This window comes from Paenibacillus sp. 01T431 (genome assembly GCF_056398625.1).
Map to the genome: position 1 here is coordinate 1 of NZ_JBFTPT010000007.1, position 230,686 is coordinate 230,686.

Annotated in this window: 201 protein-coding genes, 2 pseudogenes and 1 riboswitch (1 of these 204 cut by a window edge); of the genes and pseudogenes, 72 read left to right on the plus strand and 131 right to left on the minus strand. The window is 45.3% G+C overall.

Annotated elements, in window-relative coordinates:
- Window positions 1–228: 228 nt before the first annotated feature.
- From AC1DM9_RS14135 to AC1DM9_RS14165, 7 genes are all read right to left on the minus strand, one after another.
- Window positions 229–822 carry a DJ-1/PfpI family protein gene (locus AC1DM9_RS14135; RefSeq protein WP_339206579.1) on the minus strand — a complete coding sequence of 198 codons (594 nt, stop codon included), beginning with the start codon at window positions 820–822 and terminating at the stop codon, window positions 229–231.
- A gap of 181 nt (window positions 823–1,003) precedes the next feature.
- Window positions 1,004–1,549 (minus strand): 50S ribosomal protein L25, encoded by a 546-nt coding sequence (locus AC1DM9_RS14140; protein WP_076268662.1) that lies wholly within the window; start codon window positions 1,547–1,549, stop codon window positions 1,004–1,006.
- 479 nt (window positions 1,550–2,028) lie between these two features.
- Window positions 2,029–2,655, minus strand: a complete 627-nt coding sequence (locus AC1DM9_RS14145) for a class I SAM-dependent methyltransferase (protein ID WP_441877999.1) — start codon at window positions 2,653–2,655, stop codon at window positions 2,029–2,031.
- Between the two features lie 95 nt (window positions 2,656–2,750).
- Window positions 2,751–3,653, minus strand: a complete 903-nt coding sequence (locus AC1DM9_RS14150; RefSeq protein WP_441877997.1) for an AraC family transcriptional regulator — start codon at window positions 3,651–3,653, stop codon at window positions 2,751–2,753.
- A gap of 461 nt (window positions 3,654–4,114) precedes the next feature.
- Window positions 4,115–4,960 carry a sulfurtransferase gene (locus AC1DM9_RS14155; RefSeq protein WP_441877995.1) on the minus strand — a complete coding sequence of 282 codons (846 nt, stop codon included), beginning with the start codon at window positions 4,958–4,960 and terminating at the stop codon, window positions 4,115–4,117.
- A 265-nt stretch (window positions 4,961–5,225) separates the two neighbouring features.
- Complete coding sequence (gene trpB / locus AC1DM9_RS14160; protein WP_441877993.1) at window positions 5,226–6,386, minus strand: tryptophan synthase subunit beta; 1,161 nt, start codon at window positions 6,384–6,386, stop codon at window positions 5,226–5,228.
- 180 nt (window positions 6,387–6,566) lie between these two features.
- Window positions 6,567–7,406 (minus strand): aminoglycoside phosphotransferase family protein, encoded by an 840-nt coding sequence (locus AC1DM9_RS14165; RefSeq protein ID WP_441877991.1) that lies wholly within the window; start codon window positions 7,404–7,406, stop codon window positions 6,567–6,569.
- Between the two features lie 584 nt (window positions 7,407–7,990).
- On the opposite strand from AC1DM9_RS14165, the gene AC1DM9_RS14170 reads away from it, so the two are divergent.
- Together AC1DM9_RS14170 and AC1DM9_RS14175 are read left to right on the plus strand one after the other, a co-directional pair.
- Complete coding sequence (locus AC1DM9_RS14170) at window positions 7,991–8,134, plus strand: hypothetical protein (RefSeq protein ID WP_441877989.1); 144 nt, start codon at window positions 7,991–7,993, stop codon at window positions 8,132–8,134.
- 122 nt (window positions 8,135–8,256) lie between these two features.
- Window positions 8,257–10,533 (plus strand): preprotein translocase subunit SecA, encoded by a 2,277-nt coding sequence (locus AC1DM9_RS14175; RefSeq protein ID WP_441877987.1) that lies wholly within the window; start codon window positions 8,257–8,259, stop codon window positions 10,531–10,533.
- Window positions 10,534–10,967: 434 nt separating this feature from the next.
- Here the strand turns inward: AC1DM9_RS14175 and AC1DM9_RS14180 are convergent, their stop codons facing one another.
- On the minus strand, window positions 10,968–12,785 hold the full coding sequence (locus AC1DM9_RS14180) for a family 43 glycosylhydrolase (RefSeq protein ID WP_441877985.1): 1,818 nt from the start codon (window positions 12,783–12,785) through the stop codon (window positions 10,968–10,970).
- Window positions 12,786–13,140: 355 nt separating this feature from the next.
- Between AC1DM9_RS14180 and AC1DM9_RS14185 the strand changes: the two genes are divergently transcribed.
- On the plus strand, window positions 13,141–14,220 hold the full coding sequence (locus AC1DM9_RS14185) for an NAD(P)/FAD-dependent oxidoreductase (protein WP_441877983.1): 1,080 nt from the start codon (window positions 13,141–13,143) through the stop codon (window positions 14,218–14,220).
- A gap of 428 nt (window positions 14,221–14,648) precedes the next feature.
- Here the strand turns inward: AC1DM9_RS14185 and AC1DM9_RS14190 are convergent, their stop codons facing one another.
- On the minus strand, window positions 14,649–15,386 hold the full coding sequence (locus AC1DM9_RS14190; RefSeq protein ID WP_441877981.1) for an SDR family NAD(P)-dependent oxidoreductase: 738 nt from the start codon (window positions 15,384–15,386) through the stop codon (window positions 14,649–14,651).
- 200 nt (window positions 15,387–15,586) lie between these two features.
- Here AC1DM9_RS14190 and AC1DM9_RS14195 point away from each other — a divergent pair, with 200 nt between their 5' ends.
- Complete coding sequence (locus AC1DM9_RS14195) at window positions 15,587–16,189, plus strand: TetR/AcrR family transcriptional regulator (RefSeq protein WP_441877979.1); 603 nt, start codon at window positions 15,587–15,589, stop codon at window positions 16,187–16,189.
- A gap of 136 nt (window positions 16,190–16,325) precedes the next feature.
- On the opposite strand, the gene AC1DM9_RS14200 is transcribed toward AC1DM9_RS14195, so the two are convergent.
- Complete coding sequence (locus AC1DM9_RS14200; protein ID WP_441877977.1) at window positions 16,326–17,132, minus strand: aminoglycoside phosphotransferase family protein; 807 nt, start codon at window positions 17,130–17,132, stop codon at window positions 16,326–16,328.
- A 193-nt stretch (window positions 17,133–17,325) separates the two neighbouring features.
- Here AC1DM9_RS14200 and AC1DM9_RS14205 point away from each other — a divergent pair, with 193 nt between their 5' ends.
- The 3 genes and pseudogenes from AC1DM9_RS14205 to AC1DM9_RS14215 all read left to right on the plus strand — a co-directional run bounded on the left by AC1DM9_RS14205 (window position 17,326) and on the right by AC1DM9_RS14215 (window position 18,616).
- Window positions 17,326–17,622 (plus strand): hypothetical protein, encoded by a 297-nt coding sequence (locus AC1DM9_RS14205; protein ID WP_477580580.1) that lies wholly within the window; start codon window positions 17,326–17,328, stop codon window positions 17,620–17,622.
- A pseudogene (locus tag AC1DM9_RS14210) lies at window positions 17,568–17,918 on the plus strand (FGGY-family carbohydrate kinase); the annotation flags it as partial. The gene AC1DM9_RS14205 and the pseudogene AC1DM9_RS14210, both read left to right, overlap by 55 nt.
- 323 nt (window positions 17,919–18,241) lie before the next feature.
- A complete protein-coding gene (locus AC1DM9_RS14215) occupies window positions 18,242–18,616 on the plus strand; it encodes a hypothetical protein (protein ID WP_441877973.1) in 375 nt (124 codons plus the stop codon).
- Window positions 18,617–18,863: 247 nt separating this feature from the next.
- Here AC1DM9_RS14215 and AC1DM9_RS14220 read toward each other — a convergent pair whose 3' ends face one another.
- The 3 genes from AC1DM9_RS14220 to AC1DM9_RS14230 all read right to left on the minus strand — a co-directional run bounded on the left by AC1DM9_RS14220 (window position 18,864) and on the right by AC1DM9_RS14230 (window position 25,003).
- The gene (locus AC1DM9_RS14220; RefSeq protein WP_477580582.1) at window positions 18,864–20,603 is read right to left on the minus strand and encodes an ABC-F family ATP-binding cassette domain-containing protein; all 1,740 of its coding nucleotides are present in this window, start codon (window positions 20,601–20,603) and stop codon (window positions 18,864–18,866) included.
- Between the two features lie 252 nt (window positions 20,604–20,855).
- Window positions 20,856–23,999 (minus strand): hybrid sensor histidine kinase/response regulator, encoded by a 3,144-nt coding sequence (locus AC1DM9_RS14225; RefSeq protein WP_477580932.1) that lies wholly within the window; start codon window positions 23,997–23,999, stop codon window positions 20,856–20,858.
- Window positions 24,000–24,430: 431 nt separating this feature from the next.
- A complete protein-coding gene (locus AC1DM9_RS14230; RefSeq protein ID WP_477580584.1) occupies window positions 24,431–25,003 on the minus strand; it encodes a TetR/AcrR family transcriptional regulator in 573 nt (190 codons plus the stop codon).
- A 197-nt stretch (window positions 25,004–25,200) separates the two neighbouring features.
- Between AC1DM9_RS14230 and AC1DM9_RS14235 the strand changes: the two genes are divergently transcribed.
- Window positions 25,201–26,136, plus strand: a complete 936-nt coding sequence (locus AC1DM9_RS14235) for a ketopantoate reductase family protein (protein ID WP_477580586.1) — start codon at window positions 25,201–25,203, stop codon at window positions 26,134–26,136.
- Window positions 26,137–27,043: 907 nt separating this feature from the next.
- On the opposite strand, the gene AC1DM9_RS14240 is transcribed toward AC1DM9_RS14235, so the two are convergent.
- The 12 genes from AC1DM9_RS14240 to deoB all read right to left on the minus strand — a co-directional run bounded on the left by AC1DM9_RS14240 (window position 27,044) and on the right by deoB (window position 40,375).
- On the minus strand, window positions 27,044–27,892 hold the full coding sequence (locus AC1DM9_RS14240) for a sulfurtransferase (protein ID WP_477580588.1): 849 nt from the start codon (window positions 27,890–27,892) through the stop codon (window positions 27,044–27,046).
- Window positions 27,893–27,995: 103 nt separating this feature from the next.
- Window positions 27,996–28,853 carry an alpha/beta hydrolase family protein gene (locus AC1DM9_RS14245; RefSeq protein WP_477580590.1) on the minus strand — a complete coding sequence of 286 codons (858 nt, stop codon included), beginning with the start codon at window positions 28,851–28,853 and terminating at the stop codon, window positions 27,996–27,998.
- A 135-nt stretch (window positions 28,854–28,988) separates the two neighbouring features.
- A complete protein-coding gene (locus AC1DM9_RS14250) occupies window positions 28,989–30,230 on the minus strand; it encodes a molybdopterin-dependent oxidoreductase (protein ID WP_477580592.1) in 1,242 nt (413 codons plus the stop codon).
- Window positions 30,231–30,233: 3 nt separating this feature from the next.
- The gene (locus AC1DM9_RS14255; protein WP_477580594.1) at window positions 30,234–31,337 is read right to left on the minus strand and encodes a sensor histidine kinase; all 1,104 of its coding nucleotides are present in this window, start codon (window positions 31,335–31,337) and stop codon (window positions 30,234–30,236) included.
- Window positions 31,334–32,074, minus strand: a complete 741-nt coding sequence (locus AC1DM9_RS14260) for a response regulator transcription factor (RefSeq protein WP_477580596.1) — start codon at window positions 32,072–32,074, stop codon at window positions 31,334–31,336. The genes AC1DM9_RS14255 and AC1DM9_RS14260 overlap by 4 nt, the downstream gene beginning before the upstream one ends.
- A 359-nt stretch (window positions 32,075–32,433) precedes the next feature.
- Window positions 32,434–32,754, minus strand: a complete 321-nt coding sequence (locus tag AC1DM9_RS14265) for a hypothetical protein (protein ID WP_477510161.1) — start codon at window positions 32,752–32,754, stop codon at window positions 32,434–32,436.
- A 433-nt stretch (window positions 32,755–33,187) separates the two neighbouring features.
- Window positions 33,188–34,474 (minus strand): NCS2 family permease, encoded by a 1,287-nt coding sequence (locus AC1DM9_RS14270; protein ID WP_339206554.1) that lies wholly within the window; start codon window positions 34,472–34,474, stop codon window positions 33,188–33,190.
- Between the two features lie 15 nt (window positions 34,475–34,489).
- The gene (locus AC1DM9_RS14275; protein ID WP_477580598.1) at window positions 34,490–35,443 is read right to left on the minus strand and encodes an ABC transporter permease; all 954 of its coding nucleotides are present in this window, start codon (window positions 35,441–35,443) and stop codon (window positions 34,490–34,492) included.
- Window positions 35,444–35,446: 3 nt separating this feature from the next.
- Window positions 35,447–36,517, minus strand: a complete 1,071-nt coding sequence (locus AC1DM9_RS14280) for an ABC transporter permease (RefSeq protein ID WP_477549013.1) — start codon at window positions 36,515–36,517, stop codon at window positions 35,447–35,449.
- A complete protein-coding gene (locus tag AC1DM9_RS14285; protein ID WP_076271624.1) occupies window positions 36,510–38,045 on the minus strand; it encodes an ABC transporter ATP-binding protein in 1,536 nt (511 codons plus the stop codon). Before AC1DM9_RS14285 ends, AC1DM9_RS14280 begins: the two co-directional genes overlap by 8 nt.
- Before the next feature lie 72 nt (window positions 38,046–38,117).
- The gene (locus AC1DM9_RS14290) at window positions 38,118–39,155 is read right to left on the minus strand and encodes a BMP family lipoprotein (RefSeq protein WP_477580600.1); all 1,038 of its coding nucleotides are present in this window, start codon (window positions 39,153–39,155) and stop codon (window positions 38,118–38,120) included.
- A 20-nt stretch (window positions 39,156–39,175) separates the two neighbouring features.
- Window positions 39,176–40,375, minus strand: coding sequence for a phosphopentomutase (deoB, locus tag AC1DM9_RS14295; protein WP_477580602.1), 1,200 nt, complete (start codon window positions 40,373–40,375; stop codon window positions 39,176–39,178).
- Window positions 40,376–40,517: 142 nt separating this feature from the next.
- On the opposite strand from deoB, the gene AC1DM9_RS14300 reads away from it, so the two are divergent.
- The 3 genes from AC1DM9_RS14300 (at window position 40,518) to AC1DM9_RS14310 (ending at window position 43,387) form a co-directional block, all read left to right on the plus strand.
- Window positions 40,518–41,234: a Crp/Fnr family transcriptional regulator gene (locus AC1DM9_RS14300; RefSeq protein WP_477580604.1), complete on the plus strand. Its 717-nt coding sequence runs from the start codon at window positions 40,518–40,520 to the stop codon at window positions 41,232–41,234.
- 186 nt (window positions 41,235–41,420) lie between these two features.
- A complete protein-coding gene (gene deoD, locus AC1DM9_RS14305) occupies window positions 41,421–42,125 on the plus strand; it encodes a purine-nucleoside phosphorylase (protein WP_076271628.1) in 705 nt (234 codons plus the stop codon).
- Between the two features lie 281 nt (window positions 42,126–42,406).
- On the plus strand, window positions 42,407–43,387 hold the full coding sequence (locus tag AC1DM9_RS14310; protein ID WP_477580606.1) for an alpha/beta hydrolase: 981 nt from the start codon (window positions 42,407–42,409) through the stop codon (window positions 43,385–43,387).
- A gap of 64 nt (window positions 43,388–43,451) precedes the next feature.
- Here the strand turns inward: AC1DM9_RS14310 and AC1DM9_RS14315 are convergent, their stop codons facing one another.
- The 4 genes from AC1DM9_RS14315 to AC1DM9_RS14330 all read right to left on the minus strand — a co-directional run bounded on the left by AC1DM9_RS14315 (window position 43,452) and on the right by AC1DM9_RS14330 (window position 49,256).
- Window positions 43,452–45,059 carry an extracellular solute-binding protein gene (locus AC1DM9_RS14315; RefSeq protein WP_179089946.1) on the minus strand — a complete coding sequence of 536 codons (1,608 nt, stop codon included), beginning with the start codon at window positions 45,057–45,059 and terminating at the stop codon, window positions 43,452–43,454.
- 64 nt (window positions 45,060–45,123) lie between these two features.
- Window positions 45,124–46,017: a carbohydrate ABC transporter permease gene (locus tag AC1DM9_RS14320; RefSeq protein ID WP_339206543.1), complete on the minus strand. Its 894-nt coding sequence runs from the start codon at window positions 46,015–46,017 to the stop codon at window positions 45,124–45,126.
- Between the two features lie 43 nt (window positions 46,018–46,060).
- Window positions 46,061–46,984 (minus strand): ABC transporter permease, encoded by a 924-nt coding sequence (locus AC1DM9_RS14325; protein ID WP_083682713.1) that lies wholly within the window; start codon window positions 46,982–46,984, stop codon window positions 46,061–46,063.
- A 256-nt stretch (window positions 46,985–47,240) separates the two neighbouring features.
- Window positions 47,241–49,256 (minus strand): beta-galactosidase, encoded by a 2,016-nt coding sequence (locus AC1DM9_RS14330; protein ID WP_477510156.1) that lies wholly within the window; start codon window positions 49,254–49,256, stop codon window positions 47,241–47,243.
- 345 nt (window positions 49,257–49,601) lie between these two features.
- Between AC1DM9_RS14330 and AC1DM9_RS14335 the strand changes: the two genes are divergently transcribed.
- The 3 genes from AC1DM9_RS14335 to AC1DM9_RS14345 all read left to right on the plus strand — a co-directional run bounded on the left by AC1DM9_RS14335 (window position 49,602) and on the right by AC1DM9_RS14345 (window position 53,393).
- Window positions 49,602–51,845, plus strand: a complete 2,244-nt coding sequence (locus AC1DM9_RS14335) for an AraC family transcriptional regulator (RefSeq protein ID WP_477510155.1) — start codon at window positions 49,602–49,604, stop codon at window positions 51,843–51,845.
- 222 nt (window positions 51,846–52,067) lie between these two features.
- Complete coding sequence (locus AC1DM9_RS14340; protein WP_477510154.1) at window positions 52,068–52,805, plus strand: class I SAM-dependent methyltransferase; 738 nt, start codon at window positions 52,068–52,070, stop codon at window positions 52,803–52,805.
- A gap of 387 nt (window positions 52,806–53,192) precedes the next feature.
- Window positions 53,193–53,393, plus strand: coding sequence for a hypothetical protein (locus AC1DM9_RS14345; protein WP_477580609.1), 201 nt, complete (start codon window positions 53,193–53,195; stop codon window positions 53,391–53,393).
- A 74-nt stretch (window positions 53,394–53,467) separates the two neighbouring features.
- Here the strand turns inward: AC1DM9_RS14345 and AC1DM9_RS14350 are convergent, their stop codons facing one another.
- The 13 genes from AC1DM9_RS14350 to AC1DM9_RS14410 form a co-directional block, all read right to left on the minus strand.
- Window positions 53,468–54,343, minus strand: coding sequence for a pentapeptide repeat-containing protein (locus AC1DM9_RS14350; protein WP_477510153.1), 876 nt, complete (start codon window positions 54,341–54,343; stop codon window positions 53,468–53,470).
- 266 nt (window positions 54,344–54,609) lie between these two features.
- Window positions 54,610–55,665 carry an ABC transporter substrate-binding protein gene (locus AC1DM9_RS14355; RefSeq protein ID WP_477510152.1) on the minus strand — a complete coding sequence of 352 codons (1,056 nt, stop codon included), beginning with the start codon at window positions 55,663–55,665 and terminating at the stop codon, window positions 54,610–54,612.
- A gap of 25 nt (window positions 55,666–55,690) precedes the next feature.
- Complete coding sequence (locus AC1DM9_RS14360; protein ID WP_076268378.1) at window positions 55,691–56,554, minus strand: ABC transporter permease; 864 nt, start codon at window positions 56,552–56,554, stop codon at window positions 55,691–55,693.
- Window positions 56,554–57,348 carry an ABC transporter ATP-binding protein gene (locus AC1DM9_RS14365; protein ID WP_477580611.1) on the minus strand — a complete coding sequence of 265 codons (795 nt, stop codon included), beginning with the start codon at window positions 57,346–57,348 and terminating at the stop codon, window positions 56,554–56,556. Before AC1DM9_RS14365 ends, AC1DM9_RS14360 begins: the two co-directional genes overlap by 1 nt.
- A 530-nt stretch (window positions 57,349–57,878) precedes the next feature.
- Window positions 57,879–58,631, minus strand: a complete 753-nt coding sequence (gene map, locus AC1DM9_RS14370; RefSeq protein WP_477510150.1) for a type I methionyl aminopeptidase — start codon at window positions 58,629–58,631, stop codon at window positions 57,879–57,881.
- 453 nt (window positions 58,632–59,084) lie between these two features.
- The gene (locus AC1DM9_RS14375) at window positions 59,085–59,273 is read right to left on the minus strand and encodes a hypothetical protein (RefSeq protein WP_076268380.1); all 189 of its coding nucleotides are present in this window, start codon (window positions 59,271–59,273) and stop codon (window positions 59,085–59,087) included.
- Window positions 59,274–59,454: 181 nt separating this feature from the next.
- Window positions 59,455–59,676, minus strand: coding sequence for a hypothetical protein (locus AC1DM9_RS14380; protein ID WP_076268381.1), 222 nt, complete (start codon window positions 59,674–59,676; stop codon window positions 59,455–59,457).
- Between the two features lie 138 nt (window positions 59,677–59,814).
- On the minus strand, window positions 59,815–60,243 hold the full coding sequence (locus AC1DM9_RS14385; RefSeq protein ID WP_076268382.1) for a PaaI family thioesterase: 429 nt from the start codon (window positions 60,241–60,243) through the stop codon (window positions 59,815–59,817).
- Window positions 60,244–60,248: 5 nt separating this feature from the next.
- Entirely contained in the window at window positions 60,249–62,033 is a 1,785-nt protein-coding gene (locus AC1DM9_RS14390) for a long-chain-fatty-acid--CoA ligase (protein ID WP_477580613.1), read from the minus strand.
- Between the two features lie 15 nt (window positions 62,034–62,048).
- Window positions 62,049–63,836 (minus strand): acyl-CoA dehydrogenase family protein, encoded by a 1,788-nt coding sequence (locus AC1DM9_RS14395; RefSeq protein WP_339206530.1) that lies wholly within the window; start codon window positions 63,834–63,836, stop codon window positions 62,049–62,051.
- A 74-nt stretch (window positions 63,837–63,910) separates the two neighbouring features.
- A complete protein-coding gene (locus tag AC1DM9_RS14400; protein ID WP_441877912.1) occupies window positions 63,911–65,131 on the minus strand; it encodes an acetyl-CoA C-acyltransferase in 1,221 nt (406 codons plus the stop codon).
- Window positions 65,132–65,155: 24 nt separating this feature from the next.
- The gene (locus tag AC1DM9_RS14405) at window positions 65,156–67,597 is read right to left on the minus strand and encodes a 3-hydroxyacyl-CoA dehydrogenase/enoyl-CoA hydratase family protein (protein ID WP_477580615.1); all 2,442 of its coding nucleotides are present in this window, start codon (window positions 67,595–67,597) and stop codon (window positions 65,156–65,158) included.
- Between the two features lie 31 nt (window positions 67,598–67,628).
- Window positions 67,629–69,896, minus strand: coding sequence for a (Fe-S)-binding protein (locus AC1DM9_RS14410; RefSeq protein WP_477510145.1), 2,268 nt, complete (start codon window positions 69,894–69,896; stop codon window positions 67,629–67,631).
- Window positions 69,897–70,133: 237 nt separating this feature from the next.
- Between AC1DM9_RS14410 and AC1DM9_RS14415 the strand changes: the two genes are divergently transcribed.
- From AC1DM9_RS14415 to AC1DM9_RS14425, 3 genes are all read left to right on the plus strand, one after another.
- The gene (locus AC1DM9_RS14415; RefSeq protein ID WP_477580934.1) at window positions 70,134–70,979 is read left to right on the plus strand and encodes an electron transfer flavoprotein subunit beta/FixA family protein; all 846 of its coding nucleotides are present in this window, start codon (window positions 70,134–70,136) and stop codon (window positions 70,977–70,979) included.
- 19 nt (window positions 70,980–70,998) lie between these two features.
- Window positions 70,999–71,358 (plus strand): hypothetical protein, encoded by a 360-nt coding sequence (locus tag AC1DM9_RS14420; RefSeq protein ID WP_477580617.1) that lies wholly within the window; start codon window positions 70,999–71,001, stop codon window positions 71,356–71,358.
- Window positions 71,359–72,156: 798 nt separating this feature from the next.
- Window positions 72,157–73,149 carry an electron transfer flavoprotein subunit alpha/FixB family protein gene (locus tag AC1DM9_RS14425; RefSeq protein ID WP_477580619.1) on the plus strand — a complete coding sequence of 331 codons (993 nt, stop codon included), beginning with the start codon at window positions 72,157–72,159 and terminating at the stop codon, window positions 73,147–73,149.
- A 265-nt stretch (window positions 73,150–73,414) separates the two neighbouring features.
- Here the strand turns inward: AC1DM9_RS14425 and AC1DM9_RS14430 are convergent, their stop codons facing one another.
- The 5 genes from AC1DM9_RS14430 to AC1DM9_RS14450 all read right to left on the minus strand — a co-directional run bounded on the left by AC1DM9_RS14430 (window position 73,415) and on the right by AC1DM9_RS14450 (window position 77,535).
- Window positions 73,415–74,086, minus strand: a complete 672-nt coding sequence (locus tag AC1DM9_RS14430) for an SOS response-associated peptidase (RefSeq protein WP_076268391.1) — start codon at window positions 74,084–74,086, stop codon at window positions 73,415–73,417.
- Window positions 74,087–74,225: 139 nt separating this feature from the next.
- Entirely contained in the window at window positions 74,226–75,077 is an 852-nt protein-coding gene (locus AC1DM9_RS14435; RefSeq protein ID WP_441877899.1) for a helix-turn-helix domain-containing protein, read from the minus strand.
- A 435-nt stretch (window positions 75,078–75,512) separates the two neighbouring features.
- A complete protein-coding gene (locus AC1DM9_RS14440) occupies window positions 75,513–76,226 on the minus strand; it encodes a hypothetical protein (RefSeq protein WP_441877897.1) in 714 nt (237 codons plus the stop codon).
- Between the two features lie 25 nt (window positions 76,227–76,251).
- Complete coding sequence (locus tag AC1DM9_RS14445) at window positions 76,252–76,704, minus strand: flavodoxin (protein WP_477580621.1); 453 nt, start codon at window positions 76,702–76,704, stop codon at window positions 76,252–76,254.
- Window positions 76,705–76,734: 30 nt separating this feature from the next.
- Entirely contained in the window at window positions 76,735–77,535 is an 801-nt protein-coding gene (locus AC1DM9_RS14450) for a hypothetical protein (RefSeq protein ID WP_477580623.1), read from the minus strand.
- Between the two features lie 373 nt (window positions 77,536–77,908).
- On the opposite strand from AC1DM9_RS14450, the gene AC1DM9_RS14455 reads away from it, so the two are divergent.
- Window positions 77,909–79,084, plus strand: a complete 1,176-nt coding sequence (locus tag AC1DM9_RS14455) for an exosporium glycoprotein BclB-related protein (RefSeq protein ID WP_477580625.1) — start codon at window positions 77,909–77,911, stop codon at window positions 79,082–79,084.
- Between the two features lie 77 nt (window positions 79,085–79,161).
- Here AC1DM9_RS14455 and AC1DM9_RS14460 read toward each other — a convergent pair whose 3' ends face one another.
- Window positions 79,162–79,752, minus strand: coding sequence for a hypothetical protein (locus tag AC1DM9_RS14460; RefSeq protein WP_477580627.1), 591 nt, complete (start codon window positions 79,750–79,752; stop codon window positions 79,162–79,164).
- A 122-nt stretch (window positions 79,753–79,874) separates the two neighbouring features.
- Between AC1DM9_RS14460 and ilvA the strand changes: the two genes are divergently transcribed.
- Window positions 79,875–81,143, plus strand: a complete 1,269-nt coding sequence (gene ilvA / locus AC1DM9_RS14465) for a threonine ammonia-lyase IlvA (protein ID WP_477580629.1) — start codon at window positions 79,875–79,877, stop codon at window positions 81,141–81,143.
- A 59-nt stretch (window positions 81,144–81,202) separates the two neighbouring features.
- Here the strand turns inward: ilvA and AC1DM9_RS14470 are convergent, their stop codons facing one another.
- On the minus strand, window positions 81,203–82,180 hold the full coding sequence (locus AC1DM9_RS14470; protein ID WP_430055576.1) for an aldo/keto reductase: 978 nt from the start codon (window positions 82,178–82,180) through the stop codon (window positions 81,203–81,205).
- A gap of 133 nt (window positions 82,181–82,313) precedes the next feature.
- On the opposite strand from AC1DM9_RS14470, the gene AC1DM9_RS14475 reads away from it, so the two are divergent.
- The 6 genes from AC1DM9_RS14475 to AC1DM9_RS14500 all read left to right on the plus strand — a co-directional run bounded on the left by AC1DM9_RS14475 (window position 82,314) and on the right by AC1DM9_RS14500 (window position 86,296).
- Window positions 82,314–83,477: an MGDG synthase family glycosyltransferase gene (locus AC1DM9_RS14475; protein ID WP_477510914.1), complete on the plus strand. Its 1,164-nt coding sequence runs from the start codon at window positions 82,314–82,316 to the stop codon at window positions 83,475–83,477.
- A gap of 18 nt (window positions 83,478–83,495) precedes the next feature.
- Entirely contained in the window at window positions 83,496–84,689 is a 1,194-nt protein-coding gene (locus AC1DM9_RS14480; RefSeq protein WP_477580632.1) for an MFS transporter, read from the plus strand.
- A 15-nt stretch (window positions 84,690–84,704) separates the two neighbouring features.
- Window positions 84,705–85,313, plus strand: a complete 609-nt coding sequence (locus tag AC1DM9_RS14485) for a TVP38/TMEM64 family protein (RefSeq protein ID WP_076268400.1) — start codon at window positions 84,705–84,707, stop codon at window positions 85,311–85,313.
- Between the two features lie 11 nt (window positions 85,314–85,324).
- Window positions 85,325–85,705: a zinc ribbon domain-containing protein gene (locus tag AC1DM9_RS14490; RefSeq protein ID WP_477580634.1), complete on the plus strand. Its 381-nt coding sequence runs from the start codon at window positions 85,325–85,327 to the stop codon at window positions 85,703–85,705.
- A gap of 122 nt (window positions 85,706–85,827) precedes the next feature.
- Window positions 85,828–85,971 (plus strand): hypothetical protein, encoded by a 144-nt coding sequence (locus tag AC1DM9_RS14495; RefSeq protein WP_179089810.1) that lies wholly within the window; start codon window positions 85,828–85,830, stop codon window positions 85,969–85,971.
- Window positions 85,972–85,996: 25 nt separating this feature from the next.
- Window positions 85,997–86,296, plus strand: coding sequence for a transposase (locus AC1DM9_RS14500; RefSeq protein WP_076268402.1), 300 nt, complete (start codon window positions 85,997–85,999; stop codon window positions 86,294–86,296).
- Between the two features lie 111 nt (window positions 86,297–86,407).
- Here AC1DM9_RS14500 and AC1DM9_RS14505 read toward each other — a convergent pair whose 3' ends face one another.
- The 4 genes from AC1DM9_RS14505 to AC1DM9_RS14520 all read right to left on the minus strand — a co-directional run bounded on the left by AC1DM9_RS14505 (window position 86,408) and on the right by AC1DM9_RS14520 (window position 91,379).
- Entirely contained in the window at window positions 86,408–87,475 is a 1,068-nt protein-coding gene (locus tag AC1DM9_RS14505) for an FUSC family protein (RefSeq protein WP_441877878.1), read from the minus strand.
- Window positions 87,472–88,599: a DNA alkylation repair protein gene (locus AC1DM9_RS14510; RefSeq protein WP_477548994.1), complete on the minus strand. Its 1,128-nt coding sequence runs from the start codon at window positions 88,597–88,599 to the stop codon at window positions 87,472–87,474. Before AC1DM9_RS14510 ends, AC1DM9_RS14505 begins: the two co-directional genes overlap by 4 nt.
- Window positions 88,600–88,747: 148 nt before the next feature.
- Window positions 88,748–89,515 carry a sporulation protein gene (locus AC1DM9_RS14515; protein ID WP_339206505.1) on the minus strand — a complete coding sequence of 256 codons (768 nt, stop codon included), beginning with the start codon at window positions 89,513–89,515 and terminating at the stop codon, window positions 88,748–88,750.
- A 139-nt stretch (window positions 89,516–89,654) separates the two neighbouring features.
- Complete coding sequence (locus tag AC1DM9_RS14520) at window positions 89,655–91,379, minus strand: ATP-binding protein (protein ID WP_477580636.1); 1,725 nt, start codon at window positions 91,377–91,379, stop codon at window positions 89,655–89,657.
- Window positions 91,380–91,736: 357 nt separating this feature from the next.
- Here AC1DM9_RS14520 and mscL point away from each other — a divergent pair, with 357 nt between their 5' ends.
- Entirely contained in the window at window positions 91,737–92,219 is a 483-nt protein-coding gene (mscL, locus tag AC1DM9_RS14525) for a large-conductance mechanosensitive channel protein MscL (protein WP_339206503.1), read from the plus strand.
- A complete protein-coding gene (locus AC1DM9_RS14530; RefSeq protein WP_477580638.1) occupies window positions 92,212–92,847 on the plus strand; it encodes an NUDIX hydrolase in 636 nt (211 codons plus the stop codon). Before mscL ends, AC1DM9_RS14530 begins: the two co-directional genes overlap by 8 nt.
- 126 nt (window positions 92,848–92,973) lie before the next feature.
- Here the strand turns inward: AC1DM9_RS14530 and AC1DM9_RS14535 are convergent, their stop codons facing one another.
- Both AC1DM9_RS14535 and AC1DM9_RS14540 read right to left on the minus strand, forming a co-directional pair.
- A complete protein-coding gene (locus tag AC1DM9_RS14535; RefSeq protein WP_441877870.1) occupies window positions 92,974–93,312 on the minus strand; it encodes a hypothetical protein in 339 nt (112 codons plus the stop codon).
- A gap of 185 nt (window positions 93,313–93,497) precedes the next feature.
- Complete coding sequence (locus AC1DM9_RS14540) at window positions 93,498–93,920, minus strand: hypothetical protein (protein WP_441877868.1); 423 nt, start codon at window positions 93,918–93,920, stop codon at window positions 93,498–93,500.
- Between the two features lie 164 nt (window positions 93,921–94,084).
- Between AC1DM9_RS14540 and AC1DM9_RS14545 the strand changes: the two genes are divergently transcribed.
- From AC1DM9_RS14545 to AC1DM9_RS14560, 4 genes are all read left to right on the plus strand, one after another.
- On the plus strand, window positions 94,085–94,825 hold the full coding sequence (locus AC1DM9_RS14545; RefSeq protein ID WP_477580640.1) for a hypothetical protein: 741 nt from the start codon (window positions 94,085–94,087) through the stop codon (window positions 94,823–94,825).
- 126 nt (window positions 94,826–94,951) lie between these two features.
- Window positions 94,952–95,848: a manganese catalase family protein gene (locus AC1DM9_RS14550; protein ID WP_441877864.1), complete on the plus strand. Its 897-nt coding sequence runs from the start codon at window positions 94,952–94,954 to the stop codon at window positions 95,846–95,848.
- A 114-nt stretch (window positions 95,849–95,962) separates the two neighbouring features.
- Complete coding sequence (locus tag AC1DM9_RS14555; RefSeq protein ID WP_441877862.1) at window positions 95,963–96,643, plus strand: TraX family protein; 681 nt, start codon at window positions 95,963–95,965, stop codon at window positions 96,641–96,643.
- Window positions 96,644–96,832: 189 nt separating this feature from the next.
- Window positions 96,833–97,051, plus strand: coding sequence for a hypothetical protein (locus tag AC1DM9_RS14560; RefSeq protein WP_076268411.1), 219 nt, complete (start codon window positions 96,833–96,835; stop codon window positions 97,049–97,051).
- 130 nt (window positions 97,052–97,181) lie between these two features.
- On the opposite strand, the gene AC1DM9_RS14565 is transcribed toward AC1DM9_RS14560, so the two are convergent.
- The 6 genes from AC1DM9_RS14565 to AC1DM9_RS14590 all read right to left on the minus strand — a co-directional run bounded on the left by AC1DM9_RS14565 (window position 97,182) and on the right by AC1DM9_RS14590 (window position 107,916).
- Window positions 97,182–98,981, minus strand: a complete 1,800-nt coding sequence (locus AC1DM9_RS14565; protein ID WP_441877860.1) for a methyl-accepting chemotaxis protein — start codon at window positions 98,979–98,981, stop codon at window positions 97,182–97,184.
- 1 nt (window position 98,982) lies between these two features.
- Window positions 98,983–100,296 carry a putative bifunctional diguanylate cyclase/phosphodiesterase gene (locus tag AC1DM9_RS14570; RefSeq protein WP_477580643.1) on the minus strand — a complete coding sequence of 438 codons (1,314 nt, stop codon included), beginning with the start codon at window positions 100,294–100,296 and terminating at the stop codon, window positions 98,983–98,985.
- 222 nt (window positions 100,297–100,518) lie between these two features.
- Window positions 100,519–101,247, minus strand: a complete 729-nt coding sequence (locus tag AC1DM9_RS14575; protein WP_076268413.1) for a response regulator transcription factor — start codon at window positions 101,245–101,247, stop codon at window positions 100,519–100,521.
- Window positions 101,248–101,349: 102 nt separating this feature from the next.
- Window positions 101,350–105,198 (minus strand): response regulator, encoded by a 3,849-nt coding sequence (locus tag AC1DM9_RS14580; RefSeq protein ID WP_477580935.1) that lies wholly within the window; start codon window positions 105,196–105,198, stop codon window positions 101,350–101,352.
- A gap of 167 nt (window positions 105,199–105,365) precedes the next feature.
- Entirely contained in the window at window positions 105,366–106,361 is a 996-nt protein-coding gene (gene mgrA, locus AC1DM9_RS14585) for an L-glyceraldehyde 3-phosphate reductase (protein WP_477580645.1), read from the minus strand.
- Between the two features lie 109 nt (window positions 106,362–106,470).
- On the minus strand, window positions 106,471–107,916 hold the full coding sequence (locus AC1DM9_RS14590) for an HD-GYP domain-containing protein (protein ID WP_477580647.1): 1,446 nt from the start codon (window positions 107,914–107,916) through the stop codon (window positions 106,471–106,473).
- Between the two features lie 291 nt (window positions 107,917–108,207).
- On the opposite strand from AC1DM9_RS14590, the gene AC1DM9_RS14595 reads away from it, so the two are divergent.
- The gene (locus AC1DM9_RS14595) at window positions 108,208–109,344 is read left to right on the plus strand and encodes a peptidylprolyl isomerase (protein ID WP_477510929.1); all 1,137 of its coding nucleotides are present in this window, start codon (window positions 108,208–108,210) and stop codon (window positions 109,342–109,344) included.
- A 398-nt stretch (window positions 109,345–109,742) separates the two neighbouring features.
- Entirely contained in the window at window positions 109,743–110,615 is an 873-nt protein-coding gene (locus AC1DM9_RS14600; RefSeq protein ID WP_441877850.1) for an aldose epimerase family protein, read from the plus strand.
- A 119-nt stretch (window positions 110,616–110,734) separates the two neighbouring features.
- Here AC1DM9_RS14600 and deoC read toward each other — a convergent pair whose 3' ends face one another.
- Entirely contained in the window at window positions 110,735–111,424 is a 690-nt protein-coding gene (deoC, locus tag AC1DM9_RS14605; RefSeq protein ID WP_477580650.1) for a deoxyribose-phosphate aldolase, read from the minus strand.
- Window positions 111,425–111,601: 177 nt separating this feature from the next.
- Between deoC and AC1DM9_RS14610 the strand changes: the two genes are divergently transcribed.
- Window positions 111,602–113,368, plus strand: a complete 1,767-nt coding sequence (locus AC1DM9_RS14610; protein WP_477580652.1) for a PAS domain S-box protein — start codon at window positions 111,602–111,604, stop codon at window positions 113,366–113,368.
- A gap of 32 nt (window positions 113,369–113,400) precedes the next feature.
- On the opposite strand, the gene AC1DM9_RS14615 is transcribed toward AC1DM9_RS14610, so the two are convergent.
- From AC1DM9_RS14615 to AC1DM9_RS14650, 8 genes are all read right to left on the minus strand, one after another.
- Window positions 113,401–114,597 (minus strand): MFS transporter, encoded by a 1,197-nt coding sequence (locus tag AC1DM9_RS14615; RefSeq protein WP_441877844.1) that lies wholly within the window; start codon window positions 114,595–114,597, stop codon window positions 113,401–113,403.
- A 404-nt stretch (window positions 114,598–115,001) separates the two neighbouring features.
- Window positions 115,002–115,835: a carbohydrate ABC transporter permease gene (locus AC1DM9_RS14620; protein ID WP_076268419.1), complete on the minus strand. Its 834-nt coding sequence runs from the start codon at window positions 115,833–115,835 to the stop codon at window positions 115,002–115,004.
- Entirely contained in the window at window positions 115,825–116,733 is a 909-nt protein-coding gene (locus AC1DM9_RS14625; RefSeq protein WP_477580654.1) for a carbohydrate ABC transporter permease, read from the minus strand. Before AC1DM9_RS14625 ends, AC1DM9_RS14620 begins: the two co-directional genes overlap by 11 nt.
- Window positions 116,734–116,838: 105 nt before the next feature.
- Entirely contained in the window at window positions 116,839–118,164 is a 1,326-nt protein-coding gene (locus tag AC1DM9_RS14630) for an ABC transporter substrate-binding protein (RefSeq protein ID WP_477580656.1), read from the minus strand.
- Window positions 118,165–118,344: 180 nt separating this feature from the next.
- Window positions 118,345–121,530: a discoidin domain-containing protein gene (locus AC1DM9_RS14635; RefSeq protein ID WP_477580658.1), complete on the minus strand. Its 3,186-nt coding sequence runs from the start codon at window positions 121,528–121,530 to the stop codon at window positions 118,345–118,347.
- 334 nt (window positions 121,531–121,864) lie between these two features.
- Window positions 121,865–122,641 carry a response regulator transcription factor gene (locus AC1DM9_RS14640; RefSeq protein ID WP_477580659.1) on the minus strand — a complete coding sequence of 259 codons (777 nt, stop codon included), beginning with the start codon at window positions 122,639–122,641 and terminating at the stop codon, window positions 121,865–121,867.
- The gene (locus tag AC1DM9_RS14645) at window positions 122,614–124,368 is read right to left on the minus strand and encodes a cache domain-containing sensor histidine kinase (protein WP_477580661.1); all 1,755 of its coding nucleotides are present in this window, start codon (window positions 124,366–124,368) and stop codon (window positions 122,614–122,616) included. The genes AC1DM9_RS14640 and AC1DM9_RS14645 overlap by 28 nt, the downstream gene beginning before the upstream one ends.
- A 187-nt stretch (window positions 124,369–124,555) precedes the next feature.
- On the minus strand, window positions 124,556–125,911 hold the full coding sequence (locus AC1DM9_RS14650; RefSeq protein ID WP_477580663.1) for an FAD-dependent oxidoreductase: 1,356 nt from the start codon (window positions 125,909–125,911) through the stop codon (window positions 124,556–124,558).
- Between the two features lie 151 nt (window positions 125,912–126,062).
- Here AC1DM9_RS14650 and AC1DM9_RS14655 point away from each other — a divergent pair, with 151 nt between their 5' ends.
- Window positions 126,063–127,085 (plus strand): LacI family DNA-binding transcriptional regulator, encoded by a 1,023-nt coding sequence (locus AC1DM9_RS14655; protein ID WP_477580667.1) that lies wholly within the window; start codon window positions 126,063–126,065, stop codon window positions 127,083–127,085.
- A gap of 9 nt (window positions 127,086–127,094) precedes the next feature.
- Here the strand turns inward: AC1DM9_RS14655 and AC1DM9_RS14660 are convergent, their stop codons facing one another.
- A complete protein-coding gene (locus AC1DM9_RS14660) occupies window positions 127,095–127,886 on the minus strand; it encodes a sugar phosphate isomerase/epimerase family protein (RefSeq protein WP_477580669.1) in 792 nt (263 codons plus the stop codon).
- Between the two features lie 143 nt (window positions 127,887–128,029).
- Between AC1DM9_RS14660 and AC1DM9_RS14665 the strand changes: the two genes are divergently transcribed.
- Window positions 128,030–128,863 carry a helix-turn-helix domain-containing protein gene (locus AC1DM9_RS14665; protein ID WP_477580671.1) on the plus strand — a complete coding sequence of 278 codons (834 nt, stop codon included), beginning with the start codon at window positions 128,030–128,032 and terminating at the stop codon, window positions 128,861–128,863.
- 38 nt (window positions 128,864–128,901) lie between these two features.
- Here AC1DM9_RS14665 and AC1DM9_RS14670 read toward each other — a convergent pair whose 3' ends face one another.
- Window positions 128,902–129,765: a helix-turn-helix domain-containing protein gene (locus AC1DM9_RS14670; protein WP_477580673.1), complete on the minus strand. Its 864-nt coding sequence runs from the start codon at window positions 129,763–129,765 to the stop codon at window positions 128,902–128,904.
- A 141-nt stretch (window positions 129,766–129,906) separates the two neighbouring features.
- On the opposite strand from AC1DM9_RS14670, the gene AC1DM9_RS14675 reads away from it, so the two are divergent.
- Window positions 129,907–131,022, plus strand: coding sequence for a glycoside hydrolase family 88 protein (locus AC1DM9_RS14675; RefSeq protein ID WP_477580675.1), 1,116 nt, complete (start codon window positions 129,907–129,909; stop codon window positions 131,020–131,022).
- Window positions 131,023–131,145: 123 nt separating this feature from the next.
- Here AC1DM9_RS14675 and AC1DM9_RS14680 read toward each other — a convergent pair whose 3' ends face one another.
- Window positions 131,146–131,607, minus strand: coding sequence for a cupin domain-containing protein (locus AC1DM9_RS14680; protein WP_076268430.1), 462 nt, complete (start codon window positions 131,605–131,607; stop codon window positions 131,146–131,148).
- A 212-nt stretch (window positions 131,608–131,819) separates the two neighbouring features.
- Here AC1DM9_RS14680 and AC1DM9_RS14685 point away from each other — a divergent pair, with 212 nt between their 5' ends.
- The 8 genes from AC1DM9_RS14685 to AC1DM9_RS14720 all read left to right on the plus strand — a co-directional run bounded on the left by AC1DM9_RS14685 (window position 131,820) and on the right by AC1DM9_RS14720 (window position 138,662).
- Window positions 131,820–132,182 carry a hypothetical protein gene (locus AC1DM9_RS14685; protein ID WP_477548975.1) on the plus strand — a complete coding sequence of 121 codons (363 nt, stop codon included), beginning with the start codon at window positions 131,820–131,822 and terminating at the stop codon, window positions 132,180–132,182.
- A 48-nt stretch (window positions 132,183–132,230) separates the two neighbouring features.
- Window positions 132,231–132,722, plus strand: coding sequence for a cation:proton antiporter regulatory subunit (locus AC1DM9_RS14690; protein ID WP_339206454.1), 492 nt, complete (start codon window positions 132,231–132,233; stop codon window positions 132,720–132,722).
- Between the two features lie 2 nt (window positions 132,723–132,724).
- Window positions 132,725–133,948: a cation:proton antiporter gene (locus AC1DM9_RS14695; RefSeq protein WP_076268433.1), complete on the plus strand. Its 1,224-nt coding sequence runs from the start codon at window positions 132,725–132,727 to the stop codon at window positions 133,946–133,948.
- 192 nt (window positions 133,949–134,140) lie between these two features.
- Window positions 134,141–134,815 carry a response regulator transcription factor gene (locus AC1DM9_RS14700; RefSeq protein ID WP_076268628.1) on the plus strand — a complete coding sequence of 225 codons (675 nt, stop codon included), beginning with the start codon at window positions 134,141–134,143 and terminating at the stop codon, window positions 134,813–134,815.
- A gap of 26 nt (window positions 134,816–134,841) precedes the next feature.
- Window positions 134,842–136,200: a HAMP domain-containing sensor histidine kinase gene (locus AC1DM9_RS14705; RefSeq protein ID WP_477580678.1), complete on the plus strand. Its 1,359-nt coding sequence runs from the start codon at window positions 134,842–134,844 to the stop codon at window positions 136,198–136,200.
- 83 nt (window positions 136,201–136,283) lie between these two features.
- Window positions 136,284–137,195, plus strand: coding sequence for an ATP-binding cassette domain-containing protein (locus AC1DM9_RS14710; RefSeq protein ID WP_339206451.1), 912 nt, complete (start codon window positions 136,284–136,286; stop codon window positions 137,193–137,195).
- Complete coding sequence (locus tag AC1DM9_RS14715) at window positions 137,192–137,920, plus strand: ABC transporter permease (protein ID WP_477580680.1); 729 nt, start codon at window positions 137,192–137,194, stop codon at window positions 137,918–137,920. Before AC1DM9_RS14710 ends, AC1DM9_RS14715 begins: the two co-directional genes overlap by 4 nt.
- Before the next feature lies 1 nt (window position 137,921).
- A complete protein-coding gene (locus tag AC1DM9_RS14720) occupies window positions 137,922–138,662 on the plus strand; it encodes an ABC transporter permease (RefSeq protein WP_076268437.1) in 741 nt (246 codons plus the stop codon).
- A gap of 365 nt (window positions 138,663–139,027) precedes the next feature.
- Here AC1DM9_RS14720 and trpS read toward each other — a convergent pair whose 3' ends face one another.
- Window positions 139,028–140,011: a tryptophan--tRNA ligase gene (gene trpS / locus AC1DM9_RS14725; protein ID WP_477580682.1), complete on the minus strand. Its 984-nt coding sequence runs from the start codon at window positions 140,009–140,011 to the stop codon at window positions 139,028–139,030.
- 162 nt (window positions 140,012–140,173) lie between these two features.
- On the opposite strand from trpS, the gene AC1DM9_RS14730 reads away from it, so the two are divergent.
- The gene (locus tag AC1DM9_RS14730; RefSeq protein ID WP_477580684.1) at window positions 140,174–140,926 is read left to right on the plus strand and encodes a DUF6843 domain-containing protein; all 753 of its coding nucleotides are present in this window, start codon (window positions 140,174–140,176) and stop codon (window positions 140,924–140,926) included.
- Here AC1DM9_RS14730 and AC1DM9_RS14735 read toward each other — a convergent pair.
- Complete coding sequence (locus AC1DM9_RS14735) at window positions 140,904–141,809, minus strand: DUF4275 family protein (RefSeq protein WP_477580686.1); 906 nt, start codon at window positions 141,807–141,809, stop codon at window positions 140,904–140,906. The two genes, AC1DM9_RS14730 and AC1DM9_RS14735, sit on opposite strands and share 23 nt — an antisense overlap.
- A gap of 152 nt (window positions 141,810–141,961) precedes the next feature.
- Between AC1DM9_RS14735 and AC1DM9_RS14740 the strand changes: the two genes are divergently transcribed.
- Window positions 141,962–143,071: an ATP-binding protein gene (locus AC1DM9_RS14740; protein ID WP_477580688.1), complete on the plus strand. Its 1,110-nt coding sequence runs from the start codon at window positions 141,962–141,964 to the stop codon at window positions 143,069–143,071.
- Between the two features lie 354 nt (window positions 143,072–143,425).
- Here AC1DM9_RS14740 and AC1DM9_RS14745 read toward each other — a convergent pair whose 3' ends face one another.
- The 5 genes from AC1DM9_RS14745 to AC1DM9_RS14765 form a co-directional block, all read right to left on the minus strand.
- Window positions 143,426–143,836, minus strand: coding sequence for a VOC family protein (locus tag AC1DM9_RS14745; protein ID WP_339206440.1), 411 nt, complete (start codon window positions 143,834–143,836; stop codon window positions 143,426–143,428).
- A gap of 34 nt (window positions 143,837–143,870) precedes the next feature.
- Window positions 143,871–144,206, minus strand: coding sequence for a hypothetical protein (locus AC1DM9_RS14750; protein ID WP_477548970.1), 336 nt, complete (start codon window positions 144,204–144,206; stop codon window positions 143,871–143,873).
- Window positions 144,207–144,323: 117 nt separating this feature from the next.
- A complete protein-coding gene (locus tag AC1DM9_RS14755; protein ID WP_477580690.1) occupies window positions 144,324–144,692 on the minus strand; it encodes a hypothetical protein in 369 nt (122 codons plus the stop codon).
- Between the two features lie 270 nt (window positions 144,693–144,962).
- The gene (locus AC1DM9_RS14760) at window positions 144,963–146,066 is read right to left on the minus strand and encodes a threonine aldolase family protein (RefSeq protein WP_477580692.1); all 1,104 of its coding nucleotides are present in this window, start codon (window positions 146,064–146,066) and stop codon (window positions 144,963–144,965) included.
- Between the two features lie 30 nt (window positions 146,067–146,096).
- A complete protein-coding gene (locus tag AC1DM9_RS14765) occupies window positions 146,097–146,534 on the minus strand; it encodes an Lrp/AsnC family transcriptional regulator (protein WP_477548967.1) in 438 nt (145 codons plus the stop codon).
- Between the two features lie 151 nt (window positions 146,535–146,685).
- On the opposite strand from AC1DM9_RS14765, the gene AC1DM9_RS14770 reads away from it, so the two are divergent.
- Entirely contained in the window at window positions 146,686–147,333 is a 648-nt protein-coding gene (locus AC1DM9_RS14770; protein WP_477510957.1) for a YitT family protein, read from the plus strand.
- A 211-nt stretch (window positions 147,334–147,544) separates the two neighbouring features.
- Here AC1DM9_RS14770 and AC1DM9_RS14775 read toward each other — a convergent pair whose 3' ends face one another.
- The 5 genes from AC1DM9_RS14775 to AC1DM9_RS14795 form a co-directional block, all read right to left on the minus strand.
- Entirely contained in the window at window positions 147,545–149,263 is a 1,719-nt protein-coding gene (locus tag AC1DM9_RS14775; RefSeq protein ID WP_477580937.1) for an ABC transporter ATP-binding protein, read from the minus strand.
- A 59-nt stretch (window positions 149,264–149,322) separates the two neighbouring features.
- Window positions 149,323–150,132 (minus strand): formate dehydrogenase accessory sulfurtransferase FdhD, encoded by an 810-nt coding sequence (gene fdhD, locus AC1DM9_RS14780; protein ID WP_339206430.1) that lies wholly within the window; start codon window positions 150,130–150,132, stop codon window positions 149,323–149,325.
- 57 nt (window positions 150,133–150,189) lie between these two features.
- Window positions 150,190–152,544, minus strand: coding sequence for an FdhF/YdeP family oxidoreductase (locus AC1DM9_RS14785; protein ID WP_477580694.1), 2,355 nt, complete (start codon window positions 152,542–152,544; stop codon window positions 150,190–150,192).
- Between the two features lie 265 nt (window positions 152,545–152,809).
- Window positions 152,810–153,298 carry a translation initiation factor IF-3 gene (gene infC, locus AC1DM9_RS14790; RefSeq protein ID WP_477580939.1) on the minus strand — a complete coding sequence of 163 codons (489 nt, stop codon included), beginning with the start codon at window positions 153,296–153,298 and terminating at the stop codon, window positions 152,810–152,812.
- Between the two features lie 101 nt (window positions 153,299–153,399).
- A complete protein-coding gene (locus tag AC1DM9_RS14795) occupies window positions 153,400–154,809 on the minus strand; it encodes an MATE family efflux transporter (RefSeq protein WP_477580696.1) in 1,410 nt (469 codons plus the stop codon).
- Between the two features lie 162 nt (window positions 154,810–154,971).
- Here AC1DM9_RS14795 and AC1DM9_RS14800 point away from each other — a divergent pair, with 162 nt between their 5' ends.
- Window positions 154,972–155,856: an AraC family transcriptional regulator gene (locus AC1DM9_RS14800; RefSeq protein WP_477580698.1), complete on the plus strand. Its 885-nt coding sequence runs from the start codon at window positions 154,972–154,974 to the stop codon at window positions 155,854–155,856.
- Window positions 155,857–155,989: 133 nt separating this feature from the next.
- Here the strand turns inward: AC1DM9_RS14800 and AC1DM9_RS14805 are convergent, their stop codons facing one another.
- Window positions 155,990–157,174: an acyltransferase family protein gene (locus tag AC1DM9_RS14805; RefSeq protein WP_477580700.1), complete on the minus strand. Its 1,185-nt coding sequence runs from the start codon at window positions 157,172–157,174 to the stop codon at window positions 155,990–155,992.
- A 135-nt stretch (window positions 157,175–157,309) separates the two neighbouring features.
- Window positions 157,310–157,843 carry a VanZ family protein gene (locus AC1DM9_RS14810; protein WP_477580702.1) on the minus strand — a complete coding sequence of 178 codons (534 nt, stop codon included), beginning with the start codon at window positions 157,841–157,843 and terminating at the stop codon, window positions 157,310–157,312.
- A 292-nt stretch (window positions 157,844–158,135) separates the two neighbouring features.
- Between AC1DM9_RS14810 and AC1DM9_RS14815 the strand changes: the two genes are divergently transcribed.
- Entirely contained in the window at window positions 158,136–158,267 is a 132-nt protein-coding gene (locus AC1DM9_RS14815) for a hypothetical protein (RefSeq protein WP_256710911.1), read from the plus strand.
- On the opposite strand, the gene AC1DM9_RS14820 is transcribed toward AC1DM9_RS14815, so the two are convergent.
- Together AC1DM9_RS14820 and AC1DM9_RS14825 are read right to left on the minus strand one after the other, a co-directional pair.
- Entirely contained in the window at window positions 158,260–158,499 is a 240-nt protein-coding gene (locus AC1DM9_RS14820) for an aspartyl-phosphate phosphatase Spo0E family protein (RefSeq protein WP_441910641.1), read from the minus strand. The two genes, AC1DM9_RS14815 and AC1DM9_RS14820, sit on opposite strands and share 8 nt — an antisense overlap.
- On the minus strand, window positions 158,495–160,000 hold the full coding sequence (locus tag AC1DM9_RS14825) for an alpha/beta fold hydrolase (protein ID WP_477580704.1): 1,506 nt from the start codon (window positions 159,998–160,000) through the stop codon (window positions 158,495–158,497). The genes AC1DM9_RS14820 and AC1DM9_RS14825 overlap by 5 nt, the downstream gene beginning before the upstream one ends.
- Window positions 160,001–160,151: 151 nt before the next feature.
- On the opposite strand from AC1DM9_RS14825, the gene AC1DM9_RS14830 reads away from it, so the two are divergent.
- Window positions 160,152–160,331: a hypothetical protein gene (locus AC1DM9_RS14830; protein ID WP_477580706.1), complete on the plus strand. Its 180-nt coding sequence runs from the start codon at window positions 160,152–160,154 to the stop codon at window positions 160,329–160,331.
- Between the two features lie 215 nt (window positions 160,332–160,546).
- Here the strand turns inward: AC1DM9_RS14830 and AC1DM9_RS14835 are convergent, their stop codons facing one another.
- The 26 genes from AC1DM9_RS14835 to AC1DM9_RS14960 form a co-directional block, all read right to left on the minus strand.
- Window positions 160,547–161,506: a copper amine oxidase N-terminal domain-containing protein gene (locus AC1DM9_RS14835; RefSeq protein WP_477580708.1), complete on the minus strand. Its 960-nt coding sequence runs from the start codon at window positions 161,504–161,506 to the stop codon at window positions 160,547–160,549.
- Between the two features lie 24 nt (window positions 161,507–161,530).
- Entirely contained in the window at window positions 161,531–162,265 is a 735-nt protein-coding gene (locus AC1DM9_RS14840; protein ID WP_477580710.1) for a hypothetical protein, read from the minus strand.
- Between the two features lie 355 nt (window positions 162,266–162,620).
- A riboswitch (cyclic di-GMP riboswitch) is annotated at window positions 162,621–162,705 on the minus strand.
- Between the two features lie 141 nt (window positions 162,706–162,846).
- Entirely contained in the window at window positions 162,847–163,857 is a 1,011-nt protein-coding gene (gene galE, locus AC1DM9_RS14845) for a UDP-glucose 4-epimerase GalE (RefSeq protein WP_477580712.1), read from the minus strand.
- Window positions 163,858–163,941: 84 nt separating this feature from the next.
- Window positions 163,942–165,489: an oligosaccharide flippase family protein gene (locus AC1DM9_RS14850; RefSeq protein ID WP_477580714.1), complete on the minus strand. Its 1,548-nt coding sequence runs from the start codon at window positions 165,487–165,489 to the stop codon at window positions 163,942–163,944.
- Window positions 165,490–165,589: 100 nt separating this feature from the next.
- Window positions 165,590–166,660, minus strand: a complete 1,071-nt coding sequence (locus AC1DM9_RS14855) for a polysaccharide pyruvyl transferase family protein (RefSeq protein WP_477580716.1) — start codon at window positions 166,658–166,660, stop codon at window positions 165,590–165,592.
- Between the two features lie 125 nt (window positions 166,661–166,785).
- Complete coding sequence (locus tag AC1DM9_RS14860) at window positions 166,786–167,964, minus strand: hypothetical protein (protein ID WP_477580718.1); 1,179 nt, start codon at window positions 167,962–167,964, stop codon at window positions 166,786–166,788.
- A 4-nt stretch (window positions 167,965–167,968) separates the two neighbouring features.
- Window positions 167,969–168,955: a glycosyltransferase family 2 protein gene (locus AC1DM9_RS14865; RefSeq protein ID WP_477580719.1), complete on the minus strand. Its 987-nt coding sequence runs from the start codon at window positions 168,953–168,955 to the stop codon at window positions 167,969–167,971.
- 1 nt (window position 168,956) lies between these two features.
- Window positions 168,957–170,093, minus strand: a complete 1,137-nt coding sequence (locus tag AC1DM9_RS14870; RefSeq protein WP_477580721.1) for a glycosyltransferase family protein — start codon at window positions 170,091–170,093, stop codon at window positions 168,957–168,959.
- Between the two features lie 126 nt (window positions 170,094–170,219).
- The gene (locus AC1DM9_RS14875) at window positions 170,220–171,236 is read right to left on the minus strand and encodes a glycosyltransferase (RefSeq protein ID WP_477580723.1); all 1,017 of its coding nucleotides are present in this window, start codon (window positions 171,234–171,236) and stop codon (window positions 170,220–170,222) included.
- Window positions 171,237–171,324: 88 nt separating this feature from the next.
- Window positions 171,325–172,449, minus strand: a complete 1,125-nt coding sequence (locus tag AC1DM9_RS14880) for a glycosyltransferase family 4 protein (protein WP_477580725.1) — start codon at window positions 172,447–172,449, stop codon at window positions 171,325–171,327.
- A 48-nt stretch (window positions 172,450–172,497) separates the two neighbouring features.
- On the minus strand, window positions 172,498–173,691 hold the full coding sequence (locus AC1DM9_RS14885) for a LegC family aminotransferase (RefSeq protein WP_477580727.1): 1,194 nt from the start codon (window positions 173,689–173,691) through the stop codon (window positions 172,498–172,500).
- A 78-nt stretch (window positions 173,692–173,769) separates the two neighbouring features.
- Window positions 173,770–174,387, minus strand: a complete 618-nt coding sequence (locus tag AC1DM9_RS14890) for a sugar transferase (RefSeq protein ID WP_477580729.1) — start codon at window positions 174,385–174,387, stop codon at window positions 173,770–173,772.
- Window positions 174,388–174,426: 39 nt separating this feature from the next.
- A complete protein-coding gene (gene galU, locus AC1DM9_RS14895) occupies window positions 174,427–175,305 on the minus strand; it encodes a UTP--glucose-1-phosphate uridylyltransferase GalU (protein WP_477580731.1) in 879 nt (292 codons plus the stop codon).
- A 48-nt stretch (window positions 175,306–175,353) separates the two neighbouring features.
- Entirely contained in the window at window positions 175,354–175,986 is a 633-nt protein-coding gene (locus AC1DM9_RS14900; RefSeq protein WP_477580733.1) for a hypothetical protein, read from the minus strand.
- Window positions 175,987–176,018: 32 nt separating this feature from the next.
- Entirely contained in the window at window positions 176,019–177,842 is a 1,824-nt protein-coding gene (locus AC1DM9_RS14905) for a polysaccharide biosynthesis protein (protein WP_076268468.1), read from the minus strand.
- Window positions 177,843–177,883: 41 nt separating this feature from the next.
- Window positions 177,884–178,576: a CpsD/CapB family tyrosine-protein kinase gene (locus AC1DM9_RS14910; RefSeq protein ID WP_477580736.1), complete on the minus strand. Its 693-nt coding sequence runs from the start codon at window positions 178,574–178,576 to the stop codon at window positions 177,884–177,886.
- Window positions 178,557–179,324 (minus strand): YveK family protein, encoded by a 768-nt coding sequence (locus tag AC1DM9_RS14915; protein WP_339206390.1) that lies wholly within the window; start codon window positions 179,322–179,324, stop codon window positions 178,557–178,559. The genes AC1DM9_RS14910 and AC1DM9_RS14915 overlap by 20 nt, the downstream gene beginning before the upstream one ends.
- 160 nt (window positions 179,325–179,484) lie before the next feature.
- On the minus strand, window positions 179,485–181,587 hold the full coding sequence (locus tag AC1DM9_RS14920; protein ID WP_477580738.1) for an S-layer homology domain-containing protein: 2,103 nt from the start codon (window positions 181,585–181,587) through the stop codon (window positions 179,485–179,487).
- Window positions 181,588–181,707: 120 nt separating this feature from the next.
- Complete coding sequence (locus tag AC1DM9_RS14925) at window positions 181,708–182,493, minus strand: tyrosine-protein phosphatase (RefSeq protein WP_441877746.1); 786 nt, start codon at window positions 182,491–182,493, stop codon at window positions 181,708–181,710.
- Window positions 182,494–182,688: 195 nt separating this feature from the next.
- Window positions 182,689–183,666 carry a diaminopimelate dehydrogenase gene (locus tag AC1DM9_RS14930; RefSeq protein WP_477580740.1) on the minus strand — a complete coding sequence of 326 codons (978 nt, stop codon included), beginning with the start codon at window positions 183,664–183,666 and terminating at the stop codon, window positions 182,689–182,691.
- Between the two features lie 33 nt (window positions 183,667–183,699).
- Entirely contained in the window at window positions 183,700–184,959 is a 1,260-nt protein-coding gene (locus AC1DM9_RS14935) for a Glu/Leu/Phe/Val family dehydrogenase (protein ID WP_076268474.1), read from the minus strand.
- Between the two features lie 326 nt (window positions 184,960–185,285).
- Window positions 185,286–186,215, minus strand: a complete 930-nt coding sequence (locus tag AC1DM9_RS14940; protein ID WP_477580742.1) for a DMT family transporter — start codon at window positions 186,213–186,215, stop codon at window positions 185,286–185,288.
- Between the two features lie 95 nt (window positions 186,216–186,310).
- Window positions 186,311–187,384, minus strand: a complete 1,074-nt coding sequence (locus AC1DM9_RS14945) for an ABC transporter substrate-binding protein (protein ID WP_477580743.1) — start codon at window positions 187,382–187,384, stop codon at window positions 186,311–186,313.
- Complete coding sequence (locus AC1DM9_RS14950; protein ID WP_477580745.1) at window positions 187,384–188,184, minus strand: ABC transporter permease; 801 nt, start codon at window positions 188,182–188,184, stop codon at window positions 187,384–187,386. Before AC1DM9_RS14950 ends, AC1DM9_RS14945 begins: the two co-directional genes overlap by 1 nt.
- On the minus strand, window positions 188,168–188,986 hold the full coding sequence (locus tag AC1DM9_RS14955) for an ABC transporter permease (protein ID WP_076268478.1): 819 nt from the start codon (window positions 188,984–188,986) through the stop codon (window positions 188,168–188,170). The genes AC1DM9_RS14950 and AC1DM9_RS14955 overlap by 17 nt, the downstream gene beginning before the upstream one ends.
- Complete coding sequence (locus AC1DM9_RS14960; RefSeq protein ID WP_076268479.1) at window positions 188,976–190,085, minus strand: ABC transporter ATP-binding protein; 1,110 nt, start codon at window positions 190,083–190,085, stop codon at window positions 188,976–188,978. Before AC1DM9_RS14960 ends, AC1DM9_RS14955 begins: the two co-directional genes overlap by 11 nt.
- A 201-nt stretch (window positions 190,086–190,286) precedes the next feature.
- On the opposite strand from AC1DM9_RS14960, the gene AC1DM9_RS14965 reads away from it, so the two are divergent.
- The gene (locus AC1DM9_RS14965) at window positions 190,287–191,723 is read left to right on the plus strand and encodes a PTS mannitol transporter subunit IIBC (RefSeq protein WP_441877736.1); all 1,437 of its coding nucleotides are present in this window, start codon (window positions 190,287–190,289) and stop codon (window positions 191,721–191,723) included.
- Window positions 191,724–191,865: 142 nt separating this feature from the next.
- Window positions 191,866–191,910, plus strand: a pseudogene (locus tag AC1DM9_RS14970) (hypothetical protein); the annotation flags it as partial.
- 18 nt (window positions 191,911–191,928) lie between these two features.
- Here AC1DM9_RS14970 and AC1DM9_RS14975 read toward each other — a convergent pair.
- On the minus strand, window positions 191,929–192,165 hold the full coding sequence (locus AC1DM9_RS14975; RefSeq protein WP_477580748.1) for a hypothetical protein: 237 nt from the start codon (window positions 192,163–192,165) through the stop codon (window positions 191,929–191,931).
- Here AC1DM9_RS14975 and AC1DM9_RS14980 point away from each other — a divergent pair.
- From AC1DM9_RS14980 to AC1DM9_RS15000, 5 genes are read left to right on the plus strand one after another with little or no spacing between them, the layout of a single operon-like run.
- Window positions 192,148–193,848: a BglG family transcription antiterminator gene (locus AC1DM9_RS14980; protein WP_477580750.1), complete on the plus strand. Its 1,701-nt coding sequence runs from the start codon at window positions 192,148–192,150 to the stop codon at window positions 193,846–193,848. The two genes, AC1DM9_RS14975 and AC1DM9_RS14980, sit on opposite strands and share 18 nt — an antisense overlap.
- 2 nt (window positions 193,849–193,850) lie before the next feature.
- Entirely contained in the window at window positions 193,851–194,288 is a 438-nt protein-coding gene (locus tag AC1DM9_RS14985) for a PTS mannitol transporter subunit IIA (protein WP_339206377.1), read from the plus strand.
- Window positions 194,285–195,457 carry a mannitol-1-phosphate 5-dehydrogenase gene (locus tag AC1DM9_RS14990; RefSeq protein ID WP_477580752.1) on the plus strand — a complete coding sequence of 391 codons (1,173 nt, stop codon included), beginning with the start codon at window positions 194,285–194,287 and terminating at the stop codon, window positions 195,455–195,457. Before AC1DM9_RS14985 ends, AC1DM9_RS14990 begins: the two co-directional genes overlap by 4 nt.
- 5 nt (window positions 195,458–195,462) lie before the next feature.
- Window positions 195,463–197,196, plus strand: coding sequence for a phosphoenolpyruvate--protein phosphotransferase (gene ptsP / locus AC1DM9_RS14995; RefSeq protein WP_477580753.1), 1,734 nt, complete (start codon window positions 195,463–195,465; stop codon window positions 197,194–197,196).
- A complete protein-coding gene (locus tag AC1DM9_RS15000; protein ID WP_076268485.1) occupies window positions 197,189–197,449 on the plus strand; it encodes an HPr family phosphocarrier protein in 261 nt (86 codons plus the stop codon). Before ptsP ends, AC1DM9_RS15000 begins: the two co-directional genes overlap by 8 nt.
- Window positions 197,450–197,680: 231 nt before the next feature.
- On the opposite strand, the gene AC1DM9_RS15005 is transcribed toward AC1DM9_RS15000, so the two are convergent.
- Window positions 197,681–199,918, minus strand: a complete 2,238-nt coding sequence (locus tag AC1DM9_RS15005; RefSeq protein ID WP_477580755.1) for a YhgE/Pip family protein — start codon at window positions 199,916–199,918, stop codon at window positions 197,681–197,683.
- A 76-nt stretch (window positions 199,919–199,994) separates the two neighbouring features.
- Entirely contained in the window at window positions 199,995–200,570 is a 576-nt protein-coding gene (locus tag AC1DM9_RS15010; protein WP_441910574.1) for a TetR/AcrR family transcriptional regulator, read from the minus strand.
- Window positions 200,571–200,813: 243 nt separating this feature from the next.
- On the opposite strand from AC1DM9_RS15010, the gene ytxJ reads away from it, so the two are divergent.
- A complete protein-coding gene (gene ytxJ / locus AC1DM9_RS15015) occupies window positions 200,814–201,152 on the plus strand; it encodes a bacillithiol system redox-active protein YtxJ (RefSeq protein WP_076268487.1) in 339 nt (112 codons plus the stop codon).
- A gap of 78 nt (window positions 201,153–201,230) precedes the next feature.
- Here ytxJ and AC1DM9_RS15020 read toward each other — a convergent pair whose 3' ends face one another.
- Window positions 201,231–202,670, minus strand: a complete 1,440-nt coding sequence (locus AC1DM9_RS15020; protein ID WP_477580757.1) for an amino acid permease — start codon at window positions 202,668–202,670, stop codon at window positions 201,231–201,233.
- Between the two features lie 273 nt (window positions 202,671–202,943).
- On the opposite strand from AC1DM9_RS15020, the gene AC1DM9_RS15025 reads away from it, so the two are divergent.
- Together AC1DM9_RS15025 and AC1DM9_RS15030 are read left to right on the plus strand one after the other, a co-directional pair.
- Window positions 202,944–203,558 (plus strand): PH domain-containing protein, encoded by a 615-nt coding sequence (locus AC1DM9_RS15025; RefSeq protein ID WP_339206364.1) that lies wholly within the window; start codon window positions 202,944–202,946, stop codon window positions 203,556–203,558.
- Between the two features lie 104 nt (window positions 203,559–203,662).
- Window positions 203,663–204,331, plus strand: coding sequence for a PDDEXK family nuclease (locus AC1DM9_RS15030; RefSeq protein WP_477580759.1), 669 nt, complete (start codon window positions 203,663–203,665; stop codon window positions 204,329–204,331).
- A gap of 913 nt (window positions 204,332–205,244) precedes the next feature.
- On the opposite strand, the gene AC1DM9_RS15035 is transcribed toward AC1DM9_RS15030, so the two are convergent.
- The 6 genes from AC1DM9_RS15035 to AC1DM9_RS15060 form a co-directional block, all read right to left on the minus strand.
- Window positions 205,245–206,471 carry a pyridoxal-phosphate-dependent aminotransferase family protein gene (locus AC1DM9_RS15035; RefSeq protein WP_477580761.1) on the minus strand — a complete coding sequence of 409 codons (1,227 nt, stop codon included), beginning with the start codon at window positions 206,469–206,471 and terminating at the stop codon, window positions 205,245–205,247.
- Entirely contained in the window at window positions 206,468–207,754 is a 1,287-nt protein-coding gene (allC, locus tag AC1DM9_RS15040; RefSeq protein ID WP_477510782.1) for an allantoate deiminase, read from the minus strand. The genes AC1DM9_RS15035 and allC overlap by 4 nt, the downstream gene beginning before the upstream one ends.
- Window positions 207,755–207,782: 28 nt before the next feature.
- Window positions 207,783–209,156 (minus strand): allantoinase, encoded by a 1,374-nt coding sequence (locus AC1DM9_RS15045; RefSeq protein ID WP_477580763.1) that lies wholly within the window; start codon window positions 209,154–209,156, stop codon window positions 207,783–207,785.
- 205 nt (window positions 209,157–209,361) lie between these two features.
- Window positions 209,362–210,441, minus strand: coding sequence for an ABC transporter substrate-binding protein (locus AC1DM9_RS15050; RefSeq protein ID WP_477548925.1), 1,080 nt, complete (start codon window positions 210,439–210,441; stop codon window positions 209,362–209,364).
- Between the two features lie 57 nt (window positions 210,442–210,498).
- Window positions 210,499–211,353, minus strand: a complete 855-nt coding sequence (locus AC1DM9_RS15055; protein ID WP_477580941.1) for an ABC transporter permease — start codon at window positions 211,351–211,353, stop codon at window positions 210,499–210,501.
- Between the two features lie 41 nt (window positions 211,354–211,394).
- Window positions 211,395–212,156 (minus strand): ABC transporter ATP-binding protein, encoded by a 762-nt coding sequence (locus AC1DM9_RS15060; protein WP_339206353.1) that lies wholly within the window; start codon window positions 212,154–212,156, stop codon window positions 211,395–211,397.
- Window positions 212,157–212,374: 218 nt separating this feature from the next.
- On the opposite strand from AC1DM9_RS15060, the gene AC1DM9_RS15065 reads away from it, so the two are divergent.
- Window positions 212,375–214,045 carry a PucR family transcriptional regulator gene (locus tag AC1DM9_RS15065; protein WP_477580765.1) on the plus strand — a complete coding sequence of 557 codons (1,671 nt, stop codon included), beginning with the start codon at window positions 212,375–212,377 and terminating at the stop codon, window positions 214,043–214,045.
- A 206-nt stretch (window positions 214,046–214,251) separates the two neighbouring features.
- Here AC1DM9_RS15065 and AC1DM9_RS15070 read toward each other — a convergent pair whose 3' ends face one another.
- Window positions 214,252–215,049 (minus strand): YheC/YheD family protein, encoded by a 798-nt coding sequence (locus tag AC1DM9_RS15070; RefSeq protein WP_477580767.1) that lies wholly within the window; start codon window positions 215,047–215,049, stop codon window positions 214,252–214,254.
- 191 nt (window positions 215,050–215,240) lie between these two features.
- On the opposite strand from AC1DM9_RS15070, the gene AC1DM9_RS15075 reads away from it, so the two are divergent.
- The 3 genes from AC1DM9_RS15075 to AC1DM9_RS15085 are packed head-to-tail and all read left to right on the plus strand — an operon-like array spanning window position 215,241 to window position 218,490.
- Window positions 215,241–216,491 carry a phenylacetate--CoA ligase family protein gene (locus AC1DM9_RS15075; protein WP_477580768.1) on the plus strand — a complete coding sequence of 417 codons (1,251 nt, stop codon included), beginning with the start codon at window positions 215,241–215,243 and terminating at the stop codon, window positions 216,489–216,491.
- Window positions 216,492–216,504: 13 nt separating this feature from the next.
- The gene (gene sbnA, locus AC1DM9_RS15080) at window positions 216,505–217,452 is read left to right on the plus strand and encodes a 2,3-diaminopropionate biosynthesis protein SbnA (protein WP_477580770.1); all 948 of its coding nucleotides are present in this window, start codon (window positions 216,505–216,507) and stop codon (window positions 217,450–217,452) included.
- A 48-nt stretch (window positions 217,453–217,500) separates the two neighbouring features.
- Complete coding sequence (locus AC1DM9_RS15085) at window positions 217,501–218,490, plus strand: 2,3-diaminopropionate biosynthesis protein SbnB (RefSeq protein ID WP_477580772.1); 990 nt, start codon at window positions 217,501–217,503, stop codon at window positions 218,488–218,490.
- 129 nt (window positions 218,491–218,619) lie between these two features.
- On the opposite strand, the gene AC1DM9_RS15090 is transcribed toward AC1DM9_RS15085, so the two are convergent.
- Window positions 218,620–218,985, minus strand: a complete 366-nt coding sequence (locus AC1DM9_RS15090) for an IDEAL domain-containing protein (protein WP_076268500.1) — start codon at window positions 218,983–218,985, stop codon at window positions 218,620–218,622.
- A 224-nt stretch (window positions 218,986–219,209) separates the two neighbouring features.
- The gene (locus AC1DM9_RS15095) at window positions 219,210–219,446 is read right to left on the minus strand and encodes a DUF6953 family protein (protein ID WP_441877689.1); all 237 of its coding nucleotides are present in this window, start codon (window positions 219,444–219,446) and stop codon (window positions 219,210–219,212) included.
- Window positions 219,447–219,650: 204 nt separating this feature from the next.
- On the opposite strand from AC1DM9_RS15095, the gene AC1DM9_RS15100 reads away from it, so the two are divergent.
- The 5 genes from AC1DM9_RS15100 to AC1DM9_RS15120 all read left to right on the plus strand — a co-directional run bounded on the left by AC1DM9_RS15100 (window position 219,651) and on the right by AC1DM9_RS15120 (window position 223,111).
- A complete protein-coding gene (locus tag AC1DM9_RS15100; protein WP_339206344.1) occupies window positions 219,651–220,100 on the plus strand; it encodes a MarR family winged helix-turn-helix transcriptional regulator in 450 nt (149 codons plus the stop codon).
- 53 nt (window positions 220,101–220,153) lie between these two features.
- Window positions 220,154–221,131 carry an aldo/keto reductase gene (locus AC1DM9_RS15105; protein WP_477580774.1) on the plus strand — a complete coding sequence of 326 codons (978 nt, stop codon included), beginning with the start codon at window positions 220,154–220,156 and terminating at the stop codon, window positions 221,129–221,131.
- Window positions 221,132–221,217: 86 nt separating this feature from the next.
- Complete coding sequence (locus tag AC1DM9_RS15110) at window positions 221,218–221,709, plus strand: hypothetical protein (RefSeq protein ID WP_477580776.1); 492 nt, start codon at window positions 221,218–221,220, stop codon at window positions 221,707–221,709.
- A 179-nt stretch (window positions 221,710–221,888) separates the two neighbouring features.
- Complete coding sequence (locus tag AC1DM9_RS15115) at window positions 221,889–222,365, plus strand: glutathione peroxidase (RefSeq protein WP_339206340.1); 477 nt, start codon at window positions 221,889–221,891, stop codon at window positions 222,363–222,365.
- 248 nt (window positions 222,366–222,613) lie between these two features.
- The gene (locus AC1DM9_RS15120) at window positions 222,614–223,111 is read left to right on the plus strand and encodes a MerR family transcriptional regulator (RefSeq protein ID WP_477580778.1); all 498 of its coding nucleotides are present in this window, start codon (window positions 222,614–222,616) and stop codon (window positions 223,109–223,111) included.
- A 105-nt stretch (window positions 223,112–223,216) separates the two neighbouring features.
- On the opposite strand, the gene hisS is transcribed toward AC1DM9_RS15120, so the two are convergent.
- Window positions 223,217–224,506, minus strand: a complete 1,290-nt coding sequence (hisS, locus tag AC1DM9_RS15125; RefSeq protein ID WP_477580943.1) for a histidine--tRNA ligase — start codon at window positions 224,504–224,506, stop codon at window positions 223,217–223,219.
- A 402-nt stretch (window positions 224,507–224,908) separates the two neighbouring features.
- On the opposite strand from hisS, the gene AC1DM9_RS15130 reads away from it, so the two are divergent.
- Both AC1DM9_RS15130 and AC1DM9_RS15135 read left to right on the plus strand, forming a co-directional pair.
- The gene (locus AC1DM9_RS15130; protein ID WP_477580780.1) at window positions 224,909–225,610 is read left to right on the plus strand and encodes a peptidylprolyl isomerase; all 702 of its coding nucleotides are present in this window, start codon (window positions 224,909–224,911) and stop codon (window positions 225,608–225,610) included.
- A 108-nt stretch (window positions 225,611–225,718) separates the two neighbouring features.
- Window positions 225,719–227,239 (plus strand): glycoside hydrolase family 43 protein, encoded by a 1,521-nt coding sequence (locus AC1DM9_RS15135; RefSeq protein ID WP_477580782.1) that lies wholly within the window; start codon window positions 225,719–225,721, stop codon window positions 227,237–227,239.
- A 177-nt stretch (window positions 227,240–227,416) separates the two neighbouring features.
- Here the strand turns inward: AC1DM9_RS15135 and AC1DM9_RS15140 are convergent, their stop codons facing one another.
- Together AC1DM9_RS15140 and AC1DM9_RS15145 are read right to left on the minus strand one after the other, a co-directional pair.
- A complete protein-coding gene (locus AC1DM9_RS15140; protein WP_477580783.1) occupies window positions 227,417–229,666 on the minus strand; it encodes an asparaginase domain-containing protein in 2,250 nt (749 codons plus the stop codon).
- A 20-nt stretch (window positions 229,667–229,686) separates the two neighbouring features.
- On the minus strand, window positions 229,687–230,686 hold the 3' portion of the coding sequence (locus AC1DM9_RS15145; RefSeq protein ID WP_477580785.1) for an asparaginase. The gene runs 350 nt beyond the window's last position; only the last 1,000 of its 1,350 coding nucleotides appear in the window; the start codon falls outside the window, past its right edge — the gene reads right to left on this strand; its stop codon occupies window positions 229,687–229,689.

Below are 230,686 nucleotides of genomic sequence, written 5' to 3' on the forward strand. Positions count from 1 at the left end.
TTTTTAAGCTGATCATCCATCCGCTTGTTTGCTGTTCCCTTTTTTCATACTTGCATAAAAAAAGAAACGGCACAGGACTTTTTCCCAAGCCGTTTCTGATTCTATTTTTATTCCCGGTCCTGACTCTTATGTTAACTTAATGACATTGCCCCAACGGTGTCTTTTCCTTCTTCTATTCGTATGCAAAGCCAACACTTGAAAGGCGATGCATATTCGCTGTATTAAGAATTAGTTCGTGGTTGAGGTTAGTTCCTTGTTCGACGTCCGGCCAAGCAGATTTAGAAATTCCCGCATAAATCCAGGGAGATCAGGCCATGCATGACCCGATACTAAATTTCCGTCTACATGCAGTGTCTCGCTTGCATATTCTGCGCCGAGTGATTCGACTTCTAGCTTGCACGCATTGTATGCCGTTAACGTTCTGCCTTTGAAGTAGGAACGATCTGGCAGTGCCAGGAATACCTGAGCACCGTGACAAATCGCGCCTACAGGCTTGTCCGCATCCAGAAAGTGCTGGACAATTCGCGGAAGATCTTGATCGTTGCGGATGAACTCAGGAGCTCGTCCGCCTGGGATGATCAAGGCATCGTAGTCAGCAGGCTCCACGTCCGCAAAGGCTATATCAGACGGCAGCAGATGAGCTGGCTTCTCCGAATAAGTATCCCATCCCTCGATGAAGTCGTGGCATACCGTATTCAATGTCTTCTTTCTCGGCGAAGCGATCACCGCCTCGTAGCCCTCTTCCTTCAACCGATAGAATGGATAATAAACCTCCAGAACCTCTGCACCGTCGCCCGTTAGAATAAGCACGCGTTTGGACATTTTACCCTCTCCCAACTGTAAATTTATGTAACACCTTTTTCTATTATGGGGATAATCTGCAAGCGCCGTCAATGGTCCTTAAGAACGGGAGGAAGATGTCAAATTACGCAAAAACACGTCGTACCAGCAGGTAAGCTGCAGATACGACGTGTTTTTAATAGCTGAAACCTAATAGGATGAGTTAAGGCTTCACTACAGATACGAGAAACTCGTTTTTACCGGAAATAAGTGTAACTTCTGACGACAAATCCAAATCCTTAACATAGACGGATTCACCGATATTCATACCGCTGATATCATATTCTATCACCGACGGCAAATGCCTTGGCAATGCTTCTACCTCAATAAACTCGGACTGAAGTTGTACAATCCCGCCCTGCTTCAATCCGATTGGCTTGCCTATGAATTTTACTGGAATCTTTGTGCATACGATTTCGTTATTCTGCACTTGCTGGAAATCAACATGAATCAAGTCACGCGTTACCGGATCTCGCTGGAGATCCTCAAGCAATACGGACACCGAATCTTTCCCGTCAAGCTGTATATCGATAAAACCAGATGCACCTTGCTTCAACCACTTATGAAATTCTATCGTTGAAATATGAACCATCTTATTTTCTACATTCCTACCAAACACAATACCAGGCAGACGACCTGATTTACGTAGATTACGAAGCCCTGATGTATTCAAATGTGTACGTTTCTCTGCTTGCATAAATGTTGTCATGCTTAACTCTCTCCTCTTTATTAAAAGATCTTTGCGCTCGTTCCTTAGTCGCTGAATCTTCCCCGATTGGGGATAAAGAGCGAAACATAGCATCACCACCTCCATGTTCTGCCGATTACGGCACAATACATTTAATGTAAAACCTCCGTAAATATACAGGAAGGCACCCCACTTCGAAAAGTGGAATGCCTATCTGTAAACCACACCATATCATACAAACGTCACGTTGTCTAATCAGGACGCTAGGCAATTACGGGCAAAGGTTCCGGTATCTTTGTGTATTTAGAATGAATAAGAGCGTACACTAGGCTTCTGAAAATAATTCATTTCACCATTCGAAATCCATTGGTTGACCTCGTGTTGAGTTCACGATATAAAAATACATCGCCGCAGCTTACAAGCTGCATGGCGATGGGGTTGTTAGAGAAACTAATCCAATCACTCCAGCTGTCGTATAACATTCGGGAGATACATCGAGGTTATTTAGCCTTCATGAAATTATACACAGTGCCTCGTTCAAGGGATGCTAGACGGACCTCACCGTATCTCTTCCAATGATAGCTGCTGTGAAAATGATCAAAATGCACGCCACCAAATGGTATTTCACTCTTCATCGTAAACCCGGAGGCTTCTATATCTTGGATTACTTCCTTTAACACTCTTTCAAACAAGGACGGCTTATAATCACTGAGATCTTTAAACGCGAGGAATGAAAGAATACCACCCTGCTTCAAACATCGAACTACAGTTTCGAGCATTTCACTCCTTGGCGAATGGTGAATGACGTCGTACATCATTAGGAAGTCAATCTGGTTTTGCACTTCATCTGGTAAGCCTTGATGATTCGTATTCATCAATTCAACATTCTTTACACCCGCTTCGTCTAGTCGTCTCTCGGCATGCTTAATGATCTTCTTCAACTTCTCTATAGCGATTACGCTTCCATTTGTTCCAGCGGCAATCGCTGCCGGTATCGTATAGTGTACATACCCACACCCAATATCCATAACGGTCATTCCTGCCTCAAGCCCAGATTGACTTAAGAGCTTAACGGCTTCCGTCCTTTCCCACTGGCAAACTTCTTCGTAAGCGTTCAGATCAAGCACACCCTTCTAGTTACTTATTACATACACTCGGAATTGATCGCAAAAGCGCAATGGCTTCTCTTCTTTCCCAAATGTGTTCATCATGCTCATCCACTCTACCGATCACTATAACTCGCCTTCTTTTTTACAGGTATGTAGATGTCTATTTGACTATCGATATGCGCTTGGCAACGCTCATCATACAGCTCAAATTGCGGACCTTCGGTGATTTCATATTCGGATTGATGCAACCACACCTTAAATATATAATCCCAAGACTTGCTGATTGATGAGACAAAAACATCACGCGGAACTTGTGGCGTTGTAAAAATGGCGTATGTGGCGGAAGAAAATGTTTTGTAAACACTTCCGATCGGAGCATTATCGAAACTTGTGACCTCCATTCCCAAAAGATACTTGAAGCTCCCGTCCTCCTTCCAATTATGACATATCCCCAAATCGATCCATCTTGCAGGATCAATCCAGTTAGGAATTGTACTGGGCCAGTCATTACTAAGATACTTGTTCCAAAACTCAGGGATGGTTGTATTACTTTTTGATGTATCCAACTCATAACCAATAACTCTGAACTCGGGTTTTAATTTCATAGTAGGCTGCATCACTATATCTCCTTTGAATTCCATTGCCGTCATTTGATGCTCCCCCAATCTTTCCAGTATTTTTAAATGATCATACGTCTTTTTTACTCTGCATTCGCTGGGACTTAATCCAAAATTTCTCTTAAACGCTCTTGTGTACGCCTCGGGAGATTGATACTGAAGCTTAAAAGCAATATCAATAATGCTCTCATCCGTGTTCGCCAGCCAATTCACCGATAGGGACAACCGCCTCTTTCTGACATACTCCATGACGGCAATACCAGTAAGATAATGGAAAACTCTATGAAAGTGATAAGGAGAAAAGGAGAGTCTGGAAGAAATGAGTTCTAAGGAAATCTGTTCACACAGATTTTCTTCAATGAAATCGATGGTATCCCGAATATAAGTGTAATATCCCATAAATCACCTCTTGTTAAGAGTAATAGACTACTGTGGAGTTGTCCTGATTTTTCTTGCTAAATTCCTACTATTCACGATAATACCGAATCCACAAGAAAGCATCCCTAGTAGAGACGGTCTTAATGCTTTTGTTATTCACTTCGACTATGATAACAACCAACGTAAGTAGTGAAATTAAAAATAAACGTCACTCACGATAATATTGTTGATTTTTTGTTGAATTCATATTTTATATCTTTATTGAGTTGATTGGGTTAATGCGTCAAAATTAACTTATCAAAATAATGTTAGAAGTGATGTATAGGAGAGCATATGAGCGACACGCCCGGGTAATGGATTCCTGTAAGTATTTTCAAGGGGTACTCGTTGACTTCGTGTTGACTTCTGAGATCCCGAGCACAACACAAAGAAGTACATCGCCACATGAACGATGTACTTCGAATCTCACACTATTATTTCGATTAAGCCTTCTCTTCGTCACCCGTCGCTACCGGATTCTCCTCATAGCTAATCCAATCACTCCAACTTCCCGCATACAAGCGCACTTTCGTGAAGCCTGCTTCCTGCAGCGCAATGACGTTTGGCGTGGCTGTGACGCCTGATCCGCAATACACGATCAGCTCGCCGTTCTTGTCCAGATCATGGAACCGATCGGATTGAGCGGCGACATCCTTCCAACCGCCGGATTCCGTTAGACCCTCTTGCCAGAAACGATTAATCGCGCCTGGAATGTGGCCTGCGACGCGGTCGATCGGCTCGACCTCTCCGCGGTAGCGTGGAGCTTCGCGCGAGTCGATAAGCGTTACTCCCTCGCTGCCAAGCAGCTCCCTAACCTCATCCATTTCAACTAGCATATTGTGCTGCACCGTTGCAAGGTATGTCGCAGGTTGCACGACTTTGTTTTCGGTTGATACAGGCAACCCTTCATTGGCCCAAGCCGAGAAGCCGTTGTCCAGTACATAAACCTGCTCATGCCCCATATACTTCAGCAGCCACCACAGTCGGGAAGCCATCGCTCCGCCTTGATCGTCATAAGCAACCACAATTGAATCGTTGCTTATGCCCGTCCTGCCGAACGTCACTGTCATTGCAAAAATATCGGGAAGCGGATGGCGTCCGCCATATTCCTCGACCTCACCGGATAGATCCTTCTCCAGATCCATATAAACAGCCCCCGGAATATGGGACTCCTCGTACGCTCTGAGCCCCGCATCGGGATCGTCCAAACGAAAACGGCAATCCGCGATGACGAGTTTCGGCTCACCGAGTTTCTCTTTTAGCCATTCCAACGACACGATGTTATTCATTTTGACTCGCCTCTTTCGTTCATTTATGTAATCCATTATGGAACCTTTAGCCTTAGATCGCTCTATTAGCCTTCATATCTATAGTATATGGTGTGATTCCAATCTTCAATGGAGCTCTTCTGCCAATTATATAACAAAGACCGGGAGTCTCTCCACTTAGGAGGCTCCCGGTCTGCTATTCCAAATTCTAGATCACATCGTTATAATCGTGATTGTTTTCATCGTACCGCACCCGATCTTGCATGGATGCAGCCGACAGTTGTTATTATTTAATCATCTGAAATACTTGCTCGACATCTTTGTCTCCGCGTCCGGAAAGGTTAATGATCAAGATCTGTTCTTGATCCATCGTTGGCGCCAGCTTCTTGGCATAGGCAACCGCGTGCGCGCTCTCCAAGGCAGGGATAATTCCTTCCGTACGAGAAAGTTCTTGGAATGCTTCCAGCACTTCCTCATTGGTAACCGTCGCATATTCGGCGCGTCCAGTCACCTTCAAATGGCTATGCTCCGGCCCGATACCCGGATAATCGAGCCCCGCGGCGATTGAATACGTCTTCCGCGGCTCTCCTTCCTCGTCCAGCAGTACCAAGCATTTGAAGCCGTGAATCATACCCGGAACGCCTTCCGTTAAAGTCGGTGCTTGATCGGGTTCAACGCCGATTAAGCGAACGCTCGGCTCGTCGATGTAATGAGCGAATGCGCCAATCGCATTGCTGCCGCCGCCCGCACAGGCTACTACCGCATCAGGCAAACGACCTTCCTTCTCCAAAATCTGCTGCTTCGACTCTTCACTGATGACCGCTTGAAAATGCTTGACCATCGTCGGAAACGGATGTGGACCAACCGCAGAACCGAGCAAGTAAAACGTATTTTTATAATTGCGAACCAGATCGCCCAATGCTTCGTCCACAGCGTCCTTCAGTCGACCCTGACCCTTATCAACCGGCACAACAGTAGCACCGAGCAGTTCCATCCGGAACACGTTGAGCGCCTGGCGGCGCATATCTTCAGCTCCCATATAGATGACGCATTCCATATTAAACATTGCGCAAGCCGTAGCTGTCGCAACTCCATGTTGACCAGCACCAGTCTCGGCGATAATCCGCTTGGCACCCATTCGCTTGGCGAGCAGAATCTGGCCAATGGCGTTGTTGATCTTATGCGCACCAGTATGGTTCAGATCTTCGCGCTTTAAGTAGATCTTGGGTCCTCCCCACGATTTGGACAGCCTCTCCGCATACGTGAGCGGGCTCTTGCGGCCAACATATTCACGCAGGTAATAGCTGAGCTCTTCCTGAAAGTCCGGATCTTCACTGAACTTGTAAAATTGCTCGCTCAAATAGTTTAGCACTTCCTGCAATTCCGGTGGAACGAAGCTTCCTCCGAATTCCCCGAAGTACCCCTCTTGCTGCAACTGTTGGTCCATAAGTAAGCGCCTCCATAAATTAAAATGGTAATCTATCAGAACTATATTACCATAATTTTCTGTAATATTTTATATACGTGTATTGTCAGCCGGTAGAATAATAACACTCTAGCTTGCAGTCATGCTCTGAAAATGACATCCAATCGTAAACTTGTCCTTAACCTATTACAGCCCTCTTCGCTAAAGCACGATACTGAGCTTATCCCTAATCAAAGCAACAAGCTTTTCCGCTTGTACGTCTGATAAGGCACCCGATGCGAGCTGACGAGCGGCGACTGGAACGTACCAAGGGAATATTTCATCTTCTGTCACGCCAGACAGCTTGCAATATTCATCGACGAATATACGGTATGCAGTCTCCCGCGAGGATTCAAAGAATGCGTTAACGTCAGGCGGCGTTTCTGGGGGCAACACAGCATACAGGATCGTCACGCATACTTCCGCGATATCCGCCGCCGGGTTGCCGATTACGGTATGCATCCAATCGATCATAACTGGTATACCTTCTCGCAAAATGAGATTATTGACGTTCGTGTCGCCGTGGCATAGCATTCGTTTATTAGGCAACTGATCCACATAAGCATGGAGGGCAGTTATTTCGTCTTCCGTCAGCAAGGAGGGTCTACCGATGATTACCTTCAAATGCTCCTTTTGCTCAGTAACAATCCCGCTGATGTCTCCATTATGAATGTTATACAGGACGCGAGCAAATTTCCTTAAATCGCTGTCTACATCGTCAAAATCAATTTCATGAAAAGCATGCAGTTGTTCAAAAAAACGATTCACGAATGTCGATCCGACTACTTTCTCGAAGACGATACCAAGGCGGTTATCCCACACGATTTGCTCGAACGGGCGCGCTGCCGGTAGTCCGCTGGACCAAGCAGCAGAACTGTTCCGATATTCGAGTTGAACAGCTTCCAATGGCGTGCCAGCATGAAACAACTTTACTACTTTTCCCTCTTCGCCCCACTCATGCACCTCACAACTGGAGCCAATGCCTATGCATTTGCCTAGCATAATAAATCGTTGCCCCCTTTATCTAATCTAATTTTGTAAAATAATTGAAACTAAACCTATTATTCGTTATAATACCACGCTTCCATTAACCTGAAAATATAAAAATAGAGACGATAGTATTCCATTCATTGCTGAGCATATTGACTACTTAAAAAGGGAATCTGCCTACCAAAATGCCATAGAGTTTTGCAGCTAGTTGAAAGCGAACAAATTTAGGAGGATAAAATATGTACTATATTCGTACTCAACACGAAGCTTAATCAAAGTATTTTCAGATACTCTCCGCCACTGGAATGCAATATATTATTTACATTTTGCAATGGACAAATTACAATATTTTCTAACCAATAACTAGAGACGGTCCCTCGTATGCTTGTTAACAACGATCGTGGACTGAGGGCGCGCTTCAGACGGTTGCAGCAAGACTTAACAAATGTCATTGGAGCGACTCGCCAGACAGAAGGGTTATCGAGAAAGGAGACTACTCCCCTTCGATTACGTTCGCTCTCAAATTTGCCGTAACTTACAAGGTTCCCGTTTAGGAAGTGTTTTATTTAAAGGAGGAGGAGAAGTAAGCTGTTGTCATGGATTATGCATTAGCCATTTATTTCGATTATATTGCTTCTCGAAGTGTCTGGTCTGAGTGGCAGCAATGGGTCACGCTCAAAGCTTATCCAGACTCATCCTCTGCTGGATGGCGGTCAGCTTTGCTTTATAGAGTACGGTGATGACGGTAAGTGCAGTATATGGTTTTGCTTATATGAAATGGATTTAAACCTATTAGGTGACAGATCAGCACAAATATTATCCAAAACTAATCGAATTTCTACCGAGGGGAGATCAAATTCCTATGAATATAGCCGCCAAGCTGATGCAAAAATTCAAAGACCGCGATACCCAGCATAAACTGCAAGTCTATCAGGACAAAGTGGAGCTCATTAGGAAACGGAATTTGGAAGCATGGGACGATGGGCAGCTTCAAGCGGAATCCCTCCGGCTAAGAGAGAAAGCAAAATCGGGTACGCCTTTGGATGAACTGCTTATCGATGCTTATGCGTTAGTCTGTGAGACAGCGAAAAGAACACTCGGATTACAGCCTTACGATGTTCAGATCATCGCTGCCATCGCTCTTCACGAGAGATTTTTGATCGAGCAGCATACCGGTGAAGGAAAAACACTCTCTGCTGTTATGCCTGCTTATCTAAATGCGCTGACAGGCGAAGGCGTTCATGTGCTGACTTTTAACGATTATTTGGCAAATCGAGATGCGGAGTGGATGGGCCCAATCTATCGTTTCCTAGGGTTAACTATAAGCTCGGTTCAAGCGGGAATGGACCTTTCCGAGAAACGTGAAGCGTACGCCGCAGATATAACCTATGTTACAGCCAAGGAGGCTGGATTCGATTATTTGCGAGACACGATCGCACTGGGCGAAGCCGAGACCGTACATCGTCCTTTCCACTACGTCATCGTCGACGAAGCGGATTCACTGCTTCTTGACGAAGCGCGGGTGCCGCTAGTCATCGCCGGCGAGTCGGGCTCTTCCAGCAACGACGGCATTCGTTTCGCAGAAGTGGCTCGGCACCTCGAGCAAGTAGAGCATTTCGACTTCGACGAGTTCGAACGGAACGTATATTTAAATGAAGCAGGCTCTGCGAAAGTGGAATCGCTGCTCGGATGCGGCAATTTGTACGATAGCCATAATAGTCATTTGTTAACGTCATTAAATTGCGCGCTGCATGTTGAATTGTTATTGAAAAAAGACGTCGATTATATCGTTCGGAATGGTAAAATTGAGCTGATCGACGAATATACCGGCCGCGTGGCGGAGAACAGGCATTTGCCGGACGGGCTGCAAGCTGCACTTGCGGCCAAAGAAGGGCTGCAGTCGATATCCGGCGGGGAAATTCTCGGGACGATCACCCTTCAACACTTCCTTAGCCTATATCCGAAGATTTGCGGAATGACGGCTACCGCTTACGCCTCCGCAATGGAATTCGAAGATATTTATGCGCTGCAGGTCGTACAAATAATGCCGAACCGGCCAAACATACGGATCGACCATCCCTACCGGATTTATACTCATAAAGAAGCCAAACTCAAGGCACTTGTAAAAGAAATCATATCCGTCCATGCGACGAGTCGTCCGATTCTCATTGGTACATCAAGCGTCGAGGAGTCTGACATGCTGGCGGAGGCGCTAGCGGTTGCCGGTGTACCTTGCCATGTTCTGAATGCGAAAAACGACGCCAAAGAAGCCGAGATCATAGCCAAAGCAGGAGAAATCGGGGCCGTGACGGTGTCTACGAATATGGCAGGGCGGGGCGTCGACATTCGGCTCGGCGGAGGCAACCCCATGCAAGCAGAAGCTGTCGCCAAGCTAGGTGGGTTGTACGTGATTGGCACACATGTGAACGAAAGCGTGCGGATCGACGACCAACTGCGCGGGCGTTCTGGCCGCCAAGGCGACCCGGGAGCTTCCGTAATTTTCGTAAGCTTGGAGGACGAGTTGCTGCTTCAGTTCGGCATCGATAAAGCGTTTCGCAATCTGAGGCAGGATGAGGCTCTCGAAAAGCCGGGGCTCCGCAGCAAAATCGCGCATATTCAGCGCGTTGCTATGGGGCAAAACTTTCATATCCGCCAGGAACTGAACTGTTATTCGGATATGGTGGAGGATCAGAGGCGGATTCTATACGAGGAGAGGCTCGAAATTTTGAAAGGCGAGAAGCCGATGAGCCCTTCGGAGCAGCGGGTACGACTTTTTTATATCGACGAGTTCTGGGCTGACCATCTGGCATACGTTTCTTACATTCGCGAAGGCATCCACTTGGAGAGCCTTGCTAGCCGCAATCCGATCGACGAATTTCATGTGCAAATCGCCCAAGCCTACGAGCAAATTCCGGCTAAAATAAATAGTGAGTCGGAGAATATGCTTGTAAGACTCGAAGGTTCGAATGATCCGGCGAAGTGGGAAATGTTTGGTCTGAAGAGCCCTACTTCCACTCGGACTTATATTATCAACGATCAATACATCCAGAACAAGCGCAGCTCTTGGACCCCAATGACGATAATGGCTTATTATATTCGCAAGATTTTGCAGCCGGTATTCGGGTGGTCAAAAATTTAATATAGCGTAGCTTATTTAAGGATAATTTCATTTCCGCCCACTCGTGATTACAACACTTGCTTAATTTTATTGAAGCTATTTATTTGCCACCTTGCCTGCTTGGTTTTCTTAATAATAAATCAGAATAGTAGACCGATCATCGACGCCATCGCTTTGGCGTCAATGGTGGTCGAACTATTGCTCCGCATGAAAGCTTGCGCCTGTTCGTGAATGGACGGAAGCAAAAGCGACAAGCGTTCAACAACCACCTGACCCGACTGCTAAACTTTGACTGACTCCGAACCTTCTGCGACTACTCACTTCTCGCTTTGTTTGCAACCTGTTGAAAGGAAAGCCCAAAGAGGGCCGCAACCGGTCACCAACCAGTAACCTGTCACAGCCCCCATCCTGCTTATTGATTAAGCAATTATTTTGTTATTTTAACGGACTCCTGTTTACGGAATCGACGAGACGATGACTCGGCTCACGTTAGCTCCGCCCATGCCGCCGCTCACCCGAATAACGTTGCTGTTGCCTGTATTCAAATCGATGATGCGGCTGGCCCGACCGGTGTAGGCACTCCAGCCTCCCGTGCCAGGCAAAGTAAGCGAATAGCCGTTCCCCGACGGGTCGCCGCTGGCGTTCACTTTAAAGGTTGTTTGAGCGTCCGCTGAAGCATAAACCACGGTCAAAAGCTTCTGGCCGCCCATACCACCGCCAACCCCAGTCAGCTCGAAGTAGGAGCCCGGGATATGCATATTTTCAATGCTTCCACCCGACTTCGTCGCCCCTCCCCCTACGGACACGTTAGTTCCGCTCATTGGATATTCCGCTTCCTGCGTCGTTTGCGGGATCAAGGATACGATGACGCGCGATACGTTGACTCCTCCCATACCGCCGCTTAGCCGGATCTGATTGTTCGTGCCCGAATTCAAATCAATTAGACGGTTCGTTCGGCCGGTGTAATTGCCCCACCCTCCCGTGCCAGGCAGAGAAAGAAAATAACCGTCTCCGGCCGTGTCGCCGCTCGCATCTACCTTAAAGGCTGACCCGCTGTCCCCGGAAGAATAGAGTACGGTTAGAAGCGCCTTTCCGCCTGCGCCGCCATTGATTCCATTCAACTGAATGTAGGAGCCTTGAGTATGCATATTTTCAACATTTGCACCGGATCGGGTCGCCCCTCCTCCTATGGATACGTTGCTCATATTCATGGCATACTCCGTTTTCTGTGTATATGCGTCAAAGCTTTCGTTAATCAAATCGTAGTACTTGACCTCGGTAGCGGTGGAGCGCGGTCCAACAGCTGGTACACCTTCGGACGTCTGTATGACCTTTTGGATTGTCCCGTCGGAATTGAAATACAACCGATCCACGGCGACGGAACGAAGCGTACCGTTCGAGGAAATTTTCGCATTATGATAAAACATATACCAGTTCCCCTTGTATTCCACAACGGACCCATGCGAAGTTTCACTGCCGAATACCGGATCCAGTATGACGCCGCGGTTGGTCCATGGTCCAAGAGGATTGCTGCTGGTTGCATACCGCATCCGGTTCGCGCCAGGATTATTATCGGAGTACATTAAATAATAAACGCTTCCCCGCTTAAACACCCAAGTAGCCTCGTGGAAATCCTCCAGCTCGGTGAACTGCTTGACGGGACCATCTATCGACACCATGTCGCCACCAAGCTTCATCCCGTAGCTGGTACCTCCTCCCCCGGCATACAGGTAATAAGTTCCGTTGTCGTCGCGGAATACGTTAGGATCAATCAAATTGCTGCCAGGAAGCCCCTGTATATACCCTTGAACCTCGAAGTCCTCGGCAGGCTTGTCGCTTGTTGCCACGCCAATCTTCCAAGAGCTATTCCAATTCGTGTCGCTAGGATGCGGAAAATAGAAGTAGTAGGTTCCGTTCTTGTATGCGGCATCCGGAGCCCACATAAAGCCCCCTTCCGGCCGTCCCCACGGCACATCGTCCGCGCTCAGGATCTCTCCTTCGTCCACCCAGTCGACCATATTGTCCGACGAGAAGACGTGATATTTATCCATCAAATCGCTTCCTCTGGAAGGAAAGATATCGTGTGACGCGTACACGTAAATACGTCCGTCATTCCACACTCGAGCAGAAGGATCGGCGGTGAAAATACTAGTAAAAATGGGATTTCCAGAACTGATGATTGGATCCGCGGCTGATGTAGAGGAATTGAATCCAATAAGGACGAACAGCAGCATCGTTACTGACAAGAACAAACTTATAAACCTTTTACGCATAATTGTTACCTCCCATTTCTTAGGTTCGGCTTATACCATTAGCTTGCTTGGCAACCAGACAGCGAAGAGGATTCCAACATCACCCCTAAGTATTCATAATGGAAGAACTGTAAATATAAGGACTACTACTAGCTTACCGTATGAGTAACCTAGTATGTAGTGAGACATTTTTAAACTTTTCCAGTCATTCTTAGCCTTTTGGAACCGTTTTCATGAAAATCGATGAGTGCTGTATCCCCCAAACAAACAGATTCCCCTCTACAGAACTCCAATCACCCCAGCTTCCTGAATATGTAATAACGTCTGATTATCATGACGCCTATGTTACACTAGGGTGATAGAGGGGGAGTCATAATTGAATAAACAAAAAATCGTGATTATTGGCGCAGGAATTGTCGGGGCGTCCATGGCTTATCATCTGGCTAAAAGAAATCAAGATGTAACCGTAATAGAACGACACCCCGCCGCGGCGGGCGAAGTCACTGAAAAATCTTTTGCCTGGATACATACGACGCATAGGGTGGCTCCCGAATACTGGCATTTGTACGATGCAGCTTTAGAAGAATATCATACGCTTCAGCAAGAGGTGCCCGAACTGAACATTCATTGGAATGGAGCGCTGACTTGGGGAACTCCACCCCTAAGGGAGCAACTCCACTTTCAAAAATTAAACCGAGAGCAGCTTGAGGCATTGGAGCCAAATCTGAAAGAATATCCGGATGAAGCGATCTTTGTCAGCGAAGAAGGTGCGTTGGACCCTATAGGGGTAACGAAGCTGCTACTCAGCAAAGCGCGGGAGTACGGAGCAAAGATTCAGTTCGGAACCAACGTTACACAGCTGCATCAAGAAGATTCCCGCTTAGTCGGCATCCATACGTCCAATGGTTTTTTGAAGTCGGATGTCGTGGTAATGGCCGCAGGTACAGGCATACCCGAACTTTGCGACCCCTTAGGTTGTCACGTGCCGGTAACGTCGTCGCCTTCCATTCTAATTCAGATGAAAACTACGAATAAACTGATACGCACATTAATCTCAAATGCGCAATTTGAAGCGCGTCAACTGACAGATCATATACTGTTGGCTGCGGAAGATTATATCGACGAGTCGGAGGAAAACGGACCCGAGGCGGTCGGTAAGCGAGCGTTCGACACGCTGCGTCGCAGTCTGAAGGACGGAAATCAACTGGAACTGGAAAGCATAAAGGTCGGGATGAGACCCATGCCTGAAGACGGCTATCCGATCGTGGGCTTCCACGATCACATAATGGGACTTTATCTGACGGTGATGCATTCTGCGATTACACTGGCGCCGTTGATTGCGCATCTGGCCGCAAGTGAAATAATCGATAAGGAATCAAGGAGTGAATTAGACCCTTGTCGACTCTCCCGATTTTCGGACCACTCGAGGGATATTCCCGTTGCTTCTCGCGCGTGAGGTGAGGGCCAGAACGTAGTATACAGAGCTTTCCAAATTCAACAATACCGTTTTGTAATCATTCACCCCATTCGTTGACTTCACGTTGAATTTTGATACTCCTGAGCACAACGCAAAAGAGTACATCGCCACATGAGCGATGTACTCCAAATTACATACTGTATATCTGCTTAAGCCTTCTACTCTTCCCCAGTCGCAATAGAATTCTCACTGTAAGAAATCTATCTGCCTAGCTCATCTGCCAGCTGTTGGCCGGCCTGATTTTGATGTCTAAGACGACAACCTTTGCATCCTCTTCGACAAATTCATGCGCATGCATAGCGCCCGTGCCTTGAACCGCTCATGTAATAATGGCTACTCTTTCTACTAATTTTCCCATTTTGGAGCTTGCCACTTTGGTCATGCTAATCACTGCATGTTTAGAGCTGTTATTGAGCTGTATATCCACCATCAACGGTTAAGCTATTTCCAGTCATAAATGATGAGTCATCGCATGCCATGAAAAGTACGGCTTTTGCCATTTCTTCCGCTTTACCGAGGCGCTTCATCGGAGTGAGTCCGGCTAATACTTGTTTACTTTCTTCGGGAATAATGGGTGTGTCAATGAAACCTGGGCATAATGAGTTAATGCGGATATTTTGTTCTGCATATTCAAGAGCAAGAGAGCGAGTCAAATTAATCACGCCGCCTTTTGCCGCATTATAGGCTGCCGAGCCGGGCGAACCAACCCAGCCGTACATAGACGCCGTATTTACTATCGTACCTCCGCCCATTTTTAACATTTCGCGGATGGCTTCACGTGCTACCAGGAAGACGCCATCCAAGTCGACATTTACTGTGTTGCGCCACTCGGAGTACTCCAAATCATGCGAAGGATGAACGCGCCCAATCCCTGCATTGTTGAATACAACATCCACTTTGCCGAAGGCTTCAACGGTTTGTTTGAAGATATTGGCGACTTCTTCTTCACTTGTAATATTTGCTTTAACAAATAGTGCTTCAGCATTAAGCGCCTTTAACTCGTTCTCGAACGCCTTTCCTTTTTCTTCATTTAAATCAACAAGAACCACTTTGGCTCCTTCTAAAACGAATAAACGTGCTGTAGCTGCACCGATTCCGGATGCTCCCCCAGTAATCACAGCTACCTTGTTTTGTAGTTTGCCCATCGATGAATCCTCCAGTACAATATTTTTAATAGTACTATTTGCGTTTTTATTAATTAACATTCATTAATAAATATTTGTACTATTTTGTTCGCATCTTAATTGTACTTTTTTGTTCACATTTAACAATCATTAAAGTATTAATATATGTCTAACTAGTAGACACTTACATCAAAATCGTCTTTTTGCGAGGAGATATTTTCATGAGTGATGAACAAAACGTGACATCTGAGCGAAGAAATCGAACAGAAGAACATCTAAAATCAGCCTTTATAAAACTAATAAAAGAGAAGGGTTACCATCTCGTTTCTGTAAAGGACATTGTAGATACAGCCTCCTATAACCGTAGTACTTTCTATGTACATTACCAAGATAAAATTAAATTAGCTGAAGATTTACTTACTTCTATGTTTCAGGGGTTGGAAGATTCCGTAGGAAAACCATATGTTCCTGGACACAAAGTATACACGGAAAGACTCAACGCACCGTCCTTTAATATCGTTTCCTACATTTATCAACACCGGGATTTTTTTGAGTTGATAAAATACGATGATACTTTACCAGGATTGCACACGGGATTCCCTCAAACCATTCTAAAGATCTATAAGGAACAATTTATTTTTGAAACGATTAATAGCATCCCCGTCAACATGGATTATTTTAAGCGTTATACAGCCTATGGCTTTTACGGACTCATTCTGAATTGGATCAAGACTGATTTCAAGGAATCTCGGGAGGGTTTTATCCAGGAAGTGATTGATTTAACGAAAACGCATATTTATTCGGTTAAGTATGTAGGAAAATAATAAAAAGCCACCCGACTAGGTGCCTTTGATACGGTTCACTGCACTATCTGTAACGGCAAGTTTTAAGGCCATCCTTTTGCGGGATGGCCCTTTCTTTGATCTCGATATGTTTTATCGTGATCTGTTAGCGTAATATTTAGTTCTTTATCCAATCATTGAAATGATCTGCTACAAATCGAATCTCGCTCTCATAGTGAGCCAAGTGTCCCTCATCAACCATTTTTTTAAAGGCAAGATTTCCTTCGGCAGCGCCATTTCTCAACGTATCGCACATTGTAGTCAATCGTTGAATAATCCACTGACACAGTTCATTGGGGACGGGAGTTCCATACGATTCAAAAAACAAATGAATTCGTTTACGGCGCTCCGTAGCGTGTATATCCGATTGGTACTTCACCGTTTTTCCCGAAGAATGGTCCGGCTCGAAGCTCGCAAGTGGAACCGATGTATAGAGTGAATAAGCAATGTCCCACATACGTGGACCTGGACCAGCCATATCAAAATCAATGAGTCCCACAGGAATCCCCTTTTGAAAGACCACATTGTACAATGCAGCATCATTATGGCATATCACTTCGTGCTCACGTTCGTTGACATAACTAAGCTGCCATTTGCTCTTCATCATGAGAGTTGATCCTGCAGTCGCATCATGAAACTGGCGTAAAAGACGTGCTAAACCTACAAGCGTTTCATCCGACCACATGTAAGGCTCAAGTTCAGGGTACTCATTCCCTGGAACTTCCCCTGAAATGAATGTTAGTATTTCACGATCAGAATCGTCGATTCCGAGAAAACTTGGTGCTCCCTCAAAGCCTTGCTTCTCTAGATGTTTAAGAAGCTCATGAACACACGGGCTCCAATAACCTGTGGGACGGAGAACAGTATTTTCCCTACGGACAATGTGATTAACATTTCCGCCTTTTAACACTTCTTCCTGAGTCACTATGCCTCACCTACTTATTTCTATGATATTTCTCTCTAATCCTAGTTCACCAAACCAGCTATAGAAATTTTTGGAACATATATCATATTCGTGACTTAAAACCCTGAACCCTTTTCGTGAACGTGAGTTGTGGTAAGGATGGTTGCTCCATGGTGGTCACTACGAAATAAGATAGTTTGCGTTTAAAAGGAGTATGAACGAGCAAAAGTGGAACAAACCAGTCAGGGGAGAAACCTCGCTTGGCATCGAATTTGGAGCCACACGAATTAAGGCTGTACTGATTGATTACAATTTTGAAACAATTGCTTCCAGCAGCTATGAATGGGAAAATCAATTGATTGACGGTTATTGGACCTGCCATCTCAATGAAATGATTAATGGGTTGCAAGAAACCTATCACCAATTACAGCAAGAGGTTGAGAATACTTATGACGTAACACTGCAAAAAATCATATTTTGGCGCATGGCGGATTGTTCAAAACGCCGCTAGTCGGTCAAAAAATATGTGCCGCAGCACTGAATGTTCCTGTTTCGGTTATGTCTACGGCTGGTGAGGGCGGCCCATGGGGGATGGCAATTTTGGCATCCTATATGGTTAATAAGGAGCAGCACGAGTGCTTGGCTGATTTCCTTGCCAATAAAGTGTTCCATCATGCAGAAGGACAAGAGGTTTATCCTGACAGCGCAGATGTGAATGGCTTTGCCTTGTTTATGGAGCGTTACACGGAAGGGCTGGCAATTGAGCAGGCAGCGATAAATCATTTGGTGGAAAATTGGAAAAAATGAGAAATGAGAAGCGTGTACCGATTTCACACGTATTGCGTATTATGCGCCGATCTGCAGGTTTAGCATGGATTCTTCAACCTATTCACTCATTGGGTACCTGAACGGCGAATCGCCGTATAGCCAAGCATATATAAGAGGTTGCCCACGATGGGCAACCTCCTTTTAATAGAAAAAAATCCGATAGAAATAGACATACAATTCAAAATTCTAAATATAGTTACTTCTGTTAATTGATGATATATTCATTGCGAGAGCTCTCTGCAAAGGTACATACCCATTTCGGCCGGAACGGGTAAGACGAACCTTAATAGGAGGAATGAATAATGAAGAAGTTATTTTCACTTGTTATGGTCATCGGTTTGCTGCTCGGGATCGCTTCCCAAGCGAGTGCGGCCAATGGGGTCTATGTGTTTAACCCGTATCCGAATAGCTACGGCGCGGTTCCGGATTATATCGGTATTACGAAGCCGACTGGAGGTTACCAGTACGAGTTCCGAATACAGGAGATAAACAACGGATCAAGGACCTACTATTCGGGTTTGCTCAACGTGCCGACCAGCGGATACGACATTCATCATACGTTAACAAATAGTACAAAGCTCATGCTGGCAGGCGGAACTTACAATATTGATGCATCGGTTTATGACCGTTGGGGGACTCTCATCGGCAGGGATATCGTCAAGGTTAATTTTCTATAATTACGTAAGGGATGTAATCCCCCCGCAATCGCGATTTCTCGCAGACTGGCCCTTATTCGTTCGGGGCCAGTCTTTTCCCTTCCCTCACATCTCTGCTCCCCTGTCATTCCTACATGACAATTACCATGTTCGAAACCCATGCAATCCCGAATTGATATTTTTCCATCAAGATCATGTTTCATCGTTGAATTCGGACTCATTCACTTTAGCCATATTCTTGTAATCATTTCAATCAGAGGGTTGTAATTTAAAGCAACTTAATCAGCTCTTCTAGCTCATCAACCAATACTTTTGCAAGTTCAAAATTAGTATCTTTTAAAGCCAATTCTATTTTCATTTCAACTGATTTTTTATTTTGTTCAGCTTCTAGATAGCCTTTATCAAAATGACTAGCATAAATCATCTGTCTAAATTCTGGCATACTCATTTTTCTAATCGACATATCGTCAATGATTAAAACATAATCCATACCATTTACAACAGTATAGAAATCGTGAGAAATCATGAGAATCGCGCCTTTATAGTCTTCAATGGCTTTCTCCAGTGCGATTTGTGTATAGGTGTCTAAATGGCTTGTCGGTTCATCAAGAAGCAATACGTTTGCTTTACTGGCTGAAACTTTAGCTAATTGAAGCAAGTTTTTTTCTCCACCAGATAAAGCTTCTATCTTTTGATTAACGATTTCTCCTTCAAAACCATAGTTTGAAAGATACGATCTAACCTCATCATACGTTTTAAACCCAGCATCGATGAATTCTTCTAGTATGGTATTAGAATCCTTTAGCATTTCGCCTTGAATCTGACTTAAATAAGCCACTTTAACATCAGCATTTATTTCAATTGATTCATCATTATTTTTAAAGATATCTCGGAGTAAAGTCGTTTTCCCGGTACCGTTCGCACCAATAATGGCTACTTTATCTGTCGATTTTATCTCAAAGTTAACATTGTCTAAAAGCAACTCATCAAAGGCAACACTATAATTATTAACATTTACAACAATGGTGTCTTCCATTTCATTATCAATACCAAAACTAATATTCGGTTGCTTAATATCAACAAATGGCATTTTAATTCTACGCGTTTCCAATCTTTCTTGAAACCTAACTCTAGCTTTTAACGCTTTCCCTCTAGATGCATGTGAATTATACGTTGCGATAACTCTAAGATTAACGATTGTTTTATCGTTTCTCTTAATTTCTTCATCATCAGCGATTGCGAGTTCTTGCAACTCAACTTTAGTCTGAAGTAATGAGAAGTTATAATCAATATATCGCCCATCAAACTCTTGGATTTCCGTGTTTTCAAGGTGTATAATTTTGTTGAAACAATGATTCAATAGATATCGGTTGTGCGTAACAACTAGCAGTATTCCCTTGTGAGAATTAATAAGATTTTTAAGCGCATTTAGGTTTTCAAAGTCTAAAAATACATCTGGTTCGTCCATAATCATTAAGTCTGGACTATTAAGCATTTCCTTCATCACTTGAATAAGTTTGAATTCTCCGCCACTCAGGTCAGATACCCTAATATCTTTTAGCTTCATGAGGTTTGCTTGATTTAGTTTCTTATTAATGTTGCTTTCAAAATCATCCCCACCGATTGCATCAAATGCGTCTAAAGCTAATTGATACTGTTCTAATAACGAATCAATATCCGATGATGTTTCCATTTCAGTACAAATAGATGTTATTTCATTTTGTATCTTAATAAATTTTTCCCCTATATATTCAAAAACTGTTGTTTCTTTCGTTTTGTCTAGTTGTGAGAATTGACTTACATGACCAATTTTACAAGTCGGGTCTATTTCTAACTTGCCCTCGAAAATATATCTTTCTGGATCCATCAGTATATCTATCAATGTACTTTTCCCACTGCCACTTGTTCCTATAAAAGCGCAATGTTGTGCCTCTTCTAACGTAAATGAAATGTTATTATATAGTTCTTTTTGCGGAAATGAGAAGGATAAGTTATCAACTTTTATCATAGTATTACCTTTCTTATAACTAAAATAGTGACTATTATTAGATTTATTGCAAAACATAGATTTTGAGTTTACCTTTGTTAGAGTAACACTGTTTACAATCAACTACAATTGATTTGTATTCCCATCCCTTGAGGGTCAAAGTTCCATGTTGTACAATCAAAACTTGCCGTTACTTATGATACGGTTCAGCTTAACGGACCTATCGGCGAACATTACTAAAGAAGCAGCCAAGGATGCTCCTCTTTAAATCACTTATTTATCACTTAGACTAGCTTTATCCCCGCTATTCAACCTGTTATATACATGAAAAGTTACCTTTGTCCCTATACCTAACGTACTTTTGATATGAAGTCCTGTTCCGAAGTGCCGTTTTAATCGCTGATCCGTATTTATCAATCCGACACCTGAACAACTATTTACTTTTCTTTCTAATATTCGTTGCAATTGAACTTCGTCCATTCCAACCCCATCGTCTTCAACGGTTATCTCTACATGCGTCTCATAGACAGAAGTCCGAATAAAAACCTTTCCCCCACGAATGCGCTTCATAACACCATGTATTATCGCATTTTCAACGAGAGGCTGGATCGTAATAAATGGGACTTTTATTTCCTCGCAGCCATCTATCTCCCAAATAACCTGTAACCTTTCTTCAAACCGAACCTTTTCAATATATAGATAAGAACGCACCAGACTTAGCTCCTCTTCGATCGGAACAAGCCCATCCATATTTTGAAATTTAAATTTATTCCTCAGATAATTGCTGAACTCATTGAGCAAATTGCGCATCTTATCCAAATTAATATCGCTTAGAGCTGTTACAGCATTCAACGCATTAAATAAAAAATGAGGCTGGATTTGCGCTTGCAGCCATGCAGCTTCTAATCGCAGTTGTTCCCGAACAGAATGTTTAATCGTAGTTAGCGCCTCGATTCGCGATTTTATTTCTATTGCTTCCACTGGCTTCGTCACATAATCGTTAGCCCCCGCAATAAAACCGCTCTGAATGTCTTTCGGTTGGCTTCTTGCGGTAAGGAGCAATACAGGGAGCTCCGTGAGTGTAAACCGCTCGCGGATCAAACGCGTCAGCTCATAACCGGACATCTGTGGCATCATGATATCGGAGATGACCAGATCCCATTCCTTTGTATCCAGTAAAGCCAACGCTTCTTTACCGCTCGTTGCCATCGTTACCTCATATTCGTCTGGCGGTAGTATGGATTCAAGCACTTGAAGATTGATAGGATCATCATCAACAATTAATAGGTGCGGACGATCGTGATCCATTTTTAATAAAGTTGGTTGTTTCGCAGCTTCCGGAATTCCCACTTTGTCCAAATCGACCGAGGAGGCAATTTCTTGAATCGCCATAGATTGTAATGTATACGGTTTGAATGAGTTGGATACATCATTTTCTTCTTCCGCTTTCAAGTCTGCTAGCTTTAATGAAAACGTAAATGTTGAGCCTTCTCCTAAAGCAGAGGACACATCTAACGCACCTCCATGAAGCTCAACCAGTTGCTTGCTTATACTTAAACCTAACCCAAAGCCACCTTCAATCATGGTCTCACTCGCGCTCGCTTGCTCGTATGGGCGGAATAGGCGCTTAAGCATGTCCTCGTCCATTCCGATTCCCGTATCGGTAATAACGATATAAGCTCGTCCATCCTTTGCAAAAGCTTGAATCGAAACAACCCCATCATTCGTATATTTCACAGCATTATGAAGTAAATTGAACACGATTTGGATCACCCTATTCTCATCCGCAATTACTGGAGGGAAATCTTCCGAAATTTGATTTGCAATTTGGACAGACTTTACTTCTGTATTAAATTGCAGCATATTCATTACTCCGGTCACGATTGACTGGATAAATACGGCTCTTTTCTGAAGACGCGGATTGCCTTCCCGTAAACTCATCACATCAATCAAATCGTTCAATATCAATGTCAACCGACGTCCTACGGATAATACCGTTTCAAGCTCCTTAATGCTCCGTTCCTGCAATAAATGCTGTTCCCTTTTTAAAACGGATTGTGACATGTTAAGCATGCTATGCAGCGGATTTTTAAATTCATGCGATGTGTTTGCCAGAAATTGATCCTTATGGTCATTCATTCTTTGCAAGGTTGCAGCAAGCTCTTTGGTGTTCGAATGCATGATAAAGTATCCCTTAAACCATTCAGAGGCTAAACAACCCATCGCAATAATCATATCGAACGGATAGTAGACAAGACTCAAACTGCTATCTATCAAGATAAACGACCAAAGAGAATGGTTCATCAACGCAAGTAAAGAGAAAAGCAGTAAAAGATTGCTCTTTAAACCTGTGATTACTTTTTTAAACATTGTAATCAACGTGATAACTGCAGCAATACCAATTAATAGATAATAAACCGGAAAGAGCATAATCACTTGAGATGGATCTAAAAACAAAGTGATGCCGACAGTCCCTAGATTCATTACTTTATAGACAGGGTACATCCTACGCCAATAAGGAAGCTCGCGATGATTCGTACACTGGAGCAAAGCATAGGCTGCCATAATGAGAGCAATGTTCGTTATCCGAAAATCCCAAACACTTCCAATATAAAATAACTGGTGGAACAACTTCTCATCAACACTAAATACACTCGTGATCGTTACACATATTGCAAGCAAACTGAAATAAAGCAGCTTCATTTCCTTATTTCCTAGTAAATACAAAATAAGTGCATAGACTGCATGCATAATGAATATAATCGCTGCCAAAAGCTGCATAGAAACGGAAGCTTTCATCTCTTTGGCAATGGCTTCTTCTGAACCAAATTTAATGGATCGGACAATGCCCCCGCTTCGACCATCCACATAATTTGCCGCCTGAATGACGAGTTCGATTACACCGTTTTCGTCTGCTGTAAAGGTTGTAGAATAAGGTAGGTCCTTCGAAATATAATCATCCTTTGTTGTCGCCACCTGTCCGGATTTAGTAAGCAATCGACCGTTTACATATAATTCTGATGCAGTGCGTACGCTGGGTACACGAATACTATAATTAAGGTTCTTTGCCGGGTCTACATAAAGACGCAAACGATAAGAACCATACCCGTATGGAGATGGCTTGTCAGCATGCAAAGCTTTACTCCATCCTCCCGGTACCTGAATATGCATTGGCGCATTATCACCTAACAATTGTTGCCGACTACCCTCTATTAACCATTGCGAGGGATAAAACTCCCATTCCCCATCAAGTAAGAGAATACTACCATCTTCTGCATTCCAATTGCGCAAATCGAATTGCCCATTATGAATTGACGCCTGTTTGGGATCATGAAACGTTCCCATCCATAAAATGCGCAAACCGGTTAAAACAACTAATATCAACACTAGCAATAATATAATATAGCTCTTTTTCATTTGATATTTGGACGAGTGAGTTTCCAAGAAGTATTTCTCCCCTAGTCATTTTCTTCTAAGACATTTAGTAAAGAACTTTCCATAACTTACCACAGTTAACATAGCAGAGAAGCGGACGAGAGAGATGTTTTTATGTCTATTATATAGCAATACCAACTTGGAGAATTTTAGTTATTCAATTCGTATAAAAAAACAATGAACAAGGCATGTCATTCGACGATATTGATATTTCGCAGGTTGTTTTCGCCCTATTTGTGATACGGTTCACCGTATCATCTATAGAGCGAAATCGAATAGCACTCCGTCTTTTCCGTAACGTTGCACTCCCACACATCCAACACATACCCACTTAACGCAATCGGCCAGTCTTCAACTTTATTTTATGGTCTACTACTTTATTCTCAGTCTAGCACTTTATACTTCATTGAACATTAACCATTGCCAATCAACCCGAATAACAACAGACGGTTCATCTCAGCCATCTTTTCTTTATAGTTTCCTGATTTTGCCCAAGATAATTGAATGGTTCCAATCGCGTTTAACAATTCAAGAACAGTCTCCAGAGAAACGGAAGAGTGAATACCTCCTTCCTTTTTCGCAAGTTCAATAAGCTCTTGAATCATTTGAATTCTAATTTCATTAGTATTTTCACTATATAGACTCGATAACACATGGTCCTCTATGGCACCAGGTGAACCAAGCAATTGATAGTCCTGATCGGCGCAAATATCCATGATTTGAATGATTTTATCCTTGAAATCGATGTCATGGTTCATGATCTCTTCGGCCATATGAAGGGTGTTTTGCATCAAAACGTTTGCACATTCCTTGACAATCCCTTCTTTGCTTTCGAAATAGTTATATAGCGATACAGATGATACGCCGGACTCAGCGGCAATATCCTTTATGCTGACATGAACGAATCCTTTTTCTTTAAAAAGCCTTAATGCCGCATGAACAACTGCCGCCTTCTTTTTCTGAGTCCTTATTTCGAATTTATTCATTAAACATTCCTCCATCCCGCATCACTCCCTAAAATCAATGTAGCACATTTCGATAGGTTTTTAAATTTAATGGTTCTAAATTAAAAAACATCGACGAAACATTCTGATCGGAGATAAAATCAATTTGAAAGTTTTTTAATACCTATGTAACATATTTAAAAACTTTTTTTGCGAAACAACCAAAATGGAGGAATACTATGAGAATACTGGTCTACGGAGCAGGTGTATTGGGAAGTTATTTAGCTCACGAATTAGTTCACGGTGGAAACGAAGTCACAATGTTAGCCAGAGGGCGCCGCGCGGATGAGTTCCAGCAGAACGGTAATGTAATCCGCCATTATTTACAGCTCCGAACAACGGTCGATAAAGTAAACGTGATTCGTGAATTACAGCCGGAGGATGTTTATGATCTTATCTTCGTAGTGATGAAATATCCGGATTTCGAGGCAGTCCTTCCTGCCCTTGCAGCGAATCGAAGCAAACACATTGTTATTATGGGTAATAATGCAAGTCCCATTGAAATGCGGCATTATTTGCAATCCAATAGCCCTGTAGAGAAAAAGGTTGCCTTTGCTTTTCAGACGCTTGCCGGATGGAGAGAGAACGGTCGGGTAAACTGCTTGCGCGGCCCAAAGGTGACCTTGGCTTTCGGTGGCTTGGGGGAGCAATTAAATTGGCGATCGGTCATTGACCAAGCTTTAAAGAACACAAGGTATAATACGATCACCTTTACAAATATGGATGAATGGCTGAAAAGTCACTTCGTTATGATCTTGCCTTTGAATCGCATTGCCGTCTCGTATAATGGGAACCTGCGCAAAGCTGCCAAGGACAAAAGGCTGCTTAACTACGTCATTGACGCAATAGATGAAGGCCATCAAGTGTTGAGAAAAAATGGTTACACAATTACGCCTGCGAATCAACATCAATTAGTCCGAAAATATCGCAAGCTGTTTTTTACCGTGTTGAAGATTATACTAGCAACCCCCATCGGCAGAACCACGCTAAGCGATAAGGCAGTATCTGCCAACGAAATGACTGCGTTGTACCAGGCTTTTTCTGACTTAAAGAAAAGAGCGAATATGGCCACACCAAATTGGGACAGGCTTTACAATTACAACCCTTTGCAATAATGGAAATAATCTTGTCTCTAATCGATAATTAGAGCTAAGACCCCTTTTCGAGGGGTCATTTTCATTTTCAGGAGGGATGTAAGAATGAGAATTATCAAGACACAGCAGGACTTTGTAGCCCTGCACCGCACCGGAGCACTTCCGGCGACACTACTCGATCAGATCGAGTACTACTTCAACCAACTAAGGATTGAGTGTAGAGGACGAAGCGGAGGGTGAATTCCGCCTAAGCAGGCACGGCTACATCGTCTTTCTCGAAGCTGGCAGTCGGCCCCTTCCGCAAAAACTGCGGAGGGGGCTTTTGCTTCTCGCAAGCAAAAGTTCCCCGTGAAGTACACCCTCGTCATCTGACCCCAAAAAAGCCCGTAAAAGCGCTTCTACAGCGACGTTTCGGGGACGAGTGACCTACCCCAAACCCATGCCGCTCAACAAGCTTTTACAGGCTCCTACATGTTTCACCCCTAAAAACTTGCCGTTACTTATGGTACGGTTCCCCGCGTTTGATCTTCAACTGCTGTTAGTCAAATTACTGCTGACAACCTTTTGTAAGTAAGTAGACAAGTCCCTATCGAACGTTGGAACACCTGCGTTAATAGCGGATGCAATTTCAATGACTCTCTACGGTTGCTACAAAAACTTGTTGGCTCTATGTTGATTCCACTCAAGTACAATGGCGTGTTGACTTCAATGTGATAGGGCTGAATCCCCGTATTGACCACAGCCCTTCAAGAAGACCAGACATTATAGTGTTTATTGTGAGTTTACGAGCATGCGCTCGGTTAAGAGCATTTTGTAAACGTTTATTCAATTTTTGTGTTGACTCAAAACAAAAAAATACACCACCAAGGCAAGCGGCCTATATGGTGATGTATTCATCAGACGCAAACTACTATACTCTTCTGAAATTTCACTCCTCGCCAGTGGCGACAGGATTCTCAGGACTGGCACTCCAATCACTCCAACTCCCCGCATACAGCTTCACATTGTGGAAGCCTGCGTCTTGCAAAGCGAATACGTTCGGCGTAGCCGTCACGCCTGAGCCGCAGTACACGATAATCTCATCGTCCTGCGACAATCCATTGAAGCGAAGCTTCTGCTCTTCCGGCGATTTCCAGCTGCCGTCGGCGCGTTTGCCTTCGTTCCAGAAGCGATTGATCGCACCTGGAATATGTCCAGCCTTAGGATCAAGCGGTTCTACTTCGCCACGATAGCGAGGGGCTTCACGGGAATCGATGACCACTGTTCCCGCTTTGCCAACTCGAGCCTTTACATCGGCTTGGCTAACCAGCATCTCATCACGAACGTTTACATTAAAATTAATTCCTTCTATTAAAGAAGGGACATCCGTGCTAACCGGATATCCCGCCGCTTGCCAGCCAGCGAATCCGCCTTCTATTATATAGACTTGTCCATCGTGTCCAAGCCATTGCAGCAGCCAGCGCAGACGGGATGCCATTGCGCCGCCTTGATCGTCATAAGCGATAACTGTCGTATGATTGCCAATGCCAATCCGTTCAATAATATCTGCTAGCACCCGCGGCTCCGGCAATGGATGACGACCGCCTTCTCCATTCGGACGCTTTGGACTGGAGAGATCCTCGCTTAGATTCAAGTAATAAGCACCTGGAATATGAGCTTCTGCATAAGCATGCTTACCCGCTTCGGAATCGTTAAGCGCGTAGCGCGCATCCACAATAACCGTCCCATTCACATCAAGCTGCTCCAGCACCCCATCCGCTTTTTTAAAATAGGTCATCTCATCCATCTCCTCTACTATTTCTAAAATAGTGCTGCCGCTCGCATATCAATCATTTCTTTATCATCATATAACGCTCTCTTCATCAAAACACACCGCTCGATCACTCCGACGGTCGCTGCAGCAGCAGCGCAAAAAACGCTCCCGTTATTTCAATCGCCTTCTCCAAATCATCCGTCGTCCCTGCAAAAGGATGCACCGCTCCAAAAGTATGGTTCGCTCCTTCCAGCGGTGAAAAACGATGCTGCGGAGCAGCAGCTTGAAGCAGATAGTATCCTGTAAGCAATCGCCCAGCATCACCCGTTCCTTGAATGAATAACACAGGCGTTCGAAGTGACGCCGCTTTAGCTGTGATAGCGAAGCGCATTCGATTCCGATCTAAATCCTCAAAAAACGCAGCGTTAATCGGCATTTCCTGCTTTGTCCTTGCATTCGTCACATAGCCTACCCCATCCCGCAATACCTGCTCGCGGAATTCTTCTCCAAACAGATTGGCCTTCGCTATTCCGTTCCATGTTACTACGCCGCGAATTTCCGGATGCTCGGCTGCGAATATTACGCTATTCCCTCCGCCGCGGCTATGCCCTACTATGAAAATTTGCTGCTTATCCATCTGTTCATCAAGCGGAAGTCTACCCTCGAGCAAGGCTGCAAGCACAGCTGACAAATCCTTTTGCTCCTGCGAGTAGGTGTTCATCCCGAACTTTTCCAGCTCGTCAAAATCATGTTCATTAACGCCGTTAAACGAAAAGTTGAACGTAATAACCGCAAAGTCCTGACCCGCGAATTGTCCGGCTGCATAAGGGAAGAACGCCCAATCCTTGAACCCTTTAAAACCATGCACAAAGAGGAGGACCGGCTTTCGTCCCCCATCTTCCTTCACTCTTATATCGCCTCTTACATACACTCCCGGGTCCAGCTCCAACGTAAATGTCTGATGCAAAATACTCCCATTACTCAATAACAGCACCTTCCCCGTCACCATATTTCACTCTATAGCAGCTATTCACTCCGTTTATACCATATCTATCTACCCTGATCATATCACCAACGTGCATTATAGAGGTGGGATTACCTGTAAAATAGTACAAAAAAACTACACCCACGCATCGTTTGCATATCCACGCGCTTCCCAGTACCCCACATGCTCGCCTTTAATCAGCTCAATTCGGTTTAACCATTTTACGGATTTATAAGCATACATTTTCGGTACAATGAGACGAACCGGTCCGCCGAGATCACTCGGGATCGGCTTCCCATCATGCATGACCGCCACCATTACATCATCCATGTCGGCCTGCTCAAGTGTAAGGGTATCTGTATATACGCCATCACCCGAGTAAAGCTTCACCGTTTCCGCACCGGGCTGCACACCCGCCATTTTCAGCAGTTCTTTAAGTGGAATACCCTCCCACGTGTTTTTGTAAACGGACCAACCGGTCACACAGTGAAAATCACTGACCTGCACCGTTCGCTTCAGCGCCACAAACTGTTTCCAATCCCACTTAAATGACTTATCGACCAACCCATCTATCGTAAAATTCCAATCCGCATTTGTAAAAGAGGGAATCGGCGTTACCGTGTATACACGGAACTGTCCAACAGCTCCTCCACCCGTTGGCGGGGCTGAAGCAGGCAGCGGCTGCGGGGCTGGCAGAAGCATATTTGCATCATTTTCGATCAGCTTATCGATGCTCTGGCTTCCTCCTACACTTCCAAGCGAGTTCCCGAGCCATTTCAGAAAAGAAGGCCCGATCGTGACAGCCAAGCCTATGCCAATTGCACCGCGAATGAACGCTTTGCGCGTATACACCGGCTGAGGCGCTCCCGCTGGATGGATGACGCCCTCTTCCTTTTGCTCGTTTTTGACGGTACGGCGATTCGGCTCCTTCAGCCATTTGACCCGCGTGATGGAATGATAAATGATATAAGGAAGACCAACCCATGTAAGGAGATCATGGATGACTAATGCCACATTAGACACACTTGGTCCGACGGCTCTAAACTGCCACAGCAGCACGCCCGATCCGAACCAGCCCAGCAATAAGCCTAACACGACAAGTACGTTAAATCTTTGCCATGGTTTTTGCTTCAGCTGCTTCCAATGATTTCCAGCCAGCGCCAGATAATAGACAACAGGCAGGATGGATGCTATACCGACAACGACATGCGCCCACTTTATCCAAACGCGAACCTCCCCAAGAACGCCGCGCCAGAAGCCGCCCACCAGTATAAGCCCAGTTAATGCCAAAATAACGACAATCCAGCCGTTCCAAGCATGCAGCGAAACAAGCTTTTTACCATAACCCTTGCGAAGACGCTCCAACAGTCCACTCATCGGCTAAGCCTCCTCTTCTCCTCTAAGTTTTTTTCCGAGAAAAAACTTATCCGTACCTTCTGGTGCCTCATGCAACGTGAACCAAAATAAGCTCCCATGAAGACCAGACTTTTGCACGCCTATTTCCCCTCCATATTGCTCTACTAATAACTTAGCGATGGAAAGTCCAAGTCCCGCACCTCCGCTATCCCGGCTTCGTGAACGGTCTGATCGGTAGAACCGCTCGAAGATCCGCTCTCTATCGGCTTCCGGCACACCTTCCCCTTCGTCAATAACGGAAAAGCGGATAAGCTTCTCCTGCAGCCCGTACCATTCTTCTGCTTTTATTAAAATTATGCCGCCTTGCGGCGAATGCCTCACCGCATTTTCGAGCAGGTTCTGTAGTATGCGTTGCAAGTGGCGCGACTGCATCATTAAACGAAGTGAACGCTCCGGCAGCTTAACTCTAAGCTGCAACGATTTCTCATCCAAAGGCTTCGTAAACCGCGGCAACAGCTCGACTAGCACATCCTCCACATTCGCTGGTTCAAATACCGCCGGCTCATGCTTCTTCTCATCCAGCGTCGACAATTCGAACAAATCCTGAATTAGTTCGCCAAGTCTTACCGTCTCGCTCCGTATCGTCCCCAAATAATACTTGAAGGATTCTTCATCCGAAATGACGCCATCCTCTAACGCTTCTACATAGGACTGTACCGAAGCGAGCGGCGTACGCAGATCATGCGCCATGTTCGCAACGAGCTCACGCTGCGCCGCCTCGACTGCTTTTATTTGCCGGAAGCTTTCCTCCAAGTTGATCCCCATATGATTGAATTGTTCCGCTAGCTGCTTAAACTCCCTCAGACCTGCATGCTTTACCCTCGCCTTCAAGTTGCCTGCCGCAATTAGCCCGGCCCCTTCACCGATCCTTCTAACGGAATCCTCAAGCGGCCTCACGAACAGAAAGTAAAGCATACACGAAACTAAACCCGCTCCCACGGTCGCAAGCGTCAACCAAATGAACTGCTGCTTGGATAGTAACATATACCGGTAGAACACCAGTTGCAAAATAATAATAAATACGATACTGATTGTATTGGCCAGCATAAGGTAAGAGCGAAGCTTCATACAGATGCTCCATTGCCGTCCAGCTTATAGCCAATTCCCCATACGGTCTTAATCCAACTTGGATCGGAAGGATTCTCCTCTATTTTCTCCCTTAAACGACGAATAAGCACCGTAACGGTCGTCGTATCGCCATCATAAGCGAAATCCCATATCTGGTTAAGCAACTGGCTACGGGAGAATACCTTTCCTGGATAAAGTGCAAGCAGATGCAGCAAGTCAAATTCTTTGGCCGTGAGATCTGCCTCCGCTCCATTAACAACAACCCTTCTCTCCTGAGGAAAGATTGATAATCCGTCAAAAAAAAGCGACTGCCCTGCCCCCCCGTCGCCGCTGCCATTCGTCTCCGTCCCCTGCTTCTTTGCCACGCTGCCGGCCAAAGACCTTCTCAATATATTTTTAATGCGCAGGACGAGCTCCCTCGGACTGAACGGCTTCGTTATATAATCGTCCGCGCCCATCGTTAAGCCTAGCAACCGATCGGCCTCTTCTCCCCGCGCCGTAAGCATGATGATCGGAGTTTCCTCTTCCTGACGAACCCGATCGCATACCTCCAGACCTCCGAACTTTGGCATCATCAAATCGAGAACGAGCAGGTCCGGCCGATGCTCTCGCCATAGCCGCAAAGCCTCCTCGCCGTCTGCCGCTACCCAAACCGTCCATCCCTCACGTTCCAAATAACGCCTACACACATCTCTTATATTCCGTTCATCATCGGCTACTATTATTTTCGCGCTCAATGCGGGTTCACTCCTCTTTCCTAAAACTTATATCCTCTTCTTAAATTATAACGCCGATAGGACACGGATACGAGTATAGCTGTCTTTTATAGCAATAATTCCCCCGCCATGAGGCGGAGGAATTTTTAAAAAAAGCACAACACACCTTAAAGACCATCCAATAATGCTTGATAGTTCTTATATAGTTTCATCCGTTGCAGTTTGTGCAACCGAATCACCACTCCTATAGCCGCCAAAATCGTACTAACCATTATTTTCATTGCATTTCTGCTATCTAACTTCCAAGTTCGGGTTTTATGTGAGCTTTGCCAAACAGATACTTTGCTGAATCATCTCCCTAGTTATTTCACCAATCCCCATTACATCTTTTCTTCAGTCTTCATCTCATCCGTTTTCATTTCATCTTTCTTCATATCGTCAGTTTTCATTTCATCCGATTTCATCTTGTCTGTCATCATTTCGTCGGACTTCATCTCATCTTTCTTCATATTGTCAGTCTTCATCTCATCAGTCATCATTTCTTCGGACTTCATTTCGTCGGATTTCATCTCATCAGACTTCATCTCGTCTTTCATTTCCGTTTGAGAGTTTTCTTTGCCCATGTTATCATTATTCGCGTTGCACGCGCTTAACACCAACATGCCCCCTAGTATTAGTGAAGCCAACATACTTTTTTTCAAAATAATCTCCTCCTTGGAATATCCCATTGTTCTTCTACGGACCAATCGTATCGAACATTGCTAACCATCCAAGAACAATACACTTTCGAAATCATTAGTAAACTATTACAAAAGTATTACATCTCCTCTATCCTGAGGGAAGATAAGTCATTTTCGATCTTTTCATTAAAATCTTGGAACCACATCCATATGCTTCGCCCCATTGTCCTTTTTTAGATGCTCTACGTAGGCTTCCGGATAATAGCTGTCAGCTTCTATGGAATTAGGAATTTCTTCTAACCTTGAAAGCTCCAAAAATCATGCCAATCCACTGCATCCTTCAACTCCCTGTTGATTCAGAGCATAAAAAAATACACCGCTCAAGGCCTATTGCCTACTTAGCGATGTATTTAAATCCTACATATCATATCTCCAATGTTTCCACAATTCCATCTTAAATCGATCCCAAAATAAAATAAAGCAAGAAGAAAAATGCGATGACGTACATCGTTATCGATACTTCTTTTCTTCGGCCTGTGACCAGCTTCAGAATTGGGTAGGCAATAAAGCCAAACGCAATCCCGTTTGCGATACTAAAGGATAGCGGCATAATTGCCATCATCAGATAAGCAGGAAAAGCTTCTGTAAAATCATTGAACGGAATCTCCTTAATGCTCTGAAACATTAGGCAGCCAACAATGATGAGTACAGGTGCAATCGCGCTGTTTGGAATTATTTTGAAAAGAGGGATCATAAACAAAGCAGGAATAAACAAAATTCCCGTTGTAAAAGAGGTTAGCCCCGTTCTCCCGCCTGATGCAATGCCTGTTGCAGACTCAGCTGCTGTCGTCATCGGACTACAACCCAGAAGTCCTGCACTAATTACCGATACAGAGTTAGCCTGAAAGGATCTGCGGAACTTCGCCTTGTCTGGAAGCATGCCAAGCTGGGCGCCCATATTTTGAAAAATAATGACCATCGATAACGAAAAAACAGCTGTCCAAAAATTAAGCGTGCCGATTCCACTAAAGTCCAAGGCAAAAAACAACTCTCCGTACCCATTAAAGGAAATACTAAAATCACGTAGAGTTGAAAAATCGACGATACCAAGCAGCGCGCCAATGCCTGTACCAGCGATAATGGCAATTAAGAAGCTGCCTTTTACATTTCGCATGAAAAGCGGTATCGCAATCAATAAAGTCAATATAGTCGTTAGGGCATAAGGATCACTCAGCTTAGCCAAAGTAACGAAAGTTCCTTCGCTCGCAACGATGATCCCCCCATTTTTCAAGCCTAGAAAAGCAATAAAAAGGCCAATACCGGCGGTCATGGCGTTAATCATCGACGTCGGGATCGAGCGCGATAGATAGTCGGCCCCTTTCGTTACCGCAGTTAACATAAATACAATACCCGCCAAAAATACAGCTGCAAGTGCTTGCTGCCACGTAAGTCCTAACGAGAATACTAAAGTAAAAACAAAAAATGCATTGTCTCCCATCCCAGGGACGAGAATTAACGGTGATTTCGCCCAAAGTGCCATCAGCATGCAACCGATAAAAGAGCAGATTACTGTAACAATCGTAGCTGCTTCATAAGGCATGCCGGCTAGCTGCAAGATGGCGCCATTGACCGCGATGATATAGGCAACCGTCATAAATGAAGTTGTTCCTGCAACTAACTCCGTACGTACCGTCGTGTTTTCTTTTTCAATATGGAACATTTTCTGCAATCGACTTCCCAAGTGTATAACCACCTTTTATCGTTTCCCAACATCATAGGGTTCCCCTAATGCTTTGGGTGAACGAGCTGTCCCTACTGCTCCAATTAATACGAGTAATGTTAAGACGTATGGAAACATATAGAAGAACTCATTTGGAATGCTAGCAGCAAAATCAAAGATTTGCAATTGGTCCTTTGCTGCTTGGGCTAAACCAAAAAATAGTGAAGCAAGCATCACGCCTATCGGATTCCATTTTCCAAAAATAACAGCCGCAAGTGCAATATAGCCTTGTCCAGAAATGGTATTAAAAGCAAAGTTGCCATTTGAGGTAAGTACAATCGTTGCTCCGCCAAGAGCTGCAAGTGATCCGCTTAAAATAACAGCGATGTAGCGGGTGCGATTTACTTTTATTCCAACCGTATCTGCCGCGCTTGGATGTTCACCAACAGAACGAAGCCTTAGTCCACCTGAGGTCTTAAACAAATAAGTAAATAGGGCGATGACTAATGCAATGGCAATATACGTAGTCGGATAGGCATTGAAGAACACATTGCCAATGAACGGAATGTCGCTTAAATAAGGAATCGTCACCTTATGAAATACAGTCGTTAGAAGCGGTGTTTCTGCTGAGCCGTCAAAAAGTAATTTTACGAAAAAGAACGTTGAGCTTGCAGCGAGAATATTGATAACAACCCCGCTTACAACCTGATTCGCTTTAAATGTAATCGAGGCGACCGCATGAATGCTAGAAAAGATAATGGTAAATAGGAAGGCTCCAAGCAAGCCTAACCAAGGGGAGAAACCGCCAAAGCCCGCTATTTCCGCATAATGAGTCGTTATTGCAGAGAAGAAGGCTCCCGATACCATAAACCCTTCCAGTCCAATATTAATGACTCCCGAGCGTTCGGAAATGAGTCCACCGAGTGCAGCAAAGATAAGGGCAGTTGAGAATACGAGCGTCCCATTTAGTAAATTGCCAATTACCTCCATCTGTCACACCTTCTTCTTTGATTTTAGTTTAATCGTCCGGAAAAGCAACTTAACGATGCCTGGTGCAGCAACAAAAAAGATAATAAATGCAATAATCATCCGAATAATTTCGCCTGGCACCTCTGCACCAAAGCTCATGCCTTGCGAACCATAGGTAAGGCCCCCAATCAGGGACGCGGAGAGGAATACGCCAAGTGCGCTATTGCCGCCAAGCAAAGCTACAGCTATACCATCAAAACCTAGACCAGATGAAACCGAGTTGATAGCCACATAGTTGAACACGCCTAACACTTCAAAGGTACCAATCAAACCGCCAAATACGCCTGAAATAAACATGGTACGAACCATAACATTCGAAACCTTCATTCCTGCATATTTTGCAGCATCAGAATTAAGCCCAACTGCCCGCAGCTCATAACCCCATGTGGTCTTGGTTAAATAGATGTGGTAAAAAATAACCGCAACAATCGCAATCAAAAATCCCCAGTGGATACGTGCGCCATCCATCAGCTCAGAGAGCCAGCTAATCTGAATACTGGCAGAATCATGGATCAAGGCGGATCGTTGTGTACCTGCTTGCGGGATGAACGTCCGAATAATATAATTCGCCAAATAAAGCGCAATAAAATTAAGCATGATGCTGGTAATCACTTCGTTAATACCACGTTTTGCCTTAATATAACCCACTAGCGCTCCCCACATCCCGCCAAGCAAGGCGCCAACTAGGACAGCCAGCAGCGCATGCAGCACAGGTGGCAGACTAAACTGTGTGCCTACTATTAAGGCGCCGAGCGATCCCATAATAATCTGACCGTCTACGCCAATATTAAACATGCCAGAACGAAAAGCGATCGCTACGGCCAAGCCGCTCATCATAAGCGGTACAATCGTACGCATAGCTTCTCCAAAATCGTAACGGCTGCCGAATATTTTATCGATTAGAGATTTATAGGCCAGCACTGGGTCGTAGCCGCCAATCCACATAATAATGGCGCCTAACAGCAAACCCATAACAATGGCAACAAGAGGGATAAGTGCAGATTCCCGTTTGAAAATACTCATTATTTTATTCATGGATGCCTTCTCCTTCATGCTTGCCTGCCATCATCATTCCTAATTGCTGATCATTTGTTGTTTCTGGCGTGGTTTCTCCAACCATTTGTCCGCCGAATAGGACCAAAATACGGTCTGCTACATTGAGTATTTCATCCAATTCAAACGAAATCAGCAAAACAGCCTTGCCTTGATCACGTTCTGCGATTAACTGCTGATGCACAAATTCAATCGCGCCTACGTCCAGCCCTCTCGTAGGCTGAGCCGCAATTAAGACCTGCGGATTTTTATCGATTTCGCGTGCGATAATGATTTTTTGCTGGTTTCCTCCTGACATCGAACGAACGAATGTATCAATGCCTGGTGTGCGTATATCAAACTCGTTCACTAACCGCGTTGCCATGTCATCCATCGTTTTCTTATTAATAAAACCATGCTTGCTTATTTCTGGTTGATAATACGTTTGCAAAATTGTATTTTCACTGACAGAAAAGTCCAGAACGAGTCCATGTTTATGCCGATCCTGCGGAATATGTGACATTCCCGCTTCAGAAATCGTACGCGGAGCAAGATTGGCGATGCTTTTGCCTTGCAGCCAAATTTCACCTGAACGTATGCTTTGCATACCTGTTAAAGCTTCGATTAGCTCTGACTGTCCATTGCCGTCTACACCAGCAATACCGACAATCTCGCCCGCCCGTACGGAGAAGCTGAGATTATTAACAGCGGCCTTGCCGTTACTGCCTGTAACCACCAAATTTTTTACTTCTAATAACGCTTTTTTCGGGTTAGCTGCTCTTTTGGCAGTTTTAAAATTAACTTCTTTGCCTACCATTTTTTCCGCTAATTGCTGCGCATCGCTCGATGCTACTTCCACACTTTCAATCCGCTTACCGCGCCGAATAATGGTGCAAGTATCTGCTATTTCCATAATTTCCTTAAGCTTATGAGTAATGAGGATAATAGATTTTCCCTCAGCGACAAGACGCTTCATAATTGCCAGTAATTCTGTGATCTCTTGTGGAGTTAACACAGCAGTAGGCTCATCAAAGATTAGAATATCTGCTCCACGGTATAGTGTTTTTAAAATTTCTACGCGCTGCTGCATCCCTACACTGATCGATTCGATGGTTGCCATTGGATCAACATCAAGCTTATAACGTTCAGATAGTTCTTTAACCTTTTTACTTGCTCCTTTAATATCAATCTTCATCCCTTTTTTGGGTTCCATCCCGAGAATGATATTTTCCGTTACCGTAAAAGGCTCTACCAATTTAAAATGCTGATGCACCATCCCAATTCCAAGCTCAATTGCCTTGTTTGGACTATCCATCAGCTCATGCTTCCCATTTACATGAATCTCGCCTTCGTCTGGCTGATATAATCCGAATACGATACTCATTAGGGTGGATTTCCCTGATCCATTTTCCCCGAGCAAAGCATGAATTTCTCCACGCTTTAGCTGCAAGCTAATCGAATCGTTAGCGACTACGCCGGGGAATCTTTTGGTTATCCCTTTCAGCTCTAACACGACATCTGTCTTAGTCATATAAGACCCTCCCCAAAATATTCGTCCCCTCACCCTATCTAAAACAATGATAGAAGAGGGGACGAAATCGCATTATTTTTCCGGTACGACGATCTCACCATTAATGATTTTCGTGCGATATTCCTCGACCTTGGCAAGAACTTCCGGCGCTACATTAGTTTTCGAATTTGGAGCGATATCGACTCCATTTTCTTTGAGGCCCATTAATGTCACTTTACCCGCCGGGAAATCGCCTTCAGCTAATTTTTTTGAAGCTTGGTAAACAGCCTCATCTACTTTTTTGATCATCGAAGTTAATGTAACATCATCTCCGAAGGTTAAAGATTGATCTTTATCCACGCCAATGACCCATACTTTTCCGCCCTTGCTGTTGCGTTCCTTCGCTTCATTAAATACACCATTGCCTGTTAGTCCTGCTGCATGGAATATGATATCTGCACCATCGTTATAGATGGTAGAAGCTGCAGATTTCCCCATATCTACCCGGTTGAATAGCCCTGTATAGTTAACGATTAATTTCGCATCTGGATTTACAGCTTTTATCCCTTCGCGGAAGCCCGCTTCAAACCGTTTAATAACGGGAATATCCATGCCGCCTATAAAGCCGATTTTATTTGTTTTTGTCGTTAAACCTGCGATAACCCCAACAAGGAACGAACCTTCTTGCTCTTTAAAAGAAATAGCGGCTACATTCGGCAGCACAAGGTCAGAATCGACAATTCCAAACATCTTATCTGGATTTTCTTTGGATAGCTGTGTTACTGCATCAGCTAAAGTAAAGGCAGTTGCCCATGTTAAATCATAGTTTGCTTTAACAAATTGATTTAAGTTAGGAACAACATCGCCATCTGTTTTTGGTTCCAGGTACTTCACTTCAAAACCAAAGTCCTTCTTTAATTTCTGCAACGCTTCCCAAGCACTTTGGTTAAAGGATTTATCATTTACACTGCCAAGGTCAGTAACCATTCCGACTTTCAGCTTTTTAAGCTCTTGTTTATTATCTGTACCTGCAGCCCCTGCGTTACCCGTATCGCTTTTATGACCGCATGCTGTTATGACTAACGTAAAAATCAATATTAAAGGCAATAATGCTTTCATTGTTTTTTTCATTGTAAATTCCCCCTAATGTTTTATTCCTCGTTATTGGTTACATTTACTAACAATTCCAAGAAGCTTTCCCCGATAGCTGGTTTAGTGACCATGAAATTTTCTGCAATCGTTGCAGCTAAATCAGCAAATGTGTTTCTTATGCCTATAGAAATGCTATCCTTTGCTAACGATGGGCTGTAAATCAAGATAGGTACGTATTCACGGGTATGATCCGTTCCTGGCGCAGTTGGGTCGTTGCCGTGATCAGCCGTAATGATAAGTAAATCGTTGTCGCCCATTTGCTGCATAAGCTCTGGTACATACAGATCGAACTCTTCAAGGCAGGCAGCGTATCCTTTAGGATCGCGACGATGGCCGTATAAAGAATCAAAATCAACTAAGTTTGTGAATAACAATCCGTGGAAAGGCCGATTCAGCAGCTTAATCGTTGCCTTGATGCCATCCAAATTGCTCTTTGTTGGATAGGATTCACTAATTCCTTGCCCTGTGAAAATATCGTTGATCTTCCCCACCGAAATAACATCGAGGCCTTCATTTTTCAGATGATCAAGCACGGTTTCTCCAAAAGGCTTGAGTGCATAATCATGCCGATTAGGTGTACGTTTATAAGCTCCCGGCTCACCGATGTAAGGCCTCGCTATGACTCGGCCAACTACATAAGGAACATTCAAAGTTAGCTCACGCGCAATTTCACATGCATGATATAGCTCATTTAATGGAATAACATCCTCATGAGCTGCGATTTGGAATACGCTGTCTCCGGAAGTATAAACAATCCATGCGCCCGTTCGGAGCTGCTCTTCTCCATACTCGTCCAAAATTTCAGTTCCAGAAGCCGGCTTGTTTCCAATCACCTTGCGACCGGTCAAGGCTTCGAACTTCTCAATCAATTCCGCTGGAAATCCATCGGAATAAACTTGAAAGGGCACCTTTACTTCGAGTCCCATGAGTTCCCAATGACCCGTCATCGTATCTTTGCCTACCGATACCTCTGCCATCTTGCCATAACATGCTAGAGGTTTATCCGCTTTCAAGATGGTAGCGAGTGGTGCAATATTACCAAGACCCATAGCTGTAAGATTTGGTAATTTCATGTCTGGTTCTTGCTCGCAAATATGTCCTAAGGTATGGCTGCCTTCATCTCCGAAAGCTRCAGCATCCGGTAATGCACCGATACCAACACTATCCAGCACAATCACGCTTATCCGCTCGAATTTCATAAATACACCTCATTTCTCAAAAAAAAGCTAAGCCCATGCATTGCTATTTTCCACCCAATCCATGCTACAATACGTTTCTAGCCGTTTCGCAATCTCTTACCTAAGAGTTGCTTAAATATTGAAATGCGAAAGGAAAATTCTTATGATCGACAACATCTCAGACATCTCGATTTTCTCGGACATTCCTAAGGATGAATTGCAAAAATTAACCCCATTGCTCAAAGAACGACGGTTCAAGAAGAATCATGTTCTAATGTTTGAAAACGACCAAAGTGACGAGGTTTATCTTATTCGCTCAGGTATGATCAAGATTTATCGCATGTACGAAGGAAAAGAAGTCGTTCTGAGTATTACTAGTGCCGGCGATATCATTGGAGAAGTAGAAGCCCTCTCCAGCGACAATCATCGAATCTCATCCATAGAAGCCTTAGAAGACGTCAACGTTTGGCTGCTGTCAAAACGGGATTTCCTGCAGCTCGTGGATCAATATCCTTCCATCCTGCGAAACGCTTACAAAATTCTTGTAGAGCGAACTCGGATGCTCAATCGCATGATTCGTTATTTGACCTTCCATGACGTACGTGGAAAAGTAGTTAATCTCATTATGGATCTCTATTACAATTATGGAGTCGCCAGTGATAACGCATACAAAATCGATTTAAAAATTAATCAATCCTTGTTCGCCAGCATGCTCGGAGTCACGCGAGAATCCATCTCCAAAACGCTGGGTGAGTTTCAAGCCGAAGGACTGATCGACATTCGTGATAAGTACTTATACCTCCTTGATAAGGAAATGATAGAATCGATCTGTAATGAAACAGAAGAGCTTCCTGCAATGCGTAAGTGGAATAACATTTAACGTTGCCGTGCACCTAATAATACAAATGACAGCGCTTTATTTCCGTTACTGCGCTAACAGTTATTTTGTGAACCAGTTCACAAAAGTATAGTAATCCCTTTAACATAATGTGGATATCGAATCATGCTATGATTCTCGTGCATTCTTTTTTGTGATGCACGATAAGAAACATTGGAGGGAATTCACATGAGTTTTCATATTGAAGCAAAGATTGGCGAAATTGCAGAATCCGTCTTATTACCTGGAGATCCGCTGCGTGCAAAGTATATTGCGGAGACCTTCCTCGAAAATGTCGTCTGTTACAACAATGTACGTGGCATGTTAGGCTTTACAGGCACATATAAGGGCAACCGAGTATCGATTCAAGGTACAGGAATGGGTATGCCTTCTGCGTCCATATATATTCAAGAATTGATCAACGATTATGGTGCCAAAAATCTCGTTCGTATCGGAACATGCGGCGCTATTCAAAATGATGTGAATCTCCGCGATGTTCTTATTGCGCAAGCAGCGGCTACCGATTCGGCTATCATTCGCAACCAATTCCCTGGGTTTGACTTCCCTCAGATTGGAAACTTTGATCTAATTAAGACCGCTTATGAAATTGGAGAAGCCAAAGGCCTTAACCTGCGCGTAGGTAACGTGCTATCTTCTGATGTTTTCTACACAGAAGACAAAGATGCCGTAACCAAGCTAGGCCGCCATGGCGTATTGGCAGTAGAAATGGAAACAGCCGCACTTTATTATTTAACAGTTAAATTCGGCGTAAAAGGTCTCAGCCTCCTAACGGTAAGTGATCATATTCTTACTGGAGAACAAACGACTGCACAAGAGAGACAAACGACCTTCAACGATATGATTGAAGTCGCACTAGAAACTGTAGCTAAATAGATCTTTCACTAACAATCAGAAACCTGTCACAGCTCATCAACCTATACATTGGATTAAAAAAAAAGAGCTCGATTCCACTTCGGAATCGAGCTCTTTCTCTGTATAAAGCCTACATGGCGATGAGTTCGATTTTTCCATATTACATTACGTCTCTTAGCTCTTACAGTCAGCTGACCAGACCAAAGACGGGGCATCCCCTTTACTAAAGTCCGTTTTAAATTCTTTTAAATCTCTATATATTAGATAAATATGGAAATTTTATATAGAGGGAGAAGCTAAACATGTGGAGGTTTGTTCGCAAAATTTTGTTTTTCCTGCTCGTCATTCTTGTGGTGCTGGCAGGTCTCGGAGCCGCTTATCAATGGTACGGTTCCAAGCAGGACCGAAAAACATATAGACCTACCGGGAAACTGTATAATGTAGCAGGCAGCAAAATGCATCTCTATTCGGAAGGTATAGGCGATACAACAATCGTCTTTGCTTCAGGGTGGGGAACGCCGAATCCCTACGCCGATTTTTATCCTTTGTATGAAGGACTGAAGCAGCATGTGAAGATTGCGGTCTATGACCGTTTCGGTTACGGATACAGTGATAAGACAGACAAAAAGCGGGACATCAATATGATAACCGACGAGATTCATGAGCTGCTACAGGTCTCTGGGCAGAAACCACCTTATATTTTTGCCGCCCATTCAATGGGCTCTCTGGAAACCATCCGGTATTCGCAACGTTTTCCAGAAGAAGTGAAGGGTATTCTGCTTATAGAGGGCGGAAGCCCTGAATATTACAATTCCAGCCCGGAGCTTACTCTTATTCCTTGGATGCAAAAAGGACTCCGGACATTTGGCATACTGCGGGCTTTGTATCATGTGGATGGATTCGCCAAATGGCTATCCGATGAAAGCAACGGGGAGAAGCTATTGCCGGAGGAGCTGAAGGAATTAAACCGCAAATCCTTGCTGCTAAGGACTGGAAACCGAAATATGACGGATGAAATGCGCCAAAGCCGAGAGAATGCCAAAATGGTGCTTGAGGGAGGAAAACCGCTGAAAATTCCCATTACTGTATTGACTGCGGACTATTTTGGCAAGCTGGACGATGATCCGTCATGGGCAGACAGTGAAGCAGCGCTTCCTTCATGGTCTGTTTCTGGCAAGCAAACCATCGTGAAAGGCAGCTCCCACTCCCTTCATAGCTATCAGCCAGGCATTGTTGTTGATGAGCTGCTTCAATTGGCGGGTCATGCTGAAGCATTAGAATAGATTTGCTATAACAAAAAAAACAGATCATCCTCCTAAGAGGAATGATCTGTTTTCTTAAACGGTCTTATTTAATGCCTTGCTCCGTAACATACGCTTGCCATTGCTTCGTGTATTCCGCTTGAATTTTCTCAAGGCCTGCTTGTTTTGCTTTTTCCATGAACGTTTTTACGCCATCTTCTACGTTTTTCACGAGACCTGCATTCAGCGGGAACAAGTATTGTTTCTCTACCTGCTCAAGTGCTGCTCTCTCAGCTTGGTAAGGTGTGTAATCTTCTGCGAAACCTGTGAATTTATCAGGTACTTGAATTTTATCAAGCTCATCGAAGATCGCTTTTACGCCATCATAGTTTTTGTCGAACAGCATGAACTCAGGGTTTCTCCATGCCCAACCATTCATGCCCTCACGAGGGAAGCCGTTGGAATTGGAATCGCCGATCATCGAGTAATAGCCGTCTTTTACTTCATAGTTTTTGCCTTCTACACCGTATTGCGTAAGCATGTTGTAGCGTTTGTCCGTAACCAGCTTCTCGTAGAACGCAAGCGCGCGCTCAGCGTTTTTGCTGCTAGCTGGAATAGCGAAACCGTTGTGGATTGGGTGAACTGGCGTTGCAATTCCATTTGTTTTTGGGAATGGGTGGTAGCCCAGCTTCCAATCCGGGTGAGTTGCTTGAATTTTGATAACCATATCATTATAGCGAGTCGGGTTGTCCCCAATAATTGCTGCAGCTTTGCCGCTTGTGATTTGATCCTGCAGCGTATCTTTAACAGCCAGCACGTTTTTCACCATGTAGCCGTTATCCTGCCAACGCTTCATTACCGTCAAATCTTGAACTTGCTCATCTGAACCCCAGTAGGAATGTACTTCATTAGGTGTTGCATAGTCGATGCCGATACCGTATGGCAGCGCACCAACTGGAGAGTGGGAAATACCTATGAAACGGTCCATTAGGTTTGTTTTCACATCCGAGTTCATCGAAAGCGGTGTAACCGTCGGTTCATTTTTCTTGATTCCATCTAGGTATTGCTCAAACGTTGCAATATCTACTGGTGTAGGCAGATTGTATTTCTCGCGAAGATCTTCGCGCCATACAAAGCCATCCGTTACATACTCCTTGTACGTAGCTGGAACCGTGTAGATTTGACCGTCGATTTTTACAGCTTCCCACATATCTGCTGGCACATAAGAGTTAAGCGTAGGCGCTGCTACGGGAAGAATCTTGTCGAGCGCTTGGAAAGCGCCTTTCTTCGCGTACGATTGGTATTGCGTCCAATCCGCTGTGAAGATCAAGTCAACCTGTTGGCCTGATCCAAGCAATAGCTTGTACTTTTGATCCCAATCTGTCCAAGACGTATAGTTGAATTTAACGGTAGCATTCAAATCTTCCAATGCCATTTTGTTGACTTGCTCTTGAATAGAAGCGATATCTTTAGGAGCATCGCCTAACATATAAAATTGCAATTCCACTTTTTTCGACGTATCGATACCTGATTTTTCGCCGCCTTCATTCGTTGCGCCTTCGTTAGTTGTACCCTCTGTGTCTTTTGGAGCATCTGTGGCGCTACTGCCGCTGTTTCCATTGTTATTCGATCCGCAAGCTGCTAGTACTGTAATAAGCACGATGATGGATAGAAACATGGAGACCGCTTTTGCTGCTTTCTTAGTCATGTGAATCCTCCCTTTAATAAGTTCTTATCTATGTTAGCTAAACGTGGAATGATTGATCCCTTGTCTAGTTCTAACCTTTAACCGCACCAATCGTCAATCCTTTTACAAAATAACGCTGCACGAACGGATACAGGAACAGGATTGGTCCTGTAACGATAATGGACATCGCCATCTTCGTTGATTCTGTCGGCATGTCGGAGCCTAGCGAGACGCCAGTTCCCGAGCCCATTTGCGCAACGAAGCTCATCGCATTAATCACGTTGTACAAGTAATATTGCAGCTGGTACTTCGTCGTGTCGTTAATAAACAACGAGGAAGTGAACCAGTCATTCCAATAATGAAGCGCCAGGAACAAACCTACGGTTGCGATGCCCGGCATCGACAGCTGAAGCACAATCCGGCTATAAATGGTGAAGTCGTTTGCGCCATCGATTTTAGCGGATTCAATAACCTCATCCGGTACTGCCGAGCGGATAAAGTTTTTCATCAGAATAATAAGGAAAGGCGTCATAAGACCCGGCAATATCAACACTTCAAGCTTGTCAGTCAGCTTCAAATACTTGGTCATTAGGATGTACCAAGGCACCAGTCCGCCGCCAAACAGCGTCGTGAAATAAATCATAAAAGCGAAGAAATTGCGATATTTGAAATCCTTGCGCTGCAGGACGTATCCAGCCATCGTCATCAGGAACAATCCAAGCGTCGTCCCGATAACCGTGGTTAGCGTGGTCACGCCATAGGCTTGCAATACCTGCTTCGGAAAACGGAACACCGTCGCATAACCCTCAAATGAAAACACGGTTGGAATGAGATGGTAGCCATCTCTTATAATGGCTTCATTTTGCGTAAAAGAAGCAGATATAATGAGCAGGAACGGAAACAAGCAGGCTACAGTTGAAATGAGGATGACTATAAAAGCGATGAGTCTAAACCATTTCATATAATTGTCGTCTTTGATTTTCATGGGTACCTCCTACAGTTAACTGATAGCGATTGCTTCAAATCGTTTAGAACAATGCGTACTCGTCGTTGATTTTCTTGATGATATAGTTGACGGTCATGATAAGAACGAAGCCGAATAGCGATTGGTAAAGACCAGCGGCTGTCGACATGCCGATATCGAACGTCACTTTCAGTGAGCGGTACACATACGTATCGAGAATATCTGTCGTATTGTAAAGCACGCCGTTGTTGCCGATCAGCTGGTAGAACAAGTCGAACTGGCCTTTCATGATACTTCCGAGTGCGAACAGCAGGAGCATAACGAATGTTGTCTTCAGCATCGGAACGGTAATGTACCAGATACGCTGGAAAATGTTCGCGCCGTCGATTTTGGCAGCCTCATAATACTCTTCGCTAATTCCAGTAATCGATGCCAGGTAGATAACCATGCTGTACCCGATATTTTTCCATAGGTAGAAGATGATAATGAGGAACACCCACACCCATGGCGTATTGTATACGTCCAATGATTCGTATCCGAATGACTTCAGCGTCGAATTCAGAAATCCGCTCTCATAGTTGAACACGTTGTAAACAATGACACTAAGAATAACGAAGGACACGAAATACGGTAGAAACATGATCGATTGCGTCAGCTTCTTAAACCATTGCAAGCGCAGCTCGCTTAATAGAATGGCAAGCGCGATGGCGAGCACGTTTCCGAGTAGAATAAATACGATGTTATAGCCGACCGTATTTAAGGTTAGTCTTGCGAGAACCCCCGATTTCCATAAAAACTTGAAGTTGTCGAGTCCAACGAATTGGCTATTGAATAAGCTTGTGTTGAAGTCGAACCTTGTGAAAGCGTAGTAGATACCCACCATTGGAACATACGAGTTAATTAGGAAGAAGATAAGCGCCGGCAATAACATAAGGAAGAGTATACGATTCGTTACAAGCTCCCTAAGCACTCCATTTTTTTTCAACATGCAGATGATGTCTCCTCTCAAAGCGTTCTTTTCTATTTCGTGTTGTCTGCTGTTCTCACTGTACGCCGCCCCTGTTTTGGGAGAAAGAGTAAGATTGCAAAGTCAGTGAACGAATTAGCGAAATGAACAGTGAACGATTTAAACTTTTATGTATTAACAAGCCATTTCACACGGAATAGGCGTCAAAAAAACCACAAGATCGTCTGCTCGAAGTATCATTCGAGACGAACGAAATCGTGGTTTTTAGAATCATTGCTTATGCTTTTTGCAAAATCATAACGCCATGCGGCTCTATTTCTACCGTTCCACTCACCTGTCGATTAGTTAATAGGTCGAAATAGCTCACATTTTCGAGAGAAATCGTCGATTGATGGCTGTTATGGTTCAAAACAAACGTATATACCTGATCCCCTTTGACTCTCTGCGCGAGTTCTACACCTGCTGCCGCTGTGAACGGAGCAACAATTTGATGTTTTGCGCACAACGTTTGGATCAGATCCGCTAACAGCTTTTGTTCCGGCGCTGTAGCTACGTAATAGGCTTCACCTGAACCAAATGCGTTTACCGTCAGCGCTGGCATGCCCGCGTAAAAATCTTTGCCATATGTCCCGATTGCTCTCGCTCCCTCAAGATGAAGAAGATCACATAACAAACCACACTCATATGTTCCTGCTACATGGCCAAATGCCTCGCCAATTTCAACACTATTGCGCATCTCAGGCAGTAGGCTGTCAATCTCCTCCACCCATAGTCCCAGCAAATTGCGGAGCTTGCCCGGGTATCCGCCAAGCGTAACCAGGTCGTTCTCGTTGACGATGCCGCTGAAGAAGGTAGTGATGAAGGTGCCTCCATTTTGTACAAACGCTTCAATTCGCTCAGCAACACCTGGCTTTAACATATATAGCACGGGAGCTACAAGTATTTTGTATTTGGAGAAATCGCTCAGCGGACTGAGCACATCGATCGCCACATTCTGATCGTAAAATGCTTTGTAATACTTTTGCGCTTGATCCAAATAATTCAGGTCAACACTCGGTCCGCTCGTAATTTCTACTGCGTTCCACGTATCAATATCGAACAATAACGCGACCTCGGCATGAACCTCCGAATCAAGCAAACGATCGCCAAGCTCATCAAGCTCACGCCCGAGCGCAGCACATTCACGAAATACTCGCGTATCCTCGTGACCGACATGCTCGATAACTGCACCATGATATTTCTCGCATGCCCCGAATGAGCGGCGAAGCTGGAAGAACATAACCGTGTCAGCGCCATGCGCAACGGCTTGATAGCTCCAAAGCCGCATCACGCCGGGACGCTTCAAGCTATTATAAGGCTGCCAGTTTTGCTGGCTCGGTGTTTGCTCCATCAGCATAAAGGGCTTGCCGTCCTTTAAGCCGCGCATATAGTCATGGCGCATTGCCACATTGCCCATAGGCTCATTCATTTGCGGATAGCTGTCCCAAGAGACAACATCCATCGCTTCGCCCCATTTTTTCAGATCAAGACCGTTAAATAAGCCCCAAATATTCGTCGTAATCGGAATATCCGGCGTAACCGCCTTCAGCTCCGCATATTCAATTTGGTAGCAGCCGAGAATAGAATCGGACATAAATCGCTTGTAATCAATCGCCATGGGCTGGAAATTACGGTTATCTCCGTTTAAATTGGATGGCGGTACGATTTCCTCCCATTCATAGACGGTGTGTCCCCAAAAGCTCATATTCCACTCAGCGTTCAGCCGCTCAATCGTCTCGTATTTCACCTTCAACCATTCGCGGAATTCCGCCGCACAGCTGCTGCAATAACAATGCGTGCCGTATTCGTTGTTAATATGCCAAATGAGCAGTGCCGGATGATCTTTGTATCGCTCGGCTAGTTTACGCGCCAGCTGACCCGATAATCTGCGATAGGTCTTGCTGTTTGGACAAAAGTTCGTACGTGCGCCATGCGTGCGCTTCCTTCCGTCCACATCAACAGGCAGCACATCCTCATATTTGCGCGACATCCATGCCGGCTGTGCAGCGGTTGATGTGGCGAGACAAGCATAAATCCCATTTTCCGCGATGAGGTTCAGCAGCTTGTCCAGCCAGCCAAAATCATACGTATCCTCCGATGGCTGCAGCTTCGCCCAGCTGAATACAGGAAGCGTTACTACATTAATTCCCGCTTCTTTAAACAGACGCATATCCTCATGCCATATCTCCTCCGGCCACTGATCCGGATTATAATCTCCTCCATACCAAATCTGCTTCAGCTTCGTATTAATCATATCTTCACGGTCCCTTCTGCCATTAGCGTCGAATTCCGTGACATTCTAACGGATAAAGCACCCCGTTGTCATCCAACTTCCAGCGTTTCGCCGATAAGTTCACTGTGGTTTATATTGTTCACTCCATAAAATCAAGTTCATTCACCTTCATTTATTTGGTTCATTGCACCAAGCTGCAAGTGAAGATTATAATGTTCCTTGTATCAGCGAGCTGACTAGTGAAATATTCAAACTAATTCCTAAAAGGCACACGATCAACGTTTGGCTATATAGGGAAGCGCTTACGCTAATACAGTTAACCATGTTAATTCCAAAATGTTCTACATATATAAAGGGGGAGCCAACATGCCAGCTGTTCAATTGAAAAACAACGGAAAACTATACAGTAAGCTGCTGTTCACGATCACTTTGTGCATCGTGCTTACTCTAATGGTATCCTCCTTGTTTAATTTCTTCACTTACATGCAGATTGACTTGAAGAAAGCCTACCAGTCAGACGTCAGCAATCTAACCCAAACGAGTAAAGAAGTCATCAGCATGACCGAGAGCGCACAGTCCCTCTCCTTCCAAATCTATCGAACCTTCAGTGTCTCTAAGCTAATGTTCTACAATGACCCTAACATCTATGATGTTACAGCAGCGATGAACGAATTGAACAACTATTTGAACTCTATGCCGTTCATTGAATCCATTTATGTGTACAATTCGGCCAATGGCTTGTTTTACACTGCCAGCCGTCAAGCCGAAGGGGGCACGTTCAATAAAGAGGAGCTTGCGGATAAAGGGATACTTGATATTCTCGATAACTACCAGGAGTATCGTCCGTTCACGCCTATTCCGAGAACGTATAAAACGGTTAACCTCACCGGTGAGCAGTTAACGAAGGCTTATACCTATTTAGGTTATGATGCTATCGGTCGAACGCAGACGATTAATTCTGCTGTTATTATTAATATTTCTTCCGCTTGGATCAACAAAGACATTGGCGTCAATAAGAGCGACAGCGAGGGTAAATCCTATATTCTCGACAATCAGAACCTTCTGTTGTCCGGCGATACCCTTTTACCTAAAAAACTAAGCAACGAGGATAACCGCATCATTAATGAAAAGATTAAAAACAAAGAGTCCGGTTATGTTGTTGCCGACTTTGACGGAAAGAAGTCTCTTATCTCGTATACTTCTCCCGATTCCTTGGACTGGCAATACGTACGTGTGACACCATACAAGCATGTAACTAAAGCTATTTATTCCATCCGGAATACAACGATCATGATTGCTGTCATTATTTTGGTCATCGGCTTATTCATTTCATGGCTGCTCTCTCGTATGCTGTATCGTCCTATTCATCAAATTATGAATAAGATGAACATTCTCGAAACAGAAAAACGCAACAGTTCCTATACCATTAGGCAAAATATGCTGCGCAGCCTTATCCAAGGCTCGCAATCGCTGCAAACGAACGCACAGCTGCAGAAGCTGATGGTCAGCGGAATTACTTTCGACTTCCATGCGCGTTACCGCGTCGTCCTCTTAAAAATTGACGAGCTCGCGGCTCTGAAGCAAAATCGCGGCGACGATCTGCATGTCTATAAGTTTGCCATTATGAATATCGCTTCCGAGATTGCTCATAACGATTATCGCGTAGAAACCGTCGACATGGATGCCGATTATGTCATCATGCTTCTAGGCCGGCCCGACGAATCCGATGAGCTTGATGACGAGATGCTTCGAAACATGCTTGCCAAAATTCAGCGTTCCTCGTTGGACTTTTTGAAAATTGGTCTCTCGATTACGTATAGCCCTGAGGCCTTTCAGGCACAGCAGCTCTCTACCCATTACAAGCTGGTGAAGGAAGCATCGCAGCATCGCTTGTTCTATGGTCTTGGCTCTTTAATTAACGGACAGGATATCATATCTCTGAAATCGAAGGAGTATATCTTCCCCGCTGACAAAGAGCGGAAATTGACCGATGCCTTAATGACCTCAAAGACCGAGGAAGCCAAAAAACTGTTTGCAGAAATCGTGCAGGAAACGGCGCAGTATCCAATCCATGTCGTTCAGCTCGCCATCTCGCATCTAACGATGACCGTCAACAATATTTTGTTCACGATTCAAAAAAACAACAGCTTGGACGTTGAAGCAAGCCTAAGCATCCATATTCCAACGCCAGATCATTTTGAAACGATTAATGAGCTTAATGAAGTTTTCTTCTCCTTGTTCGATGACATTCAAATGAAGCTTTCCATGAAGCGCTCCACCAAACAAGGTGATTTGATTCGCAAGATTAACGATCTTATCCAAAAGGAATACGCGAATCCGAATTTGAGCCTGAACTGGATTGCTGATGAATTAGACATGTCATCCATCTATTTGAGCCGGGTATATAAGCAGCAGACGCTTGCTACTATTGTTGATGTCATTAATAATGTACGTATGGAACGTGCGAAGGAGCATTTGGAGAATACCGATTTGTCGATCGTAGATATCGCGGTAAAGAGCGGCTATACGAGCAGCTCCTACTTCCACCGAATGTTTAAGAAAAGCTTTGGCGTAACGCCTTCCGATTATCGTAAAACGAAGCTGGGTTAACACTTTCTGCTCTCTGCGAATAATCGCAGCACAGTTAGATTACTTATATTGTACCCCTTTCCTTTGCTTTATGTAGAGCAGAAAGGGGTATTTTATTATATTAGGCTAGTAATGCGTGATCTCAACAAAGAGCAGTAGTGTAAAGCCAGGTTTATTGATAAATGAGTAAAGTTCAGTTAGCATGTTGGTGAAGGCTATTTTAGTATATGGGGGTACAATGGAATGAAACAAAATAAATATGATGATTCAACTTTCTTCTCACAATATAAGGAAATGGCTCGTTCCACCCATGGACTTGAAGCTGCGGGAGAGTGGCATGTATTCAAATCCTTACTGCCAGACTTAAGTGGTAAAAGCGTGCTTGATTTAGGCTGCGGCTTCGGATGGCATTGCCTCTATGCTCGTGAACAGCAAGCAAGCTCAGTCGTAGGTGTTGATATATCCGAGAACATGCTGCAAAAAGCTCGGGAGCAAACGAATGACACCGCCATTACCTACATACAAATGCCGATTGAAGATATCGCATTCTCAGATTCTCAATTTGATATCGTTATCAGCTCATTAGCTTTTCACTATATCGAATCCTTCGAGACCCTGTGCAAAAAGATACATGCTTGTCTAAAGCCGGGAGGCTCCTTCATTTTTTCAGTAGAGCACCCTATATTCACTTCCCGTGATGAACAAGATTGGCATTATGATGACCATGGAAACCGTCTGCACTGGCCAGTTGATCAATATCAGTCAGAAGGCTTACGCAAAACCTCCTTCCTAACCGATAATGTGATTAAATATCATCGCACCGTTTCAACCTATATGAACGACGTGATTAGCGCTGGCTTTGAGTTAAAAGCCATTAAGGAACCTATGCCTTCGGAGGAAATGATGAATAATCCGCTGATGTTTGATGAGAATCGCAGACCAATGTTCCTGATTATCTCAGCGCAAAAGGCTTCCAACTAACATAGAAACATTGCATTTATGATGCGACTCAATCGCCGATTGTTTCAATTCTTCGGTGTATTCGGCGCTTGAGTCGCGTTGGCTTCACCCTATCGAGCTCAGATGGTGTTATATACACAAAATAGCATTCAAACGTGTTGAAAATCGCCGCTGTATAAGCGGTACATTGTTGCTAACGAACTCAGATGACGTTATTTGCCACTTTTAAGACCAATCTCTTTTCTAACGAACTTAAACCACGTTATTTACACAAAATTACTTTCATCTGTGCGGAAAATCGCAAAATAAGCAGCGCTGAGTTCGTTAGATTGAAAAACAGGCAAATTTATCGCAAATAAGGTGTCTGGTGTTCGTTAGCCGATTGTAGAATTCAGAGTTCATCTTTGAATGATAATGGTTGGCTCTGAAGCATTCGTTTTGCAGATTGCGTCGTGTGGTTTGTGGTTTGCGGTTTGTGGTTTGTGGTTTGTGGTTTGTGGTTTGTGGTTTGTGGTTTGCGGTTTGCGGTTTGCGGAGGCAATTGTTCCATCGGCAACAAACCAATTAAAAGTAAAATGGCTGCCTAACGGCAGCCATTCGTATAATTAGGCCAACCAGAATCTTATGGTTGGCCTTTTTAATATAAAAGAGTGCAATTGCACACTTAGGCATTCGTTCATTTTCTATGCTAACCAGTGTGTTGGACGAGTAAGGGTCGGCGGAATTTTTGTATCTGCATTCCCTTTGGCAGCGTTAAGCTGAAACTGCGTGAGAAAGAGACTTTTTGAGAGGTTTGCACCACTGAGGTCAGCGTCTCGAAAATCAGCTCCGATAAGGTCAGCCGCTCTAAGATCGGAATCTCTGAGGTCCGCAGCAATCAGATAAGACCCTCTTAAATTTGCTCCGATAAGATCAGCACCTCTAAGCTTAGCTCCAATGAGGTCGGCGCCTCTTTCGTAGGTCTTCTTACGGCCTCGAGTGTTACTCTGCTTATTCGCACGAATGGCTTTCTCGCGTACAAGCTCACTTGCTTTAAGAAGCAGCTTGTTGATTTCCAAACGATGTGCTGACACATTCAATTCCACCAATGAATCCGGGCTCAGGCGAGTGAACCGTTCTGTTTCTTCGAGCATAAATCTAAGCTCATCGTGAATCGATTGTGTCGTTTCCAGTGCAAGCGCCTCGTTTAAATACCAAAGCAGCTCATGGATTTGCCGCATGACCCGGAATACCTCGAACATTTGCTCCGCGGTATCTGGTACCTGCCGCCAATCTTGTCCGTTATAGGTTACCTGTGAAACCTGTTGACCAGCTCCAAAACAATCGTAAACTGTACAACCTTTAAATCCCCGCTCCCTAAGACTTTGATGAATGCCACAGCGAAAGTTCGATTGCAAATTGCTGCAGGGCTGACCGGCGTCTTTATCGATCGCAAAATCTATAGAAGCTGTGAACGGCAATGAAACACAGCATAAACCAAAACAATTCTCGCAGTCAGCGTGCAGACTGCCTCTATCCCATTCAGGAATGGATTGTGAAAATTCGTGTATCACAGACAAAGCAAGACCTCCTAACCAATACTTGGTGCAGTTAAATGAACTTTTATCTATATAAACAGATTGTTTTTATCCCAGTTCTTATATCCTATTACTGTAAATTCCTTCAGTCAATACCGACAGCGGCGCATGTGCACGGAAAAAATCATTTAAACTAAACTTTACCAAATTATTTCAAGCTTCTTATCGAAAAGCTATATTCTCACATGAAAAAAGGATGCAGATCACGGTAACGTGTCTGCATCCCTTTCTATAAATCTATCCACTTATCATTTACCAGGCAAAAACTCCGTCGTAAATATCTCCTTGGCGTCGAACTTATTTTTGAGCAGCCCTAGATCAGCAAGCTGATTGATCAGCGTCGACCAACGTTCCTCTGTCATATAGCCAAATCCATGCTCAGCAGCATCCCCGCCATAAACAAACTCCTTCTGAGCTTGATCCTCAAAATCGATCGCATCAAGATCAATATTCGGATTAGCTGCATGAATAGCGGCATTCACTTCCTTAGAAGTATCCTTATATGACATCCAGCCCTCGGAGAAGGCAGCCACAAAATTTCCAACGGTCTCTTTATTTTTCTCCAAATACTCTTTTGTGACGAACAATACTACATTGTATGGATTATAACCAGATTCGGAAATAAGCAATGTTTTTGTTTTTACGCCTTCCTTCTCCATGAAGAACGGCTCTGAAGTTAGGAATGCTTGAGTGACCGATTCTGGATCAGCAAGAAAATTGACATGCTGGCCAGTGTAGGTCATTTCTTTTGCTCCGCTCAAATCATATTTGCTCTTCAAAAAGTCCCAATACGTAATGCCCGGCTGAATAAATACGGTTCTGCCATTGAGGTCCTCGAAGCTATTTACCTCTGTACTTTCTTGAAACATGAATGCTTGCGGACTGCCTTGAAGCGCCGCTGCTACGACAACCAAATCAATCCCCTGATTTTTAGCGATAACGATTTGATCCGCATGAGCAAGACCGAATTCCGCTTTTCCAGAAGCGACGATTTGCACAGCTGAAACCTGCGGGCCTCCCGGCTCTAACGTAACATCAAAACCATGCTTTTCAAAAATCCCCTGCTCCTTGGCCGCATATACACCGCCATGCTGTGCCTTCGGGAACCAGTTCAGAACAAGCTTTGCTTTCTTCGTTTCTACAGGAGCTTTGGGCGCTTCTGTAGCAGCCGTTTCTGCAGTTGGTGAATTCTCTGTTGTACTTGCCGGTGTGTTATTTCCAGACTTCCCTCCACATGCTGCGAACAAGACCATCATTAGCGTTAGCGATAAAGCAACTCCCCCGAATTTCATCCATTTTTTCATTTTGTCTCTCCTCCACTTTTTCTATTTATTTTCTTGTCTTCATCGCGGACTCATGCCATGAGCCCAGTACTCGCTTAGCGATCATGCTGACGATGAGATAGAAGCTGATGCCTAAAATAGCTGAAGCAATACCGCAAGCAAATAAAAAAGGTGTTTTCATCTGTACAGCAGCTATCGTAATGGCGTATCCGAGCCCGCCTTTGCCGCCCCCGATTCCTGCAACATACTCCCCTACAATGACTCCGACAATCGATAGGGTACACGATATTTTCAAACCAGCCATGATGTAAGGCATTGCAGCAGGAAGGCGAAGCTTCCACATTTTTTGCCACTTTGATGAATTGTAAAGCGTGAACAACTCATCCATATTGGAATCCACTGAATTTAATCCCATTAATGTATTGGAGACAACAGGGAAAAATCCGATTAAAAAGGAGATAACGACGATAGAATTGTAGCCGGCGCCAAACCAGATCACGACAAGCGGCGCTACAGCAACAACGGGAATGGTCTGAAGGATAATGGCGTATGGATAAATGCTTCGCTCCATAATGAGTGAACTGGCAAGTAAAATGGAGATGAAGATACCGATCACCGCGCTAAGCAAAAAGCCTACTACCGACTCCAAAACAGTAATGCGCACGGCTTCCCACAAAATAGACCAGTCCTCGATTGCTGCTTTCAACACATCCGTCGGTTTAGGGAAAATAAAAGGTTTCATGCCAAGCCAAGCAGGAATGAGCTGCCAGAGCGCCATTACAAGAACAAAGGCCACAATCGGTCCTAGATAATAATGTTTGAATGTATATCCAAAATTTCGGCTTGTTTTCTTCACAACAACTGGCGTCTCAAGCTTAGGCTGCAAGGTTTCAAATGATGAGATCGACATTAACCCAGCTCCTTCCGATGAGTGCCATGCTCCAAATAAGTTGAGGCCAGCTCAACATATTTACCGAAATCCCGCTCGGTTCGCATGCCAAGCGTCCTTGGATAAGGCAGCCGCACATTAATTAAAGCAGATAATTTCCCAGGACGTGCCGACATGACGGCAATCTTGGAGGATAGCAGAACCGCTTCAAACACATTGTGCGTCACGAACAAAACGGTCATTTTCTCACGTTCCCATATATCAAACAGCTCCATTTGGAGGGTTTGCCTTGTAATTTCATCAAGCGCTGCAAAGGGCTCATCCATGAGCAGAAGCTTTGGCTTCGCTGCTAAAGCGCGGGCAATGGAAACTCGCATTCTCATGCCGCCGGAAAGCTGCCTTGGATATGCTTTAAAATGGTCCTTTAAACCAACCATCTCCAGCACTTGTTTAGCCGCTTCTTTATTTTCTTTCATATTTCCACCTCTGAGCTCCAGAGGTAAAATGACATTGTCCAGCACAGTGCGCCACGGCAATAAATTAGCTTCTTGGAATACATAGGCAATATCGTTCGACTCACGGATCAGCTGCTTCGGTTCCTTGCCATTCACCAGCACACCACCAGAGGTTGCCTCCTCCAGCCCTGCTACCATTCGAAGCGCAGTAGACTTTCCACAACCAGACGGCCCTAGAAAGCTGATAAATTCTCCCTCTTTTATGGAGAAATGAACATCACTTAACGCGATGGTTCCAGTATTATATATTTTACTTACATGGTTAAAGGCTACGATTTCTTTCCCTGCCGCATCATTCACATCGTCTCCCCCTTTTTCGCTTAACAATCGTCAGATGATATTGGTTTTTATGTTAATTTATATGACATATTATCATTCGAAATACCTAGGAACAATAGCTAAGTTAGCTAAAATTGGGCGCACATTATTGTGCAATCCAAATAAAACTAACTTGAATGCGTTATATTCATGGTGATCATAAAGTCATTTATGTTAGAAAACCTAACTTAAACTGACCATTTTTATAAAATGCAAACAAAAAAAGTGATCATCCAAAAAAAATCAGATGATCACTTCTAAATAATTAGCAGCATGAACATGTTCACTATTTGCGTTGATTGTGGAGATGGACAAGCTTTCTTTTCCACTCCTCTTCCCGCTCGCGTTCCACAGAAAAGAACTCTTTATTCATGACTGCTTTGGCATTATCATTGAATGTAAGTGGCGAACATTCAGCCAACGCACGAAAATAGGCAAACTAAAAAAGCCGAGCAGCAGTTAGATCCTGCACAGGCTCGACTTTTGATTGTGGTTAGTTAAAATTAATATCATTATTCCCAGCGGGTCAACACGATTGGACCTTCCTTCGTAATCGCCACGGTATGCTCAAATTGCGCCGCCCAGGCCCCATCTCTAGTCCGAGCCGTCCACCCATCCTGTGCTATATATACGTCAGCTCTTCCTGCTGTAAGTATCGGCTCTATCGTTATCACCATGCCTTCTTCAAGCAAAATCCCCTGACCAGGCAAGCCATGATGCATCACCTGAGGAAATTCATGCATGCTTCTGCCGATGCCATGACCAACAAAAGCTGTTACTACCTCAAAACCAGCTCTTTCCGCTCTTCTTTGAATCGCGTATCCGATGTCTCCCAGTCGATTGCCTAGCACTGCTTGCTTTATTCCATCTTTTAACGATTGCTCTGCTGCAAGGAGCAGCTTTTCTGTGGCCGTATTCGTCTTGCCAATCGCATAGGTCCATGCTGAATCAGCCTTCCATCCGTCCAATTCAGCCACCATATCAATCGTAACAATATCACCGGCTTCCAGCGGCTCAGAGTCTGGAAAGCCATGGCAAACAACCTCGTTAACGGAGGCACACGTAGCAAATGGATATCCTTTATAGCCTTTCTGCGCCGGAGTCGCCCCTCGATCCAGCATGAACCGCTCAACAAACCGGTCAATCTCCTGCGTGGTGACACCCGGCGCTATCCGTTTCGAGAGCGCTTTGTGACAGGCAGCGACAATACGGCCAGCTTTACGAATGCCCCGAATATGTTCCTTTGTCTTCAAATCCACTGCCATGTGTGTACGTACCTCCTTAAGGTTTTACGTAAGTAAAATCCACTTCGAAAGCATAGGCTCAGGTGTTACGATAGTAAAATCCACTTCGAAAGCATAAGCCTAGGTTTTACGATAGTAAAATCCACTTCGAAAGCATAGACCTAGGTTTTACGTTAGTAAAATCCACTTCGCAAACATATCCCGCCTATGACAACGAGTAGATTTGTCTATGTATAACTTATTCGAGAAAAGGGAGACACATGCCCATCAGATATGGCGAAATTATGATTTGAGGGGGGAAATATTCGTTGCACTATCGAGTGACCAAAAATAATCTGAGGTTAGTAGGATTGGTGGGAAATCCATTTTAGAAAAACCTAGCATCCTAAGTTTGTATGTCCTGTAAAAAAAAAACAAAAAGACTTTGCATCCTGCCTATAGACAGTTTACAAAGCCGTATCCTTCATGATGAGTCTAGCTGACCGAGGAGTTGATTCTGCACAATTCATTTTCCACCAATGTCGTTAATTCATCTTCGTAGCCCCCGGTAATCCGGTACTTGCGAATATACTCTTTAACAAATTTACGCGGGTCCTTGGGTTGAAAAATTCTCGTGAGTTCTTTCAGGCTTTCCTTGACTTCATTCTGGCTATGCTTCGCCATGAAATCTCCTCCCCTTTACGTTGGATGGTCGTCCTAAACAGCATTATACGAGACCGCATGCGGCGATTACACCGCAAGAACCCCCACTCGGTGCAGGCAACTCCATGGCCAATGAGTCACAATGTTCGCATTTTTCTTACTATTATAACATTTAGGTTCAGAATATGAAAGTTAACAATTATTAATCTCTTGGCGCGGCTTTTTTGGATTTGGGCGGCTTCTTATGCTCAGAATCCCTTGCGGTTGTTATGCTAATTACGTTTGGAGGCGAGACATCAGCTGACTGGTGAGACGTAGATGAAAGCCGATCTTTACGAAACATTCTTAAATATGCGATCACGCCAATAATGGCGACCAAAATTCCGAATGCTAAAACCAATGTCGTTACCCAGCCCTGAACCATGTCCTCGCCTCCTTCCCATATTACTTTTATCGGTATATTACGCTTAATTATTAGCTCTGTTCCACTCGAACTATTTTTCCATAATTAGGTATTATTATATCGTACCAGAAGCAAGCAATCAACTTACGAAAATGTGAACTAAATGATCCGATACGCACCAATCCCGCAAACGAGCAGCTTGCCTGCGTCATCCTTTACCTGCGCTTGCAGCGTCAGTGTACGTTCCGTTCGGTGAACCAGCTCTGCTTCGCAAAGCAGCACGCCGCCCTTGGCGCTGGCGAGAAATTGTGTGTTCAAATTTGCTGTTACCGCGCTTTTCTCAGGTGCTGCTAGCATAACCACAAGCCCCATCGCATTATCCATCAGAGACATCAGCACTCCGCCGTGAACGATGTTTAGCAGATTAAGATGCCGCTCAGTTGCATCCAGGCAAATGGCCGCTTTACTTGCGTTTGCCTGCACGATTTCACAGCCAAGCAATCCCCAAAAGGTGGCTTGCGCACGTTCTGCGAGCCTTGTCAGATGACCGGCTTGATCTGCCTGTTGAACAAACCAATCCTCATCCATACCGCTCACTCTCCCTTCTTCTCCGCCTTTCTCGCCTTTTCAGCCTCCGCCTCCTCCTCCTGCAGTTTTCGACGAAGCACTTTTCCGACCATCGTTTTTGGAAGCGTTTCCCTAAAGGAATAGTGGTGTGGCACCTTATAGGAAGCGAGCCGCTCTCTGCACCAACGGTCAAGTTGACTGCTTGATACTTGCCAGCCCTCCTTAAACACAATAAAAGCTTTTACCGTTTCGCCTCTGTACTCATCCTTCACACCAATCACTGCCGCTTCCCTTACGGCCGGATGCTCGAACAGTACCTCCTCCACTTCACGAGGATAAATATTAAAGCCGCCAGCGATAATAACATCCTTAATTCGATCCATAATCGTAAAATAACCATCTTCATCCATCGTAGCAAGGTCGCCAGTATGGAGCCAACCATCCCGCAATACCTGATCCGTTTCAGCAGGCTTATTCCAATATCCTCGCATGACCTGCGGACCGCGAACAATTAACTCCCCAAGCTCACCGATAGGCAATCTCTCACCGCTCTCAGGATCAATCACTGCCGCATCCGTATCCGGAAAAGGAATGCCGATCGTACCGATTTTGCGTTTCTCCCATACTGGGTTGGCATGGGTGACGGGAGAAGATTCCGACAAGCCATAACCTTCAACAAGCCTTCCGCCAGTTAAAGCTTCGAACTTCTCCTGCACCTCTAGCGGCAAAGCCGCTGATCCGCTTACACACACATTAATAGAAGAAAAATCGATTTTTGCCGCGGACTTATGATGGATGAGTGCGACATACATCGTTGGCGCGCCTGGAAAAATGGTAGGTTTCTGCTGATTAATCGTTTGCAGTACCGTCTCCACTTCGAAGCGCGGAAGTAATATAAGCGTTCCCGCACGCAGTACCGACATATTCATTAATACCGTTAATCCAAACACATGAAACAGTGGCAGCGCCGCTAAAAATCTCTCTTTAGCATCCTCCGCTTTATAGCACCAAGTAGATATTTGTATCGTATTGGCAACGAGATTGCGATGAGTCAGCATCACACCTTTTGGCGTTCCTGTTGTGCCGCCTGTATATTGCAGCGCCGCGAGATCAGACCCTTTTGCCGAATCAGGCAGGCTCATATCCGTATGCTTTGCTGCAAGCAGCTTCTTATAAGAAACGACACCAAAGCTGCCATATGGAATATCTGCGCGAAAGCCCTCTTTTCGCTGCTTAAGAGGATAAAGCAAGTTTTTCGGAAACGGCAGCCCATCCTTAATCGATGTGATGATGGCATGCTTCAGCTGCGGCAGCGGACCCGACTCCGGCTGCTTGCCTCGAACCCGAGACAAGCGTGCATAAAGCAGATCAACCGTAATGACAGCAACAGCTCCGCTATCTGCTAGCTGATGCTCAAGCTCCCGCTCCACATAAAGCGGATTTGTCTGAACAACGACGCCACCTGCAAGCAGCACGCCATAAAAAGCAGCCACTGCCTGCGGGCAATTCGGCAGCATGATTGCCACCCGGTCTCCTTTGGCTATGCCAATGGAAAGGAGACCATAAGCGAGATTAACCGCATTCTCGTGAAGCTCGCGGTATGTTAATATTTTGCCTAGGAAATGTACAGCAGGATGATTTGGATGATGATTAGCCGCATTTATTAAAAACTGGACGATGCTCTGATCGGGATAGTGCAGTGAAGGCGAAACCTCTTTCGGGTAATGTTGAAGCCATGGGCGCGCTTGCTCTTCAGATTGAGTGGACGGTTGCTCGGGCAAAGACGGATCTTCCGGTCTGAGCGAATCCATTCATGCTCTCCCCCTTCACACGACATAATGCTCACTGTTAATGACACGAGCGGCAATTGTTCGCTTCAAAGCAACCGTATCTGAGATAGGCGCGCGCATCAGCTTTTTGAGGACGGACAGCTGCATCTGCAGCCCGTCTCCCGTCTCTAGCGCAGCAAGTGCCAGCTTAGCTAGTGACTCGACCCGCTCCATGGCCTCCTGCACAAAAACTGTCGTCATCGCTAAAACATTTTCCGTCTTTTCCGAAGCGACTCCGCGGCTTGCCTTCCATATTTTTTGTGAGCGCAGCAGTGCGCTTTCCATGGCAAAAATGTTGATCATAAGATCAGCAAGAGAACACAGCACCTCTTGTTCCTGCTCCAGCCGCAGTCCCAGCTTCTGAACAGCAAGCCCGCCGATGGCGAGGAAGATTTTTTTCGCTTGACCTACGCGGAACGCTTCTTTGCTAAGCGGCTTTTCAAGAGGCGGAATCGGCATCGGCTGCAGCAGCTCTGCTTGCAATGAACGAGCTTTGCGAAGCAGCGGGAGCTCGCCCTTTAACGCTTTTTTCATCAGCGTGCCAGGAATGAGCATCCGATTAATTTCATTCGTGCCTTCAAAAATCCGATTAATTCGCGAATCCCGATAAATTCTTTCCACCTTATACTCGCGAATATAACCGTAGCCGCCATGAATCTGCACCCCTTCATCCGCCACAAAATCAAGCGCCTCAGAAGCAAAAACCTTTATAATCGAGCATTCAATGGCATACTCTCCGATTGCCTTAGCGACCGTCATGCCTTCAACTGCCGCCCCGCCTTCCTCTGTCGTCCGCAGCATCGAATCGATCCAGCCTGCAGTTCGGTAAACCATGCTCTCAAGCACATAAGTACGAATGTTCATATCAGCCAGCTTGGCGCCTATTAACGGATAGGAGGAAATCGCCTTCCCAAATTGCTTCCGCGTATTGGCATAGGCCGATGCAAGCTCAATGGTCTCCTTCGACGAACCGAGGCAAGCTGCTCCAAGCTTAAAGCGTCCTATGTTCAAAATGTTAAATGCGATTTGATGCCCTTTTCCAACCTCCCCAAGCACGTTTTCAACCGGTACCGCTACATCTTCAAAAAATAAAGGGCGTGTTGAAGAACCCTTGATGCCCATCTTATGCTCCTCCGGTCCAATACTGAACCCCGGCATGCCTTTCTCTACAATAAATGCTGTAAAATACTCACCGTCTACCTTCGCATAAACGATAAATAAGTCAGCAAAACCTGCGTTTGTAATATAGAGCTTTGATCCATTGAGCACGTAGTGCTTCCCATTTGGCGATAATCTTGCCGTCGTTTTCGCCCCTAGCGCATCCGATCCCGATGCTGGTTCAGTTAAGCAATAAGCAGCGATGCGCTCCCCCGTTGCAAGTGCCGGGAGATACGTTTCTTTTTGCTTTGGTGTTCCAAAAAAAACGATCGGCAGCGTGCCGATTCCCGTATGAGCGCCTACCGAAAGCGCAAACGAGGAGGATCTTGCCAACGTTTCTGCGAGCAGCGTCGTGCTTACCTTGTCGAGCCCCAGCCCGCCGTAAGCCTCCGGCACATCTGCGCCCAGCAGGCCAAGCTCACCTGCTTTGCGCATCAGCTCTACGGTCAGATCATAATTTAAAGCTTCCAGCTCCGCATCGCGCGGCGTTATTTCCGCATCCATGAACTGCTGCGCCGCATCCGCCATCATTCGTTGCTCTTCCGTAAAATCCTCGGGCGTCACGACCGATTCCGGCACACTGTCTTCCACGACAAACCGACCGCCAAAACGTATCGTCTCCGTCATGCGCAGTTCTCCTTTCAGCCAACCGAATATTTTATTTCAGGATGCTGCCAAACTCCCTTATCCACCTGCCGACCTTATTGGTCTGAGTTATACACTTCAATTACGCCTGCTGCTCCCATGCCTCCGCCAATACACATCGTGACAACGCCAATACCGCCGCCTCTGCGGCCAAGCTCATGAATAAGTGACACTGACAGCTTTGTTCCTGTACAACCAAGCGGATGTCCGAGTGCGATAGCCCCGCCGTTCACATTGACGATTTCAGGATTAATGCCAAGCTCCTTAATGATAGGGACGCATTGTGCCGCAAACGCTTCATTAAGCTCAAACAGATCAACCTGCTCAAGCGTAATTCCCGCTTTCTTAAGCGCTTTAGGCACAGCTTCGATGGGACCGATGCCCATGACCTCAGGAGCTACGCCAGCTACACTGAAACCGCGGAATACGGCAAGCGGACGATAGCCAAGCTCCTCCGCACGCGCCCTGCTCATCACGATTACCGCAGCTGCTCCATCGCTCATTTGGGACGTATTGCCCGCTGTAACCGTACCTTCTCTTGCAAAAGAGGGCTTGAGCGGCGCCAACGTCTGAACCGTCGTCTCCGGCCGGACGCCTTCATCTGTATCGAAAGTGATCACTTTCGACCATGGACGGCCAGCATCGTTCACGCCGGAGCGGCTTGTCGTTATCGGAACGATCTCGGCTTGGAAGCGTCCTGCTTCAATAGCTGCTGCCGCCTTGCGATGGCTGGATGCTGCAAACGCATCCTGCTCCTCACGCGTCACCCCATACCGGCGGGCAACCTCTTCAGCCGTATGTCCCATTCCCATATAAACCTCTGGCATCGCATCGACAATCGCAGGATGCGGCGACAGCCTGAAGCCGGTCATCGGCACATGGCTCATGCTCTCCACTCCGCCAGCAGCAATAACGTCCGCATCGCCAAGCCTAATTCGCTCCGCTGCATAGGCGATTGCTTGCAGGCCTGATGCGCAAAAGCGGTTAATCGTTACTGCTGGCGTCGCCACCGGCAATCCCGAATAAAGCGAGATCGTGCGCGCCATATTCAAGCCTTGTTCGCCTTCGGGCATTGCGCAGCCAATGATGACATCCTCTATAAGCTCGGGCGACAAGCCGGGCAGACTCTCAAGCGCACCTTGCAGCACAGCTCGCCCAAGATCCTCTGCCCTCGTCTCCGCAAGGCTCCCCTTTGATGCTTTGCCGACCGCCGTCCTCACCGCAGCTACGATAACGGCATCACGAGCGTGATCTTCAAACGGTGATGAAGCTGACATTTCACTCTCCCCCTTCGTTTTAGGCTAGTTGCGCAGTGGCTTGCCTGTCGCGAGCATATGGCTCATACGCTCCTGTGTCTTGCGCTCGCCGCATAGGCTGAGGAATGCTTCGCATTCCAAATCGAGCATATATTGCTCGCTCACTTCAGCCCCCGGCTGAATGTCCCCGCCAGCGAGTACAGAACCAAGCTTGCCGGCGATAAGCGCGTCATGCTCACTAATATGGCCGCTAAGCTGCATCGCTTGCACCGCTACCTTAAGCACCGCTCTGCCTTCTCGTCCGGCAACGCGAATACGTTCCTCCGCTGGCGGCGAGTAGCCCGCTCGGTCCAGCTCCAGCACCGCCCGCTTCGCTTCGGTTATCCGTGCCTCCTGCCGCATAATGACCTTATCCTGCGGCCGCATCAATCCCAAACGGCGCACCTCGTAGCCGCTGGTTGATGATTTGGCCAGCGCAATCGTCTCAAACAGCGCATTCAAATGCGGCTGCAGGTCTCCGCCTGGCTTGCCGCCATTCGCAATAAAGGCCCGTTCAGCTGCCATTGCAGCCGCTTCCTTGCAGCCCCCGCCCGCAGGAATAAGGCCAACTCCCGTTTCCACTAACCCAAAGTATGTCTCTGGCGAATAAATAATACGATCAGCAGGCAAGCATGCTTCTACTCCGCCGCCCAGCGTCATTCGGTGCGGAGCAGCTACGACAGGACGGTCAAGCCGCTTAAGCCCAAGCATACTGCTCTGGAAGAAACGAATAATATCCTCCACTTCATCCCAATCGCCGCTTTGCGCCTCCATTAATAGCAGCATCAGGTTTGCTCCTACACAGAAGTTTTTCCCCTCATTCGCTATCACAAGCCCGCGCCAATTTTGTGACACCTCCTCTGTGCTTTGCCGAATCGCCGATAAAATATCACCCCCGATGGCATTGTTAGGCGAATGGAATTCCAGCAGTACAACGTCATCGCCAATATCGATTAGACTAGCGCCTGAGGTGGACAATACCGTTTTTCCGGCAGCCTTTAATGCCGTTAAGGAAACCGAATCTGCTTCCTCCACCTCCCTCTTGTATGCTCCGCTTGCAGCATAAACCCGCTCCGTTCCCTCCACCTTATAGAAGCTTTCATGTCCGGCTTCCAGCCAAGCCGCCACCCACTCTGGGATCGCATCGCCCTCCTTCTGCATTTGCTGCACCGATTTGCGAAGCCCTATCGCATCCCACAGCTCGAACGGTCCAAGCTCCCAGTTAAAGCCCCAGCGCATTGCGCGGTCGATATCCGAGATTGAATCCGCAATGACACCGACTTGTGCCGCTGCATAAAGCAGCGTTTTTTTGATAGTGGACCATGCAAATTTAGCGTAGCGGTCCTGCGGGTCTGTGCGAAGCAGCGCCTTCACTTTTGCCGCCGCACCCTTCGCAGCCTTAGACGCATCAATAACAGGGGAGTTGACTGACCGCTTAGGCCCATACTCGAGCGTATCCAGCTTAAGCGATTCAATCTCGCTGCCTCCTTTCCCCTTCACCTTTCGGTAAAAACCCGCACCCGTTTTCTCACCTAGCCGTCCCGATGCTGCAAGCTTCTCTAGCAGGGGCGGCCTTGCAAAAACCTTTTGCTCCGCTGGATCGTTGCTCCGCTCCCGCACATTATCCACGACATGCAGCAGCGTATCCAACCCAACCAAATCGAGCATGCGCAGTGTCGCCGTCTTCGGCCTTCCCATTGCCGGACCAGTCAAGGCGTCCGCTTCCTCTACCGTCAGCCCAAATGCCAGCGTATCCTCAAGCGTAACGAGCATGCCGTAAGTGCCAATTCGGTTTGCAATGAAGTTAGGCGTATCCTTCGCCAGTACGACCCCCTTGCCAAGCCGCTTCTCGCACACCTCCGTCAACAGCTGAATAACCTCGGAGGTGGTGTCTTCGGTAGGCACGATCTCAACAAGCTTCATATACCGCGGCGGGTTGAAAAAATGGGTTACCGCAAAATGCTGCCGAAACTCCTTGCTCCTCCCCTCTGCCATGGACGCCGCTGATAATCCCGACGTATTTGTAGAAACGATGCTGCCTGGGCGGCGCGCGGCTTCAATCGCTTCAAGCACCTCACGTTTAATATCTAGCCGCTCCACAACCGCTTCTACTATCCAGTCTGCCTCGCCAAGCAGCTCTAGATGATCGGTCAAATTACCCGGCGTAATGCGTGATGACCAAGCTGGATCGTAGAGCTGGGCGGGTTGCGACTTGCCCATTTTTGCTATCGCCGCATTTGCGAGTCGATTGCGCACCTTGGCATCAGAGAGCGTAAGCCCCTGTCGTTCTTCCTCTGCCGTCAGCGAATGCGGAACAATGTCCAGCAGCGTCACTCGCATCCCCGCATTGGCCAAATGTGCAGCGATGCCGGCCCCCATTACGCCGGAGCCGATCACTGCGGCTCTGCGAATCGTGCTTGAGTTATTTTGCGATGCTTGTGTCGTCATAGCCTCCTCCTCCTTTTTGACAAACAGCGGCTTATTCGCCAAAAACACTTTCGGCAAGCAACTCCGCCACATCACGTGCGATTACCTTCTCATCCGCACCCAGCGCCTTTAAACCATCCTCCATCATCGTTAGGCAATAGGGGCAGGCAGAGCTGATGACCGATGGTTTCACTTCAAGTGCTTGAGCGGTTCGAGCATGGTTGATGCGAGTTCCAGAATGCTCCTCCATCCACATGAGACCGCCCCCCGCCCCGCAGCACATGCCGTTTGAGCCCGAGCGCTCCATCTCTTCAATCGATATGCCTGGAATGGAGCGAAGCAGGCTGCGCGGCGCTTCATACGTATCGTTGTAACGGCCGAGGTAGCAAGAATCATGCACGGTTACTCGCTCCTCAATCTTATGCTCCGGCTTCAATAAACCTTCCTCAAGCAGGCGAGAGAGCATTTCGGTATGATGCTCCACGATGATGCTAGGGCTAAGACCGAAGTCAGGATATTCATTTTTGAACGTGTTATACGTATGTGGGCAAGCGGTCACGATCTGTGTTACGCCATATTTGTTAAGCGTTTCTATATTCTCGCGGCATAGCTCTTGGAAAAGCAGTTCATTGCCGATTCGTCTAGCTGTATCGCCAGAGCTTTTTTCCTCCAATCCCAGCGTAGCGAAGTTGATACCCGCATGATCCAGCAGCCTAACCACATCGTACAAAACACGGCGGCTCCGCATGTCATACGCGCCCATCGATCCCGCCCATAGCAGCACATCTGCTTTTTTGCCCTGCTTCTTGAGCTCCTGCATCGTCGGCACTTGAATGCCGGTTCTGCTCTCGCAATCGTTAATCCAAGCCGCCCGCTCGGCACGCGGCAAGCCCCATGGATTGCTTTGCCGCTCGATGTTTTGCAGCGCGCGCTGCCCATCAGACGGCAGCCTCCCTTCCATCAGCACCAAGTAACGGCGCATATCGATAATTTTGTCGACATGCTCATTGCCAACCGGGCATTGCTCCTCGCAATTCCGGCAGGTCGTACATGCCCACAGCTCCTCTTCGGTCAACACCTCGCCGATCAGCTCTACCTCCTCTGGCTTAGCACTCTCTTTTATATTCCATGCCCCAGCCTGCGCAGCCATGGTTGGCGCTATGTTTGTGCCCCATTCGGATTCAGCTTCCCAAGCAGGAAGCACCGCTCCCATCACATGGGCATGAGGCTCACGCGATTTCGAATGCAGCAGGCTGGCTGGAAGCCATGGTGACTTGGACGTTATGGCAGCGCCTTTTTCGGTCAAATGATCCCTCAGCTTCACAATAAGATGCATCGGCGAGAGCAGCTTGCCGGTGCTCGATGCCGGACAAACATTCGTACAGCGGCCGCATTCCACGCATGCATACAAATCTAGCATCTGTTTTTGCGAGAAATGCTCAACCTTCCCTGCGCCAAAGGACTCCGCTTCCTCATCCTCTAGGTTAAGCGGCACAAGTCGGCCGGGAGGCGTGCTGCGTCTGAACCAAAGATTCACAGGCGCTGTCAATAAATGAAAATGCTTTGATTGCGGCACGTACACAAGAAAGCTAAGCAGAACCAGAAGATGCAGCCACCAAAACAATTCAAACCCTGCATGGGCTGCGGTGCTTTGCGGCTGTATACCTGCACTCTCAAGCATAGTGGCCAAGGGAGCGCTCACTGGTGCGAACTTCGCCTCAACGATGGCTTCAGTGGACCCATGCACCAAAGCATTCTGGCCCATGCGCTCTTCCGCAGCCAATCGCTCGAATGCTAATGAGAATAAAACAGTCAGCATCAACGAGCCAATAAACCACATAACGAGCGAAGGTTTCCACCCCCGCTTAAGCCGCGGGAGCCGTTCCCCATAACGCCGGAAAGCACCGTACAGCACAGCTGCAAAAACGAGCGTAACGGTCATCTCCTGCGTCAGCGAGAACCAATTATAATAGGGCAGCGGCAGCGGTACACCTTGGTTCAGCCCTTTCCAAACCAAGTCCGCCGCACCAAACTGAAGCACAATAAAGCCATAAAAATAAACCAAATGCATCACGCCGCTTCTCACATCGTTCAGCAGCTTACGATGGCCTAGCACTTGTGAGGCAAAGCCGGATTTACTGCCTGACTTGCGTCGATACCGCGAAAAAACCGCCGGCACCCCAAGCCTCATATACAAGATGCGCCGCTGTACAACCATTGCGAACATGGTAATAGCAAACAGCACAACCGCCGCGAATAATGCCCATCTTCCCCCTATCAACCATTGATCGACATTCCTAAGTGCCAAAAAAGATGGCATACGCCCCGCCTCCCTTATATGCCGGCTATAAAACCGAGCACCTACGCGCGCAGTAGTCGGACAAGTATTGAAGCGCTTACAAAAATAGCCGCGGTGCTCCATGTATATGAGCTTTAGGCCTTGAACATGCCGCACAGCGGGCAATTGCAGGGCGGTCTATTCAATTCCAAGACAGCATATCCTAGCACTGATGGACAGTGTCAACAAATTAGCGGTACAAGTGAGGGAGCTTCTATGCTGAAAATAGTTGTGCTTCTCAAGCAAACGTTCGATACCGAGGAAAAAATCATTGTAACACCTGCTGGCGTTGACGAAAGTGACGCCAAATTTGTAATCAATCCCTACGATGAATACGCACTCGAGGAAGCCATTCGCCAGCGGGAGCAGCTCGGCGGCGAGGTCATCGTGATCACCTGCGGTGCCGAACGCTCGCAAGAGGCGCTCCGAACCGCTTTGGCTATCGGAGCAGATGAAGCTATTCGGCTTGATAGCGCAGATTTGTCCGATGACAACTCAGCCGTCGCTGCTGCTCTTGCTGCCGTAATTAGGCCGCTCTCTCCTGACTTGCTGCTAGCCGGCTTGTTTGCAGTAGACAGCGGCGCTGGAAGCGTAGCTCTGCAAATTGCCGAGCTGCTGCACTTGCCTCATGCAGCTTCAGCTGTGAAGGTCACCATCTTGACTGCTGGGGAGCTTGGCTCCCTGCCTGCCGATGGACTTCTCAGCTCACCTACTGCTGGGAGCGCTGAGCGTTACGCATTAGTTGAGCGCGATGTTGAAGGAGATACCGAAACGGTATCGATTCCACTTCCTGCGCTCATTACCGCTCAGCAAGGACTAAACGAGCCGCGTTATCCGTCGCTGCCAGGCATTATGAAAGCGAAGCGCAAGCCGCTTCGCACAATAACGGCTGCTGAGCTGATCGCCAGTGGCGAGCTTTCACTTGAAAGCGTATCGCCTCGCACAGCGCGCACGCAGCTGCTCCCTCCGCCTCCGCGCGCAGCGGGCAAACGACTCCCCGGCGAGCCGGCAGAGCAAGCCGCAGCTCTTGTGGCTCTGCTGCGGGAGGAAGCGAAGCTTCTTTGAGTTCGTGACTATTTTATAGTTGGGAGCTGTAAGGGGTAGTGGAGTTGGGCTGGGGGATGTTGGGATTGGAGCTGAGCTGATCGCTAGTGGTGAGCTTTCACTAGAAGGCGAGTTTCGCCACGCACTGCGCGCACGCAGATGCTCCCGCCGCCTCTGCGCGCTGCGGACAAATGGCTCCCCCGTGCGAGCCGACCGAGTAAGCAGCAGCAAGCAGCGCAAGCAGCGCAAGCAGCGCAAGCAGCGGCAATTGTCTCGCCACTGCGGGAGGAAGGGAAGCTTCTATAGGAACCCAACTTTTTATTATAGTTGGGACTGTTTAGGGGTAGTCGAGTTTGGCGGGGGGAAATTGGGATTGGAGCAGGTAGTAAATTTGTATTGAGGCATGTTGGTATGGGGCAGGTAGTGGATTTGTGCTGATGCATGTTGGTATTCGGCAGGTAGTGGATTTGTGCTGAGGCATATTGGTATTCGGCAGGTAGTGGATTTGTGCTGAGGCATGTTGGTATTCGGCAGGTAGTGGATTTGTGCTGAGGCATGTTGGTATTAGAGCAGGAATGATGCAGAGACATTTGACAAGAACTGAATAGTTACTGGTTACTAGACAATTTAGTTAGCTCTCTTGTTGATAGAGTGGCTCAAATCAAAAGCAGTGTTTGACTAACATTGGACTTTGGTAATTAATCAAACCTTCCCAATTAACGGACATCAGATGCCTTATTTGCTGTAAAACCTTCTATTTCTCGATCTAACGGACATAGGTTCCCTTATTTCATAAAATATCGAGCGTTTGGGTGCCATTTAGGGCAAATAACGGATCTCATGTCCGTTAAATTATAATTTAGCCCTTAAATACAGAAATAACGGATCTCATGTCCGTTAGATAATAATTTATGCCCCTAAATTCAGAAATAATGGATCTCTTGTTCGTTAGATAGTAATTTATACCCCTAAATTCAGAAACAACGGCTCTCATGTCCGTTAAAAGTAATTTATCCCCCTAAATTCAGAAATAACGGATCTCATGTCCGTTAGAAAAGTAACTTCGCCCTTAAACCCACAAATAACTGCTGTAATGTCCATTAAGACGATACCTAAACAGGGCAATCACTGATTATAGAGTTGAACGTGCAAAGAGCTAAGCTTATTCGTAAAAGCTGTGGAAGAGGAGCTGTATCCTATGTCCAAAACCATTCTCGTATTTGCAGAAAGCCGGAATGGCGCGCTGCGCCGAGTGGCGCTGGAGGCACTCGGCGCAGCGCGCCGGCTCGCAGGCAAGGACGGCCATGTCCACGCCGTCCTTGCCTGCTTCGGCGGTGCGGCGGATGAAGCCGCCGCACTGATCGCGCGGGGCGCGGACGTCGTGCATATCGCCGACGATCCGGCCCTTCGCGCCTTTGCGCCCGAGGCGTACATCGCCGCCCTCGGCGCAGCCATAACTGCGGTGCGGCCGGACGCGCTATTGCTCGGCCACACCGCTTTGGGGCGCGAGCTCGCGCCCCGAGTGGCCGCTGCCCATGGCGCTGGCCACATCGCTGACGTCATTGCCATCGAAACATCTGACGATGGCAATGACGTCTTATTTACCCGCCCGCTCTACGCCGGCAAGGCGTTCGAGCGGCGCAGCTTTATTTCGGGCGCGACGTGGGTCATCACGGTGCGCCCGAACAACTTGCCGGCGGCGGAACCACTGGACGCCGCAGAAATAAAGGGCACCGCAGCGGAGCTGCCGTTCACGGTGCCGCCGCTTTATACCGCCGTGCGCAGCCTTGTGCGCCGCACCGGCGGGCAGCTTGATCTTGCCGAAGCCGACGTCGTCGTGTCCGGCGGCCGAGGCGTTCGCAGCGCAGCAGGTTTTGAGCCGCTGCAAGCGATGGCAACAGCGCTTGGGGGCGCAGTCGGCGCCTCACGCGGGGCATGCGATGCCGGCTACTGTGATTATGCCCTCCAAATCGGGCAAACTGGCAAAGTTGTTACACCTCAGCTCTATATTGCCTGCGGAATCAGCGGCGCTATTCAACATCTGGCGGGTATGAGCCAATCTCGCGTCATTGTCGCTATCAACAAAGACCCCGATGCCCCTATTTTCAGCGTTGCTGATTATGGCATCGTAGGCGATTTATTCGAGGTCGTACCGCTACTAACAACAGAGCTCCAACGCGCTCGCGCTTAATTGTTCTATTTTTCATCTAATTGCCTCTCACCCGAATCGCACTTAAACGTCCTAGTTTTCATCTAATTGCCTCTCACCCGTATCGTGCTTAAAATTTTTTACTTAAGTTGATTCCATTTACAACCAACTAAATCATTATATATCTGATTCAAGCACCTAACCCCGTCCACTAAAAAATCAAAAAAAGGCGTCTACCCTGTTTCGGCCGCATACAGAGCCGAGTCAGAGATAGGACGCCTTTTTGGTTAACTACACTTCATTTTACTTAAGCAAAATCAGGACGGATTTCACGGATGCAATCCGGCGACTCATACAAATCATCATGCACCGCATTCGTTACCGGGTAGGCGCGCATGAGGTAAGTGTCCATAGCCTCTAAATGCTTCCGCAATCCACTGAATTCGGTAATACGCGGATTGAGCCAATCTTCCATGCCCTCTTCGTCCAAAATTACCGGAACTCGAGGCTGCCACACCGACATCGCTCCTGTCGAAGCTGCGGTAATCATAGTGAAGGCACGCACTTCCTTGCCGCTCACGTTTTTCCAGCAGTCGTAAATGCCCGCTATGCCAAAAAGCTGCTGGCTTGGAACAACGATATGCATCGCCCTCGGATCACGCTCTTTGCCGAATTGTTTCTGACCAAAAAAGCCGCTGCATGGCAGCACACATCTTTGTCTGCGAAGCATTCTTTCTAAGAAAGGCTTCTCGGACAATGTCATATGATCTGCATTAACCGCGTCCTTTGCCCAAAAAGGAAACAGCCCCCATCTCGATTCCTCCATTGTCCGCTGATCAAATCGATCATTCATGACAATCGAAACCATCTGAGTCGGAGCTGCATTAAATCGGTTTGTATGCCCCCGAATTACTTTTCCTACCTGAAACATATCCACTATATCGCCAATATCTGCTGTTAACGAAAACCGTTCAATCATCGCGACCACCCTTTTCACGTTGTTGAATCCAGTTTTTGTTAAAGTCGCGATATTTATGCAACGTTTCTAGTCAGAATATTAGAAAGTCTAAACAACAGTTTGCCGAAAATAGTTCCTCTACTCTTCAAAACCCTTCGACCTACATCGTAAATCTTTTTCGGAATTTAAGAGGAGGCATTCCCGTATGGGATGCAAACAGCCTTGAGAAATGCGGCGTCTGCCGGAAGCCTGTTTCCTCTGCTACTTTTGCAATCGTCCAATCTGTCTTAATAAGCAGCAGCTTTGCTTGATCGAGTCTATAATAAAGCAAATATTGCTGCGGCGTACAATCAAAAACCTCACTCATGCAGCGAGTAATATAATTCGTATGTAACTCCAGCACATCACTCAGCATCGTGTTGCTGATTGGCGTACGATAATTCAGCTTTAAGTAGGCAGCCGCACGCTCTGCTACCGATACGGCAGCTTTAGCCGCATCCGAGCGCCAGCCTTCGTCCAGCATTTGAAGCAAATGCAGAAACCGTTGCTGCCGATCCCAGAACGCGCCATGTGACGAGCCTTTGGAAGCCTCATGCAATTGCGAGAAAATAAGACTCGCTTCATCTGTGTAGGTAAGCTTCATTTGTTTAGGCAGACGTATGGCATAAGTGTAGTAGTCCCCTCTAAGCGATCCGCTTTGATTGCCTACCGTCTCCTCCCAAGCGCCTACCGTTTGAAAATGAATCCAATCAAACACAGTCTCTTCCTCGCATGGACGTGTAGAATAATGCCAGCGGTCCGGCCTTAAAATAAGCACATCTCCAGGACCTAGCGTCCATCTGCGATTATCCTCTGCTACATGCAGTGCTCCCTTGTTTACATACAACAAATCAAATACGCCGAGGTTCGTCCGATTCGGATGCTCCTCGCCCGCACGATAAACCAAACGGTTGGATTCTATGAAAAATGGCAATGGTGGTGAACGAAACGTTAGTAATAGCTCCTCTGACAACCTAATCTCTCTCCTTCTAAAGTTTTGCATAGCAAAACTTACTTCGTAAGCACTAGCTTAGTTTTGCGAGCAAAACTTTCTTCGTAAGCATGAGCTTAATTTTGCATAGCAAAACTTTCTTCGTAAGCATGAGCTTAATTTCACGCAACAAAACTCTCTTCATAAGCATTAATCCAGTTTTGCATAGCAAAGCCTGCCATCCTAGCCCATGCTCAATTTACCTAGCAAAACTTGCCTCAAAAAGCATACGCTTACTTTTTCACAGTAAAATAAACTTCACAATTAATAATCATGTGTAAATGTGCAAAAAATGACTACTGCTCATGTTACTTGAAAACCATTTCATTTGTCTACAACAAAAGAAATCCCCCACCATTCCGCTTCCGGAAATGACTTGGGGGATTTGCAAATTTTGTATTATTTTCAGCAGCAATTTCACATAACCAGCTGTACATCCGAGCCCGGATTAACCTTAAAGAAATCTACGTCCGGCAGCAAGCTTTTGACCAAAAACATATAATCATAAGAAAGCTCAAGCGATTGCTCGTCAGGCACGAACACGACCTGCTTACTGCTTAAAAGGGAGAACACCTCGATTCGGTCAGGGAGCTTCTCGAATGCACTCATACAAAATACCGATGTCATATGAAAATATAGATTAAGAGCGTCTTCATCTGTATCTACTGCTAGCTTTTGAACTATATAATGATCAAGCGAATCCTCTTGCTCGGCAGAAACCAAATGAAAGATTTGTGAAATCTCCAAATCGAGCTCCTCTACATAAGCCGTCATTTGCTCATAAAAGATAATCGGCATACTCGGTGCTCCGCCTCCAAGCAAGAAGGCTGCCAAATGCTCCTTAATCGTTTGCTTCATCTGCAAGAAATGCTGGTCGGAATGAAATTTATAATTGCGATTCGTCCACCAATTCTCAACGGAAGTATGTATCGTCTCTACTCCGCGTGTCTCTTTGGACCGACGATAAAAGTCGTTTACCGTGTGGCTGGCTGCATATTGAACAAGCTGCCGCCAGTTCACATCACTTTCCTGCTTGCGACCGGACTTTCTTCGAGCGAACCGTTCGGGGCAACGCAGCAGCTCTTCTAGCTTATAGTCTTCAACTCTCAAAATCGCTGGCAACTGCTCCATTACAAAGTCCGCCTTTCTCGTTCCACTATCCGGCTACCGCTACAAGACCCGCAATTTGGCGTCCTAATCTTCTTCCTTGCTCTTTCTCTTCTTCAGACGCGTTATATTCAAATTTAATGCATTCGCCCGCAATTTCTGCGCCGAGCTCCTTCAGCTTCGCTTCAATCGTATCTACAGCGCCGCAATAGATTGGGTATGATGTATCACCTGAGCCAAATACGGCTGCTTTCTTGCCGCTAAGATCAAGTCCATCCATTTCTTCGAAGTAATCGAGAAATTCATCCGGCAGCTCACCGTCTCCCCATGTGTAGGCGCCTATAATAATCGCGTCATAATGATTCAGCTCATCTGCAGTGGCATCGAAGGCCTCTTTAGAAACAACCTCGGCACCCGCTTCCTTAGCGCCTTCTACTATCGCCTCGGCCATTTCTTCTGTATTTCCGGTCATGCTAGCATACACCACAAGTATTTTGGGCATCTTTTTTCCTCCGCTTTCTATTTTTTATCGTTAGACATTTATCGTTTGAATGCCTTGGAAGAGCGTAGCGAGATACAGATTTCCATCTTGCATATCAATATCTGTTACAGGATAACCAAGTTTAACGGATAGAAGAGTTACTTGATTACACAAATAAGTAAGCTGGAATAATCCGCGATCCGTACATACATAAACCTCATTGCCCTTCGCCTGCACAGAAAAAATAAAACGTTTGCCGAATCTTATCCGGTCAAATCTTCCTTTTTTATCGCCAATAAACAGCTCGCCTTGATCGCTCGTTCCAATTAAGTGGCCTCTGAATACCGCTAAGCTTGTTACACTTGCATCCAGCTCAAAATGAGCCCAATCATCCATAAAACGATCATATAAAGAGATGCCGCTCTCATGCGAAATAATCAAATACTGAGGCAAATTCATAAAATCATATACACGTTTATCTTGGCATGCTATTTGCTCCCATTTGGAGCTAGCTTTGGACCAAAGCCCATATTCCGTTGCAACGTAGCTGCTTCCACCAATCTTGCGATACTGATAACTAGGAATCAATATGCCATCATTGACCCATGCTTCTCCGTTCCATTCATATAAGCCGCTGCTTGAGCAGGCATGCAGCAAATCATGCTGCAACTGCAGCCGATTTACATTAGTCTGGTCTTCCATGCCTTGATCAAGCTTCTTCCATTCTCCTTCAGCATCGATTTGGTAAATCCCGTGACCGACTGAAGCGGCATACAAGCTATCAGCTCCTGCTTTAACGGACGAGAAGGGAAAGAGCAGCCAATTCCAAGGCTTGCTCGTTTCAGTCTGCATGTCTCTCACTCCTAAAAAATAATCGTTATATCGTTATCCATTCACTAATAATGCAATATGTTTCGTTTCTTATAAGGTGTTATTGGGGATGTCTATCCAAACTCTTTCATGGCAGTAGTAAAAGAACAACACCACAGAGTGATAATGATTATCACTTTCGTATACATGATAACCATTCTCAATAATAATGTCAATCCTGTTCTTCATTTATTCTTCATTCATGCTCTTCTACTTCTCTATCATTTAGTAGTTGATCATCCATCCCATACAAACACACATTTCCGCAAATATAGTTGGAGGACTATGACCATAGCAGATAGATACCCAATCAATAGATAGAGTACAGCCGTATAATAAGGCATCTAACAAGGGGGTGTTTTCGCTGAGTCATTATTATTATAGGAAGCGTTGTGTCAGAAAACCGACTGCAGGTTGCAGTCCAAGAAGGAAGAAACACGATGACAAAATAATTGTTGTAAAGAAAAAAATTATATCTCAAAGAGTTAAAGTCGTAGCTGAGCGAGGAGAAGAAGGCCACAAAGGCAGAAGAGGACCGCAAGGACCACAAGGTCCACAAGGGCCTCAAGGAGTAGCTGGCCCTACAGGTGCAACAGGATCTGCAGGGGCAACAGGTTCTACCGGCGCTACTGGAGTTGGAGTTACGGGAGCGACTGGCGCAACTGGTGCAAATGGTATTAACGGCGTAACCGGTGCTACTGGTCTAGCAGGTCCTACAGGACCCGGAGTAGGGGCTACAGGAGCGACTGGCGCGACTGGAGATCCAGGGGCTGCTGGAGCTGCTGGCGCTACAGGGGCAACGGGGGCTACGGGAGATCCGGGTGTTACTGGGGCTACTGGCGCTACCGGTACTGCTGGTGTTACCGGTGGTACTGGGGCTACAGGAGATCCGGGTGTTACTGGAGCTACTGGTACAGCTGGCGTTACCGGCGCTACTGGGGCTACTGGGGCTACTGGGGCTACTGGGGCTACTGGTGGTACTGGCGCTACTGGTGCTACTGGTATTGATGGTGCGGGCGCTATTATTCCTTTTGCTTCAGGCATTCCAACCGAATTAACGACAGTATTAGGCGGTTTGGTAGGAACTTCGAGTCTGGTAGGTTTTGGTTCCTCCGCTGTAGGCGTTAGTATACTTGGCGGTATAATCGACCTCACAGGCGCTGCAGGAACACTTCTTAACTTTGCTTTCTCTGTGCCGCGCGATGGTACGATCACTTCTCTTGCAGCTTACTTCAGTACAACAGCAGCGCTTTCGCTTGTCAACTCTACAGTAACTATTACTGCTCAGCTTTACCAGTCAACGACTCCAAACAATTCGTTTACTGCAGTTCCAGGCGCTGTTGTAACATTAGCTCCTCCACTTACCGGCATTCTGGCTCTAGGCACTATTAGCAGCGGCATTACTCCAGGTTTATCTATTCCTGTTACTGCTGGAACACGCCTTCTTCTTGTCTTCTCTGCTACAGCTACTGGTGTATCACTTGTCAATCTTGTAGCTGGCTATGCTAGCGCTGGATTAGGCATCTCTTAAAAAACGAAATTATGAAAAACGACAGATTAAGGATTCGTCCTTAATCTGTCGTTTTCTTTTCCAAGATTCATCGTTCATTACAGCTTTAATTGAATTTGGAGCTTGAAACGAATTTTTATCTGATTATTCTCGAACTGTACATCTCTCACCGTTACAACATCCTGTGCCGGCAAATCTAGCGGAATGACGATCGTTTCTAGCATACTTAGCGGCAGCTGAATAGCCTTGACAGAAAGCGATTGGGGTTTAAGAATAATGTTCGGAGACTCCCAGTCCAGTGAATATACCGCATCCAATCTTGCAGGAATTTTGTTCTTATAGGTAATATTCATTTGTGCGATCAGCTTGTTCTCTTCGAGGTCAAAATTTGCCCCATCTAGATGAATATCCCTCGCCATTTCTTGATCAGCGGATTCTGGTCTGCTGATGGCAAGCTCGTCTTTCATATTCATTTTGATCAAATGGTTAATATCGGATTCCGTGAGGACGAGCTCCAGCTTCAGCTTTTTGACCATATCCAGCGCTTTCTCTTTCACATCAATCGGCGCGTAGCTCATGTCCAGCGGCTCGTCCGGTGCAATGTAAGACAGGAACCACCATAGTGCGCCGCCAAGCAGCAAAAGAATAACAATGAAGCTCATTAGAAGTCTTTTTAAGGTTTTTCCCATGTGAATCCTCTCCTTGCTATACAAATAAACGATTTCTATTACGCCAACTCATAATGATAGTGCTATAATGAATCCAATCATTTTTACTGTTGATCAAAAAAATGCCGAGAGGATGGTCACCTATGAACACAAATCCTATACCGCTGCATCGTATTGGGCTTGAAGAAATCGTTCAAGCTCAAATGCACTTAAAGGATATCATTACACGAACACCACTTCAACATAACCGTGTGCTGTCCGAGCGGTTTGGATGTCATGTTCTTCTAAAACGAGAGGACCTGCAAATCGTTCGTTCCTTCAAAATACGCGGAGCCTACCATATGATGCGTTCTCTGTCACCAGAAACGCTCGCTAAAGGGGTGGTTTGCGCCAGCGCCGGCAACCACGCGCAAGGCGTAGCCTACTCTTGCCAAACACTTGGCATCCCCGGAAAAATATACATGCCCAGCACAACTCCTCGCCAGAAGGTGACGCAGGTTAACTTTTTTGGCGGATCGCAAGTTGAGGTCATCCTTACAGGAGACACCTTTGACGATGCTTATGCCGAAGCAGTCGCAGAGAGCAAGCGCAATGGCCTGGCCTTCGTACATCCCTTTGACGATCCCAAAATCATCGCAGGAAACGGAACGGTAGGACAAGAATTAATGGAAGCTGCGGATACCGTACCTGACTTCGTATTCGTGACTGTCGGCGGTGGCGGGCTTGCAGCCGGCGTCTCATCTTATGTAAAAATCGTCTCACCGACAACAAAGGTAATTGGCGTGGAGCCGGAAGGCGCGCAATCACTAAGAGCATCGCTTGATGCAGGTGAAGTCGTTACCCTTGATCAAATTGAGAAATTCGTCGATGGCGCAGCTGTTAAACGTATCGGTGATTTATCATTTGAGCTATGCAGAGACCTGCTTGACGATGTTATTTCCGTGCCTGAAGGAAAAGTGTGTACGACGATGCTCGATTTATATAATGAGAATGCCATTGTAGCCGAGCCGGCAGGCGCACTGCCCATTGCTGCGCTAGAAGCATACCGTGATCAAATTCAAGGCAAGACGGTCGTCTGTGTCGTTAGCGGCGGCAATAATGATGTCGATCGGATGCAGGAAATCAAAGAACGTTCTCTCATCTATGAGGGCTACAAGCATTACTTTATGGTCAGCTTCCCGCAGCGCGCAGGAGCGCTACGTGAATTTCTCGACAGCGTGCTTGGTCCTAATGATGATATTACACGATTCGAGTACACCAAAAAATCAAACAAAGACAACGGTCCTGCGCTCGTCGGCATCGAGCTTACGCACCGTGAGGATTACGATCCGCTCGTTGCTCGCATGAGCAAGAAGGGCTTTCAATTTCTTGAGCTGAACAAGGACCCTGTTTTGTTTAACTTGTTGATTTGATCGGCATGATGTGAATAAGATACGCCCCGTATCCATGAATGGATACGGGGCGTTTGTCATTACCAGGCGTAAGCGCGCGGTGCATCTCCGCCAGGACCAGGGAATATTTCATCAATACGTTTCAGTGCAGATTCATCTAATGAGATTTCAACTGCGCGAAGCGAGCGCTCGAATTGATCCAGCGTGCGGACACCGATAATCGGAGCCGTTACTGCCGGATTTGCAAGCAGCCATGCGAGTGAAACCAGATCCTCAGGCTCGCCAAGCTCGTCACAAAATGCAGCATAGGCATCTAATTGATCACGATGCTGCTCCAAGCGTTTCGAATCTCCGCTGCGGCGGCCTCCGTCTTTACGACGATGATTGCCTGCAAGCAAGCCGCCGTCAAGCGGACTCCACGGAATAACGCCAAGTCCTAATTCCTTCGAAGCTGGCAATACTTCCAGTTCCGGCAAACGGCATAACAAATTATATTTGTGCTGCTCAGATACAAGACCGATCGATCCTCTTGCCTTCGCTTCGCCTTGCGCAACTGCAATATCCCAGCCGGCAAAATTACTTGAGCCTATGTAGCCAACCTTGCCTTGGTTTACTGCTGTTTCGAATGCTCCCCAAAGCTCATTCCAATTTGCACTGCGATCCACATGATGCATTTGGTACAGCTCGATATGATCCGTTTGAAGACGCTTAAGCGAACCTTCCAAATGTCTGCGAATTTTATATGCGGATAGTCCCGCTTCACGGTTCGGACCGTCATGATTATCATGCATGTCGCCGTATACTTTTGTAGCCAGCACCGTACGTTCACGGCGTCCGTCGCCCTGCTTGAACCATTTTCCGATAATTTCTTCTGTACGGCCTGCGTTCTCGCCCCAACCGTAAATGTTAGCGGTATCGATAAAATTAATGCCTGCATCTAGAGCTGCGTCTAATATACGAAATGATTCCTTCTCGTCCGTGTCCACGCCAAAATTCATTGTGCCCAGACATAAACGGCTTACTCGAAGTCCAGATCTTCCTAGTTTCGTGTATTGCACTCTAATCATCGCTCCTTCAATTTTGAAATAGGATGGATTGCGTATTCATTATACTAAAAATACACAAAGTAACCAAACGCCGTTCACAATCGCATAACAAATGTTCGTTACACTAACGGCAGGAGGTGTGTCTATGATACGTTTCGAGGAAAAACCGCAGCCGAAATTGTTAATTTTGTACGCTTCATATGGAGAAGGCCATCTTCAGGTTGCTCGCGCGATTAAGAGCGCTTGGGAGGAGCATGGCAATTATCGTACGGTAATGGTCGATCTCATGGCAGAATCTCACCCTTGGATAAATGAGTTTGCTAAGCGCTTTTACTTAAAGAGCTATACGCATATGCCCTCGCTATATGGCTGGGTGTATGATTTTACAAGGCTAATGAAGCATGATTCATTATTTGGCGGGCTTCTTCATTCCTTTGGTACAGAAAAAATTAGGCGTATTCTTGCAGTCGAGCAGCCAGATATCGTCGTGCATACTTTCCCCAGCTTTGCTCTGCCGAAGCTTAAGAAACGTAAAAGCGTTCATCCTCCCTCCTATGCTGTCATTACCGATTTTGATCTTCACAGGCGCTGGGTTCATCCAAGCGTCGACCGCTATTATGTCGCTACAGAGGATCTCCGATTAGAGCTTTCATCGCTGGGAATACCGGAGAGGGCAATTCAAGTGAGCGGCATTCCGCTCAAACGCGGATTCCGTGCAACAGCCGCCTCAAGCGAGCTCTACGAGAGATATAAACTAAATCCTAATCAACCTATCGTCCTAATCATGGCGGGAGCGCAGGGCGTTTTGCCTGATGTATCGCAAATTTGCAGCAGCTTGCTGCAAAACGCTGAGGTTCAGGTCGCGCTGGTATGCGGACATAATCTTTTTATGAAAAATATTATTGAGCAACAATTTCAAGCACATGAAGGAGCTTCTCGCCTGCAGGTGTACGGGTTTATTGAGTCTATTCATGAGCTTATGGCTATATCTAATTGTCTCATCACTAAGCCAGGTGGCGTTACATTATCAGAAGCGATCGCTGCCGAGCTGCCCATATTCATCTACAAGCCAGTTCCTGGACAAGAAAAACAAAATGCATTGTATCTTAAGTCCAAAGGCGCAGCCGTCGTTGCCTATGAGGTGAATGAGCTGACGGAACAAATTTTGAAACTCGTTCATGATCCATTACGTCTTACTAATAGCAGACAATCCACTAAACAGCTTCAAGCCTCACAAACCGCAGCCGACAGCATTGTTTTGGATATTTTATCCAACTTGCGTATAATGGAGAAAGCAATCACTTTATAATGGATAAGGGGCTTGCCCGTGATTACAAATCAGAAAAGTTGGTTTGGAGCGGAGATGCGACTTATCTCCGTTATTTTGTTTGTTGTGGAGTTTGTAAGAGGTGCTGTTCTTGTTAGTTTGCTGCCTATTTTTGGGGCAAAAACATTAGGCCTATCACCTGATGTTATCGGCGCTGCGATTTCAGCTCATTATTTAACCGATACGCTGCTCAAAATGGCTATTGGCTACTTGCTCGATCGTTTCTCAACTCGTATCGTCGTTCAAGCAGGTTTAATTATTTCGCTGATCGGCATATATTTGCTGCAATTCTCCGAGCTGCCATGGATGTTCATTGGTGCAGCCGCACTATATGGCATCGGAATGTCACCGATCTGGATCGTATGTTTGACGAAAGTAACTGAGCAGCAGCGTGCAACCCAAATGGGAACGCTCTACACCATTTGGATGGTGGGACTAGGAAGCGGTCCGATCGTATGTAATATTCTGCTCGATTTCAGCGTATCTTTTACGTACAAGCTGCTTGTCAGCATGTCTGTGGCTGCATGCGTATTAACGCTTTTCATGAGCAAAGAAAGGGCTGCTGCATCAAACCGTATGCCATTTCGAACGCAGCTCGTCATTTTGAAGGAACGACTCGGCCATATGAAGATGCTGCTGCCGGGGATGATTTTGCAGACGACAGGCGCAAGCATGCTCATTCCCATTTTACCAAGCTTCGCAAATCAGGAGCTGGGTATCTCAGGCACGCAATACTCCATTCTTTTAACGGCCGGAGGACTTTTTGCTGCAGGTGGACTCATCCCCATGGGGAAACTTGCCGATAAGCTGGTTAATAAAAAATGGTTTCTCGTGACTGGATTTGGAGCGTTTGCATTTGGTTTATATATGCTGGCATCAGGACTTTCGTTCTGGTATTGTTTACTAATAGCGGCTGCTCTTGGATTATCCTATTCAGCTATTTTGCCTGTTTGGAATGCGCTGCTCGCTGCCTATGTTCCACCTAATCAAGAAGGGCTTGGCTGGGGCGTATTATCCACTTTTGAAGGAATAGGCGTTATGATCGGTCCAGCTGCGGGCGGCTTAATCGCGGCTTGGAACGGAGAAGCATCCGTTTTTTGGACAAGCGCAATCCTCTTTGGATTGATCGGTTTATTTTATTTATGGTTCCCATTTCCGGCATTCGCTACAAATGAAAAAGCTACAAACAAGTAGAACGGGGTTAGATCTATGGATGATTGGCGCAACTGGCTTGAATACTTAAAACACTTGGATCTCGATTCAATCCAATGGACATTGGAAAGCTATTCGCAATGGGGGCCTTTTCCCGGCATTTTGCTTCCCATGCTTGAATCGTTTCTCCCTTTCCTCCCATTAATTCTTATCATTGCGGCTAATGCCAACATTTACGGCCTCGGCTTTGGATTTCTTTTTTCATGGATCGGTGTAAGCGCTGGTGCCTTCTGCGTATTTTGGATCAGCCGAAAGCTCGGACGCAATGTAAAAGGGAAACTAGAGCGAAGATTTCCCAAGTCGCAGCGGTTCTTCAATTGGGTTGAACGCCGCGGCTTCACGCCGCTATTCCTGCTGGCTTGCTTCCCTTTTACACCTTCAGTTGTCATAACTGTCGTATCCGGACTTAGCAAGGTGCCATTTCCTACTTTTATGCTCGCTACACTGCTTGGGAAGGCAGTTATGATATTTTGCATTTCCTTGATTAGCTTCGATATTGGCAATTTAGTCAATGAGCCTTGGCGTATATTCGTCTCGATTACTGCTGTTCTGGTCATGTGGTTCGGGGGCAAACGTCTCGAATCCCGCTATCAGCTGAATGGGTGAGGTGATGGAGTATGTTTTCATGGACCATCTTGGCTAGTTTGCCTGTACAAGCGCCTCTCCCTCTCCTCACATGGTTTGATGTTGGGGCTACGACGATCGTGCTGGTCATTGCATTTGCTCTGCTCGCTGGCATGTTTATGTTCATTCGAATTGTTACAGATGACTCAGATAAATTTAAGAACATGAAAGAGATGGTGGAGACGATCTTCGGAACGCCTGCCCATCTCCGTCCGAATCCCGAACAATCCTCCGCCATTAAAGAAGGCAAAGGCGAGCTCATACATGATGCCGCAGCTGCTAAAGCACCATTTTCCGAACCATGTCCCGCTTGCGATGAGATCGTCACTGAACGTGATTCGGTTTGCCCCTCATGCGGACTCCAGTTATTATAGATTGCTCCTGTTCTTCCACCTTGTACTCATACATTTCATCCTTTTGTGGCACACTGTTGAGGATCTTCTTCTGAAGATAAAGAAAATAAAAAAACGATGAGATTCTCGAGGAGGGTGACCACATGTCAGGCAAACAGCCATCCGATCAACAGAAGGCAGCAAGCAAGGCGCAATCCCGAGCAGACCGCAATCTAGCCAGCAAATCGTCAGCGAGCGAACTGCAGTCAGATGCCGATCGTTCAGCTGTGCCGAAGCACGGATTATAAGGACAGGAAGGTTGGTTGACACCATATGAGCAATGATAATAACCATAATGAGATGAATCCCCTATCTGGTGAGCCTGTTGAAGTAAAAGGCACCTACCGCAATGAATGGGGACGTGAAGAGCAGCTCGAACGCGGAGATGTATTCCCAGCAGATCCGATGCTTGGATCAACCGAGTGGCAGCTCGTTGAGCTCTTCTTCAATAATCATCATGAGGGGCATACTGATCCGAGGCTGGTGCCGCACGATGATGATAATAACCCAGAGGCTCATATGCAGCATCCAAGGCGTCATGAAGGCAGCAACAAAACTGACGATGATCAGTAAACATTGAGCATGCTGTAATATAAGCAGAAAAACAGCAGGCAAGAACGCTCGTAAGCGGCGTTCTGACCTGCTGTTTTTGTTTTATTTGCTAAACTAATCAGCTAAATCCGTTCATGATGACTTTGGTCCATTCTCGGCCTCTTCAGCACAGCGCTTCGCGTTTTCCTCGCGCTGCGTCACTTGATCGAGCAGCTTCTCCAGTCGCCGCAAATGGTAGGCATATTCGAACAATGCCGAAGCGACAAAGACGAGACGCTTATGCTCGTCCGGATCTTCCAAAATGTATGCTGTCAATTCCTTCACAAACCGCGCTTCTCGTTCTTCCTCAGGCTCAATCAGCGCATTAGGCTTCATTTTCCCTTCAGCTTTCAACAAGATGTGCTCGTGATACTTCGATAAATCCTCAATTTGCCGATCGAAGCGAAGCGCCCACTCACTAGCACTTTGGGAGGAAAAGTAATGCTCCTCCACCACATCGAGCAGATCAGCCCCTTTTTGCAGAGACTTAATCATTTGTTTCGATACAAGCAGCTGACGGGCATGGCTCGTCTTCGTCTTCGCAAGCACTTTGCGCTCCTCTTCGAAAACGGTGTGGCGTTCCTCCAGCTTGTGCAGCGTATCGTGAAGCTTGTCCTTCTCTTGGCGGAAAACCTGCTCCTTCATCTCATTCGAAATGGCTGTGCGAAGCAGCAGAGAAAGCTGTGAATAGGCATGATGAACCTGTTCGGTAAATTGCTTCCTTGGCCGTGGAGGGAATACGAGCACGTTAACCGCAAATGATGCTCCAATACCCGTTAGCACCATTAAAAATCTTCCAATTGCCACGTCCCAGCCTTGTCCATTCGCTTCCATAATGGCAACGACCGTAACCAGTGTCAAACTAATCGTGCTCTCCATCTTCAAGCGAATACTAATGAGAATGACAAGGATACATACAAGACCTGCCGCAATCGGCGTATGACCGAATAACCGAACGGCTACAATCGCCATTACAGCACCCAGCAGATTCGTTTGCACTTGATCCGCTACACGCTGCCATGAGCGGTAAATAGAAGGCTGAATCGTAAATATAGCTGCCACGGCAGCAATAAGCGGGGAAGCGAAGCCGAACAAGCTGCTCAAGTAAATAGCTAAGGCAACAGCCATCCCCGTTTTTAAAACCCTTGCACCAATCGTCATGTTGATTCTGCCTCCGTCACCAGAAGTTCGGCTGAAGCCACCTCTCTTCCATTTACCCAAAGCGTTACAAGATGAAGCCCGCTATAATGCTTGCGCGTCGTTAAATCAGCAAAACGATGAGTGCGAACACTTGAAGCTGAAGCTCCTCCGGCATACTCGCGATCCGATAGCAGGAAACGTTTCAATGAAGTTTTCCCTCCAGACTTCACGAATGCAATTCCATATTCGATACGCAGCTTGGCCGGCTCACCCTCACGCAGCTGTACGCGATATCGTATAGATACCTCACCACCAATAGCAACTGTCTCTGGATCTACCTCGATTGCAGCAAAAGCAACAAGCGGGTGTTCCTCTTCTTCTGCAGACGCGTGCTTCGCGTACCCAAACAATTCCATGATCTGCGGGCTTGATTGCTTAATCAGCGTACGGCAGCCATGACGAATGATCCAATCCGTCTTCGCATCATTGCCGATCCAAGCCTGCGCAAGCGAAATGACAAGCTCGGGATGATCTTTCGCAATATCATTCAAGTTGTTAGCTACGCTCTTGCGCACATAAAGTGAATCATCACATTTGAGCTTCTCCAAAATCGGAACAATCGGCGATGGATCTCGCTTAAAGAGCGGCAGCGCCTGCGCCCATGGCAGGCGTGGTCTTATGCCTTCGCTCGCAAGCCGCCTTACGTGCTCATTCGGATGATCTGCCCATATAAGCATTTGCTTAGCCATACGCTGTGGATCGGCAAGAATGAAAGCTCTTATTGCAAATTCTGAGGTCGAATATTTCGTAAAGCGCTCCAGCGCGTCCAAAGACAGCTCCCAGTTTTGCGGCTCCAGTCCGAACACCTCGACGAAGTCCGGAAATATGATAAAAGGCAGCCCTGTGCATTTTTCATCTATTTGATATAAAACAGCCAGCGCTTCATCATATGCCTGCGGTAATGTAGCACCCAGCGCTTCTGTAATTTTTCGAGTTCGAGCCTTTAACTCTAATTGCTCCCAGTCACCATCCCTTACACGCTCTGCGAAAAGAACGGCGTCAAAAGGACTCCATGCTGACTTCAGCAAACCCGCAAATTTCTCCAAAAATAATCCATCGTACATAGCCTTAAGCGGTTCTGCCAAATTAATCCCCTCCTCCAGTTATTATACCGAAAAAACCGATTCGATCACTACTTGCATCCGTTATTCATTTATAACTGCGCTGCAAGCAGCAAAAAAGCTCCGAAACGCCCCTGCAGGAGCGCTCCCGAGCTTGTTTTATTTATAAAACTTAAATATAGCGCGCTATGATTCCAGACAACTGCTGCGCAATTGCGTTCGGCCCTGCTGACAGCTGCTCATTCGTGAAGCGAGCCCGAACAAATGTCTCATCCATATCCATAGCCTCTGCAAAAAAGGATGATAACCCGCGTGCGCGCCGGTCGATTTGGAGCACCAGCTCAAGCTCGCGATCCGATGGATAGAACATCACTTCCAGCTCGTCAAGCTGGCCTCGAAACTGCGAGGTCGGCACAAATTCCAGCTCTTGAATAAATGGCATTTTGCCGCCAAGACGGGAAGAGTACTCGCATTCTGCCTTGCGCAAACGGAAGCCGAGCACATTCAGCGCCTCCAGCACCGTGTTCATGGCGTGTGTCGGAACCACTTCGATTCGGTCATTATCACCAGGATCGACGCCTCCGCGAACGTCTAATTCCGTCTTCACCCATACTGGCGCGCGGCCAATTGTAAGCGGTGTTTGATGGGGCAGCTGAAAGGAGAACGGCACCTCGCGACTTTCATTTGCCTGCAATGTGAAGGGAGCGCTCACGTGATATCGTCCCACCACTCCCTGCTGCGTTATTTTACTGTCATTGCTCTCACGTATATATTCTGTCATGACCGATAGCTGTATCGTTTCAATTCGCTGCTCTACGTTTCCGCCTTGCATTTTGACGATACCTCGAACCTCTTCACCTGGTGCATAACGTGCTTTTTCTAATAGTGTATCAATCTTTGCTGAGCCAATACCGATGCTTGCCAAAAAACGATTAAACATCAAACCGACCTCCACTCAAATTATCATCATTCCGAACTGCATAACCGTATTACGATGTCTTGAAAATTAAGTTTCAAATTCAAAAAGTCATCCTTCGGCGCGTGATAAAAAGTTAATGATGAATGGCGTGAACCCGTCTCTAATGGTCTGAATCATCTGATTGGCCTAGCTCGCTCAGCTTCTGATCCATCGGCAAATTCGGCTGCTCCATATACGGCAATTGGATGATGAAGGTCGTCCCGACTCCTAGCTTGCTTTCGGCCGTAATTTGTCCCTGATGATTATTAATAATTTTGAAAGTGACCATTAATCCAAGTCCTGTCCCTTTATCCTTTGTTGTATAAAAAGGTTGACCAATCTTCGACAGCTGCTCCGCAGGCATGCCTGATCCTTCATCTTTAATGCGTATCATTACTCCGCGATCAGGATCAAGGGACATATTAATCATGACGATGCCACCATTATGCATCGCTTCTATCGCATTTTTAAGCACGTTAATAAACGCTTGCTTTAATTGATTCTCAACACCGTATACCCACAATGGGCGATAGTCAGAATGGAATTCAATGATCACATTGTGCAAAATAGCTTGTGTCTCCAGTAAATTAACCGTGTCCGCCATTAATTGACGGCAATCTTTATGCACAAATTCATAAACCTGTGGCTTGGAGAGCATAAGTAGTTCGCTGACGATTGACTCGATACGGATGAGCTCTGTTTTCATAATATCGTAAAAATGGCTGATATTGCCCCGGCCCGATGAAAGCAGCTGCATAAACCCTTTTAACGAGGTAAGCGGATTTCGAATTTCATGTGCAATGCCCGCCGCTAATTGACCTGCGACATAAAGCTTCTCAGAATTAATGAGCAGCTCCTCATTCTTCTTCCTCTCAGAAATATCCCGAATAATGACTTGTTCAATTTGTTTACCCGAGAAGGTAGAGCTCACCCGTACCATTTCTGTATGAAGCAGCGTCCCTTGCATGGACATCCATTGCAGCTCGATTGGCTTATTGGGCGCATCATCTCCTGCTTGGCCTGCCGTGAGCCATGCTTCCAGTTCATTATGATAGGGTTCAGCCAATAAATTATAAACATTTGAACCGATTATTTTATCCGCTGAATGCACTTCGAATAAACGCAAGCCAGCACGGTTCATAAATTCCCATTTGCCGTCGCTTATTAAAGCTATTGTATCTATGGAGTTCTCCACTAGAAGTTTATAACGCTCATTCATTTGAGTATATTTGTTGGATGCAAACCAGGTGGTAAGACTGAAGCTGAGGATAAATAAAGTAGATAAACCAAGTAAAGATGCAAGAATCAACAAATATTGGTTTAGAAGATCTGTAGAAAAAACATCGCTATAATCAATCTGCAGCGCGTGCATGCCAACTTGATGAACGACTATATTAGACAATCCGAGTGAAAAGCAGCTTTTTATCTTATACCCTGACCCCTTTGTTTCCAGCCAATAAAAAGCCAAATATGCGCCAATAAAGTTGACTCCAAAGGAGATCCAATACAGCGGCCAGTCCATTTTTAGTATAACGACCGATTCGGAAAGCATCGACAAGTAATGAAGCATCGTAGCTCCCAGAGCCATTAATAGGGCTCCAACTACGAAGCGTACCGATGAGAGGTTTTTCTTTTGCATAACAACTAATGAGACATAAATGATAATGACACATGCGAATACTATAGGGAGCATGCTCCAATTCATGACCAATCTATAGTGGGATGCAAGCAACAAAACAACATGCATCGTCCATTGGCCAAGTCCAAATACGGCAGCGCCGCCAATGATCCAATTGAAGCCGTGTGTATGTTCATTTTGCAGAGGCTTTTCAATCATTTTCAGCATCGTATAGGAGGCAAAACACATGATGAAGAGTGATAATACTAAATAGAATCCATTTCCATGTATAACGAGGTCGCTCATAGAACTCCTTAAATAACCATTAATTTGCTTTCAAATAGTAAAATTCGACAATATCCTTTAAAAACCTCTCTTTGTCCCGGCAATATTTCAATTTTTTGTAAGAAATCGAGCGTGAGTTTCTCTTCTGCTCATCTTCGGCTATTATGTTAGAATGACCTTAGTAGAAACAGGCGATAATAGTCTAATAGGATTGCTAGATTTGATCATTTCGCTTCGTAATAGCACGAGGCTTGAATCAGACATTATTACCGCTTCTTAAAATGTGTAGGAGGAAAAGCAATGAAAATCATTAAAGAGTTTAAAGAGTTTGCAATGAGAGGCAATGTCATCGATTTAGCGGTCGGGGTCATTATCGGAGGAGCTTTTGGTAAAATCGTAACTTCTCTGGTTAACGATGTGATTATGCCGCCGATCGGTGTGGTTTTGGGAGGCGTCGATTTTAAGGATTTAAAAATCCCGCTTTATAGCAAAGAACACGCCGCCAGTGTCACCGCAAGCAACGGAGGCAAAATTGATGAAACCTTGCTGCCTACCATTAATTATGGCCAATTCATAAACGTAATGCTGGACTTTATTATCGTTGCATTCTGTATCTTTCTGCTTGTAAAAGTAATCAACGTGCTTCGCCGCAATGAGAAGAAGGAAGCTCCACCTGTTGAAGTGACAGAGAAGGATTGCCCTTACTGCTTGTCCAAAATACCTGTGAAGGCTACGCGCTGCAAGCACTGCACATCCCAGCTAGAGGCTGCTGCACATGGCTGATGAGCTCTTTGACATTTATGACGAGCAGCTTCAGCCGCTGGGCACAGCAACACGCGCAGAGACGCATGCGAAAGGTTATTGGCACCGCAGCTTCCATTGCTGGCTGACGCGCCGTGAAGGAAACCGCAGGTTCGTGCGGTTTCAGCTGCGTCAGGCAGGCAAGGATACCAATCCGGGCTGCTACGATATCACGGCGGCCGGTCATTTGAGTGCGGGCGAAACTATTCGCGAGGCCATTCGTGAGCTTGAGGAAGAACTAGGGGTTTCCGCCTCATTTGAACAGCTCATACCACTCGGGCAAATCAGGGAAAATATTAGCGGTGAAGTAAATGGAAAACCCTTTATCGACCGTGAGGTCAGTGACGTTTTTGGCCTTGTGTGCGAGCTGCCTTTGACAGAACTTCTGCTGCAGCCTGAAGAAGTGGCCGGCGTTTATGAGGCTGATCTAGATGAGCTGATTGCATTGTTTGAAGGATCTTTATCTGCGGTTTCTGCGTCAGGTGTTGAGCTCGGAGATCAGAACGAGCAGCTGACGATTGTCCAGCGCTCCGTTTCGGCGAAGCAATTCGTGCCTCGCGAGTTTTCTTATTATACGAGCGTACTTCAGGCTCTGCGCGGTTGTACTTAAGGGATGCCTTGCTTTTGCTAGCTGGATCGCGAACGCCCATTGTTCGCTCCCAATTGCTATACCACTGGTCAATTAAGCCATGGATATTATAAAATTCAGTATGGCGCGGCGCTAGGTCAAAATCATTCAGCTCGGGCTGATTGTACAACCTCGCCGCCATTTCATGAAAACACCCGTGAAGATTGTACTCAATAAAGCTGCCCAGCTGATCGGCTGTAGCGAATGAACGCGGATTGTTCTGTACTCGCTGCTCTGCGCCTGGATTAAAGCAGGAGGAACGCCTGATCTCCTCAGGCACTTGGTTCCAGCCAGCAATCCAGCTGCGGTCATAGCCCATCGAATCATGCCAGCTGTATACCCTATTAATAAAATCTCGATGAAATCGCAGAAACCGATCGCCATAACCCGGCGGCGGTATCGTTCCTGGAACCAAATGATTCGTATGATGCCATACGCGGTGCTCATCCAACAATGCTTGCGGAAAATTAGGTATTCGCGGCATCCTCTTTCCCTCCAAACTTATACATGATTCTCGTCTCTCACTCCTATAACGTATGCAGCCCATACAACTCCTGTGATATGCCTCCTTTTTAAATAACAAAAAGGACTGCCAACATAGAATATTGACAGCCCTTCTTATTAAATAGAAATTACCAGAATTGACGACGGCATTCATCTACTTCTCTTTTGACGCAAATATCAAATGAGACGGTTACATCTTGATTTCTTCCGAACGCACAGAAAATTCTTACACAGTCCTTGTCGCGCGTGCAGAAGAAGTTTACTACACGGCAATGGCAATCGATTAAGCTTTGAACGGCTCTTGCATCACGACATCGTATCGCTCTCACAAGTTTTGCAGCAGTGCGCTCATCTTTCAACTGTTTAAAAATATCACTTAACTCAGCTCCTGCTTCTTGCATCGCTTCAACTGCCGGGTCTTCTCTGCGGCCGCAGCTTTTTTGCTCCACTGGGCTTATGCACTCAGAAGAGATCCGAGCTCGGCTATTTGTTTTACTTGTTTTACGAGCCGCTTTCACATTGCTAACTTTCAGTATTGATTTAGCAGACATATTACTCCACCTCCCTCTCGAACATACTCTATTCTATGTAAATTTAAGAGAGTTGCATGGACGAGTATCGCCCTCCATGTGTTGAATTTAACCTTCCATTTTTGTATGACCCGCTCGCTTCCTGCATACCTATATGACATACCATACGAATGGAGGTCTTTGGCTTGGCAGAAAATATGATGAGCATGGGCAACATCGGCAATATGGGCAATGTGCCAAACCCCGGCAACATGGGGAGCATGAGCAATATGCCGAACGCTGGGAACGCGGGCAGCATGCCTAACATGAACACCATGAGCAGTATGCCGAATGCGGGGAATGTGGGCAGCATGTCCAATATGAGCAACATGAGCAATATGCCAAACGCAGGCAATATGGGCAGCATGTCCAATATGAGCAACATGGGCAATATGCCGAAAGCAGGCAATATGGGCAGCATGCCCAATATGAGCAACATGGGCAATATGCCAAACGTCGGCAGTATGGGCGGCATGCCCAATATGAGCAACATGGGCAATATGCCAAACGTCGGCAGTATGGGTAGTATGGGTGGCATGCCTAATATGAGCAACATGCAAAACGCAGGCATGGGCGGCATGCCTAATATGAGCAACATGGCAGGCATGGAGAAACCCGCTCCAGTGATCTATGAAGCCGAAGCGCAGCACACGGCAATGGTGATGGAGGTACGCGATAGGATTATGAATATGTGCGGCGGTCATATGCATAAATACGTTTGCGTCCAGACCATCGATGGACATGTATTTGAAGGCAAACTTATGCATATTGATCACTGCATTCTTTATTTGCAATGTACGATGCGAGACCCGCGCGCTTTCATGAACCCGTACAATGCGGTGCTGCCACTCGTTCTGTATGAGCTTCTTGTCATCACACTGCTCTAAGTATTAAGTTAGGCTTTGATACATTCGACAAAAGCATGTCCCTTTTGACATCGACGGTCTATGACTGCGAAAGCTGTCATACATATGCATAGAATGAAACGTCGATGAAATGAGGGGAGTAAACTCATGATTGAACGGATAAATCGGCTTCAGATAGAACTCCCGCCATCACCTTACGCGGATGCGAACGCCGCGGCAGCGGTGCAGGAGCTGCTTGGAGGAAAATTTGGTGAAATGTCCACCTTAAACAACTACATGTATCAGTCCTTTAATTTCCGTGAGAAAAAGAAGCTTAAACCGTTCTACGACCTCGTATCCAGCATAACAGCAGAGGAATTTGGCCATGTGGAGCTTGTTTCGACAGCTATTAATATGGTATTAACAGGGACAACAAGTCCCGGTGATCCTAATTCTGCTCCACTAAAGGAAGGCGTAAATAAGCGCAACAGCTATTTTTTTATACAAACCGGTCAAACCTCGCTGCCAGGTGATTCGATGGGACGCGCATGGACTGGTGATAATGTATTTAGCAGCGGCAATCTCGTGCTTGATCTGCTGCATAATTTCTTCTTGGAGTGCGGAGCACGAACGCATAAAATGCGAGTATTTGAGATGACGGATCACCCTACAGCAAGGGCAATGATTGGCTATTTACTCGTTCGCGGCGGCGTCCATGTACTTGCCTATGCCAAAGCGCTCGAAATCGCAACGGGTGTTGATGTGAAGAAGCTTATCCCTATTCCCGACCTTAGCAACAACAGCTTCGAAACGGCTCGAAAATACGAAGCAATGGGGCTTGGCAACAAGCTGTACACATTCAGCCAGAACGACTACAAGGATATTGTCCTCATTTGGAATGGACAAAATCCGCTTACCGGCGCTGAGCTTGAGGTCATTCAAGGCGCACCGCAAGGCGCACCTATGCCTGATTTGAGCGAGCTTCCAGAAGAGTTTGCGCCAGGCATCTCGCAAGAGGATTTTATTGAAATTGCCCGTCGGCTGCAGAAAAACGCCGGACTATAATCATGTCATGATTCAAGGAAGACCTCCTCATGCGCGCAAAGCGGCTTGGAGGTCTTCCTGCTCCTATTCCCTCGTTTTCCTATGCTATACTAAACAAAAGGCGAGGGAACGAAGGTGATTGCGATTCAAGTTTTGGCTATGCTTACTATGCTTATTGATCATATTGGTTTGTTGTGGTTCCCTGAGAACGTCATTTGGAGAATCATTGGACGGCTGGCTCTCCCCTTCTATGCGCTCGCGATAGTTCTCGGTTATTACCGAACGAGCAATCTGGATCGTTATCTGAAACGGGTAGCATGGATCGCGCTTTTATCGCAGCTGCCTTATCAATTTGCTTTTTACCGGCTTGAAGTCAATACGGTAGGCACTTTATTCGTCTGCCTGCTGCTTCTGCGCCTTCTAGACAAATGGAACGGAAAGCCGCTTCTGCAAGTTCTGCTTTGCCTTTCACTCGCTGGACTTCTCGAGTTTATGCCCTTCAGCTATGGCGCATATGCTGCACTGCTCGTACTCATTTATCGTTATGCTCAAAATCAATCCTTTGTTGTGTTTCACTTCTCCTTGGAAGTGGTAAGCATCTTTATAAAGGAATGGTTCATACAGCCCTTTAGCATATTTGCTACTATTCTTATGGTCTATGTGCCTGATTTCATGCGCAGCCTCGAAACCATCAAAGTACCGCGCTTCGTTTGGCGCAGCTTTTATCCGCTTCATATGACGCTCATCGCAATCGTTTATTATGCAACCAGCAGCGAAAGCTTTAAGGAAATATTTCGCAAGCTATCATTCAGTTGATCATTCCGCCAGTTTTTCTATGGCTTTCATACATGAGATTGCAGCTGCTACACCTCTTAAGCATGTGCAGTAATTGTCGAACATGTTAGAAAAGTGTAAATAAAGTAAACAAAATTCTGACCACATATTCATAAGGGGCTAAAATATTTACGTTAGAATGGAGGAAATTGATCGGAGGTGTTATAGGAAATGATGAAAATCGTTACCTTTAAAAGTCGTTCTGTCCCAGTCTATTACCCTAATGAACAATCCGCATCCATAGATCTGCTTCATCATAAATTGTACGAACTAGAACTCGATTTTGACTTCCGCAAAAAGTGGAGAAGAATCAAATCTGTTGAAATGGTGCGTGATGTCGCTATTTTCCAGTATAACGACGGCACAAAGCTCTACCTTGAAGTATGTTAGATAACTCGTAAAGAAAGACCTGCAGGCAAAGTGCCCGTCAGGTCTTTTTGTGCTTTCATCACCCCCATTCACCTACAAAAAATGCCCCAACAGCATATCGCTGCTAGGGCATTATTCATTCTCCTTTAAGCTAAACCTTAAATTTCATAATTTCCTTCTGCAAATGCTCTGCCATATTGGCAAGCATAGCTGATGCCGCTGCAATTTCTTCCATCGAGGCCGTCTGCTGCTGCGCCGCTGCAGCTACAGATTGCGTACCAGAAGCCCCTTCAACCGCGATATCAACGACCTCTTTAATGGTCAGCATCACTTGCTCTGTACCTGCTGCAATGCCATTTGCTGCTTGCGAAACCTCATCAATTTGCTCAGCAACCTGCATAACCTCATCCCGTATAGAGCCAAACATGCGGCCTGCTCCTTCAACTGCTTGGATGCCGCCGGATACGACAGTGCCCGCATCATTCATCGCCAGCACCACACGTTCCGTCTCCGTGCCAACAGCCATAACAATTTTCGTAATATGATCGCTTGATTCCTTCGTTTGCTCTGCCAGCTTGCGAACCTCGCCAGCTACAACCGCGAAGCCTTTGCCGTGCTCGCCAGCCCTTGCCGCTTCTATAGAAGCGTTCAGTGCAAGCAGATTCGTCTGAGCAGAAATGTCTGATATAACCTGCACCATTCTAACGATTTCCGTGGATCGATTCCCAAGTCCTTGTACGGCTGCAGCCAAACTATTAAAAGATAGCTGTATCGATTCCATTTGAACAACTGCCTGCTGCAGCGTCTCGTTTCCTTCTGTTGCCTGGCGGGAAGTTTTTTTGGCTGCATGTGACGCTTGCTCCGTGCTGACCGCAATTTGCTGAACGCTTGCCGACATTTCATGTATAACCTGAAAACTCTGCTCAGCACTAGCCGATTGCTTCTCAGCCCCATCTGCTACCTTCTGAATCGTATATGCGATATGTTCGCTTGCATGGCTGGTTTGCTCTCCGCTAGCCATAAGCTCCTCCGAGGAAGCAGCTACCTGATCCACGCTGCTCCCCACCTCGTGCACAAGCGTTTTAAGCTGCTTTACCATTTCATTAAAGCTTACAGCAAGTACGCCTGTCTCATCTCGGTAATGGCAAATAATTGGTTCTATTTGAAGATTACCTTTTGCAACCTCCATCGAAAGCGCAGAAACCTGCTTGATTGGCCGTGTCATGCGGATCGTAAAGAGTATTGTTGCTGCCATACCGACCGCTATCGTAATTAATAAGGTAACGATTGTAACCGTCACAATCTGTTCAGCACCCTTATTAAAATCCTGCATATATGTACCCGAGGCAATAATCCAGCCCCAGTGAGGGTCCTTCTCTAGGTAAGTAATTTTCGACGCCAGTTCATTCTCTGTACCCGGAAGCGCCCAAGTATAATAAACAAAACCGCCACCCGACTCCGCTTTCTTCATGAAGGCATCCGAAACAGGGAGACCCCATTCAGAATCGAGCACTGGTTCTCCATCGCTGTACTTAAGTCCAGCAAGACTGCTGCCCTCCATCGTGGGATGGGCAATCGTGAGTGAGTCTTTGTCTAATGCAAAAACATAACCGTTTTCGCCGAGATCAATGCTTTTATTGATAGGCCGTTTGCCTGCCTCATTCTTTGGTCCAAGCATAGAGACTTTGACGAACTCCTCTGCTTTGGCGCGGTCAATCGCTCCTGCTTTCACCTGTGTGTCGAGCAATGCAATTAAACCGATGGTGCTTTTAACGCTATTTTGAAGCAGCTTCTCGCCGCCGTTGTCCAGTTCGCTAACAGCAGTATTGTAACTTAAAGTACTAACTAGAATGCTAGGAATTAAAAGAAGCGACAAGCATAACGCCATTAGCTTTATACGAATCGTAGGTTTGATCGATCGAAGATTTTTTACCTTGTTCAATAGACTCACTTTACAGTTCTCCTTTAGTCATCTTCTTTGCTGTGTATTCCGAACATCGTATCATGGATATATCAAGCACGTCAGGTTCCTGTGGTTTGCCCAGAAGGAATCCCTGTACATAATTGCAACCCCATTCGCCTAATAATTCGTATTGTTCCTTGTACTCTACACCCTTGGCAATCACTTCAAGACCAAGCTTATGAACGAGATTAATGATGCCTTCAACGATAATGCGATCCGCGCTTTGCAGATCAATGTTTCTAATGAATGACTTATCGATCTTAAGGCAATGAATCGGCAATTGATTCAAGTTGGTGAGGGAAGAGAAGCCTGTTCCAAAATCGTCTAGTATGATTCGAACGCCAGCTGCTCGAAACCAGCTAAGTGTAGATATGGCTGTAGTTGAAGTATGAAGCATACAGCTTTCCGTTATTTCAAGCTCAAATGAGGAAGGCGCAAGCTCATACTCCTTTAACACATGCAGCACCGTTTGTGAAAAGGTAGGATCTTGCAGCTGAAGAGAAGATATATTAATTGACATGTTAAGACTATTCAAACCATATTTGCTCATGTTCGCGAGCGTTTTGCACGATTCTCTAAGCACCCATTCTCCAATAGGTGCAATGAGACCGCTATGCTCTGCTATAGGTATAAATTCTGTAGGTGAAATATCGCCAAGCTCAGGATGCTGCCAGCGCAGCAGCGCTTCAAATCCTCTAAGCTTGCCGTCCTCCATGCGATAGATTGGTTGATAGCTGAGGTGAAATTGCTGTAAATATAATGCCGGTCTTAATGCCGCTTCGATAGCGATGCGTCGGTTAAGCTTATTCGTATCTTCCAAATTATAAAATCTTGCTCGATTGCCGCCCTGCTCTTTTGATTGGTATAGGGCAGACTCCGCTCGGCATATGAGCTGTTCGCTTGTTCGTCCATCCTTCGGGTATAACGTTGCCCCAATACTCGAGGTCATATATAGCTCCGCTCCGTTAATATCGATGGGACGCTCAATTGCATTTTTGATAGCCTCCACAGCTTGCATGCTTTGACATTCATCATGTTCTACAGGCATAGCTACCATAAATCTGTTTCCACCAACTCTACTCACCGTTGTAGCAGCCTTTCTAGCTTCAGCCAGACGCTGCCCCATCATGAGGAGTACATGGTTGCCAAACTCTGTTCCTTTGGTTTCGTTTAAGCGATAAAATTTATCCAAATCCACCAACGCCACCACCATCCGCTTGCCTGCTGCACGTACGACATTTACGGCCAATTCCAGCTGTGCAAAAGCCTCCTTGCGACAAGGCAAACCGGTCAACGCATCCATGTTGTTCGACCACCATCCATTTCCATTTCAGTTGTATAAAGTTATTTTGTCATAAAACTATTAGAAAAATTAATGATCGATATTTAGAACTATGTTAGATATCTTAATACCCATTCATTTAACCTTACAATTAGGCCAAAGGTAGCGATTTTTCGCACCAATTGTTAGCAAAAAAAAAGAACCACTCCGCTACAATGGAGTGATTCTTATTAAAATCTGTATTCAGCTTTGATTCTTGCTCGTATGCTGAGCGGTATACTTATAGCCGAATCCCCAAACCGTTCGAATGAGCCGCGGTTCCTTCGGGTTCTGTTCAATCTTCTTGCGAAGGTTGACGATATGTACGTCTATGGCACGGTCTGTTACGAAGGAATCAAAGCCGCGGATCGTATTTATAAGTTCTTCCCTGCTAAACACCTTGCCCGGATGTGCAAGAAATAATTTCATCAGCTCATATTCCGAGAAGGTTGTTTCAACTAACTTCCCGCGAACCAGCAATAGGCGTCTCTCAAAATCAAGCTGAATGAGCTCCCCCTCTTCGGTCGCTTCCACTGCTGCTGAAACCTGCTGCGCTGTCTCTGTCTGCATCGTATTCGATCGACGAATTAACGCCTCTACCCTAGCTGTCATTTCGTGCATGCTGAATGGTTTGCACATGTAATCATCCGCTCCAGCTTTTAAAGCCTGAACTCTTTCTGACACTTCACTCTTCATGGATAGAATCATAATCGGTACGTTAGAGCGCTTTCTAATTAGCGCACACACTTCCATTCCGTCCAGATCGGGCAAGATTAAATCAAGCAGCACCAAGTCCGGATTAAACTCTGATGCGAGTCTTAATCCGTCATCTGCTCTATAAGCTTGCATGACAGAATAGCCTTCCTCGGATAAATACATAGACAGCATATCACTCATCATGACGTCATCTTCAATAACTAAAACCTTATACATTGTCGTCACCCTTTTTGAGGATTGAAGATTTCTGTCGAATATTTTTTGTATCTCTACTATACCTTAACGTTATTAAAGGAACAACAAGTTGTTAGAAATTTGTTAGGTTTTATTGTCGAATACATCTTTCGCTTTCCGAAGCCCATCCAAAAGCCGCTTTAACGTCACCTCTAACTGAATAATAGCTTTTTGCAAATTGTCCGATTCAAGCTCCGGCAGCTTCACGATTCGCTCAACCTCACAAGCCGCCTCTAACAATTCGTAGGCGGATAAATAACCGGCAGCCCCCTTAAGTGTGTGAGCCATTCGTTTGACAATTGTTAGCTCCGATTGCTTAATCATCATTCGCAGCTGGTCTGCAAATGAATCGTAATCAAGCATAAATTGCTCCATCATATGCAGCAAGATCGGCAGTTTTCCATTCACTCTTGCCAGTGCGCTTTCAACGTCCATGCCGTCAATAGACGGCAAACTATCTATATTTGCTGGTTCTAATGCACGTGAACGATCATTTAGCCCAGATTTGACGACCGGCTGAATAGTCGAACCGCTGATTTCCTTCAACCAATAGGAAATGACATTATGAATTCGCTCGGAGGAAATAGGCTTCGTTACCACATCGTTCATCCCCAGCTTCAAATAACGCTCGTGATCATTGCGAAGCACGTTTGCCGTCACGGCAATAATCGGAATATGATCATATTTAGCTTGTGTGCGAATGATGCGAACTGCTTCCGATCCATCCATTATCGGCATATGAATATCCATTAATATAAGATCCCAGCGCTCTTCGCCCAGCTTAATCAGCACTTCCTCGCCATTCTCAGCTAAGCCGACCTCGTAGCCCCGCTCCTTCAAAATTTCGATTGCAACCAGCTGATTAATTTTATTGTCCTCTGCTAACAAAATCCGCGTATTTGTCACATTTTGCTGAATCGTGGCTACTGACTCGATTTCTTGTTCCTTCCCATCCGTGCCTTTATGATCGAGAACACTTTCAATTGCACGAAGCATAGCCGTCCTCATGATAGGCTTAATCAACAATGTTACCGGTCTTTGCTCAGCAGGAAGCTGCATCATTTCGTCGCGTCCATAAGAGGTCGTCATAGCAATGGTTTTGACACCAGCTAGTTCCGCATCACGATGGAATTCAAGCCAGGTTTCTGCACCGTACATATCCGGCATCTCCATATCAAGCACGATAAGCTTCGGCAGAGCGCCAGCTCCAATGCGGCGCAGGCGATCCCTAGCCATTTTCCAAGAGTGAAATGGAATAGGCGTCAAGCCAAACGATTCGACAATATCGCTCCAGTGCTCCCGCATCTCGTCATCATCCTCTACGATCCACACGGGCTGCTCCAATAAATCCTGATGAACCTGCAAACGCGGTTCTGTATACTTATGAATAATAGTGAATGGCAGCGTAAAGTAAAACTCGCTTCCAACAAGCGCTTTGCTGGTAACCTTCAGCTTGCCTCCCATTAATTCAACAAATGATTTGGATATGACAAGTCCAAGTCCCGTTCCACCAAACTTCCGTGTTGTTGATCCATCCGCTTGCGTAAACGGTTTAAAGAGCTTCTGGACCTGCGCCTCGCTCATCCCAATCCCCGTATCCGAGATGATAAACTTCACGTCTACCCCTTTATCCGTCTGCTCCACTATCTCCAGCTTCAGCCTTACTTTTCCTCTATTCGTGAATTTGATCGCATTCATGCACAAATTGAGCAGCACCTGCTCAAGACGCAGCGCATCGCCAATAATCGTTTGAGGCAATTCCTCTGGCGTATCAATAATGAATTCAAACTGCTCTTTACCGCCCATAAATACGCTTAATTGATCAGTGATCCGGTGCATCAGCTCCTCAGGCTGGAACGGCTGACGTTCGATGTCGACCTTGCCTGCTTCAATTTTGGAGAAATCCAAAATATCATTAATAATTCGCAGCAGCGTCTCCGAGGAGGTATTCATCTTGTCCATATAATCCTTCTGTGACGAAGAAAGCCCTGTCTTGCGCATTAATTGCGTCAAGCCGATAATGCCATTAAGCGGCGTGCGTATCTCATGGCTCATGAGCGCCAGGAATCGACTCTTCGCTTGATTCGCTTCCTCCGCTTCGAGTGTGGCGCGAACAAGCTTCTCCTGCACCATCTTCTGCTCCGAAATATCTCTTGCTATACAAGAGAAAAACAGCTCACCCGTATCTTCATCCTTATGCGGCACGATGACCATGGAAACGTACAGCGGCTCGCCATTTTGCTTCATCAACTGCGCGTCGCTTTCCCAGTAACCAAACTCTTTGGCGAGCGCTGCTCCTCTCACAAGCTCCGAATACATTTCTGGATGAGAATATTCCTCTACCATATGCACCTGATCCGCATTGCTTTGCAAGCCCAGCATTTCTCTGCCTGCCCCATTCATATAGACGAGCTTGCCTCTTGAGCTGACTGATGCTATTAAATCCTTGGCTGATTCAACGATGTCGAGCAAACGGTTGCGTGCTTTCTCTACATGCTTGCGGTCGGATATATCGAGCACCATGCCTACAACACCAGAGAACCGTCCATTGCGGTCACGCAAACCATTCGAGCTGTGCAGCGTTGGAATTCTTGTTCCGTTTTTATGAATAAAGGTCCATTCCCTCTCATAGGAGAAGCTCGTGCTGCGGAGCTCCTTGAATACTTCAAGACCAGGCTGAACCGTTCTGCCAAGCTGTTCGGTAAGCTTCTCAGCTTCCAAGCGAACCTCATCTAGATCCATGAACAACAGCGGTGTTGCGCTCCCAGCCAGCTCCGAAGTCTTGTAGCCCAGCATCTCTTCAGCTGTTTTATTCAGATAGGTGACCTTATACTGATCGTCAAGCACGATAAATGCATATTGATTTTGATTAATAATTGCTTCAAGGCGATCGAACATTTCTTGCAAATGCTCCATCATGCCGTTCACAGAATGACCAAGCTGACCGATCTCGTCATACGGCTCAACTTCAAGATGCTCAGCCTCGAAGCTCCCCGCTGCAGCCTGCTCCGTCACGCCCAAAATACGTTCTAACCGCTTCACAATACGTTCGAAGTAGAGAAAGAAGAAGATAACAATGATCACTTCCGAGACAGCAATTGTCGTGAAAATACGCCAAAAGATCGGCTTTACCTCTTCTTCCAGCTTGGACATTGGCTCTTGCAATGCAAAACGCCATGGCGTTTCACTCACCTTCGTATGAAATACCGCGTACGCTCTTCCCGCTATGTTAATTTCCGAAACACCCTCATAGGAGCCAAGCATCTTCTCGGCAATCGGAGACAAGGAAGACTTCTCATGAAATAAGCCCTTGCTAATGATCTCTTGGTTATCAGAGCTATAGATGATGCCGCCTTCATCATTGAACAAGCGTATAATCGTTTGATCGCCTGTAAATTCAATGAATGGCCGAAGTGTCGTCATGACAATAGAGGCATACACAACTCCTTTGAGTTCATTCGTAGCCCCATATACAGGTACAACAATAAATGATTGCGTAGCATCAGAAAAAGAAGGCTTAAAAGGGTCCGTAATGACCACTTTGCCTGTAATCGACTCCTGAAAAAATGACTCCATACTCATGTCTCGTCTAATACCATCGGTACGCAGGCTTATGCCTGATTCATCTATATACCCAATCGAGTGATAGATAAAGCCCCCGCGAACGAGCTCACGTCCAAAATAATGAAGACGCTCCTCATCTGTGCCAAAACGGACAACCTCTGTTCGACTCATCACAATAACCTCCGCCTTGCGGATAGCCATCCATGACGCCAATTCGTTTGCACGTTTGTTTTGCATACTGCTTGTTTTCTCGATTTCGGATTTGAGCATTGCATCCTTGACCGCAGAATAGTTGCCTATTCCAGCAATCAACAGCGGAAAAAAAGAAATGAGAACAATCAGGATCAAACCTTTTGTACGCAACGACATTTTTTTCAAACCACTTCCACCTTTCGCTACGCATGAGCCAAATCTGCCTGACTTTGACACTATTATATCTCTTTCAACTATTATTTGGATAATAAAAAAACGCTAGAGCCTGCATCCCGCAACACTGCGGTTAGCTGCTCTAGCGTCTCATTATCATTTATACTAAGCTATTCGGCTGCAAGCACCGATTCAATACGGCTAAGCTCCTCGTCGCTGAAATCAAGGCGGCGTAGTGCAGCAACATTATCATCAATTTGTTCAACACGACTTGCTCCGATCAAAGCCGAAGTTACTCTTCCGCCTCGGAGTACCCAGGCAAGAGACATTTGGGCAAGCGATTGTCCACGATGCTGTGCAATCTCATTCAACTGCTTAATTTTATTCAATGTGCTGTCTGTAATATGATCTGCCTTCAGAAACACACTTGGTCCTCCAGCGCGTGAATCGGCAGGAACACCGTTCAAATAACGATTCGTCAGCAAGCCTCCAGCAAGCGGAGAAAATACGATCGAGCCAATGCCTTCTTCGTCTAAAACATCCTGCAAGCCGTTCTCGATCCAGCGATTGAACATCGAATAGGATGGCTGATGAATAAGGAAAGGCGTACCTAGATCCTTCAGAATAGCGGCCGCTTCAGCTGTTTGCTCTGGATTGTAATTCGAAACGCCGACATACAGCGCTTTTCCTTGACGCACAATATGATCAAGAGCCCCCATTGTTTCTTCAAGCGGTGTATCAGGGTCTGGACGATGGTGATAAAAAATATCGACATAATCAAGGTTCATCCGCTTCAAGCTCTGATCCAAGCTGGAAACCAAATATTTGCGTGAGCCCCATTCGCCATAAGGGCCTTCCCACATATAGTAGCCAGCTTTGGTTGATATAATAAGCTCATCACGATATGCTGCAAAATCTTGTTTAAGTATTTGGCCAAACATTTCTTCTGCTGAGCCAGCAGGAGGTCCATAGTTATTCGCAAGATCGAAGTGCGTAATGCCTAAATCAAATGCACGGCGTACCATGGCACGCCCATTCTCATGACGGTCAATGCCGCCGAAATTATGCCACAAGCCTAAGGAAATTGCCGGCAGCTTTAAGCCGCTTCGTCCGACACGGTTATACTTCATGCTCTCATACCGATTATTAGCCGCTAAATAAGTCATGTTCAATATTCCCCCAAACCGTTATTGGAATCGCTTATTGTGCTTATTAAGCATCAACAAGCTGCTTCCCGTATATTGTACAACTGCAGCTTGCCAAATGGAAATGCAACTATTTGATCTGCCTTTTCTCCAGCTTCAAATGCGGACTGTTGCGGACGGTTTCCTCGAAAAAGCTCGTTTGCTCCCGAACAAGACGCTCCCATGCCTGAACGCACACGGGGTCGAAATGCCGCCCGCTCTCCTTTAGGATAATTTCCATAGCTGCCTCATGCGACATAGCCTTTCGGTAAGAACGTGACGAGGTCAAGGCATCATAAACATCCGCTACGGCAGTGACCCGTGCAAGCAGCGGTATCTGTTCACCTGCAAGCTGATCGGGATAGCCGCTGCCATCCCACTTCTCATGATGTGACCTTATAACGGAAAGCTCCTCCGGCATAAAACCTAATCTTTTGCATAAATCGTAGCCGGATATAGGATGCACCTCAATAATTTCACGTTCCTCTGGTGTAAGCTTGCCTGGCTTGTTCAAAATCGTATCCGGTATTCGCAATTTGCCGACATCATGAACTAATCCGCCTTGCGCAATCGCTCTTAATTCAGCTGAGCTGAGTGAGAGCTCCTCGCCCAGCTTCAAAGCATAGAGGGCTACCCGATAGTTATGGCCTGCTGTGTAAGAATCACGTGCTTCCGTTGTCATCACCAGCTCTCGAACGCTTGAAGACATATAGGTGTTAATCCAATCGCGCGGATTGGCGCGGAACATCAGCTTAATAGAGGCTGTAATGGACTTGGAGCTGACATATTGATTCACAATACCCCAAACCATGACGACAACTGAAGCAAGCAATAGGATATGGTAAAGCCACCAGCTTATATTCCAAGCCTCGCCACTCACGATAATCAGCTGTGCAATAATCATCCAGCCTGAGCTGTACACGATGGCTAGCTGCAATGGAAAACGAGAGGATATGTACGCTTGCAAATACCGATATATTGTCCAGCCATTCAAAGCGATCGTAAATAGGCTTGCGGCCCATTTCATTGGCAAATCCTTAAAATGCAGAAATAGAATAAGATTCGGGTAAAACCAAAGGATGGTGCAAAGGGCAAGAAGCAAGGATATCCATAAGGGCAAAAGCATTCGCTGCAGCTGAGCAAACCATTTGATGAGAGGACGATCTACAGATATAGAGGACAACCACAACCATACAACGGCCAGTATAACGCTAAGCTGAGCAGTGCTGCCTGCAGTACTTGAGTGATGCGTTAAAAAACCAGGGGTAGATAAGCCATGCAGAACAAACAATGCAGATAATGATACATAAGATAACGATAGAAAACTAATCTTAATATTGCGAAGGGTAATCGCGACGAATCCTACAGCAATAGCAAGGATCAGTGAGATCAATGCTACGAGACTGACGATATAAAAATGCTCTTGAGGTGCGTTAATGCTCTTATCAAGCTCCGAACCTCGCAACGCGAAATAGCCTGCCAACGGCAAAAGCATTAATAAAACTAAACGTGTGTATACCCACATATTTTTGCGCAAGCTTATTCCTCCTAGATGTCGTTCTTTATATGTATTTGCTGGTAAACATACCGCCTGTGGGAGGCGCAAAATGTAAAGCTTCATTAAAAACCAACATGAAACTTGTAGGATAATGTTGGATATTCGTCTTTTACTATCATATCATCACGGAGTCAACCTATAAATAGTGAAATTTCGCGGAAATACGGATAATTCGAGCCGACAGCATATATTTTTATTTTAGATTAAGGTTTTTTCAATCTTGTTTTGTTATAGTAGTTGAAGACAGGTAAATTGAAGGGAGTTTATGGAATGAATAACAAGGAATCGCAGCCAAACAAAGACGCAGAAAACGAATTGACTGCGAAGGAAGAACGTTACGAGCTCGAACAGACAGAAGAGCAGGACAAGCTTTCGGATCAAGATACAGCTATCGAAGAGGAGCTTCAACAAGAATTAAACGAAGAGCTTCCTGAAGCATCAAACGACGAGGTTCGTGCTGCTGCCCTAAATTCGGAGAGCGTTCATCAGGCTCCCAAAGGCGGAAGCGGTAAAGCATGGTTGATCGTCTCAGCAGTACTGGCTATTTTGCTGATCGTCGTATTAATTAAACCGCCATTTGGATCAAGCAATGAAACCGTGGCAACTGTCAACGGTGTCAACATAGGGAAAGACAGACTTTACGATGAGCTAGTTAAAGCAGGCGGTCCGGCTACACTTGAGAACATCATTACACAAGAGCTGATCTTCCAAGAAGCAGAAGCAAATAACGTCAAAGTTACAGACGCTGACGTGGATGCTGAAATTGCGCTGATCAAGAAGAGCTTCGGTACGGACGAGCAGTTCAGTAATGCACTTGCTCAGTACAACATGACGCTTGAAAACTTGAAAAGCGATACAAAAATCAATCTAACGATTCGTAAAGTTTTGGAGCCAAAAACAGACGTAACTGCGGAAGAAATTCAACAGTTCTATGATACGAACAAAGCTGCACTTGGCACGCCTGAGCAAATTCAAGCTTCACACATTTTGGTAGCTACAAAAGAAGAAGCTGACGCTATTCTAGCTGAGCTTAAGCAAGGCGGCGACTTTGCTGCAATTGCAAAAGCGAAATCGATCGACCCAGGTTCGAAAGATAATGGCGGAGATCTTGGCCTATTCGGAAAAGGAAAAATGGTTCCTGAGTTCGAAGCTGCTGCTTTTGCTCTAAAAATCAATGAAATCAGCGGTGTTGTTCAAACCGAAAACGGCTTCCACATTATTAAGAAAACAGCTGAGAAAGCTGCTGTTGTTCCAACGTTCGAAGAGAAAAAAGAAGAAATTAAGAACCAGCTTGTTGCTACAGAAGCAAATGAGCTATCCGAAGCTTGGATGACAGAAATTCGTGCAAAAGCAAAAATCACGAACACACTGACTCCAGCAGCTACTGACGCTCCAAAAGCTGAATAATAGCTAATGCTTTCTTTAAAGGGACTGTGCTTCATAGGTTATTTATAACCTGTGGGCACAGTCCTTTTTTCACAATAAAAAGCCCCCCTTTCGCCCGGAGGGATGGGCTTCAGGGAGGCTTTGGCTTCAGAAAGACAGATGAGCCTCTTCAATTTTATGTCATTCTTCTGAAGTTAATATATATTATTCTATGACTATCAATTGGCGTAGATGATTGTTTTACTAGATTCGACCATTTTAAAACAGGCAATCGATCGGTTAGGGATAGTCGTACGGATGACGGGGAGGGCGAAATGACTCTGTAGGCGTGATTTAGGACATAAATAGTGAGGTAGCGTGTATTGCGAATATGATATGATGGTGAAATATGCCATGTACCTATTATTGGAGGGAAACAAGTGAGCAACTACGAAGTACGCAGCTATAAGGATACGTATACCTTGTATGAGTTAACGGAAGAAAGCACGCAATCCCGCATCATTGTATGTCCAGAGCGCGGCGGTATCGTTATCGGCTGCCAGCTGCATGGACTAGAGCTCTTTTATTTGGACAAAGCGACGTTTGAGAACCCCACAGCCAATATCCGCGGAGGCAATCCGATCCTGTTCCCAATTAGCGGGCAGCTTGCTAACCAAACTTATGAGTGGAACGGTCAATCGTACACGATGGCTAATCACGGCGTTGCCCGTACTGCTGTATGGGATGTTGTCAGTACAAAAACGGATGGTGAGGCTTCGATTACAATCCGCCTGCAAAGCAATGAAGAAACGCTGCGCTCCTACCCTTTTGCATTCGAATTGTTGTTTACCTATGTACTGCAGGATGGTCAATTACATACGCGTCAGCTGTACCGCAATCTAAGCGAAGCAGCTGCGATGCCTTTTTATGCTGGCTTCCATCCTTATTTCGCCATTGATTCGGGTAAAAAGATCGCATATGAAAGCGATGCTACCCGCTATGTCGATTATAACGATAATGTAGAAAAACCATTTGATGGTGTTATCGACTTGGAAGGACTTGTGGAATCCGTATGCCTGCTCGATGCGAAGAAGAGCGAAATCTCCTTCGTCGCTTTGCAAGGCGCTCGCGTTCGTCTAACTTACGATGACATTTTCAAATATATGGTGCTTTGGTCCGTTAAGGATCGGCCTTTCGTATGTGTAGAGCCATGGATGGCTGAAAATGGTGAGCTTAATCGTCAAGAGGAGCTTGTCCTGCTGAACGCTGGCGAAGAGCTGCATGCCAACATGACGATTAGCTGCGAACGTTAAGTCCCGCCTCTTTGGACGAACGATTCAGCCATTAAGCAAAAAAGAGAGGGAAGCCTTGCAAGCCATGGGTTCGGTTCCATGGTGCAAGGCTTCCCTCTTATCTTTTTATGAGCAATGAACTAATAGCCTTCGCCTAGACCGCCTGTAACGATAGCGATGCCAGAGCTTGCTCCAATACGTGTTGCGCCCGCTGCGAACATTTGCAGAGCAGTCTCCCGGTCGCGTACGCCGCCGGATGCTTTCACACCGAGGTCAGGACCTACCGTACGACGCATCAGAGCGATATCCTCTACCGTAGCGCCTCCCTTGCCAAAACCCGTGGATGTCTTCACGAAATCTGCGCCAGCCTGTTTGCAAATTTCACATGCGACAACCTTTTCTTCATCCGTTAGAAGTCCCGTTTCAAGAATAACTTTAAGCAGGGCTTTTCCTTTAACCGCCGCAGCTACACCCTCAACATCACGCTTCACGCCTTCAAGATCGCCTGACTTCATCAAGCCGATGTTTAAAACCATATCCACTTCCGTTGCTCCAGCTTCAATAGCAAACTTCGCTTCTGCTGCCTTAGATGCCGTCATCGTCGCTCCTAATGGGAAACCAACGACTGTCGTTATGCCTACTCCCGATCCCTTTAGTTCTTCAGCAGCTGTTGCTACCCAGCCTGCATTTACGCAAACCGTTGCAAATTGATACTGCTTAGCCTCGCGGCAAATTTGAAGTACCTCATCCTTTGTTGCATCAGCTTTAAGTATTGTATGATCGATCATCGCCGCTATTTCCGCAGGCGATAAATTCATATCGTTGCTCATTTTGCTGCTCCTCCTCTATCATTTTGATTGCTCCAAACATTGCTCTGCCGGTACGTCTCATCCCTATCCTATCCAAACGAATGGGCGAGATACGCATGATACGTTTCATTATACGAAGCTTTGTTCAAAACAACAATAATATAGCGCCGAAAATACCACATGCTTACTTTTTTGCAGATGATCTTTCCTACAGAAGTCATGTGGACAAACGGATGGTTGTGTTCTATTCTTTACTATGTACTAACAAACTTATCCAGTCTGAACCGCAGAGAGGTGCGCAGCTTGACCTTGTTTTCGAAATCAAAGCGCGAAGCTGATTTATTCGGCAGCGCTTTTCATTATGCCTCAATAGGCATGGCATTAGTAGATTTAGATGGTCGTTTTATCGTAGCCAACCCTTCCGCTCAAACGATGCTCGGTTATGAGGAGAAAGAGCTTATCAATCTTACGTTTGGCCAAATTACCCATCCGGATGACTTGGAAGAGGATTACCGCTACGTGAAACAGCTGCTCGAGGGCGAAATCGACACCTTTCAAATGGAGAAGAGATACTTCAAAAAGACCGGCGGCATTGTAACCGTGCTTCTTTCCGTATCCCTTGTATATGACAGGCATGGCGCCCCCCGTCATTTTATATCGCAAATGATGGACATTACAGAGAAGACGCAAGCCGTGTCGGAAGTAAGGCAGCTTACGATGCGGATCTCCACTATTTTGGAGAGTATCTCAGATGCATTTTTCTCACTGGATCATGAATTTAGGTTTATCTATACGAACAATGCGACTCAGGAACTATTTAAGCGAAACAAGGAACAATTGATTGGTTATAGCATATGGGAGCTATTCCCTTGGCTCTCAGAGTCCATAAGCCATCTAGAATATAGATTGTCTATGGAAACCAATCAGCACCGCATGTACGAGCAATTTATTCCACGGCTTAATAATTGGTTTGAGTCGAATTTATACCCGTCCGAATTTGGACTCTCCGTTCATTTTCGCCAAATTACAGAGCGGAAGCGAATCGCTGACAAGCTGCTGGAGAGCGAGAAGAGCTTCCGGCTGCTTGCTGAAAATTCAAGCGACATGATCTCCAAGCATGATCGAGATGGGTTATTTACTTATGTATCCCCTGCTTGCTATATGCTGCTAGGCTTTCGTGATGACGAGCTGATTGGATCGTCACCGTTTGTTTTGTATCATCCTGATGACAGAGGGAGAATGCTCGAAAATCAGGAGCTCATTTACAGCAACGTTGAAGCCAATACCATTACTTATCGCATGCGCCGCAAGGAAGGCATTTATCGCTGGCTCGAAACGACCTCCCGCGTCATTTATCATGATGGTGATCGCACGCAGACGATCGTTTCTGTCTCCAGAGACGTTACCCCTCGCAAAGAAAATGAGTTGAAAATGATTGAAAAATATCAATTATTACATAAGCTCTCGCATGTGGATGAGTTGACCAATATTGCAAATCGGCGAGTGTTTGATGAGTCTTGGAACAAGGAATGGCTGGAAGCGCAGCATCACCATATGCCGATCACGCTCATGCTGGGCGATATCGACAACTTCAAATTATTCAATGATACGTTCGGGCATCAAAAAGGCGACGAATGTCTCAGACAAATCGCCGCCGCATTGCGGAGCGCCCTGAAGCGTCCGCTTGATATTGTCGCCCGCTATGGGGGCGAGGAATTTGGATTTATTTTACCTCAAACGAGTGAAGAACGTGCCGCCAATATTGCATCTAGACTTCTGGAAGCGGTCAGACAATTAAAGATACCGCATGCAGAATTATCCGGCTGCCAACAGGTTACGATAAGCTTGGGATCAGCAACATGGAAGCCTGGCTGTTCCGCTAAGCAAGATGAGCTGTTTACCCATGCGGACAAAGCGCTGTACCAGGCGAAGCGCGAAGGAAAAGATCGATACGTATCACACTAATTCCACGCGATCGTCGCTGCTGTTTTTCACGGCTACGATCGCTTTACTATTTCCGCCAAACCCGCTTGCTTAAGCTGCTTCTCATATACGAAATATACAACTAAGTAAATGACGAAGAACAGACTGGATACGAGATACATCGTCGCATAATTCGACCATGTCGCGACTAGACCAAGCAGCATGGCTCCGCTTCCGATCCCGATATCGAATGCATTATAAAAAGTTGCAGTCGCTACCCCTCTTCGCTGCGGCTCCACCCTGTCAATCACCCAAGCCTGCAAGCCTGGGAAAATAGCCCCGAAGCCCGCTCCATAAAACACCGCTGCAAGCAGCAATGTTCCAGTTGATTTGGTCATATAAAGGATTATGCAGCCCACGATACAAGAAATTGCCGCAGGAAACAGTACCCAGAATCTCCCCTTCGAATCGAAAATCCGACCGCTGATAAAACGTATTAAAAATTCGCTTATAGCAAGGACAAGGAAGAAAAACCCTATATTTTGTACGCCTGTTTCTTTGCCGAACAATGTGATAAAGCTGATAACACCGCCCAGAGACAAACCTACAAGCAGTCCTAATAAAGAAGGCATAAGTGCTTTCGGCTCAATAAACCGCAGCATGAATGAGGTTTCCGTGGCGGACGCTATTTGCGCCTTTGCCCTCTCCTCTTTGGTGTCACCTTTGACGAAGGCCGTACAAACCATCGCAATCAGCAGTATACATGCGCCAACAATGAACAATACGGAGAAACCAAACTCCTCCATCAACCAAATGCCAAGGAAGGGCCCGAGCGAAATGGCTACAGCATTTCCTGTACCGAAAAACCCCATGCCCTCTCCTCTGCGGGAGGCCGGTATGATGTCCGAAGCAACCGTTCCGTACAAGGTCGTTGAAATACCGAAGCCTACACCATGCACGATACGAAGCATAAGCATCATCGTAATCGTCACTGCGGCGTAATAGCTGGCCGTACCGATTAAACAAATGGCTACGCCGACGAGAAGCAGCAGCTTTTTGCCGAACTTATCCGAAGCCATACCAACAAAAGGTCTTAATAAAACAGCTGAAAAAGTAAATAAACCAATAATGAGTCCGATCTCAGCATCCGACCCGCCTTTATTTGCCGCAAACATCGGAAGTGTAGGCAGCAGCATCTCCAGTGATAAGAACAAAAATAAATTAGATAAAATCAACAAAACAAACGGTTTGGTCCAGAGTGATTCCTTCACCTTATTAATTCCTCTCTTGTTGCTTGTAGTCGTGTCTATATTTCCTATAATGGCAAATTGATCTTCTGCACAAAATGGCACTCCTACATGATATCAGCAAAATTGATGTTCGTGACGATGTTTTATTCAAAGAAGGCAAGCTGACCGACGAAGAGTTTGATCAAATCAAGCTCCATCTATTATATTAGGGAAAGAGTTCTGTTTGGAATAATATTTGACAGAACCTATTAAAAAAAGCTCCAAAAGGAGCCTTATCATTACTCTTCTAGTTCACCAGTTTATTTATAATACCATGTTATCGACGTAAAGAATTATTCTTTTAACATATGACTTTTTTTTCGTTTCGAAGTAGCTGCAAAAAACAAACGTCAGTCCATTGTTGGGCTGACGTTTGTATGTGAATATTATTTCAAGCCCGTATTGGCAATGCCTTCAATAAACTTATTTTGAGCCAGGAAGAAAACAACCAGAATCGGGACAGTTGCTATGGTCGAAGCGGCAAGCAGCAGCGGCCAGTCCACGCCGGTATCCGTAGTAAGCAGCGATAAGCCGATCGGCAGCGTGAACAATTCCTTCGTATTTAAATAAATTAGCGGTTCAAAAAACTCGTTCCAGCTATTCATGAATGTAAAGATGCTTACGGTTGCCAATGCGGGCGTGGCAATCGGGAGCATAATCGACCTGAACGTGCGCCACGGCGAACACCCGTCTACTTTGGCTGCTTCATCCAGTTCAATAGGAACGGTAATTAGAAACTGACGTACGAGAAATACACCAAACATCCCTCCCGCTCCAAGCATTGGCGGAAGAATCAGAGGAATATGCGTATCGATGAATCCGAGTTTTGATATCCAGCTGAATAAAGGAATGGCCGTAACTTCTGTAGGAATCATCATCCCGCTGAGCAGGAACAGAAAGATCGCGTTTTTGAATGGAAAGTGCAATCTGGCAAACGCATAGCCTGCCAATGCGGACAAGAAACAAGTGCCTGCCGTGACGAGCACCGCGATATATATACTATTAAAAAAGTAGAGATGAAACGGCATTTCCGTAAACACGCGAATATAATTGAACCATTCCCAAGCTTCGGGTATCCACTGGGGCGGAAATAGAAACACCTCGGAATCCGTCTTCAAGGATGTGCTGACCATCCAAAAAAAAGGGAACAACACGATGAAGGAAACGATTGTTAGAACCAGATAGGATGCAAGGTTGGATGTTATCTTTTTATTGTTCATAATGTACCCATCTCTTTCTCAGTTTCCACTGTATCAAAGTCAGAACCAGGATAATGCTGAACAAAATAAATGCCAGTGCCGATGCATAACCGAATTCGTAGGAGCGGAACGCTTGTTTGAAAATGTAGAAGACCATCACGTAAGTGCTAGTTCCCGGCCCTCCGCCTGTCATTACATAGATTTGTCCGAACACTTTAAGAGAACCGATAACGGTTATTATCGTTATCATGAATACGGCTGGCGTAATCATTGGCAATGTAATGGATTTAAAGGTTTCACAGCGCGAAGCACCGTCAATTTTGGAAGCCTCGTAATAATCCTTCGGCACATCGTGCAGAGCGGCCAGGAAGATGACCATGTTCATGCCCACGCCTTTAAGCGCACTGACCACTATAACGGTAGGCATCGTCCAAGTTTCCGAGAAAAGCCAGGCAATCTCCGTTCCGCCAAACGTTCGGATCAGCAGATTGACTAATCCGCCGTCCGTAGAGAAAATAAACTTCCATACGATCCCCCAAACCACGAGGGAAACGACTACCGGCGTAAAGATCGCGGTCCGAAACAAGCCGATGCCCCATATTTTCCGTTTCAATAGCATGGCCAGCAAAAGCGATAAAACAATGTTCAGCGGGACCAAGCCCGCAGAGAAATATACGGTATTCACGACCGTATCCCAAAAGACGGGATCATCGCGCATGGCGTAAATATAGTTATCTAACCCAATGTACGCTGTATTTCCAAATAACGACCAATTCGTAAAGCTCATCACGAAAGCGTACACGATCGGGCCAAACAGAAAGATTATATATCCCGCCACAATAGGCAGTATGAATAAATATCCCATCCACATTTCTTTTGATTTCAAAGATGATAAACCCGCAGACTTACCTCCGGCCATTCGCGCCTACCTCCTGTTGTCAATATGACGCAACCCTCCCTATAATTTACGAGACCGCCCTATTGTTCATATGGCGATCTCGCAATGCTCCATCGTTCTGGAGGGTTATTTCAATAGAGGATTAATGCTGTCTTCCATAATTTTTAACGCTTGCTCGGTTGTCGTGGAACCGAGCAAAATCGCATCCATATTTAATGTCACTTGCTCGTCAATCTTGACCCAGTTTGGATGAGAAGGCCGGATTGTACCTTCGGCCAACCGATCGTACGCAGCCACTTTCATCGTTTCAACAGTCGGGAACGGGAACTTGTTAAGATACTCATCGGAGTACAGGACAGACTTTCTCTGCGGCACAAAAAACTGGGCTACTTTAGCTGCATTTTCCTTATTACTAATAAATTTTAAATATTCCAATGCTTCTTCCGGATACTCTGCGTCTTTGAAGATCGAATAGCCTCCAAAGCCGATAGGCACCGTGACGCCATGGTCGCCTTTCGGAAGCGGAGCAATATCCCATTCGAAATCGACTTTGTCACGATAAGCGCTTGTACGGGTAACGTTCTCAAACGCCATACCAAGCTTACCTGTATCAAAAGTTAACTGCTCGCCGATGCTTGGATGCGCTTTCTTATCGAGCAGCCCTTTAAAGAGATTGATCGCTTTGGCCGTCTCCGGCGTGTTCATAGCGAATTGCGTTGTGTCTTCGTTGAATATTTCGCCACCCATAGCCCAAATCAATGGAATCAGATTGTCGGACCAGTTGGAGGAACTTTGTATGAACTTCACGCCGTATACCCCTTCTTGCGGTTTGGAGATCGCTTCGGACGCTTTGACCATCTCATCGTAAGTCCAGTTGCCCTCTTCATAAATCTGCATTGGCGACTTCAACCCATTCACTTCAAACAGTTTTTTATTATAGAAAACGACCTGAGGCGGCGTAGAGAATGGAATGCCGTAGAGTTTGCCGTCCTTTTCAAATGCAGTGAGCGTGGATGGTATTATATCACCGAACGCATAAGCCGCGTCCTCTTTCACGGACGAAATATCGAGCAGCTGGCCCCCATTCATAAATTGCGGAATCATGCGCTCTGAGATCCATACGATATCAGGCGAGGTTTTGGTCGCTGCCATGATCGCCAGTTTCTGCTGGTAGTCCGCCCATGGAATCACGGAAGTTTTGACTGTCACATTCGGATGGAGCTTCTTGTATTCCTCAGCAAGCTCGTCATACAACGCCACCTGGGCATCACTGCCCCAAACGGACATCTTAAGCTCGATAGGATCTTTTGACTCAGCAGCCACTTCCGCACTCGGCGTATTGTTCGCTTTTTCCTTTGCGGCGCCATTATTGTTATTGCCTTTTCCTCCACATGCGCTCAGCAACCCGAGCAGCAATACCATTGACAGCAAGACAAACCCGTATTTTTTCATTTTTATGCCCCTCTCTACGTTTGTAATCGCTTTCTATCACTAGTATAAATCTGATGGCTTCCAGAAAAAATAACGCGAATTCGAGAAAAACTATGTAAATTCGAGTACTTTAATTGAACCAGCTGAATAACAGAACTTCGGCCTAAGCCCGCGTAACAAGGACTCAGGCCGAGATGGTTCCTAATCGTTGACGAAGCCGACAAACACCTCATTGATTCTGGCCATCATATCGTTCAAATTGCCATTGCCCCATGACGGACGGACAAAATGGAAGCGCAATGCAGTCGTCACGACGGGGTTTTCCAAATTCAACGTCGTATACTGACCCAAAAAAGCGTCCTGATCATTATCTCGGACTTCGGCTATCTTCTTCCACTCTCCGTCTTCCAAAATCTGCAGATCAAAATCTCTGACATGCCAGTTGGCCGAGCCTATAACCGGCACATGTCCGCTCCACAGCTTCACTTGGTTGATCGTTTGCTCCGTTGTCCAGTCCAGTATCAGATAAGGCGTTTGGGAGCCTTTTGATATCCACCGGGTTTCCAAGCTTCCGTCCAGTACTCTTTCTTTTGTATTTGTACCCAGCGTGGAGTCGACCGACAACTGCGCAGTAATCGCCAGATTATTGGTTACATTAAGAACGAACTCTCCAGTGCGAGCAACGCCATCCAAGACGACAGTTGCCTGTAATGCTGCTTCTCCAGCTTGAATCGCGGTAACCACGCCCGTATGATCAACAGTCACTACATCCGGCGTCAGACTTATGAAAGATATGTCCGCATTTTCTAACGAAACGTGAGATCCTGTATTGTATGTGCCGGTCACATGCAGTTGGGTAGTCATGCCCGGCACCAGCTGCGAACGATCCGCCTTTACTTCTACGGCCGCAAGTTCGACAGGAGGATAGGTTTCAACCCGCAGGTAAGGCCTATAGCTAGAGTCTTGTCCATTGTATAGCTGAGTCAGATAACCGGTTTGATCGGCATCCTGCGCAAAAGCAAGTGATATCGTACGATCGCCATCCAGACGTTCATGCACGAGCACAGACGCATCGAATACATACCAGACGTTCTCGCTGTTATTATTCAGCCGCACAGTCGAGAGCTTTTGCCCAAGCTCTGGCGGAGACTGATACATATCCCATTTCATGGTATCGCCGTCCCAGTCATTGCTATCCACTGCATAGAGAGAAGTTGCCGCTCCCGTCTCTCCAACAGGGCTCTCAAGCGCTTGTCCATACACGTAGAGCCATGCGGTAGCCAGCTTGCCTTCAATGGAATTCAGATCGAATTGCAGATAGCTTCTCGCCGATTCGCTATCATCTCCGCCTTTAATCTGTAAAAGTTCCGCAACCGGAGCGTTCTGAGCATTTTGCTGTACGCTTGCTGCCTTGGTTGCCGGCAGCAGTTCGGAAACCACCACTTGATTCTCATAATCCGTCCCGGTATTTCCACTGATCTCATTGCCGGAGAGAAGAATATTCGTGCCGTGCGAAATCTTAACGCCATTCGTATTCCCCGTAACATGATTATCCTGAATGACAATATTCTCGGGTATGCCTGCGCCGTTCCCGGCGTTGGTGGGATCGCCGTCGTCTTTCATTGCAATGATACCCCAGAAGCCGGAAGCCGTATTGTTCACGATCTGATTGCCCTTCACAATCGTTCCGGGCGCATTTTTCAGACGTATTCCCTGGCTCCCCACGTTCGTAAATCCAGTAATGATATTATTCTCGATAATCGTATCCGGAGATCCCAAGTACACCTGTACCCCATACCGTTTCACATTCTCGATTAAATTGTTATGAATGTAATTGCCTGGTCCAGCGGCGTCATGCGTAGCGCCCGGATTGCCGACGCCGACAGCCGCTTCGCCGCCGCCAACGATATGATTGCCGCTTACTTCATTCATATACTCGTCTTCTCCGTGGAAATCGATAGCGTCTAATGCCGAGTTCAAGTAGTAGTTGTTTTCAATGAGATTGTTATGCGTGTAAGAATGCGCCATCGTTCCGTGACGCAGATAGGGACCGATAAACTCGTTGTTGCGAACGACATTGAAACGAGAGTCGTCCTCTCTGCCGAGCCGGCTTTCCTTGGACTTGCCTTCGATGGAAACGCCATATCCGTTCCCGCCCTCGGCTAAGTTCGTCGCATTGCGAAAAAGCGAATTTTCCACAATAACATCATGACTGTTCGTAATGACAACGCCGATCCGTTGAAACTTCTCGATCGTCAGTCCGTCCAGCGTAATGTTATATGACGGTTTGCCGGAAGCGGCGGTAATCATGATCACCTGCTTAGGTCCGCCCCGATCGGGATTCGCAACCGACGTATTGGTTGAATAATTCAAGTCCCAGCTGGACGTAATTGTCATGTTGCTGATCTTAATATTGTTTTGTCCGGCCATGCGGAATACGATGCCTTCAACCGAAGCATATTCTTCCTGTTCATTAGCATGGTCGGAGACAAGCAGAACGCCATCCTGGCTCTCGCCGCGCATCTGCACGCCGGATTTCATAATGAAATGGGTAACTCCGTCCCTATCTGTGCTCGTTAATTGATAGTGTCCGTTCGGAAGATACACTTCGTCCCCAAGCGTCGCTGCAGCCAGTGCAGCCCGGATAGCTTGAGCATCATCTATTCCGTTGTCGGCAGGATCGGCGCCGAAGTCCAGGACATTATACGTAGATCCGGTCACTGTCTGAGCCTCATGCGGCACATGCGGTGTGCCATCCGCATAATAGAGACCTGCTTTTGTCGGAATTGGGGAATCCGGGTCCGGTCCCGTTGGCGGAATCTCCACATCCCTTACTATAAATCCGTCCACATGGGGAGGGTAAACCTGAATTTCTGAAATGCTTGTCCATTCGCTTGCTCCGCGCCCGACAACCCGTACATAACGGGCGGTGACGGCTTCAAAACCAAAGGCCTCAACTTGGATCGTAGTGCCGCTGCTGTCGCCGCTGTATACGCGGGTCCAGTTGGTCTGGTCGTTCGAAACCTCGATATCAATGATCTTGCTGCGATTGTCTCCCCGGTAGAAAGCGACTCCCAGATAAGAAACCAGCTGTTCCGAGCCCAGATCCAGTTCGATCCATTGCCCGTCATCATACGCCGACCACCTTGTCTGAATATCACCGTCAATGGCATATTCCGGAATATTGGAATCGCTGCCGCTAGCCCGATAACCCGCGATCGTCAGCGGGGTTGCACTCGTCGTCTCCATGACGTGAACAACGAATGGAGGTTCCGCCTCAACACTGTAATCGTCCGAAGCGCCGTTCTCGAAATCCTCGAATACAATTCGGTTGGCAGACTCCGCTTCGGCTTTGGCCTGCACGCGGCTCGAGCCTATCAAACCCATGAACAGCATACTCAGGATTAATAATAACACTGTAGATCTTTTTGCAAGACTAGTCATTATCCACCACATCCTTTCTTTCATGACATTTCATTTGCTCTTCTCTTGCAGTCTTGTTGTAAGCGCTTCCAATAAAACCCAGCCCAAGCTTCCTCTCACACCTCCCGAATATCCGAATGTAATCATTCCGTCGCAATACATGAAGTCTCTGCACCAATTGGAAGCGCTTAACAATAAGTATACAAGTCAGCCTGTCAGTGAAAAACAACGCATTTTCGAGAAAAACTACGATATTCATAGCATCTGTTTTGTTTTGTGCTCAATGATCTGACCGGCCTTAACTCAGCGGCCTTTTTCTATATTCGGTTGGCTTCGCTCCGCAATGCTGCCGAAACACGGCCATAAAGTGATTGGCGCTGGCATAGCCGCAAAGGTTGGCGACCTCGTATATTTTCAGATGTGTATGGGTTAGCAGCTCCTTGGCTTTACTCATCCGGCAGGCCGTCACATAATCAGAATAGTTTTGTCCGGTTTTCACTTTAAACAATGTGGATAAATATTGATGATTCAAATGCACCTGCTCCGCGATGAATGGAAGTGAAACATCCTGATCCAGACAAGAGACGACCAGTTCCTTCACTCTTCGAATCGTCAGATCTTCATGGGCTGCTTCGGCGTTAGGCATCTCTACCGCCCGCTCGCGGTCCAGCCGCGCTTTCAAATTCAATAGAAAATGGGAAAGCTCAATCCGGTCCACCGGCTTCAGGATGTAATCCGACGCATTGTGACGCATCGCCGCCTTGGCATAAGTGAAATCTTCATGCCCGCTGATGATTAATACAGGAAGGCTCGGATACAACCCCCGGACATGCCGCAATAACTCGATTCCGTTCATCTGGGGCATACGGATATCCGTAATCAGCAAATCCACCGATTGCATTCTGAGAAGCTCCAGCGCAGCGAAACCGTGCTCCGCTTCCGCGGTTACCCTGTAACTGCCGATCACTTCCTCGATCATTATCTTTAACCCTTCCTGAATTTTCTTCTCGTCTTCTACCAGCATCACATTGTACATTCCAATTCCCCCTATCGTAATGGCAGCCGGATTCTCCATTGTGTTCCGGAAGCCTCATCGCTCTCCACGCTTAAGCCGTATTCCACGCCATAAAGCAGTTGAATGCGATGGTGAATATTTTTGATGGCATAACCTTTCAGCGTATCTCCAAACTTTGGACGGCTGCCGTCCCGCTCCGGCTTGCACAACATCTGATGGCGAACCTCCAATAAACGTTGCGGAGGCATCCCCACCCCATTATCCTGTACAGTCAGGAGCAAATCCTGATCCAGCACGGATGCCCTGATCGTTATCGTCAATCCGCTATTGCCCATTCCGTGCTCCAATGCATTCTCAACCAGCGGCTGAAGCAGCAGCTTTGGTACAAGACAAGATTCGAAGGACGGATCCACATACATTTCCGAATTCAGCTTCTCGCCATGCCTGGATAACTGAATTTGCAAATAAGCGTTAACGAACCGTATCTCCTCCTTCAATTGCACCGGTCGTTCCTGCTTGTCAAACGTGTATCTCAGCATTTTCCCCAAACTGGCAACAATATCGCTGATTTCGAGATTTCTCTCCTTCAGCGCCTGCATGCTTACCAATTCCAACGTGTTGTACAGAAAATGCGGATTAATCTGGCTTTGCAGAGCCGACAGCTCGGCTTCGCGTTCGCGCAGTTTCGTTTCATATACCTCCTTGACCAGCCGCTCCACTTCCGTCACCATCAGATTGAAACCCTCAGCCAATTGCCCGATTTCATCGCGATTCATCAAGCTCAAATCTGCCCGTTCGCTGAAAGCCCCGTCCTTTACCCGCCGCATGCGCGACTGAAGATAACGGATCGGCCTGACCAGCCGCTCTGACGTGAAAATCGCAAACAAATAGGCAATGATAAGCGATATGACTGAAATGAGGATCGTAAATCCGACGATTTCCTTGCCGCCCTGTTGCAAGTCGGCCATCGGGATAAGTCCGTGAATATTCACTTTCGTTGATTTGGAGTGCATGGTTGTGTACAGATAAGTCTGGCCGTTCCAATCTATCGTTCCGTCCCCCGGACCAATATCCGGGAAATTAACCGGTTCATCCGGAAATAACAGCTCGCCGTTATCCTTCGTCAAGTAAAACTGGCTGTTTTCGCTGAGCCATACTTCTGACAATAACGCTTCGAGCTCTTTCATGTTAAAATCAATTTTGACGACCCCAATGCTTTGGCCCGTTGCAGGGTGATTCAATGCTCTGGCAGCGGAAACAACCCGTTCCGATCGTTTGTAATAAGTCGTCTCATGAGGTTCAATAATGACAAGCCTACCTTCTGCATCCAGCACCTCCTGCATCCAGCTATTCCCTTTCTCGTTCCAATAACGCTGCGTTAGTTTTTCTTGGACGCTGAACATAATGCCGTCGCGGGTGAAAAAGATCATTCGTTCAATTCCGGGCTGATCCAATGTGAGCGAAGCCGCTACTCTTGCCATTTTGGTAATTTCCGCCGATGGAATAAGCTTCTCCTCGCCTGGCTCTTCATAACTGTGCTTCTCCAAAACCCGCAGCACGTCTTCGTTATATAAGGGAGCCACAGTTATTCTGTCCGCGTCTTTTATCGTATTTTCCAAATTAATTTTCACTTGATTCATAATTTGCATGGAGTACGCCCTGGAGTTTTTTTCGGATTCCTCCGCAAATTTATTGTAAGTGCTGATTCCGCTTATCAGGAATGGAATGGTGATAAGCAGAACGAACATGGTAATAAATTTGGCTCGTATCGAAATATACCGCTTCATTTCACCGATTCCTCCTGACAGATTCTAAACGCAAACACGTACAATCACATGGTAAAAAGGCCGCTCATCCGGTAGAGTGTTTGTTTTCCAACAAACTTCCGATACGAGGCGACCTTATAAAAAAGTCTACCATGACCCAATTATTACTTCAATTGAATTTGGTCGTTATCTCGCAGGCGGATGCGCGCTATACAGTCTGCCCGCTGCGCAGCAGCGCGCCGTTATGAATTAGACGCTCCTGCAGCTGTCCAATGTCGATTTTTCCCGGTGATATCCCCTGCTCCCATGCCATTGCTGCCGCCGTACCCGCAGCCTGTCCCGTCGCCATGCAGCTAGGTGTCAGACGCGTCGTTGCCAGTGCCTCATGCGTCGTCGAGATGCAGCGGCCTGCTACGAGCAGATTGTCAATCCGCTTCGGCAGCAAACAGCGGTAAGGAATATCGTACGCCCCGTCGCCCTGTACCCATGCGGCCTGTACGCCCTTGCCGGACGGATCGTGAATGTCGATGGGATAGCCGCTTCGTGCAATGCAATCATCAAACGCTCGTCCATCTACAACATCCTGTACCTGGAGTGAATAGCAGCCGTCTATTCTGCGGCTCTCGCGTATGCCGATTTGCGCTCCGACCGAAGAGATGGAAGCGTTCTCGAAGCCTGGCAAGCAGCGGGTCATGAATTCCGCGACCATGCGCACCTGCTTCCTGCCTTGCACCTCTCCTTCCGTCAAATCCTCCAGTTCAGTTCCGTCCAGCCCTTGAACACGAGTCGTATTGACAAGCACTTCGTCCGGTCCCGGACCTGTGAAGAAAAGGACCTGGTCTCTGTTAATGGGCAGGTCAGCCTCCTTCCAATGCTTGAAGTAACCCAATACACCGGACAATGGCAGTTCCTCCAGCTCATCGAAAGGCGTCTTCTTGTAAAACTCGTCCGGATGGTCGATCATATACCGTTTAACTCTCGCCAGGTCAACGCCTCTCATTCGGAACTTCATCGTCATTGGCTGCGTCAAATTGTCGCTGTCGCGTCCTTGCAAGCACGGCGCGCCTGAGAGATAGGCCAGATCAGCGTCCCCTGTCGCATCGATGAACTGCTTCGCCGAAATTTCGTACTTCCCGGACTTGGTAGCGAGTCGTACCGTTTCAATGAGGCCTTCTCTGGCCTGCACTTCGTCCATGAAGCTGTGCAGCAGCACCTTCACGCCCGCCTCGCGCAGCATATCGATAATTAACACCTTATACACTTCAGGATCATAAGGAGTGATCGTCTTTACAAAGCCTACCGTATCGCGAACGTGACCGGGCGAAGCCCCCTCGGCCATCAAGCGGTCTACAATTTCCTGCGCCGTTCCGGCAATGACCTGCTTGCCATCCATCGTGTGAAAGGTCATCCATGGATAGACCAGAGCAGCGGTCGACATGCCGCCAAGAAAACCGTATCGTTCAATCAGCAGCGTTCGCGCCCCGCTTCTTCCAGCTGCCAGCGCCGCATTGATGCCCGCCGGCCCTCCGCCGCATACCACAATATCCGTCTCTATTTTTCTCATGCTTAGCCCCTCCTCTGAAAGTACTTTCATTATAGGAGCCGGGGGGACTTCTAAAGTAGTTTAAGTTTAGTTTAAAATAGAGTAATCAAGCGTTAGCGTGGACGATAGCATTACGTTCGCATCCCCTAACCAAACGAAGGCGGTTTTGAAATTGGGAACTCGTAAATCGATTACTCTGCACGATCTTTCCAAAGAACTTGGTCTTTCGATTCAGACCATATCCAAGGCGCTGAGCGGACGAGCCGGCATGTCCGAGGAAACGCGGAGCCGCATTATTCGAACAGCCTTCGTACGCGGCTATTTGACTGTATCTCAGGCACGTGAGATGGTCAGCCGCGGCATTGCGCCTTATCCTACCTTCCAGTTTCGATTTGTATTGATACAATCCCGGCAATCTATGAATTACAACGTATTGTTGACAGAGGGGTTAAAAGAGAGGCTCGATCAATTGGAGCATCGATTGGAAAGCTATGTGCTGGATGAGGATGTGCCGGATCACGCATTCTCGGACTGGATGGAGCAGCTTAATTTGCCGACGGCGGACGGTCTGTTCATCGCGCCCCGGCTGCTCTCGGACTCCACGGAGCGCAAGCTGTTCGAGCTGCCTTTACCCAAGGTGCTGATCAATTATCCGAGACCGCTTTCCCGAATCGACAGCGTAATCTGGGATGTGTTCGAAGCCGTCTGCATGGCCGTGGACCGGCTTGCGCAGCTTGGCCATACCCGTATTATGTATGTAGGAGATATTCACAGCCAGCGGGGGTATACAAGAAGATGGCAGGCGTTTGAGGAAATGATGGGTGAGCTTCAGTTGGATTATGACGCAGAACTGCAAATAACAGACGTTTGGGACGAGTGTATGCTGATCGACAAGCTGCGCAGCAGCCAACCAACAGCAATCATTGCCGGCATCGATGAAGATATCGTAAGGCTGTATGACAGCCTTACCTCTCTCGGCTATCGCATCCCGGAGGACATCTCCTTAGTCGGCTTGGCCAACGGACCGGTGGCGGCGCTACCGCATTTAAGCCGCCCCCAGCTTCTGATCAAGGAGACCGGATATAAAGCGGCTGACAAAATGCTGTGGCGCCTCGCCAACAATGGCGAGCCTTGCGAGCATATCCGTATTGCCGGCCCTTTCCATAACGGGCAAACCATCCGGCGCTTCAGTTGAGAAGCGCCGTTATCGTTTGATGTTCGGACGAGCATTGGGTTGCAGATTTGACATTAAATGATATAGATTGGTAAAGCTAGTTTGCACGCAGCCCATCGGTGCTGTTCTGCAAACATCCTGTTCTACTACGTACCACTCGACTCCATTCTCCTCTCCCCAGCGAATAATCGGTTCGAATTCAATCGATCCTGTACCGATTTCCGCGAATGCCTGCTCACCGTCTGCAGTCATATCCTTCATATGGATAATCGGCATCCTGTCCGCATAGGGCTTGAAGAATGATGCAGGCTCAAAACCGCCCTTCTGAAGCCAATATACATCCAGCTCTGCAAGGATTTCATTGTCTGCACCAGCCTCAAGCAAGTATGAAAGCGCATCCTGCCCCTCTATCACCGTTTCAAATTCAAAAGCATGATTGTGATAGCTGATTCGGAAGCCTTCACCCTTCAGCTGCTTCGCAATACCGTTTAGATCTTTCTTCAGCTGTTTGTATCCGCCTTCATTTCGCAGCTCAGCGGGAATACTCGGGCAAATAATATCCCTTGTGTCAAACAGCCTGGCGTCCGAGACCACTTTGCTTGTGTTCGCAACAATGTCATGGAAACCAACATGCATGCCTGCGGTCTTCAATCCAACTTCGTCCAAAACCGCTTTGAGTTCCTGTGGGTCATAGCCTTGAAAGCCCGCAAACTGTACGCCGCCATAGCCAATTTGACTTATTTTACGAAGAACTCCCGGGAAATCTGCAAGGCATTCCTCGCGAAGCGTATACAATTGAACCGCAATCTTATCCTTCAACAAACTACCATCTCCCTTCACTTCAGTAATCCCAAGTATAGTGACAACTGATTTAGAAGTGAATATCCGATTCTCTGCTTGTTGACTTATTTTGCAACATTTATGATAGTAAAAATAGTTTACTCACTTGGAGGTGGCAGCGAACGATGGACGCATCGTGGATCGAATGCCTGTTGATCGGTTATTCTCATCATACTTCTCCATTCACCGGCTCCTTGCAAAAAGGCACAAACGACAATCGCTTGCTCCTGCGCTTCCAGGTAAAAGGGACATGCCGTGTCGAGATTAATGATGAGACATATGTTGTACAGCCCGGTGATCTGATCATCCGCAAGCCAGGCGAATACTACCGATTAGTGGTTGAAGCCGATAAAGACACTGAAGTTTCTCAGCCAATTGAGAGTGCCGATTACTACTTATCCTGCAGCGGAGTATGGGCTCAGCAGTGGTGCATCAGGAATGATTTTCCAAGCAAGGTTCATCTGGATACGGCGGAAGACTTCTTGGCATTGTGGAGAAAACTGATTTATGAGAAGCGGAATATTCATGGGGATAATGCGGAAATGATGGACGCTTTGATCAAAGTTTTATGTCTAACTATCGAGAGGTATGTAAAGATGGCGGCGGCCTCCAGGCCGGAGCTCAACATTCCTTACAAAATGAAGCAGTATTTGGAGAAGCATGCTACCGATCCGCTGACGCTGACCCATATCGCCGAACGTTATGGCATCAGCGTATCCACAGCCTCCCACTTGTTCAAGCAAGCGTTCGGGCAATCTCCAATGCGTTATGTCATTGAGATCAGGCTGTCTATTGCCTCCGAGAGAATTCTATATAGCGACATGAAACTGGAAGATATCGCCGAAGCCGCCGGGTTTCACAGCTATCCTTATTTTAGCCGCGCCTTCCGGAATCATTTTCACACCAGTCCCAGCAAATACCGCGTTCGGAACCAGCTTCGCAAGGCAGAGAATCCTTAATTGGAACGATGCATCTATTCTATTGCCGCTGCTCCCCGCTACAGCCTTAGGCGGTATTGATGCGGAGATACGCCCATAATCCGTTTGAACAGGCTAATAAAATAAGAGGTGCTCGTAAACCCTACCTGCTCGCCGATCACTTCTACGGATTTGTTCGTCGTTTGAAGCAGACTGCAAGCCTGCTGCATTCTGCGGGCTGTCAAATAACCGGTAATGCTGCTACCCGTCTCTTGCCGAAACAGCCGGGACAAATAAGATTTTGACATATGGAGCTCGTCCGCAAGCAGCTCAAGCTGAAAGGGCTCCCCGTAATGATTTTCAATCCATGCCATAACACGTTCCGATTGGCGAATCAGCTTCATATATTCATCCTGCTTGGGCCCTGGAATAACCTTTCGTTTAATTAACGACAACACCTTTAACAAATAAAGCGCGCTCTGCTCTTCTTGGCTGCTGGCGGAGGAAGCGCGTAGGCCATTCTGGAATGCGGAGCAAGCGGCATTCAACTCTTCATTGCAATCGATCATATCTATGCCCTGCAAAGCGATAAGCCCTTGTAGCATTCGTTTATAGACGTCATAAAGAGCCGGAAACGTTCTTAGGTAGCCCTTCATAAATACAGGGTCGAAATGAAAGACGCTGCGTTCATATGGCCGGCTTTCATCCACTTCCACATAAACATTATGCAGCTGATAGGGCTCGAAATAAAACAGCATGCCTGGCTTAAGCTCGTACGTCTTCTGATTAACAGTAACCATGCCGTGTCCCTGATGCACAGCCAGCACCTCGAAACCCCTATGAAAGTGGTAATACCCCTCGAAATCTTGCTGCGACCAGTTGCGGTATGACCAAAGAAAAGACAGTCCCCCGTAGTCCATTTCCTGAAACAGCGTCCCCTTCACTGACTACACCCCCTCATTTTAACAAGTCAACAGAACAACATTTTTAACCATTGTAGCGTAACTTTGTCCATTTGTCAGAGACTATAATGATAGCAAGCAGCTTAACCGCAATCATGGGTCAACGAGGAGGCTTACTACAAAATGAATCAGGCATACAAAGAAAAAATATTGGTGCAATTAACCGAAAAGGTAGAGCGCATGATAAACCAAATTGGAGAAAAAACGCCTCATGTGGCAAAAACCAACGGCATCTATGACAACACAGAAGATAACTGGTGGACGTCCGGCTTCTGGCCCGGCATGCTCTGGGTTATGCATGATACTACAGGGAAAGAGTTATTCAAGGCAGCTGCTTGGGAATGGGACGCCAAGCTGGAGCGCTGCTTCTGCGAGCATCCGGTACAATTGCATCACGATGTGGGCTTTCAGTTTCTGCCGACTGCTGTCATCAAATACGAATTAACGGGCGATCAGGAAGGTCTGCGAATCGGTTTGGAGGCGGCAAACTTCCTAGCGGGCCGCTTCAACGTGAATGGCGAGTTTATTCGTGCGTGGAACGGGCAAGAGGCTTACGGCTGGGCCATTGTTGATTGCATGATGAATATCCCCCTATTGTTCTGGGCAAGCCGCACGACAGGCGACCCGCGTTACAAGCATATCGCGATACGTCACGCGGATACCTTCCTCCGTTACGCCATTCGCGAGGACGGCTCGGTATGTCATATTTTATCTTTTGATCCGGAGACGGGCGCGTTTATAGAACCGCTGGGCGGTCAAGGCTTTTCCAGCTCTTCGGCGTGGAGCCGAGGCAATGCCTGGGCACTTTATGGCCTCGCGATTGCTTACCGATGCACCGGGCTTGAGCGTTATTTGCACGCGGCGAAGCGGGTAGCGCATTACTTTGTCGCCGCCCTGCCGGAAGACGATGTGCCGTATTGGGATTTCCGCGTAGAAAACATAGAAAATGAGCCGCGCGATACTTCCGCTGCCGCCATCGCAGCATCCGGTCTGCTCGAGCTTACCGAGCTGGTTCCATCCGCGGAACGCCGGATCTATAACGCGGCTGCCGAGAGAATCCTGTATTCACTAAGCGTGAATTATGCGACCTGGGACAATCCGGACCATGAAGCAATTCTTCTCCAAGGCACCGGACATAAGCCTGAAAACGCCAACATCAACGTATCACTTATTTACGGAGACTACTACTTCGTAGAGGCATTCGCCAAACTTAACGGCTGGAGCCACCGAATCTTTTAGCCAGCCTCGTTCCTTTGGTCATAACAGGCCACGTACGAAGCTTCTTAATTGCAAAATAAGAGCCATCCGGGAAAGAAACTTCACTCCTCGGATGGCTCTTCAACATTTAATTAATGATCGTAATTATCGCTTAATGAGCTGGAAATCATCATAATGGAAACCCGGAGCTACAACGCATGAAACGAGTACAGGCTCGTCCCCTAGCAGGTGGGACATTTGCCATTCGTTAGCCGGAACTAATGCTTGCGGCTGATGACCTGCCAACACATCAGGCCCAACAATAATTTCTTTTCTAGTTTCCGGCGCATCTTCGGTACCGCCAAGCGTCAGCATCAATGGACTGCCCGAATGCCACATCCACAGCTCGTCTGAATAAACCTTATGCCAATCTGAAAACTCACCTGGATGAAGCATAAAATAAATTGATGATGCTGCGAAGCGTGGTCCTGAATAAGGAGCTCCAAGCACCTCCTGCGGTATTGTGAAACCAGCCTTCCAAATTTCCTTGTACCATCCACCCTCAATATGCTCCTTCAAACCAAGCGTTTGTACGAGCGGTGACAATTGTTTCACTTCTGCTCCCATCCATTTCAACCTTCTTTCTCTCTTTTACGTTCTATTCGCCTTAAAAAAATCGTTTACTTATTTTATAACGCTTAGGGTCTATCGTCAATTTATTAAACAGCTGGGAATAGAGGGCAATAATCAATTTTTCTTTGTTAATATGTAACATCGCCTTTTTAAATTTCAATTTATAAGTTATACTTATATTAACGAAATCTTTTGGAGGTGGACAGATGAACAATGGCATACATGATTTCAGTCGCATTAGCCGCAAGCATTTAATGAACTTGTTCCTTATTGTTCCGCTGCTGCTCGCAGCGCTGTTCGCCTACCAAGCAGGCAATATGTTTGAGTTAACAGCTGGTGCAAGCCGCATTACTGCGGCAGCCAAATATGCGACGTCAACCGTACGCAAACAGAGCACCACTGCCACAACATTTTTACCTGAAAACGCACTCGTTGCCGCCTATATGCATGCTCTCATGCTTATTTATTGGCGTTCCACAACCCTATCCGCACTCGTCACTACCTATCGACAGAGATTGCGCGATCTGCTCATGACTCCGATTAAATTCACTTCCCATTTCGTTGGTTAATCCTCTCATTTTGTTCGTATACTAACAACAAATGAGGAGGCATACACAATGAATATTAGAGAATCCGATCTGCCCGGCATTGGTCGAAAGTACCAAGTTATGACGAGGAGCGGCGATAAGTTTGTCATTATTATTCATGATGACGGACGCCGTGAGATGTATCACTTTGACTATGAGGATCCAGATGATAGCATTTCCATGGTTACCCTAGAGGATGAAGAAGCAAGACAAGTCGCTGCCATCATTGGCGGTATGACTTACAAGCCGAAAGCGCTTGAAACGATTGAAGTCGCACTCGATGATTTAACGATTGAGTGGTACAAGATTGAACCAAACGCCGCATGCATTGGCAGAACAATCGGCCAGGCCGATATTCGCCAAACGACTGGAGCGACCATTATCGCTGCGGTTGAGAAGGAAGCAAAACATATTAATCCCGGCCCCGACTATATATTCAAAGCAGATACTACCCTCATCGTTGCAGGTGAACGCCAGCATCTGAAGCTACTTAAGCTGATGCTGCAAAATGGGAGCCGTTAATTATGGATCACATGGTGCTGGAGATCGGTCTTGCTGTTATACTCATCGCCTTAGTCGGGCTGTTAGCTGCAAAAATTCGATTTTCCGTCATCCCGTTTTATATTTTAATCGGCATGGCCGTAGGTCCACATGCTCCGCACGTAGGCATACTGGACTTTAGGTTTATTCATAGTGCAGAACTAATTGAATTCATGGGGCGGCTAGGTGTGCTGTTCCTCCTGTTCTATTTAGGTCTGGAATTTTCTGTGGGTCGATTAATGAAATCGGGTCGCTCAATAGCGGTAGGCGGAACGATCTATATTCTGATCAACTTTTCACTTGGCTTATTATTTGGCTGGATCAACGACTTCCCTGTAGCGGAAACCATGGTCATCGCCGGCATTACAACGATCTCATCGAGCGCTATCGTCGCGAAGGTGCTCGTCGATTTAAAGAGGACTGCCAACCCGGAGACAGAAATGATTCTCGGCATCATTATGTTCGAGGATATCTTCCTTGCTGTATATATTTCCGTGCTCTCCGGACTCGTGCTCAGTGATTCGTCATCTTTAGGCGGAGTACTCCTGTCTGCTTCCTATGCATTAGGATTCATGCTGCTCTTCTTGATTATCGGCAGGAAGGCTGCACCGCTTCTGAACAAAATTCTCAATATTCGCTCGAATGAGCTGTTTCTGCTGCTCGTATTCGGCTTCTTGTTCCTCGTAGCAGGCTTCTCTGAAACGATTCACGTAGCTGAAGCGATCGGCGCTTTGCTTGTAGGCTTAGTACTAGCTGAGACTGTTCACATGAAGCGGATTGAGCATATGATTTTGCCTTTCCGTGACTTCTTCGGCGCTTTATTTTTCTTCAGCTTCGGACTGACCATCGACCCATTCGCACTTGGCGGAGCCGTATGGCTGTCACTTGGTGCGGTTGCCGTTACACTATTCGGCAACTTCTTGGCAGGCATGTTAGCCGGTAAAAGTGCTGGCTTAACGCCGAAGGCATCGGCTAATATAGGTTTGACCATCGTATCTCGCGGCGAGTTCTCCATTATTATGGCGAACCTCGGCAAAGCAGGCGGCTTGCTTGAGCTCCTGCAGCCATTCGCTGCCTTGTATGTACTCATTCTGGCGATATTGGGACCACTTCTAACTAAGGAGTCAAAGTGGGTATTCAAAGTGTTAAACAAAGTATTTAGGTGGGAAAAAGGAAAGAAAGCACGGGAGCCTGGAAGCAAGGGCTGACCAAGCAATGAATAGAAAGGGACCTAGCCGTTGTCGGCTAAGTCCCTTTCTTTATTTTCAAATAAATTCCTATTGCTGATTCACATCAAACGTTGCTTAATGGTATGCATTCCGCCAAGCTCTGCCGTATAATCGAAGCAGACCAGTTAAAATAAGGAATCAAAATGAATGAACGAAAGGAAATTTATAAAAATGACGGCATCACTGCTATATATTGAAGATGATATCGAAATCGGAAGCTTTGTCTCACAACATTTGCAAGAGCAAGGCTATAAGGTTGAATGGTTAAAAAACGGCGAGCATGCACTCGAGGCCGCTGCAGGCTGCAGACTCGTCATCCTAGACGTTATGCTGCCGGGTCTCGATGGTTTTACTATTGGACAACGGCTGAAAAAAGCGGCGCCGGATGTCCCGATTCTCATGCTTTCAGCGCGCACCTCCATCGATGATAAGCTGCAAGGGCTGCAGTTCGCTGACGACTACCTCACCAAGCCTTTTCATCCCGACGAGCTGACCGCACGCATCGAAGTGCTCCTTCGCAGGTCAGGCGCACGCCTTGCTGAACCTTTGGCGATTAAGCATCTGCTTGTCTATGAGCAGCAAAACCGGGTGGAAAACCGTGAGACCGGGGAAGAAATTATGCTGACAGGCAAGCAGTTTCACATTTTCAGCTATCTGCTTCGCCATTTGGGACAACTGCTTACGAAAGAGCAAATCTATGAGGCCGTATGGGGAGAATCCTTTATTGATGGAGATAAAACGTTAATGGTTCATATCCGTTATTTGAGGGAGAAAATCGAGCGAAACCCCGCTGCACCTGAAATTATTGAGACGGTACGCGGCATCGGCTATCGGGTGCGCGCATGAAGAAGCCCAAACCACACGCGGGAGGCATGAAGTTTCGCCAAACCTTGTTGTCTCGCTACCTGCTTATTATTTTGTTTGCTTTTCTATTTATTCCGATCATATTTCCGGTGGCTTCTATCCTTTATATACTCATTCAAGAAAATACACAAACCGCTAATATGGACTATTTAAAGTATGGCAGCGGGAAAGAATTAAATACAATTTGGCATAAGCAGGCCGCTGAGTTAACGGAGAAAGATCCCACTAAAATCGACAAAAGATTGCATGAGCTAAAACAAACTTACCCCGAGGCTTCCCTCTTCTGGGTTGACTCTGCAGGATCAACAAGGCTGCAGCTTCCTATACAAGAGCAGCTTCCAAGCAAGTGGACACCTGCCAGCTCCATTCAATTTATGAAAGCAAGCATCGACAGCGATCCCTTTACGGTCGTGTCCTTCCTTGGCGCAGACCATAAGGAGTCTGGGTTCATGGTGATGCAGCTGCAGCGCTCCATCATTCAGATCGATAAGCCGGTCGGTTCAGGCACACCCTTTTATTTGGCGTTTCTGTTTATTATGTTCGCCTTTTTCTTCTTGATATCTCTGCTCTTCTTCCGGCATATTCGCAAACGTCTGCTCAGTCTGCAATCAGCGATGACGCTGCATGGCGACAACGGTCTTCCGATGCCGATCCTTATTAACAAAAATGATGAGATCGGGCAGCTGGAGACAGCTTTTAATGAGATGGTTGAACAGCTTAAGGAGAGCAAGGAGCGCGAGCGTGCAGAGGAGGAGCTTCGCAAGCAGCTCATCGCCAGCTTGTCGCATGATCTGAGAACACCATTAACCGTCATGAACAGCCATCTGTATTCCTTGCATAAGGAACCATTAAGCTTGAATGCGCAAGCAGCTGTGAAGCAGATGGAGCAAAAAATAACCAGCTTAGACAGCCTCATTGAAAATTTGCTTTCCTACACGCTCATGACAAGCGGACGATATCCGCTTAAGCTGGAGCCACTGGATCTGCTGCGATTAGTTCGTGAGAGCGCCGCGTCTTGGTATCCCCTTTGGGAACAGGAAGGTGTTGTCGCTGATGTGGAGCTGCCTGATGGCGCTATGCTCCGTGTTGTCGATAAGGCAGGTTTCCGCCGCGTGCTGGATAATTTATTTCAAAATGTGACGAGGCATGCGAGCGGCGGCAAATACATCGGCATTACCGTTGAGTATTACCTAGGCCAATCTGCGCTCGTTATTCGCGATCATGGCAACGGGCTAGAGGCTGCTCCGACGGGCAAAGGTGCAGGCATTGGGCTAGCCATTGTCGATTATCTTCTGAAAGAAATGAAGCTCGAATGGCATAGGGATACCCAAGCTAGCGGAACGACCATATACATTTATTCAAATTGATTTTAATTTTTTAAACAAAATTTAAACTTGGGGAGCTCTTCGTTTAACCTTCACCCGTTAATGTAAGTAATGAGGTGATTAACGTGAATGAATGGGTAATCGAAACGAAAGGACTAAGCAAACGTTATAAAGGGCGTTATGCGGTGTCCAATCTGAATTTAAAAATTGCAAAAGGTGATATTTATGGCTTCCTTGGACCGAACGGCGCTGGTAAAACGACGACAATCCGCATGCTGCTCGGGTTAATCCAGCCCTCGGGCGGATCGGTTCATATTTTCGGGAAATCTTTGAACAAGGAAAGGTTATCTATATTGCGCCGAGTCGGCTCGCTCGTTGAATACCCTTCGTACTATGGCCATTTAAGCGCCGTCGACAACCTAGAAGCTATTCGCCGCATACTCGGTGCTCCTGTATCCAAAATTGCTGAAGTGCTCGACATCGTTGGACTGGCCAAGGAAGCGCGGCGTCCAGTGAAAGGCTTCTCGCTTGGGATGAAGCAGCGACTAGGTATCGCAAGCGCATTGCTTGGCAGCCCAGAGCTGCTGCTGCTCGACGAGCCGACAAATGGACTAGATCCATCCGGCATATTGGAAATTCGTGAATTAATTAAAGAAATGCCTAAGCAGCACGGCATTACCGTCCTTATATCCAGTCATTTGTTAAGCGAGGTTGAGCTTACAGCAGGAACCGTCGGTATTATTCGTCAGGGGGAGCTCGTCTTCCAAGATACGATTAGCCATTTGCATGAACAGGCACAAGGCACAATATCGCTGGTTGTGTCTGAGCCAGAGCTAGCACTTGCTGCCTTGCAGCGGCAAGGTGTGGGCGCTGTACAAAATGGTTCCGCCATTATGCTGGAGCATACCGATAACCCTGCGCTTGCACGCATTGTCAAAAATCTCGTAGAGCGAGACCACTCTATCTACCGTGTCGAGGAAAAACGCAAATCACTGGAGGATCTCTTCCTGCAAATTGTCGGGGAGGGTAAGCTATGATGCTCAAAGCACTTTCAGCTGATTTTTTGAAAATACGCGGCAAGGGGCTATGGTTTCTTATCTTTATTGGCCCTATCGGATTGATCGCTATGCAAGCTCTTAATTTCGGACTTCGTTATGATTATTTAACGAACAGATATGCAGGGAGACTCTGGGAGGTCTTGCTTCAGGACATCCAAATGTTTGTTCCAATCTCGCTATTTCTTGGAGTGACACTTGTCTCTTCCCTGCTAGCAAATATCGAACATAACACAAACGCATGGAAGCAGCTGCTCGCCCTTCCTATTTCCAAGGGTGCCGTGTTCCGCTCAAAATTCGCATTAAGCTTCCTGTTGCTGCTCTCATCATGTGTTTTGCTGGCGATAGGTACCGCTGTGCTTGGTTTATCGTTGCGATTCGGGCTTAAAGAGATGCCAGTAATCGATATTTTGCGGCTATGCTTCCTGCCGTTTATCGCATCGCTCCCGGCGCTTGCGCTGTTTGTATGGCTATGCATGACCATGAAAAATCAAGCCATTCCTATTACGTTTGGCGTGTTGATCGCAATCAGCTCCATATTCACAGGCCTGATTTCAAAGGATTGGTCAAAGCTGCTGCCGTTAAACTGGCCGATGCTAGGTTATATGGATCCGCAGCGAGAGCTATTCGTAGGTGGAGGCTTTCTGCTCGGGTGCATCCTTCTACTTGTTGGCGCCTTTCATTTCATCAAAAAGGATGTGAATTGAAATGATGGGTTTCCTACGTTTAGTCGCTGCGGAACGGATTAAGTTATTCAAAACGTTTATTTGGATACTCATCCCGCTCAGCTCGCTGCTGTCACTTGCTCTCGGCATGTTAATATCGTTTGATTCGCCGGATGCGTCCGCTCAATATGCCCTGCTCATTGCTTCAATGGCTTCGTTCCACGCCATGCTGTTCCTACCAATATTAACGGGCATTCTGTCCGCTTTCGTATGCAGATACGAGCATGTAGGAGGAGGCTGGAAGCAGCTGCTGACGCTGCCCGTGTCTAGAATCGGACTCTACTTCGCCAAATTTAGCGTAGTCGCTGTTCTCCTTGCCATAACGCAGCTGCTGTTTCTAGGAGCAGTTATCATTGCAGCGACCTATCAAGGCATCGACGGCCCGCTCCCGTGGGCAATGCTCCTGAAAGGAGTTGGCAGCGGCTGGCTTGCCTGTCTCCCGCTTGCCGCGCTGCAGCTGCTTGTATCTGTAAGCTGGAGCAGCTTTGCCGCTCCACTCGTCATTAATGTGATGCTTACGCTGCCTAATATGCTTATCGTTAATTCTGAACGCTTTGCTCCCTTCTACCCATGGGCACAACCTATGCTCGCCATGCTAAGCTTCGAAGGCGACAATTTCGGCGCTTTTGCGCTCCCTTTAGAAAACTTGCTCATTACGATAACGAGCAGCTTTGTTTTGTTTTTTGCAATTGGCCTACTTTATTTCACTCGCAAAGAAGTATAAGCCGCTTAGGAGGAAATAAAAAAAACGGCCAATCCCGCTGCAGATGCGGGATTGGCCGTTTTTTATTACTGTATTGGTAACTTACTCATCCCAAGCAACTCATTCTAGACGACGTCCTGCCTTATTGGCTTCTAGAGAAGCAAGCTAACAGGAATTTCTCCCGCTATAATTCGCTATTTTCCGATAAATACCAGGTTAACGGGAAATTCTCCCGCTAAACTAGGCAATATTTTAGGAAACAGCCCATTTCCATTGATTTAACGGTACAAATTCCTTCTAATTCGGAAATTAAGGGCATAATCGCAAAATTAACTGGAGATTTTCCTGTTGATTTTGATCTCTATCTGCAATTCCAGCCTGCTCGGTTAAAAGGTTACGAATCCCATCGCGCGTTTCGCTTGAACAAGCGTTATTCGAGCCGTTTCCGAGGCTCTCATCGCTCCTTCTTTAAGGATACGGATCAGCTCATCTGAATCGATAATATCTCTATATCTCTCTTGTATAGGTACTAGCTTCTCGACGACAACCTCGGCTAAATCCTTCTTAAACCCGCCATATCCTTGGCCCTCGTAACGCCTTTCAATCGTCTCGGTGGACTCTCCTGAGAACACCGCATAGATCTCGATCAAATTGCTGACCGCAGGTTTATTGTCCCAATCATATCGCACAGACATTTCTGAATCGGTAACAGCTCTTGCGAGCTTTTTACGAATATCAGCTGGCGAGTCAAGTAGCAGCACGTAGCTATTTTTATTGGGGTTGCTCTTGCTCATTTTTTTAGTTGGATCATCAAGCCCCATAATACGGGAGCCAATAGTGGGGATGATTGGTTCAGGAATTACAAATGTTTTTTCAAAACGACTATTAAATCGCGCAGCCAAATCTCTAGTCAACTCTAAATGCTGCTTCTGATCCTCCCCGACAGGAACATGGGTCGCTTGATAAAGGAGAATGTCCGCTGCCATCAAGGCAGGGTACGTAAACAAAGCAGAGCTGACAGAATCTTTCCCATCTGATTTCTCTTTGAACTGCGTCATTCTGCTCAGCTCTCCAAAGTGAATCTGAGTCTCCATTATCCATCCCAGCTCGACATGAGCAGGCACATGCGATTGTATAAAAATCGTCGCCTTTTTAGGATCAATTCCAGCAGCAATATAAAATGCGGCAATGTCCTTAGAACGCTGAAACAATTCTTTCGGGTCCTGAGGAACAGTAATCGCATGAAGATCCGGCACAAAGAAAAAGCACTCAAAGTCATGCTGCATTTTCATAAATTGATGCAACGCACCTCCATAACCGCCTATATTAAGCTCCCCACTTGGTTTTATTCCTGAAAGGATACGTTTCATGTTACTTCCTCCTTATTTGCGGCTAATAATTATTGGAGATATTCTTGCTCCAAGCGCTTCGTGAGGTCGGTACTACAAAAGATAGAACTATTGCGATATTCGGTATAACGTTATGCTATAGGGGTACAAAGCTCCCATACACACAGAAGAGGTGTTGTCCCGATGAAACAAAAGCTATTTTACGTTTTAGTTGCTATAGCCAGCTATTTTGCAGGCGTACTCGCTTATTTAGGTTATTTGACGCTCGTATATGATCAGAGCCTCGGAAGTGATTCGAGCAAGCTAATCGGCTGGACGCTTCCTTCGTATCTATTCCTTATTCTCCCGTTTTACACCCTGATGTTCCGATGGAGGAAGTCGGCTATTTTTCTGCGCACTACCCTGCTAATTGTTCTAAGTATCATTGCCGCAGCTTCCGTTACCGTTATGATGGGCTTAGGAATATGGGGAATACAGCATCTCTTTTCTCCTGAGTTCGGACTGTTTATTTTACTATTTGCCAGCTCTGCAATCGTATTCTCTGTAGGTTCTCTTATTGCTATAAAAGAGAAGGGATATCTCATCTTCTTGCTTGCTTCACTTGTAATCATATACCTGCCGATCAATATGCTGGTCTCAGAGGCTGAGAAAAACAGACCAGTTATCCATCACATTCCGCAAAGCTTTCACGGAACTGTTGTCATTCATTTTGGTGATTCAAGCTCTCCGCCTATCTCTAAGAAAAAAGGATATGAAGTCATTAATATTTCGGAAAATGGTATCTATAAAACGTCTAGTCCTCGGCCTGTGCGAGGCATTAGGCATGTATTAGTAGATGAACTGGGCAATGAAGTAAAGGAAATTTCGATCTCTGGCGAAATCATGAAATACGGCTCCGACCCTGGAGTAACGATTAGCGAGTATACTGTGCCTTAACAAAATATGGCCCTAATTCAGACTCATGGGTTACCACATAGGTCCACTTAAAATGCTCATCTACAATATAGATATCCTGCTCACTTTCTACATCCTCAGGCATTAAATGTGCTGCATCTTCTATAAACAACACTAAATCATGCTGCTGATAGAAGACATAACATGCCTTTTTAGGCTCATTACGGAATGCTTCGACCGCCTGTTCATTGCTTAAGCATGGTTTTTTTGCATAGCTGAAAACATGCCATAAATATTGTTCCATATAAATGTTCGTCTTTTCTTGAGCATCCAAACCCTCTGCAAAAACGTCTTCCCACTCGCGCTTCATGTCACGACCCTCAAGCTCTGCCTCAGCCACAATCATAGACTTAGCTTCAAGCTTAGGTACCAGCTTTAGATGCTCGATCCTCGCCTGCCATTCGCCAAACAGAAACTGTTTGATCACCTCTCTTAATTCATCGCTGGCATGCTCCAACATTTCGCGTAGTGTGCTCGCTTGGCTGCTGATTATAATCGGATCGATAGTGCCCTTGCTTTCGAAGAAACCGTCAGGATATTGTCCAACATTCGGTGCCTGAACCCAGCCAAAATATTTAAATAAATACTCGAATGTATTCTGTTCAATACTCTCATCAATAATTTTCTCAATATGTGCTCGACTTACTTTATCGACAATAATCAAATTTTCTTCTAACCAGACGAACGTATTGTCCCCGCTGCTCAAATGATCGTTGCGGATGGATTCGATACATTTTACCGTATAAAAATTAGCTACCCACCGGGAGTAATCTGGAAATGTGACATAAACACAGACGCGAGCATCTGTTTCGTCCTCAATGGAGCATTCCCAATCTATCCTCACATGCCTCTTTTTCGAAAACAATCCCTTACCCCCTTAAGCGTTAGGCCTGCTATTAAAATATTTCTTCATCGTACCACAAAGTTTTTGGGCTATGTTTACAATTGACTGAACTTATGTTAAATTTATCGTATAACGTAATTACGTAAAACAATAATATTAAGAGGTGATGCCGTTTGACAGCTTCTAGAGACTACGGAACTGAGCTTGATTTACTTACCAAAGAGATGAACGAGCTCAAACAAATGTTAACTCAGGTCATTAATACTCGTCCTAATCCAAAACAAGCATTAACCATGAATTTAAATGAGAACTCATTAAACGATGAAGTCCCGCATGATTTAGGCAGCCTCTTTTATTCCGGGCAATATCGTGGGCACAATGGCTTCAGATGGGATCCTAGGCAGCAAGAAGTCCATCACTTACTTGGTCTTGACACCGATAAAGTAGCAAAAATTTTGGCAGCACTCGGGAATAAGCAGCGGCTCGACATCCTGCTTGCTGTATTGCTGGAGCCTCTCTCCGGCTCAGATATCGTAGAACGATTAAACCTGGGAACTACGGGTCAGCTTTACCACCATACCAAAGCCTTACTCGGGGCTGACCTTTTGGTTCAAGAGGAACGTGGAGGCAAGTATTCTCTGCCTGCTCATCGAACGCTTCCGCTGCTGCTTTTGTTGACCGCTATTACTGATCTGCTCGATACGAGCCATTATATGGAGCTTACAGAGGCTAGAAATAACGTTGAAGAGTATTTAGGCGAAAATAAAGAGGGGTACGATCCGAATCATCTTTTATGGTCAGTCATTGACAACTCGGTGTTGGAGCACCAAGCAGGCTATAGTACGGAGCTATATATCGTCCTTCACAGCGATACAAGTATTACCGTCTCTGATAATGGTCGAGGCATTCCGATTCAAGCCTTCCCTCAGTCGAAAACAACTCCAGTACAAACCGTGCTTACGGAGCTTGGGCATTACAATAAAAGCGCATCCGTTGTAGCTTCCGAAGGGTTAAAAGGCATAAACATGCCAGTAGTTAACGCTTTGTCTGAACAGCTTTCTGTAGAGGTTCGCCGTGATGGAAAAGTATTTCGTCAAGACTTTAAACATGGCATACCGCAAAGTGAACTGCTTGTCTTAGGCATGACGAAGGAAACGGGCACAAGCATTACCTTTAAGCCGAATCCGGACATTTTTAAATATCCATTTGATAAGGCTGCACTACTAGATCGTTTAGCAGAACTGCAAGGTCGTTTCCCTGACCTAAAGGTTGAGATGCTATAGCTGCTTCAAACTTGAAGCTGCGCTAGCGAGATGCAGAAGACGGTGGAATATGTCCACTATCTTCTGCATCAGCACTATTCATGAGTTGGAATGTAAACATCAACTTCTTCGGGGAGTTTGGAATTTGCGAAGTGGTAAATCTCCAAAGCGAGCGCTTTAGGGCTGTTCATTATGCCATGTTTGTTTAAATAGCTGTGAATCAAAAGTAAACATGACTTCAGAATTCATATGTGCACATATGTATCGTTCAGGGTACAGAATATGTTGAATTTCAACTCTACGTTCTTCGAATCTCTCTCTTGCCTGCTTCAACCTTTCCCAATTTGCATGAAACGGATGGGGAGTAGGGAGCAATCAGCTTTTCTCAAGACTTAATTGCCATGAAACGCCGAACTTATCTGAAACCCAGCCAAACTTCTCACTAAACGGATAAGCGGCAAGCGGCATGAGTATGCTGCCCTCAAGTGATAGGCTTTCAAAAACCTGATCTATTTCCTCTTCCGTATCGCAGGTAACGAACAAAGATATTGAAGGTGTGAACGTAAAGCCATGGTTGACGCCGCTATCGATACACATAAATTGTTGTCCTTTTAGAGAAAATGTAGCTTTCATCACGGTTCCTTCAGGGCCTGTCTCATTCGCTCCGTATCGCTGGATGCTTATGATTTCGGATTGATCGAATAATGAAGTGTAGAAGTTCATAGCCTCCTCCGCTCTGCCTTCAAACATAAAAAATGTTTTAATTTTTTGATTTGCTTTCTCCATTGTTTCGTCTCGTCCTTTCATGTCTTTTTTTGCTTTATAATGCCCCATTATATGCGGTTTCTTTCCTTATTAGGGAAATGACATATAAAATGAGTACCGCTGCATAGAGATTCCAAATACTCGGTATAGATGCTACAGATAAATAAATGCCATACGGCAGCGACCAGATGAGTACCACTAGCATTAACATTCGGTTTCTCAAAATTGCAGCTAAAATTCCTATACAAGCTGGAAGGATCAACATCATAAAGACGATAAGAATCGTTTTATCACTCACCAGTATATCCGTGTAAGGGTTCCAAAACAATAAAAGGCAGCTCAACATGATACATCCCACAGAAGCCGCTCCTGCACAAAAGGAATATTTCATATGAATACATACCTCCTCTGTACTATTTTATAAATTGGAACCCCTATTGCTATCCAACGTTTAGCCTCATCAAAAACTAACCTCGTTAATCATTCTTTATGTTGTACGTAGTATAGCTCATTGAACCTTTATCGTCGAAATCGTTATTTTATGCGAAATCCCGAGGTGGTTATATTTGATCGTGACCGATTCAATCGTTTGCTTATCCCCTATTGTTAGAGCATAGGTATGATCCGCATCTGTGACTTTGCCTTTATTCTCTTTGGCCGTCTGTGCCTGTGGAGATGTTCCTGTTGGAATGGTCACTTCATTCAGATCCTTAAATGAGTAATCCTTTTCTTCCGTCTCATCGAAGCGGTCGGTTACAATAAAACCTTTAGAAGGGCTGCTAACTTGTATTTTGACTCGCTCAGGCACGGCGCCATCATTTATTAATACCTCATTAATATCGATAGATCCAACCAAACTTTTATTCCCGACTATCACTAAAACAATTTGTCTATCGTTTGTTGAAGAGAACGCCTGTGCTGTTAAAGGCGGCTTCGCTTTCGAGTAGACATAAGAACCACCAAATACGAGGAAACAGCAAACAATTAGTAAAATGATTTTTTTCAGAATGGATCACTCCTTCTTTAGCCTCATTTCACATTATGTGCTAACATCATGGATTGCCACGTTTTATCAAATTTTATCTCATTTTCCACCATTTATAACTTAGCATGTTATGCAGACATAATCGAGTTAAAAGTGTTAATGCTATTCCCTCTCCCCTTTCTGTTGCAGCTTATTGTCCAGCAATCGAAAAGCTTCAAGAAGCGTTTCTTTAGGAGCCGCATCATACCGATCGCCAATATTAACCTCAAAATAGCAGCCTTCCTCGCCTTTATCACGGACAGATTGCGTCAAGCCGATGCCTGTTTTCGCTGCGATATCGATTAGGATTGAATCAAGCTGCTCCTTCTTTGCTGTGGTATGAACATGAAACATATTGGAAACAGGCACCTCCGGGATGGTCTTCATGCCCTCGCACCCGTTATATAATGCAGCAAGCTCCTGCGCTTCCCTGTAGTACTTCTTCATATGTGGAAGGCGCCGCTCCATGTAATAGTCTGCAGCAATAATATAGGGATATAAGCTGATGAGATCACCGCCATGTCGTCTTTTCCAAATCTTCGATTCCTCTGTAAAGCTGCGATCTCCGGCTAATATCGCTCCTGCAATACCGCCAATTCCTTTATAGAACGAAATATATACACTGTCGAAGAGTGCGCAAACCTCTTGAGCAGACTTTTCGTAATACGGAAGTATCTCGAACAGCCTCGCACCATCCAGATGAAGCTTAATTCCTCTCTCCCGACAAAATGCCGACATAGCCTTGAGCTCTTCAAATTCCGGCAACTGTCCGCCAATTTCGCGCTGCGGCAGCTCCAGTAGCAAACAAGCGATTTTTTCCTCTAGACCAAGCAAATCATGAAGAAGGACAGGCCTTTCTATATCCGCCAGCAGTACAGCTTCAAGATGATGCAGCTCTTTCATGCCGTCTTTCTCATGAATCTCTAGATGGCTTAAGGGATGATAACCGACTTTCTTATTCCCCTTCTCGTCACACCATATACGAAGCGCAATTTGCTGAGCCATTGTACCGCTGGGGAAAAATACAGCCGATTCTTTGCCTAGCAGTTTAGCCATCTTTTCCTCAAAATTCTCAATTATCGCTCCATTGCCGTACATATCGCTATCCTGCTCTGTGTCCCACTGCTCTAGCGCTTCTTTCAGAACTTGTACATTCCGCTTTCCATGACCAATTAACGGATAGCCGGCTTGATTGTATGCTTCAATTAATGTCTTCGTTTGTTCCATCCTATAAGTCTCCTTTACTCCGTTAATCGTTTATTCCTTAGGCAATATGGTTTTGTTCATAACAGGAGAAGAGAGAATGACCGACGTGTTGACATTGCCGAAAGGCATAAGCCTCTCTACAAGCTCGCTTAGACCATCCATCCCCGTTATCGCTGCTTTAAGAACATAGCTGACCGTTCCTGTTACCCGGTGGCATTCTATAATCTCATCATCATTCATGATGCGCTTCTCAAACTCCATCGGAAATACTTTCAATTCGCTCATTTGAATGATGACCTGTATGTTTCTCCCGATAGCAGCAGGCGATACTCGTGCGCCGAATCCAGTAATGATGCCTTTCTCCTGCAAGCGCAGCAGACGCTCAGATATGCTGGGGCGGCTGAGAGACAATCGTTTGGACAGCTCACTCACCGTTATTCGGCCATCCTCCTGCAGTAATTGGAGAAGCATACGATCCAATTGATCCATGATCACAACCCCCTTCATTTTGCAGGAAAAACAATAAAAATTCGTTCAATGTTATATAAATTCACATCAATTTCATTCTGTTTATTATATATACGATTGATGCTGTTTTGTATTCTTATAGTAACAAACTTAAGCAGGCGGTGCATGTGAGATGTTACGCATATTGGATTACAAAATGAAGGAAAATATCAGCAAATGGCTTCATATTGCAATAGGCTGCTTCGTTACTGTGGGCGGATTAGTCATTTTAAAGCATTCACATATCGTAACTGGAGGAACAGCAGGACTCTCTTTAAGCTTATCACCCCAGCTGCAAGTCTCATTCCACTATTTGTTTTTATTGCTCAATCTTCCATTTCTAATTTTCTCCTACTTTTACATGGGCAAATCCTTTACCTTCAAAACCATTGGTGCGATCGCGCTTCTCTCCTCATTAAGTGCAATAAACGATATCTTGCCTGCCTTTACGATTCCGCCACTAATCGGAGCGATCGTCGGAGGATTATTCATCGGAGCAGGCATTACCGCCTTATTCCGCAACGGTGCTTCGCTCGGCGGCGCGACAATACTAGCCATCTATTTGCACAAAAAGCATGGCGTCAACCCTGGGATTACCAACTTCGCATTTGATTTTCTAGTTGTCCTCACTAGTCTATCCGTATTTCCTCTTAAAAGCGGATTGTACTCTGCCTTGTCGATTGCCGTTACATCGGCCTTCTTGTCGTTTTATAAGAGAAGGAAAACAGGCGCAAAGAAAGACAAACAAGAAGTATTGTCAGGCGCCGCGAATACCGTTTAAACAAGACCGAACCATTAGTTCCTTTAGCATGGAGCTGAGTAAGTTGTAATGCTTGATGCTTTGGTTTAATGGGTGGGGTTGTGTTGGGTGAATTTAATGCCTAGTAGTGCCTGTAAGTTTCATTCTAGCGGCTAGTGATAAAGCACCTCGGCTGCTTTGTTAATAAAAAAAAGGCTGCCGATTCATCGATATCGGCAGCCTTCCTTTTAAATTATCTGTTGCCAAACTGCGCATGATGCAAGCGGCTGTAAATGCCGCCCGCCGATACAAGCTCTTCATGACGGCCTTGCTCGGTAATTCCTTGCTCCGTTACAACAACAATGCGATCCGCATTTTTGATCGTAGCGAGGCGATGTGCAATAACAAGCGTTGTGCGGCCCACAGACAGCTCTGCCAGCGACTGCTGGATTGCTGCTTCCGTTTCAGTGTCGAGTGCCGAAGTTGCCTCGTCGAGAATAAGGATAGGCGGGTTTTTGAGGAACATCCGCGCAATCGCAAGCCGCTGCTTCTGTCCGCCAGACAGCTTAACGCCGCGTTCGCCCACTACCGTTTCCAGTCCGTCCGGCTGCGCGTGTATGAATTCTTCAAGCTTCGCTCTGCGCGCGGCTTCCCAGATATCTGTATCCGATGCGCCAAGCTTGCCGTAACTGATGTTTTCTCTAATCGTACCTGCGAACAGGAACACATCCTGCTGTACGATACCGATCTGCTTCCGGAGCGAATCCAGCTTCAAATCACGAGTATCATAGCCATCGACGGATATGCTTCCGCCTTCAATTTCATAGAAACGCGGCAGCAAGCTGCAAAGCGTCGTTTTGCCGGCGCCGGAAGGTCCAACAAAGGCAATTGTCTCACCTGCACGAATAGTAAGATCGATATTTTGAAGCACCTTCGCTTCGCCTTCATAACCAAACGTAACATTCCGATATTCAATATTCCCGTTTAGGCGGTTAACCTCTTTCGCATTGGGTTTATCCGCAACATCAGGCGCTGTCTCCAGCAGCTGCACATAACGTTTAAAGCCGGCAATGCCTTTTGGGTAACTTTCGATAACTGCATTGATTTTTTCAATCGGTTTAAAGAAGATGTTCGTAAGCAAAACAAAGCTAATAAATTCGCCGTACTTCAGATCACCTTTAATAACGAACCAAGTGCCTGCAATCAATACGAATACAGATACAAGTCTCATCAGCATGTAGGTAATCGAAGAGTTCAAACCAATGATTTTGTAGGAAATGAGTTTCGCTTCACGGAAACGCAGGTTGTTCACCTTAAACAGCTTTTTCTCATGGCTTTCGTTCGAGAAAGCTTGAACAACACGAATCCCGCCAACCGTATCCTCTACTCGAGCATTAAAATCGGCCATATCCGAGAACAACCGATTCGCAGCTTTCGTCATTTTACCGTTGAACATCAGAACGAGCCAGATAATGATTGGCACAATAACAAAAGTAAGAATGGCTAACTCCAAATTAATATACGCCATAATGCCGAACGCTCCGACGAGCGTCATCGCAGCAATGAACATATCCTCTGGGCCATGATGGGCAACCTCGCCAATCTCGAATAAATCATTCGTTAGACGCGAGATTAGATGACCGGTCTTCGTGTTATCGAAGAAACGGAAGGACAGCTTCTGTACGTGGTCGAACAGCTTCTTCCGCATGTCCGTCTCAATATTAATACCAAGCATATGCCCCCAATAGGTGACTACATAGGACAAAATCGTATTAATAATATAAATCAGAAGCAAGATAGCACAGGCTGTAACGATAAGGCCCCAGTTCTCGTCAGGCAACAGCGTATCTATTACATAGCTGACTGCCAAGGGGAAGCACAGCTCAAGAATCGCCAGCACTACTGCACAACAGAAATCAAGCAGAAAAAGCTTCTTGTAAGGCTTGTAGTAGGAAAAAAAGCGTAAAAGCATCATAAACTCCTTCTTGTCACATGGTGATAATCATTTTCATTTAAAATGATATACAATCACTACCATGCTGTCAATCCATCGCCGAAATCGATTCGGTCATGATGGGTATATACATTCATCTCTCCGCCTCTAATAAAACCGACGCAGGTAATGCCTAAATCCTCTGCCAAACGAAGAGCAAGATCAGTAGGCGCCGACTTGCTGAGCATGATGCCGCAGCCGATTTTGGCCGCTTTCAGCACCGCCTCCGAGGAGAGCCTGCCGCTGAATGCAATCACTTTATCCGAAGTCCGAACACGGTGCAGCAAACAATAGCCGAACAGCTTATCGAGCGCATTGTGGCGCCCAATATCCGTTCTTACAGCAAGCAGCTCCGATGGCGTTCCAATGGCTGCATTATGAACACCGCCCGTGCTGCGAAATTCCGAGGATGCCTCCTGAAGCTCGCGCATAAAGCGAATACATTGCTCAGCAGATATTTTAGTGCGGGTCATGATCGTTTTGGCCGTCAGCATATCATTGTGAAAATAAAACTGCCTACTCTTGCCGCAGCATGATCCGATAAACCGTTTCGCGTAATGATCCTGACTTAACGTATGCTTATGCTCTAGCTCAACATAGGCAAAACCAGTATCCTCTTCGATCCGCAGCGATTTCACCTGACCGGCAGCACGTATAACCCCTTCGGAAGCAAGGAAACCAATGACCAGCTCCTGCAAATGTGATGGCGAGCATACCATCGTTGCAAATTCCTCACCGCCTAGCTTCAGAGTAAGCGGATATTCCGCAGCGATATCGTCATCCTTCTCCCAGTGGCCGCTGCTATCGTATTTGAGTATGCGCCATTTTGTCGTGTTCGAAAGATCCATTCGAATACTCCCCTTCTACGCTCAGCTTGCTTATGCATCATTATGACCACAGCAGTTCTACGCCGGCGGCTCGATTTCCAGCTCCACAATCCGCTTCTCCATATACTTGGTATCCTTAAAGGCATGATAGGTTTCAGCCTTCTCTACGATAACGGAAGCATTATACTCCGGTATGCCTGCAAACGGCTCATATACTCCTTTTGGAAATAGACTATTCCCTTCCGGCCAATACAACTCGATATTGCCTGGCGCAATATCCGCTGGTTTCGCCCTGCCATGGAAGCTCCCGCTTCGGTTATATACAACAATCGCATCACCTTCGGCGATCGCAAGCTCCGATAAATTCGCTTCATTCATCAGCACGTCGTAGCGCCCTGCATCGTTAAAAGCATCCTTCTCGCCATAAATCATAGAGTTAAACTGCTTTCCGCGCCTTGTCGTTGCATAGAAATGCCCTTCCGGTATACGAAGCTCTGGCAATTCAATGGGCAGCAGAGTACCCTTCCCGTCGGAAGTTGGACAAAAACCACCCTCGCAAAGCCACGCCCCGCCCCATTGGAATACGTCTCCTTGATTCCGCAGCAGCTCTACGCCCTCATAGTTCGGTGAAGCCATCGCAATCTCTTCCCTCACAGCAGCAGCATCTTTGAACGCGATAGCCGCTTTGAGCTCCGGCCTAATCCGTGCAGCTAGATCCGCATAGATTTGCCACTCCGCACGCGCTTCCTCAATCCTCGGCCCTTCAATAGTTGGTGAAAAATAAACCATCCGCTCCGTCGAGGTTGACGTACCCCCGCCTGGCTGTTCATACCTTGTCATGGCAGGCAGTACGATAACCTCCTCCTGCGCATCTACAAGTGTCGAGCTGTTCAGCACGATATCCTGATGCACCCGCAATTCGACGCTCTCTAAGCAGCGCTTCACAAAATCAGGATCAGGCATCGTCTCGATAAAATTGCCGCCTGATGTATAGAACAGCTTCAGCTTACGATCGGCATGCTCGTTCAACATTGCGTTTTCAAGCGATACGCCTACAATGTCACCCTGCCAATCCGGCAGCTTGAAGCCCCAAAGCTCCTCTAAACGGCGGATATCCGCACCTTTGAACTCACCGCCAGGCAGACTAAAGGGGTCAGCCCCCATTTCGCCTGAGCCTTGAACGCCGCTATGGCCGCGAATCGGCATCAAGCCGCAATGCTCCCGCCCGAGAAAACCGCGGAGCAGCGCAAGATTGGCAACCTGCGAAATATTGTCCGTTCCGAATCGATGCTGCGTCAGCCCCATGCTCCATACGAATACGCCCGACTTCGCCTCGGCAAGCAAAGCAGCAAAAGCCTGCATCCGCTCTCTCGTCAGCCCGGATGATTTCTCCAGCAGCTCCCAGTCCTGCTGCTGAATATGTGCCTTCAGCTCCTCGTACCCCTTCGTATGCGCGCTTACAAAAGCATGATCAATCGCTGAGCCTGGCTGCTCCTCCTCCATCTCAAACCAGCACTTCATGACGCCGTGCATGAAAGCAATGTCACCGCCGATATTTACCTGATAGAAATCGTCTGCCAGCTTCGTGCCAAAGAGAGCTGATTCCGGTATAGACGGTATCCAGTAGCCCTCCATCGCCGGCTCGCGATAGGGGTTGATCACGATGATTTTGGTACCCTTGCGCTTAGCTGCGTACATATACTTAGTCGATACAGGCTGATTGTTCGCTGCCACACTGCCCCAAAAAACGAGCACATCCGTACCAATCCAGTCCTTATAATTGCAGGTAGAGGCACCTACCCCAATAGAGCGCTTCATCGCTGTTTTGGATGGAGAGTGGCAAATCCGGGAGGCGTTGTCGATATTGTTCGTCCCAATGAGCCGAGCCGCCTTTGCAGCCACATAATAGGATTCATTCGTTATCCCGCGCGCAGTTAAGTAGAAAGCCATCTGCTTCGGGTCTATTGCCCTCGCTTTGGCAGCGATGCGTTCCAGCGCCTCATCCCACGAAATTCTGCGAAAGCTTCTTTCTCCCTTGCTTCTTATAAGCGGGTACGGCAGCCTTCCCAGCTTGCGCAATTGCGTGCTATCGAGCTTTCGCAGCTCCTCAATATCGCCATGCAGCACATCCCCTTTGATAGCAGGCATCGTATTCAGCCGCAGGACGTTCAATCTCGTCGTGCAAATATGAGGACCGTCCAGCGTCTGATCATATAAACCGGACACGCCAAGCGCACAGCCATCACATACACCCTGCGTCAAAATCCGATACGCATACGGCAAGCTGTCTCGGTTATCCCACGCTACCTTGAGCGTGTCACGAATATGATGCGGCTTAATGCGTCCTAGCCCAAACGGTGCTTTGCTCACCCACAGCTTAGGGTCTGGCAGCCTCGGCAGCTTGATCGGTCCTGTATGCAATGTTTTCTTCATTAATGATTCACCCCGTTAATGATCATTATGGAACGTTTGCCATTCTACTTACTAAGCTACCACAAATGAGTAAGCGCATACATTTTATATTTGAAAATAGATGCAAAGCAAGAAGCCTTCACATCAATCATCCTATCAGCTAACCTATATGCAGCTTTAGGAGAAAGCAGTTGCCTCCTCCTGTTAGTTCCTGTTGTCGCCGCCATCAGAAAGGCTCTATACGCAATAGTTACACCGCTGCTTACCTTTCACCTTCAACATACCTTTATAAAGGCAGCACCTGCACCGCCGCTTGCTTCCCGCTTACTTGTATGCCGGATTGCTTCTTGCCGCTCTCCTCTAGATCCTTCAGCATGCGCTCCAGCAGCTCCTTCGCTTTGGGGCCTTCCTTGCCTTGAATTTTTACAACGAGCTGCACGCCGTTGCCTGAACCAAGAAGCTTCGCTGCCTGCCGCAGCTTCGTATCATAATCATGATCCTCTATATGCGCTGTCAAGCGGAGCTCTTTTACTTTGCTAGGCTGCTCCTTTACCTTAGCTCCGCGCTTCTCTTGATCAGCCTGCTTCTTTGCTTGCCCTTTGGCTACCAGCTTGCATGGCGGGGGGCTGCTCATAAGCGAGGTGCAGACCAAATCCACTTTCAATTCCTTTGCTTTTGCCAATGCTTCATCACGCGAGACAATACCTAGATCCTCGCCTCGCAAACCAGTCAAGTGCACCTCGGAGGCGCGTATTTTTTCATTCATAATAACCATCGATGCCATATCCGTTAATCGCTCCCTTGCCGTGAATACGGAAAACAGCAGCCTTCACTTGCGAAGCCGCTGTCTATTCCTTCCTCTATTATACGCTTTTATTAGATATCCAGCGCGGTTTGTTTACGTGTTTTTCCACTAATGCCGCTCTCTGCACTTCTCTTCGCTTCGGCCTCATCCCGCTCTGCTCTGCGCAGAAACTTTTGGCCTCTCCAGCGAATTAAAGACAATATTCCGCGGATGTACTCATCTAAGATCATGCAGGCATATATCCCGATCAAGCCCCAGCCAAGTTGAATTCCCACAAAATAAGCTAATCCCGTCGCAATCAGCCACATCGAGAATACCGAAGTCCACATCGTAAAACGGGTATCGCCTACCGCATTTAATGAATTGCCGAGCGCCATATTGATCATTTTGCCCGGCTGCAGCAGTAGATTCATTCCGAGCAGGGACACGCCTAACGCTACGATTTCTTTGTTATCAGTAAACATGCCTAGCAGCTGCTTGCCAAACAAATAGATAAGAAACGCGTTAACCGTCACAACCGCAAGCCCAATCCACATCGCTCGGAAGGCGATATGGTACGCTTCTTTCACTTTGCCCGCTCCAAATAGATGGGCAATCTGAATTTGTACTGCCAGTGCAATCGAATAACCAAGCATGAAGCAAAACGATTCCAACGTATTCATATACGTCCGTGCCGCCAGCTCATTCGAGCCGAGAATAGCCAAAAAGGTGAAAATAAGCAGCTGCGTAAATACCCAGCAAGACATATTTACGCCAAGCGGCCATCCTATACGGAGAATTTCGCCGAACAGCTTACGATTAAATACATTAAAGTCACGAAGAGCAATTGTACGTTCAAAAGAGCTAAGGAACATGATGAACAGCACAATCGTAGCGAGCAAGCGGCATAACACGGTTGAGATAGCTACGCCCATCAAGCCCCATTTTGGAAATCCGAATGCCCCGAAGATGAACGCATAATTGAAAAAAACATGCACAATGTTCATTCCAATTGCCGTATACATAGGTCCCTTTGTATTTCCCGTATTCCGAATCGATGTGCTAAGCGCCGACATCAACGCAATCAATACCATTCCGCCGCCGACTATCGAGATATACGTCTTTGCCAGAGGAATTAAATTTTCTGGAAGCTGCAGCACCGCAGCGATCTCGCCTGGAATGAGGATGAGCAGCCCGCTAAGCAAAAGCCCAATGATGGCACTTACTTTCACCGCCATTATAGCGATCGTGCGAGCATCCTCGCCATTTTTGGAGCCTATTTTTTGTGCAATGAGTATGCCCGCTCCACTCGCGACCGTTATAAATAAAGTCGTCAACGCTTGAAACAGCTGGTTAGAGAAGCCTACTACCGCTACTGCATCATCCGATATCCGGCTCACCATCAGCGTATCCGCCGCACCGAGCAAAAATTGTAAAAACAGCTCTATGAATATTGGCCACGCCAGCATCCAGAGCGAAATCTTTTTGTTAGATAAAGCCATCCTGTTGTCCTCCTGCATCGGCTGCCTACTAGCGGCCGTATCCGTTGTCTTATCATCAATCGTCATATCAAATTATAGATGCTATACTGAGCTTGATGTATCACTTTTACAACTGAAACTATAACGATTCAAACTTCAATATTTGAAGGAGAAAATCCTAACATGACCATCATTCATATGACGATTCCACCGCTGCCGCATTATATCATTGGGGGTTATACGGTTGCCCCTTCTGGCCGCAAGCATCCAAGCAGATGCAACATTAATGTGTTTGATTTGCTTGTCGTAACGCGGGGCTGCTTATACATGGGAGAAGAAGACCAGCATTATGAAGTGAGCGCAGGGCACGCACTTATTCTCAGGCCGGATGCCCATCATTACGCAACGCGTGCATGCGACGAGCAGACCGCTTATTACTGGATTCATTTTCAGACGACTGGGATGTGGAGTATAACAGATCAATCCATGCCTGAGGTACCGCCTGACAGTTCCAAATCTAGAATACTGAGCACCAACATTTATACGGCACAAACCTTTGCCAAACAGCTTCCCCAGTTTGCTAAACTGCTGCAGCCCTCCAAGATGGATAGTCTGCTGCGCCAGTTGGTTCAGCTTAATATGAATGATCATATTCCCAGCGTAAAATGGAAGCAGCAGCTTGTATTCCAAGAGGTTATCGAGCATTTATCCGCATCGATGGAAGCGGAGGGGCCTTCTCCCTCTATTTTGTGCGCAGAGCAAGCAGCTTCCTATTTGCGAGAGCATTATCGTGATAGTATAACCGCGCAGGAGCTGGGAGACAGCATTAACTTTCATCCCGTTTATATCGCAAGATGCATGCAGAAGGAGTTTGGCTGCGCGCCATTCGATTACCTCATGCGTTTCCGGATTGAACAAGCAAAGCTGCTGCTGCTTCAAACGGATCTGCCTATCGCCCGTATCGGAGAACAGGTTGGCTTTAATCACGCTGCCTATTTCACCTCTTGTTTTGCCAAATACGAGAGCATATCGCCGCGCAAATATAGACAACGATTTTCTCATGGGTAAGGATGGGTGCATTCCCGCCAAAACATTACACCGAACATCACGCTTTTCCTTCGACATCAGTCACTTGCCTGCTTGCTCATAAAAAAGGAACGGCTCCCTCTAAGGGAACCGTTCCTTCCTTATGCCCTATTGATTATGCACCGGTCGATACGCCATCACTGCCGCTTACAGCAGCCGTACTTGGCTTCTTGCCCCAGCCAGTAAGCCACTTGCCTAACCGAATGGATGGCAGCTCTATGAAATAGTAGCTTAGCGCCCCGGCTCCGAATGAAGCAACAAAGGCGAGTATCACAATAAACGTTGTTTCCAGTTCGCCATTCAGCAGATGGATGAGCGACAACAGGATAATCATATGATACAAATAGAGACTGTATGAGATTTTACCCAAAAACAATAAAGGCTTTCGCTGCAGCTGCCTCGATAAACGAACGGATGACAGCGCTGTAATAATAAAGATCGAAGCGCCAATAGCCGTCATCCAATCGCCGCTGTGCGGCATGAGCATGTCATGGAAGTCCTCGCCATAACCGATCCATTTGAACGAATAGAAGCACAGTCCGATAATAAGCATCAGCATGACCCGCCAACCATGCAACCGTGAAAATGCTGACTTCAGCTCTTTCTGATATTTGGCCAGCAGCGCCCCTATAATGAAGAAAGAGGCATAATGCAGCGAGATCACAAAGTTCGTCATATATTTCGTTTCAAAATTTTCAAGCATAATTTCAGCGCCAATGGATAAGACGAGTGCCAGCGGCAGCCCTACCTTCCAGCTGCTTTTGACAATGATGAACATAATAAACGGGAACAACAACGAGATGCGCATTTCATGAACGAGCGTCCACAAAATCGGATCATACCTCGTCGTATTGTAGTTTCCTACAAACAGCAAATGATGAATGATTGAGGTCACATTAGGGGGGATCACCCACAGATTGTTATAATAGCTCGTCAAATTCGTCAGCTTCGATACATAGACGACTTCCCTCATTAATATGGCGATCAGCAATGCGACGAGAAAAGGAATGTAAATACGGCAAATCCGCTTAATTACATATTTTGAATAGGATTGCTGGCGGTTGCTGAAAAACGGCAAGGAAAGTACAAACCCGCTGAGCAGAAAAAACATAATGACCGCTTCATGACCGCCCCATATCGCATGCAGCGGTGTGTATTTAAATAGGTTAAGCGGGTAATCAAAAAAGCTGAGATCAGACGTGTTTTGCGCAATAGGCGCAAATACCAATAAGAAATGACCAATCATTACGGCTAATGCCGCCAATCCCCTAAGTGAATCTAATTCCTCATAGCGCTGCAAGCTGCAATTCCCCCACATTTACCGAATCTATACAATGTCAAAGACGATTATAATGGATAGCAGCCTGCTTTGTCCGCAACTATTTTTGCACGCAGCCCGCAAGCTGAAATTGATTAATTAGAATAACTCCTATCATCAATATTGAGATCGATTCCGTGACCTTGATCGCCACAGCTTCACCACTCCTAAAATACACAAGCAGATAAGCAGTCCCGCACATCCACCTACAAAATCAAGAACTACATCAGTTGCATTACCCGTACGCTCGTCAGAGCCTAATTGATTCCATTCATCCATAGCCGGGACAGCAATGGCAACCATCAGTGTAAGTATAATGGAAAGGAACCAGCGTCCGCGGGTCAATGCTCGCAGAAACATAAACATCAACGCAGCAAAAGTCGCATACACAAACAAATGCGCGCCCTTTCGAAACAAAAATTCGATAAAGCTATAAGGCCGATCATGTGAATTAACGATGCTCGTTCGATAGGTAATCGTAACATCCGGCAGCCATCTCACGAGCTGATCGTATGTAAAGTGACTGCGCAAAAACGGMTGAATACTTTGTTGCTCATATGTTTGGGATGAAAATAGGAATAAAAGCCCGAGCCACCCTACTAATAATAGCCCCCACATCATAGTCGGCTTCCATCTAGCAGGTCTATACATATTCAAGTGCACCTCCTGTAAAGCAACCAGCTTCCAATTTATTATCCCTCTATCATACTTGAAAAAAACACTCAAATAAAATGCGAGCATAGGAGTGCTAAATTAGGCATGCCAAAGAACGGCTTGCTCACAAAAGCGAAGCAGCCGGCGGCGCTGAATTTTTAACTGAGAAATAAAGAAATATAATCCATCAATTATCAATATAAATGATATAAAAGTCCTATTTCAATATAGTCAATAAGCCTAAAGTTAGGTATTATAACTAAAAAGAAGTGAAATGAGGGCGATAGACATGTCTAGTTATTTAATGTTTACTGAGCTATCAACGCCATTGAAATGGTTTGGAATTCGGATTTTCAAGGATGAGAACGGCAGCTACTGGTATAAATACAAACAAAATAAACGTAAACGTATTTTTAAATAGAGCTATCGTCATCTAATAATGTACGTGATGCACAATTTTCCTCATTCATGCAGCCTCTCTCAAATCTTACGCAATCATAGCAATTAAGAACAAGATCAAGCGCCCTGCTTGCTCCCAACACTTCATCAGCTTGATAAGACTGGCACACTAATAGCTTATCGATCATTTCCTGCCGCAGCAGCTCAATCGTCTGCTCTAGCTTTATTTTGTGTAGAACAGTATCTCTATTAATGGTCCCTCACCTCTCCCTGAGCATGCGTATTACGAACGGTATCAACATTTAGTTCCTCGCTATACATATTGCTTATTCTTCTCATCACTTGACTAGCCGCTGCAAAATCGCCATCTTTTTTATAGCTATCCGCGAGTGATTCAACAAGTCCCAGCAGCATGTATTCCAGCCTGCTTCGTTCCTGAACCGCCCAGTTATCGTACAAGCCTGCGAGCATTTCTTCTACAGGATAGACAAGCAATTCTTTAATAAGAATAAATTTCCTTAATGCTCTTTTCTCCATATGAGCCTCTTCAAGCGACTGAATCCATTTCAGCAAGTCACACACGACAACCGCGTTCAGCTTAACATGGCTGCGATTAGCAACAATCGGATTCGTCCCCGCCGTATCGAACAATCCTTTTAAATGAGAAAGACTAACTCGCAGCAAATTACTTGCTTTGCTAATCTCTGCAAGTGGCCATAACGCATCGCATAACTGTTCTCTGGTCGGATTCGGGTAAAACATTAAATAAATAAGCAATCTCTTCGCATTACGCTGCTGCCAGCCACTCGATATTTCCTCGCCATTAATAAATACACGAAACGCTCCAATTAGCTTGACCTCGAGCAGCACATCCTTGCTTGGAGTACTCTTATAGGCATCGCCAAACATTTTAATGGCATCGATACTCATTAACCCAAGCAGCGGATCTCCGACATGAGTGCTCTCCGTGCCACTTAAAGGGTTGGAGAGGAAATCTAATATCTTCTGAGCGGCATAGGTCTGATTATCTATAAACACCAAGCTAGCTGCATCAGGCACCGTTACCGAGAACGCATTCGGAATAAACTGCGCCGTAATCTTCGACATATAGGATGGATATATCGTATCTTTGTCCCCCGCCATAACGAGGCAAGGCTTATTAATTGCGGATAAGTCATCCAAAGGATTCTCGGCTGCAAAGAGCTCAATTAATTTAAAGTACACATCCATGTCGCACTGCAAGTACGCCTCTTTTACCCATCTTGTCTCTTCCCTATCCTGAGGCAAACAGGTTACTAAACTAGCCATCTGCTCCGCCAGTGCAGCTGCCACACCGTTCTCAGCATAGCTCCGGCGCAGCTCAACCGAACGCTCCATTGCCTCCGGAGGATAAAATCCAATCGTCGAAATAAGAACAAACGACTTCACTCGCTCCGGGCGGCTAATTCCATACCTTGCAGCAAGATTACCGCCAAGTCCATGACCGACCAAATGTGCCTCCGTTATGCTATATAAGTGGAAAATTTCATCAAGATCATTGCAAAGCAGCTCCCATGTTAACTGAGAACCGTCATGTGATCGCTCCCCATGCCCGCGCAAATCATACCGTACAACATGATACCGTTCAGTTAGCACAGCAGCCATCGGCTCCCAGACACGAGCATTTAGGCCTAGACCGTGTAAGAGTACTACAACTTCAGCATCAGGATCAGAAGTGCACTGATTGAATTGGTAGAACAAATTAAATATGTCCATAGTCCCCCTACATTACCACTACTGTATGATTTTAGGTTAGTCTGTAATGCTAGTGTAATGCAAATTTTAGTACTATGGTAGTGGCTTTGCTAGTGAAATGAGTCATTTTTTTACATTTTACAACAAATTCTTGTAAGGGGAGACAAAAAACATGCAAAACAAGCTATTTGAACGCAGCTTTTTGCTGTTAATGATCACTCTGCTTGATTTGGGTAATCCTTTTCGTGTTAAAATATATCAGGAATTGGATTGGAAAATTCATTATACATTTTTAATCTGCATCACAACCTATAATAAGCTGAACGTACCGCTAACGACTTACAAGCCTTAAGGTTTGTATTTAAGGAAGTGTGGGCTAAATGGGAGCCCTTATCCCCTATAGCTGCAGCTGGTCTCTTATAACTAAAATAAATTATAAATAAATGCAAGCAGATGCATGTATCACTTCATGTAATTGTAAGGATAACGCAAAGCAGGGGCAGAAGAAGTCATCGCGACCTCTTCTGCCCCTGCTCTAATTTTACAAAAAAGAAGTGAAAACTCCTATTACATCAAACCCTCTGCAATAGCTCTTCCTGCTTCAAGCTCTTTGTTAAAGGCTTCTCTGTAGGAAGCAAGAACGTCTGTGCTATACCCATTCGTCGTCAGCTTAGCTTTCGTATCGGACATGATAACTTCAAATTTTGCAGAGCAATTGTCTACTTCTTGAAGTCCTTTAGCTTTAAGCTGAGCTTGAACCGTCTTATCCGTTGCCGCTACATACTGCAGTCCAATATCCATTAGAGTCACCTTGCAGCTTTCTTTCAGCGCAGCGAGCTTGTTCTCTGCTTCTGCTGTAATTTGCTCATACGTCGGTTTAACTGGTACGCCACCACCGCCGGCATTACCCGTACCGCCTGTACCACCAGAGCCTCCAGTTCCGCCACCCGTGCCTGGAAGAACGACTCCGCCGCCACCTTGCTCAGCTCGATATGCTGCTGACTCACCGCTAACTGTTTTCGTCACCGGATCGTAGCTAATCTGTGTGCCTACTGATTCTGACAAGAAGCGAATGGGCACATAGATCGAGCCTTTATAGGCATAGAGGGATTGACCAGCCGGCAATGCCTTCGTCTTTCCATTAAACACAAGAGTTGCATTAACTGGCTGTATTGCAATTGTAACGCTCGTTTGCGGCTTCTGGCTGCCCGTAGCGGCACTCTGCAATTGTTTCTTCAGCGCAGCAAGCTCTTTCTCTGTTGGCTCGGAGATCGTCGCTTTCGCACCATCCCAATTTACTGTTTTTAGCAGCGCGTAAGAAATATAACGAATCGGTACGTATGTACTTCCTTGATGAATAAATGAATATTGTCCATCGGGCAGTTTGAGTGCTTGTCCATCAAATTGCAGCTTAATGGGCTGTGTCTTTGTCTTAATCGTTTCGGTTGCTGCGGATGCAGCGGTTGCAAGTACGGATGACAACATCATTACAACTAGAAAAATAGATAGAATACGTGACTTTTTCATAGAGCCTCCTCAGAATAGTAAAGCTTACTTGTTTAGCGAGTTTGCAATTACTGCAAGCGCATTGGCTCTAGCACCAGCCTTCGCACTCTCGTATTGCGCGCTCCAATCCGGAAAGCTTTGCTCACCTAGATCGGCTGCTTTATACTCGCTCTTGGCATTGCTTATTAATTGATTGAACCTGGCATCACAATCGGCTTCCGCAGAAAATACCTTATTCAGGTATTTACTTTGAATAGTAGCAAGCGTAGCTTCTTCATCACCGCTAAGCTCTTTCGCAATCTGCTTAACCAAGCTATTGCTGGTTGCTTGACACGAAGATTTCAGTTTTTCCAGCTTTGCTGTAACCGATGCATCAATCTCTTTTTTCTTCTGGGACTTATTTTCGGAGTTTGAAGATCCCTTATCCGGCTTTTGTCCCTTGTCTACATTATTAGACGCTTCATCTGGCGGCAAAGTTGCGCTGGGACTAGGTTTTAGGACTTCATCTGGCTGCGTCGTTGGAACTAGATCAGGCTCTTGTGATGGAGTAGCATCAGGTTCTGAAGTCTGATCTGTCTGATTAGTAGATTGTTCATTGGGCTGCTCCGTAATCTTCGGCGACTCTTGTCCTGCATTGCTATCTGCAGCTTCTTCAAGACGCCCATTCAGTTCATCTACCTGATTTAACTTCGAATAGAGACTCATGCTTCCATAAATGACAATACCGATAACAACGAGAGCACCTGCGATAATCATTAGTGTTTTGTTCGTTTTTTTCATTGTTTTGGTTTCATATGAGCCACTAAAGAAGCAATGATTGCATATGAATCTCCTTCTTAGAATTTAAAATAAAAAAGCTGACGCTTCATAGTGACGGGGCGTCAGCTTGCGGATATAGCGTTTTCAGATCTGTTAACGACGCCATTCGTGCTAGTTCATGAGACAGCTGCTAGTTTATTTTTGTGATAAACAATCCTCAAATAAATCTCCATGCGCTTTTTCTCATCTAAGCAATCTTCCCACAGCAATTCATTGAATCCCATACAGAGTTGATGCCATTCACGTACAACGTTTGCGCGCATGAACATAATAATAACCTCCATGTTTCCACATAAACCACGCGGGAGGCACGATATTCGGTAGCTGGCTGGCAGTCTTTTAAAAGATAAGCCCCTGTAGCTTTGCGTCACCACTTTTCAATGGTTTTGCCTTTATCGTGTGGTTATGCGGTTGTTTTGTTTAATGGTATGGTAACAAAATTGTTGAGGGGTGTATAGGGTTTGTTGAATTATCAAACGTTACTAAATTTAATGATATTTTTCTCAAATGTAGTACGTCTTTGAACTGTTTTTGTAACTGCTCTATTCGTATCCATTTGGATTATTTAATTGCCAACGCCAAGAGTCTGCGCACATTTCTTCAATACCTTTGTTAGCAACCCACCCAAGTTCTCTTTTCGCTTTTGTGATATCTGCAAAACATACAGCTACGTCTCCAGGCCTTCTCTTAACAATTGTATACGGAATAGTCACACCAGAAACTTTTTCGAAGGTTTGTACAACGTCTAATACGCTATACCCTTTACCAGAACCTAAATTATAAACTTCTACACCTGTACCTAACATAGCTTTATTAAGAGCCTTTAAATGTCCTATTGCAAGATCTACCACATGAATATAATCTCTGACTCCGGTCCCATCATGTGTTGCATAGTCATTACCATAAACTTTAAGTTGAGCTATCTTTCCCATTCCTACATTTGTAATTATGGGCATTAAGTTATTTGGTATTCCTTTCGGATTCTCACCAAGCAAGCCACTTGCATGAGAGCCAACAGGATTAAAATAACGTAATATTAAAATACTCCAGCCTTTATCTGAATCATAAATATCTCTAAATAATTCCTCAATTATTAATTTAGTACGACCATAGGGATTTGAAGAACCTAACAAATGATCCTCAGTAATTGCTCCTGATAAAATAGGAGAATAAACAGTGGCTGAGGAACTGAAAACTATTCTTTTCACGTTATACTTTTGCATAACTTGGCATAGAATTAGAGTTCCTGTAATATTATTGTGATAATAATTAAGTGGTAATGAGACTGATTCGCCTACTGCCTTAAGTCCAGCAAAATGAATAACAGCATCAATATTATTTTCTGAAAATATTTCATCTATACTCTCTTTGTTTAACAAATCAACATTGTAATATTTCATTGGTTTTCCTGTTAACATTTGAATTCGATTTAAGGATTCACGGTTACTGTTAGACAGATTATCAATAACTACTAATTCATAACCAGCATTTAATAATTCAAGGCAAGCATGACTTCCAACATAACCAGCCCCCCCTGTTACTAAGATAGCCATTACTATCACCCTTCCTTTTTTATCAAACTTATTGAACACATAAGAAAATTGTGTTCTGAAAATAATTAATTTATGAGATTATTTTTATAATTTTTTTGATAAATATTTCTTAGATTTATATTTCTGAAATAAAGATCTCAAAGGAGTAATTAACAAATTCCTTTCATAGTTATTCATTCCTATAGTCCACATTAAAAAAGAAAATAAAATTAAATATACAAAAATTTTAATAAACAATTGAATTAGATTTATGTCAATAATAAAATAATTCAATAACAATCCGAACATCATTGCAGTAAAAACTGATACACTCATCTTAAGTATATTTCTCCAAAATCCTATAATATCAATTTTCAATTTGATATAATAATAAATATTCATAACAAATACATTTCCAAGAACTAAAGCAACAGTTGTTCCAATAGCAGCTCCGATTCCGCCGTAAATCTTTCCAAGATATAAACTAACTACTATACTAAGTAATGCTATACATACGTATGTGATAGCACGAAAACCCATTATATTTTTAGCTTGTAATATCGTCATACTTAAAGTCTGAATTAAAGGTACAGTAAGAGGTATCATAATTATTAATGCAATAATATAAGCATTAGAATAGTCTATTCCCGCCCAATATTTTATAAATGCTTTCCCATAAAGTATAAAACTACTTAGAATTAATGATAGTATTATATATTGTAATCTACCTATTCTGATAAATACATTTGAAATCTCTTCTTCTGAACTATTCTGTGCAATCATCTGAGTGATTCTAGGAAGAAAAACCCCGCTTATAGCTGTAGATAATGCCATATAATAATTCACGAATTGTAAAGCAATGGCATATACTGCAACCATTTTCGAACCCGACACAATACCTAATATGAATTGGTTAGATCCCCAATATATTTTATCAACTATAATAAACAAAAACATCCAGAAAGAGTATTGAAATATCTCTTTTAATAAAACAAAATCAAAATTTTTGAATTTTAATTTTGTATTTAATTTCACAAAACAATACCACATATTAGCTACTAAATAAACAATATTAAAAATAGTTATTGTTAACACCAAAGATAAAGACTTGTATCCCATAAACAACAATAAAAGCATAATAAGAGGAACCATTAAAGATCTTAAAATATTAGTAATCTTTAAAAAGACAAAACGTTCATAAGCAGTAGCTATAGATGTGAATGTTCCTAATGGAAAGGTTATAGCTAGATTAATTATTAATAACAATAACATAATTTTCATTTTATACATTTCATCTGGTAACATTGTTGTTGAAAATATCCTGTCAACAGTCGAATATAAAATACCCCCAACAAAAATAACTATAAGGCCTATAAAAGTGTTTATAGTTAGAAACATCCCATTTAAACTATATTCATTATCTTTGTCTTCTGATAATCTATACATTGCTATATATCTGACAATCGCACTCCCAATACCAAAATCCAAGATTGTAAGATAACTAACTATCGACGATGTTAACGAATATAGACCAAATTCAGATTGTCCCAACTCCCTTAGTAAGGTTGGTGTAAGAAATATCCCCGTTATATTTGTAATAATCAAAAGTAAATATGAAAGTAGGGCTCCAGCTTTTACTTGATTATATTTCAATCAATTACTTCCCCTCGCAAGAGTATATTAAATAATATAATCCTTCATAAGAAATTATATTTATTACCTGAAATTTTAGAGTTAAGTATAATTGTAAACACTATGAAAATATTATTTTGCTCAATTCATTAAAATGATAACTAGTATCTGCTTTATCATTTGTAAAATCATTGAAAATATTCTCATTAGAAATTAAGGACCTTACTATATCATCAATATTATAATTATGTAGTTTCATATCTTTAAACTGAATACGTATCCCTAAATACGATTCATCATCAAGATAATTATCCATTTTATTTGAATATACAATTGGTAAAAAAGGTATTCTGAGTATTTGTGATAGTACTGCGCTGTGAAATCTAATTGTGATAAACTTTTCGCATTGTTTCATAGATTCAATGAAAGTCTCATGACATCCTAAATATGCAATTATATCGATTTTATCTGGATATCTCGATAATGTTTTTATATGGTGCGCTGATGATAAATCATTTTCTTTTTCAGAATCAAATGCAAACAAAAGAACTTTATTTCCTGTTACTTCAATATATTTATCTGCAATAGCTGCTAAAAAAGTATAACTTGAAAAGTTATATTCGCTATTTTGTATTGATCTATAAGTGGATATTCCTAAATAGGTTGGGGTGGAATAATTGTCTGATTTTAATTCATTAGCATAATTAAAAACAATATCTGAGGCCAAATGAAAGTTCCTAACGCTTTTGAAATTAGCAATAAAATTATATGATTCCCTATCTCTAACAGAGACTATGTTATTTAATTGAAGCTCTTTTTTTGTCAAAATTAATCCAGCTTTATTTTTATATGGACCAAGGTTACAACCAATCGTTGCTAATTTCATGTTATTTCTCTTAAATTTATAAAGCATCATAATCCTTCTAATCCTATATATAATACCTTTAATGTTATTCATATCATTGAACAACGAACCTCCAATTGATATATGCACTTTAAATTGTTTTAAGTATTCTTTATTAGTACTAAACGTATGAAATATTATATTTTCATAATTTCTAAATGTATTATGTACAGCACTATTGTTACTAGCAATATAAAAACTGCAACTTGGAAATTTTTTAGCTAACAATTTGATCATAAGATCATCACCAATGTTATTGTCAAGATATGCTGATACAAGTATTTTCAAATTTATAACCCTTTCAAATTCACCTAATTGGGAATTGTAAATTTATTAGAACCATATATCTAATTACAATTATCTATACTAAATTAAATATGTTTAAACTTTTTTCTAATTTTCATTAGAAACTGCTACTCTGTTAATTCTCGACTTTTTAATTTATTTGAAAATACTAGGACATAGAATAAAATATAATAAAAATTATTACTATAAATGAAAGCGTCGATTGAACTGATAATCACTAAAATTGCCAAAAATAATCTACCTTCAACTGTTGTTTTTTTTAATAGCCACAATAAAAAACTAATAAAAGCTACTATCCCTAATACTCCTTGGTTTATTAATACTAATACAAAAGCATTGCTATAATTAAACAAACCGTAATCTTTAAAATAATTAGATAACTGAAAAAAGCCAACTCCTACAATTTGATTTACTAAAGGTAATTCAAAAAAATACTTAACATAACCAGTCATTCTAATTCCACTATCTTGGTTAACACTAGAAATCTTAGTTAGATTATATTTTAGAAGCCAGTCGATATTTAAATACTGAATTGATACAAACAAAAAACTAAATATTACGAAGAATAGAATAAGAACTTTATATTTACCTTTAATTATCGAATATATACATATTACCAAAATGCTACCTAGAATCCCTAGTGTAGATGTTGATAAGAATAGTAATAACGAGCATATAATTGCTATCGTATATTTATTTTTTAGCAACATTAAGGCCAAAATAGGGAGAAAGTAAATAGCGAAATAAGAGGGTTCAGAAAAAACTGAATTCGGTCTCCGATATTCTACAGAAGATGACCAAGAATATCCTGTAACCAATTCACTAAAAAATTTACCGTTATGCGGGATGTTGCCTAAATTAATTGATATAAACTGGTATACTAGAAATCCTCCACAAATAATAGATAAAATGCAAAGAACTCTTAGAAATGACTTTTTCTCGTAAAAAGATAATATTTGCATAAACGATAAACAAGTTATAAATGCTACAATAATACCCCAAAACATACTCATTAATCCTGAATTATATTTTAAAGTATAGAAGGATACTACGGATAATAAGGAATGAATTATTAGTAGTAAAATTATTGGTTTGTTAATAGATATACTTCTCTTTATAAAGATCGATACTAATGCTACTACTAATAGGAAAACAAGACCTATTGAGACTGATCCTACGAATTTATAAGGTCCTAGTATTGGTAACAAACATATAGCTATTGCAGCCATATAACACATCAAGGTCGGTTTATTATTTGTATCACCCTGAATAAGCTCACTATGCATGAATTTATACTCCTTTAACCCTATTATTAAGCAACCAAACAAAAATTGTTAAGGGAGCAGGTGCATATTTAATCAAAAGAGCTTTAAACTTTATGGTTAGAGTTGAATCAAATTCAATACACAAAGTAGACTTCCCATGCGAACTTTTCTTTATGTCCCTAATTTTGTTCAACTTTTCTATAAAGCTTATTTTTGATTTCACAACATGAGATATTGAAAATAAAAGGTTATAGAAATAGAATTTTTGTAATAGTGATTGATATTTATATATTATAGATTCTTTTTGAAATACTTCGTCAAGTCTTTTAGCAAGCAACTGAACGTGAATATATTGGTCAGGATTCATAGTTCTGATTGCAGATCCTGGTCTTTCTTCTACAAGATAATATATACTTGAATCTATAACTATATTTTTTTTTGTTAACAGCAGTAATTTAATTGAAAAAAGCATATCTTCTCCATAAACCATGTCAATATCAAAATTCAAAGAATGATTTCTAATCAACTCTGACTTAATAAGAATTCCGCATGCTGTTCTTGGTGCAGTTCCCTCAATCATATCTTTTATATACTGTTCTGATGTCGATAAATAGATTGAATTTTCTACATTATTTTCAATATTACTAAAGTGACTAAATGCTAATTCAGTATTATTTATTTCAGAAGAGATTATCATATTGTTTAACATATTAGAATCTATACAATCATCTCCATCAACAAATGTGATATAATTCCCTACCGCCATGGTTATGCCTTTATTACGAGCCGAGCTTACACCCGAATTTTTTTGGCTTATACATTTTATCCGCTTATCTTCCTTCATATGATCTTCTATGACTTTCAAAGATTGATCTTTTGAACCATCATTAATTACTATTATTTCAATATTTTCAAGGGTTTGATTTCTAATAGAATTTAGACATCGACTAATATATTTCTCTAAATTATATACTGGTACTATTACACTAACTTTAATATGCTTCTCTAACATATTAATTCCTCACTTTTTTCAGCAATTCCTCTGCAATGGAAACGGGAGATAGCTCATCCATTATACGTGTTTCCTTTTCCCCAAAACCATTAAGTCGAATCTTATTAATTGTATTTAAAATATCTTTCGTATTATTTTCACAGAAAATATATCTTTCGTATTTCTGAAAGAAATTTCTTGTTTTTTTTGATTCACCATCTAAAATAAATAATATGGGCTTTTTGGTTCCTGAATAATAATAAACTTTTGCCGGTATTTGTGTACCTCTACTGTTACATAAATGAATAAAAACATCTGTTTTCTTCTCTAATGCTTCAAGTTCTTTTATTGATATTCTGTTACCAACTTCAATATTAGAAGAACTCGTTAAAGGTTTATCTGTATTTCCTCGAATTATTAGTTTAAGACTAGACTCTATGGCTGCATCATAAAGTGGTTTTAAATTCCTTATTTTGGTACTATAATCACCATAGTATCCAAAAACCATTTGATCACCATTTATATTTAAGGATACTTCTTCATCTCTTTTTATATAAGGAATGAGCACATAATCCATTTTATTAGCATACTCAGGGAATATTTTTTTTTGCTCGTCAGCAGTAAAAGGCGATACATATATGATTTTATTTGCTTTGCTAATTAATCGTTTCTCCTCTAATAGCAGCCTTCTCTTTAACAAAGCACCTTTTCTTGTAATATCAAGATACATAGGATCTCCCCATAGTTGTAGCCAAGAGTCACATTTAACCTGATTTCTCTCTATTAATTTTTCAGCAAATATGTGAGAATGTTTGGGGTCAGAAGATGAGATAACTAAATTGAAATGCTCGTTTTTCAAATCTATTTTATCAACATTTTTCACCCAGCTTCGTTGACTGTCATATATAGAAAATTTATAATATACTTTTCTTAAGATCCCCTTAGCTTGAGAAACAATCGAGTTTAATAAGCCTCTAGCCTTCTTTTTAGTGCTCATAATACTAAATGTTGAACCTAGACTGTATTCATCTATTTTCACTTCCTTAGGTAATTCAAATCCCCCATCAGTAGCAATATGGCCTTCTGGTAGTTTGGAAGTGATAATTCTCACATCATGTCCAAGTTGTACTAGTCCATTTATATATGCTACATTCATCATTGTTACTGAAGAATTGGATTTAATGGATTGACCTGCTATAAATAGAATCTTCAACATCTTCACTCCAACTTTGTATTATTACATCTGTCTTTGTATTTGTTTTATTTGATCATTATATAAATACACTCATCTTACAATAACTCTTTTTAAAATTGGATACACATAACTAGTCAGTAGATAGATAGAAATAACTTGTTTGTTTTTCATTAAATAATAGTATGTTTTTTTGTATTTATTAATCTTACTAGTATTTATATGCCCTAATCCTTCTATTATTTTCGAGTCGTAGCAAATATCTCTAATGGTTTTTATTTTTTTTGTTATTGTAATAGGATTGTTTTTTTTACATACAGATAAAATGTTCCAAAACCCAACTGAAACTTCTCTCGCACACATTTGATTGTTAATATCCTCATCAGAATACAATTTAATAATCTCTTTATCTACAACTTTAAATCTATCTTTATTCAAATAGTTACTATTTGAAGCTGAAACCTCATTATACCGATAAATATATAAATGCTCATTATTTAAGGCATAAATAGAATCACAATATTTAAAATAATTGAGATTAAACAATCCATCTTCATTATGTTTAACATTTGTAGCAAATCGAATATTGTTTTCGGTAATAATTCTTTTCTTATACAAGCAATTCCAGACGCTTCCGAATAATATTCCAGACATTGTTCCATCATCGATTAAAACGTTTTTAAGTTCGGATACTTTATAATATCCAGAAGGCATTCTTTTTTTCTTTGGTATCCTATGACCTGAATAATCATATTCGTAGTTACAAGTAGACAAATCTGCTTTATTTTCTAACAGTCTCTCATAGAGGACTTTTAACATATTTTCTTTTATCATATCATCTGAGTCTACAAATGTAATATACTCGCCCTTAGAAACCTCTATTCCATGATTTCTCGTATTAGAAACTCCACTATTTTGTTTAGATATTACTCTGATTCTGTTATCAATTTTATTATATCTTTTACAAATATCTAATGAATTATCAGTAGAACCATCATTAATTAATAGTAGTTCTAGATTCTCATAAGATTGAGATAGAATACTTTCAATACAAGAATTCAAATATTTCTCAGCGTTAAACACTGGGACAATGACTGATATTAAGTCCATGTTCACTCTCCATAATATTAAAGTTTCTAATATTTCAAAATATAGTTTTAAACCAATTTAAACTTTTACAAAATTTAAACATTTTTACCTATGAATATAATTTATATATCTCACTTATTTCTTCCAAAACATTATTAATAGAGTATTTTTCAACCAATTTCACACTCTGCTTACCAAATTCATCCCTTATTTTTTTTGAGTTATATAGTTTTTCTATTGCTCTCGCAAACTCATCTTCATTTTTAGTATCCACAACATAACCGTTTTCACCATCATTTACTAAATCACGGTTTCCTCTACAGCCGGTAACTACGATTGGCAACCCAGTTGCCATTGCCTCAATTATATTAACGGGTAATCCTTCACGTCTTGAAGATGATACAGCAACGTCTGAAATGCTTAATAGCTCCGCAATATCTTTTCGAAATCCTAAAAAATATACTTGATCATTTAACCCTAAACTCTCTACTTGTGATTTATAAGAATTCAATAAGATACCATTTCCTGCTAACAACAATTTTATATTGGGCATGCTTTTTTTTAATATTCTTAATGCTCTAAAAATTAAATCTTGTTGCTTCGTATAATTAAGTTCTGCAGCATACATTAATATAAAATCATCATCACTAAAACCATATTCTCTTCGCATATTTGTTTTTTTCTGATTGGTTTGAGGCATAAATTTATTTAAATCTACCCCTACACCATGTATATGATGTACCTGGCCATCTTTTTTAAGCCTCATTTTCTTACCGTTCGAATAGTCTTCGCTATTAATTGTAATTAAACAATCAGTCATTTTTGATGCGAATTTCTCTAATGTATAATATATTATCCAATTTTTTATATTTGAACCTTTAAAGAAATGATATCCATGCGCTGTATAAAGTACTTTAATATTCGGAACACTTCTACAAGAAAATCGTGTTAAAAAAGATGCTATCGGTGTGTGTGTATGAACTAAATCATAGCCTTCTGATTTTATTATACTTTTTATTTGTTGATATCCTTTAATATTCTCATACTTCAAAGGAGATCTTTCGAAACTAACTTTGTGTATTTTACATCCCATTTTAATTAGTTCAGAGTCTACTTCTTGAACTAGATTAAAAGCCACATCAACTTGATTCCCTTGCGATATCAGATACTTAATATGTGGAACTAAAAAAGCATTAATAGTATTAGATATAGTTGATACATATAATATCTTCATTATTTTAGCCCTTTACCATTTGACATTTTCATTCATTAAAAATACATTTCATAAACTTTTTAGTGAATATAGTTCGATCACTCTCTTAATCTCACTTATCACTATGTCAATATCATCACTTTTCAAATTACTACTACAAGGTATATTAATAAGATTTTGTTCATAATAATACGCTTGTTCAATACAATATGTCTGGTTTTTTAAATAAGGCTTTTGTTTATGTATAAGTCCCCAAAGTGGCCTCGTTTGAATATTATTTTCATTAAGAACCTTTAATAGATCATCCCTATTAATACCACTTTTAGTTTCGTCTACAACAATTGAATAAAACCATTTATTAGCTCTTGTATTTTCATTAAAAGGAAGCAATGTTATTCCGTCTATCTTTTCAAGGCTAGTTTTATATAATTCAAAATTTTTGATTTTAGTTTTTATAAAATCTTCTAGTCTATCAATTTGATCGGTCCCAAATGCTGCTTGTATATTAGTCATACGATAGTTATAACCTACGTCTTCATGAATAAAATATAATGGATCTGTCTTCGCTTGCATTGACAAAAAAGCTACCTTGTCTAAAAGTTTTTTATCATTCGATACAACCATACCTCCTCCACCAGTAGTTATAATCTTATTAGCATTAAATGAGTAAACTCCAATATCCCCAATTGTTCCACAATGTTTATTTGGATAGTTACCATCAAGATAATATGAACCTAATGCCTCAGTCGCATCCTCAATAATAGCAATTTTATATTTATTTTTTAAATCCATTAATTTATCAATATTAACCGGATTACCAAATACATGAACAACTATAATGGCTTTTATTATTCTATTAGTTATTTTATTAATAACTTTATCATTCTCAAACCAACATTCCTTCTCAAGAAAATTTTCTAACTTTTGCATATCCATATTAAGTGATTCATCGCAATCCATGAATATTGGTTCTGCCCMCATATATCTAATAGGGTTTACGGCAGCTATAAATGTAAGTGTTGGTACAATAACTTCATCATCCTGCTCCACACCAAGTACTCTTAAAGCGAGATGTAATCCTGCTGTACCGCTTTGGCATGAGATTGCGTTTTCTACTCCGACATATTTCGCTACTTTTTCTTCAAATTCTTGAATAAACCTTCCTCCAGTTGAAACCCAACCCGTTTCAATAGTTTCTCTTATATTATCTAATATTTCTATTGAAAGATTTGGTACTGAAAGCGGTATTTTTTTATTATTCAATCCTTACCACTCCAAACTGTATTTGATGATTCTAGTGAATTTTATTAACTAGCTAGTGTACAAATAATAATCTTCAAATTAATTTGCTTCTGAGTTTCCCATAAAAAGTGGCATTGTATCTAGCTGGGAGTTATTTATATCTTTTTTGTTAAAGACATTATAAATAGTTAGCCATAATATTTTTGTGTCTAAAAATAAGTTTGCATTGTCCACATACCATACATCATACTTAAACTTTTGATCCCAGCTAATGGAATTTCTTCCATTAACTTGTGCCCATCCCGAAATACCTGGTGTCACTTCATGACGTCTTTTTTCTTCCGAGGAATACCGTTCTAAATACTCGACTAATAATGGTCTTGGCCCTATAAAGCTCATATCGCCACGGATAATATTAATTAGCTGTGGTAATTCATCTATACTTGTCTTTCTAAGGAACGATCCAATTTTTGTGATTCTATTCATATCCGATAATTGAATCCCCTTTAGCTGTTGCTCTATTCTCATTGTTCTAAACTTATATACCATAAAAATTTTCTCATTTTTCCCAGGTCTTTTCTGTTTAAAGAGAATAGGCCCTTCTGATTCTATTCTTATGGAAAAAGCAGCTACTAGCATTATTGGAGATGAAACTATTAGTAAGATAAAAGCAAATATAATATCTAATACTCTTTTAACAACGGTGTAGGGCTTCATAAATAACATCCTTTAACATTTTGTAAACTTACTGTTTTCTCACCGTGATCTGCAGATGTTCACTATACTGGATAAGTACTCATATAACTCTTCTTGTAAGTCCTCACGTTGTAAAGCAAATTCCAGCTGAGTTTTGATAAACCCAAGTTTCTCACCAACATCATATCTAACACCTTCAAAATCATACGCATATACAGCTTCTATCTGATTTAACTCAGCAATGGCATCCGTCAACTGAATTTCACCACCCGCACCCGGCTTCTGATCATTTAGAATGTCAAAAATCTTAGGGCTAAGAATATAACGTCCCATGATTGCTATATTAGAAGGAGCTTCTTCCCTTTTCGGTTTCTCTACTAAGTTTTTCACACTATAAAGACGGTCATGAATTTCCTTCCCATCAACAATCCCATACCTAGAAACCTCATTTTCTGAAACACTCTGCACACCTATAATCGATGACTTATATCGGTCATACTGCTCAATCATCTGTTTCAAACAAGGTTTTTCAGCTTGCACGATATCATCACCAAGCAACACTGCAAAGGGTTCATTTCCGATAAACTTCCTTGCACACCAAATTGCATGCCCAAGCCCTCTTGCCTCTTTCTGACGAATATAATGTATATCAACCATCTTTGAAGACTTCTGCACTTCGTTTAGCAGTTCAAACTTCCCTTTTTCGAATAAATTTTGCTCTAATTCAAATGAGCTATCGAAATGGTCCTCAATTGCTCGTTTTCCCTTACCTGTCACAATAATGATGTCTTCTATTCCAGACTCTATCGCTTCTTCTACAATATATTGAATAGTAGGCTTATCGACGATCGGCAACATCTCTTTAGGCATAGCCTTTGTCGCAGGCAAAAACCTTGTTCCAAGACCAGCTGCAGGTATAATGGCTTTCCGAACCTTCAAATAGTTCTCCCCCTATATAACCGCTCTGCGTTTATTATCAATTCTTTATTATTTTTCTTTAACAACCTCATCATAAGACTTCCCTTGACTCATCCCATACTTCTTAGCTACCTGAATTAACTCATCATATTGCTCAGCAGATAGTTTATCGAGAATAATACTCCGTGCCTTCTTCTTTTCTTCTAGATTCATTCCACCGCTCGCCAAAGCTTGTAGCTCTTTAATATCAGACATACTAAGCTCTTTTAGTAATACGGATGAAACCTTCGCTTTCTCAGATACCGTTATTTTCTCCTGAAGATCTTTAGCTTTGTCTATAGAAACCTCGCCGCTATAGCCGTCATTAGGCTTTTCTTCTTCTTTAGATCCGCTTGAACCATTAGATCCACTATCCGTCGTATTATCTACTGGTTTATCTTTAGTTCCGTTTGAACTATCTGTCGTTTCATCATTATCAACTGTTGAAGAAGGATCATCCTTCCCCGTCGTATCCGTACCCTGCTCATCTGTCTTCGTCTCCGGAGTTGTCACTTCGTTCAACAAATCACCCTCAAGGTCAGCAGCCAACGTAGAAATAAGCTTATCCACAGCATAATTAGCTGCAAATAAGCCCCCTACTCCTAGAATGACAATGATTGATGCGACCCAAATTAATATCTTCTTCCACTTTTTCTTACGCATGTGTAATCTCCTCCGTTATGGTAATCTGTCTGCTAAGATACATGTGAATAAAAAGGAACAAGATGCTCGATAACATCCTTAATTGTCGTTTGATTATCTCCAATAGCTTTCTCAATTCGTTTGAATTGAAGCTCGAGTTCTACTCTATTGATTTGTGTTGGCTTGCCTATGTAAATTCGCTCATGTTGTGTGGATGACACTGCTTCTTCATCCGTTAACAGCTCCTCGAACAGCTTCTCGCCTTCGCGCATACCGCTAAAGTTTATTTCGATATCTATATTCGGCTCATAACCTGATAATCGAATGAGATCCTGCGCTAGATCAAGAATACGAACCGGTTCTCCCATATCTAGAACAAATATTTCTCCACCTTTGGCAAATGATCCCGCTTGAATAACGAGCTGTACTGCTTCAGGTATCGTCATGAAATATCTGACCATGTCGGGATGTGTAACAGTAACCGGACCGCCTGCAGCAATTTGCTGCTTGAACCTTGGAATAACGCTTCCACGGCTTCCTAGTACATTACCGAAACGTACTGCCACGAACTGGGTCTCGCTTATTGTATTAATACTCTGTATGTACATCTCTGCAATTCTCTTGGTCGCTCCCATAATGCTGGAAGGATTAACGGCTTTGTCGGAGGAGATCATGACGAACCGTTCTGCTTTATATTTATCCGCGCAATCAGCTACGTTCCTCGTACCGAAAACATTGTTCTTAACTGCCTCCGATGGATTTCGTTCCATAAGCGGCACATGCTTATGGGCTGCTGCATGGAATACAACTTGCGGTCTAAACCTACGGAATACATCATCTAAACGGCTTCGATCTTGAATGTCCGCTATAACCGTTTCCAAATGTACATTAGGGAACTTCGTCTTAAGCTCCATTTCAATCGTATAGATACTGTTCTCACCGTGTCCAAGCAGAAGCAGGGTTTTAGGTCTAAATGAAGAAATCTGCCTGCATAGCTCTGAACCAATCGACCCTCCAGCACCTGTTACTAGAACAACTTTATCGGATACATAATTGGCTATACCCTCTAAATCTGTCATAACAGGTTCTCTACCTAGCAAATCTTCTACTTCAACATTGCGTAAAGCCTTTACCGCGAGGCGCCCTTTGATAAAATCATTAATAGAAGGGATAATCTTGACTTTTGCTCCGGTCAGCTTGCAAATATTAATAATTTCCGTTATATGCACTCGCTTTGCAGACGGCATCGCGATAATAATGTCATGGATGTGATGTTTATGTACTATCTCTTCAATGTTCACCCTAGTTCCCAGAACTGATAAACCGACTACCTGCATATTGCGTTTATGTGGATCATCATCAATAAAACCTACGATACGATTGCCTAGAAAGCTGTTGCTTGTCATGATTTCCTTTGCAATTAACGCCCCACAATCTCCAGCGCCAACAACAAGTACATTGTTTGTCAAAGCGGTCTTTTTGGTTCTATTTACTCGGATTAAGCGCCAGAGGAACCGTGAGCCTCCCATTAATAGGAGCATGAGTTCAAGTGTTCGAGAGCTAATGGAGATAGGGACTCGTTCCCCATTTAATGCATAAGTTGCTCCGTACGATAAAACAAGTCCAATCACTATGGCTTTGGCCAGCTCAATAATTTCACCAATACTGGCATATTGCCACATTCGTCTGTACATTCGAAAAAAAGCTAAGCTGCTGCCACAAATAATGGTGGTTAAACATGCGAATTCAAGCATTTGTCTCACGTAGATGGGAGGGATGTTTCCGTTAAAACGAAAGAGATAGGATACCCCAATCGCTATCCATATAATACAAATATCTACCACCAGTATGACCAGCATTCTATTTCTATTACTCAACTAACTCATCCCTCCGCCAAAAGACATCTACTTGTATTTTTTCATTTCTCTTGAACACCATAATAATAGTAGTAAGCCTCTTCATTTGCCTTACGCTTCACATTATTCAGCACTACTCCCAAAATTCGCGCATTTACACTCTCAAGGTTTTTTACAGCTTTGCTAGCAATATCCCGCTTTACTTTTCCTTGATCAACGACAAGAATTACGCCATCACTTTTCGTAGATACAATTTGTGCATCGGTTACTGCAAGCAGCGGCGGCGTATCAATGAGCACAATGTCATACATTTGTCTAAGCTGCTCAATTGTTGCCGTCATCCGCTTTGAACCCATCATTTCTGCCGGGTTTGGCGGTATGGAACCTGATGTAATCACATCTAGATTAGGAATGTCTGTAACTTGTATTCCTTCCTCGAGCGAGCACTGCTGTGAAATAATGGACGACAACCCATAACGATTAGAGATAGAAAATGTATGATGGGCAGTAGGCTTACGAAGATCGGCATCAATAAGAACAACTTTCTTCTCGGATTGCGCGAAAGTGACAGCCAGATTCGTTATCGTTGTCGACTTCCCCTCACCAGGGCCTGCTGAAGAGACCATTAGCACCTGCAATTTCTCATCTATTGATGAGAACTCTATGTTCGTCCTCAGAGCGCGATAGGATTCTGATATGGGAGAACGAGGATTCGTTAGCGTAATGATCTGACGCTTATTTTTCAATCGAGACACCCTCTAATTCACCTGCCTTGTAAGTTTGAGTTGTTTTGCTGGTTTGGCTAGAATTAGCATCCTCCGTATTCATTCTTGAGATCATAGCAAGCGTGGGCTGACCCAAAAACTGCAGCACATCTGCTTCGGTTTTAATCGTGTCATCCATATACTCAAGTAAGAATGTAATACCTACAGCAATCATTAAAGATACGATAAACGCGATCGCGACATTAAGAGGAACGTTCGGTGAAACCGGACTTGGCTGCGCATCGACCACTGCTTCATTCAGAATCGATACATTCTCCACTTTAAAAATATGCTGGATTTCTTCGCGGAAAACATTCGACACCGCATTCACAACCTGTGCCGCTTGCTTATAATCCACATCCTGCACGACTAATGTCATGACCTGTGTATTATTTACAGAGCTAACCTGGATTTTACGTGAGAGCTCAGTTGCAGTTAATCCAAGCTGTGGATATTGCTCAGCCACTTTATCCAATATAGCTGGTGTTTTAATAATCTCTTTGTACGTATCGATCATTTTGATATTGGAGTTGATTTGATTAAGATCAAGCTGGCCGGTTGCCATTTGTGTCGTCGTTTGATTTACGATTATTTTAGTAGATGCCTCATAGACCGGATCTTTAAAAAACATGCTAATAACGGCCGCAGCTGCTGTACAGAGGAAAACAAATACTAATATTAGCGCCAATCTCTTCTTTATGATTGCCATATACTGTCGTAAGTCTAGTTCGTTAGACATGCATATTCCTCCATGGGATATAGTTATTTAGAATGAGAATATAATCCTCAAGAACTATACCTTACTACATAATAATCTATAATCTTACAATATCCTATATATTCCCGAAAAAAATCTTCCTCTCATCCACATGAGAGGAAGATTTTGTATATATTTATACTTAATTGTCGAAGTTCAGTGCACGGTAAATAATTACTGCTGCCTCTGCACGAGTCGCATTGTTATTTGGCAAGAACTTGCCTGCATTTCCAACTACGATTTTGTGAGTTGCCGCAAATGCAACGCCATCTTTTAATGACGCATTAATTTTTCCAGCGTCCGCAAAGTCTTTTAGTGCAGCATTTACATCAGCTACATTAGAAGCGCCTTGCGATACTTTCAATGCGCGAGCGATCATCGTTGCCATCTCAGCACGAGTAATCGTTGCATTTGGATCAAATTTAGTATCTGAACGGCCGTTAATGATTTTGAGTTGTGCCGCAGCAGCTACGTATGGTGCATACCAAGCAGCTGAATCGACATCAGCAAAACCTTCTGTAGCTGAGCCATTCTCAAGATCAAGAGCACGGATAAGCATTTTCGCGAATTCAGCGCGAGTTACTTTGTCCTTCGGTGCAAATTGACCTTCTGATTTACCTTCGATTGCACCCTTAGCAGCTACAACGCTAATTTCGCGGCCAGCCCATGCTTCTACAGAAGCAATGTCTTTGAACGAAACTTTGTTTTCTACAACAACATAAGAGGAGAACGAATCACGAGATTCGATAATAGAGTTGCCCGATACACGTCCACCGTGGAATACTAGCTTGCCATCAACGATTTTCGCTACGGAAAGAAGCTCTTTATCAAGACCAGTTGTATCGCCCAGCGGAATGCTGATTACAATCGGTTGATCGAATGAAGTTTTTGCAGTGCCGCCAACCGTTAGGTTGAAGTCATAAACTTCAGATACTGATTTCAGCGTGCCTACAACGTCAGCAGATACATCGCTCTTCTTAATAGTAAGACCAATTGCAGAAGAGAATGAACCGCCTACAGGTACAGTTACTTCAAATTTGCCAATCGTGAATGTTGCACCGGATACATTTCCAGCTGCCGCAGCTTTAACCACTGCATCGGAAAGGTTTAGAACTACATCCTTTTGTGCCACTTCACCAAGATTGATTTGCAAAGCAGTCTTTGCAAGTGCAGAAGCTGGTGCTAGTTCTTTCACCTTAGAAGCAACCGTGTTAATACCAGCAATTGCTGACAATACACTCTTCTCATCCAATTGAAGAACAGCTTGTCCATTTACTGTAGTAACACTTGAAGCTGCGCTGATTGCTGCAAGCTTAGCAATTTCTGCTTTTGCATCAGCAACAAATTTAGTAATAATAGCAGCTTTCTCAGCATCAGTTGCTTTATCAAGCGCTGCTTTCAAATCGTTTAGCAATTTGTCAGTTGATTCAGGAAGCGGTGTAGTTGGTGTTACTGTGCCACCTGGACCACCCGGAGTGATTGGAGGTGTAGTGTTTAGTGATTTATAAGCAGTGTACAACGCGCCAGCTGCAGCAAGGAATTTAGTATCATCTTTTACTGCTAGTTTTGCTTGAGATAATACTTCAAGTACATCTTCAGTCGTTACACCATAGTGACGGAAGATCTTCTCAACTGCATAATCACCAGGCAGCGCTGCTAGCACATCCTGCAATAGTTTATTAAGGGCATTCGAATCCTTTAGTAGACTTATAAGTCCAGCCAGATCCTTGGAATCAACTTGCTTAATAAGCTCTTTTTGAATATCAAGGAAATATTGAGCAATATCATCCACTGTAAGATCATTTACTTCTGCTCTAGTGGCAAAAGATTGTAGCAATGTTCCATATTTTGTGCGCAGTTCTTCAAGTCCAGCAACTGAAGGATTATAAGAAAGCTTCACAGCTGCATGGAAAAGATTTTCTAATTGTGTCTCTTCACTGTCCGTTGGGTTAAACTTGTTTACAATCGGTTTTACGATGTCGCCTTTTACATGAATGTCCAACGCATCCAGTTCAAGCTGGAAAGCTTCAACTGCAGCTAATCCGTTTGTGCTAATAAGAGCGGCATGCAGCTTCTTAATATCAGATACAAGAGCGGAATCCGCCAATGACGAAGATGCATAAACAACCCCATTTACTCCAAGCTTCTCTGCCAAACCTTTGCTACTTAGCGGAATGCCAGCGAAAGCCGTAAGGGCTACGCTTGCCGCAATTGTAGAAACTGCTAATTTTTTTCTTAATGTCACTTTCTTCACTCCTAATTATATGATAATAGTTGCACTCATCTAATAGATGAATGACTAATAACGCCATTAAGAACATTTTTAGTATGCGCTTTCTTCAACTTCCAATCATTCTAGCGCGCACTATTTTTTGTAGAAATAGGAAATAAAACGACGCAAAACCCCGTCTGAAGAAACTATAGTAATAGGCTGGTTATGTATAGGTTTGTCGTCTAACACAGACTGAGCGTTGGATTGCAAATAGGTAACCCACTGTTCTCCCATCCGCCTCTCAATGGACGCGTAGGCTTCGCCCAGACGAAAACCGCGGCGCTCAATATGATGAGCATCGGAAGATACAAAATGAATATGACCCGCCTTCAATAATGACCATGCGGATTGTTCAATGCGCTTACCAAATCCCCCAAGCAGTGAGTGGGTCGTAACCTGTGCGAATGCGCCTGCTTCAATAAGCTCAGCTAATCGATCGGGGTGCTTCACAACTTCTGCATTTCTTTCTGGGTGAGCGATAATCGGTTTCAACTTCAATACATTAAGCTCATGCACGAGCTCAATCATCGCCTTCGGAATACGGGAGGATGGCATCTCAATCAATACATAACTAGAGCCGGCTAAGGGAAGCAATTCTTTTCTATACCAAGCATCGAGCAGATCATCATGAACGCGGATTTCTTGACCTGTATGTATAGCAATAGGCACACCCGCAGCTATTAACTGTTCGTTAATAGAGAGAGTGTGCTTAGCTACGTCGATTGCTGTATTGGTATAGGTTCCATTGGCATGGTGCGGAGTGGCGATGATCGTTGTAATTCCCTCTGATACAGCTGCCCGGGCCATATTCAAAGTATCATCGAAACTTGCCGCACCATCATCCAATCCAGGTAAAATATGCGTATGGATGTCTATCATGCTGAGTTCACTTCCTAGTAGAATTTACCTGTTAGGTAGGTTTGAACCTATTCTACCATAGGAAAATGGATCTTTCAGCACTTCTCCCTATAATTCGACAGTAATTACTCTCACTTTTTCATTATATCCTACTATTTCCAAAAGTGTAAGTAAAAAATTGTAAAATGGAGGGGGATGTTCAGAAAAGTTTCAGAACTATAGAAGCACTTTACGCAGTTCTGCTGCGGATTTTGGTGAAAGGTAGCCGTATGGAATGTCGAATACGGTTTTGGCTCCAGACTGTCCTTCACGAGCAAATTTATAAGCTGCTCTAGCATAAGCAACAAGCACGCTAGCCGTGAATTCAGGGTTGCTGTCAAGCTTCAAACCGAACTCGATAATTTGAGTGCTGTTCTCGCCTGTTTTGCCACTGCGAAGCACCATACCACCATGAGGCATTGTGGAATGCTCGGCTTTCAATGTTGCTTCATCAATGAAATGAACCGTCGTATTATAATCGGAGAAATAGTTCGGCATCGTACGGATTTCCTCAGCAATCGCGTCTTGATCAGCGCCCTCTTCTGCTACGATGTAGCAATCACGGACGTGCTTCTCACGCGTTGTAAGCTCTGGATTTTCACCGTTACGAACTCGTGCTACTGCCTCTTCACTAGGAATGGTGTATTGAACGCCGTTCTTTACACCTTTCACACGGCGAATCGCATCTGAATGGCCTTGGCTTACACCTTTGCCCCAGAATGTATATTCCTTGCCTTCTGGCAATATTGCCTCAGCAAGCAGACGATTCAATGAGAACAAGCCTGGGTCCCAGCCTGTGGATATTACACTTACTTTATTGCTCGTTTTGGCAACTGCATCTACCTGATCAAAAAATTCAGGAATACGCGCATGCGTATCGAAGCTGTCAACCGTATGGAACAAGCGGGCAAAAGCTGGAACCTGCTCTGGCAAATCTGTTGCTGAGCCGCCGCAAAGAATCATAACGTCGATATCATCGACAAAGCGCTCAGCATCTTCAATTTTATATGCTTTTGTTTCAGACGGAATAGATGCTGGGTCTCTGCGAGTAAAGATCGCATCCAATCTCATATCCGCACTTTGTTTAATTGCAAGCTCTACGCCGCGTCCAAGATTGCCGTAACCAACAATACCGATGCGAATCTGTTCTGTCATGACGCCGCCACCTCTTCTTGTTTTATAAATATATTAGATCCAGCCTCTAGCTTCCATTGCTGCTGCGATCCGTTTGATCGAAATCATATAAGCAGCTGTACGAAGGTCAGTGTCATGTTCCTTAGCAAGATCACGAACAGCTACGTAAGAAAGAATCATATTCGTCTCAAGCTTCTCAAGAACCTCTGCTTCGCTCCAGTAGTAGTTAGCCAAGTTTTGTACCCACTCGAAGTACGAAACCGTAACGCCGCCTGCATTTGCAAGTACGTCTGGAATAACTGTGATGCCGTGGCTCCAAAGTACGCGATCCGCTTCTGGTGTTGTTGGTCCGTTTGCAGCTTCTGCAACGATTTTTGCTTTAATGCGATCTGCATTTTTAGCAGTAATTACGTTTTCTAGAGCAGCTGGCACCAAAACATCAACATCAAGCTCAAGCAAATCTTCATTAGAAATATAGTACTTCTCGCCATACTCACGGATGGAAGTCGTATCCTTTAGTATGGAGATCTGTTCGATATCCAATCCATTCGGATCGTAAATTCCGCCTCTGGAGTCGCTGACTGCTACAACTTTAATGCCTGCTTCGCTAAGCAAACGAGCAGCAATGCGACCAGCGTTGCCGTAACCTTGAATCGCTGCAGTAGCCGTTTCAATAGGAATATTCTTATCTTGAAGTGCTGCCAAGATTGTGTACACACAGCCTTGTGCTGTTGCTTCATTACGACCTTGGGATCCGCCAAGAATAAGCGGTTTACCTGTAATAACGCCAGGTGAGTTAACGCCTTTTAGTCTGCTGTACGTATCCATCATCCAACCCATGATTTGTGGAGTCGTGTATACATCCGGTGCAGGAATATCTTTGTCAGGACCTACAAAATCAGCGATAGCTTCCATGAAAGCACGGCTAACACGCTCTAGCTCGCCTTTGCTAAGAAGATGTGGATCACAAATAACTCCGCCCTTGCCGCCGCCATAAGGAAGGCCAACAACGCCGCATTTAAAGCTCATCCACATGGAAAGTGCTTTTACTTCATCAAGCGTTACATCAGGGTGAAAGCGAATGCCGCCCTTAGTCGGTCCAATCGCGTCATTATGCTGGGAACGGTAACCTTCGAACACTCGAATTGAGCCATCATCCATACGAACTGGGAAGTTAACCGACAGCACGCGCTTCGGCTGCTTCAAGATGTCTGTAACATGCTTAGGCAATTGTAGATGGGCCGCTGCAGTATCGATTTGCTGTTGTGCGATTTGGTACGGATTTAACGTTTCTTCTACTATACTCACTGTCATTTTAAGTTCAGTCCTTCTTCGTAGAGTCCGACTCCCATTCCATGGATTAGCCGCTTTTTTGATTTTACCTTTTTCATCACTATTTTAAAAGAAAAATTTCGTTATTTAGTGCAAAAATTCTACATTTTTATCCATTGTCATGTTAGGTTTCATGTGATGGGAGTTACCATAACACACACTGTTCTTTAATAATCCTTTTTATGTAAAAAATAAAAGGGTTTCGCACTAAGTTAGTTCAACTTAGTACGAAACCCTCACATGATACATTTTTATACAATTAGAATTCGATCTCATTAACTAGCAACCACAATTATGAATCACAAGAATTAACTATTCGTCTCCACTGTCTTCACGGACGATTTGCTTCGCGGTTTGCTCTCGATGCTGATCCATATCAATCCTGCGGCCATGCAGCCTGCGCCGCACATTTGCAGCAGCGCGATCTTCTCATCGAACATCACATACCCAGCTACAACAGCCGCCGCCGGAACCGCATAACGGAAAAAGTTAGAGCGCGTTGCACCAACCTTGAACATACATGCATTCCAAACGACAAAAGCGACAACGGTGCAAATCAATACATTATAGCCAATGGATAAATAATGCCCCGCCTGAAGAGCCGACCAATCGGTTTGCCCCCAAGCCCCAAAGGTGAGCGGCAGCATAAACAACGATCCAAAGGCTATCGTCCATGTGCTTACACGTAGAGCAGAGTATTGCTTCATAAGCGACATGGAGCTTAGATTAAATAACGGACCGACAATGCTGACTCCAAGCGCCATCAAGTTGCCGATCATATTGTCAGATGAGAGACTGAAGCTTTCACCGCCACCCAGTATGACGAAGCAAACTCCAACGATGGATATCGCTCCGCCAACAATGAGCCTCTTCGTGATGGTTTCGCGCATGAATAAAGGAGCAAACAATGCAGCGAAGATCGGCCACGGCGCTACGTTCAGCAGCGACGCATTCGCTAAGGTCGTATATTTAATCGAGTACATTACCGTAATTTCGAGCAGTGTAATGCCAACCAACCCAATGAGAGCAAGCTTCGGCACGATTCGCCACGGAATGCCCACACTGCCCTCTCTTAGCTTAAGAATGAGAAAGAAAAACGGAATAGCCAATCCAAATCTCAAAAACGAGAAAACGATGGGATTAAACGACTCCATAGCTAACCGCGATATGCCGAAGTTCGCTCCCCACACAACAGCGATTAGTATAAGACCGCCGTAATTCATCCATCTGCTATTCATGCTCTCCGCCCCATCTATTCACATTTGCCGCCTCATCTGGAAATATCTCATCCAGCATAGCATGGGAATCATTAGAAAAATGCTATCTCTTTTGTTTATTTCTTATGCATTTTAAACTCGAGGAACAACTCGTTATAGTGGGCCAGCATTCTTTTGCCAAGGTTGTCGTAAACCTCAAGCCTTTCAGTCAGCTCTTCATCTGGGTAAAAACGCTCATCGGTCGCAATCTCCTCAGGCAGCAGCGCCAGCGCCGCTTCATTCGGAGTCGAGTAACCGACATATTCCGCGTTCTGAGCAGCCACTTCAGGGTCGAGCATGAAGTTGATAAATTGATGCGCGCCTTCGATATTTTTGGCCGTCTTCGGAATAACCATATTATCAAACCAAAGATTTGAGCCTTCCTCTGGCACGATATAATCAAGCTTATCGTTCTCATCCATAATTTCCGATGCATCACCCGACCAAACAAGCCCGACTGCCGCTTCTTCGTTTGCAAGCAGCATCTTGATTTCGTCACCGACAATCGCCTTCACGTTAGGTGTCATCTGGAGCAGCTTCGCTTTCGCCTCCTGCAAATGAGCCTCTTCCGTATCATTCAGCGAATAACCTAAAGAGTTAAGCCCCATGCCCATAACCTCGCGAGCACCGTCCAGCAGCAGGATCTGGTTGCGCAGGCTTTTATCCCATAGATCATTCCAACTGGAGAAAGTCAGGTCCCCGACTAGCTCTGGATTGAACACTATTCCGACAGTCCCCCAAAAATAAGGAATGGAATAAGCGTTGCCTTGATCAAATGATAAATTCATGAAACGCGGATCGATGTATTTTAAATTCGGGAGTTTCGAGTGATCGAGTTTTAAAAGCAAACCTTCCTCTTTCATCTTGCTAATCGCATACTCAGAGGGAATGCTCACATCAAACGTCGTACCGCCTTGTCCAATTTTGGTCATCATCGCTTCATTCGAATCGAAGGTTTGGTAAATGACCTTAATGCCCGTCTCATCTTCAAAGCGGTCAAGCAGCTCGGGATCAACATAATCGCCCCAGTTGTAAATCGTCAGTGTATTGCTTCCGCTGTAGCCTTCACTATCATTCAAATACGAAGTCAGGTAGATGAGGCCAAATGAAACAACAAACACGATTACGAACATACGCACCAGCTGTGTCATTAGTGTCCCTCCTTGCTTGACGGCTTCATATTTCGTTGATTAATGAAGTAATAACCAACGACCAGAATGATCGTAAATAAGAAAATAAGTGTCGACAACGCATTGATCGATAGCGACACACCTTGGCGCGCCCGCGAGTAGATCTCAACAGACAGCGTTGAGAAGCCGTTGCCGGTTACAAAAAATGTTACCGCAAAGTCATCTAGCGAATACGTCAGCGCCATAAAGAACCCTGCGAATATGCCCGGCCTAATGAATGGAAGCACGACGCGCGTCAGCACCTGCCACGAGCTGGCACCAAGATCATGCGCCGCATCAATCAACGTTGAGCTCATTTCCTGCAGCTTCGGCAGCACCATAATAACGACAATCGGAACACTGAACGCAATATGCGACAGCAAGACGGACACAAAGCCCAGCTTGATGCCAATCATCGTAAATAGGATAAGAAAGGACGCACCGATAATAACATCGGGACTTACAATTAATACATTATTGAGCGTCAAAAGCGATTGTTTCGGTCGATTGCTGCGAATGTGATGAATAGCTATCGCACCAATAACACCAATAATCGTCGAAATTGCAGCGGACAGCAGCGCAATAACGAACGTGTTCAGGACAATGATGAGCAAACGCGTATCCGCGAAAACCTCTTTGTAATAATCAAGCGTGAAGCTCTCGAAATTACGCATCGAGCCGCCGCTATTGAACGAATAAAACATTAAATAGAAAATAGGCGCATAGAGTACTGCAAACACGAGTACGAGATAGATGTTCGACCATTTATTTTTTCCGCGCATCTGCCGCACCTCGCTTTCGATTGCCAGTTAACAGCATCATCGCCGCCATTGCTAGAATCAAGAACACAGCAATCGTCGAACCCATACCCCAGTCCTGCGTCACGAGAAAATGCTGCTCGATTGCTGTACCTAGCGTAATAACCCGATTGCCGGCAATCAGCCTCGTAATCATGAACAAAGATAATGCAGGTATAAATACAGCCATACAACCGGACTTCACACCACTGATCGTTAGCGGAAATATAACACGCCGGAACGTCGTCCATGCGGATGCGCCAAGGTCACGCGCCGCATACACGAGCGTCGGATTCATTTCCTCCAATGCATTGAAGATCGGCAAAATCATAAAAGGAATAAAGATATAAACAGATACGAAAATAAAGCTAAAGTCCGTAAACAAAATTTGCTGTTTCGGAATGCCGATCGCTTCCAGTACGGAGTTTGCAAAGCCGTATGTACCGAACAAGCCAATAAACGCATAAGCCTTTAGCAGCAAATTGATCCAGCTAGGCAGTATAATAAGCAGCAGCCAAAGCTGTTTATGCTTAGTTTTTGTCAACAAATAAGCAGCCGGATACGCGACAAGCAATGATATTGCGGTTATCAGAAACGCGTACCAGAAGGAGCTAAGCGTCATTTTCATATAAACCGGCGTAAAGAACTTCACATAATTGTCCAGCGTGAAGTTGCCCTCTACATCAAAGAAGGAGTAATAGGCAATTAACACGATCGGCGCTATAACAAATAACACAATCCAAGCCATATACGGTATGAGATAAAAACTACGTGATTTATTCGACATCTGCGGCCTCGCTGTATGCTTCAAGACGCTTATCGAATTCTTCTTCCGTTTCACCTAGTCTCATAACATGGATGGCTTCTGGGTCAAAGGTTAATCCGATCTGCTCCCCTACTGTAGCTTTGCGAGTGGAATGGACAAGCCACTCATTGCCTGATTCATCGTAACAGCAAATCTCGTAATGTACGCCGCGGAACAATTGTGAATCTACACGCACTTGCAGCTTACCGTTCTCTGAAGAAGTTATTTCCAAATCCTCTGGCCTGATTACAATATCAACAGCCTCATTTGGCGTGAGCCCTTGATCGACGCATTCAAATGAACGACCAGCGAACTCCACCTCGAAGTCACGTGCCATTCGGCCGGGTACAATATTGGATTCACCAATAAAATCCGCAACAAAGCGATTGATCGGCTCATCGTAAATATCTGTTGGCGTTCCACTTTGTTGAATTTTTCCTTCATTAATAACAAAAATTTCGTCAGACATCGCTAGCGCTTCCTCTTGGTCATGCGTAACAAATATAAATGTGATGCCAAGTCGGCGCTGCAGCTCGCGCAGCTCGTACTGCATTTCCGTACGAAGCTTAAGGTCAAGTGCGGATAACGGCTCGTCCAGCAAAATAATTTCCGGTTCGTTCACGATCGCCCGCGCGATGGCAACACGCTGCCGCTGACCTCCGGACATCTCCGAAATCTCCCGTGATTCGTAACCGTCCAAGTTTACGAAACGAAGAGCATCCTTCACTTTATTCGTCACATCCGCATTTTTCATCTTCTTGATTCGCAGGCCAAAGGCAACATTCTCGAACACATTAAGATGAGGAAAAAGAGCGTAATCCTGGAAAACCGTATTCACTTGACGTTCATTCGCAGGAACCCGGTTTATCACTTTATTATGGAAATAGATTTGACCCTCTGATGGTTCAGTGAAGCCAGCTATTAGCCGGAGCACCGTCGTCTTGCCGCAGCCGGACGGACCAAGCAGCGTATAAAATTTGCCTCGCTCTATTGTAAAGCTGACGTCTTTGAGGACAGCAGCAGCATTATGAGCATATTGTTTTGTCACATGTTCAAAACGAATAATCGTTTGGTCTTGCATATCGCATTCCCCTTTGCAGTTTTAGAAGAAACAATAGTGATTATACAGCATCCCCGAAAATCAGCAATACTAAAAGGAAAAATGATGTCAACAATGCTCATGACGCAACCTGTTTTTCAATTCATTGAATATGAAAGCGCTATACATTACGATTAATTCAGGTTCAGTTAGTGAACATTATTATAAATTGGAGGTTTAAGCATGAGTAAACTGACATCCGAGCAACCGGTATCCGGCGGAGTTAAAGTTTCCGTACAACGATTTGGTCGTTTTCTAAGCGGCATGGTCATGCCGAATATTGGCGCGTTTATTGCATGGGGACTCATTACGGCACTATTTATTCCAACAGGCTGGTTTCCGAACGAAAGCCTAGCAACACTTGTTGGACCGATGATTACCTACTTGCTCCCTATACTCATCGGCTATACCGGTGGTCAAATGATTCACGGCGTACGCGGAGGCGTAGTCGGCGCAATCGTCACACTCGGCGTTATTGCAGGGGCGGACATTCCAATGTTCCTCGGAGCCATGATCGTTGGCCCGCTAGCCGCATGGGTGCTGAAGAAATTCGATCAATCTATTGAAGGAAAGATTCCTTCGGGCTTTGAAATGCTCATCAACAATTTCTCGTCCGGCATTATTGGCGGCGGTCTTGCACTGATTGCCTTCAAAGGTATCGGGCCGGTCGTAGCCGCATTAAGCAAAGTACTTGCTTCAGGTGTAGAGTGGCTGATCAACACAGGTTTCCTGCCGCTTGCGAACATTTTGATCGAGCCAGCTAAAGTACTGTTTCTCAACAACGCGATTAACCACGGCATACTAGGTCCGCTCGCGCTGGATCAAGCATCACAAGCGGGCAAATCCATCATTTATATGCTGGAATCCAACCCAGGTCCCGGTCTTGGCATTCTGCTTGCTTATTGGGTATTCGGAAAAGGAATGGTTAAGCAATCGGCGCCAGGCGCTGTTGTCATTCATTTCTTCGGCGGTATTCACGAGATTTACTTCCCGTACATTTTAATGAATCCGCGTTTGATTATTGCAGCTATTGCTGGGGGTGTCGCTGGTACATTCACCTTCTCCATCTTCGGAGCTGGTCTTGTCGCCGCGCCATCACCGGGCAGCATTATCGCCTATATCACCATGACGCCTAAAGGCGGACTACTAGCCATGCTAAGCGGTGTAGTCGTCGCAACAATCGTTTCATTCCTTGTCTCTGCTGTTCTTCTTAAAACAAGCAAGCAGGCAGGAGATAACGACAACGAGCTTGAGCTCGCTGCACAAAAAGTTCAGCAAATGAAAGCTGAATCCAAAGGCAATGCTGCTTCACCTGCCGCTGAACAAGTACAGCTAACGAAAGAGCAAGTGAACAAAATTGTATTTTCTTGCGATGCGGGTATGGGCTCGAGCGCGATGGGCGCTTCCATATTGCGCAAAAAAATAAATGCAGCTGAGCTGCCGATTACCGTTATCAACACGGCGATCAATGATATTCCAGGCGATGCCGACATCGTTATCACCCATAAAACATTGACTGACCGCGCACGCCTAAAGGCGCCTAACGCAGAGCATATTTCCATTGATAATTTCCTTAAAAGTCCAGAGTATGACTTGCTCGTACAAAGACTAAGTTCATGAATTCATACTTAACGCTGACAGTTTACTGTCGGCGTTAAGTCCATTCTTCTGCTAAGGAGGATAGCCTATCAAAGCCTCAACTAGGCAACGTCGAATTATCGAACTGCTGCTGAGTCAAAAGCAAGAAATTACCGCAGCCGATATCGCGTCCATTGTCGGTACGAGCACAAGGACGATCCATCGCGAGCTTGTCGATATCGAATCGTTACTTGCCGCAAACGGCATTGTACTTCACAAAATAGCAGGGCTTGGTATTCAAGTAGAAGCAGACTCGGATACTCTTGAGCGATTTAAACAATCGTTTGAGCCGTCTGATTACTTTGAATATTCGGCTGAAGAACGAAAAATCGTTATTCTCTGCAGGCTGCTTGAGCATGACGAGCCGATAAAGCTGTTTGCACTCGCCCATGAGCTGCGTGTCACGATGCCGACCATCAGCCATGATCTCGATGAGCTGGAGGAACTGATCAATAAACATGGGATGACCCTTGTTCGCAGAAGAGGGTATGGCGTTGAAATTATTGGATCTGAAGAAGATAAGCGTCATTCGATTAGCTTGCTTGCCATAAATCATCTCGACGATTCCGATTTATTCGGTCAATTCAAGAACCTTACAGTCTCAAACCCGATCACAGCACAGCTGCTCGACATGATCGGCAAAGAAAACTTTAAGCGGCTCGAGCATGCGCTATGGGAACTAAATGACGAATGGCCACACACATTGTCCGAATCTAACTATACAAGATTGCTTATTAAGCTGTCGGTTGCGTTAACCCGAATTGAGAACAACTGCTTTGTCTCAGCAAGCGAATATCGTCATTCTGTTGAAATCATTCCCTTGCTGCGAAGCTTGCTGGTTGTGCTCAATCTACAGCTCCCAATAGAAGAAAAAATGTATCTTTCACAACTGCTGAATAGTGAAGCTTTTCTAGATAACGGCCTGTTGATTCATCATGAAGATATGCCGACCATTGAAGGCGTCAAGCTGCTCATCCGTTATGTCGAGGATCAGCTAAACATGTCGCTCATGGAGGATAGATCGCTAGAGGAAGGGCTTATTCAGCATATAAAACCAGCCTTTCAGCGCATTAAGGATGGCATCGCCATCCGCAATCCGATGTTAGTGCCGATCAAAAAAGATTACGCTATATTGTTCTCCATTGTTCAAAGCGCTGTACAACAGGTTTATCCGCTTCTACAAGTGCCTGACGAGGAGATCGGTTATATCGTTATGCATTTTGGAGCTTCCCTTGAGCGGTTAAAGCCTTTTCCAAGAAAAATAAGAGCTGTTCTCGTTTGCACGAGCGGCATCGGTTCATCCAAGCTTCTAGCTGTCAAAATTGCTAACGTACTGCCGCAAATCGACCTGATCGGTCATTATTCATGGTATGAAGCGACAAGGCTACCGCCGAGCCGCTATGATTTGATCATTTCAACTGTTGATTTGCCGCTAGAGCCGGATCGCTATATTAAGCTCAGTCCTCTGCTCACGCCGGAAGAAACAAATAAGCTTCGCAGCTATATAGAGGGCACAACCTTGAAGAAGGTGACACCCTCCCTATCAGCAAACGAAGATACGGCAGGCCAGTCACCTCTGGATCGTTTGCTTCAGCTTCAGCTTTATTCCGGCATCGTTCTTCAGCTGCTTGACGGGTTCCATGTGCATGACTTAACGCTGTTGCCAGATCAAGATCGATTGGATCACCAGCTGCCGAGTATGCTTTCCTTAATCGGAAAGCCATATATCGATGCAAATCGCGAAAAAATAGCCGACCAGTTGCTCGCAAGAGAGCTGCAAGGAAGTCTGGTCATACCAGATACCGAGCTCGCCCTGCTTCACACACGCAGCGAATGGATTAAAGAGCCGCTGCTTGCTTTATATCGATATGATCGAACTTTGCAGCTAGGCGAGGATGAAGATGCGCAGGCCAAGCACCTGTTGATGATGCTCGGCCCTCTCAAGCTTGATTCCTATAGCCTTGAGCTGCTAAGTGAAATTAGCGCAATGCTGCTGCTGCCGGATCTGCTTACTTTATTAGCGCATGATGATGCGGCAGGCATTAAGTTGTTTATCTCAAAGAAGCTTGAACAATATATAAAAACCAAATTGGATTGGAGAGAATAATCATGACCATTCTATCTACAGAGAAAGTAAAATTAAACGTTAACCTTAAGGACAAATACGAAGCGATCCGCATGGTTGGACAAATGCTTGTTGACGCAGGGCATGCTCCGCAGTCGTATATCGACAAAATGATTGAGCGCGAGGAGTCTCTATCCACTTATATTGGCGGAGGGCTTGCCATGCCTCATGGCACGAATGAATCGAAAGCACTTATTAAATCTACAGGCATGGCCATTATTACCGTACCGGCTGGCGTAGACTTCGGCGGCGAAGAGCCTGCTCAATTAATTATCGGCCTAGCGGCTGTCGGCGACGATCACCTTGATATTTTGACCAATGTTGCTGTGCTCGTGTCAGAGGAAGAAGATATGCAGCGCATCTTGAACGCTTCATCGGAGCAAGAATTGATTTCTATCTTTGAATCGGGGATGGAATCATGAAGGCCGTTCACTTCGGCGCAGGCAACATAGGCAGAGGTTTTATCGGTTTGCTGCTGCATAACGCGGGCTACGAGGTATGTTTTGTTGATGTAAATGATACACTTGTCTCGCAGCTGCAGGAAAAAGGGCAATATGCGGTTAAGATTGCAAACGAGCAAGGCGACACGTATCTTGTTGACCATATAACTGCTATTGACGGCAAAAATATAGATTTGGTCGCTAAGACTATCGCAGAAGCGGATATCGTCACAACCGCTGTTGGCGTATCGGTACTGAGACACATTGCCGCTGCGGTTGCTAAAGGAATTGAGCTTAGAATCGAGAGCGGCAAAGCCGCTCTTCCGGTTATTGCGTGCGAGAATGCCCTTGGTGGCAGCACGATTTTGAAACAATTCGTATATGGCCATCTATCTGCGGATGTACAGGCGAAAGCCGATCAGCATATCGTTTTCCCTGACGCCGCCGTTGACCGTATCGTTCCGCTGCAGCAAAATGAAGACCCACTTGAAGTTATGGTCGAGCCTTTCTATGAGTGGACAGTAGAGCGCTCCCCATTGCTTAATTCACTTAAGGAAATTGACGGAGTACACTACGTTGATCAACTGGAGCCGTATATCGAGCGCAAGCTGTTCACTGTTAATACAGGGCATTGCGTTGCAGCGTATCACGGTTTCCTTAAAGGCTGCGAGACGATTCAAGAAGCGATGAACAACAAAGAGATATTGGCAGAGGTACGAGGCGCATTGCAGGAATCAGGAGCTGCGCTTATCCAAACGTATCAATTCGATGAAAAAGAGCATGCGCTTTATGTTGAGCAAATTTTGGAGCGCTTTGTTAATCCTTATTTGGTAGACGAGGTTGTTCGAATCGGCCGCTCGCCTATTCGCAAGATTTCTCCGAATGACCGTCTAGTTAGACCGGCCTCATTAGCTTATAAATACGGCATGCCTGCCATTCATTTGACCACGGCTATGGCAGCGGCTTTACATTTTAATGCTGCAGATGATCCCGAGGCTGTAGAGCTGCAAGCTTCCATCAAGGAACTAGGCCTTCATTCTACGATAACAAAATATACAGGTTTAGATGAGCAGCATCCGCTTCATATACAAGCGGCAGAGCAATACCGCAAGCTGGAGCAATCACTTCAATCTGCGGCGAAAGGAGTCTGAAGTTTATGACATTAACACTTAAAGGGATAGCAGCATCACCGGGTATCGCCATTGCCCCGGTCTTCCATCTCGCATCCGAGCGTTTCATACCGACTGAGCAATCTGTGCAAGACAGTGCGCAGGAAATAGAAACGTTCCGCCGTGCTGTTGCAAGCACCCGTGAAGAGGTTGAAACGATTCGCACAAAAACAGAGGAGCGCCTCGGAGCAGACAAAGCCGAAATATTCGAAGGTCATCTGATGATTTTGGAAGATCCTGATTTCATTGAAGCGATTGAGCAGAAAATAGCCGAAGAATCCATAGATGCTCAATTTGCGCTCCATGAGATATCTAAATATTTTATCGACCTTCTGCAATCGATGACTGATGAACTGCTAAGAGGACGCGCTGTTGATATTGAGGACGTATCCGGACGCATCATGAGTCATTTGCGCGGCGTTCCGCATACTGACCTAGCCAATCTGTCGGAGGAGTGTATTATCGTTGCGCGCGATCTGACGCCTTCAGATACTGCTCAGCTTAATTTGAACTTCGTACGCGGTTTTGTCACAGAGATAGGCAGCCGCACCTCGCATTCTGCTATTATGGCGCGGTCATTGGAAATACCAGCAATCGTAGGGATCGGCCAAGCGGTTCACGATATGAAAGAGCAAGCCGTTATTATCGTTGATGCGGCTGAAGGCATTGTGCTAATTGAGCCTACGGAAGAAGAGCTGGCAGCCTATCAAGAAAAGAAACAAAAGGATGATCTGCGCAGAGCGGAATTAAGCAAGCTGAAGGATCAACTCACTTTCTCCAAGGATGGCAAGCAAGTAGAGCTTGCAGCCAACATCGGCAGCTTGGAAGATATTCAGCGGGCAATCGACAACGGCGCCGAAGGAATTGGACTTTTTCGTACCGAATTTCTATATATGGGGCGCAGCTCCCTCCCAACGGAGGAGGAGCAATTCACCAGCTATAAATATGCACTTGAGAAAATGAACCCTAAGCCAGTCGTCATCAGAACGCTAGATATAGGCGGAGACAAGGAGCTCCCCTACATGGAGCTGCCAAAGGAAAGCAACCCATTCTTAGGACAGCGCGCGCTGCGCCTATGTCTCGATAGACAGGACTTGTTCCGTACACAGCTGCGGGCACTTCTCCGCGCCAGCCGCTACGGCAATTTGAAAATCATGTTCCCGATGATTGCCGTATTAGAGGAGCTCCTTGAGGCAAAGAAGCTGCTTGAGGAAGAAAAGCAGAAGCTAATCGCCGAAGGTGTGCAGCTTGCCGAGCATATCGAAATAGGCATGATGGTCGAAATTCCAGCCGCGGCAGTCGCTGCCGATCTTTTCGCTCCTGAAGTTGATTTCTTCAGCATCGGCACTAATGATTTGATTCAATATACAATGGCGGCAGACCGTATGAACGAAACGGTATCGTACCTATACCAGCCATGGCATCCATCCTTGCTTCGTCTCATCAGCTTCGTTATTCAAGCGGCAGAGAAGGAAGGCAAATGGGTGGGCATGTGCGGCGAGATGGCAGGCGATCAGACGGCAATCCCCTTGCTGCTTGGCCTTGGCCTGCATGAATTCAGCATGAGCGCAGGTTCGATTCTGCAAGCAAGAGAGCTGATCGGACAGCTTGACCAGTCCGAATGGTCGGTTCATGCCAATCAAGCACTGACTATGCGGAGCACTCAGGAAATTACACAATTCGTAGAACGCACAAGAAACGGAGTGATTCATCATGATTAGCAAAACTTACACTATCATCAATCCGACGGGCTTTCATGTACGCCCAACTAAAACCTTCGTCCAAACAGCAAACACCTTTCCTTGTAAAATCAGCGTCATTGCTAAAGGCAAAAAAGTAAACGGCAAAAGCTCGCTTAGCATGCTGACACTTGGTATTGCGATGAATGAAGAAGTGACTTTGGAAATTGACGGCGAACAGGAAGACCAAGCGCTCGAGACGCTTGGTCAATTGCTCACTGAAATTCACGAATAGCAGATAATTAACGGCTGGCCGAATGAGAAGAGATCATCTTAAATGATCCCTTCCAAAATGGTCAGCCGTTTTTGTATATGACTGTGCGGAGTTAGTCCGGCTCACCTCACTTCCTTGCGCTACATTTGCATACAAAAAAAAGACGCTCTCATCCACTTTTCATCGTGATTGAGAGCGTCTTTGCATATTGGGCTGTGTCACGGATTATCCGAGACTAGCCCTTTTTTTAAATTAAACAGATGCCGGAACTGCTGGTTCCAACTGATCGTCCTTCGTTTTCCGATGGGACAAAGTAAAGTACAGATAAGAAAGCACTGCGAACAGAATAGCAATGCCCGCCATAATTGCAACATATCCAGCCATCGAGCTGAAATCTCCGCTTGAGATAATATCTCTAAAGCCTTTGACCGAGTAAGTCATTGGCAGGAACGGCGATACTTTTTGCAACCATCCAGGTACAAGCTCGATAGGGAATGTGCCCGCAGAGCTCGTTAATTGGAAAATAAGCAAAATAACTGCGATAAATCGTCCCGGATTACCCATTGAAGCAACTAGGAATTGAATAATCATCATAAACGTAATGCTGGTTAGTATGGAGTACATGACGAACAAGCCCATGCTTTGCACTTCCAGCTTCAGCACATAAATAAGAGCAGCATCCGCAATCAATGCCTGAATAGTACCGATTAGCGCTAAAGTGAGTGCTTTACTCAAAAACCAGCTCCAGCCGTTAACTGGACGAACAGCCGGTTCACGAACCGAATATACAATCGTTAATAGCATAGCTCCGACATATAATCCAAGCGATAGGAAATACGGCGCAAGACCCGTACCGTAGTTATCTACCTTCGTTACTTTCTCTACATCAAGCTTCACTGGATCGGAGAACATATCCACCATCGTATCGGTCAGCTTTAGATCAGACGTCTTATCCGACGCTTCATTCAGCTTGCCAGACAACTCCTGCGTGCCATCCTCCAATTTCAACAAACCTGAAGCTACTTGCTGCGCACCATCCTCCAGCTCTACCGAACCATTAACGAATGGCGTAATGCTTGAGGACAACTGTGAAAGTCCAGACGTAAGCGTTGCTGCCCCGCTGTTCAGCTGTTTGGCACCTGCTGCAAGCTTTGTTCCGCCGGCACATGCTTCAGCAAGCTTCGAGCCGAACTGATTCATGCCGGTTGAAAATTTCTTCGCACCAGCGACTACCTGCTCTGCCCCTGCACCAAGCTGCTTGCCGCCGGCCGCTGCTTCCTCGACCTTCTTATCGAAGGTTCCAAGTCCATCAGATACTTTGACTAGGCCGTCGCTCAGCTTAGACGCCCCGTCTCTTAGCTGCTTCTGTCCTTCTGAAGACTTCTCCAGACCCGCCGCAAGCTCTCGGCTCGCTTTGAGCAAAGACGCAAAGCTTTCGCTCTCCGCCAGCTCGGGGTTCGCCTGACCCAGCTGCGCCAGCCCATTCGCCAGCTGCGACGCTCCTGCCTTCAGCTGCTCCTCGCCCGCAGCTGATTCCTTAAGACCGCCCGCCAGCTGCCCTGCTGCCTGCTGCGCGTCCGACGCGCCTCCCGCCAGCTGTCCGCTCGCTCCGGCTAATTGCGACAAGCCGTCGCTAAGCTTAACCGCTCCAGCTCCAAGCGAGCCCGCGCCCTCACCAAGCGATGCTGCTCCCGCACCAAGCTCCTTCTGCGCTGCCAGCAGCTGCGCCAGGCCGCTAGCCAAGTCATTCGTGCCCGTGCTAAGCTCGGCACTGCCTTTGCCAAGCGCCTTGCCGCCTTCGTTCAGCTTAGCGACTCCCTCTTTGAGCGTAAGCGATCCACTGACCAGCTTCGCTAAGTTTTTCTCGATGAGTACGGCTCCATCCTTTGCCTTCGTCGTCCCATCAGCAATTTCACCTGCACCGTCGCTCGCTTTGCTTATGCCGTCCACGAGCTCCTCCATTTGCTCAAACACAGTGCGCGTATAAGCCGACGTCACTTCTTTGTTAAGCTCCATTTTCATGGTATCGACTGCTTTGCTACCAATCTGAGAAGCTAAAAAGTTATAGCTCTCATTAGCTAAATACGTAAGCTTAGCCGGCGTTGGCTTATCTGAAGTTAAAGTGGTTGTTTTCTCCGAGAAATCAGAAGGAATCTCAATGGCCAAATAGTAGCTATGATCTTCCATTCCCGCCTCAGCTTCCTCTTTACTTACGAAATGCCATTCAAATTTTTCATTTTCTTTTAGCTCTGCCTCAAAATCATCGCCAATATGCATCATCTCGCCGTTAAATTCATACCCTTTATCCGCATTAACGACAGCTACCGGCATCTTATCCAAATTTCCGTACGGGTCCCAAAACGCCCCTAGAAACATCGATGAGTACATAACGGGAATCATCAGCACGCCAATTACCGATATCAACAACATTTTGTTGCGGCCGATTCCGGACAATTCTTTACCAAACTGCTTTAAACCTTTGAACTTCAAATCGTCCACTCTCCCAATTACTGATTGACCATTTCTCTCATTCGGTCATTTCTTTGTGTAAAAAAAGGCATCCAGGTTATTCCGGAGCCAATCCTACTTGCATATAGAATCGCAATTTTTCCGCTACTTGCTGTTTGTCCAGCGGTTCATGCGTTTTTTTCCATTCTACCGTAAGCGCCATATACAAGCGGAGCATAACAAACGCAGTCATTTCTGGATCACAAGGCTTAATCTCGCCCTTATCGATCGCCAGCTGGATTTGATGTTGAATATAACCAACGACTGCCTTCTCTATTTGCTGTATACCCTCCAGCGCCATGGGCGTACCAATCTCGCGTACCTCATGCGATAGCTTAAGTGCAAGCTCATGTTCCTCGCGAAAATCGAGCAGCTGCTCGAGCGCAGCGTTCAAATTATCGAAGAATAATCGATTAGGATCAACAACCTTTTCTGCAACCTGCTTCATTTCAATAATAAGCTTCTTCATAATTTCGTGGAACAACTCTTCTTTATTCGTAAAGAACGTGTAGATCGTCCCTTTGCCCACATTCGCAATTTTCGCTACCTGATCCATGGTCGTCGCCTTATACCCAAACAACGCGAACGACTTCCCCGCAGCATTCACAATCTGCTGTCGTCGATCAATGGCCATTCCTTCACCTCCGAGCATTTCATTCCTTTATCACTTTAAAAACTGACCAAAAAACTAAAACGGTCATTTCGACTTCCGTTATCATAGCACGCTCCAATTCCGATTGCAATACCCGATTCATACAATAGTAATATGGCTCAAGGCATAACGACAAAAAAATGACTTTACTCGTCAAAAAGCGCTATACTATATGTACGATTTTAATTAATTTCTGCACAGCAGATTAAAAGGAGTGTTCCCCTTATGTCATACAAAGAAATCACTTCCATTGAAGAATGGAACAACGTCTATGAAGCTTCAGCTACTCGTCCACTCGTTATATTCAAGCACAGCACAACTTGCCCGGTCAGCGCTAACGCTTACCAAGAATTCAATCAATATCTTGATGGGAAACCAAGAGAAGATGTGGAATACGTGCTTGTAAAAGTTATTGAATCGCGTCCGGTTTCCAACCAAATCGCTGAAGATACTTCCGTTAAGCATGAGTCCCCGCAAATTATTTTTATCGAGAAAAAAGAAAAAGTGTGGACGACGTCCCACTGGTCGATTACTAAAGCTCATATTACAGCTGTACTCGACTAATTTTTTTATAAATTTTATTAAAAAAAAGCTTCCAGCCTAATGCCTCAGCGCATAACGGTTGGGAGCTTTTTTTTCATACTAATCCTCCGGATCTAGCTTACATTCTGCCAGCGTCAGCATTCGAGTACGATACTTCCATTTGTGTCCGATAAAGATGGCAAGGAAAAGGGGAATGCCGATGTAGGAGGCGAAGATATAAGCCCAATCAATACGGCCATCCTTGAGCGCGCCGATAAACTGACCGCCAATCACAACAATACAGAGCAGCATAGCTAGGATCGGACCAATCGGAAACCATTTCGCCAAATAGGCCAGGCCCTCAAGCTTGTGGCCTTGTGATACATAAGCTCTGCGAAAGCGATAATGGCTAATTGCAATGCCAAGCCAAACGATAAAGCCAGACATCCCCGAAGCATTCAGCAGCCACACGTAGACGACGCCGTCACCGAAGAAGGAAGCTAAGAAAGCGAGCATGCCAAGAGCCCCCGTCGCAAGGAGCGCCGCTACAGGAACCCCGCGCACGTTCAGCTTAGCCAGAAAACGAGGGGCCTTCCCCTCCTTCGCCAGCACCCAAAGCATCCGCGTAGAGGCATACATACCGGAATTGCCTGCTGACAATACCGAGGTCAAAATGACCGCATTCATAATTGAAGCCGCTACGGCAAGACCTGCTCTCTCGAAAATGATCGTAAATGGACTCGTCGAAATGTCTCCGCTCGCGAGCTGCGCGTTTGAATAAGGGATCAACATGCCAATTAGCAATATCGCCAATATGTAGAACAAGAGGATTCTCCAAAAAATAGAACGGATGGCACGCGGGATATTCTCGCGAGGGTTCTCACTCTCTCCAGCCGTTACTCCAATTAGCTCCGTTCCTTGAAAAGAGAAGCCCGCAGCCATAAACACGCCTAACGTAGCTAAAAAACCAGCAGGAAACGGATTGTCCGTCAGATTGCTTATGCCAACCGCTTTCCCATTCCAAATGCCGATCACCATCATCAAGCCGATAGCGATAAACACGATTACCGTGACAATTTTGATCATGGCAAGCCAGTATTCCGATTCGCCGTAACCCTTAACAGACAGAAGGTTAAGGCTAAGCATTAACAATAGAAATAGACCGCTCCACAAAATAGACGGACTGTTCGGAAACCAAAACTTCATAATAAGCGTGGCCGCAGACAACTCCGCCGCAATCGTTATCGCCCAGTTGTACCAATAGTTCCAGCCAAGCGCAAAACCAAGCGAAGGATCAACAAAACGCGCTGCATAGGTGCTGAACGTTCCAGACACAGGCATATAGGTAGCCATTTCCCCTAAGCTTGTCATCAGAAAATATACCATAATGCCAATCAGCGAATAAGCAAGCACCGCTCCTCCCGGCCCAGCAGAGTGAATGGCACCGCCACTCGCAAGGAACAAACCCGTACCAATAGAACCTCCAAGCGATATCATGGTCATATGCCGAGCCTTCAAACCTCTGCGCAGCGTGTTCGAATCCTCTCGTTGCTCACTCATTGTCACGTTCCTCCTTTCCATCTCCTCAGTTTGTTGAATTTTCCGTATTTTATCCATCCGATAAAAAGTTTAGTAAGAAGATTAATTGAAAAATAGTAAGTTAAACCTCTTTATATAAACGATGCAAAAGTTTGTGAATAAGCCGCTAATAAAATAGAGGATTATCCAGTATCACACAACGCTAAAATACGACAAATGGACTATCATAATTTCCATTTTTTAATATATAATGAGTAGGTGTGAATTCCACGCAATGATGAGAGGAATGGTAAAATGTTTGGTAAATTAGCAGCAGATGCCCTTGGAATAAGTGATATTGGCGCGATCATCAAGCCCGCAGATTTCAGCAAAGCCGATTCTGACGATTACGTCATGCATGAGGATAACGAGAAAATTTATTTTCTCATTAAGTCAAAAACCGACGAATATTGCTTCACAAACCTTGCACTCATTCATTTGGACGGCAAAAGCGCACTAAGCAAAAAACGGACATTGAAGCGTTACTCTTATAGCGCGAACCAAATTTCACAGGTTGCATTGGAAACGGCAGGCACGGTCGACCTTGACGTTGAAATCAAGTTCTCGATTGGCTCAATCCCCTTTTCAATTGATGTAAATAAGAAGCATATCGAAGAGCTGAAAGACCTTTATAAAGCACTTATCAAAATCTCAGAAATTACACGCGAGAACGAAATCTCGCTTGAATATGCAAGACGGAGTCTGGATCTCGCATCCACAACGTTGCAGCAAATCCATAAAGGCGACTTCAACGTCGTCGAACAATTCGACGGACTGAACAAATCCGCGTTCAACTGGCTTGTAAATACGCACAAGCAATATCGCATCAAGGACTTTGGCGCTATTTTTGAGCGTTATATCAACAACTAGTTAAGAGGCCAATTTCATACGATACGAAAAAAGACGAAGAACGTCCTTCTGCTCATGGCAAAGGGACGTTCTTTTTTTGTCCAAATATAAGGAGGGAACACATCATGCACACTTTTGAACATATGCACACGCTTTTTATTGAGAAACATTTAGAAAAGAGAAGCGGTGAACGCAAAGCGAGATTATTAAGAGGACACAGCTATGGCGAGAAGCTCCTTCTTCAAAATGTATGGTGGCCGGTATTCGGCAATTTTGATTACCTGCACCCAGAATATGAAGTCTATGATCGGAACCGCAAATCGTATTTTCTTGATTTTGCGTTTCTCCCGCCTTTTGGGCGTTTTGATATAGAATGCGACGGTTTTCAGTCTCATGTCAAAGACATGGATCGCGAGAAATTCAGCTACTCACTTAATCGTGACACTTTCTTAACTGCATTAGGCTGGAAAATGATCCATTTTTCTTTTGACGATATTAAAGATCGACCAGAAATATGCCGCTCTTTGCTTCAGCTCGTTATCGGACCTTATTTATTGCATAAAGCAAATATAAATCCCGTTTCAAAAATTGAAAAAGATTTGCTCCTGCTCGCATGGCAGCTCGGTCGCCCTATTCGCCCAATTGATGTTTGCAACGCGTGGAAGCTCAACTTCCGCACAGCCCGTAAGCTCCTTGCCGGACTAGCTGACAAAGGTTGGCTCCAATCCGTATCCAAAGGGAGAACCATCAGATATTATGAGCTGAAAAAAGACACGCTTGAGCTCTTATTCTAATAGGGCGTAGTGAGGGAATCATGATCAGTATTGCATTTCACCAGTAAACAGCTAATCGGAATTGTGAATTATGGTAGTGATTGCTTTAGTTGATTATGATAGTTAACCGCAATAGTGCATCGCGCTAGTGATTGCGTTAGTTAATTGCTCTAATTAACTGCAATTGTGCATCGCGCTAGTGATTGCGTTTGTTAATTGCTCTAATTAACTGCAATTGTGCATCGCGCTAGTGATTGCGTTTGTTAATTACTCTAATTAACTGCAATAGCGCATCGCGCTAGTGATTGTGCTATTTAATCACCCTTGTGAATTAAGCTATCCTGTAGAAATGCAGGATAGCGGCTGGATTAGCTCAATTCGGAGCATCTATGTTGTATTTATACCATATAGCATCTCATTTACAAGCTTGCAATACCGAATTACGAGCTAGTTCCTGCAGAAATACAGGATAGAGAGGTTTTACCCCTAAATTAGTGTAAGTTACTGCAAATGTGCAGGATAGCCGCATCAATACAACTAGTTAGCCAAATAGACTATAGTCATCAACCGTCAGCAACTTTGAGCAACAATCACGGTACGGGATAGTGAGAAAATTCATTTAAAACTAAGGACCAAAGTCTAAAAGCATAAACTCACCCAATAAAAAACCTATAATTCATTCCGTTTTGGTTCAAAACTAGCATCCCCTACTCACCTTTAATAAAGAAGCACGCTGTTTAATTTACATCTTATATAAATCCATAGCTGCCTGCAGTCCCAGCCCGCTCCCTAACGAGCAAATACATCAAAACCTAAAGTCCAAAGTACCAAAACCTAAAGCCCACCCAACTAAAATAAATCTACAAATCATACTGCTTTTGATCCAAAACAAACAGCCTGCTCTCACCTTATACAAGGGAGCAAGCTGTTTGATCTACATCCCATAAACATCCATAGCCGCCTGCAGTGACAGGCCCGCTTCCAACTGATGACCATGTCGCAGCAGAACGGCTTCCAGCGCGCCCAGCGTAAGCAGCACGTTGCGCTTGCTGCAGCTGTAGCCCATCGTGCCGATGCGCCATATTTTCCCCTTCAAGGGACCGAAGGAGCTGGCGATCTCGATGCCGTAATGATCAAGCAGCATCGAACGTACAGATTCTCCGTCTATGCCAGCCGGAATTTCAATACAAGTAACGACGGTCATTTTGCAGGCGGGGTCGCCGTAGAGACGCAAGCCCATTGCCTCCAAACCAGCAATCAACGCTCCTTCATGCTCACGATGCCGTGCAAAACGCGCCTCCAGCCCCTCTTCCAGCACGAGCCGCAGCCCTTCACGAAGCGCATAAAGCATGGACGTCGCTTCCGTATGATGATTGAGCCGAGCCGGACTCCAATAATCCTGCAGCTGACTCAAATCCAAGTAGTTGCTTTGAATCGGGCGCAGCAGCGGGTCATCCTCGTCGTCAGCAAGAAGCAGCCCTCTTTCAACCTTTTTGCGGCTGAGCAGCTTCACCTCTGCACGTTTATTGTACGTAATCGGCGCCATGCCTGCCGGTACGGATAAACACTTCTGCGTGCCTCCAATTACCGCATCGATGAGCAGCCGATCAGTCGCTACCTCAATACCGCCAATTGTCGCAACAGCGTCCACAATGAAGAGCGCATTCACTTCCCTGCACGCTTGCCCGATGCCTTCGAGCGGCTGCATTCTTCCCGTTGATGTCTCGCCATGCACAAGTGCTACGACATCAGGCTGATGCTCCTTTATGGCATTAACTATTTCCTCCGTTAAAAATACACTGCCCCAATCTTTCTCCAGCGTTACAACCTCAGCACCGCAGCGCTTCGCAATCTCGGTCAGCAAATGGCCGAAGCGTCCATAAATCGGTACCAGCACCTTATCGCCAGGCTCGATCAAGCCTACGAGAACAGCCTCTATCCCCGACCTCGACGTCCCGTCCACAGGGAATGCCCATTCATTATCAGTCTTAAATAATTGGCGCAGCATCTCCATTGTTTCATTCATTAATGCCGTAAACTCTGGGTCAAATTGTCCCAATATCGGATACGACATCGCCCGCAGCACCCGCGGATCCACCTCGACTGGACCCGGTGTCATAATCGTACGCGGTGATGGCGCCAAATCTTTGTATAGCTTCATAGCTCTTCCCCCTCATAGCCTAGTCGATACAGCAGCTCTGTCAGCACGAGTACACCAACCGCAAGCTCCCGTGGCTCTGTATACTCCTCCGGTGAATGCGATATGCCTCGTCTACTTGGAACAAATAACATCGCAGTCGGACAAATATGCTCAAACATTTGTGCATCATGCCCCGCTCCGCTAACCATTCGTTTCGAAGAAATGCCCATTTCACCACAAATATGATCCATATGCTGTTTGAGCACATTATTCATCGGAACCGGTTCTTCCCTAAACCACTCCGTCCCTTGAATCTGCAGCTGCCTCTCACCTGCCAATGCCGTAAAACGCTGTACGATCCAGCGGCAAAAGCTATCGAGAGCCTGTTCATTGGCATGACGCGCATCTACAGTAAATACAACCTTTCCCGGAACGACATTTGGTACATTCGGAAACACCTGCAGCCTGCCAGCAGTCGCCACTAATGGCGATCCAAGCCGCATAGCCTCTTGACGCAGCGCCCCAATCATCGCACTAACCCCTTCAAGCGCATCCCTGCGCATATGCATCGGAGTCGTTCCCGCATGATTCGATTCGCCAATGACTTCAAACTTCAATCTTCGTTGGCCAGCAATTGTTTCCACTACACCGATAGCGACGCCTTCCTGCTCCAGCACCGCCCCTTGCTCGATATGGATCTCAATAAACGCGCCAATATCATGACGGCGGCTATCCCTGCCCGTTCCTTCACCAAAGCCGCATTGCTGCATCGCATCCGCAAAAAATACATCTTGAGCATCCTGCAAATGAACAATTTGCTCAAAGTTTCGTTTGCCGGCGATGCTGCCCGATCCCCAGTAAGCCATCGGAAATCGGCTGCCTTCCTCTTCGCAGAGGGATACAAGCTCCAGCGTTCGCTTCGGGTTGCCGAATTGCTTTTGCAAATAATCAAGTGCAAGCAAACCCGCCGCAATGCCATAGGCTCCGTCATAATGCCCGCCTTGAATAACCGTATCAATATGTGAGCCCGTTATAATAGAAGGCGCATCCGGATCGTCGCCTTGTAATTTTCCGAATAAGTTGCCAACGTTATCAAACTCCGTCGTTAGACCGCAGCTCTCCATTTTGAGCGCAAGCGCTTGCTGCGTCTCCAGCCATCCCTCGGTATAAAGCAGCCGCGTTATGCCGCCTTCTTCATCCGGGCTATATGTTGCCAGCCAATTTAATACTTGCATAACCTGCGTCTCGAAATACGATAATAGCCGTTCCTTCTCTCTCGGATGGGAAAGTACACTTCGCATCATAGCTGCTCCTCCTTCCATTAACTTAAGCCTATTGCCTAACCCACTCGCCTTGCATACTCTCGCTTAACCCTTCCGATTCTTCATAGACAAGGCGACCCCTTACATAGGTAGCCTTTATTTTGCAATGAAGCTCTTCACCGACATATGGACTATGCTTATGACGTTGATACAGCTGCTCCGCTTCCAGCGTATAAGACTTGTTCAAGTCAATCAGCACAAGGTCAGCGTCTGCACCAATGCGTATTTCACCCTTCGAATCTTGCAGTCCAAATCGTCTTGCCGGCCCGCTTGCCAGCAGCTCGCTGATCAGCGTGAGCGGCAGCCCCCGCTTCACATGGCCTTCTCCCACAATGAGCTCTACTGAGCTTTGCGCTCCGGCGATACCGCCCCAAGCATCAAAGAAGTTGTCCGCCTCCTTCATCGAGGCTGGACAAGGCGAATGATCCGACGAAATCATATCCACTCGCCCTTCGGCAACGGCATTCCACAGCTTCGCCCGCTCCTCGGCATCTCGCAGCGGCGGAGAGCATTTCGCCACCGCTCCCTTACGATCCAAATCAGCCGATGTTAAAGCTAAATAATGAGGACAGGTTTCAACCGTAACGTTCATCCCGCGCTCACGCGCAGCCGTAATCAGATTAATGCCCGCCTCGCTGCTAATATGAACAAAGTGAAGCGCACAGCCCGTTTGCTCCGCATAAAAGAGTGCCCGATTGATAGCCTCCAGCTCAGCAATAATAGGTCGCGAGGCCACATAGTCAGCAGGCGTCAATCGTCCTTCCGCCCGCATCGCTTGACCAAGCTTAGCAACAATCGGCTCGCTTTCGGCATGAAGGGCTAGCACCTTGCCGAGACCCGCGATGATCTTCATGCCTTCGAGCAGCGTATAATCATCCACCTCTCGAAACGCATCCTCACTCGGATCACCTGGCGATGACATGAATGCTTTAAAACCAACCACTCCGGCTTCATCCAAAGGCGCAAGCTCATGCAGCTTGCCAGGCACCAAACCGCCCCAGATGGCATAATCCACATAGGACCGCCCCTCTGCAGCCGCCAGCTTCTGGTGCATAGCATCCACAGTGACTGTAGGCGGAATGCCATTTAGCGGCATATCAATATAGGTGGTGCAGCCGCCAGCAGCGAGAGCAGCAGACCCCGTCTCAAAGCCTTCCCACTCTCCCAAGCCCGGCTCATTCAGATGGACGTGTACATCAATCATGCCAGCCATAATGGTTAAGCCCGCTGCATCCACTACCGAATTCGCCTCTATATCATCGAGATTCTCGCCAAGCACAACAATACGTCCCGCTTTGATTCCTATGCCCAGCATCCGCACTTCATCCTTCAATACGACGCTGCCGTTTTTGATCAATACATCCAGTTTCTCTCGTCCGACCATCTCACCCTCCGCCTTTCATTGCCCAGTCACTTTTATGCCGTTTATGAGCCGAATCTGCCAAATCGCGTAGCAGCTGCGATGCTAATGAAATAAACCGCGGACAACGAGGTCCGCGGCCCTATTAACTACCTATTTGTGTAAAACTAATCATCTTCAGGAGATGAGCATGTTTTAACCGCACTCTATTACTATTTCAGCTCTATTTTTATTTCAGTTCCGTAACTATCAAGCTTGCATCTACCTCTTTCAGCAGGCTCAGATCATGATAGGTAGCTGGAGCAGGAATCGATTTGATGTTACCAACAGATTTCAGATACTCGCCGACAGCAGGCCCGTTGCTTCCATTCACGTAGGTATCGCCAACTTCCATCGAATACACATTCCGTGACATGATTTGAGTCAGCTCTTCCTCACTAAGGTGCAGCTCAGGCGCTAATGTTTTAATCGCTTCCTCACGGTTGTCATTGATATAATCCGTCGCTTTCTTCAAAGCGCGCAGGACAGCTTTTAAAGTGTTCGGGTTTTTCTTAAGGAAATCATCTGAAACTTGGATCGTCGTATGCACGCTCATCCAATTCACATCACCTTGCTTGTCAGGAAGCTCGCTCTTCGTGCCGCTGAAGAGGAACTTGCCGCCGCCTTGAATCGCCTTCGTAATGAACGGCTCCCAAGCAGCCAGCGCATCGATGTCACCCTTCTCCAAAGCGACAACCGCGTCGCTCGGTGCAAGATTTACATATTTGATTTTGCTTGCGTCTACGCCAAGCTCTTTAGCCATGTTATTGATTGCAATCGTAACGTCAGCTCCGCTTGGAATACCAATCGTTTTGCCTTCAAGATCCTTCGCGCTCTTCAGCTCAAGCTTGCTTGAACCTACAACCGCTTGCGTGCCAGCAATTTGTGCGAGCGGCGCAATGATTTTGACCGGAATGTCTGTTGATTTCAAAATAATATCCATAAAGTTCGTTTGAATACTTACAGGTGCGCTGCCGCCAGCAACCATCGGTCCGATATCCGGCCCGCTCTCGATCAGTTGACTCGTTACATTAAGCCCTTCTTCCTTGAAATAACCAAGCTTGTCGGCAATAATTTGCTGCGATGAGATTTGTGCATCACGAACACCAACTAGCGTTAGATCTTTCATCTCAAGCTCAGTGGATGCCGGCGCATTTGCATTTGCATTTGCATTTGCTGGCGCCTTCTCGTTGCCGCCGCACGCAGCAAGCACAAAAGTTAACGACGTAAGGACAATTGCAGATTTAAACCATTTTCCCGATTTTTTCATTGGTATTCCCTCCACTTATCTCTTTTTAGTTGTACTGCTTCAGCTTCGTATGTAGCGTTACTTCTCGATGGCATCTCGAAGTCCGCCTTTACGCCAAGCCATTACCCTCTTCTCAACCAGCTTCAGCAGGTAAGAAAACAAGCTATATTCTAGGCCAATCAGAATGATGGCAATGAACATATTCGATATTTTAAAATAATTTCTCGCATCTACGATGATATAGCCAAGCCCTGATTTGGCCCCCATCATCTCGGAGACGATGAGCGCTGAGAAGGATAAGCCTAGACTCACCTGCGCGCCAACGAGAAAATTCGGAATGGCCGACGGCAGCATCACTCTCGTGAAAATTTGCCGCTCCGTCGCACCCAAGCTGAGCGCAGATCGGATCAGCGTGGAAGGCACCGACTTAAAGCCGTCTAGCGTGTACACCAGCACCGGGATAAACGTCGTCCACGCAATAAGCAGAACCTTCGGAAACTCGCCGATCCCAAACCAGATAATAAACAAGGGCAGCAGCGCCAAGGTCGGAATCGGGCCAACTAAGTTGAGAATGGGCGAAAACCATCGTTCAACCGTTTTGAACTTGCTCATGATGACGCCAACCCCTACCGCCACCGTACTTCCGATAACAAAGCCAAGCGCAATTCGAATCGTACTAGAGATCAAGCTGTCTGTAATAATCCCCGTCTTCGCGAGCTCCCAGCCCTCCGATAGCAGCACGGTCGGTGCAGGAAGAAAGTTCGGATTAAAAAACTTTGCCGTTTCATTCACTCTAGAGAACAGCTCCCAAAAAACGAAAAACATTATGGATGGGAGGATGTTATATTTCTGAAAAAACTGATTCATTGCCGATGGCCGTTTGCCTCGCGCCTGCTTGCTTATTACTGTCGTCCCCGTCCGTGAAGCCTGCATGCTTCCTGTGTCCTTCACGGTAGATAATTTGGCTCCGTTCATTATGACCCCACCTTTGCTTGCGCTAGCTCCAGATGCTCCTCATCCATAAGAACCCGTTCAATGCGGCTCATCATTTCGCCAAAACCAGCAGAATGGGAAGATCGCGGATGTTTAATTCCGACCTCGAAAATTTCTGCAATTTCACCATGCTTCATCACGACAACACGATCCGCGAGATAAACCGCTTCGCTTATGCTGTGTGTCACGAACAGGATTGTTGGCTTGAGCTGACTGCAAATCTTTTGCAGCTCTACTCGCATCGTCTCTCGTGTCAGTACATCAAGTGCGCCAAACGGCTCATCCATTAGCAAAATGTCCGGCTTGCTCGCAAGCGCCCTTGCAATGCCTACCCGCTGCTTCATGCCCCCCGACAATTCACCAGGATAATGTCCGGCGTATTGTTCCAGCCCTACCAGCTTCAGAAACTCCATTGCAGTTTCCTTCGCCTGTGCTTTTGGCATCTTCTGCACTTCTGGGCCGAAGGCAATGTTGTCCTTTATGGTCATCCAAGGGAATAAGGCATGATCCTGAAATACCATTCCTCTCGACTTGGAAGGACCCTTAATTTCTTCTCCATCTACGGTAATCGCACCATCATCAGGCAGAAGGTAACCCGCAATCATATTTAACAGCGTCGATTTGCCGCATCCGCTATGGCCAAGTATGCAAATAAACTCATGCGAGTTAACTGTAAGATCTACATTTTTCAAAATCGTTCTGCTTCCAAAGCTTTTCCCAACCTGATTCACCACTAATTTCATTTGTACCAACCCCAATCCCTTGTTGTTGTCAGGTTATATAACACAAAATTGTTTTGTAGCTACATCATAATCCGAATCCATGTCATTGTCATTGTGCATAGTAGCTAAAAATATCCCATATTCCTTGCATAATCCGCACAATCATATATTTACACCCCGCTGCATAGATGATATATTGTGTCATATAATCTAACATAAAAAGCATTGGCGGTGTGGTTATGCTCCTAAAAGAACTCTTATCTCTCCCGGTATATGCGAATGCAAAAATACTTGCCGGACATGACGGCATGACAAATAGCGTCCAATCGGTCAACATCATGGACGCTCCAGATATTATTAACTATTTGAAACCGCAGGAATTGCTTCTCACGACCGGTTATGCGATGAAGGATCAACCAGAGGCTCTGCTCTCACTCGTCAAAAGCATGGCTGAATTCGGATGTGCCGGTCTAGCGATTAAGACCAAACGTTTTTTGCAGGAGGTGCCAAGCGATGTGCTTCAGTGTGCGGAAAAGCTGCATTTTCCGATTATCGAGCTGTCTCTGGCGCATTCGCTGGGTGATATATGCAACGACTCGCTTAGCCATATTTTGGAGAAGCGCACGGATGAGCTGCATTATGCATTGACGACACATAAACAGTTTTCACAAATGATTATGCAGGGCAAAAGCACCGTCGACGTCATTGAAGCATTGTCGCTTCTCATCGACTCCCCGGTTATGCTGATCAATCCACAAGGCGGACTTCTACATCGTTCAAACGCTATGACAACGGATTTGTATCTTGCATTGTCGTCCGATCTTCAAGCAGAGCTGATCTCACCCTCGCTGCACAGCTCTTACAGCATCCCATTTACTTCTCAAGCTTTCATTGGCGCACCTTTTACAGCTGTTGAGCTGTACCCGATTGTTACCTTTCAACTAGAAGGATTGTTGGTCGCTTTGACGAGCGACAGCAGCAAACACTTCAGCAACTTAACGAAACATGCAATGGAACAAGCCGCCAACGTCATCGGACTCGAGCTTATCAAGAAGCAAGCGGTCAAAGAGCGGTCGAGGCGTTATAAAAATGAGTTTTTCTCCGACTTTGTTGATGGCCTCATTACCTCTGAGCAAGAGCTTATTCATCGCAGCAAAAACTATGATTTGTTGAATCATCCCGTTTACGTCAGCATTGTCGCTAAGCGCGATACCTCTTTTGATTCTTTCCGTCCGCCAAGCGCACTCGAATCTGATGGCCGCTTTATATCCGAGCGCGACCGCCATTACAATGTGCTGAAAAGCGAGTTTTCGAAGCTTGATTTGCGTTTTGTACTTTTTACGAAAAACGAATACTTCTGCTTCCTTATCGCGCTTAAGGCAAATCAAGATGCTGCCAAAGGCACCGAAGATAAGTTTTTAGGGCAGCTGAAGCAAATGGTGCTTTGCCTAAGCGAGCAGCACGGCATCCCCATCTCGATTGGCATCGGGAATCCGGTATCACAGCTTACACAAGTCCCTTTATCCTATAAGGAAGCGATCGAAGCGCTGCAAACAGGTTACGACGCGCGAAAGAAGCAGTTTGTCCAACCTTACCGCGCCAAAGATTTCAGCAACTTGCTGCGGATGATCCCAAAGGAGGAGCTCAAGGAATATTACGAGGAGACGTTCAAGGATTTATTAAGCATTGAAGGCAAGGAGCGCAGCGATTTAATGAAAACGCTCAGCACCTTCTACGATACGCATTGTCAGCTTGCCGAAACGGCAAAGCAGCTGTTCGTGCATCGCAACACCGTCACCTATCGCCTCGAAAAATGCGAAAGGCTCACCGGCCGCGATTTGCGAGATCCCGTGGAGAGCCTTCGCTTCCGCACCGCATTTTCGATGCAGTTGATGTTCATGACAGACTAAGTGCAAACTTGAGCACTCGACTCGTATTACTTTCCACGCTGTAAGGGCATATTTGTGCTTACCAGCAAGATTTCGAGCTGATCTTATGCCAATTGCACCTAATATGCATATATATGTGCTTATTAGGTGCTAACTCTGGCACTTATGTGCTGTTAGAGCATCCGCGCCCTTAAAGCGGTTAGTCGAGCTTGCCCACTCACACCGCTCTACCTAACCCCGCGCTTCGCCTTTTTACAGTTCAGCTTGTAGGTTTTTCCGTATGCCTTGCCGTAGCGTACGATTTTCCGAAGCATCGATTGGTCATCAAGCAGTAAGAACGGGCATGGATCAGGCAGCGTATTAACTTCAAGTATCCATGGCTTAAGTTCGCGATCAAGCGCAAGATCAACACCTAATTCCTTAATGCCGGGATAAGTCTGGTGGAGCTTCATTGCGGTGAGAACGCCAAGCTTATCCATCCCATTCAACATACGCCGCCTCACTGGCGCACTCATATAACGCCTCAGCAAATACCCCGTTGGATAAATCGTTCCTCCCTGACTGCCATTCGTTACAATTTTTCGAGGATGTGCTACTCTGCCCAAAGTTCCCGTCGCCTCCCAACCCCCGTGCGGCGACTGCTGCACCACGAGCCTTATATCAAACGGACGCCCCTTATGCCTCAGCAAGCGAATCCCTTTTTGCACTAGGTAAGCCTTCCTTTTCGAATCTCTCAAAATAGACTGATAAGCCGCTTTATAGGTGAAAAAAGCCAACCTTTTCTCTCCAAGCTGGTACGAATAGGGCCGAAAGCCCTCCTCGTCAAGCTCTACCCTCATCACACCTCTCCCCTGTCCACCTCTGATCGGCTTTACATACACCATCCCCCACTGTTTTAACATTTTAAGCAGGCTCTTCCTTGTCATCATCTCCGCTTCCGGCAAATGATTCTTTAACACCGAGTCACGTCTCATCACTTCCGATTTGGCCCACTTATCCGCAACCGTACGACGATGTTTTTTCATAAACGATATAGCAGCCACCCTCTCTCTCACAATATACTACTGCCTCATGATTCACTCTTATTAGCATACGAAGCTTGAACGAAATGGATGTAGGCGTTTGTCCCCATAATCAGAACCTAGAGGCGCAAACAACATATGCTTAATTAACGCATTCATTCGAGATATTTGTCCTACAGGAGGCTCAACACCAAATGTCACCATTAGCTCTGCTTCATCCGCATATCAAGCGAATCGTCCAGCATCACCCCTGGTACAACACCCTTCTTCAACAGGATGGAATAGATCCGCAAGTTTGCCAGTTGTCTGATCTTCCGCTCATCACGTCGGACATTTTGGAGCAGCATTATTTTACAGGGAGAGCTCGAGAAGAGGAAGGTTTGTCCGTTTACAGAACCTCAGGCACTTCATCAGGCGTTCGCAAGGCGATTTATTATTCAAAGGAAGATGACGAGAGTTATATCGATGCAAAAACAGCCTGCTTTCAGGATTGGCTGACCGCCAGCGCCAGTGCAGCCAGCACTGACGCAGAGCCTCCCGTTCCTATTCGCAGAGCATTAGCCGACATGGGTACAGGGCATGCAGCAAATACAGCGCTGACCATCTTTGACCGGCTTGGCCTAGCGGCAGACTCCCTGTCGTTCTCGCTCCCGATTGAAGAGCATATTGCGAGGCTGGAATCTTATCGACCAGAGCTTCTTTATACGATGCCGTCGATTTTGGATGCTATCGTCTCTTACGCGCAGGAACCAAAGCAGTTTGGCATCAAAAAAATAATAGTGGTCGGCGAAATCGCCCCGCTCCAGTGGCAGCACAACATGGCCGAACGGTTTGGAATCAAGCCGCAGCATATTTTAGACACGTATGGCTCGATTGAAGTTGGAGCAATCGCCTCCTATTCACATGAGCTTGGGCTATATGTCATCGCTGATGGCATTTATGCCGAGGCAATACCGGCAGAGCAAATCGACGACAGCTTTGAACCGCTGAAAGAGAACGAAGCCGTTCTCGTATTGACCTCTTTTGTACGTTCATTGTTCCCAGCTATGAGGTATGTCACCTACGACGTCGTGCGTGATTTTCAAACCATCTGCATAGACGGCAAGCAGCGGCAATGCTTCAGCTGTATCTCCAAGCGAATCGGCACGGATCTGAAGCATGGGGAAAAAATCAGCCTATACGATATCGAAAATGTCGTACACCAATACATCCATGACGCTCAGCTTCGAGTAAGAATCCATGAGAATAAGCTGCTTGTTCATATTCAAAGCAAATCGCTGAAAGATGAAATGCTTGTCCATATTAAGCATGCTATCGAGCATAAAATTGGGGACATTGGACAAATGATTCAAAATCGCATGCTTGAGGGCATTTCGGTAACACGCGCAGCGGAAAATGAACAACTTGAACGCGGGACGGTGAAATCCAAAAAAATTTATTTTTAAGGGGTGTTAGCCTTTGGAGAGAAATTTGTTGTCCATCATCGGGAATACGCCGCTGGTCCAGCTCTCGAAGCTGTTTGCGAACGACCGCGGCATCAAAGTATTCGCAAAGCTTGAATTGCTAAACCCGGGAGGCAGCGCGAAAGACCGCTCCGCCGCCCGTATTATTAATAAAGCATGGGATGAAGGCTTGATCGGGCCCGGCTCCGTCATCATTGAGTCCAGCTCAGGGAATATGGCGATTAGTCTCGCTGCCATCAGCTCCTACCTGGGCATGAAATTCGTAAGCGTCATTGATCCAAAGGCGACGCAGCAAAATATCCGCATCATGCGTGCTTATGGCGCAGAGATCGAACTGGTTGAAGCGCCTGATATTGAGACAGGTGAGTTTCTGCCCGCAAGGTTAAATCGAGTACAGCAATTATTAGAGCGCATTCCCAATAGCTTCTGGCCGAATCAATATGCGAATAAAAACAACTATTTGTCTCACTATGAGGGTACGATGCACGAAATTGTTGAAGAGCTAGGCCATGTCGATTTTGTTGTCGGCGGCGTCAGTACCTGCGGCACCATGTTAGGCTGCTCGCAATATGTGCGCGAGCATAAGCTATCCACGAAAGTGGTAGCTGTCGATGCGGCAGGCAGCGTTATTTTCGGAGGAGTGAACGGCAACCGCCGCTTCCCGGGACTTGGAACAGGTATCATACCGCCCTTTGCCCAGACGAGGTTTATGGATCAAGCTATAAAGGTAGCCGATAAAGATATGGTCGATGGCTGCAGACTGCTCGTTGCGCAGGAATCGATTTTGGCAGGACCTTCCTCTGGCGCGATTATCCATGCCTTAAAATCGATCGAGCACGAGCTGCCCGATGATGCCATATGCGTCGTTATTATACATGATCGCGGAGAGCGATACATGGATACCGTATTCAACGATGAGTGGGTAAAGCAGCAATTCGGCTGAATTCGCTCTGAAATTTAGCACACTCCCTAATCCAAAAACGAGAGGAACATGACCGTGCTATATCTCGGCGATGAACATATTCGCTCTATCGGATTGCACTGGGAAGAGCTTGTTGACAGCATAGAGGTTGCGGTGCAAATTATCGATTCCGGCGATTATGCACAGCCGATAAAGCCCTACCTGCGTTATCGCAATCCAGCTAATCGCATCATAGCTATGCCTGCTTACATCGGCGGGTCGGTAAAGACTGCCGGTGTGAAGTGGATCGCCAGCTTCCCAGGCAATATCGACGCCGGTTTGCCAAGGGCACACAGTGTCACACTGCTCAACAACGCAGAAACAGGCATTCCTTACGCCATGCTGGGCACCCCGCTGCCGAGTGCTGCCCGGACAGCTGCAGTCAGCGGTTTATTCATCCGCCATTATCTAAAAACACGCACCGCAACAAAAAGCTTAAAGGTTGGAATCATCGGCTTCGGGCCTATAGGCCGGCTTCATTATGATATGTGCTGCCGCTTATTCGGAGAGCATTTAGAGGATATACAGGTGTATGATATACGCGGATGCGAGCTGGATAACCCCGACCTTGCTGCTGTGGACGCTGTACTGCGCCACCGTACACGTCTCGCCAGCAGCTGGCAGCAGTTATATAACGAATGCAATCTCATTATTAATTGCACAGTAAGCTCTCAGCGTTATATCGATACTCCTCCCGCTGAAGGCACTCTTCTGCTCGATGTTTCTTTGCGGGATTATACAGCAGCAGCTATAAGCGGCATTAACGCGATTATCGTCGACGATTGGAATGAGGTTTGCCGTGAAAATACTGACATTGAGATGCTCCATCTTGAGAGCGGCTTAACAGAGGCACAAACCAGCTCTCTAACCGATGTGATCTGCCGCGGAGCGCTTGCCAGCATCTCCGATTCGGAGCCTATATTATTTTGTCCGATGGGTATGGCCGTGTTTGATATGGCGATAGCCGATTATTTCGTCCAGCGAGCGCAAGCGCTTGGAATCGGACTACAGCTGAAGTAATGCTCCCAGCAGCAAAATGGCTATATGCCGCTTCACGGGTATACAAAAAAAGGATGACACCAGCAGCACGCATGGCATCATCCTTTTTTTCGTTGGTGCTATGATGTGATAGGAGGCAAGCCTGCTCGATTAAGCAGATTGACCAAGTCGATTGACTGGAAATGAATATACCTTCGAACGCTCTCCAGCCTCAGCTGCTTCTTCGCTAGCTTTCTTCGCATTGGTCAGCTCCATAAACCAAGCCTCGTCCCATGTATCTAAAGCTAAGTCAATTGCATTTTGAAAAACCTGTGCATCATTTATAGTAATTTCGGATACGTTTTTGAGCCATGATGAACGAACGGCTACAGTTTTCCCTATAACCTCTACGTTATCCGACTTTACAACGCTCACGGTTACAAATCCTTGCAAAATATCGATGGTTTCGACAAAACCATGAATGAGCTCGCCATCTTTTGTTTTACCTTGTACCCAATCGCTTATGTTGAATTTCATCTCCAAACACCACCTATCCCTAATAGTAAGAATACCCCGTTAACTGTAACTTTTTTTGGTACACTTGCTTTAAAAAAGTAGACGCTTCTTTTATGATTAAGCTACGTCTTATTGGTGACTTCCATACTGTAAGTTTAATGATTACAGTTACCTTTGTCAAGTTGTTCATGAGAAATGGACGTTATGGCTTTAACGCCCAGCTTCTCACTACAATAATATGCGGTTTAGCTCCAGCCCCAGAAGAAACCGTCTCTCTCCCAAGCGGCCTTTCCCTTATGAAGCTTACGGAACATTTTTTTCACTTCTTTGTCGATTGAAGCGTTGCCGTGCTCATTCACATATATAAACGATTCGCCAAAATGGCTTTTTATATGCTCAACTGCGGCGCTTTGATGCAAAATCCCTTTTTCCTTCAATTCGTTCAGCATCCATTCTGCAACCTCATTAGCAGTATAAGACATCGCTCTCACTCCTCCATTAAATAAACGCTGTAACTATAGCACACTCCGTCCTCCCTCTACAATATAAGGAGTCGCTGTGCGCATTGACAGTGTATTGTCCATTCCTCTATATTATATTTATCACAATTTAATTTTGTTAAACTTAGAACATTAGCTCATTGCCTTTTAAACAAACAAATTCACCTTCCCACGGAGGACAACAACATGGACAGCAACGAAATTTTAAAACTGGACAATCAAATATGCTTCGCTTTTTATGCCTGCTCTCGAGAGATCACTAAGCTTTATCGCCCAATGCTCGAGAAAATCGACCTTACCTACACGCAATACGTTACAATGCTCGCCCTATGGGAGCAGGATCATGTTACGGTAACCGCGCTTGGTAATAAGCTTTATCTCGACTCAGGCACGTTGACCCCGCTTCTTAAGAAGCTGGAAGCTGCAGGACATATTACGCGTACGCGTGACCGCAACGATGAACGCAGCGTATTGGTGGAACTCACAGCGCAAGGCCGAGCATTAAAGGAACAAGCCGTCGATATTCCTCATCAGCTCGCATGCAAGCTTGACGGCACACCTGAAGAAGGTGCTGCATTGCTGGAACAAATGCATCAGTTCCTAGACCGAATACAGCAAGGATCAGCTAGAGCATAACGGAAAAAGACAGCTGCCCATTACTTATTCTGAAGTTCTGAAGGGAGCAAGCCATGACATTATCTACGGTTAGGCCATTTGGCCAAACGAGTTTGCAGTTATCTCCGCTTGGCCTTGGCTGCTGGCAATTCAGCAATGGCAAAGGGCTCGTCGGAAAGTTTTGGCCCGCTCTGAAGGGCGAAATCATTAATGATATCGTAAAAACAAGCTACGAAGGCGGCATTAACTGGTTTGACACCGCTGAAATTTACGGAAACGGCCAATCCGAGCTGCTGCTCGCCAGCGCTTTGCGCGAAGCCCTGCCAGCAGAGGATAAGGTCTATATTGCGACCAAGTGGTGGCCGGCAATGCGTACCGCCAGCAACATTGGCCGTACAATTGATGTGAGAATTAAACAGCTTGAGGGGCGTACAATCGACCTCTATCAGGTGCATCAGCCTTTCTCCTTCTCTTCAGTGAGCAGTGAGATGAAGGAAATGGCGAAGCTTGCCGCTGCCGGAAAAATCAAAAATATAGGTGTAAGCAATTTCTCCGCTAAACAAATGCGCGAGGCCGATCGCGTTCTGCGAGAACATGGCTTGCAGCTCGCCTCCAATCAAGTAAAATACAGCCTGCTTGACCGCCGCATCGAGAAAAATGGCATTCTCGAGACGGCGCAAGAACTCGGTTGTGCAATCATTGCTTATTCTCCACTTGAACAGGGTATATTAAGCGGGAAGTTTCATCATGATCCTTCTCTGATCAAAGCAATTAGCGGCCCGCGCAAATGGAGCTCCGCTTTTCAAACAAACGGCCTAAAACGCTCTAAGCCGCTTATTGATTCGCTTGAGCAGGTAGCTGCTCGTTATGAGGCTACCGCAACACAAATCGCGTTAAATTGGCTCATCCATGCTTATGGAGATACTGTATTCGCGATTCCCGGAGCATCAAAAATTCACCACGCCGAGCAAAACGTGAAAGCTATGCGTTTTAAGCTGACAATAGATGAAATTAACGAAATTAGCGAAGCTTCAGCACTTGCAGCTCGCTAATCCAGCCTCTCGATTCAAAGCAAGGAATGCAGGGTATAAGTACATGTAACCTCATTCTAGCTTAGATACGAGAGGAGAACTCACCTATGACGACAGCCATTGGAGTATTTGACAAAGAAGAAGGTGTCTTGGAAGCGATCAAACGGTTTCAAGCAGCGAGAACAAATAGACATAATCTTAGAATCGTTCTGAAGAACAAGGAATCGGCTCCGCTTCTTGTTTCCGATTCAAGCATCCCTATTGAGGAAGTTTATGAAATTCGAGAAGCGCAAGACGTGAACCAAGCCGGAACAATTACTCCGCTTAGCGCCGCTCCATTTGCAGCAGGTTCAGGTTATACCGCCGGAAGCACTGGCCTAAACGGCGGCCCTACCGGCATTGCCGCAGGCGCCGTGAAGCTCGATAATGAGCCTGATACTAAAGACGTGCTCCACGATATTGGCATAGAAGACAAATTCATCGAACCGTGCAAAGAAGCTATCGATCAAGGCTACTACTTGCTAGTGGCTGACACCGATAACGAAGCCGCAGCAGGAGCCTTGCTACTTCAGTCGGGTGCATATAAAGTTCTTTATTAAAAGCAAGCCAGAGGCTGTCCCTAGCAAATAGGGGCGGCCTCTTATTCATTTACAGACCAATAAAAACAGCCTCTGGCCACAAGCTAACTCACCTCTATTTATTTCATTTGACACCTCTATATAGATTGAGTACAATTAAATTATAAAAAATATAAAATCGGTTGATGGAGGTTGTTCCTATGTCCTTATACAATATTGAAGTAAAGACCATTAGAGGCGAAAATCAGACTCTAGCCCCTTATAAAGGCAAGGTCATGCTCATCGTGAATACAGCTACCAAATGCGGCTTCGCCCCGCAATTCAAAGGTCTTCAAAAACTTCATGACACCTACAATAAACAAGGCTTTTCTGTACTAGGCTTCCCCTCCTCGCAATTCGCCAATCAAGAGCTTAGCGACGACAGCAAGGTTGCAGAAGCGTGCGAAATCAATTTCGGAGTATCGTTCCCTTTATTCTCCAAAGTGGATGTAAACGGCAGCACTGCGCACCCTTTATTCCAGCACCTGACGAATGAAGCACGCGGCTTCCTCGGCACAAGGTCGATCAAATGGAATTTCACCAAATTTCTTGTCGACCAGAACGGCAAGGTATTAAAGCGCTTCGGATCAAAGGATACGCCTGAGAAAATCGAACGATATGTACAGAAGCTGCTGTAAAGTTCTGTTTAGGTCTTAACCGCTTCAGTTAATATATCCCGCAAATAAAGAAGCCTTCTTCCCCACTCAGAGCGTGGATAAGAAAGCTTCTTTTTTAATTGCCGCAATATTCGCGTTACTGCTGCGAGCATGAAAAAACAATCGGATGATCACTTCTTTTAGCGATTAACCACTACCTTTGTCAGCCGTGCAGGAGAGCATGTTTTCGGCACGAATAACTCTAGTAATTAATAAGCGAGGTGATGACAATGGCGTTGTTAAAAACCAAAGAAGCCGCTCAGCTTCTTGCTGTCAGTGAAACAACAGTCAGACGTTGGATATCCCAGTTCCCCTCTTCTTTCGGCAAGGATACGCTCGGTCACTATACCTTTGATGAGGCGGCTCTTCACAACCTGCAGCTGATTAAGCAAGAATTGGAGGAAGGGGTCAGTCTGCAAGACATTAACCTTTCTCCCGTTCCGCAAGATCTGCAGGCATCCGCACCTGTATACGAGGATCGCGAGGAACTGCTCCATCGACTGAGCCGTTTGGAAGCTTCCCTATCCCAGAAAGCGGATGAAGTCGTCACTTACCAGCTGCTGAGCCACCGGCAGGAGCTCGATGAGCTTAGGCTCGTTCTGACTCAGCTAACCGCAAGCATGGACGCTCTGCAATACCCTCAGCAGCATATCGCCGCCGCATCGCTCCCAGCAAAGGATCGCACCAAACGACGCAAGCTGATCAGCATCCTATTCCCTTTCCTATAACGTCTAATCCTCTAGCTCTCGTAATGTCTCATGACGGGCAGCCAAGTTAAAGAAGACGAGTACAACTTGGCTGCTCCAATATAAAACTTTTTAACTTATTGATCCTTATCCACTTACCTTTTCTAAAATATAAATAGCTTCGTCGACACTCATTTCCCTTTCGACCCGCTCCTCCATATCCTTCAAGCGCACTAAGCCCGCCTTCCATTCCGCCTCTCCCACCAGAAGAGCGTAACGTATGCCGCTGTTCGCTACCGATGCAAGTATATTTTTCAGCTTTCGTCCGCTAGAATCGAGCTTCACTCGAATGCCGCTCGCACGCAAATCCGCTGCGGTTTGCAGCAGTTCTGCCGCCGTTACGCTTACGGGAATGAGCACAACGTTAACCGAAGCCTTCGATGCAGCTGCGTAACGTTCTTCAAGCAAAGCCATAATTGACTCCATCCCAAACGACAAGCCGACCGCTGCGTACTCAGCATCATCCCTGCCTATAAGCTGTCCAATAATGGCATCATACCGACCGCCGCCGCCAAGGCTCGATGCGAAGCCGTTCGAAGCATCAAATATTTCATAAACCGTACCTGTGTAGAAAGATAACCCGCGTGAGAGAAAAGGGTCAAACACACAAACAGACTCTAATCCAAGCTTGCACAAAATATCACGAACCTCGATTACTTCCTGCGCCCCAGCACTATATTGCAGGTCATATTTATCTATCAACGTCTCTAGTGTAGGCTCCTCCAGCTCAATCAACTCTAAAATCGCAGCGATGACCCCGCCAGCCAAACCCTTCTCAGCAAGCTCCGCCTTCACACTGTCTATTCCGATTTTTGCGAGCTTATCCAAAGTCAGCATAACCGACAACGAATCCGCCCCCTTGACGCCAATTGCTGCAAGCATTTCGCCAAGAAACCGCCTATTATTCCATTTTAATTGGATATCCAGCTCCAGGGTGCGAAACACATCGACAGCCAGCTGCATCAATTCCACCTCAGCTTCCGGCCCCTTCACCCCAACAACATCCACATCACATTGCAAAAATTCTCGCAGCCGCCCGCGTTTAACGGGACCGTCACGGAACACCTTCCCCATTTCATATCGCTTGAAAGGCAATTCAATACTTGGGTTCAATGCCATCACCTTGGCAAAAGGGATCGTCAAATCATAGCGCAAGCCTAATCGTCGTTTTCGCTGATCTGTAAGCTGGTACATTTCCTTAACAATCTCATCGCCGCCTGCATATTTGGATGTCAAGAAAGCAAGATCAGTCAGCTCGGTAGACACCATCTCATCAAAGTCATATAGCTCAAACTTTTCCCGCAGAGTCTCCTGAATCTTTCTTCTAAGCGCTTGCTCCCTGCCGTAATAATCATAGGTTCCCTTTACATTTTGCATCACGATCATTCCTCTCACTACGTTATTGGAATAAAAAAAAACGCGCAGGACCTCTTGGTCCTGCGCGCATCGTATGCTGCAGGGAGGCCAACGCGAGAAGCGCTAGCCCACCCTGAATGTTGATCAGGGGTGCTAACGCTTGGTGAAATGATGAAGCTGATTCAATTGGAATGTGTACATAAGACCCAATCCCTTCGACTGAATTAATGTGATTATAGCGAATCAGCGCTTGTCGCGCAAGACCTTAACTTATTAGAGACATTCAACACAATGAAAAAGCGATGAATTCGCATTTAAATCACGCAATATGATATTATACAAGTTGGATATAAAAGGTGAATGCTGCGCGAACCGGATCGTCTCAAGGTCATTTGCATTCGCAAATTTAAGGAGGATATTGAAATGCTGTTTAAGAACAAACGTCTTGGGATCATGCTTCTTCTTGCACTAACTCTGATTATTGTAGCATCAGGCTGCGGCGCAAACGGGAGTAATGAGAAAACAGGATCAGGCAGTGGCAACACAAGCACAACTCCCCCTACTGAAGCACCTGCTGAGGAAGGCCCTGAGCTTCTTGGCTCGGACAAGCATCCTGTTGTAACGATTGAACTTAGCAATGACAAAATCATTAAGCTTGAGCTTTACCCAGAGGTTGCACCTAATACCGTAAACAACTTTATTTCTCTTATTAATAAAGGCTTCTATGATGGCGTTATTTTTCACCGCGTGATTCCAGGGTTTATGATTCAAGGCGGAGATCCAGAAGGCACAGGTACTGGCGGTCCAGGATACAGCATTCCAGGCGAATTTCTCAGCAACGGTTTCGAAAACAAGCTGAAGCACACTCGAGGCGTCCTCTCCATGGCTCGCACCAACGATCCAGACACCGGCGGATCACAATTTTTCATCATGGTAGCTGATGCACCTTCACTCGATAATGGATATGCAGCTTTCGGCAAAGTAACCGAAGGCATGGAAGCGGTCGATGAAATCGTCAATCAAAAGGTTGGCCCGGGCGATAAGCCGGAAACGCCGATTTCGATGAAAAAAGTAACTGTAGACACGCTCGGCATGACGTTCGAAGAACCAGTTAAGACGAAATAAGAGAAGGGCTGAGCCCTTCTCTTTTTTTATCGCCTAATATATAATATTTTTATTAATCAATTAATGTTTTTAGCAATTATCCAATGTTAACCTAGGAGGATTTTCTACTTGAGAAAACAAACCATCATATTGTTAACGGTATGCATGATGACATTTATGAGCGCTTGCAGTGGAAATAACGCCAGAAATGCAGCTCCACCAGCAGAGAGCAATCAGCCATCCGCAGCTAATGATACTTCAAACCAACCAAAAACGGAAGCGGTTACAGTGGAGGAGCCTTTATTCACTAACGCCTCCGTTCATGATCCGTCCATTATCAAAGTTCGTGATACCTTCTATATTTTCGGCTCGCATCTCGCTGCGGCGAAGTCGAAGGATCTCATGGCCTGGGAGCAGCTGAACTCCAGTGTCTATGAAGGGAATCCCATCATACCGGATGTACTGACAGAAATGAGCGAGGAGCTAGCTTGGGCCGAGACTGATACGTTCTGGGCAGGCGATGTCATCCAATTGCCGGACGGCAAATTTTATATGTATTACAGCATGTGCAAAGGCGACTCGCCTCGGTCGGTGCTTGGTTATGCGGTTGCCGATCAGGTTGAAGGGCCTTATAAAAATAAGGGCACAATTCTCAAATCGGGCATGTGGAATGATTCGAGCGAGGATGGAACGTTGTATGACGCGGCAGTACATCCAAACGTAGTCGATCCAAATTTGTTTTATGATAAAGACGGTATTCTATGGATGGTTTATGGCTCATACTCCGGCGGTATTTTTATTATGAAAATGAATCCAAAAACAGGTCTGCCCTATCCCGATCAAGGCTACGGCAAACGACTGCTCGGCAACAATCACAGCCGCATCGAGGCGCCTTATATGATGTACAACAAAGAAACGGACTATTACTATTTATACCTTTCCTATGGCGGACTAGACTCCGCAGGCGGATACAACATTCGTGTAGCACGCTCAAAAAATCCCGACGGCCCGTTCCTCGATTCAGAGGGCAAGGAAATGATTGACGCATTTGGCGCCTTCGGCACGCTGTTTGATGATGCTTCTATTGCGCCTTTTGGAGTGAAGCTCATGGGAAATTTCCAAATGGACAATGTCGACGGAGAAATTGCTAATATTGGGACGGGTTATACTTCACCTGGTCATAACTCCACTTACACCGATCCTGACACGGGTAAAATGTTTATTATTTTCCACACTCGTTTTCCATCTCGCGGAGAAAGCCACGAGATAAGAGTCCATCAAATGCTTATGAACACGGAAGGCTGGCCTGTCGTCGCGCCTCATCGTTATGCAGGCGAAACCGCAGAGAGCGTAAAAACCGAGCAAATCATCGGCGAATACAAATACGTGAACCATGGCAAAGACATTACGGCTGATGTGAAACCAGCAACACTGCTTTCTCTCAACAAAGACGGCACGATCTCCGGAAGCGCAAGCGGCTCTTGGAAAAGCACCGGCGCTGTTACTATCGATCTTACAATTGATGGTTCGCTGTACCACGGCGTTTTACTCCGTCAGTGGAATGAAGGTACACTCAGCTATGTGATGACATTCAGCGCACTATCCAAAGAAGGAGCTGCCGTTTGGGGCAGCCACGTCTCCAAAGAGTAGCTTTTATATTACTTGGCCTAGTCACTAACCTGATTCTTTGGCCTGATCCCCGTTAATCATCATCTCCGTCGGGTGGTGGGTAGAGGCGCATGGTGTATTAGGATATAGCGTAGAAAAAAGGCGGTTCTTAAAGGTTCTAATCAACCTTTAAAAACCACTCTTTTTCTGTTTAAGCCATTATTTATTTTTAAGCATATTCATAATAACCGTAATCGCGTCTGCCCGCGTTGCTGTAGCTTTTGGCGCAAAGATATTGCCCGTACGGCCCTGAATGATGCCTTTATCGCTAACTGCTCTAACCGCACCCTTCGCCCATGCCGGGATATCCTTGTTATCAGCAAAGCTGGTTGTCGCATTCGGATCTAACGTTAATCCAGCACCGCTTGCAATCATTGATACCATTTCCATACGCAAAATGTTTGCGCCCGGACGGAAGGTTCCATCTGGATAGCCGCTAATAATGTCCGCTTTGAACGCTTGTGCAACAGCTTCCTTTGCCCAAGCCGCAATTTTATCATTATCAGCAAAGGCAAGCACCGAGCCTGCACCATCCGCTTTCAACGCACCCATCAGCATAACGGAAAATTCCGCACGTGTTACGGTTTTATTCGGTTTAAAAGTACCGTCTTCATATCCCTTCACAATTCCGGATGCGACCGCCTCTTTAATAGCAGCCTCTGCCCAGTGCCTTGATATATCTGTAAAAGAAGGCACTTCTTCAACTTTCTTGTCTACAGCGAATACAGCAAACTTAGTAAAATGATCAGATTGTACAGTAATAAAGTTATCCTTTACCGTACCGCCCATCTCTACCCATTGCTTCTTCACTTCATCGTAATAGAATACGGACGCCGTCTGACCACTCTTGATCAAAGCGGTATCAAACTTAAAGGTCAGCGTGACTGGAACGAAGAAATCAGCTGATATCGACTTGAGCATTTCAAAAATAGAAGACACTCGCTTGCTCGATGGCTCAACAATGCCGCCCGTTTCAGTCAGTTTCTCAATAGAAAGCAGCATTTGCTCCTTCGTCGCTCCTGCTGGAATAGATACAGTAACGCTATCATCCAAGCCAAGCGTACCTGCGCTGCCCGCACCAATCGAGACCTGTCCTTTATTTGGTACATTGCCACCCGAACCACCTGTACCACCTTCTACTGGAGGAGTTGGAGTTGGAGTTGGAGTTGGAGTTGGAGTTGGAGTCGGTGTAGGTGTTTCAGGCGTTTCAGGCACATCAATCTTAATATCTTGCGTCCCTACCGTTTCAAACCAGTTCTTCACTGTAGCAAAATCATTCGAGAATGCCAGCGAAAGCATAAGCATGATGCGTGCATGCTGCGGGTTTAAATTATCTCCGGCAATAATGCCGTTTCCGCCGCCAGTGATCGTTCCAGAACCTGTTCTAGTCGTCGATACGAATGTAACGCCATGATCCTTAATTGCTGCGGACCGCGCCGCGCTCATCTTCGACGAAATACCAGCCGCCCCAGTGCCGGCTGTTACAATCCCTTTGGCTCCATCAGCTACTAAAGCACGAATGGCACCGCCGCCGGCTTCTTGGTAGCTATAAACGATTTCAACGATAGGCAAATTGTCCTTCGAAATATTTTTCAATGCAAACGGCGTTTTCCAATCCGCTTGTCCAGCTTTGAGTGCCCTAGCATTCAGACGATACATACGTACCGCTGCATCATCAACGTAACCAAGCACGCCGAACATCGGTGTCTCAAACGTATCCGTCCGGTGCGAATTGCTCTTTGTTACTTCGCGTGCCGCATGAATGACATCGTTTAGCATAACGACCGTACCGAACCACTTTGTTTTGCCGCTCCCCGCCACCTTAATCGCTTGATACAGGTTGGCTGGAGCATCCGTTCCAATGACATCCCAAGGCCGCATTGAACCTGTGACAACTACCGGCTTCTCGCTTTGAACAGTTAGATCGAGAAAATAAGCAATTTCCTCCATCGTGTCCGTACCTGTCGTAACAACTGCACTATCATAAATTTCAAGCGCAGCATCCACCGCAAGGGAGAGATCATACAGGTCCTTCATACTGTAGCCGCTCGAGCCCTTGTTGCCGAATTGATAAGTAGAGACATCCGCTATTTTACTTTTCCCAGGCAGCTGAGCTACCATATCCGCCATTTTATACGTTCCTGCAGCATAGCTTTGGAAATTAGTAGGATCATTATTACTCGCTTTACCAGCAATCGTCCCGCCAGTCGCCACTACAATGACATTTGGCAATGGAGAAGCTTTATGCTCCTCGGACAATGCCGGAATATCAAAGGTAGGCAGCTGAGGTGCTGCAGTCTCGGCACGAACTGAGCTGGCATAGCCAGTCAGTATCGTACTGAGGAGAGCCATAATGAGGAGGGGAATGAAAACTTTCTTCGCTGTAGTTGATTCACTTCTTATGGTCATAACCGAACTCCTCCCCCTAATTATGGCGTCACTGGTGCTGTTTCAGGCGTTGTTTCTGTATCAGCTGGAACTTCTGCTTCCGGTGTAGGAACAACAACGACCGGTTCCGTCACAACAGGCTCTTCGATTGGCTCTTCAACTGTCGTGCTTAGTACCGTATTTTCATCAACTGAAATTTCTACATCCTGTGTGCCAAAAGTCGTGAACCAGTTTCTAATCTTGTTTACATCGTTTGTAAATGCTAGGGACAATAACAACATCATACGAGCATGCGCCGCATTCAAGTTGTCTCCGCCAATAACACTTCCGCTGCCGCTATCATAGATAGAGCCTGAGCCTGTTCTTGTTGTCGATACAAATACGACACCTTTATCCTTAATGGCCGCGGAACGTGCAGCACTTAGCTTCGACGAAATGCCGCCAGCGCCTGTTCCTGCGGTTACAATTCCCTTCGCGCCGTCTTCCACCAAGCCACGAATAGCGCCGCCGCCCGCTTCTTGATAGCTGTATACGATTTCTACTATCGGAAGACTATCTTTGGAGATGGTTTTCAAATCGAATGGTGAAGCCCATGCTGGTGTACCTGCTTTTGCTGCTCTAGCAGGAGCACGATAAATACGAACAGCCGGGTCATCCACATAACCTAGTGCACCAAACATCGGAGCATCAAAAGTATCGGTACGGTGTGAATTTGACTTCGTAACTTCACGCGCCGCATAAATGACATCATTCAACATGACCACTGTGCCAAACCATTTTGTTTTACCGCTCCCAGCTAGTTTAATAGCTTGATAGAGATTGGCAGGCGCATCCGTTCCAATAACATCCCATGGACGCATAGAGCCTGTAACAACAACCGGTTTTTCACTGCGAACGGTTAGATCGAGGAAATACGCGATTTCTTCCATCGTATCCGTACCGGTCGTTACAACTGCACTATCATAAATCTTAAGAGCTTCGTCTACCGCAAGCGATAGATCATAAAGATCTCTAATACTATAGCCGCTCGAACCCTTGTTA

Excerpts from the sequence above, each read along its gene's own strand:
- AC1DM9_RS15085 (WP_477580772.1), top strand. The coding sequence starts at position 217,501 with ATGACCGTGCTATATCTCGGCGATGAACATATTCGCTCTATCGGATTG.
- AC1DM9_RS14935 (WP_076268474.1), bottom strand. The coding sequence starts at position 184,959 with ATGACAGTGAGTATAGTAGAAGAAACGTTAAATCCGTACCAAATCGCA.
- AC1DM9_RS14255 (WP_477580594.1), bottom strand. The coding sequence starts at position 31,337 with ATGAAGCTTCGCTCTTACCTTATGCTGGCCAATACAATCAGTATCGTA.
- AC1DM9_RS14860 (WP_477580718.1), bottom strand. The coding sequence starts at position 167,964 with ATGCATAGTGAGCTTATTCAGGGTGATACAAATAATAAACCGACCTTG.
- AC1DM9_RS15075 (WP_477580768.1), top strand. The coding sequence starts at position 215,241 with ATGTCACCATTAGCTCTGCTTCATCCGCATATCAAGCGAATCGTCCAG.
- AC1DM9_RS14400 (WP_441877912.1), bottom strand. The coding sequence starts at position 65,131 with ATGTCAGCTTCATCACCGTTTGAAGATCACGCTCGTGATGCCGTTATC.
- AC1DM9_RS14280 (WP_477549013.1), bottom strand. The coding sequence starts at position 36,517 with ATGAATAAAATAATGAGTATTTTCAAACGGGAATCTGCACTTATCCCT.
- AC1DM9_RS14980 (WP_477580750.1), top strand. The coding sequence starts at position 192,148 with ATGCCGACCATCAGCCATGATCTCGATGAGCTGGAGGAACTGATCAAT.
- AC1DM9_RS14375 (WP_076268380.1), bottom strand. The coding sequence starts at position 59,273 with ATGGCGAAGCATAGCCAGAATGAAGTCAAGGAAAGCCTGAAAGAACTC.
- AC1DM9_RS15105 (WP_477580774.1), top strand. The coding sequence starts at position 220,154 with ATGACATTATCTACGGTTAGGCCATTTGGCCAAACGAGTTTGCAGTTA.
- AC1DM9_RS14215 (WP_441877973.1), top strand. The coding sequence starts at position 18,242 with ATGAAGAAGTTATTTTCACTTGTTATGGTCATCGGTTTGCTGCTCGGG.
- AC1DM9_RS15000 (WP_076268485.1), top strand. The coding sequence starts at position 197,189 with ATGATTAGCAAAACTTACACTATCATCAATCCGACGGGCTTTCATGTA.
- AC1DM9_RS14645 (WP_477580661.1), bottom strand. The coding sequence starts at position 124,368 with ATGAAGCGGTATATTTCGATACGAGCCAAATTTATTACCATGTTCGTT.
- AC1DM9_RS14440 (WP_441877897.1), bottom strand. The coding sequence starts at position 76,226 with ATGGAGCAGTTGCCAGCGATTTTGAGAGTTGAAGACTATAAGCTAGAA.
- AC1DM9_RS14715 (WP_477580680.1), top strand. The coding sequence starts at position 137,192 with ATGATGCTCAAAGCACTTTCAGCTGATTTTTTGAAAATACGCGGCAAG.
- AC1DM9_RS14765 (WP_477548967.1), bottom strand. The coding sequence starts at position 146,534 with ATGGATCAATTGGATCGTATGCTTCTCCAATTACTGCAGGAGGATGGC.
- AC1DM9_RS14800 (WP_477580698.1), top strand. The coding sequence starts at position 154,972 with ATGACCATCATTCATATGACGATTCCACCGCTGCCGCATTATATCATT.
- AC1DM9_RS14165 (WP_441877991.1), bottom strand. The coding sequence starts at position 7,406 with ATGCTAGGCAAATGCATAGGCATTGGCTCCAGTTGTGAGGTGCATGAG.
- AC1DM9_RS14355 (WP_477510152.1), bottom strand. The coding sequence starts at position 55,665 with ATGAAAAAATGGATGAAATTCGGGGGAGTTGCTTTATCGCTAACGCTA.
- AC1DM9_RS14220 (WP_477580582.1), bottom strand. The coding sequence starts at position 20,603 with ATGATAAAAGTTGATAACTTATCCTTCTCATTTCCGCAAAAAGAACTA.
- AC1DM9_RS14380 (WP_076268381.1), bottom strand. The coding sequence starts at position 59,676 with ATGGTTCAGGGCTGGGTAACGACATTGGTTTTAGCATTCGGAATTTTG.
- AC1DM9_RS14155 (WP_441877995.1), bottom strand. The coding sequence starts at position 4,960 with ATGAATAACATCGTGTCGTTGGAATGGCTAAAAGAGAAACTCGGTGAG.
- AC1DM9_RS14540 (WP_441877868.1), bottom strand. The coding sequence starts at position 93,920 with ATGTCTGCTAAATCAATACTGAAAGTTAGCAATGTGAAAGCGGCTCGT.
- AC1DM9_RS14535 (WP_441877870.1), bottom strand. The coding sequence starts at position 93,312 with ATGAGCACCGCGTATGGCATCATACGAATCATTTGGTTCCAGGAACGA.
- AC1DM9_RS14325 (WP_083682713.1), bottom strand. The coding sequence starts at position 46,984 with ATGTTGAAAAAAAATGGAGTGCTTAGGGAGCTTGTAACGAATCGTATA.
- AC1DM9_RS14450 (WP_477580623.1), bottom strand. The coding sequence starts at position 77,535 with ATGCAGACTGAAACGAGCAAGCCTTGGAATTGGCTGCTCTTTCCCTTC.
- AC1DM9_RS14460 (WP_477580627.1), bottom strand. The coding sequence starts at position 79,752 with ATGGGAAAAACCTTAAAAAGACTTCTAATGAGCTTCATTGTTATTCTT.
- fdhD (WP_339206430.1), bottom strand. The coding sequence starts at position 150,132 with ATGGATCTTTCGAACACGACAAAATGGCGCATACTCAAATACGATAGC.
- AC1DM9_RS15095 (WP_441877689.1), bottom strand. The coding sequence starts at position 219,446 with ATGTCTTATACTGCTAATGAGGTTGCAGAATGGATGCTGAACGAATTG.
- allC (WP_477510782.1), bottom strand. The coding sequence starts at position 207,754 with ATGATGCGAAGTGTACTTTCCCATCCGAGAGAGAAGGAACGGCTATTA.
- AC1DM9_RS14150 (WP_441877997.1), bottom strand. The coding sequence starts at position 3,653 with ATGGGATATTACACTTATATTCGGGATACCATCGATTTCATTGAAGAA.
- AC1DM9_RS14875 (WP_477580723.1), bottom strand. The coding sequence starts at position 171,236 with ATGGACTTAATATCAGTCATTGTCCCAGTGTTTAACGCTGAGAAATAT.
- AC1DM9_RS14390 (WP_477580613.1), bottom strand. The coding sequence starts at position 62,033 with ATGGATTCGCTCAGACCGGAAGATCCGTCTTTGCCCGAGCAACCGTCC.
- AC1DM9_RS14190 (WP_441877981.1), bottom strand. The coding sequence starts at position 15,386 with ATGGGCAAACTACAAAACAAGGTAGCTGTGATTACTGGGGGAGCATCC.
- AC1DM9_RS14680 (WP_076268430.1), bottom strand. The coding sequence starts at position 131,607 with ATGGGAGCAGAAGTGAAACAATTGTCACCGCTCGTACAAACGCTTGGT.
- AC1DM9_RS14955 (WP_076268478.1), bottom strand. The coding sequence starts at position 188,986 with ATGTCGAATAAATCACGTAGTTTTTATCTCATACCGTATATGGCTTGG.
- AC1DM9_RS14485 (WP_076268400.1), top strand. The coding sequence starts at position 84,705 with ATGGATGATTGGCGCAACTGGCTTGAATACTTAAAACACTTGGATCTC.
- AC1DM9_RS14890 (WP_477580729.1), bottom strand. The coding sequence starts at position 174,387 with ATGAAGCCCTACACCGTTGTTAAAAGAGTATTAGATATTATATTTGCT.
- AC1DM9_RS14180 (WP_441877985.1), bottom strand. The coding sequence starts at position 12,785 with ATGCGTAAAAGGTTTATAAGTTTGTTCTTGTCAGTAACGATGCTGCTG.
- AC1DM9_RS15025 (WP_339206364.1), top strand. The coding sequence starts at position 202,944 with ATGTTTGGTAAATTAGCAGCAGATGCCCTTGGAATAAGTGATATTGGC.
- AC1DM9_RS14175 (WP_441877987.1), top strand. The coding sequence starts at position 8,257 with ATGAATATAGCCGCCAAGCTGATGCAAAAATTCAAAGACCGCGATACC.
- AC1DM9_RS14625 (WP_477580654.1), bottom strand. The coding sequence starts at position 116,733 with ATGGCCGGAGGTAAGTCTGCGGGTTTATCATCTTTGAAATCAAAAGAA.
- AC1DM9_RS14960 (WP_076268479.1), bottom strand. The coding sequence starts at position 190,085 with ATGCAAGACCAAACGATTATTCGTTTTGAACATGTGACAAAACAATAT.
- AC1DM9_RS14700 (WP_076268628.1), top strand. The coding sequence starts at position 134,141 with ATGACGGCATCACTGCTATATATTGAAGATGATATCGAAATCGGAAGC.
- AC1DM9_RS15065 (WP_477580765.1), top strand. The coding sequence starts at position 212,375 with ATGCTCCTAAAAGAACTCTTATCTCTCCCGGTATATGCGAATGCAAAA.
- AC1DM9_RS14705 (WP_477580678.1), top strand. The coding sequence starts at position 134,842 with ATGAAGTTTCGCCAAACCTTGTTGTCTCGCTACCTGCTTATTATTTTG.
- AC1DM9_RS14135 (WP_339206579.1), bottom strand. The coding sequence starts at position 822 with ATGTCCAAACGCGTGCTTATTCTAACGGGCGACGGTGCAGAGGTTCTG.
- AC1DM9_RS15030 (WP_477580759.1), top strand. The coding sequence starts at position 203,663 with ATGCACACTTTTGAACATATGCACACGCTTTTTATTGAGAAACATTTA.
- AC1DM9_RS14290 (WP_477580600.1), bottom strand. The coding sequence starts at position 39,155 with ATGAAAAAAACAATGAAAGCATTATTGCCTTTAATATTGATTTTTACG.
- AC1DM9_RS14595 (WP_477510929.1), top strand. The coding sequence starts at position 108,208 with ATGAATAACAAGGAATCGCAGCCAAACAAAGACGCAGAAAACGAATTG.
- AC1DM9_RS15115 (WP_339206340.1), top strand. The coding sequence starts at position 221,889 with ATGTCCTTATACAATATTGAAGTAAAGACCATTAGAGGCGAAAATCAG.
- AC1DM9_RS14915 (WP_339206390.1), bottom strand. The coding sequence starts at position 179,324 with ATGTCTAACGAACTAGACTTACGACAGTATATGGCAATCATAAAGAAG.
- AC1DM9_RS14695 (WP_076268433.1), top strand. The coding sequence starts at position 132,725 with ATGGATCACATGGTGCTGGAGATCGGTCTTGCTGTTATACTCATCGCC.
- AC1DM9_RS14495 (WP_179089810.1), top strand. The coding sequence starts at position 85,828 with ATGTCAGGCAAACAGCCATCCGATCAACAGAAGGCAGCAAGCAAGGCG.
- AC1DM9_RS14650 (WP_477580663.1), bottom strand. The coding sequence starts at position 125,911 with ATGAGAAAAATAGAGACGGATATTGTGGTATGCGGCGGAGGGCCGGCG.
- AC1DM9_RS14580 (WP_477580935.1), bottom strand. The coding sequence starts at position 105,198 with ATGTCGTTGCGTACAAAAGGTTTGATCCTGATTGTTCTCATTTCTTTT.
- mscL (WP_339206503.1), top strand. The coding sequence starts at position 91,737 with ATGAAAATCATTAAAGAGTTTAAAGAGTTTGCAATGAGAGGCAATGTC.
- AC1DM9_RS14775 (WP_477580937.1), bottom strand. The coding sequence starts at position 149,263 with ATGCTTTTACGCTTTTTTTCCTACTACAAGCCTTACAAGAAGCTTTTT.
- AC1DM9_RS14300 (WP_477580604.1), top strand. The coding sequence starts at position 40,518 with ATGATCGACAACATCTCAGACATCTCGATTTTCTCGGACATTCCTAAG.
- AC1DM9_RS14330 (WP_477510156.1), bottom strand. The coding sequence starts at position 49,256 with ATGATTAATACGAAGCTGAAGCAGATTTGGTATGGAGGAGATTATAAT.
- AC1DM9_RS14830 (WP_477580706.1), top strand. The coding sequence starts at position 160,152 with ATGCAAAACAAGCTATTTGAACGCAGCTTTTTGCTGTTAATGATCACT.
- AC1DM9_RS15140 (WP_477580783.1), bottom strand. The coding sequence starts at position 229,666 with ATGACCATAAGAAGTGAATCAACTACAGCGAAGAAAGTTTTCATTCCC.
- AC1DM9_RS14685 (WP_477548975.1), top strand. The coding sequence starts at position 131,820 with ATGAACAATGGCATACATGATTTCAGTCGCATTAGCCGCAAGCATTTA.
- AC1DM9_RS14795 (WP_477580696.1), bottom strand. The coding sequence starts at position 154,809 with ATGGCTTTATCTAACAAAAAGATTTCGCTCTGGATGCTGGCGTGGCCA.
- AC1DM9_RS14690 (WP_339206454.1), top strand. The coding sequence starts at position 132,231 with ATGAATATTAGAGAATCCGATCTGCCCGGCATTGGTCGAAAGTACCAA.
- AC1DM9_RS14750 (WP_477548970.1), bottom strand. The coding sequence starts at position 144,206 with ATGAAATATTCCTTTTGTGCAGGAGCGGCTTCTGTGGGATGTATCATG.
- AC1DM9_RS14410 (WP_477510145.1), bottom strand. The coding sequence starts at position 69,896 with ATGCCATCTTTTTTGGCACTTAGGAATGTCGATCAATGGTTGATAGGG.
- AC1DM9_RS14880 (WP_477580725.1), bottom strand. The coding sequence starts at position 172,449 with ATGAAGATATTATATGTATCAACTATATCTAATACTATTAATGCTTTT.
- AC1DM9_RS14310 (WP_477580606.1), top strand. The coding sequence starts at position 42,407 with ATGTGGAGGTTTGTTCGCAAAATTTTGTTTTTCCTGCTCGTCATTCTT.
- AC1DM9_RS14985 (WP_339206377.1), top strand. The coding sequence starts at position 193,851 with ATGACCATTCTATCTACAGAGAAAGTAAAATTAAACGTTAACCTTAAG.
- AC1DM9_RS14335 (WP_477510155.1), top strand. The coding sequence starts at position 49,602 with ATGCCAGCTGTTCAATTGAAAAACAACGGAAAACTATACAGTAAGCTG.
- AC1DM9_RS14205 (WP_477580580.1), top strand. The coding sequence starts at position 17,326 with ATGAACGAGCAAAAGTGGAACAAACCAGTCAGGGGAGAAACCTCGCTT.
- AC1DM9_RS14990 (WP_477580752.1), top strand. The coding sequence starts at position 194,285 with ATGAAGGCCGTTCACTTCGGCGCAGGCAACATAGGCAGAGGTTTTATC.
- AC1DM9_RS15020 (WP_477580757.1), bottom strand. The coding sequence starts at position 202,670 with ATGAGTGAGCAACGAGAGGATTCGAACACGCTGCGCAGAGGTTTGAAG.
- AC1DM9_RS15130 (WP_477580780.1), top strand. The coding sequence starts at position 224,909 with ATGCTGTTTAAGAACAAACGTCTTGGGATCATGCTTCTTCTTGCACTA.
- AC1DM9_RS14275 (WP_477580598.1), bottom strand. The coding sequence starts at position 35,443 with ATGGAGGTAATTGGCAATTTACTAAATGGGACGCTCGTATTCTCAACT.
- deoD (WP_076271628.1), top strand. The coding sequence starts at position 41,421 with ATGAGTTTTCATATTGAAGCAAAGATTGGCGAAATTGCAGAATCCGTC.
- AC1DM9_RS15045 (WP_477580763.1), bottom strand. The coding sequence starts at position 209,156 with ATGGTCGGACGAGAGAAACTGGATGTATTGATCAAAAACGGCAGCGTC.
- AC1DM9_RS14505 (WP_441877878.1), bottom strand. The coding sequence starts at position 87,475 with ATGACGATTGGTGCAAGGGTTTTAAAAACGGGGATGGCTGTTGCCTTA.
- AC1DM9_RS14225 (WP_477580932.1), bottom strand. The coding sequence starts at position 23,999 with ATGAAAAAGAGCTATATTATATTATTGCTAGTGTTGATATTAGTTGTT.
- AC1DM9_RS14640 (WP_477580659.1), bottom strand. The coding sequence starts at position 122,641 with ATGGAGAATCCGGCTGCCATTACGATAGGGGGAATTGGAATGTACAAT.
- AC1DM9_RS14930 (WP_477580740.1), bottom strand. The coding sequence starts at position 183,666 with ATGACAGAACAGATTCGCATCGGTATTGTTGGTTACGGCAATCTTGGA.
- AC1DM9_RS15055 (WP_477580941.1), bottom strand. The coding sequence starts at position 211,353 with ATGCAGGCTTCACGGACGGGGACGACAGTAATAAGCAAGCAGGCGCGA.
- AC1DM9_RS14610 (WP_477580652.1), top strand. The coding sequence starts at position 111,602 with ATGATCTTTCCTACAGAAGTCATGTGGACAAACGGATGGTTGTGTTCT.
- trpB (WP_441877993.1), bottom strand. The coding sequence starts at position 6,386 with ATGGACCAACAGTTGCAGCAAGAGGGGTACTTCGGGGAATTCGGAGGA.
- AC1DM9_RS14385 (WP_076268382.1), bottom strand. The coding sequence starts at position 60,243 with ATGGATGAGGATTGGTTTGTTCAACAGGCAGATCAAGCCGGTCATCTG.
- AC1DM9_RS14345 (WP_477580609.1), top strand. The coding sequence starts at position 53,193 with ATGATAATGGTTGGCTCTGAAGCATTCGTTTTGCAGATTGCGTCGTGT.
- AC1DM9_RS14785 (WP_477580694.1), bottom strand. The coding sequence starts at position 152,544 with ATGAAGAAAACATTGCATACAGGACCGATCAAGCTGCCGAGGCTGCCA.
- AC1DM9_RS14835 (WP_477580708.1), bottom strand. The coding sequence starts at position 161,506 with ATGAAAAAGTCACGTATTCTATCTATTTTTCTAGTTGTAATGATGTTG.
- AC1DM9_RS14430 (WP_076268391.1), bottom strand. The coding sequence starts at position 74,086 with ATGATTGAACGGTTTTCGTTAACAGCAGATATTGGCGATATAGTGGAT.
- AC1DM9_RS14925 (WP_441877746.1), bottom strand. The coding sequence starts at position 182,493 with ATGATAGACATCCATACGCATATTTTACCTGGATTGGATGATGGTGCG.
- AC1DM9_RS14240 (WP_477580588.1), bottom strand. The coding sequence starts at position 27,892 with ATGACCTATTTTAAAAAAGCGGATGGGGTGCTGGAGCAGCTTGATGTG.
- AC1DM9_RS14840 (WP_477580710.1), bottom strand. The coding sequence starts at position 162,265 with ATGAAAAAAACGAACAAAACACTAATGATTATCGCAGGTGCTCTCGTT.
- AC1DM9_RS14945 (WP_477580743.1), bottom strand. The coding sequence starts at position 187,384 with ATGACACAGCTGGTGCGTATGTTCGTAATCGTGTTTGTTGTTTCATTT.
- deoC (WP_477580650.1), bottom strand. The coding sequence starts at position 111,424 with ATGAGCAACGATATGAATTTATCGCCTGCGGAAATAGCGGCGATGATC.
- AC1DM9_RS14405 (WP_477580615.1), bottom strand. The coding sequence starts at position 67,597 with ATGACGACACAAGCATCGCAAAATAACTCAAGCACGATTCGCAGAGCC.
- AC1DM9_RS15110 (WP_477580776.1), top strand. The coding sequence starts at position 221,218 with ATGACGACAGCCATTGGAGTATTTGACAAAGAAGAAGGTGTCTTGGAA.
- AC1DM9_RS14770 (WP_477510957.1), top strand. The coding sequence starts at position 146,686 with ATGTTACGCATATTGGATTACAAAATGAAGGAAAATATCAGCAAATGG.
- AC1DM9_RS14340 (WP_477510154.1), top strand. The coding sequence starts at position 52,068 with ATGAAACAAAATAAATATGATGATTCAACTTTCTTCTCACAATATAAG.
- AC1DM9_RS14530 (WP_477580638.1), top strand. The coding sequence starts at position 92,212 with ATGGCTGATGAGCTCTTTGACATTTATGACGAGCAGCTTCAGCCGCTG.
- AC1DM9_RS15050 (WP_477548925.1), bottom strand. The coding sequence starts at position 210,441 with ATGAAAAAATCGGGAAAATGGTTTAAATCTGCAATTGTCCTTACGTCG.
- ilvA (WP_477580629.1), top strand. The coding sequence starts at position 79,875 with ATGAACACAAATCCTATACCGCTGCATCGTATTGGGCTTGAAGAAATC.
- AC1DM9_RS14630 (WP_477580656.1), bottom strand. The coding sequence starts at position 118,164 with ATGAAAAAATACGGGTTTGTCTTGCTGTCAATGGTATTGCTGCTCGGG.
- AC1DM9_RS14140 (WP_076268662.1), bottom strand. The coding sequence starts at position 1,549 with ATGACAACATTTATGCAAGCAGAGAAACGTACACATTTGAATACATCA.
- AC1DM9_RS15100 (WP_339206344.1), top strand. The coding sequence starts at position 219,651 with ATGGACAGCAACGAAATTTTAAAACTGGACAATCAAATATGCTTCGCT.
- AC1DM9_RS15090 (WP_076268500.1), bottom strand. The coding sequence starts at position 218,985 with ATGAAATTCAACATAAGCGATTGGGTACAAGGTAAAACAAAAGATGGC.
- AC1DM9_RS14815 (WP_256710911.1), top strand. The coding sequence starts at position 158,136 with ATGTCTAGTTATTTAATGTTTACTGAGCTATCAACGCCATTGAAATGG.
- AC1DM9_RS14250 (WP_477580592.1), bottom strand. The coding sequence starts at position 30,230 with ATGAGTGGACTGTTGGAGCGTCTTCGCAAGGGTTATGGTAAAAAGCTT.
- AC1DM9_RS14425 (WP_477580619.1), top strand. The coding sequence starts at position 72,157 with ATGTCCAAAACCATTCTCGTATTTGCAGAAAGCCGGAATGGCGCGCTG.
- AC1DM9_RS15070 (WP_477580767.1), bottom strand. The coding sequence starts at position 215,049 with ATGAAAAAACATCGTCGTACGGTTGCGGATAAGTGGGCCAAATCGGAA.
- AC1DM9_RS14865 (WP_477580719.1), bottom strand. The coding sequence starts at position 168,955 with ATGTTAGAGAAGCATATTAAAGTTAGTGTAATAGTACCAGTATATAAT.
- AC1DM9_RS14500 (WP_076268402.1), top strand. The coding sequence starts at position 85,997 with ATGAGCAATGATAATAACCATAATGAGATGAATCCCCTATCTGGTGAG.
- AC1DM9_RS14720 (WP_076268437.1), top strand. The coding sequence starts at position 137,922 with ATGATGGGTTTCCTACGTTTAGTCGCTGCGGAACGGATTAAGTTATTC.
- AC1DM9_RS14360 (WP_076268378.1), bottom strand. The coding sequence starts at position 56,554 with ATGTCGATCTCATCATTTGAAACCTTGCAGCCTAAGCTTGAGACGCCA.
- AC1DM9_RS14965 (WP_441877736.1), top strand. The coding sequence starts at position 190,287 with ATGAGTAAACTGACATCCGAGCAACCGGTATCCGGCGGAGTTAAAGTT.
- AC1DM9_RS14445 (WP_477580621.1), bottom strand. The coding sequence starts at position 76,704 with ATGCCCAAAATACTTGTGGTGTATGCTAGCATGACCGGAAATACAGAA.
- AC1DM9_RS14900 (WP_477580733.1), bottom strand. The coding sequence starts at position 175,986 with ATGCGTAAGAAAAAGTGGAAGAAGATATTAATTTGGGTCGCATCAATC.
- AC1DM9_RS15035 (WP_477580761.1), bottom strand. The coding sequence starts at position 206,471 with ATGAAGCTATACAAAGATTTGGCGCCATCACCGCGTACGATTATGACA.
- AC1DM9_RS14675 (WP_477580675.1), top strand. The coding sequence starts at position 129,907 with ATGAATCAGGCATACAAAGAAAAAATATTGGTGCAATTAACCGAAAAG.
- AC1DM9_RS14475 (WP_477510914.1), top strand. The coding sequence starts at position 82,314 with ATGATACGTTTCGAGGAAAAACCGCAGCCGAAATTGTTAATTTTGTAC.
- AC1DM9_RS14975 (WP_477580748.1), bottom strand. The coding sequence starts at position 192,165 with ATGGCTGATGGTCGGCATCGTGACACGCAGCTCATGGGCGAGTGCAAA.
- AC1DM9_RS15010 (WP_441910574.1), bottom strand. The coding sequence starts at position 200,570 with ATGGCCATTGATCGACGACAGCAGATTGTGAATGCTGCGGGGAAGTCG.
- AC1DM9_RS14170 (WP_441877989.1), top strand. The coding sequence starts at position 7,991 with ATGGATTATGCATTAGCCATTTATTTCGATTATATTGCTTCTCGAAGT.
- AC1DM9_RS14490 (WP_477580634.1), top strand. The coding sequence starts at position 85,325 with ATGTTTTCATGGACCATCTTGGCTAGTTTGCCTGTACAAGCGCCTCTC.
- AC1DM9_RS14515 (WP_339206505.1), bottom strand. The coding sequence starts at position 89,515 with ATGTTTAATCGTTTTTTGGCAAGCATCGGTATTGGCTCAGCAAAGATT.
- infC (WP_477580939.1), bottom strand. The coding sequence starts at position 153,298 with ATGGTTATTATGAATGAAAAAATACGCGCCTCCGAGGTGCACTTGACT.
- ytxJ (WP_076268487.1), top strand. The coding sequence starts at position 200,814 with ATGTCATACAAAGAAATCACTTCCATTGAAGAATGGAACAACGTCTAT.
- AC1DM9_RS14520 (WP_477580636.1), bottom strand. The coding sequence starts at position 91,379 with ATGCTGAAAATGATTGAAAAGCCTCTGCAAAATGAACATACACACGGC.
- AC1DM9_RS14320 (WP_339206543.1), bottom strand. The coding sequence starts at position 46,017 with ATGAAAATCAAAGACGACAATTATATGAAATGGTTTAGACTCATCGCT.
- map (WP_477510150.1), bottom strand. The coding sequence starts at position 58,631 with ATGGCAGTGGATTTGAAGACAAAGGAACATATTCGGGGCATTCGTAAA.
- AC1DM9_RS14285 (WP_076271624.1), bottom strand. The coding sequence starts at position 38,045 with ATGACTAAGACAGATGTCGTGTTAGAGCTGAAAGGGATAACCAAAAGA.
- AC1DM9_RS14825 (WP_477580704.1), bottom strand. The coding sequence starts at position 160,000 with ATGGACATATTTAATTTGTTCTACCAATTCAATCAGTGCACTTCTGAT.
- AC1DM9_RS14940 (WP_477580742.1), bottom strand. The coding sequence starts at position 186,215 with ATGAATAGCAGATGGATGAATTACGGCGGTCTTATACTAATCGCTGTT.
- AC1DM9_RS14760 (WP_477580692.1), bottom strand. The coding sequence starts at position 146,066 with ATGGAACAAACGAAGACATTAATTGAAGCATACAATCAAGCCGGCTAT.
- AC1DM9_RS14195 (WP_441877979.1), top strand. The coding sequence starts at position 15,587 with ATGAGTGATGAACAAAACGTGACATCTGAGCGAAGAAATCGAACAGAA.
- AC1DM9_RS14560 (WP_076268411.1), top strand. The coding sequence starts at position 96,833 with ATGATGAAAATCGTTACCTTTAAAAGTCGTTCTGTCCCAGTCTATTAC.
- AC1DM9_RS14575 (WP_076268413.1), bottom strand. The coding sequence starts at position 101,247 with ATGTATAAGGTTTTAGTTATTGAAGATGACGTCATGATGAGTGATATG.
- AC1DM9_RS14870 (WP_477580721.1), bottom strand. The coding sequence starts at position 170,093 with ATGATGAATGTAGCATATATAAATGGACTAGTACAACTTGGACATGAT.
- trpS (WP_477580682.1), bottom strand. The coding sequence starts at position 140,011 with ATGAAACGTATCCTTTCAGGAATAAAACCAAGTGGGGAGCTTAATATA.
- ptsP (WP_477580753.1), top strand. The coding sequence starts at position 195,463 with ATGACATTAACACTTAAAGGGATAGCAGCATCACCGGGTATCGCCATT.
- AC1DM9_RS14620 (WP_076268419.1), bottom strand. The coding sequence starts at position 115,835 with ATGAACAATAAAAAGATAACATCCAACCTTGCATCCTATCTGGTTCTA.
- AC1DM9_RS14550 (WP_441877864.1), top strand. The coding sequence starts at position 94,952 with ATGATTGAACGGATAAATCGGCTTCAGATAGAACTCCCGCCATCACCT.
- AC1DM9_RS14730 (WP_477580684.1), top strand. The coding sequence starts at position 140,174 with ATGAAACAAAAGCTATTTTACGTTTTAGTTGCTATAGCCAGCTATTTT.
- mgrA (WP_477580645.1), bottom strand. The coding sequence starts at position 106,361 with ATGACTTATTTAGCGGCTAATAATCGGTATGAGAGCATGAAGTATAAC.
- AC1DM9_RS14745 (WP_339206440.1), bottom strand. The coding sequence starts at position 143,836 with ATGGAGAAAGCAAATCAAAAAATTAAAACATTTTTTATGTTTGAAGGC.
- AC1DM9_RS14570 (WP_477580643.1), bottom strand. The coding sequence starts at position 100,296 with ATGGATGCGTTGACCGGTTTGCCTTGTCGCAAGGAGGCTTTTGCACAG.
- AC1DM9_RS14665 (WP_477580671.1), top strand. The coding sequence starts at position 128,030 with ATGGACGCATCGTGGATCGAATGCCTGTTGATCGGTTATTCTCATCAT.
- hisS (WP_477580943.1), bottom strand. The coding sequence starts at position 224,506 with ATGCAAAATGTAAAGGGAACCTATGATTATTACGGCAGGGAGCAAGCG.
- AC1DM9_RS14635 (WP_477580658.1), bottom strand. The coding sequence starts at position 121,530 with ATGGGTTTGATAGGCTCGAGCCGCGTGCAGGCCAAAGCCGAAGCGGAG.
- AC1DM9_RS14230 (WP_477580584.1), bottom strand. The coding sequence starts at position 25,003 with ATGAATAAATTCGAAATAAGGACTCAGAAAAAGAAGGCGGCAGTTGTT.
- AC1DM9_RS14235 (WP_477580586.1), top strand. The coding sequence starts at position 25,201 with ATGAGAATACTGGTCTACGGAGCAGGTGTATTGGGAAGTTATTTAGCT.
- AC1DM9_RS15060 (WP_339206353.1), bottom strand. The coding sequence starts at position 212,156 with ATGAAATTAGTGGTGAATCAGGTTGGGAAAAGCTTTGGAAGCAGAACG.
- AC1DM9_RS14950 (WP_477580745.1), bottom strand. The coding sequence starts at position 188,184 with ATGCGCGGAAAAAATAAATGGTCGAACATCTATCTCGTACTCGTGTTT.
- galE (WP_477580712.1), bottom strand. The coding sequence starts at position 163,857 with ATGGCTATCTTAGTAACAGGGGGGGCTGGTTATGTTGGAAGTCATGCT.
- AC1DM9_RS15120 (WP_477580778.1), top strand. The coding sequence starts at position 222,614 with ATGGCGTTGTTAAAAACCAAAGAAGCCGCTCAGCTTCTTGCTGTCAGT.
- AC1DM9_RS14395 (WP_339206530.1), bottom strand. The coding sequence starts at position 63,836 with ATGACGGAGACGATACGTTTTGGCGGTCGGTTTGTCGTGGAAGACAGT.